A 230,686-nucleotide genomic window follows, 5' to 3' on the forward strand; every position below is an offset into this window, starting at 1 on the left:
TGCCAACCTTCGAACTGGGCCAGCAGCGATTGGCGGGTCGCCTGTGGCGAAGACCAGTCCAGCTGCTGCGCCGCCCAGTCAGTGGGGACGCGAAAGATTCCATAGCCGCGCAGATGCGCGTTAGCGTTGCGTTGCACGACCAGCAACCTGGCGTCGCCCGAAACGTCCAGTTTGCCCTGGCCGACGAGCGTGGCCAGGGCCGGGTGGCGGCGGTCGACTTCATCAATCCCGAACTCGATAAACGTCAGCCCGCTGTATTGCGGTTGATAGCGCGACAGCAGGGGGCGCACTTTCGACCAGGCACCGTCGGCGCCGACGACCAGGTCAAACGGACCGTGGACGGTGTCGCCCTGAAGCACGGTCCAGTACGCGTCCCCGGCCTGGCGGATCTCGCTGACGTTGACGTCCCATTTCACGCAATCAGCAGGCAATGAATCCAGGAGGATTTGCCGCAAGGCGGTGCGGTCGACTTCCGGACGGTCGCCGGCGGCCGGACTGGGGTCTTCAAACAGCAGTCGCGCGTGTTTATCCATCAGGCGCGAGCCTTGGTCTTCATAACGGGCAATGGTGTGGAAGGCATCTTCAAGGCCGGCTTTTTTGAGCGCCAGTTGGCCGGATTCAACGTGTAAATCCAGGGTCCCGCCCTGAGGGCGTTCCAGTGGCCCGCACTCGCGCTCGAACACGCTGGCGGTAAAGCCGTTGATCGTGAGAATCCGTGCCAGGGTCAGCCCGGCGGGGCCGCCTCCGACTATGGCGACGCGTAATGAGCTATTCATGAAAACTGTCCTCGCCGGTCAATCCAATAATTGTTCCACCGCTGAAAACGCTTGGTCCTGGCGTGCTTGCCAATCCCCACGGATGATCCGTAACGGCTGATGATGTTGCTCCAGCCAGTCAAGGCTGGCCTGGAAAAACGCCAGGCGGTCGGCAAACTCCGGCTGGCAGCGCTGGCCGTCGGCAGTCCATTCCACGTCCTCCGGCGACAGCAGCAGGTGCAGGTCGTAGTGGCGGGCGAGCAGTTCACTGTCGAGCCAGGCCGGGCAGTCGCCAAACAGGGTCTGGCTCCACAGCTTATTGGTCAGCAGGTTGGTATCCAGGATCAGCAACTTCGGCTGCCGGGCGCGGGCGGCATCCTCCCAGGCCAGTTGGCCACGGGCGATGTCGGGGATATCGGCCAGGGTGGTATCGCGCTGGTGGTGGTCGATGAAATGGCGCACGTATTCGCCCACCATCACACCGCCAAAATGCGCCTGCAACTGCGTGGCCAGCCAGCTTTTACCGCTGGATTCCGGGCCGGCCAATACCACGACTTTCATGCGTGCAGCGCCGGGTCGGCGCGCCATTCGCGCCAGCCTTGCACGGCGATCACGGTGAACAGGGCATAGAGTGCGGCGGTGAGGTACAGGCCTTTATAGAGGAACAGCCCGACAAAGATCATATCCAGGGCAACCCACAATGGCCAGCACTGCACGCGCTTTTGCGCCATCCACATCTGCGCCACCAGGCTGAAGCCAGTCAGGGCCGCGTCCAGCCAGGGTTGTGCGGCGTCGGTCCAGTGGGCCATGGCGGCGCCCAGCAACAGACTGCCCAGGGCGCCCACGGCCAGGCCTTGCAGGATCGGTTGCAGGCCCAGGCTGGTGACTTGCCGGCCTTGCTTGACCTCGCCGGCGCGGGTCCACTGCCACCAGCCGTAGAGTTGCAGGCCGGCGTAGACGACTTGCAGGAGCATGTCGGAGTAGAGCTTCACATCGAAGAAGATCCAGGTGTACAGCAGCACCATCACCAGGCCGATGGGCCAGCACCACGGGTTCTGTTTAACCGTCAACCAGACAGCGATCACCCCCAGGGCGGCGGCAAACAGTTCAAGCCCGGACATGGCGGTTCCTTGGGGGAGTCGAAGAGGGCGGTGATTGTAACCAGAGTGGTGGGCGCGGGGGTAGATCGTAGATCGTTCCCACGCTCTGCGTGGGAATGCAGTTCCGGACGCTCCGCGTCCCGGCTCTGCGCAACGGTGACGCAGAGCGTCACAGGATGCGTTCCCACGCGGAGCGTGGGAACGATCATCGGCGTCAGACCTTGAATTGGTGAAGAAGGCTGTCGAGCTGTTCACTCAGGCCCTTCAAGTGCGCACTCGCGACGCTGGACTGCTGCGCCGCCAGTGCCGTGCTGTGGGACAAACCGGCCGCCTGGGTCACGTTCTGGTTGATGTCTTCCACCACATGCGCCTGCTGCAACGTGGCGCTGGCAATCGAGGCGTTCAAACCATTGAGATTACGCAAAGCCTGGCCGATGGCGGTGAGGCTCGCGCCGGCCTGGCCTGCTTGTTCGATGGTCAGTTGCGACGCCTGGTGGCTGTCGCTGATGACCTTGACCGCCGCTTCCGAATGACCTTGCAGGCGCTCGATCATCGCCTGGATTTCAGCGGTGGATTTTTGCGTACGCTGGGCCAGCAGCCGCACTTCATCGGCCACTACCGCAAAGCCACGGCCTTGTTCCCCGGCGCGGGCCGCTTCGATGGCGGCGTTGAGGGCCAGCAGGTTGGTCTGGTCGGCGATGGAGCGGATCACTTCCAGTACCCCGCCAATCTGCGTGCTTTCAGTCGACAGCGTACGAATCACCTCCACCGCCTGGCTGATGGTGCTGGAGAGCTGGTCGATGCGTTGCAGGCTGCCGTCGATATTGAGCTGGCCCTGTTCGGCCTGTACCTGGGCATCGCGCATTTCGCTGGCGGCGTGCTCGGCGTTCTTGGCCACGTCCTGCACGCCATAGGTGACTTCGTTGATCGCCGTCGCCACCAGTTCCATTTGCTGCGATTGCTGCTGGCTGCGGTCATGGGCGTCGCTGGCGTTGCTGCCCAGTTCAGTGGATGACTGGCCCAACGCATTGGCGCAAGTCTGCAGCTGGCCGACCACCTGCCGCAACTTGGCGGTAAAGCTGTTGAAGTGCCGGGACAGTTGAGTGACCTCGTCTTGGCCGTGGGTGTCGAGGGTGCGGGTCAGGTCGCTTTCGCCACTGGCGATATTGGCCATCGCGTTCACCGCTTGCTGCAACGGGCGCACGATACTGCGGGCAATCAGCACCACCAGCAGGGCCATGATCACGGCAATCACCAGGCCGACCATTGAGGCTTTCAACACCTGGACCCGGAACTCCCCTTGCACGTCATCGACATACACGCCGGAGCCGATGATCCAACCCCAGGGTTCGAACAGCTGGATATAGGAGGTCTTGGCCACCGGCGCATCGGCCCCGGGCTTGGGCCAGCGGTAATTCACCATCCCGGCGCCCTTGGCCTTGGCCAGGATCACGAACTCGTTGAACACCGCAAAGCCGTCCGGGTCGCGGATGGCCGAAAGGTTCTGGCCGTCGAGCTTGGGGTTGGCCGCGTGCATGATCATCACGGGCGTGAGGTCATTGATCCAGAAGTAGTCGTCCTTGCCGTAGCGCAGGCCACGTACCGCGCTCAAGGCTTGCTTCTGCGCCGCTTCACGGGTCAGGACGCCGCTGGTTTCGAGGCTGTGATAATAAGTCAGAATCCCGCTGGCGGTTTGCACCACACGCTGGGTCTGCTCACTCTTGGCCTGGTACAGGTCGCCATGAATCTGCTTGAGCATAAGCAGGCCGAGGGTTAGCAGCATCAGCACGGCGACGATCAGGATCAGCCAGAGTCGCCGGCTGATAGACATATTGCGCAAACTGTTCATGGTCCTGTCACTCCGTGTTCTTATAATTTTGGGTGCTGCATCGACATTTCCGGCTTGTCTGATAGGCTTTCGGCCCAGAATCAAAAAACCTGAGTCCTGCCCTGATTTTTCACGGAATTTTCGCAGTTCGGCCTTGATTATTTGCACTGTGCTTGCAGCGCACTCTTCGTTAGTGAACGTCTAAAAAATATGAACGAGGCATGCCGCGGGCATGACCTTTGGGGGAATCGATGGATCTTTGGACCGCCGTACAGGCACTGATACTCGGGGTTGTGGAAGGGCTGACGGAGTTTTTGCCGATCTCCAGTACCGGGCACCAGATTATCGTGGCCGATTTGATCAACTTCGGTGGCGAGCGCTTTGAAGCGTTCAATATCATCATCCAGCTGGGCGCGATCCTGGCGGTGGTGTGGGAGTTTCGACGCAAGATCCTCGACGTGGTGATCGGCTTGCCGACCCAGCGCAATGCCCAGCGCTTCACCGTCAACCTGATGATCGCCGTGTTGCCGGCGGTGGTGTTGGGGGTGATTTTCGCCGACCTGATCAAACACTACCTGTTCAACCCGATCACCGTAGCGGCGGCATTGGTAGTGGGCGGCATCATCATGTTGTGGGCTGAGCGTCGCCAACATGAAGTGCACGCCGAAACCGTCGACGACATCACCTGGAAGGACGCCATCAAGGTCGGCTTCGCCCAGTGCCTGGCGATGATCCCGGGCACCTCGCGCTCCGGTGCCACCATTATTGGCGGCCTGTTGTTCGGCCTGTCGCGCAAGACCGCCACTGAGTTTTCGTTCTTCCTGGCGATGCCGACCATGGTCGGCGCGGCGGTGTATTCGGGCTACAAGTACCGCCACCTGTTCCAGCCCGATGACCTGCCGGTGTTCGCCATCGGGTTCGTCACCTCGTTCATCTTCGCGATGATCGCGGTCAAGGCGCTGCTCAAATTCATCGCCAGCCACAGCTACGCGGCGTTTGCCTGGTACCGGATCGCCTTCGGCCTGGTGATCCTGGCCTCCTGGCAGTTCGGCTGGATCGACTGGTCAGCCGTCAAGCCATGAACATCCAGCATCCGCGCTTGAAGGCGCTGGTGTTGATGCTGTTGTGCGCCGCGCCGCTGTTTGGTTCGGCGTTGCTGGGGTACCGCGGGGTTTCGTTGATCCCGCTGGTGGCCTATGGCGGGGTCAGTGTGGTGGCGTTCCTGCTGTACTGGAGCGACAAGCGCAAGGCCCGTGAAAACAGTTGGCGCACCCCGGAAAACGTCCTGCATGCGGTGGAGCTGGCAGGCGGTTGGCCGGGGGCGTTGATTGCCCAGCAGGTGTTCCGCCACAAGACGCGCAAGGTGTCTTATCAGGTGGTGTTCTGGTTGATCGTGTTGCTGCACCAGGTGTTCTGGATTGACCAGTTGTTCCTCGGTGGCACGCTACTCTCGATTTTCTAGCAACAAACCGACCTGCGTGCGCTTGGGCAGCTTGCTCACCACCAATTGGTGGGAACGCTGCAACAGGCCACGCAGTTCTTCAGCGCCCAGCGGGTAGGGCGTTTCCATGATGATCCATTGCGCCCGTGCCAGGTACGGCGCCGGATGGATGCCGGGGCGATCTACATGGCCCAGGAACAACTCCTTGTCGACCTTGAACGCCAGCGAGTCACCCCGCAGGTTCTGCAAGGCAAACATCTTGTTGCCGGCAATCGAAAACACCCGCACGCCGCCCCATTTGTAATCTTCCCGCGCACCGGGCAAGCCCAGGCAAAAAGTGGCGACTTGTTCTTCAGTCATTCTCATAGCAAACGGTCTCCGCAACCTTTGAAGGCGTTATCCAGGTGGTCGATCCAGGCCCGCACGGCCGGCAACACGCCGCGTCGATGTGGGTAGACCGCTTGCAACCAACCGCCCGGCAAGGACCATTCGGGCAGGAGCTGCACCAACTGGCCGCTGGCCAATTCTTCCTCGCAATACATCATGGGTAGCACGGTAAACCCCAGGCCGGCGAGGGCGCAGGCCTTGCGTACCAGGAAATCGTCGATGCCCAATCGGGCTTCCATGACCAGGTCGTGGCTGTTGCCCTCCGGGCTGAGCATGCGGAAGTGCACCATGCGGTCGGCTTCCAGGGCGCCCAGCACCGGCAATTGCTTGAGGTCTTCCAGGCTGTTGATCTGCCGCTCACGCACAAAGCCGGGGCTGGCGACAATCGCCGTCTGGGCCTGGCGCAGGCGCTTGGTGACGAGCAACGGGTCTTCATCCCCCAGCTCGCGCACGCGCAAGGCCACATCAATGCCTTCGGCCACCAGGTCGACGCGGCGGTTGACCAGGGTCATGTCCAACTGCACCAGCGGGTTGGCGGTGAGAAACTCCGCCACCACGGTCTGCAGGAATTGGTGAGCCAGGCCCACTGGGCTGCTGACCCGCAGCCGGCCACGGGGTTCGCTGGACATGCTGGCCACTGCCTCATCGGCCATTTCCGCTTCCAGCAGCATTGCCTGGCAGTGGCGCAGGTAGCGTTCACCCACGGCAGTCAGGGTCAGTTGGCGGGTGGTGCGTTGCAGCAAGCGGGCGCCGAGGCGTTCTTCCAGTTCGGCAATGCGCCGCGACAGCCGCGACTTGGGAATTCCAAGCAGCCGGCCGGCGGCGGCGAAACCGCCGGCTTCCACTACTTTGGCGAAATAGTAGAGGTCATTCAGATCTTGCATGGTCGGCCTATTGTCCTGTGTATGGGACGAACTATCCGCGTCCCGCGCAGGCAAATCCACCCTAAAATGTAGGAGCGCGCTTGCTCGCGAAGAAAACCGGTACGGCGCGTGTATTCAGGATGCCCGCGTTATCGTTGACGTTTTTCGCGAGCAAGCTCGCTCCTACAGGATGAAGCAGGTATTTGACGTGAACCTGCTCCTCGATGAGCGGGTAGAGTTGGCTGGCCAGTGAGGCACCGACGGGTTACCTTTTGGTTTTTCCGGTCAGTGCATTCCAATGAGCCTTGAACATCCGCGTACCCGTCGAATCATCGAGCTGATGGGACAGTTGGCGCCCGTTGAGGGTTACAACCTGACGCCGCTGGATGACGTGCGTTTCCTGCGTTCCAACCGACCGCTGACGCGAGTTCCGGTGCTTTACGACCCGGGCATCGTGATCGTGTGCCAGGGCCGCAAGCGCGGTTACCTGGGGGAAGACATCTACGTCTACGACGCCCAGCACTACCTGGTGGTGTCGGTGCCGGTGCCGTTCACCATGGAAACCGAGGCCAGCGAAGCAGAGCCGATGCTCGCGGTGTATTTGCGCCTGGATTTCAACCTGGCCGCCGAACTGATGCTGGAACTCGATGCGTTGGCTCCGCAGCCCGAAGCGAGGCCCAAGGGTATGTACTCTTCGCCAATGGACGACAAGCTCAGTGAATCGTTGCTGCGCTTTCTGGAAGTGATGAGCGTGCCGGTGGAGGCGCGGGTGCTCGGGCCGACCCTGATGCGGGAAATCTACTACCGCATCATCACCGGGGAGCAGGGCGGTTCGATGCGCGCGGCGCTGAATCGCCAGGGCCAGTTTGGCAAGGTGGCCCGGGCGATTCGCAAGATTCACGCTTGTTATGATCAGCGCCTGGACGTGGAGGAGCTGGCCAAGGAGGCAATGATGAGTGTGCCGAGTTTTCACGCACACTTTCGTACAGTGACTGACACTTCGCCCATGCAGTACCTGAAGTCGACGCGCTTGCACCAGGCGCGATTGTTGATGCTTAGGAGCGATATCAGTGCCGCCACTGCCTGTGCCAAGGTCGGGTACGAGAGCGCCTCGCAGTTCAGTCGTGAGTTCAAGCGGTTTTTCGGTCGCACACCCCATGAAGAAATCGACTGGATGAAGCGCACCTATGCGCTGCCGGCGCCGACCACTGCGTCGATCTATGTGTCATCGCATTAAAGGCACTGTCCTGTAAGTGGGACGAACAATCGCATTTTGCCCGACTAATCGCCGATTGGTTTCATCTGTAGGCTTATTTCCATTCAGTCGCCCTTGGCGATACTTACTTGGAGATGAACCATGAAACTGTTGCATATCGATTCCAGCATCCTCGGCGACAACTCGGTTTCCCGTCAGTTGAGCGCCGGTGTCGTCAAAGCCTGGCAGGCAGCAGAGCCGGGTGTCGAAGTGGTTTATCGTGACTTGGCCGCTGACGCCATCAGTCACTTCTCCGGTGTCACCCTGGGCGCCCTGGGCACTGCCGCCGAATTGCGCGATGCCGTGCAAAAGCACGAAGCTGACTTGAGCGCTTCCACCCTGGCCGAATTCCTGGCAGCAGACGCGGTAGTGCTGGCTGCGCCGATGTACAACTTCACCATCCCGACCCAACTGAAAGCCTGGATCGACCGCATTGCCGTCGCCGGCCAGACGTTCCGTTACACCGAAGCCGGCCCGGAAGGCCTGTGTGGCGGCAAGAAAGTCATCATCGTCTCCACCTCCGGCGGCTTGCATGTGGGCCAGCCGACGGGCGCAGCCCACGAAGACTACTTGACCGTGCTGTTGGGTTTTCTCGGGATCACCGACATCGAGTTCGTCCGTGCCCACGGCCTGGCTTACGGTGACGAGGCCCGTACCAAGGCACTCAGCGACGCCCATGTACTGATCAGCGACCAGTTGTTCGCCGCAGCGTAAGACTTGTGTAAATTTTACTGTTCCTCGATATCAATCTGATTCGAGGCGCCTAAACTCTGTATTCTGCTCGCCTGAAAAGCGAACGGAGTACGGAGTTTTTTCGTTTACCCGCTGTCACTACTTTGGCCCAGGTTATGCACGCATGGGTAAACCCTGCCCGTCCGAGCGCCTGAACCATGGATATTTCAACAGCTACGCGGGCTTACACAGCAAAGGTGGACATCCCCATGATGCGTCTTTGTGCAATCCTGGTTCTTTCTCTGCTCGGCGGCCTGATTTCAGTGCAAGCCGCGCCCGCGCCGCACCCTCATTGGAGTGTGGGCTTCCACCGCATGACCTTTCTCGACCCGCTCGACTTGCAGCCGATGAAAGCCGTCGCGTTCTATCCGTCTACGGGTCTTGAACACACCACCCATGTAGGCGCCTATAACATCGCCGCCACTGAAGACTCGAAAATCGCTATCGGCCGCTTTCCGATGTTGATGCTGTCTCACGGCAATACCGGTACACCCCTGGCGCTGCACGACCTGGCTACCTCTCTGGCGCGCAAGGGTTTTGTCGTGGTGGCGGTGCTGCACCCTGGTGACAACTACAAGGACCACAGCCGCCTGGGCACCTTGAGCAACCTGTATGGGCGCCCGATCCAGATTTCCGAAGCCATCACCGCCACCCTCGGCGACCCCATGCTGTCGCCGTTCGTCAACGTCGATCAGGTGGGGGTCATCGGTTATTCGGCCGGCGGCGAAACCGCGTTGATCCTCGCCGGCGCCAAGCCGGACCTGGACCGCCTGCGTCGCTACTGCCAACAACGCCCCGAAGATCGCGACGCCTGCACCACCAAGGGCGAACTGATCGTCGACCGTGACGATTTGCAGCCGCAGGCAGACCCACGCATCCATGCCTTGATGTTAATGGCGCCGCTGAGCTTGATGTTTGGCCGCCACACCCTCGCCGACGTGCACGTCCCCGTGCTGCTCTACAGCGGCGACGGCGACAAGCTGGTGGCCGTGGACAAGAACGCTGAGGCCCTGGCGCGCAAACTGCCGGAGCCGCCGGACTTCAAACTGTTGGCCGGGGCAGGGCACTTTGTGTTCATGGCGCCTTGCGATGAGAGCCAGTTGGCCGCGATGCCCGCCATGTGCACCGATGCCGACGGGGTTGACCGTGAAAGCATCCACCGCGACCTGATTTCCGAGGCCGGGCGGTTTTTCAATCACACCCTCGGGCAATCCACCCGCGCGGGTTTGCAGACGGCTGATCAGTAAGCGCGGCGCTTGAGCATCAACGTCAGGCCCAGGCCGGTGACCGAGAGCAGGGCGGCGCAAAAGAAGATCCACGAATAGCCCAGGTTCAACGCCACGGCGCCCATCACCGGGCCGGCAATCGCCAGCGCCAGGTCAAAAAACACCGCATACGCACTCAACCCGGCGCCCCGGCTGCTGTTGGGCACCTGCTTGATTGCCTCCACGCCCAGCGCCGGGTACACCAGCGACAAACCAAAGCCGGTCAGCCCGGCGCCGATCAAGGCCACGCCGGTGGACGGTGCCAGCCACAGCAGTGTGAGCCCGAGGGTTTCGATGGTCATGCAGGCAATCGCCGCGGTGAAGCCGCCGAAGCGGTTGATGGCCGTAATAAACACCAGGCGTGACAGGATAAAGCACACGCCAAATACCGTCAGGCACCAGGCGGCGCCGATCCAGCCACGGCTCAGGTAGTAGAGGGTGATAAAGGTGGTGAGGGTGCCGTAGCCGATCGATGCAAGACACAGGCTGGCGCCAAATGGCGCGATACGCCCGAAGACCGCCCAGAACGGCAGCCGCTCGCCGCGCACCACGGGCACCGAAGGTTTGTTGCGGATCAGCAGCAGGCCCAGGGCGGAAAGCACCGTGAGGGCGATGCCGAGGCTGGTATAGCCGTAGTCGGCAACCATCACCACGCCCAGCGGTGCACCGATTGCAATTGCGCCATAGGAGGCGATGCCGTTCCACGAGATCGAGCGTGCGGTGTGTTCGGCGCCGACTGCGCCCATGCACCAACTGATGGTGCCAACGCCGATCAGGCCCTGCGCCACCCCCAGCAACAGGCGGCTGACAATCAATATGCCGAGACTCAGCAGGGGCAGGCTGTGCAACAGGGTGGCGATAAACGTCAGCACGCCGCTCAGCAGGATTCCGCTCAAGCCCAGCACGATGGCGCGCTTAGTGCCCACGTTGTCCGACATGCGCCCGGCCATCGGGCGGCTGAGCAGCGTGGCCAGGTATTGCGAGCCGATGGTTATCCCGGCGATTACTGCGCTGAAGCCCAGTTCGCCGTGGACGTAGCCGGGGATCACCGCAATCGGCAGGCCGATGCAGATAAACGCGATAAAGGTGTAGAAGACGATGGAGACGATCTGCAGGGTGATCGACAAGGAGCTGGGCGCGGCGGGCTGTGTGGCAGGCATGGGAACTCGTTCGCGGGCGGGCGGTGAACGCATCATGGCAAGGGCATGGGGTAAAAGGAAGCAGGCTAACTATATTTGGTGTTTTCGAGCGGTCGTGCCTACCGGCTTTGGACCCATGAGTACTCCCTGGCCCGGGACAGCAAAAGCGGGCACGGTGAAATGTGGGAGCTGTCGAGCTTTAGCGAGGAAGCGAAGGCGGCGGCATGGTCGGTAAAGAGGTTGCCTGATAGACCGCTATCGCAGCCTCGCCAGGGCTCGACAGCTCCTACAGGGGATCGGGGGAAGTATGGGAGTTGTGTGTTCGGTCGCAAGTACTCGGGTTGCGCAAATCGAATGTGGGAGCTGTCGAGCTTTAGCGAGGCTGCGAAGGCGGCGGCATGGTCGGTAAAGAGGTTGCCTGATAGACCGCTATCGCAGCCTCGCCGGGGCTCGACAGCTCCCACAGGGGATCGGAGGAAGTCAGGAAGTTGTGTGTTTGATCGCAACCACTCGGGTTGCGCAAATCAAATGTGGGAGCTGTCGAGCTTTAGCGAGGCTGCGAAGGCGGCGGCATGGTCGGTAAAGAGGTTGCCTGATAGACCGCTATCGCGGCCTCGCTGGGGCTCGACGGCTCCCACAGGGGATCGGGGGAAGTCTGGGAGTTGTGTGTTCGGTCGCAACCACTTGGGTTGCGCAAATCAAATGTGGGAGCTGTCGAGCTTTAGCGAGGCTGCGAAGGCGGCGGTATGGTCGGTAAAGTGGTCGCCTGACACACCGCTATCGCAGCCTCGCTGGGGCTCGACAGCTCCTACAGGGTTCGGGGGAAGCCTGGGAGTTTTGTGTTTGAACGCAACCACTCGGATTGCTCAAATCGAATGTGGGAGCTGTCGAGCTTTAGCGAGGCTGCGAAGGCGGCGGCATGGTCGGTAAAGAGGTTGCCTGATAGACCGCTATCGCAGCCTCGCCGGGGCTCGACAGCTCCTACAGGGGATCGGGGGGAGTCTGGGAGTTTTGTGTTTATCGCAGCCACTCGGGTTGCGCAAATCGAATGTGGGAGCTGTCGAGCTTTAGCGAGGCTGCGAAGGCGGCGGCACAGTCGGTAAAGAGGTTGCCTGATACACCGCTATCGCGGCCTCGCTGGGGCTCGACGGCTCCCACAGGGATCGGGGGAAGTATGGGAGTTGTGTGTTTGATCGCAAGTACTCGGGTTGCTCAAATCGAATGTGGGAGCTGTCGAGCTTTAGCGAGGCTGCGAAGGCGGCGGCATGGTCGGTAAAGAGGTTGCCTGATAGACCGCTATCGCAGCCTCGCCAGGGCTCGACAGCTCCTACAGGGTTCGGGGGATGTCTGGGAGTTGTGTGTTTGATCCCCAACGCCAACCGCAAAAAAAAGCCCCATCACACTGGACGGGGCTTTTGCATTTCAAGCAAGCAGCAGTTCTTAGAAAACCACACCCTGACTACGCAGGTAATCGTCATAAGTACCGCTGAAGTCGATCACACCACTCGGGCTCAGCTCGATGATGCGAGTGGCCAGGGACGACACAAACTCACGGTCATGGCTGACGAAAATAAGCGTGCCCGGATAGTTCTCCAGCGCCAGGTTCAACGCCTCGATGGATTCCATGTCCAAGTGGTTGGTCGGTTCGTCCATGATCAGCACGTTCGGCTTTTGCAGGATCAGCTTGCCGAACAGCATGCGGCCTTGCTCACCACCGGAAATCACCTTCACCGACTTCAGGATCTCGTCGTTGGAGAACAGCATGCGGCCCAGGGTGCCGCGAACCACTTGTTCGCCTTCCTTGGTCCAGCGGCCCATCCAGTCGAACAGGTTGGACTCGTCTTCGAAGTCCGAAGCGTGGTCCTGGGCGTAGTAGCCCAGTTCAGCCGCGTCGGTCCATTTGACGGTGCCGGCATCCGGGGTCAGTTCGTTGACCAGGGTACGCAGCAGGGTGGTCTTGCCGATACCGTTCGGGCCGATGATTGCCACGCGCTCGCCGGCTTCAACCTGGAAGCTGAAGTCCTTGAACAGCGTCTTGCCGTCAAAGCCTTTGGCCATGCGATCAACGATGACCGCCTGGCGGTGCAGCTTCTTGGTCTGGTCAAAGCGGATGAACGGGCTGACGCGACTCGATGGCTTGACTTCGGCCAGCTGGATCTTGTCGATCGCCTTGGCTCGGGAAGTGGCCTGCTTGGCTTTCGAGGCGTTGGCCGAGAAGCGGCTGACGAAGGATTGCAGCTCGGAGATCTGCGCTTTCTTCTTGGCGTTGTCCGACAGCAACTGCTCGCGGGACTGGGTCGCCACGGTCATGTATTCGTCGTAGTTGCCCGGGAACAGACGCAGCTCGCCGTAGTCCAGGTCGGCCATGTGGGTGCAGACGCTGTTCAGGAAGTGACGGTCGTGAGAGATGATGATCATCAGGCTGTTACGCTGGGTCAGGATGTTTTCCAGCCAGCGGATGGTGTTGATGTCCAGGTGGTTGGTCGGCTCGTCGAGCAGCAACACTTCCGGATCGGAAAACAGCGCCTGGGCCAGCAGTACACGCAGCTTCCAGCCGGGTGACACTTCGCTCATCGGGCCATTGTGCTGCTCGATGCCGATACCCAGGCCCAGCAGCAATTCGCCGGCGCGGGACTCGGCCGTGTAGCCGTCCATCTCGGCGAAGTCGGTTTCCAGCTCGGCCACGGCCATGCCGTCGTCTTCGGTCATTTCCGGCAGCGAGTAGATGCGGTCGCGCTCGGCCTTGACCTTCCACAGCTCTTCGTGACCCATGATCACGGTGTCGAGTACGGTGAATTCTTCGTAGGCGAACTGGTCCTGGCGCAGTTTACCCAGGCGCACGTTCGGCTCCAGCATGACCTGGCCGCCGGACGGGTCGAGGTCACCACCGAGGATTTTCATGAAGGTCGACTTGCCGCAACCATTGGCACCGATCAGGCCATAACGGTTGCCTGCGCCGAACTTGACCGAAACGTTCTCAAATAGCGGCTTGGCGCCGAACTGCATGGTGATGTTAGCTGTGGAGATCAATTACTTTACCTATCAATAGCTTAGGGTGCGCTTATTTGAGCTGGGACCAATTTGGGACCAATCTGGAGCTTTTCCATTTCGCTCCAGTCCGAGCTTGAGTTGATCCAACGCGCATAAGTCGAGAGCAGCATCTGCACACTATGGCCGAGCTGCTGGGAGATGAAGGCGGGGTTCATGCCAGACATAATGCATATTGTCGCATAGGTGTGACGACAGTTGTATGGCGGCCGACGACGGATATTCAGAGCTTTCAGAGTCGGAATCCACTGCTTGTGCAGGTCAGATGTCTGTTTCACGTATTCCGAGTTCTTTGACGGCGGGAAAATGAAGGGCGTTTCCAGCACTTTTCCTTTGCCTTTTTTCCGACGCTCCGCGTACTCCCTGGCAAATTGCAGGGCGTGCATGGCCCGGTCATTCAACAAAACGAATCGGTCGCCGCCGGTTTTCGTGCGCTCCACCACTTCCCCCAAGGCGATTCCGCGACACACGTGGGCCGTCCTCTTCTCTTCGTCAACCGCATCCCAGCGCATCGCCAGAGCTTCGGATAGGCGCATTCCCGTAAAAAACACAAATTCAAAAAATGCCGCATAGATCGTGCTCGGCCAGTGACTGTGCTCGTACATTTTGGCGATGATCTGGTTCGCCTCGTCTAGGGTGAACGGGTCGATCTCCTTTTTACTGCGTTTGGGCAGTTCCAGGATCGCCGCTGGGTTCTTTGGGATCAACTCCTCAGACACAGCGGAGTTCAGTATTGTCGACAGCTTCGAGATCGCGTTGCGCTTCACCCCTGGCGACTTCCACTCCCTGGAAGCCATAACCCGGCGGAGCAGCGTGGTGGTGATCAGGTCGATCCGCACCAGGGCCAGCCCGGGCATCCAGTACCTGTTTAGCGCTCCCTTGTAGTTTCCCTTCGTGCCGGCCACTACCTCACGGCTATCCAGCCAGAGCTGAGCGTACTCGCCGAAGTTGATCTTCCCGCCGGCGACATTGCTGGAGCTGGGGAATAGCTCGGCGTACTTGTCGTCGTCGAGCAACCCCAGCTTGATCAGCCCCTTTACCTGATCAACAACCTGTGAGGCTGATTTGATTCCTTTCTGTGTCGCGGGATAGGGGAGCGTTTCACTGCGCCGACTGCCGTTCCACATAAATCGGATGCGGATCGATCCGTGGTGGAGGTCCATTCCTGCGGGCAGACCCACTGACTTTCGAGCCATTCGTAATATCTCCTGATGCTGTAGATGATCCTGCTGCCATGCTTATTCCAGACGCCAAGAGGTATCTGGTTCCTGGCGCGCTTCGAGCGTAGCGCCGCGATAGTGGTGCCGAGGATTTCGGCCATTTGCGCCTCGGGAACCTTGTCACCGGTGACGCCATCATTAAGTTGTTCTGCCGCTGACATACCTACCTCCCGCCGGCCGCCGTGGGCCGCGCTGTCTTGATGATGTGGACGATGAAACCGAAGGTGATCAGCAGCCAGGCGCAGGTGCCGGCGAACGTGTAGAGGATGTCGGCCGTTTCGCCGTCCTCAAGAAGACATGGGCCGATCCAAAAGAACCAGCAGCCGCTGCCGGCCAGGTACAGCAAAGCGCCCAGCAGGATCAGGGTGAGTTTGATTGCGAACATGAGGTGTCCTTGCCGCGCTGGGCGGCTGTCACAAATATTTGATAATCATTATCATTTGAGGGTATCTTTGCCGCGCTCACCCAGCAGGAGAGGCTCTTTACCGGTCTATGGATGGCGAGGCTAACCCTGCTGGTTGAGCACCTCGCCTGCCGCTCACCGGCAGGCATGTAGGGGAAGGGGGCTTGGGGTTAGGCTGCTGGGTGTTGTACGGTGTCGCGGAATACATCCATCTGCGCCGCGCCGTCGAGCCAGGCTGCTGCGATCCGACGCTCAGCCATTGCGGCATATTCCGGATTCAGTTCGCACAGGATCGATTTGCGGCCTTCCTCCATAGCGACGACTGACGTGGTGCCCGCGCCGCCGAACGGGTCAAGCACGATACCGCCGGGTGGTGCGCCGGCAAGGATGCACGGGCGGATCAAGTCGGGCGGGAAGGTCGCGAAGTGGGCCCCCTTGAAGCTGTGGGTCGGGACGGTCCAGACACTGCGCTTGTTTCGTTCGGTTGGCATGACTGCAAGAGCGGAGTTCATAGAATCGTTGTCCTTGATCCTTCCCCTTGCTCGCTCTTCGCCGTCGGTACCGTGACCCCAGCCCACGCCGTTTGACTTCCTGGCCACCGCCTTCATGTTGCCGTTGCTCTTGGCTCCGCCATTGGCACGGTCACTACCGATCTGTGCGAGAACGTCTTGCGAGAGCCGGTTGTGAGTGTTGGGTGAGCAAGGCTCAAGGATTGCCGACTGGTCGTAGAAGTATTTCGGCGACTTACTCAGCAGGAAAATGTATTCGTGGGCCTTGGTGCAACGGTCGCGGACGCTTTCGGGCATTGGATTCGGCTTGTGCCAGATGATGTCCTGACGCAGGTACCAGCCATCGTCCTGCAGGGCGAAAGCTAAGCGCCACGGCATACCCATCATGTCCTTTGGCTTGCAGCCGGGCACCGCGTAGTCGCTGCGGGGAACTTCTTCGTTGTCGCGCCGCCGGGAGGCAATTGTGCGGCGGGCTCTGGCGGCCGTTACGCTTTCGTCGCGTCCGACGCCGGTGATTGATTGTTTGTTTCCCCCGCATCTTGAACCGGCGTAGCTGTCGCCCATGTTGACCCAGGCAGTACCGTCATCGCGGAGTACTCGGCGCACCTCGCGGAACACTTCGACCAGGCGCGCGATGAACTCTGCCGGGGTCTCCTCCAGGCCGATCTGGCCGTCCGCGCCGTAATCCCGAAGACCGTAGTAGGGCGGGCTGGTGACGCACATCTGAACTGATTTATCTGGCAGCGTCCGCATCGACTCAATGCAGTCGCCGATCAAAACGCGATGCTGTTTCATGGCCTCGGCCCCTTGTAGATGAAGACGTAGGCGAACCAGAGGGTGGCGATCATGGCGTCACCTCAGTTGCTTCGACGGCTTCAAGGATTTCACCGACCTGTACGTTTCTGGAGCAGTGGTGGCAGATGCTGGGCACCTCGGCGATGTCGGCAGCCAGTTCTTTGGCTTCTTCTTCGTTTTCGGCTTCAACCTTGACCACGATTGATGCGTCGACGGTCAGGAGCACGCTGTAAGTTTTCATGGGCGAGTTCGTCCTTGCCGCTATAGCGGCTGATTTGAAGGGGGGATGGGGAGGGGCGGAACGAAAGAGTGAGGCGCTAATTCCAGCGAACGTCGAGTTCTGAAATTTGTTGCTGCAGCTGCTCTATGTGTTCAAACCAAGAATCGAAAGCATTTGATTCGTTCTGGACTAGAAACAGGTAATAACCTCCGGTTTCACCTGCGCGGTCATCCTGAATTTCTATCGTCCAACCGGCGTATTCGCCAGTCAAAACTGTTCCAGTACGAATGATCTGCATGTGTTGGTCGGAATCCAGTGAAGGTCTGAAATGGCAGCTGTACTTTTTACATCAGCTTGGAAAATGTTGGTACTGCGGCATTCTCCCTCGTTACCAGATCATGGGCATTCACAACCGTCATGCCGAGGCGTTCGGCGATCAGGACTTCCAGGCGCGCCCCCTTTGAGTGCTCCCAGCCGGGCAGGGTGGCCACGGTGTCGCAGTCCATCAGGGCGGCAATGTCGCGGCGCATGCAGTCGTTCCAGGTGCCGCCGTCGGGGTTGAGTTCGGCGGGGTTGGTGACGGTGTGGCCGCCGGCGCGCAGGTTGGTGGTCATGGCGTGGAAGGCGGCGAAGTTGAGGCAGGGCAGGCCGGTCATGGAACCGCTCAGGTAGATGCGTTTCATGCCGCGACCTGCTGCTTTTCCTGGCGCAATGCCTGCTGCACGGCTTCGACAATCCGCCGCAGGTAGGTGAACTTGTGGTTTTCTTCGACAGCCTTACCGTCAAGCGGGTAATGCCACTCATCCCCGAACAGCTCAGTCAGTAGCTCGCTCTGATGCCAGCACTCGTTCGGGCTCTCGATGCTGCGTAATGAGTCGATGTCGTGCCAAAGATCGCGCGCTTCATCTTTGCTCAACTCGCCAAGCTCCCAGTCATGTCGCCCGGTCTGTTGCCTGCGCCGCTGGACGATGCACTTCTTGGCCAGGGTGTGAAGCGCGTCTCCACTGAATACAGTTGGGCTGATCCCGCGATCCAGGCAGTTCAAGACGTAGTCCCAGCCGCAGTCGGCCACGAACTCGGCGACGGTGCGCGGGCCCATCCCACCCCAGTAGGCATTCCAGCTGTTGTCCCAGCAGTTGATGGTGATCTTGCCCTGGGCGGTCTGGTAGTTAGGGTTCGACTCAATCGGGCAGTCGCGCCGGCCGAAGTCCTCGAGGAACACGGTTATCGCATCGAGCCGCGGCGCGCCGGTGATCACCAGCTTCGTGACTGTCGAGCGCTCAACCTTCAGCGGTGCGGCGAGTTTGTTTTCTGTAGGCATGAGGAGTCCTTGCCGGGCCAAGCCCGGGCGGTGGAGTGGTGTCAATAGGGTGGGCGCGAGAGAAAGTTGCCACTTGTAGGAAGGCTAACGACAGGTTTCCGGTATACAACCCGTTCCGCCGTGACATCAGAATCAGTGGCACCTCAACTAAGCGGTGCTGAAAATGAAACGACTGACCGAATGGATCAACCTAATCGCCGCCATCCTTCGCCTGATCTCCGTGATCATCCGTACCGGCTGGCTTTGAGCTACGATGGCCCCTTCCTCTAAATGGGCTGGACCATGACCAAGCACGATATTTACGATGAGATCGAAGGCTTTCAGGTTTGGAACTACATGGAGTGCGACAAGGACGAGGAAGGCCGGGAGACCTGGCGTATCAACGTCGAGGTAAAGCGTGGTGGTGAGGTGGTGGTGCCGGTTTTTGCCGGTGACCGAACCTATGTTGACCGTGGCCTGGCGCAAGTGGCCGGGCGTGAGGTCGGGGGCAGGATGATTGCTGACAATGTCTAAAGCCTTAGGCCTCCTTAACTGATAGGGGCGCCGTTATATTCGCCATTTTGATTGACTTCTGGAGATGGGGCGTATGGTTGAGCCAGAGATGATGCGGGTTTACCACTTCTGTAACGAGAGGTTTGGTTTGGAAAACATTGAAAAATCCAGACTGAAAGTTGCCACGATAATGGATCTAAATGACCCATTCGAGATGATTTGCTATTCATCTCCAGATAAAGAGGTTCGACGAAAGCTGCATGATTTCAAGGAGGCTATAGCGAGCCAGTTTGGGATTTTATGTTTCAGTCAGTCTTTTCGAAGCCCAGTTCAATGGGCTCACTATGCTGATAAGCATAAGGGGCTCTGTCTGGTATTTGATGTTCCTAGGTACAATATGCACTTCGTTGAGTACAAGTATGGGCGGATTGGCTTCGACGTTGAGAAGTATGCAGGACTAGACAAAAGCCAGCGATTTGACCTGATGCAGCAGCAGCTCCGGATTAAGCACTCTCAGTGGAGGTATGAGAGGGAGGTGCGTCGAATTTTTCTGCTGAACGACACCGTTCCTGAAAATGATTTGTATTTTAAATCCTTTGATAGTATTGGAACTTTGAGTCAGGTGATTGTGGGTTGCAACTCCGGCATACGTCCAAGGGACTTAGAAAAAAGCCTAGGACCAGAACGGAGTGAAAAGGTAGATTGCTTTAAGGTTCGTACAGCATTTAAGTCATACAAAATAGTAAGGAATAAGGACGAAAGCCTCTGGCGTTGAACTACGCGCAGCCAGTTTTCGTGCAGATCAAACATCGTAAGCTGCTTTATTCGGGTCAAGCAATTGTCGGTAGTGTGAGGGTCTCTTCACCGCCACGCGCGATGCCGGCGTGCAGTTCCACCTTGCTGCCAGCAAGCATCCCGGCGATCTGGGCGTTCAGATCAAGCTCTACCGCCTTGCCTTTCCTGGACTTCCCGATTTCCTGGGCAGCGAGATATTCGCTGATCAGGGCCTTGTCCTGCGCCTGAATCGCGACGAGGTCTTGGCCGGTGGCTGGGCTCGCGAGCGGATCATCGTCGTCTTGAGGCACAAGAGCTTTTAGCTTCGACTGCACCTCCCAGACCCACGCCAGTGCAAAGTGATCGCCGGCAGTTTCTGCCGAATACTGGCTGCGATGAACTCCAGACCTGACGCCCGAGCAGTACTCCTTGCGCGCCTGAGTAAGCTTGGTGTGCAGTGCCTCATACGCGTACAGAGCGATGTTCTGGGCCGGAGAAACGCCGACAAATGTTGCACACTCAATGACTTGGCCTTTCGCGGAGCACCACGTCCGGCGCCGCAGAGTTGTGCAGCTGAATGCGTCCGCTACAGCGATGCTCAGCTGCTGATCCCACGCCGGTCGACGCTTGGCGCGGAACAGGGCCGACTCAACTTCACCGACGTCGCTCAACTTCACATCCATTTCGGTCAGGCGGTACTCGCGCATCAATGCCTGCGCCTGCCGAAGCGCCGTTGCGGCTTCGTTCTCGTTGGCGCTCTGTGCGAGTGCCAGGCAGTGCTTGATCTTGCGGATCGCGCGCTCGAGCTTCTTTTCGTCTATCTGTTGTTCGGACATAGCTGGGCCTCGCGGGTATAGTTTGCGAATAATTGAAAAGGAGGTCGTATGGAATGCTTGGTTTGTCAACAACCGGACTCAGAAACAGCTCGCGGCATTGATCATGCGCAGTTCGATTGTGCTGACTGTGGCGTCTTTCAGGTAACCGGTACTGTGATGCGGATGCTTGATCGTGGTCAGTGGCTTCGCACCACCGCAATGCAGCAATGGATCAGAGAGCAACACGCTCTTGGAGTAAAAGTCCCAGTCATTCACAGCGAGATTGCTGAGTACGAGGGGATCATCGGCCCGCTGGCGTGATTCGTTGATATGGGGTATTGCGGTTGACCAGCATGGGGTCGAATAAGGAGCACCGTTGTGACGGAAGCTGAAAAGATTGACGCGCTGCAAAAATCAATGGGGCAGCCAATCGGTTTTGACATTTCCGAAGCCGCAACAAGGATCAAAAGAAATCTTATTCTTGTTTCTTCAGTAGTTCTTGTTTTGATATTCGGAGGCGTTGAGGCTGCTCCGGGCGTGTCTATATTTGGAGTGTCATTGACTGGTGTTACTTCAACAAAGTTGATGGTAGGGCTGTCAATTGTATTGGTCTATACGCTTGCACATTACCTTTGGTATTGTTATGAACTTTACAGTGAGTGGGTTATTCGTCTAACAGGTGCAAAGTTGGGATTTGTAACCGGCGGAGGGTTCGGTGAAGAAGGCATGGATTATCCTTCTGATCCAAAACAATCGACGCTTTACAATTGGTGGCTTGGACAGCCACGAGCATTGTTTGATTGCAAAGAGGTTGCATCAAAAGTTGATGCGCAGGTGGCTCAAATAAATTTGAGAATTGATGACATCGTTAATAGTGAAAATCCTAGCGCCAATGGTGCGATGGCGCATCAAGCTATTTCGGACTTCTGCTCAAGTCGCAAAATCTAAGGATTATTTTGATTGAAATTGCATTCCCAATAGCTCTTGCTGCTTTCTCAGGGGCTTCATTGGCGAGGTTTCTCGTCAGTTAGCTTTTTAATGGGTAAGGCTCTGTCAGGCGCCGCCCTTCGTTGGCCGGTGGTGGCAATTTGGTTTGAGTTGGGGTATTACGGGTGACCGGCATGGAGCCGGATCAGGCGGCTTGAGAAATCGGCACCGCCTTCAGGTCGTCCTTCTCATCAGCATCCCCCAGATAGGGCTTCAGCTCTGCGCGGGTGTACTTTCCAGCCCTGACCGTGTCACTGGTGTACCCGCTGTAGTTTGGCCGGAAGTAGACTCCATCCTTAACGTTAAGGATCATGAACAGAGGCTCAGGCTCCGGGAAAAGCACCTTGCGCAGCACCTCGGCGCGCTGATAGTTCATCCCGGCCACCGCCCTGGCGATCAAGTCTTCCAGTCGCTGGCGGCGGGCTCGCTCGTTCTTCTTGGCTCTGATGGCTGTCGGCCGCTCAACAAACAGCTCGAAGCAAGCCTTGTTGTCGTAGCCGTACTTGCCATGAGCGACCCACCACATGTTGTTGATGTTCACGAACGCAGTGCCCTGGTACCAGCGGCCTTTGCGGTCGGTCGTCCAGACCTTTGCGCCATGCTCAATGGTTTTCTTGTCGCCTGACCCTGAGTTGTAAGCGGCGGCAGGAATAGTAGGCGGCCCAAAGCGGCGTGCACTCACGTAGTCAGCATTGATCCACTCGGTGTTGGTCATTCCGCCCAAGCCACACTTTCGCCCTGGCGCTTTGAACGTATAACCGGTGAAGACGTTGCAAAGATAGTCACGAATGCGGGTGCGTGTCCGCTGCATCTCCAGGCGTGCCAGGTACGGCATGTGCTTTTCTTTGTCGCTTTGGTACCGGCCGCCATGGTCTGCGCGATCCGGGGTGTTCACGGACTGGAAAAACTCCAGCTCGATGCTGCGCCCGCTGATCTTGAGGTCGGCTTGCAGGTCACCCTTCACGCAATGACGTGAATTGTTGTCGGTGAAGATGTGGGTCTGCTCGCCGACGGTCCATCCGATCCGATTGAGCGTTTGAATGATCCTCTTGAACACTTCGCGCTTGAACTTACGCTCCCAGATCACCTTGGCGTCCCACTCGCGGGGAATTCCTTCTTCCCACACAGCCAGGCGGGCCTCGCCAAAGCTGACGCAGCCTTCACGTTGAATTTGCATGGTGTTCTCCAATGCAGGCGCCGCCCTCCGTGACCGGTGGTGGCAATTTGGTTTGGGTTGGGGTATCACGGGTGACCGGCATGGAGCCGGATCAAGGAGAGAACTTATGAGTCATGGTTTTGAAGGTGATGAAGTAAACGAAGTCTTGGCGGCCGAGCTGGGAATTTCTGTCGACCAGGTCGAGCAGTACGTGACGCTGGAAACCAACGAGAGCGATGACGGGCTGCTGTATGGCTACATCGCACGATTCGATGCGGCAACGCCTCCGAATATCTTGGAAGCTGCCAAGGCCGGCAGTGATCTCGGTGTTGATCTCGGGCCTAACATCTTCGACGAAGAAGACTGAGCTACAGGGCCTTGACGATTTCGTCGTCAGGCTCGGGCGGCTCGTCGGCGAGCGACTTCATGCCGGCCGCCTCGATCAGTCTCGACACCTTTTCAGCAACTACAAAAGGTGTCGTGATTCACTCAAGTGCCTGCCTGGCGGCGTTGAGTCTCAAGGTCCGATTCGCGAGTTACATCGACAACTCTCTCAGCTTCCTTTCCGTCGCACGATCAAACTGTAGGAGAAGGGCTTCAGATTGCTCCTCAGTGATGGCGCCAGTGCAAGTCAGCCCGATCACAAAGCCATTCGCTTTGGCACCGCACTTCACCGCAACGATCATTGATCCAGCATTGGCTATTTCGCTCAGAATTTTTTCAGCGGGGCGCAATGCTGCGACTGGTAAGTCGAAACTGAAACTGTTCATCATCTACTCCACACACGCAAAGTTCTAAGGCTCTAGGCCTCCCGGGGCTTCTTGCCCTCTATAAATCACGACTGCTGCAGTAAAGCGGGGTTCAAAATAATGAAAGGATCCGGCTTATGAGCTCAGGCTGGCGAAAAATATTCGTCGCCTGGATCGTTGTGTAATTCTCGCAGACTTTCACTATGAAAGGCTCGCGCCACGTTTTCGCTAATCACGATTTCGTGGCGCGGATAGCTCAAGAAGGCCGCAAGCTCGTCGTCGGCCATTAAGTCCATCTTCATGATGGCGATCTGCAAAACCTCACTGATGATCGGCACCTGGCCGCGAAGCCGAATACGCTCCATGGCCTGCTCGATTCCAGGCCTGACCTTGTGCCGCAATTCCTTCTCGGCGACCGCCAGGCGCTTCTGCGCAGCCTTGGCCGATCGTTCCTGTACTGATTTGGCCATGGCCTACCTCTTCTATTCGGCTGGTCGGCAGTGCGAGCCAGGTTTGACGTTTGCGTTGCTGGGGGCGGGCTATGCGGCGCATTTAGTTCGCCCCGGTTTTGCTTTTGGGTAGTCGATGCCGTGGGCCGCGATGATCCGCTCAAAGGCTTTTGACCCCATGGCCAAACTCCCGAGGCACTGGCGCCGGGTCAGGCCCAGTTCCAGGAATGCCCGGATTCGCTCAGCGTATTTCGCATCGCTGGCTTCATCCGCTCGCCGGGGCACCAGGTTTCGCGCGCCGCCCCGGGTTGGGGCCTTGAACGTAATCCCGAACGCCTGGCCGATGCTGGAAACCGTGCGCCGGTCAATCCCCAGCTCTTCTGCTACATCTACCTTTGCGTGAGTGGGGGCAAGCTCGCGAATGCGCTCAACCAGCTTCAGGCGTTTCTGGGTGCGAATATCGAGCGGCGCCATTGGAAGGGGCGCCGACTCAACCCGCCGCCGAACAAACGGCTTCGGAGCCGGCGGCATCTGGTTGCTGTAGGTGATGGGTTTGGGCTTATACCCGATGGGCGCCGCTTCCTCGATCTGGCCGCCGTCGGCCAGGAACTCGGCGACCTGGGCCGCCAGTTCATCCGAGGCCGGGCGCAGTGCCTCGACCAAGCTGAGGTGGTTGCTGATCATGATGGCCTCACTTGATCCGTATCGAACTGTCGCCGCGCTCCAGATGAGCCCAGGTTGGTTCGGGTAGAAGTTCGTGTTCGGCGTCTTCACCGGCGGCCATCCGCTTGCGCACCGCCTCGTTGTGATCGCGGATTTCCTTGAGCTTGGAGGCGATGGCTTTTTTGTCTGGGGTGATGCTTGATTTCACAGAGGTCAACTCATCCGGCACGGCATCCTCGTTGTCAACGATCACCCGTTCGCTGCCCATGGCCAGGGTGATGGTGAACAGCGGCCGCTTGATCGACTTGATGTTGGCGGCTTCCATGTTGCGGCGCAGGTAGTCGCTGATCTGCGACACGCTGTTGGACTTGATCCGTTTGAGTTCGGCCAGGCGTTCGATCTCGTTGTCGATCGCTGTCACGTCGCTTTCGATGTTCCGGCGCAACATGACGATGTTGTCGGCCTTGTCGTTGAAGTCGCCTTGAACCTCGTCCATGGCGTGCTGCAGGGCCTCTTTCAAGCCTTCGTCGTCGGTGTCGGCCATGGCCTGGAGTTCGGCGAGCTTGCCGGTGAGTGCGTAGAGTTGAGTCATGCTGCGGCCTCCGTGCCTTTTTCAAGCACAGCTTTGCGCTCCTCGAATGCTCGAGTGATTCGCGCTATGAAAGTGGGTTCGTTACGGCGAGTTGCTTCGCGGATGTATTTCACGTTCAGAAGCTTGAGTTCGTGAGTCGTGACGGCCTTACCCATGGTTTCGACTGCCGAGGCAAGCCAGTCGACACGCTCTTGTTTTTGGCGAAGTATCTCGGCGTCCTTGTCCTCGGCCTTTTCGAGCTTGAACTCTTCTGTGATGGTGTCTACGTAGGTCGGATCGTCGAACATGCCCATGTAGATGTCGGCGGCGAACCCCAGGGGCTGCAGGCATTTACCAATGGCGTCCGTCAGCGATTTTTTCGCCGCGTCCCAGTCAGTAAGAATTTTTCCCTGCTGCAGATAGATAAATGGCGTATGGCCGTAGTGCTGAACCGTGCATTTTTGCCCGGCGTTGCCCAGGTACCAAAGTTCGATTTTTACGGTGTGCAGTTTCGCGCAGATCGTTGGTGCCTCCGGCCACTCTTTAGTGGGTGCCTGGAGCGGTGCGCCCTCGTCGAATCGATCCTCCAGGACGCTCCAGCCCCAGCCCTCACCGCATGGTCCGAAAATTTCTGTTGCCTTGCGCATGAGGTAGGTTGGTCTGATCGCTGTGCCCTTAAAGCCACCTGCGCCAGTGTATTTTTTAGTAGCGTCAGGGTCGGTTGTGTTGACCTGATCCCAAATTCTCGTGTTCTCGGACATTACTTATTCCTCCAGCCGTCAGCACGGTTGACCAGTTCCTTGAAGGAAGCCGCGGGCAGCCTGCTCATGTATTTTTTGTTGTCGCGGTACCATTCTTCCAAGGCAGATTTGGGCGTCTGGATGGCCACGACGTGGGCGACCTGCTGTTTGTATGAGGTCGAGTTGGCGACTTGCGAGTGGAATGTCCGGCTCACCACTACGGTGTTGGTCATTCCCTGCTTGACCAGGGTGTTCAGCTCTTCCTGGGATTGAACGGCAATGGCGCCCGGGTGCTTCTGCTGGAACAACCTGTAGCAGGCCTCTCTCACCAGTTCGGTGCTGCCGTACTCGACATACTCAACGTCGGGAATGCCTGCCTCGATCTTCTCTGCCACCTCATCCAGGCGCCCTGTATCGATCCAGGCGTTTTTGGATACCTGTTTTAAGTCCCAGCCGCTGACTGTTTGGCGGTCACGCTCAAGTTGCAGGTGCTCGGGGAGGATGTCGTAGCCGTAGGTCAGGTCCGTGTCGCACACGAAGAGAGTGCCGACGTAAAGCTTCCCTGGTCGGGATGGCAGGATGTGGCCGTATTTGGTGCCGATCACATCGCTCATTGGCGGCTGCATCCGCAAGCACATGCCGCGAATTTCCGCCTCGTCATCCTCGGTGAGGCCGGAGACGACGAATTCAACACCCTGATTCTGCCGGTGCGCCGGGGTCTCGTTGATGCACAACACTTCGGCGTCGAACTGGTCGCTGTGCCGGAATTCAGGCACCCACTGCTTGTTGCCGTTCCAAACCTTCACGTCGTAACCATTCCGGGTCAGCACGAGCAGGGCGATTTTGTAGCCCTCGCCGAAGCTGCCGATGGCATCAGTGCGGTCAGACTTGGACGTGCTGCCCAGCACCAAGGTGCTGGCCTCCAGCCTTGCAAAGCGGCTGGTGATGAACAGCTGGCCGTCAGCGAAGGCGTATTCGAAAGGTGACTCACTATCCAGGGCATTCTGCACCAGCTCCCGGATGGCCTCTTTCAGGCTCCAGTGGCGGACGTAATCGCGGGACAGGGGAAGCTCATAGGATTTGGAACGGATGCGATCTGCAATTGCTGCGAGCATGAGTATCTCCCGCGCCATCCTTGCGGTGGGCGCTGTGCGGAATGATTTATTGAGTGATCAGGCCACCGATGGCGGGGCCCAGGAATACAACTGCGATGAAGGTCAGGCCGACGATGGCTGAGGTCAGGCGGATGGCTTGGCGGGTCGTCATGGTATGCACCGCTCGCTACCGCCGCAGTAGCTGTAATCGGGGTGGAACTCACGCGCGTCGCAGTCGAACACGTAGTCATTCCCGCACGACCTGCACTCTGCTTTCCAAACTTTGCCGATCCGCTGCAACCCCTCAGGCTCCCGCCCCTGTGAGGCTTCGTTACGGTAGTTGCGCTCGATTCGATTGTTACGTTTGCTCTGCGCTGCGCGAATGCGCGCGGTGTCAGTCGCGTCGAACCTTCTAAGCTTCATGCCTTCACCTCATAAGCGACAGTCCACTCACCGCACATGCAGGCCCGGGCGCTCCAGGCGTGAACATTGGGGATGCCTGCGTCATGTGCCAGCGACAGGGCGCCCAGCCATTTGGCGTGGGTGAAGGCCAGGATCATGCGGTCGGCGGGTAGCTCTTCGATTTGCTCGTCGATCAGCGTTTTCACGATAGGCGTGGTCATGCAGCCTCCTTGCGGTGCCTGGTGATTTTCAGCAGGCGCTGGCAGTAGTGGTTGAATTCTTCGACGGTGATCACGTTGCCGGTGAGCATGTTCGTGATCATTCGTTGCACGACCACCTGGGCGCCCGGCTCGCTGGCAGGGTGCTCAAGGCATTCAAGTGCCTCATCGATCAGGATGTGCGGACTCATAGATCGGCATCCACGTCGTCTTCGCGCTCTTCACGTTCCGCTGCTACAGCGTCTTCGGCATACGGTCTCAGCAGCGCTACAGCGATCTTCTCAACCGCTTCAATGGGCCGTTGCTGGCCCAGCAAGTCCGCGGCGTGGGCCCGGGCATCGCTGTGGCTGCCGAGCATTGCCGACAGCAGCAGGCGGGCAAACGAATCACGCTGGTCCAGGCCGTCGATCTGGCGCTGGTTCAGGTGGCCCTGCAAGACCGTGCAGAACCTGTCGAACGTCACCACCTGGGCCTGGCCGTAGCGGCGTTTCCACTTGATGTCGACGCCGCACACCAGGCGCTCCGCCGAATGCTCAAGCCAGTCCGTCACCTCGCCGCTCTCGCTGACCTCTGGAGGCAACTGAGCGTCGTAACGCTCCTGGCAAATCTTCAATGCTGCGTTCATGGCTTGATCCTCGCGTTCTCCGCTCGGTAGCGGCGCATATACGCACCGGTCAGGCGCGACATCAGTACGGCGTTGCGTTCTTCTTCGTGATACCAGCAGGTCAGCCACTCGCCGCCAATTGAACCGCCGTAATCCATGTACTCGCAGTCGCAGCGGGTTTTGAGCAAGGCCCGGGCCTCGGCAGCACAAGCCGACCTGAGCGTGAGATAACGCCGACCGCCGCCCTTGTAGACGACAGCCTGCGAGGTGGTGACGGCCATGGCGACCTCCGGTGTTTGGGGTTAGGCGGAACGGGCGGCCAGCATTGCGTCGGCCTCGATGTAACGCATGCGAGCCCGGTATTCAGCCCAGAACGCAGAGTTTCCCAATGGATCAGCTGCAAAGTCGGGCATATCGCGACCAACAACCGCTACGGCGTAACGGACACCCACTTCGTCGTGATCAATGCAGGCATGAACAGCGAAGTAGTCGCGCAGGCTCATGCCAGACAAATCACGCTTCGTTTCGGCGAATGTCTTCGGCTCAAAAACCATGTGGTCGTAGTCAGCGATCGGGAAGGCAGGCCCTCCGTCTTGAATGCTCATGGCTCTCTCCATTCGTTGTTTCACCTGTATTCGTCAACACTCATGCCTCCCGCTGGTTGCCGATGGGCGCGGGGGAGGAGTGCTGAAGCAATAGAGGTGGGTAGGGGTAGGATCCGGATTTTTTGGCTGCCGCGGCGCTGGCCGTTTAGCGAGTCGCACTGAAGGCTGGTAGCATCGACACTCCTTATCGGAGCAAGGAATTGCTATGCGTCAGGTCGTTGAAAGGGCGTTGAAAGTGATCGCAGCAGAGAGCAGCGAGCCTGAATACACTGAGGCTTTCAGCGCTGTCCACGCAGTTGTGATTGAGTTTGGGGAGGAAAATCTGGCTGACCGGCTTTTTGCCGATATTCCCGATTCGATCTCTTTCATGCAGGTTGCCCGGCTCTTCGACTTTCTCGCCTGGCAGACGGATGACAACGGATCAGCGATGACTCGCACAGCTGAGCGCTGGCTCGTTGAAGGCACAGATCTACGCAAGATTCAGATCGCTCTCAACCTCGAGGTATACCCGTTTCCGGACGAGCTTGAGATGTACCGCGTGCTGTCTGATGTGGCTGAGTCCTTCCCTCAGATGGCTGATAGATGCCAGCAGCTAATCAGCTCTCGGAAAAGTCGGTAGCACCTGGTCTACATCCCAAAGCCCGCTCTTCGAACGGGCTTCAGTGATGCTTTCCGCCGTGACCCGCTACTGGCGTCGGTCATCGGCCTAAATCAAATGTTCTTCCAGCCGCGGGCCTTTCGGCTTGTTCTCCCGCTGGATAACTGTTCTTGGCGCTTTACGCTGCACGCCCGGGTCAGTTGCCAACCCTCTGAACCGTTTAGGCCGGTTCATCGCTGCCTTTGAATCTGGGCCGGTGGTGATCCGGCAAAGGATGTCGCTAAAGAGCGGGGCAGCTTTCGCTGCTGGCCGGCGGTGTTCGTTGCTGGCTTGAGTTGAAATATAAGGTAGCTTATTTTATCCGTCAATAAGCAAGCTTATATATTTTCTTGCGAGCGATAAAAAGCCCGCTCACTGGCGGGCTCATTTAGGAATCGCAGTACTCGCGCCAGCCGATCCTGACGGCGCCGTCATCCAAGTGCTCGATCCTTATCCCCGCAGTGTCGCCGATGTCTTGGATGACCTGGCGCCATGCTTCAGGGCTTTCGTCGTCGCGCCTGGAAACCTCAACCAACTGAATCCTCTGGACGCGAGGGGAGGCGATCAAGCCTTGCAGTCGGCGGCCAACAAGCTCGTAGGAATTTCTCGGTTTCGGTGTGGGGTAGGGTGCCTGGATCATGCGTCGCTCCTTGCGAATGCTGTATGCATACACAGTATTGATGCTGACATATCTTGGCAAGAGGGCGGCAAGGAGTTTCATGCATAAATGCATATTTTTAAGGGAGCATTTTTGACAGGCAAAAAAAAAACCGCTTATGGGCGGGCCTAAAGGGAATTCTTCAAAGGAGTAGGGGGAGTTTGGCCCCGGCCCTGTAAATGCCAGGTGAAAAGGATGTCGCAGAAGCAGAAAGCCTGCGCTGTGCTGGCTGCTGCTTTTGGTCCTTGTCGTTTGCAACACAAAGCTTACCAAGTCGCTACACGAAAAATATGACGTAACCCATTCTCCAGCTGTCATAAATCACGCGAATCAACTGGTCCTGAATAGAGAGCGTAGTTATGACTTTAAATCGATTGGTCAAGGTTGCAGCAGTTGTTGCTCTGCTGTCTTCTCTGTCCGGATGCTGGATTTTCATGCCGCCAGGAGGTGGCGATGGTGGTCACGGTGGCCACGGTCAAGGTGGCGGGCCTGGTGGGGGCCCTGGCGGTGGTCCTGGTAGCGGACCGCGATAACGGACCAGGATCTGAAGGCAGTCGAGAGGAGTAGAGGCGATCATGAAGATCGCCTTCTCCGCGCGGGCTCTAATCATGCTGAGCGGGCCAGGGTAGCCAGCATCTTGTAGCGGGTAGCGAATGGCCGAGACAAGAAACCCGGCAGCGGTCACGCTTCACACGATCAAATTTCAGGCAAAGAAAAGCCCGCTCCGTGGCGGGCTCTCTTTGACACCTGGGGCGCCGATCCTTCAGCGCACCCAGTGTGCAATCTCGCGGATTGCCAGCTCGATGGTGGCACGACGAAGGGCAGAAACAAGAAGCCCTGCGCTGGGCCGGGCTTTATAATTCATTGTGTATGAGTTATTTATCCCACCCAGTTTTAAAGTCGAGTGCACGCATCATACTGAAGACATCACAGCACTGCGCGCCTAGCGCCTTACACACGTCAGGAACCTTCCTATTCTGCCTCTGTGCTGAAGGCTTAGAGGTTTCAAGAGATACTACGCACCTATCTGCAGGATTGGATAATGCGTAAGAAATTAGGAATGGATCTCGCCCAATATAGGCAAGTTCATTCTCATTAAGGTCGGCGGCATATCCATTATAAGTGACGTGAGCAACAGCGCCAGGATTTACACCCTCTTGAAGCACTAAGTTGCTTTTAACCTCCGGCATTTTAAGCCAGCCAGTGAGGATGTCTTCTTTTCCTGCCAAAATCTCCTCATAGATTTCGATGGGCATTTTTATACGACCATTCTGACTCTGGTGCAAAAGCCAAGCCCACAACTCGGGTACCATCGTTTGCGGATAATAAACGCCGTGGGAGGTGATTAGTGTGTTTGCATCCAGCAGGTAAAGCTTCCTATCAAGCGTCATTATAATGTGCCAACCAAGTTATAGACATTGGCGGGCTTTACGCCCAATACTCTTCCGGCTTTTGTTGCCGTTAATGCACCTTCTCGCATCGTTCGCTGAACAAGGTTTACGATGGCCCCGCCGAGCTTATGTCGGCGAACAACGTAATAGCTTGGGCCGCTAGATCCGTCTCGACCTTCTTTTGCCGCTGCTTTTTGGGCTGCCCACATTTCTCGGAATTTCTGAGAAAGGGTAGTCCACGTTTCCTGCTTAATTACTCCAGCTGTAAGTAGCCTGTACGCTACCAAGGAACCACTGACATTTATGCTTCGTGCATAACCAGAGATCTTCTGAGTAAGAACCTCTATATTTTCTGCATACCAGTCCTGATTGTTTAAGTCAGCTGATGGAAGCAATAGCATACTTGCGATGTCGTTGCAGTAACGCTCAATTTTTTGTTCTGCACGGCTCCCACTTAAACCCGTGACTCCAATTAAAATGTGAGCGAACTCATGCAGCAGTGTAAAAGATCTAGCCGGCGGTGCGTCTAGATCATTGATTACAATGAATGGCGCAATTTTGTCAGAAAGCGCAAACCCTCTGAACGCCTCAACAGGTATATTTGTATGATGACTGCCAAGGTTTCCAATAAGGAGAACAAACGTCCCCATCTCCTCAACTAACTTTCTAAGATAAGCGAAAGCCTCCTCAGACTTGCCATATCGCCGAAACTGATTAATATCAAAATCGATTAGCTTACCAAGATAGTCGGAGACAGACGCAGGATCCAAGTCAACTTTTACGCTGCCAACATAGTCACGAGGAAAGGCCTCCTCAACATCTTGTAGGACGTTTTTGATCAAATCTTGCCGAACATAAATATCACGCACTAGAGCATCAAGGGGGCCTTTGCTCTCGACGCGAAGCTCTTCAGGGAGCGTGCGAAAATCCTCGCCTTTCTCGGCTTGAGCTGGCGGAGATGGCAGATAAAAAACAAGAAGCGGGCGACGATATACTCCTGCCATCTTTGCGATAAGCGTTCTGGAGGCTTCTTTTTCGCCCTCTTCGTAACGACGGAGCAATTCAGAACCAAGAACCTTGCTCCCGCCAATAGCTAGAGCTTTGGCGGCCTTTTCTCTGCTTAGGCCGGCAGTCTCTCGTGCCCATACGAGCACTTCTGGGTTAATTCCCGGCATACATCACCGCTTCAGCTCCGTCTTCATTTGCGCAATCATCCATTATCACAGTAGCGGGTTTTGCAGGATACTGAACTTCTCTACCGTCTATCGCAAGCGGATGTTTGAGGCCGTGGGCAAGGGGTCCGCCTCCCGCACGCTGTCTTTGCGGTATCACCTCATCCACGCGAACCATAGAAGTGGTTCAGCGCTATCAGCTCAACCACCGCCACGAAAACACAGAGTACAACGAATCCAGGGCTGAACACCCGCTTGCGGCCGGAAGAGCCTCCGCCCAGACCAGCGACGTCAGAATAGCCGGGGAGCATCATAAGGAGACCCAGGCAAGCAATGACTCCAACCTTGCTCCAGAAGCTCTGCTCTCGCCATGCAGTCATTGGCTCACCCTGGGCAGCAGCATCAGGAAAACCAGCCATACCCAGGGCACTTCATGGCTCTGAGGCGACGTAAAAGCGCTCGAGACTCTGCAAATTCATAATCCGAGGCGCCGAGCTTGGATCGCTGTGAGTACTGCAAAAGGTCCTCAATATGCTGGTAATCTGCGCTTTGCTTGAAGTTACGACACTGCTCAACCCGTTCAGCTTCCGTAACTGGCATCGGTACGGCGTCGATCTGTTTTTCGTACTCAGTTTTTTCTTTTGGCGTGCTGTAGCAGCCGGAGATAAAAAGCGGGACGACTATTAGAGTCGCTATCCGAAAGGCATTCATTACCACATTCCCTTGGGTATACGAGCGCTACTCAGCTCGCTGTAGTTCTATTTGGTTGCCGCGTAAGACGATGCGCCTACTCGGGCTTGCTCCGGATTATTTGCCCAGCCTTCACCTCATCCGCATAACCCGACAGCCTGTCTGCTTCCTCATAGAGCGTACCCACAAGCCCCATCAGGGCTATGGCGTCGGCGTCGCTGAGTCGGCTGGCCAACCTGCCCAGGTCGGCACAGGATTGCTCAAGGTTGAATGCGATCGCCTTAAGATCGCTGCGCAGTTGCTGGTTGGGTTTGGTGAGGGACATGGAGCCTCCTGAGCAGCATCAGTAAAACTTTTGCAGCGCCTGCACAACCACGCCTACGATCCGGCAGTGCTCGTCGACGGCCTCGATGGGGTAGCTCGGGTTCAGCGGCTTGAGGAACAGTCGACCGCCGTCGCTGACCAGCTTCTTGAATGTCGCTTCATTGCTGTCCGGCAGCTTTGCCACGACCAGCTTACCCGGTGCGACCTCGGCCTCGGTGTCCACAAGGATCAGCGTGCCTTCGGTGATGCTCTGGCCGGCGGGCGCCGTCATTGAGTCACCTTTCACCTTCAGCCAGAAAGCCGTGCCCTTGGAGTCGTACTCCGAGAACTCATAGCTGTCCGAGAATCCGGCCGGGTAGGGCTCAACGGCCTCCGCCCAGGCGCCGGCGGCTACCCAGCTGATTACTGGGTAGCGGAATGATTTGGTGGGTTGGGCGGCGATAGAGATATTTGACTCGGCAGCGCTCACACCTGTCATTGGCCCGGTATTTTCGGAGAGCCAAATAGCGTTCACGCCACACACATGGGCGATCTTTGGCAGGTGTGCGCTTTGAAGGTTCTTTCCGGTCTCCAGCTGGGAGATTACCGGTTGCTCAACACCCACTTTTAAGGCGAGCGCCTTCTGCGTCAGCTTGGCGTGGTTGCGTGCGGTTTTGATTCGTTCGGCGAGTGTGCTCATCAGCTGAAATTTATAAGTTCCCTTATCGGCTTGCAAATAAGTGTCCTTCTACTTAGGATATAAGCAGGCTTATCAGGAGGGCGCTCTTATGACCCCTATCGAAAGGCTCGTCGACTTCTTCGGCGGGCAAACCAAAACCGCTTTAGCGCTCGACGTTTCTCAAGCCGCAGTTTCGTACTGGGTTGCCGGGATTCACCCGATGCGCGCCGAAAAGGCTTTCAAGGCAGAAGAGTTGACCGGTGGAAAAATCACTGCGCGCGAGCTATGCATGCGCCAGAAGGTGGCTCAATCCGCGGCGTGACATCCCTGTCTGTCGATCCAGGAACAAAGTTTCGCCTACCCACTGGCAGGGCGCCACGGAAAAAAAGTTGAGGTTTTACGAATGGAAGATTTTCTGCGGGCCTGCCAGAGCGCTGTTCTGGACAACGAGGCAAAGGTACTGGCGGCAAAGATGGGTGTTGCGCATGTCGGCCTGCTTCAGCGCGCGAACCCGGACAACGAGGCTCATCACCTGACCGTGGAGCATCTGTTCGGGATCTTGCTGCACACCGGCGACATGCGCCCATTGCAGGCCCTGGCCAATGAGTTCGGCTTTGACTTGGTATCGAAGTCGGCGCCGGAGCCGCAAGCGCTCACCAAGTCGCTAATCAACGTAGGTAAGGAAGTTGCCGACCTGACAATCGCGGTGCACGAAGCGCTGGAAGACAACCACGTCAGCTCTTTCGAAAAGAGCCTGATCCGCCAAGAGATCAATCACGTTCGGCAGAGCCTGGACGTGATGGATGCGTCGGTGAAGGCAGCCTGAATTTCAGGCACAAAAAAGCCGACGGTCGAGGTCGGCTAATTCGATAACACTTTGTGAGTCCGATTATATGCAAACCCCGCCACATATCAATAGCTCTACCAATCTCGCGCCACGTTTTTCGCAATCTGAAAACGTGGCGCGCAATTCAGTAGTGATTCCGTTCGACTTCGACGGCGCCGCAATCCGGGTCATCACCGACAAGCTCGGCGATCCGTGGTTTGTTGCGCGCGACGTCGCTGACGCCCTCGGCTACTCCAAACCGGAGAACGCGGTGGCCCGTCACTGCAAGGCTGCGACCACTACCCCGAAACAGGGTGGTGGTTTCATGACCATCATTCCTGAGCGGGACCTGTACCGGCTGGTGATGAAGTCCAAGCTGCCGGCCGCCGAGAAGTTCGAAGAGTGGGTGGTCGGGCAGGTGCTGCCGAGTATCCGTAAGACCGGCACCTTTTCTGCCCATGGCCCGAACAACTCCAAGATCGTCGGCGAGCTTGCCATTTTGGAATGCTTCGACCGCCTGTTGAAGCCTGCCAACTCCAGCAAGATGCTGATGCTGGCCAAGATCGCCGCCAACAACGGCCTGGACGCCAAGTTCCTTCCAGGCTATGCGGTGGACGCCGCCCCTGATGCCGCTGGTGGCTCTTCGATGCCCACCAAGGCAATCACCGCCCTGATCAAAGATCACGCCTTCGCCAGCACGGCCCGCGCCTTCAACCTTGCATTGGAGGCCCACGGCTTCCTCAAGGTCCTCCAGCGCAAAAACTCGAAACAGCAAATGGTGGATTTCTGGTCCGTGACCGAGAAGGGCATGGCCTACGGCAAAAACCTCACCAGCCCTCAATGCCCCCGTGAGACGCAGCCTCACTGGTACGTGGATCGCTTCTTTGAATTGGCCGCTAAGGTCGGGAAGGCCTGACATGCAATACACCGTCACGATTAACCAGGTGAAGGCGCTGGAGTGGGGGCTGAATTCTCAGCAGGCCCTGCTGTTCGCTTTCGTCTACGGCTGCCCGAGTTGGACCAAGCCAATCAAGACCGATGACGGGATCTTCTTCGCGCTGAGCAAGGCCAAGATCATCGAGGAGCTGCCGCTGCTCACCGATAAGCCGGATACGGCTTACCGCATGCTGAAGGCCCTGGAAGAGTCCGGTTTGATTGAGCTTTCCAGCACTTCGAACATCACACTTTTTCGCCTCACAGAGAAGGCCGTCGAGTGGAACCAGAAGCTGGATGGATCGGAAAAATATCCGACCCCACCAAAAAACAAGGGTCGGAAAAATATCCGATCTACCTCGGATAAATCTCCGAGCAAGGTCGGAAAAAAATCCGAGCAAGGGTCGGAAAAATCTCCGACAAATCAGGATACCAATCATCAGGGTACCAATCAGGACACCAGTCAGGACTTGCAGGACGTCGCCGGCAAGCCGGCTCAGTCCCGCGGCTTGATGCTGGTGGTTGATCGTACCGATGCCCCACGGGTTGAGATCCCCGCCGACATGCCGGGCCCCAAAGACCAGACCTGCAAAACGTTCAAGGTCTGGGCGAACTACGCCATGGCTTACCGCAAACGCTATAGCGCTTGGCCGGTTTGGAATGCCAAGGTCGGTGGCCAGCTCGGCCAACTGGTCGACCGCCTCGGCGCGGATGTCGCCCACCACGTCGCTGCCCACTTCCTGAAAACCAGCGATGCCGCTGTGCTGCGCAAGTGCCACAGCCTCAACGAGCTGCTGGCCAACGCCGAGAGTTACCACACCCAGTGGGTGACCGGGCAGCGAGTCAATGGCACAACCGCCCGCCAGATGGAACGGACAGAAGCGAACCACTCCGCAGCGGAGCAGGCCGCCCAGATGGTTTTGGCCAAACGGCAAGCAGGTGACCGCAATGAATACCTTTGAAATGAATGACCAGCAGGTTGCCGGGCTGGCCGCCGCCATCTGCGCCACCGCCGAGGCCATGGGCCAGGAAATGAACCCAGGCACTGCCGCAATGATGGCCGAAGATCTTTGCGCCTACCCGGTGCCGGTCGTCAAAGCCGCGTTGAAGGCCTGCCGATTCGAAGTGAAGGGCAAGCTGGCGATGGCCGACATCCTGCAACGCGTCCAGTCCTCCGACGGGCGCCCGGGCAAGGACGAGGCCTGGGCCGTCGCCATGACCACCAACGATGAATTCGAAACCGTGGTGCTGACCGACGAGATCCAACTGGCACTGGCTGTCGCGAAACCCATCTTGGATGGCGGCGACAAAATCGGTGCGCGCATGGCGTTCATTGACGCCTACCAAAGGTTCGTGGGCCAGGCCCGCGAGGATGCGAAACCGGTCAACTGGCACGTGTCGGTGGGCTTCGACTCCAATCGCCGCATTCAGGCCGTCACCAAGGCTGTGGAGCTGAAGCGCATTCCCCAAGAGCACGGCCAGAAGTACTTAGCTGACCTGAGCATTGTTCCAGTTACCGAGGATGGCCGCGCCATTGCTGGTTTGCTCACCGGCACCGTCACCCAGCCAAAGCCGCTGATGCGCGCAAAGCTCGAGATCGTGAAGAACTCAATGCTGGAAATGCGAAAGGCCAGTGAAGAGCGGAAGCTCGAAATGCGGATTGACGCTGCCAATGAGTTGGCGGATCGCCGCGCGCTGCTGATTAAGCAGGCCCAGGATTTGGAAGCGAAGAAGGTGGCGCAATGACCAAGCCAGCCAAGCCCCGTCCAATGCCCGTGTACCTGGTGCTTCGCCGCCTTGTCGATCCGGCCACCGGCAGAGAGGTCGCGGCGTTCGTGCCGTCCTCCGATGCTGACCGGTCGATCCTTCGCGAGCGTGAATTCAAAATGAACGCGAAGATCCGCGCCGACCTCAAGCAGCCGCGCAACCCTCGGTTCAATGGATTGGTCCACGGCCTGGGCCGGGTGCTGAGCCAGAACATCGACCGTTTCTCTGGCAAGCAGTCACACGACGCTATCAAGGCACTGCAGCTGGAGTCGGGCGTGTACTGCGACGAGGAAGCTTTCGACATCCCCGGCCTGGGCCAGCTCACCCGCAAGACACCCCGCAGCCTTTCCTACGACTCGATGGGAGAGGAGACCTTCCAAGACTTCTGGCGCCAGTGCTGCGCGTACCTGATGCTGCACGATTGGCCGACGCTCACGGAAGAGCGCCTGACCGAAATGGCCGAGTTCGAAGCATTCAAGGAGGCCGCATGAGCCATAACTTCAAGCCGGGCGATCTGGTGATCATTATCAAAGCGCTCCCTGAGTGCGCCGAAAACATTGGCCGGTGTGTTGAAGTCGTCGAGGTTGATAGCCCGGCCATCGATGATTATCCGATTCGTGTCGGGGGCGAAAACCTTCTGGGCTTGAATCAATTTACCGGAGCTCCAGAGCTGACAGACCAGTGTTGGGGTTCCTCTAAATGTTTTATGCCCCTACGTGGCGACTTCACCCAAGACCAGCAGAAAGCCAAGGAGGCTGAGCCATGCTTGTAACAACCAAGGAACGGAAAAAGAAAACCTGCAAGAACCCGGCATGCGGCATCAGCTTCCCGCCGCAGCGCCTGGGTCAGGCCGTATGCAGCCCGAAGTGTGGCCTGGCCATCAAGGACATAAACCAGGCAAAGGCGCGCAAGTCGCTGGCCCAGGTTGAGCGCCGCGAGATCAAGATCCGCAAGGAGAAGCTGAAGAGCCGCGGCGAACACATGCGTGAGGCTCAGCAGGCGTTCAACGAGTACGTCCGCACCCGGGACCAGGCCGCCGGGCACCTCTGCATCTCCAGCGGCAAGCCGTTGGACTGGAGCGGCAACGCAGTCGATGCCGGCCACTACCGCAGCGTTGGATCCGCGCCGCACCTGCGCTTTGATGAGCGTAACTGCCACGCCCAGAGTAAGCAGGACAACCGGTTCCTTTCCGGCAACGCCGTGGACTACCGGATCGGTCTGATCGCGCGCATCGGCCAGGAGGCCGTCGACGCCCTGGAAGCTGACCAGAGCGTGCGCAAGTACTCCGTGGAGCAGATCAAGGGCATCAAGGCCTACTACAGGGCAAAGACCAGAGAACTGAAGAGGGCTGCAGCATGACCTATCGCAACGTTGTTTCAGCAGTAGTTCGGGCGCTCGCGGCCGAGACCATCAGTTCCGCCGGCGGCTGCGACTTTGAGCCGAAGGTGCAGTGCGCCAAACAGAAGGGGGAGATAGTCGGAAAGGAGGCGGCGTTTCTCCAGGACTGCTGGGTGTTCGGTCGGCTGCACAAGGCGCTCACCCCGGCACACTGGCGCGCGCTGGTGGCGAAATACTCGACGCACCAGGAACGAAAGCATGGCGCCATTTTGGAGCTCCTGAATTCGGTGAAGACCCCGGCGCCGAAGCGCTTCCGGGAATGCGCGGTGCTGACCTGGGCCATTCCGCAAGTTGCCGGTGCCGACGGCAAGCGTTCTGCCGCTGTGCTGCCGGCCGCCTGGTACGACATCACAAATTGGGATAACGACGGCAAGCCAGAGTCGACGCGGTACCGGTGGCGCTCAGGGATCCGAAAGACGCTGGATGACCAGGTGAACGAGGCGCTCACTGCCGCTCAGGAACTGCTTGATGCAGAGGGATTAATCGAAAGTTGTGTGGCGTAGTAAAAAGCCGTTGCAATGAGTGAGAAAGTGAGAGAGGATTTACCCATCCTATCGATCTTGCGCGTTAGGGGTTCACACTGCAAAGCCCGGCTTATATGTCGGGCTTTTTATTGCGCTCAGTTTGTGCAAGGTCGAAAATAGAGCTTCCGACTATAAACTGGGAGAGCGTCATGGTTTTGCGTGGCATGGCACAGATGCATGTCGACGACTTGGCGGAACGGTTCAAGAAGTTGGTTGTAGGGCAGGCTGGCAACGCGGATATTCAGTTAGCGTGGGTTGTTTTTTATCAGGGCAGAATGTTCGGAGCTTATTCAACGGCCGAGCTTGCACTGAAGAAAATAACGGACATTGAGCACTGCATCAGCATCGACGAGGCCCCAGTCCCTCAAACTTCAAGCGACTAAAGTTTTTATGAAGCCCCGCCTAGAGCGGGGTTTTTTATTGCCCACGGAAAGGGCGATTCAGCAAAAGGAATTTGCAGATGTTGAAAGAATTCAGATGCGGTAACTGCAACCGACTTCTCGCCCGTACGGGTGGGTTTACAGAGCTCCAGATCAAGTGTTCCCGATGCGGGACGTTGAATCATGTGAAGGCCGCGAGCCTCGAGCAATCGCCGATGAGCGCCATACGCCCAATACAGAGGCCTGAACTTAAATCAGCTAAGTAACGGAGTTTAAAATGGAAAACGCAAATTCGGCGTCTCAAACCTTGCAAGATCTTTGGACCCAAGTGCAACCGGTGGATAACACCGGCATGCTTAGGCGCGTGGTTTTTGGGGACGGCAAGTTTTATGCGGCTGGTGGCAACGGTCTTCCCACAACCACTCAGCTTGTCAGCGGAGGCGCGACTGGTACAACTTGGACCAGGTTTAAGGACGTCGTCACCTCTGATAGCGGAAAGGTCCTCAACGATCTGTACTGGAACGGTATTGGGACACAGCTTCAAGCCCTTTCTCAATCCGGCAATGTGGCCTACGGCAGCACAGCACGCCCTGAAAGGGCTTGGACAAACATTACGGCAACTGTTCGCGTGTCCGGAGACTTGCAAGGCATTGCTTATTATCAGCCAATTTCCGGCAGCGACGCGACCTGGATACTGGTTGGGTCTAACGGTAAAGTCTTTTCCCGTTATGGCGATTGGTCAGGCCAGGTGGAGCGCACTACGACCTTCACTTCTGACGAGACTGTGTACTGCGTCAACGTCATTGGCGTTTTTGTGTTGGTTGCGGGATCGAATGGGAAGCTGCTTAGCGCTGTGAAGATGGCGACGGGTAATCCGCAATCATTCTCGACCGTAACCAGCACCTTCGGCACTAGCACCATCCTTTCCATGAAGCTTTGCAACGGGAAAATGTTTATCGTTGGTGCGGATGGCAAGATGGCATATTCACCCGATGGGCTTAACTGGACTGCTGTTGCAGATACCAGTTTCGGTGGAACCATCATCCGCGACATTGCTTACGGTAATGGCAAGTATGTAGCTGTCGGCGACGGCGGCAAGACAGCCGTTTCCGAGGATGGGATCGGCTGGGTTCAGCAAGCCAACACTTTCGCAGGAACCGATATCCGGAGCGTCGCCTACGGCAACGGCAATTTTGTAGCTGTTGGTGCAGGCGGCAAGATTGCTTACTGGACTCCATGATCTTCTATCTGCTTGCGTAATAGAGCCCAGCCGTCGCGCTGGGCTTTTTATTGCCCACGGAAAAGGGCGATTCAGCAAAAGGAATTTGCAGATGTTGAAAGAATTCAGATGCGGTAACTGCAAAAGACTTCTCGCCCGAACGGGTGGGTTTACAGAGCTCCAGATCAAATGTTCCCGATGCGGGACGTTGAATCATGTGAAGGCCACGAGCCTCGAGCAATCGCCTTTGAGCGACATGAATGCGGAATCCTCCGCGACAAATCATTCGACTCAATAGGTGAAAAATGGATCTTCCAGGAATTACTATCACGGCCCCAGAGCCATTTTACCCAGGACTTGATCAATCGGGCGGTATCACAATTCAGAATCCTGCAATTGTATTTAACCAAATGCAGTTGATGCGTAACAATTATTACGCCAAAGGTATGTGGCGCGAGGTATTGGTTAAATTGTGTAAAGACGCTGAATATTACATGAACGCGAGCGGCGGGCGTTTTGAAGCGTGGATGGTCGGTGATGCCCTGAAGCGTGATTTAAAAATTTTGCCTTACGCCGATAACTACATGTGTGTCACGGGGTATACTGCTGAGGGCGCTCTTTGGAATGCTTATCAAAATCCACTTTTGGTGACGAAGCCTAATGCAGTACAGGAAGCCAAGCAGATGTCCGCGTCTGAATTAGGCCCTGTTTCTGCACTAGGGCATTTCATTAATGGCAACGGCGCTACTGTAGAGATGGATATCACCAAGCTGGGCTTAAAGCCTTCCGTAACACCGGTGCCACTTCTGGAACAGTATTTCGCCAATATGCCGGTGGGCACGTCAAAGGTACTCATTGATAAAGTGCCTTATGATACTTTTCAGGATTCATTTAACACTGGCACAGTTCTAGGGCATATCACTCTTAAGATTGAAGGCACCGCTACAAAGTCTGACACAGGCGCGATTACATTCACTGGTGAGGCACGCGCTTATAATGATAGGTACGATGCAAACCAAGGGTCCTTCAGGAATGCACTTCCAGAGGCGGCTACGACTATCTTGCGTAAAATTCAAGAAGTGACGAACGCCAAAGAGTATGAAATCTCTATCAAGGGCTCTCTACCCATCAATATCCAACGATAGGTGACGCTTAGGGGGCATGGTCAAAAGCCCTGCCTCCTCCTTAGCGCTACCAAGCTGTGTAAGCCCAGCGTAGCTGAATGTGATGAATATGGATTTTGTGTGGAGAAATGTGGTTTTCTCGAAGTTGAGTTTGACGGACCGGTCTTATAGAAACTAGTATTTGTACATGACTCGAAGGTTTCTAGATAAAAGGTTGGTGCCATATGATCTCTTGGAAGCAGTTTTTTTTAGTTTTATCTTTGTCAGTCTTGGCATTTGTTTTATTTGTGTGCTCAATTGCTGGTGCGGTAGAAAACCCAAATGACCTAAGTGATACGTTAGGCATTCCGGCGGCATTCATGTTCGCAGTCATGCTTATGTGCGTAGGTCTTTTTTCTTTGGTCGTATCATTGGTCTCTTTGATAGTATGTCGTGTGATTGGGGAGTTTCGTTTGAGGACGAGATTTTTTGTGTCTTTTATTGCCAATGTCCCTTTGTTGCTAACTTATGCTTTTGGATTTTTTTCTGTCGCGGTTTTTTCGTATGATTCTTTGGTTGGCGTTCTAAGTGGACTATTGTTTGCATCGGTTTTTTGTTGTGTTTGTGTGGGGTTGTTTCAAGTTGCTAAGCTCAGGACTGAGTTGGTGTGACGCTGGTCTTTAAATTAACTGTCCTGAAACTTTGGTGTCGCGAAGAAGTTTAGAAATTTTGCACGTCAAAATTTACGGCCTCGGCATTTGCCGGTGCCTTTTAGTTTTTGGCTCCACCACGCCCATTGCTCTGAGCTGGGAGTGCTGCTGGGGTTGACTTATTTCAAACATGCCCCACGGAGTCGAGCGCATGGAGTATCTACAGCGCCTGCTCGACAAGATCGACAGGTTCGAATTGCTGATTGCGGGCCTAGTTGGTGCCGTGATCGCCAGCTGGTGGCACAAGGACGACTTGAACGACTGGCGTGCCTGGATGATCTTCCTCATCACCGGCATGGCCTGCTCGATCTACCTGACGAGCATGGTCAGCACCTACCTGGGTGTGACGGAGCCGAAGATCGTCGCCGGCATCGGCTTCCTGCTGGGCGCATTCGGCGGCTCGCTCCTGGCGGCCATCAATCGAGCCATCAAATCCGCTGACCTCTGGGCGCTCATTCGCCAGCGGTTCGGGGGAGGCAATCCACCATGAATCTTGAACTGATCAACTCCATCGCCTGCGGCCTTATCGCGCTGTGGGCAGCCTGGTGCGTACTGAGTGGGAAGGTGAGGGACGGCATTCTCGGCAAGCTGATCTACTCGGCCATCGCCATCAGCGGTTTTGTCGTTATGGCTCGCAGCCAGAATATCTTCTTCGGGCCGACCAGTGCCGGCCTGACGCTGCATGTAGCTTTGGCTTTGGCCGGTGCCCGACACATTTTTATGGTCACGTATTGGCAACGGGTGAAGGTCTGGCTGTGCCGGACGTTGAACTGCGAACACTGCCTGCACTGTGACAAAGCGCCTGGTGGTGTCGAGCGGCGGGGCAAGTAGTTCGCGCCACGTTTTCTAATGCGCCAAATCGTGGCGCGGCAGTGGAGCAGGGCATGACCGCCGGCAACATACCTTCGTCGATCCTGAGCGAGCCAGTGGTGCAGAGGATCATCGAGGAGCGGCTTCAGCGGGTGATTGCGTGACGACTAAGCAGCCAGCTGGAAGACAAATATTGGCAGTATTGAGCCTTAATGCCGGTTGTCATATGATTCATTCAGGAGATGGCATTCCTCCTCATAACCGCCTTCTGGCTGATGATGCCTACGCAAACCCTATGGAGGGTGCGTAGGCCATCGCCTGTCTTTCCATAGGGATCCTCAGATCTCTTTGGAAGTCTCGAATGTACAAGTCTCTCTTCGCGGTAATCATTGGTGGCAGCTTCGGCTGTGTGCTTCGGTGGGCGCTTGCCTTGAAGTTTAATGGTGCGTTCCCCAGCATGCCGCTGGGTACGCTCCTCGTTAACCTGATTGGCGGACTCATCATAGGGTGCGCCATGGCCTTCTTTATCAAGATGCCAGATCTCGATCCTGCGTGGCGATTGCTCGTTACCACGGGTTTCTGTGGCGGGCTGACTACGTTTTCAACGTTCTCCGCTGAAATCGTATTCATGCTGCAAGAAGGTAGATTCGGCTGGGCTGCTGCTACGGTGCTCACGCATGTCCTGGGGTCGTTGTTGATGACCTTCATCGGCTTCGGGCTAGTGACGGCGCTGGATTAACCCCTATAGCCGCTAGGCCTGGAAGTTTGCAAGGAGCATTCGATGGAAAGGCCATACCCGCCCTCGTCACTACTTGAATTGGCCGAGATTTCCGACTTTGGTATCCGGTTGACCCCGGCGCCGGAGGTGTGGGAGTGGCTCCAAGCCGAGATACTCGCCGACACCGGCAGCATTCACAACGAAGACCATGCCCACCTACTGGATGCAGACATCCGGATCATGTGGGCGTCGTCGAGCTTCGAGAAGCAGGGCAGGACAGTTCTGCGCCAGGCCGAGCAGGTAGCGTTCCGCGCCGGTGGCTGGCAGAAAGCACGGATGGAGCAACAGATGCGTGATTGGTTCGGCGATGTGCCGGCCTTCATCATCACGCTTGCTGCTGACTACTGCTCCCAGTGCAGCGACATCGACTTCTGTGCCTTGGTGGAGCATGAGCTCTATCACATCGCCCAGGCGACCGATAAGTACGGTCAGCCAGCCTTCACCCAAGACGGCTTACCCAAGCTTGAGATGCGCGGACACGACGTGGAAGAGTTCGTCGGTGTCGTCCGCCGCTACGGTGCAAGCCCTGCCGTTCAAGCGTTGGTGGATGCTGCAAACAGTCCTGCTGAGGTGGGGAAATTGAACATTGCGAGGGCCTGCGGAACCTGTCTGCTCAAGTCGGCCTGATTTTAGACAGGTTAAGACGGATGATCGCCAATGGCAGCTCTTCGAAGTGAGGTGAAAGCCTTTATTGTTCAGGCTCTCGCGTGCTTTGACACACCTTCTCAGGTGGTTGAGGCCGTATTAAAAGAATTCAACGTTGTTGTCACTCGCCAGCAGTGCGAATCACACGACCCAACAAAGGCAGCCGGCAAAGCGCTGGGTGAGAAGTGGGCAACGATGTTCCGTGAGAGCCGCAAGCGGTTCCGCGAAGAAACTGAAGACATCCCGATCGCCAATCGAGCCTTCCGACTGCGCGCCCTGAGCCGCATGGCTGAGAAAGCCGAAGGCATGAAGAATATGGCGCTGACTGCCCAGCTACTGGAGCAGGCTGCCAAAGAGTGCGGCGACATCTACGTCAACCGGGCCCGGAAGGAAGAGGCGGGCGACGAGCCAGTGATCCCTACCCGCATTCAGGTCGACGTGGTGGATGCGAGGAAGCCGAATGCCGAGCCTTAATGTTCCGCAGGCTCAGTTCCTCACGCTGCCTCATAAATTCCGTGCGTTCGTTGCCGGGTTCGGCTCAGGCAAGACCTGGGTGGGATGCTCGGTACTGAGCAAGCACTTCATGGAGTGGCCCGGCGTTAACGCTGGCTATTTCGCACCGACTTACCCGCAGATCCGGGACATCTTCTATCCGACCATGGATGAGGTGGCCTACGACTGGGGGCTGAAGACCAAGATCAACCAAGCGAACCACGAAGTTCACATCTACAGCGGCCGGCAGTACCGCGGCACTGTGATTTGCAGGTCGATGGAGAAGCCGCAGACCATCGTCGGTTTCAAGATTGGCCATGCTCTGGTGGATGAGCTGGACGTGCTGACTGCCCTGAAGGCACAGCAGGCCTGGCGCAAGATCATCGCCCGGATGCGCTACAACTTGCCCGGGCTGAAGAACGGTGTGGACGTCACCACGACGCCGGAGGGCTTCAAGTTCGTTTTCCTGCAGTTCGTGAAGCAACTGCGCGACAAGCCATCACTCAAGGACATGTACGGCCTGGTGCAGGCCAGCACGTTCGACAACGAGCTGAACTTGCCGGACGACTACATCGCCTCCCTGATGGAGTCGTATCCGCCTCAGCTGATCATGGCGTACCTCAAAGGCCAGTTCGTCAACCTGACATCCGGCACGATCTACACGGCCTACGACCGCAAGCTCAACGGGTGCTTCGACACCGTGCAGCCCGGTGAGCCGCTGTTCATCGGGATGGACTTCAACGTCGGCAAGATGGCGGCGATTACCCACGTTAAGCGCGACCAGGGGTTGCCCAGGGCTGTAGATGAGCTGATCGACGGCTACGACACGCCCGACATGATCCGCCGCATCAAAGAGCGCTACTGGCAGCACGACGGCAACGACTTCAAGAAGACCTGCGAGATCAGGATCTACCCGGATGCCTCAGGCGATTCGCGCAAGTCCGTGAACGCCAGTATCACCGACCTGGCCATGCTCAAGCAGGCCGGGTTCTCGGTCATCGCTCCAGCGGCAAACCCGCCGGTGAAAGATCGAATCAACGCAATGAACGCCGTCTTCTGCAATGCGCAGGGCGAGCGCCGCTACTTGATCAATTCGCTCACCTGTCCGACCTATGCCGATGGCCTGGAACAACAGGTGTGGGGCGCGAACGGGGAGCCAGACAAAACCGCCGGCGTCGATCACGCGAATGACGCCGGCGGCTACTTCATCCACCGCGAGTACCCGATCATCAAACCGGTCACCGCTATCAAAATGGGATACGCCCGATGAGCAACGACGTCTCCTTCAAGCGGGCGGAATACACGGCAGTGCTGGACCGCTGGGCGACCGTTCGCGACGTTTGCGCGGGCCAGCACCGGGTTGTCGATCGGCTGCCCTACATCAACGCACACGACAAGTCGCCGGAGAACCAAGATCGGAATCGGGCTTACCGCGAGCGGGCGGTGTTCAAGAACGCCACCGGACACACACGAAACGGGCTGCTGGGTCTGGCCTTCCACAAAGATCCGACGCTCGCGGTACCGAAGAAGCTGGAATACCTGCAAGACAATGCGAACGGCTCAGGAGTGAGCATTTACCAGCATTCACAGGGCACGCTTGAGAAGGTGCTTGAAGCTGGTCGCCACGGCCTGTACGTCGATTATCACCAGGACGACGGCATCGGCGGTCACTCGGTGATTTTGTCCTACTGTGCTGAAGACATCATCAACTGGCGTACAGGCATGGTAAACGGGCATAGCGTGCTGACCCTGGTGGTGCTGCGCGAGTCGCCGGAGATCCCGGAAGGGTTCGGCTACAAGACGGCTGAACAGTACCGGGAGCTGGCGCTTGAGGATGACGGTTTCGTTTGTCGTGTTTGGCGCCGGTCCGGGCCGAAAGGTGGCGGGCCGCTCGCGGTCATCGAAGAGTTCAGGCCGGAAGGCGTCACCGGGCGTCTCAAGGAGATCCCGTTCACCTTCGTCGGCGCGCAGAACAACGACCCAAGCATCGACGAGTCGCCGCTGTACGACATCGCCATGATCAACCTGGGCCATTACCGGAACAGTGCCGACTACGAAGATAGCGTTTTCTGGTGTGGGCAGGCTCAGCCCTATATCTCTGGGCTCGATGAGCAATGGCGTGACCACATGGAGAAAAACGGCATTTACGTCGGTTCCCGGGCGCCAATGCTGCTTCCTGCCGGCGGTGCCTTCGCCTATGCGCAGCCACTACCGAACACCCTGGTCAAAGAGGCCATGGCCGACAAGAACCAGATGATGATCGAACTGGGTGCCCGAATGGTGGTTGCGTCACTTGCTACCAAGACCGCAACGGAGTCCCGCGGCGATCAATCGGCATCTACCTCTGTGCTGGCTGGCTGTGTGGCGAACGTCAGTGAGGCCTATACCCGGGCGATCATGTGGTGCTGCGCCTACATGGGCATCGCTGACAAGAAGATCGCCTACCAAGTGACTCAGGAGTTCGTCGAACTCACGGCTGATCCGCAGATGATCACAGCCTTGGTTGGCTTGTGGCAGCAAGGCGGCTTCGCGAAGGCAGACCTTCGGGCCTACCTGCGCAAACTGGGCCTGATTGCGCCAGAGCGTACAGACCTGCAGATCGACGGCGAGTTGGAAGAGCAGGGTGACGGACTGGGCCTAGACGACGAGGACAAACCAAATGGCGGTAAATCCGGCAGTACTTGATGCCACGATCCGGCACGCGGTCTTCCTCGAAAAGCTGAAGGCAGGGGAGGTCGGCAAGTTTGCTCCCTTCCTCAAGGAGATTGACCGATCTATACGGGATCGGCTGACCCAGTCGGACCTGACCGAGTACAACGTCAAGCGTCTGGAAGCGCTGCTGAAGGAGGTGGACAGCCTGTTGCTGGGCATATTCGACCGCTACAGCGCGCAACTGAACCTCGACCTAGTGGACATCGCCAATTACGAGGCCGAGTTTGAGGCGACCAGCCTTGCCAGGTCGGCGCCGGCTGGTGTGTCGATGGATGTGGTCGCGCCGAGCGCTGCTGCAATCCGTACCGCGGTACTGACCAACCCGCTCAGCGTGCGTGGCACTGGCGGCGGGAAGCTGCTGAAGGCCTTTATCAAGGGCTGGACCAGTGCAGAGCGTGAGCGCGTCACCGGCACGATCCGGCAAGGCTTCTTCGAAGGGCAGACGAACTTCCAGATCATTCGCAACATTCGCGGCACCAAGGCGGCAGGGTACAAAGACGGCACCCTGGCCACCACCAACCGCAATGCCAGCACGGTCGTGCATACCGCGATTCAACATGTGGCATCCCAGGCACGGATGGAGGTCGCGAAGGCCAACACGGACATCGTGCAAGAGATCCAGATGGTGGCCACCCTGGATAGCAAGACCAGCCAGTTGTGCCGCTCGATGGACAAGCGCAAGTTTCCGGTGGATTCCGGCCCAAGGCCGCCTTTCCACCCTAACTGCCGCACCACCTTCATTCTGTTGACCAAGCTCAGCGCGATGTTCGCCAAGGGCGCAACGCGTGCCTCGGTAGGTGCTGACGGCGGAAAGCAGGTCAGTGCTGACCTCGATTACTACCACTGGCTCCAGCAGCAGCCTGCTTCGTTTCAGGACGTCGCCATCGGTCCTGTCCGGGCCAAGCTGTTCAGGGAGGGCGGTTTGACCGTCGAGCGCTTCGCCGAACTGCAGCTTGATCGGAATTTTGCTCCATTGACGCTGGTGCAGATGAAGGGGCTGGAGCCTCTGGCGTTTGAGCGAGCAGGACTGCTTGACCCACTGTAGCCTTTGATGCCAGTTTATTAGCATCTATGGACGGGTCTATAAAATGTTAAGAAAACTTAATGATGCAGATAAAAAAAGTCTTTTGGATTTCTCCTATGATTTTCTTAGTGACTTAGACTCTATCTTTCCGAGGAATTCTGTTGTTTTTAAAAAATATAATAAAAAGCTGAAGGGCTTTAGAGATTTATTGACGGATTTTTTCAATAGGGGGTTGCTTGATAAAGATGACGCAACTTCGTTATTTGTGGCTCTAATCCAGATTCGGCGGAATGATATTTTAAGGTCGAATATTTCCAAGGGTAATATGGAGTACGCTCTGAAAGTGGTTGCCAGCATGGCGAGCCGATCGAGAATGGATCTGCATAAGCTTTGTACTATTATGGCGGCACATTATAGAATTAGAAGTGTTGCGTCTTCTGAAAGTGCTTTTCAAATTTTGCAAAGTTTATATGATTCAGGTGCGGTGTCGGTGTATACCGGATTTCTTCGGGAAATCAGTGACCATTTAGATGTTGTAAATATGGGTTACGATATTGACTTAAGTTAATCCGTACTAAAAAACAATCAACCCGCTTCGGCGGGTTTTTTTATGCCTGCAAAGCGGGCAAAACATACCCAAGGGGTGCATCAACGTGGCAGAAGAAAACGAAATCGACCTGGAAAACCCGGCAATCAAGGCCGCCATCGCGACTGCCGTTGAAGCATCCGTTTCCGGTTTGAAAACCAAGAACTCGGAACTGCTGGGCAAGCTGAAGGAAACCTCCAGCAAGCTAACCCAGTTCGAAACCCAGTTTGAAGGCATCGACATCGACGCCGTCAAAGGCCTGCTCAGTCGTGCCGGCCAGGATGAAGAAACCAAGCTGCTGACCGAGGGCAAGGTGGATGAGGTCTTCAACCGCCGCACCGAGCGCCTGCGTGGCGACTACGACAAGCAGTTGAAGACGATCAGCGAGCGCGCCGAGAAGGCTGAATCCTTCGCTGCCAAGTTCCAGGGCAAAGTCCTGGGCGATTCGGTACGCGGCGCAGCACTGAAGGCCGGCGCTCTGCCGGAAGCAACAGATGACATCATCCTGCGCGCCAAAGGCGTGTTTACCCTTAACGAAGATGGCGATGCAGTCGCCGTTGATGAATCCGGCCAGGTCATCCTCGGTAAAGACGGAAAGACCCCTCTGACTCCGCTCGAATGGGCGGAATCTCTGCGCGAAAGCGCACCTCATCTGTGGCCAAGGGCTTCAGGGACATTTGCCCCGGGCGGGGGTGGCGGCAAGGCTGCATTCAAGCGCTCCGAAATGACCTCCGAGCAGAAGCGCGATTTTCAGCGCAAGCACGGCCAAACCGCATATCTCGCATTGCCCAAGTAAGGGGATTGACCCATGGCTACAACCGTTAACAGCGACCTGATCATCTACAACGATGAGGCGCAAACCGCATACCTGGAACGTGTCCAGGACAACCTGGATGTATTCAACGCATCGTCCAACGGCGCAATGGTGCTGGACAACGAACTGATCGAAGGTGACTTCCGCAAGCGCGCTCTCTACAAGCTGAACGGCTCCCTGGAACACCGCGACGTTAACTCCGACGGCAAGGTAACCGCCAAGAAGATCAGCGCTGGTGAAGCTGTTGGAGTCAAAGCTCCCTGGAAGTACGGCCCGTACCAGACCACCGAAGAGGCATTCAAGCGCCGCGGTCGTCCGGTCGAGGAGTTCTCCCAGATCGTCGGCGCCGACGTCGCTGATGCAACCCTGGAAGGCTTCATCCAGTACGCAACTGCTGGCCTGCGTGCCGCCATCGGCTCCAACGCTGACATGGTGGTTTCGGCCAACATCGAAACCGATGGCAAGAAGACGCTGACTCGCGGTATGCGCAAGTTCGGCGACAAGTTCGGCCGTATTGCTCTGTGGGTCATGCACTCCAGCGCCTACTTCGACATCGTCGACGAAGCCATCACCAACAAGATCTACGAAGAAGCTGGCGTCGTGATCTACGGTGGCCTGCCGGGCACTCTGGGCAAGCCGGTACTGGTGACCGACACCGCGCCGGCGGATGTGATCTTCGGCCTGCTGCCAAACGCCGTAACCATCACCGAGTCGCAGGCGCCGGGCTTCCGTTCCTACGAAGTGAACGACGAAGAAAACCTGAGCATCGGCTACCGCGCGGAAGGCACCGTGAACATCGATGTGCTGGGTTATAGCTGGAAAGCTACCACTGGCGGTTCCAACCCAACCCTGGCTGCCGTCGGCTCCGCTGCCAACTGGGTCAAGCACGCAGGCAGCAACAAGGTCACCGCTGGCGTGATGATCACGCTCACCGCAACACCTCCGGTCACCGGTGGCTAAGGTTCAAACTCAACGCGCGGTCAGCGATGGCCGCCTTGGAGAAACAAATGGAACTGACTTACAGCAACCAGTTGAGCGGCTTTGACCCGGAGAAGCGTTACCGCAATCCGGAACACTTCGATAAGCCCGAAGCGGGTGTGACCAGCGTGCTGGTGATTGGCGATTGGCCGAGCGTGGTCAATGCGTACGAAGCAGCCGGCATCGATGTGTCGGTGAAGGAAGCCAAGCGGGCGCAGATTGTTGGTGCGGGCAACCAAGCCGAGCTGGAAAAGGTGATCGCGGCTTTGCGTGCTGAGCATGGATCGATCCAGATCCTTGTTGACGGCCTGGAAGCTGGCGAAATCCACCGTCCAGAGTCTGGCGAACTGGCGTTGCGCCTGTTTGACGTGCTGGGCAACATCCATGCTTCGGTAGGTGAGTTGACCACTGAACGTGACGGCCTGGCTTTGACTGTCGACGCACTTCGCGGAGAGGTTGAAGCGCTGAAGAAGTCTGCCCTCACGCCGCCGGCTGATGAGACCGGTGAAGTCGCGGCGCTGAAAGCAAAGCTCGACGAAGCCAAGATTCAGTATCGGGCCAACGCCTCCAAAGAATCCCTGGAAAAGCTCGTAGCTGAGCTGCCCAAGGAGTAATACTGCAGGCTGTCGGTCACCCGGCGGCCAATTTACAAACTATTCCAGCGAGTTGACGCATGACACTCATCATCGAGGACGGCACCGGCAAGCCTGACGCCGAAAGCTACGCAAGCGCTGAGGACCTGGCCATGTATGCCGTGAAATTCGGCACGGTCATCCCCGCCGGCGTTCCCGAGCAGGAAGCGCTGCTGCGCCGGGCCGCCCTGGCGATGGATGGCATGACCTGGAAAGGCCGCAAGATGAACAGCGAGCAGGCCTTGTCCTGGCCGCGCCGGGAAGTGCTGTTGGACCACGAGATCAAGCCGAACAACTACCTCCCGGCGCGGATCCAGTACGGCCAGATGGCCCTTGCCGCCGAGATCCATCAGGACGATATCGACCCAATCGACAAGCGCAAAGGTGCTGTAACGCTGGAGCGTGTCGAAGGGGCGGTAACTCGCGAGTACGCGACGATTTCCAACACCAGCGGCCGGCTGTTGCCTGCGGCGCCTGATCGGCCGAGTGCAACCCAGTTTGCCGACTACCTACAAAAACGCGGGCTGTTCGCAATCCGCGCATAACAGCGACGGAGACCACCATGGCCACCTTCTACGACGAAATGGCCGTGATGGCTCTGGTGATGATCACAGAGTTCGGCCAACCCGTGACCATTAGCAGGACGGTGCCGGGCGAGTACGACCCGGAAACGGGTGGGGAAGCACCAGGCGCCACTGTTGAGCAAACCGCCCAGGGCATCCTGCTCGACTTCACCGGAATCGAATTCCAGAACAACAGCCTTATCAGGCAGGGCGACAAGAAGCTGAAGATCGCCGCGCAGGGCTTGGCCTGGGTACCGGGCTTGCTGGACAAGGTGGTCACTCAGGGCCGCACTTGGGCCATCGTCCCGCCGCTGAAAGAGGTAAACCCCGCTGGCACGCCGATCCTCTACGAATTACAGGTGCGGTCATGAGTCGGGCGGGCGCCGGTCAGTCCGGCAGCTTCGCCCTGAGCCTTGCCGAGTTCGCCGCCCAGGCCGGGGAAGCAATCGACGCAAGCCTGCGCGAGATCATCATCGAGGTCGGTAGCAGCCTAATCCGTATGTCGCCCGTGGGTCACCCGGAGATCTGGGCCCAGAACGCTGTGGCAACCCAGTACAACAAGGCTGTCGATGACCAAAACAGCGCGCTGCGCAGCGATCCTGCCAACCTCACGAAGGCAGGCAGGCTAAGGCCAGGGCGCAAGGTGCACGACGGCATGGACATCGTCGCACCGGCGGGCTACGTCGGCGGCAGGTTTCGCGGTAACTGGATGTTCAGCATCGGTACACCGAACAACGCCACGACAGAAGAGGTTGACCCTACGGGCACCAAGTCAACGGCGCGTATCACTGCCGGAGCAATCGAATTCAAGGCGGGCGACACCTGCTTCATCACCAACAGTCTCGGCTACGCGATCCCGCTGGAGTTCGGCCATTCGACCCAGGCGCCCGGCGGCATGGTGCGGGTAACCGTGGCTCGCTTCCAGCAGATCGTGCTGGAGGCCATCAGGAACAACCAGGTATGAGTCACGCAATCATCGCTTCGATCTACGAGGCAAAGCTCATCGCCTGGAACGCTGCCAGGTCGGAGAAACTGAAGATCGTCTTCGAGAACACGGCCTACACGCCGGCGGCGGACGAGACCTACCTGCGAGCTTTCACGATCCCCGGCGACACCGCGAGCAATACGCTCGGCGGCGATCACCGGCTGTTCACCGGCGTGTTCCAGGTGAACATCATCGCGCCGGCGGGCACCGGCAAGACCATGACGACCCCAATAGCGGCCGAACTGACAGGCCTGTTCCCGTTGTACGCCCGGGACACGAAGGGCTCGGTCACCGTGGTGACCATGTCGCCGGTCGACCCGGGGCCCGGCATCACCGGCGATTCCACCTACACTGTCCCGGCCTCGTTCTTGTACCGAGCCGACACCTTTTGATCCAAAGCGTTAGAATTCCTTCATGAATTTGTGTGGGGATACCTGCGATGGACGAAATCAGGAAGCAACGACTTCAGTATCTAAGTGAGTGGGTAGAGCACCATTGCTACAGGAATCGTGAAGAGATTGCCTTGAGTGAACGGTGTCTATGCGTCGGATGCGGTCTTTGGCTTGTTCCCACTGAAATTATAAAGTGGTACGAGGATAAGCATGCCTGCTGTCCAGGCTGTGGCCTTACCGGTGTGGTTGTAGGTTCGAAATCCGGTATCCCTTTGGACGAGGTCCGAAGCAATATGAAAGTCGATTAGCAACAAACACATTTAGCCCGTTGGGCAAACATCGAAACCCGCCTCTGTGCGGGTTTTGTCATTTCTGAAAAGAGGAAACACCCATGGCCGGCATCCAAATGCCCAACGGCGCCACCTTCGAGATCGCAGCCACTTACGGCCCAGCGATCCCATTCACTGCCCTGACAAATGCAAATCCGGCTGTGGCGACTGCCGCAGCGCACGGCCTAGCCGAGGGCGATGTCATTGCAGTCAACTCCGGCTGGACTCGCCTCGACGGGCGTGGTGTCCGTGTTGGTGAGATTGCCAGCGGCACCTTCGCCTTGGAAAACGTGAAAACCACCAACGTTCAGCAATACCCGGCCGGTTCCGGCATTGGTTCTGTTCGGGAGGTGACCGGCTTCACCGAGATTTCGCAGATTACGGAGTTGAACTCTACCGGTGGTGATCAGCAGTTTCTGACCTTTGGCTTCATGGCAGACGATGATGATCGCCAGATTCCAACGACGAAGAATCCGATCACGCTGACTATCACTGTTGCAGACGATCCTTCGAAGCCATATGTGGACATTTGCGAGTCCGCAGACGACGACAAGCAGGCTCGCTTACTTCGCCTGAACCTGCCTGGCGGTAGCAGCATCATTTACAACGGCTATGTATCAATCACCACGACCCCCAGTATGTCTCGTAACAACCTGATGACACGCGTTATCAGCGTTGCGTTGACTGGTCGTCCATCTCGCTATGCGGCAGCGGTGTAAAGAATGGCCAAGTTCAAAATTGCTCAAAATCCGACATTCAAGGCTGTTGTGGATATCCCTCGCGTGGGCGGCGCAGTGATCCAGGTCCCGTTTGAGTTCAAGTACCGGAACCGGAAAGAGTTGGCAGCTCTGTTTGCTGGCTGGCAGGAGAAGGTTAAGGAAGATCAGGAGTTGTTCAAGGCAAAAGCGGACGACCTGACGCTGATCGACATTACCGATGCCGACATTGAGCGACAAGTAGAGCAGGTCGAAGCGCTGGTTGAGAACTGGGGGTTTGACGACAAGCTTTCTCAAGACTCCATTCGTGCACTGGTGCAGACATCGGCCGGTGCCGGGGAGGCAATTGTGGCTGCTTATCAAGCAGCTTACGCGCCGGTCCGCTCGGGAAACTGATCAAGGTCGCACGCCTGATGTATCAGCGGGGGCCGTCAGATGCAGATCTCGCGGCCTTCGGCTTGATGGCTTCCGACATTCCTGAAGAGGACTGCGATGTGCTGGCTGACAACTGGCCATCCTTCGTTCTCTTCAATGCCATGTACACCCAATGGCGCACCGGAATGGGTGGGGCGTGTGGCCTCGACTACACGGCGCTACAAGACGTTGCCGAGCTCATCGGCATGAAGAAGAAAAAACAACTCAGAGAGATCTTCCCCGACCTTCAAGTAATGGAGGCCGAGGCGTTGCTCGTTATGTCTGAGCAATCGAAATAATGGAGCACTCATGTCTACGATCGCTGAGCTTGGCATTGCGGTAAATTCAGGCGAAGCGGTCAAGGCCACCTCCGACCTGGAGAATCTCGCACAGGCCGGCGCCAAGGCTGAGAAAGCGGCTGATGGTGTGTCTGCCGGCTTCGACAAGGCAGCGACTGCAACGGCGGACTTGTCGGCGTCTGAGCGCAAGCTTTCCGAGACGCTCGACGAGGCCAAAGCCCGCCTTCTGGCAACCGCGAAGGCTTCCCTGGAGTCGAGCGAGTACTACCAGCGCCTGACCACCAGCGTGAACACCAATGCTTCCGCCATGGAGTCGTCGGGATCGTCGGTAAGCAGCCTGGCATCGCTTCAGCGGCGTTTGCAGGCTGAATCCGATGCGCTCGTCGGCTCGACTGATCGTCAGGCCGAGGCAACCAAGAAGGCTGCCGCGGCGACCGGCGTTCAGGCCGAGGGGCTGCAAGAACTGCTCGGCAAGCTCAACCCCACGATGGCGGCGCTCGACAAGCTCGATCAGCAGCAGGCGCAGCTGCAGAAGTACAAGGCCGCCGGCGTCATTGATGCCGACACCTTCCGCGAGTACTCGACACGTATCGATGCGTCCCGGCAGAAGCTGGGCGAATTCGATGAGGGGCTTCGGAAAACCGGTATCAGTTCGGGGCAGACGCAGGCGGCGCTTCGGCAATTGCCTGCGCAGTTCACGGACATCTTCACCAGCCTGGTTGGTGGGCAGAACCCGTTGATGGTGCTGATCCAGCAGGGCGGCCAGATCAAGGACTCTTTCGGCGGCATTGGCCCGACGATGGACGCCCTGAAGGACAAGTTCCGGTCGTTGTTTTCTGGTGGTGCTGGCGCTGCGGTGCTGGGGGAATCCCTCGCAGGTATCGCCTCAGGGGCGAAGGACACCGCCGAGAACGCGGGCGAGGCAAGCGAGAGCCTGTCAGACCTGGCTGAAAGTTCGAACACTGCGGCAGAAGCTGCCGAGAACGCACAGAAGGCAGTAGGTGCGATCAGCCCTGCGATCAGTGGTGTAACGCTTGGCGCGGCGGGCATGGTCCTCGCGCTGGTTTCTGTAGTTGCTGCTCTCGGCACTGTGATCTACGGCTACAAAAGCGGTAGCCAAGAGGCGGACGAGTACAACAAATCGCTGATTTTGACCGGAAATTACGCGGGCACTTCAGCGAGCCGCCTGGCCGAATTGGCGCAGCAGGTAAGCGCAACCAACGGCACAACTAGCGAGGCTGCAGCATCGCTTGCCAAACTGGCTGCCAGTGGAGTTATCGCTGGCGGCAGTTTTAAGGATATTGCGGATGCCGCCGCTGCGATGGAGGACGCCACCGGTAAGTCGGTCGACGCGACGATTGCCGAGTTTGTGAAAATCGCGAAGGACCCTGTTGCTGCCGCCAAAGAACTGAATGATCAGTACCACTTCCTGACCGCTTCGGTTTATTCGCAAATCGTTGCACTGAAGGAGCAGGGCGACACTATCGGTGCCGCCAAACTCCTCACAGACACCTACGCGGATACCGTTAAAAGCCGATCCACGGAGATCACCGACAACCTGGGCTTCATCGAGAAAGCCTGGAAGGGCATCACCGACGAAGCCAAGAAATCGCTGGATGCGATCAAGAACATTGGCAGGGACCAGGGTGATGCAGTTCGGGTCACAGAGCTCAATCAGAAAATTGCTTACCTGGAATCTACGGTGGGCACGGGCTTCGAGGATGGTGATGCGAAAGCGCGCCTCACCGCGCTCAAGGATGAGCTGAGCCTGCTACAGGACAAGAAAGCCGCCCAGGAGGACGAGGAAAAACGTAAAAGTGACGATGCCAGGACCCACAAGGAAGGGATTGAAGCCGAGCAACGTCTCAAGCAGCTCAGCGACTCAATGCTCAGCAATGCCGAGAAGCGAGACAAGCTGACCAAGGCGTATTTGCGTGATGTCGAGGTGCTGAAAAAAGCGAACCCTGATGACCCAAAGGTCCAGGCCGACTATGTCGCCAAAACCCTCCAGAACATCAAGGACAAGAACAAGGATCCGAAAACTGCTTCGGCCGGCGCTGTAGACCTCACGGCGTACAACCATGCGCAGAACGCGCTCAAGGGTATTCAGGACGAATACGCCAACACCCAGAAGCAGTTGGACGCCGCGCAGAAGGCCGGGCTGATCTCGCAAGCCGATTACGCGACACAGCGTGCAGTTTTGATCCGCGCCGAGAAGGATGAAGTCACCGCCGGCTACGAAGCTGAGATTGCGGCCCTTGAAGCTGCACAGGGCAAGAAGGCCACTACAGCCGCGCAAAGTATCCAGCTGGACCAGAAGATCGCTGACGCGCGCGCAGGGATGGTCAAGGCGCAGAAGGACGCTGATAGTCAGCTTGAAGTGCTGGCAACAAGCGAGACCGGGCGCCTGGCGAAGCAGGAACGGTCGATTACCACTTATGTGCAGGCCCTGGCTCAGCAGCAAAGAGCCCTGGAACTTGCCGGCCAACGTGCAGTGCTCGGCGTGGGCCAGGGTGACCGCCAGAACGCGCTCAACAGCGAACTGAACAGCCAGCAAGACCGGTTCGCTCAGCAGTCGCTGGAGTTGGCCAATCAGAAATCTGACCCGTCGCGCAACATGTCGGAGGAGGAGTTCAATCGTAAGTCGCAGGCGCTCGCAGACGCGAACAAAGCGGCGACCGACCAGATCCGGCAGAACTACGCAGATGTGGAGGCTGCCCAAGGCGACTGGACGAAGGGCGCTACTTCTGCCTGGGACAACTATCTGGATTCGGCGAAGAACATTGCCGGCCAGACCAAAAGTCTGTTCGGCAACGCCTTCAGCAGTATGGAGGACGCGATCGTCAACTTCGCAATGACCGGTAAGGCATCGTTCTCGGACTTTGCTAAGTCGATCCTTGCAGATATGGCGCGCATTGCTACCCGCCAGGCGAGTTCGGCATTGCTGAGCAGCTTGGTTGGCGCAACGGCCAGCTACTTCGGTGGCGGCGGTGGTTCTGGCGGCGCAAGTCAGGCCGGGTACACCGGTACCGACCTTTCAAGCTTCACCCCGGGCAGCATTCAGGCCAAGGGTGGCGCCTGGTCGGGCGGTGTGCAGATGTTCGCCGACGGCGGCGCCTTCACCAACTCAATCGTCAGCAAGCCCACGGCGTTCGGCATGGCCAACGGCAAAACCGGGGTCATGGGCGAGGCGGGCGACGAGGCAATCATGCCGCTAACCCGCACAGCCAACGGCAAGCTGGGTGTTTCTGCGGTTGGAGGCGGCGGTGGCGGTGTAAATCTCAGCCTCAGCATGCCGATCATCCTAACGGACCAGGAGGCCGGCCGCCCTGATGGAGCCGAGTTCGACGTCGAACTGTTCCAGCGCAACATGGAGTCGCGCACCCGGCAAATCGCAACAGAAGAGATCGCCAAGTCTTGGCGCCAGGGCGGCCAGAGTTTCCGCCAAGTGAAAGGATGATTTATGGCAATCGAGCGATTTACCTGGGCCACTGAAAAGGGCGTCGAGGGTGATATCAAGCAGCGCGTACGCACGAAGCAGTTTGCCGACGGCTACGCGCAGTCGACCGAGGACGGGATCAACAACAAATTCCAGTCTTGGCCGGTCACCTTTACCGGTATGAAGAGCCGCATCAAGGACATCATGGACTTCATCGACCGGCACAAGGGTGCAAAGGGCTTCCTCTGGGAGCCGCCCCTGGGCGACCTGGGCCTCTACAAGTGCAACGGCTACAAGCCAGTGCACCGCGGCGGGCAGGTCTACGCCATCACCGCGACCTTCGAACAAACCTTTCACCCCTGAGATAACCGCCCATGGCACTGATCACGGACATCCAGAAACTGGAGCCCGGCGCCGAAATTCGCCTGTTTGAAATTGACGGGACCGAATACGGCGCGGATTACCTGCGCTTTCACGGTCACGCCATCCCGCACACGCCCGAGGAGCTGCTGTCCTACGAGCATTCGGAGGAGGACCTGCCGGCCAAGTCGATTTGGTGGCAGGGCGCCGAGTACGCGGCATGGCCAGTGCAGATCGAGGGCATTGGCTCCAACAGCGACGGCACGGCCACCAGGCCTACGTTCGCCGCCGGCAACATCAACGGGCGCGTCACTGCGTTGTGCCTGGCTTTCGAGGACCTGCTGAAGTTCAAGCTGACCGTTCGTGAGACCCTGGCTCAGTACCTGGACGCCGCGAACTTCGCCGAAGGCAACCCAACTGCTGACCCGACACAGGAAGGGCTGGAGATCTGGTACATCGACCAGAAAACCAGCGAGGACGGCGAGGCAGTGGTATGGGAGCTGTCGTCCCCGGGCGAGATCGATAATCACGGTCTGCCCGGGCGCCAGATGACGACCTTCTGCCACTGGGCCATGACCAATGGTTACCGGGGGCCGGACTGCGGCTACACCGGCGCGGCCATGTTCGACGACGAGGACAACCCCACGGATGACCCGGCCAAGGATCAGTGCAAGGGTTGCCTGTCGTCCTGCAAGTTGCGCTTCGGCGAGAACAACGAACTTTCCTTCGGCGGATTCCCTGCCGTATCCCTCATTGCCCGGAGCTGACCATGCGCAAGCACATCATTGCGGCCATCCAGGCGCATGCGGCGGCGGAGTATCCGCGCGAGTGTTGCGGGCTGCTGCTGGCTGTGGGGCGGGCGCAGAAGTACTTCCCATGCCGGAACATCGCCACGGAGCCGAACGAAGAGTTCCGACTTGATCCTGAGGACTACGCTGCAGCGGAGGACCTGGGCGAAGTCATTGGCATTGTCCATTCACACCCGGACGCCACCAGCCGGCCGTCACCGCATGACCTGGCCATGTGCGAGGCCACCGCCTTGCCCTGGCACATTCTGTCGTGGCCGGAGGGCGACATACGCACGATCACGCCAACAGGCAGCACGCAGCTGCTCAAGCGGCCGTTCGTTCATGGGGCCTGGGACTGCTGGCAGGTATGCGCTGATTGGTACCAGCGCGAATGGGGGCTTGAGTTTGAAGCCTTCCAGCGCGTAGATGGGTGGTGGGAGAGCGCGGAAAACGCCAGTTTGTACGAGCAGCACTACGAGGCCGCCGGCTTTACTCGCGTGGACCGGCCACAGCGTGGCGATCTGATCGTCATGCACGTCGGGCGCACGGTTCACCCGAATCACGCCGGGATCTACCTGGGCACTGATCCAGTTCTACCTGGAGAAAAATCGGAGGTATTCGGCCCGGGCCCATTCCTGCTGCACCACCTTTACGGAAGGCCGTCCGAGATCATAGTTTTCGGCGGCCCCTGGCACGACCGAATGCGCCTGATCCTCAGGCACAAAGACGCAACACAACCAAAATGACGCGGCAGAGCCGCAAGGGTGAGCTATGCAAGCCAGCCAGCGCTACACACTGAATATTCGAGATCTATTTATCAGCTCAAGCGAGGGCCCTTGCGGCGCCGAGGTGGTTGTCGCCATTCTAGACGGCGATACCGAAATCGACCGATTGAGCTTCAAGGGCAAAGTTGGGCCGGGTGGTGATGGTTACGACAGAAGCTATACCGCGAAGCCGGGGCTGAAGGCGAAAAAAATCTCTGGCCCCGGGTCTATCACGATGAAATCAGCGATCTAGATCGGAGAAGATGAAATCATCCGTTCCGAGCCTGTGAGATCCGTACCCCGCGACGTAGCCATCACCCGCGGTCGTCGCTTGGGATTCAGCCTCATCTTTGCTCGAGAAAACGCCGTGAAGACTCCATGGAGAATTTCGGACAACACCCCAACCGAGTACGGACCCTGCGTTATCTGGATCTTTTGGTAGTTGATTACTCACATTGACCTCCAGGTCATAAACGCGCCGATATTGGCGCAACCCCAGTCCTTGGGCTTGCAGGTGAAGGACTGGGAAATCCTTGCATGAAGGCAGGAGGCTACTATCGGAAGGATTGTTGGCGTTACTGAGGATTCGTACAGCTGGTTTCGCATTCATGTAAAACAGTGCTACGACATTTCTGAACCATGAAGTATCAGCTAATGAGGTGCCTGTGTGTTTAAACACCCGGCAAACTGGAAGTCTGCCGGGACTGACGAGCTATTAAGGCATTAAGACCGAATCTACAACGTGGATTACGCCGTTGGACTGCATAACGTCTGCGATGCTGATACTCGCCTTACCGCCTTTGGCATCTACCACCCACAGCTTGCCGTCATGCAGCTTGATATTTAGCGATTCACCTTGAACTGATTTCAACACCACGGTGCCGCCGTTCTTTTTGGCATCTGCCATCAGTTGCGCCGATGTGTGAGTGCCAGGCACGACGTGGTAGGTCAGAATTTTAGTCAGATCGGCTTTGTGTTCAGGCTTGACCAGTGTATCGACGGTCCCGGCTGGCAGCTTGGCAAAGGCTTCGTTCGTTGGGGCGAATACAGTGAAAGGGCCTTTGCTGTTAAGCGTATCGACCAATCCGGCAGCTTTGACTGCAGCTACCAGCGTCGTGTGGTCCTTCGAATTGACCGCGTTCTCGACAATGGTTTTGCTTGGGTACATCGCTGCGCCTCCGACCATCACTGTATCGGCGGCAAAGCTGAGCGTGGCAGTGACGGAGAGAATCGCGAAGCAGGCTGCAGCAGCAAATTTTTTGTAAAAAGCGTGCATGATGTATCTCCTAGGCTCTTATGCCCTCCGAGTGAGGGTATTGAATCTACGAGCCAACGATCAAAGTGGATGCACCTTTTCAAAAAATAACTTTTTAAGCGCGGCGCCTGCCGGTTCAAACCTGTCGGCCGCTTTCACTGGCATTCCATCCACGCTGGATGCCTGGACAGGCCTGGTCAACGCATCCTTGTCTGCTGAGAAGCGTACCGATTGAGGTGGCGATGGATTCACGTGCAGTGATCCCAACCCTATTGGCCTTGCTCAACTCGGCAGCTTTCGTGCGTCAGTACGTGCGCATAAGAAGAGTTACCTGCGAGCCATTGCTTTCGGTTTTGTATTCTTTCCCTACTTGCAAATTGGCTTTGACGTGGCCGGATTTGTGAACGTTTTGTTTCTCGTTCTGGAAGTCATAAACGAGGTCTGCTTTAGCTTGGCCGTCAGGGGAGAGTTCTGTAACTACACAACTGATGTATTCGGATGATGCAGCCCCCTTTGCGCCTTTATTGGTTGAGGCTGCCGTCGAAACATGGCCCACGATGCTGGTGCAGTTAGCAGAATAGGAATCGACATTAACTTGGAGAGCAAACGACCTGGGATTTGGGGCGTTCAGATCAACGTCCGATTCGTAAATGATCTCTCCGTTGTAGGTCATTGTTTGATGGCTCATCGCTGGGATATGTGGGAACTGCTCAGCGGCCTGTTGCTGGGCCGTAGTGGAGGTAGCCACCAAGATAGTGAGTAGAGGAAGGGTGTTCCTGATACGAGAAAGCATGCTGAATTTCCTTTTTATGGAATATCTCTTTTCGGCGCCGTTCTCCGAAGCTTTATGCCAAGGCAGAAAATTGCCCATGATCCATCACCGGATTGAAAAATGAATCTGAAGATCGGCCTAATGTCGGTTTGAGCTAGAGATCAGAGATGCTAGATTTCCTCCCTAACCACAGAGGGAACGACATGCGAATTTTGATAGCGGCGGTAGCGATCGCGATGCTGGCGGGGTGCGTTTCACCCAGTGACCTGCGCACGAATACACCTACCGTCAGCGCAACCACGAAAAAAGAGCCGAAGAAGTATGCCTTGTGCGTATTCCCTCACTGGCAGGATGCAAGGTCTGAGGCGACGATGTCCGAAACCGAGAACGGTTACCGCCTTGTGATCGGCGCGATGCAGTTGACCGACGAGCTACTTGAGATCAACAAGTCCTCCAACGGAAGCTCTGTCGTCTTTTATCAGCGATCCGCCTGGGCGCCAGGAGTTGGCCGAACAGCAATCGAGGCCGCGGTCCGCAACTGCCTGTAAATCAAATCGAATCTTCAGCCCGCTTCGGCGGGCTTTTTGTTGCCTGGAGAAAAGAATGTCAGCTCTCGCGATCAACTATCAACCCATGACCACAATTTTGCTTTACGGGCAGCTAAGGCAGTTCGGTAGATCGTTCCGACTGTCCGTGCGGTCGCCGGCGGAAGCAATCAAAGCGCTTTGTGTGCAAATCCCAGGCTTCGAGCGGTTTCTGTCCAATGCGAAGTCAAGAGGGATTGAGTTTGCGGTGTTCCGCGGCGTGAAGCCTTTGTCCGAGGGCGAGTTAGCGTTCACGGGGGCGGGAGAGATTCGTATAGCCCCAGTAATAACTGGCAGCAAGCGTGCGGGCCTACTGCAAACAATCATCGGTGCAATATTGATCGCTGTCTCGTTCATTCCTGGCTTTCAAGTTTTGATGCCCATAGGCATCAGCCTCGTTGCTGGCGGCGTCATCCAGATGCTAAGCCCTCAGGCCGGCGGACTGAAGACCAGTGCTGCGCCCGAGAACACACCCGGCTATGCCTTCGGTAGCGCCAAGAACACCACCGCATCTGGCAACCCTGTTCCGCTATGTGCGGGCCGGCGCCGGTGGGGTGGTGCGATCATCAGCGCGGAGATCTACGCCGAAGACCAAATGTAACCACCACCCGCAGCATCGCAGCCGCCCATGAGGCGGTTTTTTATTGTCTGGAGAAAAGCATGGGCGCAGCACGCAAGGTCGACATCTACGGCGCCAAGGGCGGCTCGGATAAGCCAAAAACACCAATCGAGGCGCCGGATAGCCTGCGCTCTGTCGCCATGGCCAAGATGCTGATCGCCGTAGGCGAGGGGGAGTTCGAGGGGACTCCAACCGCCAAGGATATCTACCTCGACAACACTCCGCTACAAGACCCCCAGGGCAATATGAACTTCCCAAACGTAAAGTGGGAGTGGCGCACCGGGGCGGTCGACCAAACCTACATACAGGGCATCCCATCGGTCGCCAACGAAACCACGATCGGCACCGAATTGCGTAGCGGTACGCCCTGGGTTCGCGCGATCAGCAATATCCAGCTTTCGGCTATTCGTGTGCGCTTTGCCTGGCCCGCGATTCAGTCTGTGGACGCCGGCGGCAACATCAACGGTTACGCGATCGGCTACAAGGTTGAATTGGCTACAGACGGCGGCGCATACCAAGAGGTTTTGAACGAGGCCGTTTCCGGGAAGACCACGAGCATTTATGAGCGCAGCCGCAGAATCGATCTTCCGCGGGCGACAACTGGCTGGCTGTTGCGAATCACTCGACTGACGCCCAACCAGAACAACAACAAAATTTCAGACACGATGCAGATCGCGGGCTTCACCGAAGTCATCGATGCCAAGATCCGGTACCCGAATACCGCACTGCTCTATATCGAGTTTTCTGCCGAGCAATTCCGCAACATCCCGGCGGTGACAACTGAATGCGATGGCCGGAAGTGGCAGGTGCCGAGCAACTATGATCCTCGGGCCCGCAGCTATACCGGCATTTGGGACGGCACCTTCAAAGAGGCATGGACCGACAACCCGGTCTGGCACACCTACGGCATCACCACGAACGACCGTTTCGGCCTTGGTCGCCGCATTAAGCCGTGGATGGTCGATAAATGGGAGCTCTACAGGATCTCCCAGTACGCGGACCAGTTGGTGCCCGACGGTAAGGGAGGCATGGAGCCGCGCTTCATCTGCAATCTGAACCTGCAGAGCAAGGCCGATGCCTGGTCTTTGCTGCGTGACATCTCGGCGATCTACCGGGGCATGACCTACTGGGCCCAAGGCCAGGTGTTCACCCTGTCGGATATGCCACGGGCCACTGACTTTGACTTCGCCTACACCCGCGCGAACGTCATTGATGGGAAGTTCACCTACTCCAGTTCGTCGGAGCGAACCCGGTATAGCCGGGCCCTGGTCAGCTACGACAATCGACTGAACAACTACGACACCGATGTAACGGCGACAACTGATCCGAAGCTGCAACGTCGCTATGGAGACAACCCGCTTGAAATCTCAGCTATTGGCTGTGATCGCGAGTCCGAGGCCCAGCGCCGTGGCAAGTGGGCGGTGCTCACCAACTCCAAGGACCGAGCGGTAACGTTTCGTGTCGGCCTGGACGGTCGTATTCCGCTGCCTGGCTACGTCGTTCCGATCGCTGACGAACTGCTGGCCGGTCGGCCCGTGGGCGGGCGCATCTCGGCCGTAAATGGCAAAGTAATTACCCTGGACCGCGACACCCAGGCCAAGCCCGGTGATCGGCTGATCCTCAATCTGCCCGACGGCAAGTGCGAGGGGCGCACCGTGCAACTGGTCAGTGGTCGCCAGGTCACGGTCACCACGGCGTACTCCGTCGCGCCTGAGCAGGAACTGGTGTGGGCGCTCGACGCTGGCGACCTGGCCATCCCGCTGTACCGGGTGACCAGCGTGTCCCGGCCAGAACCTGGCGTGTTCGAAATCTCGGCCGTGCAGTACGACCCGAGCAAGTTCGCTCACATCGACACCGGCGCCCGGCTGGAAGAGCGGCCGATCAGCGTTATTCCGATCACCGTGGTTCCGGCGCCGGCCAGCGTCACGCTGACGTCGAGCTACGCCGTGAACCAAGGCATCGCCATCAGCACCATGAACATCTCGTGGCCCGCTGTGAGCGGTGCGATCGCCTATGACGTGGAGTGGCGCAAGGACAGCGGCAACTGGATCAAGGTGCAGCGCACTGGCTCGACCAGCGTCGACGTCACCGGCATCTACTCGGGCGTCTACATAGCCCGGGTACGCTCGGTGAGCGCCTTCGAAATCTCGTCGATCTGGAAAAGCTCGAACCTGACCAATCTAGAAGGGAAGGTCGGCCTGCCGCCGGCGGTGGCGTTCCTGACCACCACCAGCCTGGTCTACGGCATTGGCATCCAGTGGGGATTCCGGCCGGGCGCCGAAGATACCCAGCGCACGGAGCTCTGGTACAGCCAGTCGCCGGACTTGGGCACCGCGATCAAGCTGAGCGACTTCAGCTATCCGCAGGCAAAGCACGAGATGCAAAACATCCTGGCGGGTGCGAGCCTCTACTTCTGGGCGCGCCTGGTGGACCGCACGGGCAACGTCGGGCCGTTCTGGCCGATTCCCGGAGCAGTGAATGGTCGGGCCAGTTCGGACCAGACCGAGTACGACAAGTACTTCGCCGATAAGATCGGCAAGGGCGCGCTGTACCAGAGCCTGCGTGCGGAGATCGACCTGATCACGGGCGATGGCCCTGGCTCGGTCAACGATCGCCTGGAGAAGGCCAAGCAGGAGCTGGAAGACCTGATCTCTGAAGTGGTCGATGCATTGGAATATGTGCCAACCAAGACGTACGCCAAGGGCGACATGGTGCGAGTTGGCCAGCAGCTGTTCCAGGCGACCACGGCGGTGCCGGTCTACACATCGCCACCGAACGCCAACTACTGGTTCAACCTGGGCACCATCGCCGAAACCAACGCAGCCATGGCCTTGGAAATCAGCAAGAACAAGACCGCTATCGAAGAGGTCGACGGGAAGGTCAAAGCCACGGCCGAGAAGCTGGACGGAGTGTATGCGCTGGTCAAGTCCGACTCTGCGGGTTCGGAGGTAGGCAGCGCAGGGGATGACACATCATCTGCCGGCGCCTGGTCGCTGATGTCTGCGATTGCGGAGCGGGATTTTGCGCAATCTCAACGGACCGACATTGTAGAGGCCAAGGTAAGGGATAACGCGGCCAGCATCACTACCGTGCAGACCGCTATGGCCACTGACAAGGCTTCTACGGCAGAACAGATCAACACGCTTAAGGCGACAGCCGGATCAAATACGGCCGCCATCCAAGTCGTCAGCAAGGCTCAGGCCACTACCGACGGGAAGGTTTCGTCGATGGTCACCTTCAAGGCTGAGACGGATGCTGGGGGCAAGAAAGTTGCCTCCGGCTTTGCCTTTGGATCGGACGGCGAGCAGGCAGAGTTCTTGATCTTCGCTCAACGCTTCGCCGTGGTCGACGAGGTCAGCGGTGCTGTTGTGCCAATGTTTGTGGTTCAGAACAACCAGGTGTTCATCAATCAAGCAATCATCAGCAAAGCATTTATTCAGGAGATCATCCTGGGCATGACACTGCGTTCTGAGGCTGTGAACTCTAAAGGCCTGCCGCTACTGGAGATCAACGTCAAAGCAGGAACGTTCACGCTCCGCAGCTCGGGGACTGGCGGCTCGTCCCTCCTCAACAACGACGGACTGGCCGTATACGACGGGAGCGACGTTCGCCGCGGTATGTTCGGGAGGCTCTCGTAATGGATGAGTTCGGGCTGGCCACATGGAGTGCAACTGGGGTCAAGGAGCTTGACCCCAGTTCGTTCACCATGCGCGTTGCGTTTTCCTCTCTTGTGTACTTCGCCCCTGGTACTGCAGGCGGCACCTTTCAAACCTTCTCCGTTCCGGGATGCAATCCACAGAACAGCTTTGCTTTGGTAGTTCCCGTTGATGTGTATGACGGGACGATATTCGAACCCCAAATGCTCGACGGGAGCGTTCGAGTTTGGCGGGGGCACAGAACCGCTGTGCAGGGATTGAATGGATATGGGACTCAGCGCGTACTTGTAGTGAGGTTTAAATGAGTTACGGTTTCGAATTCATTAATGATCAAAGCGTGGTGGCCGTTGATAGTGAGTTTGCGCGCCTTTCTGTTATATCGAGTGGCCGATATACCTGGAATCAGCAAAGCAATTTAGTTGCGATCACCATGTTTTCGCGCACCATTACCACCGTTGAAGCCCCGCTGGTATTCATAAAGCCTGATCGGGTCAACATGGTTGCCGGATTATGCCAGTTCAGAATGATCGGCTCACCGGGAGCCTGGACCGGTTTTTCGGTACGTGGCTATAACTTCGATACCGCGCGTCCCAACGGCGAGTATTTCGCCGCTGCATGGCAGTCAGCGCCCGTTGCTCAGTATGGGGCAAGGCTTTTCGATGGATCTGAGAAGGTAATATTCGACACCGGCATGCCCTTCGCGAATTTCACTAGAGCCTATGAGGGTTGGACGTATGTCACTGCCGGCCGAGATGCTCAAGGGTTAACCATGGTGTATTTCTCACTGCCTTTCGATTTTAACTCCAATGAATTTATGCTGATCAACAACTTCTCAATGAAGATGAGCGGCGCTCAATACGGCCAGGTAGATCTTTACTGTTGGTGGGATTTTCCTGGTAATAAGTTGTGGGCTATTACCATCGGTGCGACTAACGTCAATACGATGTTTTTGCCTGCGGCCTTTGCTAAGAAACAAGTTTAACTTACTTCAATAAAGTCACTCGAAATCTAGAGTGATTCATGTGGGAAATATCATGGCTAGACAAGAAATAATACTGGGTACACCTCCGACTGGCGTGGGTGGCGATACGCCGCGCGTGGCCAGCTCAAAGATCAACGCGATGATGACCGAACTCTATGTGAGGAATGCGCAGCTAGGCACTGCGTCCAACGCGAACATCGGTACCGCCACAGGGAACGTCATGCCGGTAGGCGCATTTGGCCTTGGAGCGGTTTCGGCGCCTGTTTCGGCGTCTCCATCGACGGTCGGGTTTAGCGTCACCTCTGGCGCCAGCGCCGACCAGACTCCATCACCGGGGTCGGGTGGTTCGCGCTTGACCATGAACACTGGCGGCCTGCTGTTCAACGAATTGGTGATCGCCGCAAACAGCGCCACGAGCCCGACGATGGGTTACCGCCAGTTCAATGCGAACGGCGTACCCGGCCCCTGGAACATCGTCTACACCAACCAAAACACCACCCGTGCCCAAGACGGCACCCTCAAGGCGATCTGATCATGGCAAGAGCAGCAATCAATATCATGGGGGAGACGGGCGCTCTGTTTGATATCACCTCGCTGGGTGGTATGGACGTCGACAGCTACCGCTCTGGCGTGGGTGTGTACTGCGTCACTGGCACGCTGGGGATGGTGCCTTTTCCACCTGTCGACCAGGGCTGGGGATATTCACTGCACCCCTCGGAAAACACCGCAAAGGTAAATGTCTTCTTTGACGAGGGCCTGCTCACCGTAACGGTGACGATGGATGGCGAGCCCTACGATCTGAAAACGCTGATCACGCTCCACATCCTGGTGCCGGACCTACCGCCGGAAGAAGTGCAGCCACCTGCGCCAATCGTAATTGACCCCATGGAGCTCGCACAGGCTGAGATTAACCGGCTGCGCGCCGTTGCTGACTACGCTGTTGCGCCGCTTCAGGACGCCGTGGATGTCGACGAAGCTACGGAAGCGGAGGTCGCTTCGCTCAAGGTCTGGAAGAAATACCGCGTTGCGCTAAATCGAGTGCCAGAGCAGGCCGGCTATCCAGAGACCATTGACTGGCCGTCCGCTCCTGCCTGACGTCACCCCGAATACAGGCACCCGCCATTAGCGGGTTTTTTATTGCCCGGAGAAAGCCATGCCGATCACTGAGCAGCAGCTGCTGCAGATCCTCCCAAACGCCGGCCGCAATGCCGGCGTTTTTGTTCCTGTGCTGAATACGGCCATGGCCAAGTACGGAATCGTCACGCGCCTGCGCATGGCCGCCTTCATCGCCCAGATCGGGCATGAGTCTGGGCAGTTCCGCTGGTTGAAAGAGTTGTGGGGCCCCACGGCGCAGCAGGACCGCTACGAAGGGCGCGCCGACCTGGGCAACAAGGCCAATGGCGATGGCTTCAAATACCGTGGCCGTGGCCTGATCCAGATCACCGGCCGGGCCAACTATGCGGCGTGCGGCGATGCCCTGGGCCTGGACCTGATCAATCAGCCCGAGCTGCTTGAGCAGCCGCAGTACGCGGCAATGTCGGCGGCGTGGTTTTGGTCCTCCCGCGGGCTGAACACCCTGGCGGACCAGAATGATTTCCTGAAGATCACCCGCCGTATCAATGGCGGCATCAACGGGCTGGCCGACCGCCAAGCGCTGTACGACAAGGCGCTGAAGGTGCTGGCGTGACTCCGGTGCAGAAGTTGGCCGTGGTCCTGCTGGCCATGGCCGTGAGCTTCGGCGCCGCCTGGCAGGTGCAGTACTGGCGGTATGACGGGAAGCTGGCAAAGCAGGCGGGGCAGTTCCAGACGGACCTCGATGCGATCGGCAACGCCGCTAACGCCCTGGCGCGGCGAGAGCAGGACAAGCGCCTGGCCACGGAGCAGGCCGTGGCCTCCTCCGACCAACAACATACCAAGGAATTATCCGATGCCCAGCGCAACCAGGCTCTGCTGCGTGACCGCCTTGCTACTGCTGATGTGCGGCTGTCAGTCCTTCTCGACGCCACGGATTCAGCCAGTGGCTGCGACGTGCCTGCCACCCCCGGCGCCGTCGGCGTGGTTCATGCAGCCCGTCGAGCCCAACTTGACCCAGCGCATGCTCAAAGAATTATCGCCGTTACCGACGACGGGGATAACGCCGTGATCGCGCTACGGGCGTGCCAAGCGTATGTCAGAGAAGTGAGCCGGTAAGTGTGAGCGTCGCGGGCAGATGCTGGAGGTGAGTGGCTGGCGCTTTATAGCGTGTGTCCTAGACTGAGCTTCCAACTATGAGGGCCATTCACTATGTTAAATATCGATGTGAAAAATATTGTTTACTGGATGAAAATCGTATCCGGGGTTTTTCAAATTGGGGGGGTGGTGGTCGCCTCGCTAATCGATCTTAAAAGTAAGGCCGTTGACCTGGCATTGGAAAGTGTTCCGGGCAATCCTGCTCTAGAGGAATACAACTCCATCAAGGGTGATGGTGGTCGTATACCGTCAGAAGAGGAACTTCACTACAACGATTTAGCGAGTCGGGATAATCCAAAGAGGAACGCGGCTCTTTTCAAACTGTCGATCGTGATGGTCGGTTTCGGCATGGCGTTGCAATTATTAGCGGACATTATTGAGCCGGCCTGATCAACTCTTTCCCTTTATTTCGCGCGTTGCCCACTGCCGTGTTGACCTTGAACCACTCGAAGGTCTCGGCCGGCTCGCCCTGGTGCAGCACCATCTGCTCAGCGCGCTCTTTGGGTGTAGCCGGGTCCAACCATTCCCGGGCCAGGTCCGGCGTCAGTACCACGGGCCGCCGGTCGTGAATGTCCACCATTCCGCCGGCGCTGTCGGCGGTGATGATCACGAAGCCGTCATGCTCGCCCGGTCCTTCATCGCTGTCAGGCAGTTGGCCAATGGCTGCGCACAGCACGGGCGCGCCATCCCGCCGGCGGATCAGGTAGGGCTGCTTTTTCGGGCCGCCTTCATCGACCCATTCAAACCAGTTATCGATGGGCGTGATTGCCCTGTGCGGCCAGATCGCGCCGAAGAACGGTCCGTGGGCCACCTTCTCGACGCGAGCATTGATCGGCGCGGCGCGATCTTTGGCCCAGTGCGGGCGCCATCCCCATCGCACCATGTCGGCGTGCAGCAGATCACCCTGCAGGTGGAGCAGGGCGACCTGGGTTGTCGGGGCGACGTTGTAGCGCTCGAGCGGTGTTTCACCGGCGGAGTTCGCCAGGGCATTGGGCATGCTCAGCGCTGCAACGAAGTCGTGAATGCCGCTGTACTGGGAAAGTCTTCCGCACATGGTCAAGCCCTCAATCTGAAACCTGAGCTTAGACGATGGTTTTTGGACGAGTGATAAGGCCATCAAGCAGTTCTTTCAGTTGATCGGCGCGTTTCTTGTCAGCCCTTGACGAGGTCGTCAGGTCGTTGATCTGTTTGCGCATGGCGGCGGCTTCAGCGCCTGTCTCAGCGAGGTATCCACGGAACTGTGTTTTGACGGCCTCCGCCTCGGCCAGCATCTGCACCAGGCCGTGAATATCCTCCCTCGCTTTACGCAGCTGCAGATTCAGTTCCTGGATCTCATTCTCCAGTAGGCGGGCGTGCTGTTTGTGCATTTCGAGAGGCGTGGGGATGCCAAGCCACTCGCAGGTGTCTTCGTCAATGTTCATGGGGTGTGGTCCGATTGCTGTATGTGTATACAGTAATCGAGGTGCGGTAATGCGCTAGTCGTTCGCCGACGAACTGCACGTTCACCCGACGATCAGTCAGGCGCCATGAGGACAGCCAGGGTCAGCTTGATGAATTCTTCGTTCTCGTCGATGGTGTGCAGGGCGCCGCGCACATTTTCAGCCACATCGGCGGAGCCACGTTGCTCGACCCAATTCGATAGCTCCATGATGGAAGCCTCCAAGGCCAGCTGGTTTTCGTAGAGCTTGGAGAGCAGGGAGGGGAGCAGGTCTGAGTTGGGCATCGGCGTTCCTCTGGTGGAGTGAACAGCTTAGCATTTGGCACTTGGGAGCCCACTCAAGGTTATGAGTGTCCGCTCTCGACCCAAAGCTTACATTGCCTGTAGCTGAAGTTGACCGACCATGAATCCGTATTGCAGCATGGAATTGAAGTGTGGCAGAGCAGTGCGGCCACTCTGTAAGCGTTACCTTCGCACCAAACCGGAAGAAGCCTATGATTAGAAAAAACGGGGTCAGACCACGTTTAGTAATAGTGATCTGACCCTGATTTCCTTTTTCGTTTTCTCTTCGCTGCTCTCTCGTACTGTGCAGAGAATATTTTCATCGAATGGCTGCACGGATCCGGCAAAATTTCTGATAGGTGAGCGATGTTCAAAGAATATGAGTTGTTTCTGCATTCGAGCGATTCTGAAGACTACTGGTCGGATGAAGGTATTGATGTTGCAGGCGCTCAGGTCTCTGAATTCACCGTGTCGGACTGGCGCGAACTTGAATCCGCCATTAGCGTGAAGCCTGATGTGTGGCTGGGCCGATGTGCCGAATCGCTCACTGATTGCCCTGATGTACGCGCGTTGCAGGTACTGTTAAGGCTGCTTGAAGCGAAAGAGGAATCGGTGGTCATTCATGCGCTTGAGTCAATCGATGCGCTCTTTTTAGCCGGTTACATACGGGACGTTAGCCCTGTCATCACGGCCTTGAGCGAAGGGGTTGATGCTTCCACTCAGACCCTGGAATTGATGGTGGCTACCTTGATCAGGAAGCTCAAATAACCAACGATGGGTCGGCGCTGTGGCGAGAGAAAAGAAAAAGAGGTTAGACCACGATTAATAATTGTGGTCTAACCCTGTTTTTCCTTGTTCGTTTCGGCGCGTTGCAAAGCGACCGAAAGCGCCGGAATGAAATACAACGCAAAGCGATTCCGTCATCTGTTGCTTACCTCAGTTTTGCGAGAAGACCAAGAGCATCCATCGTCTGATGCCAGTTTTGGGTCGATTGCGGCCTCGTGCGGCAGGTATGCGTAATTGCATGGGCTTGACCACCCATTTGCATTCGACTTGACCAGTCGTTTGCATCGGATTTGACCAGCGCACTGGGTGGTCTTGACCGGCAAAAAACGGCCATAGGCAGACGCTCAGCGATGGGGGCTGAACGATGTCTCCGCCCCCATCAGGAGCTTGAGAAAGCTTTCAGCCTCTGAACGGTTCTGGAACATTAAAGTGAAGGTGCCCAGTGTAAGCAAGCAACAAAGGGGAGATTCGATTTCTTCGAAAACGATTTTCACAGACGTCCTCCAGTCAAATCTTAACTAAGTAGTTACAGGAAGTAGCGGTTTGACCTGCCTTCCATCCTGAAACACCCGATCCTTACCATCATGCTTGGCTTTATACATATTGCTGTCGGCGCATTTGAGCACTGCTGACATGTCCGATGTCGCTCGGAACTGCGCGACGCCCGCGCTGCAAGTGAATTGATGCGGAGGCAATACACTGCAACGGATGTTGGCCAGCAGGCGCAACGCGTATTCATTAGCAACAGCATCATCTTCGCCCAACAACAAGACACCGAATTCCTCACCACCAATCCGCCCGACACTGTGGCTGCCAGGGGTGGATTTCAGGCACGCGGCCATTGCACACAAAATCTTGTCACCTACATCGTGACCGTACTGATCGTTTTTTAATTTAAACCCGTCAATGTCCAACATTATAAAGTAGCCGCTGTGACCTTCTGCCAATGCATTTTGGAAGATCCCCATAAACGCCCGTCGGTTAAGTAAGGAGGTGAGAAAATCTGTCTCTGCCAATGTCCTGAATTCACTTTCGACCAACAACACTGACCGCATGTTTCTTAGATAGGTAAAGCTGAGAGTGAAACCGATGGACACGGAAGCAACGCAAAAAATGACCAGATAAACTTCCAGTTCCCGGTAAAACCCAACGTCCAAAGTGGGCCACATCAGTATCCAGACCAGCAGTGTAGACAGAAGATAGTCCTGAACCGTGACGAATAAGATAGCACTGCTTACCACGATGATCACAGCTAGGGGCAGCGTAAAGACGCGCAGCTGCACATTGGTGTCAATCACATGCGAAAAGCCGAGTGACAAAACCAATATATAGACGCCGCCGAGCATTCTCCATATGCGGAAATCAGCAACTACGCGATGAACGTACCAAATAACCAACAACGATGCTGTAACCAACAGGTTTGGCAGCTTTAACGTTGTCGCAGGCTCAACCAGCAACACACAAAGCCAGGAAACAATTCCCGCCATTTCAATCTTGGTTACCGCTGGTGACAGCAGCGTTCGCATTCTTGGTCTGATTTTGAAAATCGCCGGCATCCCTAAACTCCTTTTCCGAAACGACCTGAATGTGATGTCAACGCCTGGGCATACCTGATCAATGAATTAAGTGTGTTTCAGCATCCAAACGCCTGTTATCAATCAGAAAAACTGCACGCAAAAACTTCCATATTGCTTTCACCATAGGAGGAGGCGTTACCGAACGCAGATAGAGCGTTCAATGCAGATCGCTGGTGACTCTACCAATGGCTTTCACTACTTGCTTTGCGCCTGACTGTATAGCCGCCATCGCCATACCTGCCTGTTCGGACAACTCCAATAAAACGTCGGCTTGGTCTCTGCTGCACTGGACATGCAACGCGGCTTCGCCGGCCAATTCTCGATTTTGCCTGACCACGCCGTTAATCTCCTGCGTGGCCACACTGGTACGGCCGGCGAGCTTGCGCACTTCATCCGCCACGACAGCGAATCCCCGCCCATGCACTCCAGCGCGTGCAGCTTCGATAGCGGCGTTAAGCGCCAAGAGATTTGTCTGGGTGGCAATGGCGCCGATCGTGTCGACGATGGAACCGATCAACTGCGACTGCGATTCCAGCGCGGTCATGCTATCGGTCACCAAGGCCATCTGTTGGGCAATATTCTGTGTGCCGAGCACGGAGTCGGCGACCAGTTCCATACCTCGGTTAGCTTTCACATCGGCATCTAGCGACACGTCGTAAGCCATGGTCGCTGCTTGTTTGATTCCGTCGGCTTTTTCAACTTGCTCGGTCACTACGCTGGCGAATTTGGCAATTTTATAAACCCGGCCGGAAGCATCTCTGATGGGATTGTAAGTAGCCTCCAGCCAAACCACTTTTCCGCTTTTATCTACCCGGCGAAAGCGACCAGCGTTAAACACGCCCTTGTTCAGACGCTTCCAGAACTCGGTGTAATGCGCCGACGCCACGTCCTCCGCCAGGCAGAACAGGCGGTGATGCTTGCCCTGTATCTCCGCAAGACTGTAACCCATGGCCTGGACGAACGATTCGTTGGCGTAAACGACCTCACCCGCGAGACTGAACTGGATGATCGCCATCGAGCGGTTCAGTGCGCTGAACATTTCGATGGCCTCCTGTTCGTCCCGCTCCAGCGGTGGTGCAACCATGCCGTAGCCTTGAAACGTCCGGTTCGCTGCAGCGATCCAGGCTATATTAAGTGTCACAGCACGGCCGTCGGAGGCACGATAGCGTTGCCGTTCGATGGCGCACAGGTTGGGTGCAAAATCATTCTGCAGTTCCGCGTTGATGTTACTCATTGCCATATTTGAAAGCTGTTCCAGCGAGTATCCCAGCGTTTGCGCAAACCGCTGGTTGGCCGAGATAATCTGGCCATCTCCATTGACACGTACTGAAAGAAAAACCGCTTCGATGTCGGCGACTGTCCCGAGCGCCAGGCACAATTCCTCTTGGCAGGTAAAAAGAGCATTCTTCAACTGGCGATTAAACACGCTGAACTCCGGCATAAACAATTACAACAAAAAGGACAGTGATTAAATCGCTCCCCAAAAGGACGATCGAATAACAAGCGAACTCATCGCGCTAACGCCCACAAACACTGCAAATACCACCAGGCTCGTTTTCTACTTCGCTCTCATCAACTCCCAACTCCATGCTGACACGTGCAATTGCAAAGTAGATTGACATGGCCCGCCGTATCAATTCGAGAAAGGCCGGACTTAACTCCACTAAACGTTTGTCGCATTTGAAATAGCCCAGTAATTGGCCTTCTTTGATCATGCGCTGCATATGCGTTTTGGACACGCCCAGACGCGATGAAAGCTCAACGTAAGAGGATACGTTGTAGCCGGTCTCTAACGAGCCGGTGCGCAGGGCATCAGCATAGAGTGCGAGCATCGGCAGATGACCGCCGTCCCGGTTGAGAATCCATTTCGCTTCAGGCAACAGCTTGTCGAGCAGGAAGTCACCTTCAAGTATCTTGGCAAACCCTCGAAAATATACGCGCGATAGATCAGCATTCTGCCCCAAACCCGATAACCAGCTGTCGTATGGAGAGAGCATTTGCGAAGGCATCAAATACGATTTGATTAGTTGCACGGTACTGCTTAGCGCTTTTTCCGTAGGTCGGAAACTGCGTTGACGTCCATCCTGGCCATGTAGCCGAACATCCAGATATCCGGCGATGGACAAGAATGAGCAATAAGAGTCCAGGCTGTTTCGAGACATATAGCCACGTTCTTGGCAAAATGCCTTTACTTTGGATAAAGGAGCTTTCTCGTCTTTGTAGCTGAAGCTCAATAAAGACAGGGCCACCATGAACCGGTCATATTTCCACAAATTTTTATAAAATGAAGGCTTTTCTCGATAGCTTTCCATGACCAAATCGAAATGCAGTAGAACAGCTTCATCTATATTGCCCCTGGTCATTTCGGAACTGGTCTCTTTCAAATACTCAAGCAGATCAGTCTTGTTCATCGAAGTTACACAACCCTTAATCGGTAATATCAAACAGCTACCAGTCGCAATACGCAGAGTATATGCGTATTCGAACCGCTGGCAGGTTCACCCCAAAAATGTTTTATGACCTGACGCGCTTCGATCACCGCTTATCCGAGTGTGTCTGATCGATGCCCAGCTGCCTAAAGATGCGCGGCGTGCATAAATCCCTTCGACCAATAGCAGCCATCAACGCGTCACTATAATTCCCGCCCGCCCTTGCATCATGATGCTCGCCACGATCCCCTCGTGGCACCGAACTATAGTTGCAGGATCTAACCCATCTTGGAGTGGGCCAGCGTGAATTCATCGCCCAGGATCCCGACGGTTATCTCATCAGGTTGGTAGAGCGGTTGGGTGAGAAGCCGATTTGCTCAATCTGAATTTGAATCTGAGTCAAGCCGATAGTCAGATTTGGGGTTAAGCGGACGTAGTTCAACGTCCGTTAATGGCCGAAAGCAGCCATACGATTTGTCTCACGAGTCGTGGGCTATTGGTGGTTTGTCTTCGGTCGGCAGGACGCCAGGGATGGGGTTATGCAATTCCGGCATGAGCTGAAATTTCCCCGTTGGGACCACTTCTGGAACCAACGGGCGCATTTCGGTGCGTTACGGGTGATTACTCATGACGATTTGGCCCAGCAAACACTGATCATCAGCAATCACCGCAATGCATTTTATACTGCATGGTGATGTTAGCTGTGGAGATCAATTACTTTACCTATCAATAGCTTGGAGTGCGCTAATTTGAGCCGGGCCCATTTTGTGGCCCAGGCCAACGGGCATACGTCGGCAGCGACATCAAGGCGTGAGGCCCAGTCGCTGAGCAGAAAAATGGGTGCATGTTGGAATTTGGCGCGCATTGTCGCATATGTCAGGCGGGAGTTGTATGGCGGTGCAAGGATGGATTCGCCTGAGTCTCCGGCATCGCCACCCACAACAACCCCAATGCAACCGCAGCCACACCCGCCAGGGTCAGGAACGCGGCGTTGTAACCCGCCCACTGCACGACAAAACCCGCCAGGCTGCTGCTCAGGGCCGCGCCGAGGCCGAATGCCGTGGACAGCGCCCCCAGGCTGACATTGAAGCGGCCGGTGCCCTGGGTGAGGTCTTTGACTATTACCGGAAACAGCGCGCCAAATACCCCGGCACCGACCCCGTCAAGCATCTGCACCGCGACCAGCCAATAGGGATCACTGGACAGCGTATACAGCACGCCCCGCAGCGGCAGAATCATGAAGCCGGCGAGCAGCAGTGGCTTGCGCCCCCACACATCGGCCTTCACGCCCACCAGCCAGGCCACCGGCACCATCACCAACTGGGCCGCGACGATGCAGGCCGAGGTCAGCGGTGTGGCCATCTGCAGGTTGATCTGGGACAGCTTTTGGCTGACCAGCGGCAACATCGCCGCATTGGCCAGGTGAAACAGTGCGCAGCAGATGGCGAACAGCATCAGGGGTTTGTTTGCCAGAAGCACGGCCATCCCCGACGGCTGTTCGTGTTCGGTGCTGTGGGCAGGGTCGAAACCCCGTGCTACCTCGTGGTCGATTGCCTTGGCTGAAACGCAACTGACCGCGATGACACTGGCCGCTGCCATGACTGCCATCAAATAGAACACCGCCACCGGGCCGAACAGGTAGGCGAACCCGCCGGCGAGCAGGGCAGCCACCGCGTTACCGGCGTGATTAAAGGTTTCATTGCGGCCGGTGCGGCGGGTGAAGGCGCGCGGCCCGGTAATGCCAAGGGAAATCGCCGAGATGGCCGGCGCGAACACCGAGGCCGCCGCTGCACTGGCCGCCTGGGTCAGCGCCACCAGGCTGAAGGAGCTGACGAAGGGCAGGAGCAGGCAACTGGCGGTCACCAACAGGGCGGCGATCACAATCACCGCGCGCTTGCTGCGGGTTCGGTCAATCAACGCGCCGGCCGGCGTCTGGGTGAGCAACGCCGCAATGCCGGCGAGGGTCATGACCACCCCGATGCTGGCAGGGTCCCAGTGGTGCACGGCCAGCAGATAAATCGCCAGGTAAGGCCCCAGTCCGTCACGGACATCCGCCAGGAAGAAGTTCAGGCTGTCCAGGGACAGTGTGTTGCGCAGGTCAGAGCGAGTGGCCATGGCACGGTCTTCAGGCGAGAGGTGGGTAGCCATAGTGACCTATGCCATGAGGGGATAGTTTCTGGCGCACGGGTCGTCAAAGCAAAAACATGTACAAAGTGGCGCCCTTTGCATCAAAAAATGGCGCTGGCGCAGGTTTTTTCAGGGAATCTTATTGTTAACAGTTGAACATCCAATAAGCCTGGCTTATTTTCCGTCCGTTCGCCCTACAGTAAAGGCTCTTTACCGGTTCAAGGATGGCGAGGCTTTTGGTGTAGGGCGGACGTCTTTTGTCGCAATGACTAGAAGGTTTTGGAGCCGCAATGGACATGCTGTCAGCCCAAGAGGCTATTTCCAGCAACAAGGACGCCTGGAACGAATCCGCCAGGTTGCATAAAAACACCGCCAACTGGAACACCCTGCTTGAGGATGTCGCCAAGCCCGGCTTTTCACGCCTGGACCCAACGTTGACCGCATTACTGCGCAAGGTCGGTGTCGAGGGCAAGGACGTGGTGCAACTGGGCTGCAACAATGGCCGCGAGAGCCTGTCGCTGTTCGGGTTGGGCGCGCGCACGGTGGTGGGGATCGATCAGTCCGAGGCCTTTGTGCAGCAAGCTCGTGAGTTGGCCGACGCGTCCCCGTACAAGGCGGAATTCATCGAGGCCGACATTCACCATTTGCCCCGTGGATTGGCCGAACGCTTTGATCTCGCCTTGATCACCATCGGCGTGCTGAACTGGATGCCGGACATCGCGTTGTTCATGGGCCATGTCGCCAGTACCCTGAAGCCCGGCGGCAGCCTGGTGATTTACGAAACCCACCCGTTCCTGGAAGTATTCGACCCGACGGCGCCCAACCCGATGTTGCCGGTCAGCTCCTACTTTCAGCGCGAGCCTTTCGTGCAGCAGGAGGCCATCGTCTACGAAGGTGAGACTGAAGGCGTCGCGGCCGCCTCCTATTGGTTTGTACACACCCTGGGAGAAATCGTCAGCGGGGCCATCGCAGCCGGGTTGCAGATTACTCATCTGCAGGAGTTTGCGCACTCCAATCGCGAGGAGCTCTACGACCAGTATGAAAACCAGCCTGCGCAATTGCCCATGTGCTACACCCTCACCGCCATCAAATGCCCGGCCTGACTGGCTGCCGGACAGGCAAAAAAAAGCCCGCGAGGACGGCGGGCCAAGGTGTTCACTGGAGTAGGTAGCCTTCACCCTATAGGCCGATAAGTGAAGGCCATGTGAAAACCATGTCGCAAGAACGGATGTACAGCCTCTTCAGCTTCTGCGCACAAAGGTCCGCATGGTTTGCCCCGGGCCAGTACTGAAACGGGTAGGGCGGGGCATGCCTTCATCTGCTGCGATAAACATGAAGTGATCACCTTCCAGCTGGTAACTCGCGAGCAATTGCTTGCCAGCATCTTCACCCATCGAATCGACCCAGGTAATGCTTTTGGGTGCCGTGCTGGCATCGAGGGTAAAGCTGCCTGCCAGTAACACCTCACCGTCGACGGTCACTACCCGGAATTGATCTCCCGCAATCGTGGTGATCGCACCGGGAGCACTGTGCTCATCGGCAGGGTTGGACACGCCGCTGTCTTCGAGCGCCGTTTGTTCCCAGGCGCCTTGAAGCGCCTGAAAATCGTCCTCTGAAACAGATGTCATACAAATTCCTTTTTTGGTTGAAAAATGAACAGTCAATGGGGCAGATTTCCAAAGCCTGACGGATTACCTGAATCGATTTTGTGAGAAATGTCTTGTTTCACATGACTGCGTGCGAATTTTCCTAATAATGCCGGGTGTTTAGCGCTATTTTATGCGCTGTTTCGGACACGGTTCTTTACAAGTTCGTCTACGCTCAGCGCATCGGCAATGACATTCAGGTATCTGAACGAAAACAACCTCCAATTGTGTGGGACTTTTCTGGATTCTCAGTGGTCCGATGACCATCGGTAGATCGTGTGTGTCTTGTGCACAGGGCGTTGTCCCTGTTTTTCAAGTGGTTATTCAGTCTTTCACGAATATGTGCGGCCGTTGACGTCGACTTTTTAAGGTGCTCCAGTTTTGAATAAAACTCCTCGGTTCCAAGCTCATGCGGCGTCGGACGAAATTGATCTGATTGAACTGTGTCACGGTATCTGGCGGCAAAAAAAGTTAGTGCTGGGGTGTACGATTCTGGCGGGCGTCCTGGGGGTCGGCTACGCATTTCTGGCGCCGCGAGAGTATCAGGTCAGTAGCGTGCTGCGTCCTGCCGCCATCAATGAGCTCGATGCACTGAACCGTTCCGAAGTCTATAAGCTGCCCCCGGCGGATGCCTTGAACAAGGTGGGGGCGCAACTCGATTCCTACGAAGCTCGCCTGGGGTTCTTCAAGTCCCATGAAGAGCTGTTCAAGGCGTTCAAGAAATCCGGTCAAAGCCTTGAGCAGAGTTTTGAGGAGTTCAACCGAAACTCCATCAACCTGATCCTGCCTGACCCGAAAAAAGCCGATTCCCTGAGCAGCTATATCCGGCTTGAGTTGCAGTACCCCAGAGACATCGACGGGGTGGCAATTCTCAACGGCTTTGTGGACTACGCCATTGATATGGAGCGTGCCCAGGTCGGTGCAGACCTGAAGGTGATCGTCAATAACCGCCTGAACGAGCTCAAGGGCAAGATTGACGCGGCACGCTCCAACTACGATACCGATAAGGAATCGAAGATTGCCAAGCTGCTTGAGGCCGACAGGCTCAAGCGAGCCCAATTGGAAGACGAGTTGGGTGCCCTGCGTCTACAAATGAAGATGGAGCGAACGGATCGGTTGGCGGAGCTGGCAGAGGCCATTTCCATCGCCAAGTCGATGGGCATCAAGACGCCGACGACGCCTTCCTCTATGGCGGATGCATCGCGCAGCGGCTCGAATCAAGTCATGCGCACCGAGGTCAATAACCAGAAAATCCCGCTGTACTTCATGGGTACCGAAGCCCTTGAGGCAGAGCGCACGGCCTTGCAGGCGCGAACCAACGACGACTTTACCAACAGCCGCATTGCAGAAATTGGCAAAGAGTTGCAGATGTTGCAGGTCAACCGTGAAGTGGAAGTGCTGAAAAAGCGTGGGAATGAAGACATCTTCTTGCAGGATGTTGAACCATTGCGAGCTGAAGTCGCGCGGTTGAAGGGCCTCAATATTGACATGAGTAACCTGAAACTGGTCACCATTGACCGGCGTGCCCAAGAGCCGCTGAGCCCGATCAAGCCGAAAAAAGGCTTGGTGATCGCGCTGAGTCTGGTTGGAGGATTGGTGCTGGGTGTACTGATTGCACTGGGCCGCCATTTTGTCTTGTCGCGACGCGAGTCTGTGCCTTATTCGCCGTTGGATGACCATAGGCTTTCCCAGCGTCCACGCAAGGATGACGAACCGCAGGTTTAACCCCGACAGCCCTCGGGCTTGCCGCCTGGCAAGCCCGCTCCCGCCCCTCGCAGCACACTAAGTGGACACCTTTTCACAATTCTTGATTAACCTTTGGTTACAAAGTGTGGCTAAAATAGCTGCCAATGGCCATGACCGGATTGTCGCCCGGCCTGTCGTGCTGCCTATTTGTGAATTGTGATTTCAGGTGCTGCATCTTCAATCCTCGGCCGTCGTGGGCACGCAGGAGCAGCCTGTTCTCTTCTGACTTGTGACGAATACCTTGAAACTCATCATTGTTGCTCTCTACGTTGCCTCCATTGCCTACGTTCATCTGCGTGGCCGTGTGCGGCACAAGCTGGGCCGCCAGCTCAGTGATCACTCGACCTTCCTGGCTCCGGTGAACTGCTTTCTGTACCTCTTCTCCAAACTGCCCAGCCGACCGTACCTGTCTCCCAGCGACTTTCCCGACCTGAGTCCGCTTCAGGAACACTGGGAAGAAATTCGCCTGGAAGGCCAGAACCTGCTGCGGGCAGGCGAGATCAAGCGTTCCGACCAATACAACGACGTGGGTTTCAACTCGTTCTTCAAGTCGGGCTGGAAGCGTTTCTATTTGAAGTGGTATGGCGACAGCCATCCGTCCGCGATGAAGCTGTGCCCGCGAACCACTGAGCTGGTGCAAAGCATTGGCTCGATCAAGGCGGCGATGTTTGCCGAATTGCCACCGGGCTCCAAGCTGGTACGTCACCGTGACCCGTACGCCGGTTCCTACCGTTACCACCTGGGCCTGGACACGCCCAACTCCCCGGGCTGCTACATCAACGTAGACGGTGAAAATTACTATTGGCGCGACGGCGAACCGGTGATGTTTGACGAGACATTCATCCACTACGCCGAAAACACCACGGAGCAGAACCGGATCATTCTGTTCTGCGATATCGAACGCCCGATGAAGTACCGCTGGGCGGCGGCGTTCAACCGTTGGTTCAGCCGCAACGTAATGGCTGCGGCCGGCTCGCCCAACGATGCCGGAGACAAGACCGGTGGCTTGAACCGTGCCTTTACCCGCCTGTACAAGATTCGCCTGCGTGGCAAAGAGCTGAAAAAGCGCAATCGCACCCGTTACTACCTGGAGAAGTGGGCGATCTTCGCCGGTTTGGCGTTGATCTTCATCCTGATCTGAACCTGGCTGGAGCGCGCATCAGCCTGGCGGATGCGCGCCCAGCTTGTCCCACATCTTCTTGCTGATCTTCTGCCGATTGGCATAGCCCGCCCACGGGTCCTTCTTCAAACCCTGCAAACGCTCGTGCAAGTTGGCGACGGTCCATTGCTGGGCACCGTGCAAACCCTTCAACTCATCACGACTCACGGGTACCGAGACCGGCAGGCCAGGGCGTGCGCGCACCGAGTACGCCGCCACCGTACTGGCGCCGCGGGCGTTACGCAGGTAATCGATAAAGATTTTGCCGATGCGATTTTTCGGGCCTGAGGTCGCGGTAAAACGCTCCGGCAACTGCTGCGTCATAAACTGGGCAATCGCCTTCGCGAAGGCTTTTACCGTTTCCCAGTCGTCCCGGCGCGCCAGCGGCACCACCAAGTGCAGGCCTTTGCCACCGCTGGTCTTGACGAACGCTTCCAGCCCCAACTCATCCAGCACCGACAGGGTCAGTTGCGCCGCTTCGAGCATGCTTTTCCACGGCAGAGCAGGGTCCGGGTCAAGGTCGAGCACAAACAGGTCCGGGGTTTCGATCTTGTCTGCGGTGGCGCCCCAAGTGTGCAACTCGACGGTGCCCATTTGCACCGCGCCGATCAGTGCGGCCGGGCTGTCGATTTCCATCAGCCGCGCATGGCCCGGGTCCAGGGCCTGGTCCAGTTGCTGGATATTCGGGATCGCCAGGTGTTCGGAGTGCTTCTGGAAAAACTGTTCGCCTGCAATGCCTTCCGGTGCCCTGAGCAAAGACACAGGACGGTCACGCAAGAAGGGCAGGATCCATTCGCTGATGCCCTCGTAGAACTGCGCCAGTTGCAGTTTCTGTGTACCACTTTGGGTGTCGATGACTCGGTCGGGATGGGTGATCTTGACCCCGGCCACAGCACCGGCCTCCGTTGTTTTTTTGCGCGGTTTTTCCTTCAGCGGCTTTTCCTTCAGCGACTTGGCTGCTCGCGGCTGTTCATGAACAATCTGCTCCACCGGCTTGTCGGTACGCAGCCCGACAAAGGCCGCCTGGCGCACCACGCCTTCGCGGGTCCATTCGGCGAATTGCACTTCGCCCACTAATTGAGGTTCGACCCAATGCACGCCACGAGCCTGGGCGCTGGTCAGCGGTTTGGCCAGCGGCGACGCATCGCGCTCCAAGGCTTTCAATTGCTCACTGATCTTCTTTAAGGCGGCCTGATCAAAGCCCGTACCCACACGCCCGGCATACACCAGGCCGGTGTCGTCATTAACCGCCAGCAGCAGGGCACCAAAGCCGCTGCGCGAACCTTGCGGGCGAGTGAAACCGACGATCACGAACTCCTGGCGCAGCCGGCACTTGAGCTTGATCCAGTCCGGGCTGCGTTTGGAGACGTACAGGCTGCCCGCACGTTTACCGATCACACCTTCCAGCGCCAGGTCACAGGCGCTTTCGAAGATATCCCGCTGGTTGGCGGCAAACGACTCGGAAAAGCGCAGCAGCTTGCTCTTGCTGCGAGGCAGTACTTTCTTCAGCGCGGCGCGGCGTGCTTCAACAGCCGTTTCCCGTTGGTCACGACCATCAAGAAACGGCGCATCAAACAGGTAATAGACAATGTCCAGGCTGCGACCGATATCAAAGGCGTTCTGCAACGCCTGAAAGTCCGGCAACCCATCAGCGTTCAAGCTGACCACCTCGCCGTCGAGCCAACTGTCCTTGAGTTTAAGGGCCTCCAGGGCCTTGACCTGGCGCGGCAGCCGGTCGGTCCAGTCATGACCGTTGCGGGTGAACAGCCGTACTTCACCGTCACGAATACGCGTGAGGATGCGGTAGCCGTCGAATTTGATCTCGTACACCCAGTCGCCGTCCGGTGCACGGTCCACCAGTGTCGCCAATTGTGGGGTGAACTGATCGGGCAGGGCAGTTGAGGATTTGCGCGTGGTTTTCTTCGCAGCAGCTGGTTTTTTTGGGCGCCCCACCGTTGCATCGCTCAGCACGCTTTTCGGCTCGGCCTGGACCACGTCGTAATCAGCCAACGGGCGCGCCTGTTGATCGTTTTCCTTGATCAACAGCCACTGCTCCTTGTCGCCGCTGCCCTTAAGCCGCGTGCGCACCAGCGTCCAGTCGCCGGCGAGCTTTTCGCCGATCAGGGTGAATTTCAGCTTGCCGGCCGCGTAGGCTTTGCCCGGGTCGTCGTGGGGCTGCCACACGCCGCGATCCCAGACAATCACGTCACCCGCGCCGTACTGGCCGGCGGGAATGCTGCCCTCGAAACTCCCGTAGCCCAACGGGTGATCTTCCACATGCACTGCGAGCCGTTTCTGGCTCGGGTCCAGGCTGGGGCCCTTGGGCACCGCCCAGCTTTTGAGCACGCCATCGAGTTCCAGGCGAAAGTCGTAATGCAGGTTGCGCGCATCGTGCTTTTGAATCACGAAGGTCAAGGCCTGGGCCTGGCTCCTGCCCCGAGGCGCATTGCCTGCAGGTTCGGCGGTTATATCGAAGTCGCGCTTGGCGTTGTATTCACTCAGGGGCTTGGCCATGGCGATCTACCTCATGAAGCCTTGCGGGTTTTTTTCGCGGCAGGTTTCTTCGCCGGGCTCTTGCCTGCCAGACTGCGCTTGAGCAGTTCCGTCAGGTCGATCACATCGGCTGATTTGCGCTCATCCTCACCCTCGCTGGATTCCACGTCTTCGATCTTGCCGGCTTTGGCCTTTTTCGCCACCAACGCCATGATCTTTTCCTGGAAACTGTCGCGATATTCTTCGGGCTTCCAGTCGGCGCTCATGTCTTCCACCAACCGCTTGGCCATGTCGAGTTCGCCCTTGGCCAGGGCCGGTTTGGTCACGTCACTGCCCAGTTCCAGTTCGTCCAGGCCGCGCACTTCAGCGGGCCAGCGCAGCATTACCAACACCAGTGCCGACTCCAAAGGCATCAGCGCCGCCAGGTGCTGCTTGGTGTGCAGCACCACGTTGGCCAGGGCGACCTTGCGGGTTTTCTTCAGGGTTTCCCGCAGCAGCGCGTAAACCTTGCCGCCGCGCTTGTCGGGCGCCAGAAAGTAGGGCGTGTCGATGTTTTGCAACGGGATCTGGTCGCTGGCCACAAATGCGATGATTTCGATGGTCTGGGTGGACTTGGGGTGGGCCGAGCGGATTTCGTCTTCGCTGAGGATCACGTAGCGACCTTTCTCGTAGGCCACACCCTTGACGATATTCTCCTTGGTGACTTCCTTGCCCGTGGTCTTGTTGATGCGCTTGTAACCCACCGGGTCCATGCTGCGTTTGTCCAGCCAGTCGAAGTCGACGCCCTGGGAGGACGTGGCCGAGACCAGCGATACAGGGATGTGTACCAAGCCAAAACTGATTGCGCCTTTCCAGATAGCCCTTGGCATGTCGGTTTTCCTGAAGATGTAGGGGTCTTCAGGTGACACGGCGGTTTCGGCAAAAGTTTCCCTGGCCAGCCGGCTGGCACCGGGGTTTCAGACAGATCGTGTTACACCTGATGAGAAACTATTTAGTTACCAAAGCCGAACCCAAGGCGTAGCGTGTTATCGAAAGCACGTGTTACTTGCGCCCAGAGAGGCCTTTGTCATGAACACCCGTTTGCGTCACCTTGCGGTATTGGCGATGGGCCTGGCCTTGAGTTCGCTGGCACAGGCACAAAACCTGCCTGGCAGCAGCAACAACCCCTACAACGGCCCGATTCATCAGGCCAACCCCAACAGCATGCAGGGCACCCAGCCCAACGCGCCTGCTGCGCGGGGCACCTACATCCCACCGGCGCAGCGGCCACCGACCCTGCAAAACGGCGGTATCGGCAACAGCGTCCAGCGCCGTGACGGCCCACAGACCCCGCCGGCCATCCAGCCCAAAGCTCCCACCCGCGACGCCAATGGCAATCGCGGCGATTGAGTGTGTAAAAACGACAAGGAAACCCACCGTATGTTTCTACGCAAAACCCTCCTGGCGACCTTCTGCGCCGCTGCCTTGCTGCCTCTGACGCTGCCCGTTTCGGCGGCCGACACCCAACAGTTCCCCAGCGAGCAGGGGAGTATCACCGTCACCCCGATTGCCAAGGGCCTGGATCATCCCTGGGCCGTGGCCTTCCTGCCGGACAAACAAGGCTTCCTGGTCACCGAACGTCCCGGCAACCTGCGGTTTGTCAGCCCGGACGGCAAGCTGTCCGCGCCTCTGACGGGCGTGCCTGAAGTGTTTGCCAAAGGGCAGGGCGGTTTGCTGGACGTGGTCCTGTCACCGGACTTCAAGGAGGATCGCCTGGTGTACCTGTCCTACGCCGAAGGCGGTGGCAAGAACGGCACGGCCGGCACAGCTGTCGGGCGCGGGCGTTTGAGCGATGACCTGAGTGGCCTGCAGGACTTCAAGGTGATCCTGCGCCAGGAGCCCAAGCTGTCCACGGGCAACCACTTCGGCTCGCGGCTGGTGTTTGACCGCGATGGTTATCTGTTCGTGACCCTGGGGGAAAACAACGACCGCCCCACCGCCCAGGACCTCGACAAGCTGCAAGGCAAAGTCGTACGGATCTTCCCGGACGGTCGTATACCCGAAGACAACCCCTTCGTCGGCCAGGAAGGCGTGAGGCCGGAAATCTGGTCCTACGGCCAGCGTAACCCACAGGGTGCGGCACTGAACCCGTGGAGCGGCACCCTCTGGGAAAACGAGCACGGCCCGCGTGGCGGGGATGAGATCAATATCATTGAACGAGGGAAAAACTACGGCTGGCCACTGGCGACCCACGGCATCAACTATTCCCTGACGCCGATTCCCGAGGCCAAGGGCAAGACCGCCGAAGGCACAGTGCCGCCGCACCATGTCTGGGAGAAATCCCCCGGCGTGAGTGGCATGGCGTTCTACGACGCCGACCGGTTCAAGGCCTGGCAGCACAACGTGTTTATTGGTGCATTGGTGAGTCAGGAGTTGATTCGCTTGCAGTTCGACGGTGACAAGGTCATCCACGAAGAGCGCTTGCTCGGCGGGTTGAAAGCGCGGATCCGCGATGTGCGGCAGGGGCCGGATGGCTACCTGTATGTGCTGACGGATGAAGATAAGGGTGTGTTGTATCGAGTGGGTTTGAACCAGGACTGACAACCGTTCAACTGTAGGAGCGAGCTTGCTCGCGAAAAACCTGAGGACGACGCGGGGGGCCAGGCTCCCCGCGTTATCGTTAACGTCCATCGCGAGCAAGCTCGCTCCTACAGGTTGTTGTTTATAGCCCGAGCTCTGACAACCCCGGATGCTCATCCGGACGCCGCCCCAGCGGCCAGTGGAACTGGCGCTCGCTTTCCTTGATCGGCATGTCGTTGATGCAGGCAAACCGGTTCGCCATCAAGCCGTTCTCATCAAACTCCCAGTTCTCGTTGCCGTAGGAGCGGAACCAGTTGCCGGAGTCGTCATGCCATTCATAGGCATAGCGCACCGCAATGCGGTTGCCGGTAAACGCCCACAACTCCTTGATCAACCGATAATCCAGTTCCTTGGCCCATTTGCGGGTCAGGAAGGCTTTGGCTTCTTCGCGGTTGTGGGCGAACTCGGCGCGGTTGCGCCATTGAGTATCCAGGGTATAGGCCAGGGATACCCGTTGCGGGTCCCGGGAATTCCAGCCGTCTTCGGCCAGGCGAACTTTCTCAATCGCCGATTCACGGGTAAACGGCGGCAACGGCGGGCGTATTTCAGCAGTGGATGACATGGGGCGGCTCCTTCACAGGTTTAAAAGTCAGGTCAAAGTTGCAATAAAGTGCGCGCCATGGCTTGCGCATTATCGGCAGCGGTGGTGTCGCCCATCACCAGGGCAACGGTAATGGCGCCATCAATCAGGATCAGCAGGTGCGCGGCCTGGCGTTCCGGGTCGGGGGTGCCATGTGCTTGACACAGTTCAAGGGCGTACTCGAACAGTTTCTGTTTATGGGCCTTGGCCAGCAGGCGGACCGGGTCTTGCGGGTCGCCGGTCTCGCCGCTGGTGTTGATGAAGGCGCAGCCGCGAAAGTCCTCGGAGCCGAACCAGGTTTTCAACGCGCTGAACACACCCAGCAGGCGCTCGCCCGTGGTGGAGTGGTGTTCAACTTCGTTGCGCAGCCACTGCATCCAGCGCTCGTCGCGGCGTTGCAGGGCAGCAATCACCAGTTCGTCCTTGTTGGCGAAGTAGCGGTAGACGCTCTTTCTGGAGACGCCGGCGGTTTTCACCAGAAGATCCATGCCGGTGGCAGCGATGCCATTTCGGTAGATCAACTTTTCGGTAACGTCGAGGATAATGTCGCGAGTGATATCGTTCATGCAAACTACAGTAGAACGATCATTCTCCTTGGTCAATTAATTATTTTTAACCCTGGGCGGGAAGACCTGAGCCAGCCCATGGTGTAAGCTCTGGAGTCCTTCGGATTCGACCCATTGCGAGCCCTATGCCGTCGTTATTCAAACGCTCCCTGTTGCCCAAGCTGCGCGGTTTTCCCCTCACGCCCGACGCTATCGAGGTGCTGTCCGGCGCCGCCGAGTACCGCCGTTGCCTGCTGGAGAAAATTTCCCAGGCCACCCAGCGCATCTACATCGTGGCGTTGTACCTGCAGCAGGATGAGGCGGGGCAAGAGATCTACGACGCGTTGCACGCTGCCAAGGCCGCCCGGCCCGGGCTGGATATTGTGGTGGTGGTCGACTCGCTGCGGGCCCAGCGCGGTTTGATCGGTGCCGGCAAGCAACCGGGCAACAGCGCCTGGTACCAGGCCATGACCCAGTCCCACAGCACCGAAGTGCCGGTGTACGGCGTGCCGGTGCAAACCCGCGAACTGTTCGGCGTGCTGCACCTCAAGGGCTTCGTGATCGATGACAGCGTGCTGTATAGCGGCGCCAGCCTGAATAACGTGTACCTGCACAAGTTCGACAAGTACCGCTATGACCGTTATCACCTGATCCACAACAAGGCGCTGGCCGACTCGATGCAGCACCTGGTGGAGCACGGCCTGGTGGCCGCCAAGGCGGTGCATCGCCTGGACCTGCCCAACCCACCGACCACTCGCAGCCTGCGCAACGACATCGGCGACCTGCGCAGCCGCCTCAAACACGCGGTGTATGACACCTCGGCGGGGCAGTTGCCCAACGGCAACCTGACGGTCAGTCCGTTGTTGGGCGTGTGCAAGAACAACCCCCTGAGCCGGGTGATCTGCGAGCTGATTGCCAGCGCCCAGCATCAGTTGACCATCTGCACGCCGTACTTCAACCTGCCGCTGCCGGTGACCCGGGAAATCAACCGCGCCCTGGCGCGCGGGGTGAAGATCGACATCATCGTCGGTGACAAGACCGCCAACGACTTCTACATCCCGCCGAGCGAGCCGTTCAAGGTCATCGCCGCGCTACCGTATCTCTACGAAATCAGCCTGCGTCGCTTCGCCAAGCGCCACCAACGCATGATCGACAGCGGCCAGTTGAACCTGCACCTGTGGCGCGACGGCGACAATACCTATCACCTCAAGGGCATGTGGGTCGACCAGCGCTACACCTTGCTGACCGGCAACAACATCAACCCGCGAGCGTTTCGCCTCGACCTGGAAAACGCCTTGCTGATCGATGATCCGAAGGGGGAGTGGGTAGGGCCACGGCGCACCGAGCTTGCCGAGATTTTCCAGCACACCTCGCGTATTGAGCGCTATCAGCAGCTGGAAACCCTGGTGGAGTACCCGGCGGCCGTCGGCAAGTTTTTGCGCCGGGTCAGCCGGGTGCGGATCGAGCGGTTGTTGTATCGGATTTTATAGCATCGTTGCATGCGTTCCGATTTTCTGCGGGTTGCCGCTGGCCAAGCTGGTTTGGGTACTGCAGGCTGGCTCTCACCGCCTGCATTTGACCGCATCTATTGTTGGGCGCGGTCGTCGACATGCCTGACCAGTAAATTATCAAGGTCAAATTTGTCGGCCTGGTCCGTTTGAAGTTCAAATCGCAAAGTGATTCTGAGATTCAATTGGTTGCCGGATTCTGTCGCTGTGGGAAGGGGAATTGTGACGCCAATCCAGTTATTACTCGGTTGGAAAATACTGGAAGATTGCTCAATTTCCGCCAGCCTGACGATGAGGCGAGCGGGTGTTTTTGATCTGAATTGGAAGTTGAGTAAATATTCCTGCCCCGCAGTAAAGCGGAAACGCTTTTGTATGCGAATAGCACTGCCCGTTGCGAAGTCGGATGAAAGATAAAAGTCCAGCGGATCATTGGGCGATTGCTGCACAAACTTCGTGGTGCCCGGGACGGTCTCGGTCCAGTCGTTCCAGTTTCTATTTTCAAACGTAGTCAGATCGTACAGTTCATTGCTCATGATTTTTGCCTCAAGGCTGAGGGGGCTTATTCATCCAAGCCCGGTATTCGATGAGATTCCAATACATTCAGCCTGTCTACTGTCAGAAATCACAGGTAGGTTCCCTTGGGTTTTACTGCACCCTGTGAGTGTCAGACCGGTTGCCGTGCCGCCGGCCAGCACGCGATCAATAGCAGCAGCGCCGCCGCCACCAGGTAGGGCAGGCGGGGTTCGATCGCGTAGATCAAGGTCCCGGCCAACGGCCCGACCACCACGCCCAGGCCTTGGGCCGCACCCACCGAACCTGCCGTAGCGCCTTGTTCCGACGCATCCACGGCATTCGCCGCCAGCGCCGCGAAAGACGGGAAGATCCAGCCCATGCCGGCCGCGGACACAAAAAAGCACAGCCACAGGATCCAGGCCGTATCAGCGAACATGCTGCCGGCAAATCCCAGGGCTGACACCACCGCACCGATGCGAATCATCCGCAGCGGCGGCCACTCCAGTTTGCGCACTACCAGTTGCGAACAGATCAACGCCAGCCCGACCATGGTCAGGGCGATACCGGCGGTTTGTGCCGCATCGGCCGGGTTCATCTTCAAGCGATCCAACGCGAAAAAACCCACGGTTATCTGCGCGATCGACACACACAGCATCGCGACAAACGCCACCACCAACGGTCGACGCAGGCGTGGGTCCGAGAGGTTGACCGGCTTGGGCGGCTGCTTGAGGTGCAGCTCCTGGCGCGGCAATTTGGCCAGCAGCAACAAGAATCCCAACAGCGGTAACACCGCCATCGCATAAAACGGCAGGCTCAGGCTGTGACGCGCCAACAGCGCAGCAATCGCCGGGCCCAGCACCAGGCCGCAGGCGTTGGCGGCGCCCAGGGAAGCCATGGCCTTGGCGCGGTGCTCAGGCTCAATGTTGTCGGCCACCAGCGCATAGCCGCCCACCGGTATCGCAGCGTAGAACACGCCGATCAGGCCACGACCCAGAATCAGCCCGATAAACGCCAACATGGCCGATGGCAGCAGTTGCAGGGACGCATCGATAAACACGCACAGCGCCCAGTAGGCCAGGGTGAAACCACCGGTGCCCAGCAGCAGCACACGGCGCCGGCCCAGTCGGTCACTGGCCTGGCCCCATGGACGAGCCAGAAGCATCCAGATCACCCCGGACACGGTGACCGCCGCACCTGCCTGCCAGGTGGCCAGGCCAAGCACCCGAGCGATCGGGCCAATCAGCGAGACAAATGCCATCATCGCCATGGTGCAGGCCATGTTGGCCAACAGCAGCGGCCTCAGGTTGAATGGGCGGTCAGTGTGCAAAGTCGCGAGTGCAGCGTCTTGGGAGCTGTTCATCGGTTATCCAAGGGCAGGAGAAAAGGGCAGTCGTGCATCCACCATCACCAGCGGGCGGCCATGCACCTGTTCCAGGCGGCCACTCACACCATAGACGTTTTTCAGCAACGCCTGATTGATCACCACTTGCGGTGGCCCGGCAGCGGCCAACTGACCGTTGTGCAACACCACCACCTGATCACTGAAGCCCAGGGCGAGGTTGATGTCGTGCACCACCACCAGGGTGATCAGGTTGCGTTCGCGGGTGGCCTGGGTGATGGCTTCCACCACCTGGCACTGGTGATACAGGTCCAGGGCGCTGGTGGGTTCGTCCAGCAGCAACACCCGAGGCTGGCGCACCAGGGCTTGCGCCAGGCCCACCAGTTGGCGCTGGCCACCGGAAAGTGCATCGATCGGGCGGTCGGCGAGGGCGGTCAGGTCGAGGTCGGCGAGGATTTTTTCCACGCCCTTGAGCACCGTCGGGCTCGGCCGCCCAGGCGCAAAACCCGCGCCGCGATGGCCGGCCATGGCCGCACTCAGTACCGCTTCGAAGGCGCACAGGCGCGTACGCTCCGGCAGGCTCTGAGGCAGGTACACCACTTGTTGCGCGCGCTCGACTTGCGGCAGGCGATTGAGATCGACACCCTCCAGCCAGATCTGGCCGTGCGCCTTGTGCAGCCCGGCGATGCCACGCAACAAGGTCGACTTGCCGGCAGCGTTGGGGCCGATCAGCGCGGTGATGGTGCCGGGCAGCAACGCCGGCAGATGAATGTCCTGCAGCACGCTGCGACTGCCGTAGTGCATGCTCAATGCTTGTGTGCTTAATCCGGTCACAGAGCACCTCGGCGGTTACGCATCACAATCGCCATGAAAAACGGAATCCCCACCAGTGCGGTGACAATCCCCACCGGAATCAACACGCCGGGCATTAATGCCTTGCTGGCAATCGACGCCATCGACAGGATCAAGCCACCGCTGAGCACGCTCGCTGGCAGGAACAAGCGGTGATCTTCACCCACCAACAGCCGCGCGATATGCGGAGCAATCAGCCCGATAAAACCGATAGTGCCGACAAACGAAACCGCCAGCGCCGACAGCAGGCTGATGCGCAGCAACGACAGCACCCGCAGGCGGCCGACATCAATCCCGAAACTGCGAGCGCGTTCCTCGCCCAGGGTCAGGGCAGTCAACGCCCAGCTCTGACGCAGGGAAAACGGCAGGCACAGCAGCAACGCCGCAGCGAGGATCGCGAGCTTTTCCCAGGACGCCCGGGCCAGGCTGCCCAGGGTCCAGAACACCAGTTGCTGAAGGCTGTCCTGGCTCGCCACAAACTGCAGCAGTGCCACCAGCGCATTGAACGCAAACACCAGGGCAATCCCGAACAGCACCAGGCTCTCCACGCCAAACCCACGCCAGCGTGCCAACAGATACAGCAATGCCACCGATGCCAGTGCGAACAGAAAGGCGTTGGCCGAAATCAGGTACTGCGCCGGCACGCCAGGAATGCCCAGCCCGAGCACAATGGCCAGGGCTGCACCGAAGGCGGCGGCGGCGGAAACGCCGAGGGTGAACGGGCTGGCCAGCGGGTTATCCAGCACCGTCTGCATTTCGGCGCCGGCCAGGGCCAGTGCCGCGCCCACCAGTACCGCCATCAGCGCGTAGGGCAGGCGCACATTCCATACGATCACCGCCTCCACCCGCGGCATCGAAGCCGGGTCCCACAGCACTTGCAACAGGCGCGTCAGGCTCATGCCGGAAGGCCCGGTGGTGATGTCCACCGCCAGGGAAACCACCAATGCCAACGCCAGCGCCGACAACAGCAATACCCGTCGTCCATGGCGGTGGCGATAGCGCTCACCTGCGCCATCGGCGCTCGCACAGGCTTGCACCTGCGTCACGGCACAAGGCTCGTGGTGAAGACGCCGCTGGCCGGAATCGGCATAAAGCGCCGGTACAGTTCGGCTCGGGTCTGTTCCGGATCCAGGTCGGCGAACAACTCAGGATGCAGCCACTTGGCCAGGGCCTGCACCGCGATCAAGTGTTCCGGCGAGTCATAGAAAATATGCCAGAGGCCATGCACGTTGCCTTCACGTACCGCCCGCAGTTCATTCAGCGGCGCGCGCTGGGACACTTGCTTGAGGCTGTCGTTGGCCTGCTGCGGCGTGGCCGAATAGCCGAGGGTCACACCGCCCTGGCCGTGGCCGAACACGCCGGTGGCGACGTACACATCCGGGTCGCTGGACAGAATGTATTCGACGTTCAATGTGCCGATAGGGCCGGGAATGCGCCCGTCGGCGATGTTCCGGCCACCCGCGAGCTTGATCATTTCCCCGAAGTTGCCGGTGCCCGGCGAACCACAGCAATCCTGCAGGCCGGCGAGCATGTCGATGAAGATCTTCGGCCGTTTTACCGTCCCGGCCTTGGCCAGGGTATTGGTGACCTTGGCCAGCGAGGCCTGGTAAAACGCGATGTAGTCCTCGGCTTGTTGATTACGGTCCAGAGCCTTGCCCAACAGGCGCATGCTCGGCACCGTGTTGCTCAGCGGATGGTCGCTGAAGTCGACGAAAATCACCGCCACGCCGGCCGCTTCCAGCTGCTTGACCGCCTCGCTGTCGGGGCTCGGGCCATGGCCGCCGCTCAAGGCCATGATCGCCAGGTCCGGGTGTACTGCCAGGGCCTTTTCCACACTGAAGGTCTCGGCGGAGGTGCCGCCTACCAACGGTACGTTGTCGGCTTCGGGAAAGTGCTTGTGGAACGCGGCGTAACCCTGCACGTCCAGGCCGCGAAAATCCCCTTGCCAGCCGGCGATGCGGGTAAACGGGTTCTTGCCTTCAAGGAGCGACAGCGAGTAGATCATCCGGCCTTCACCCAGCAGGATATGCGACACCTTGTCCGGTACGTCGACCTTGCGCCCCGCCAGGTCGGTGACGGTGTGGGCGCAGGCCAGGCCGCTCATCAACAGGCCAAGACCGAGCAGCAGGCCGCGTTGCAACAACAGAAGGTGTTTCATGAAAGGTTTCCTTGAACAGTTGGGCGCACGTGGCGGACGCGTTTGCGCCACCACAACAACAGCCCGGTGAGATAGAGCAGCGGCAATGCCAGGCCGCAAAGAAAGGCCAGGGCCGCGCCGGGCAACCCGAGCAACAGGTGGCCGTGGGCGGCGGAGAACAGCGGTTTGATCGCGGCGGGGTTAGTGAAGAACCAGTCGGGCCGGGCCAGCCAGGCGCCGCTGCCGGCAATCACCGCCAACGGCAGGCACAGCCAGGCAGCTGCGACGTTGTGCCATTCCCGCAGGCGGCGCAGGCCCTGGCTGCCCGGGCGCAAGCTGGCGGCTTTCCACCAGCTGCGCCGCCCCGGCCACCACAGGTACAGGCCGCTGCCCACCGAGCCCAGCAGCACCAGGCCACAGGCAAACAGGGCGACGGCGCCAATGGGCGGCGGCAACAGCAGTGCCCGGTGCAGCGCCACCAGCTTCGCCAGCCACAGGTCATCGAACACAAAAAATGCCCGTGGCTCGGTACTGTAGGGATCGATCATCGCAATGCCGATGCCGGGCCGATCCTTCAGGGCACCGAAGACGATCGCGTTGTCCGATTCCAGGAAACCCTGGCGCGGTTTTGCGGCGCCAAAGACTTTCTGGAATTGCGGGTAGGCACCCAGTGCCGCGCTGATCCACTGCGCGTCATCCAGCAGTGCGCCGTGTTCAGCCGGAGCCAGGTCCAAGGCCTGGCTGCCGACCTCCCAGCGCAGGATCGGCCCCTTGAGTTCCAGCAGCGCACCGCTCAAGCCAATCAGCGCCAGCAGCAGGCCGACGCTCAGCGCCAGCCATCGATGCACACGAAGCCACCAGCCACGCATGGCAGTTACCAGCGATAGCGCAGGCTGGCGATGACACTGCGGTCATACCCGGCACTGCAGCTGGAGAGGGAGCAGCCTTCGTAATAGTGCTTGTCGGTCAGGTTGGTGGCATTCACCGCCAGGCGCAGGCCCTTGGCCGCCGGGATCAGCTTGTCGAAATCGTAGTGCACCGCCGCGTCGAGCAAGGTGTAGGAGGGCACGCTCACAGTGTTGGCAGCATCGGCCTCGGTGGAACCGATATAGCGTACGCCGACGCCAAATCCGAGCCCGGTGAGCGGGCCAAAGGGCAGGGTGTAATCGGCCCACAGCGAGGCCATTTTTTCCGGGGTATCAGTGGGGCGGTTGCCTTTTTCCAGCGGGTTGTTGCTCTTGCTGACTTCGGCGTCGTTGTAGGTCAGGGTTGCCAGCAGGTCCAGGCCCTTGGCGAGGCTGGCCTTGCCTTCCAGCTCCACGCCGCGCACGTTGACCTCACCGGTCTGCACGCTGTTCAGCGGGTTGCTCGGGTCGGTGGTCTTGACGTTCTGCTGGGTCAGGTCGAACAGCGACAGGGTGATGTAGCTGTCGATCCCGGGCGGCTGGTACTTGATGCCGACTTCCGACTGCTTGGCGGTGCTCGGTTTGAAGCTGGTGCCGTAGAAATCAGTGCCGAGCACCGGGTCGAACGAGGTGGCGTAGCTGATGTACGGCGACAGGCCGTTGTCGGCCAGGTAAACGAGGCCTGCACGGTAGGTGAACTTGTTGTCGTCCTGCTTCTGCCCAGTGTCGGTCAGGCGGTTGTCGGTGCGCGCACTCGAATGATCCTGGCGACCGCCGACGGTCAGTACCCAACGGTCGTTGAAGGTCATCTGCTGCTGGGCGTAGAGCCCGGTCTGGTCGGCGCGCTGCAAGGTGCTGGCGAACGGTGTGTTCGGCGCGAACACACCCCCGTGCACCGGGTTGTAGATGTCGATCGACGATGCGCGGCCGGCATTGAGGTAATAGTCTTCACGGGTGCGCCGGTAATCGACCCCCAGCAGCGACACCATCTGCACCTCGCCAAGGTTCCAGCGGGCCTGGGCATTGTTGTCCAGGGAGTACACGTCGCCGACGATGCGGAAGCGGTAGGCCGACCGGTTCAAGGTGCGCAGGTCCGGCGCCAGGGACATGCCGCTGGCGGTGTTGGTCAGCAGGTTGACGTGGCCATAACGTGCGCTGGAATTCAGGCTCCACACATCGTTGATCCGGTGCTCCAACAGGTAGCCCAGCGAGTATTGCGTGCGGCCGTTGTCCAGGCCGGGTTCGTCGAGAAAGACGTTGTGTTTGACCTTGCCATTCGGGTTCGGCTTGAGCGTGCCCACCGTCGGCAGGAACACTCGGGGCGCGCCGAATTCATCCTCCGAGTAATCGGCCAGTACGGTCAGGCTGGTGTCGTCGTTCGGCCGCCAGGTAAACGACGGCGCGATGAAGGTTTTGTCGTCCTTGATGTGATCGAACTGGGTGCCGCTGCTGCGCTCCAGGCCCACCAGCCGATAGAGGAATTGCCTCTGGTCATCCAGTGGCCCGCTGAAGTCGAACTGGCCCTGGGCGCGGTCGAAACTGCCGCCCTGGAGCTGCACTTCATGGAACGGCTGGTCCAGTGGCCGCTTGCTGATCTGGTTGACCACACCGCCCGGTGCGTTCTGGCCGAACAACACCGAGGCCGGGCCCTTGAGCACGTCGATGCGTTCCAGGCCATAGGCTTCGGCTTTTGGCCAGGCCTGGGTGGTGGTGCCACGTAAGCCGTCGCGCAACATGCCGGTGCTGGTCACGTCGAAGCCGCGAATCGAGAGGTTGTCGAAGCGCTGGCTGGCGGCGGTGGTGTTGGCCTGCACGCCGGCGGTGTAGCGCAACGCTTCGCTCACCGATTGCACTTGCTGCGCGTCCATCTGGTCGCGGGTCACTACGGAGATCGACTGGGGGATTTCATTGAGGGCGGTGTCGGTCTTGGTCCCGCTGAGGCTACGCTTGGCCACGTAGCCGGCCTGTTGTCCGGTGGGGCTGTCGGCTTGGGTCCCGGTGACCACGCTGCTGTCGAGCACCAGGGCGTGATCGGTGTCCGCCTCGGCGGCCTGCACAAGGTTCATCTGGGTCAGCGACAGGCCCAGGGCAACGCCATGGATCAGGGTTGCCAAGGGCTTGCGACTGGTTTTCAAGTGCGGGACTGCGGTATCGATTGGCAAACCTGGGGTGTCTCGGTACAGAACGCGGGTGCCCATGCTTCACTCCATGATGAGGTGTTCAATGCGAATGCAAACGTATCTCATCCAGGCGTTGTGACGCAGGGCTATTGCTTTGGGTCGAGCGATCATTTCTTTCGTTTGCGGGGCAGGGCGGAACTTTCACAACCCGTCAGCGCAACGCCTTGGGCGAAACCCCGAAACGCTTGCGAAACGCCGTGGAGAAATGCGCCGGGCTGTAACCCACGCGGTACGCGGCGCTGGACACATTGGTCTCACCGCTGGCGAGCAGGCGATAGGCTTCGGCCAGGCGCTGTTCCTGCAAGTACACATAGACACTGGTGCCGAATACCTGACGAAAGCCCGCGGTCAATTTGCGCGGGTTGAGGCCGACTGCGCGAGACAGCTCGGCCAATGACGGCGAAGCCTGCAACGAACCGAGCAACAGGTCGCGGGCGGCATGAATGCGTTCGATGTCCGCTGAGTTGCAATGGGCGTCCTGCACCGGGCGCGACTCGGTTTGCGCGAGAATTCCCTCCACCCCCAGTGCTGTCAGCTCCAGGGCCTTGCCGCCCAGATAGAAGGAGCGGGCAGGGCCCTGCAACGGGCAGGTGAAAATCTGTTGGGCAAGGGCGAGCAACGGTTTGCTCGCGGGCTGGCAGAACATCATCGGCCCGCCGCCGCGTTTATCCAGCAGGCGCTCAGGCTCAAGGCCGACGCTGCGGATCGACGGGAAATCCAATTGCACGGTGGTGTAGCGCACCGGCACACCACTGGCGAACAGGTGATCGCCACAATGTTCACCCTGGTTGGCCACGGCGCACAGGGTCGGCCCGCGAATCTCCACTTCCTGCTGGCCTTCGACCCGGCAATTGAGCTGGCCGCTGAGCACCAGGATGATCTTCAAACCTTGCCACAGCGGCTCTTGCATCCACATCTGGCTGTCCATCAACACAGTCCCGGCGGACAGGGTGATTTCCGGCACGACGGTGGCTGCACCCGTGTTCAAGGTGTTGGGAAAGTTGAGGGTGAAATCCCTTTGGGTCGGTAGCGGCGCAGCGTGTGGGCTGAGCATGGCGGACTCCCTGTGAACCGGAAAAGAGGGGCATACGCTAGCAGGAAATTTCTTACCTGTAATTAAGAATGATTATCCTTTAGCTGAAAGCCCGGACCACGCCTCATCGCTGCAGGCCGCAGAAACTCACGCTGTAGCGCAATCAAAAGAAAAAGCCGCGCAAACGAATGTCCTGCCGGTTGCCGTGCTGCGGCTTTTGCCTATTAATAATCACTCTCATTTCCGCAGCCCTTGGCGACTCATGGATGAACCGCTCAATGACCCATTCTCCCTAGCCCTTTTCACCCTTGCCCCGCAGGCCTTTTGTTCACGGCATCGGCCCCTTATTGCCGAAAAAAACTCTGGAGACCCCATGACTTTCATTGACGACTGCCCCGATTGGCCCGAAGCGTTTGCCCAACGCTACCGCGACGCAGGCTATTGGCGCGACGAGACCTTTGGCGACCTGCTGCGCAACGCCGCCCGCACCTTTGGCGAGCGTGAAGCGATCACCGATGGAACGCTGCGGGTGAGCTATCGCCAACTGGATCAACGGGTCGATCAACTGGCCGGCGGGTTCTCCCGGCTGGGGTTGGTGGCAGGGGACAACGTGGTGGTGCAACTGCCGAACTGCGTGGGTTTTGTCGAAGTGTGCTTCGCCCTGTATCGCCTCGGCGTACGGCCAATCTTTGCGTTACCGGCCCATCGTCACCTGGAAATCGGCCGCTTCTGCGAGTTTGCCCAGGCCAGGGCATACCTCTGCGCTGACGTCACGGCAGGTTTTGATTATCGGGGCATGGCCCGTGGCTTGAAGGCGGCCCATGGCGACCTTGCGTGGGTGATCGTGGCCGGTGAGGCTGAAGAATTCATCGCGCTCGAAGACCTTTATCTGGACGATCCGCAGCCAACCTTTTCTGCGCCGCCCGCGGATGCCGTCGCGTGTTTCCAGTTGTCCGGTGGCTCCACCGGCGTGCCGAAACTGATCCCGCGTCGCCACAATGAATACCTCTACAACGTGCGGACCAGCGCCGAACGTTGCGGCCTGACCGACGCCACGGTGTACCTCGCCGCGCTGCCCATGGCCCATAACTTTCCCATGTGCTGCCCGGGGTTCATGGGCACCTTGCTGATGGGCGGCCGTGTGGTGCTGAGCGGCTCGCCAAGCGCCGAAACCTGCTTCGCCCTGATCGAGCATGAACGCGTGACCCATACCGCGCTGGTGCCGCCACTGGTGCTGGTCTGGCTGGATGCCGCCCAGGCGCGCGGGCAGGGCCTGCCAGGCTTGCAACTGCTGCAAGTCGGCGGCGCCAAACTGAGCTTCGAGGCTGCCCGCCGCGTGGAACCCACCCTCGGCTGCCGCTTGCAGCAAGTGTTCGGCATGGCCGAGGGGCTGATTTGCTATACCGACCCCAACGACCCGCCGCAACGAGTCCTGCATACCCAGGGCAAACCCATGTCCCCGGCCGACGAAATCCGGGTGGTGGACGACAACGAACAGGACGTGCCGCAGGGCCAGGTTGGCCAGTTGCTGACCCGTGGTCCGTACACGATTCGCGGTTACTACCGCCACCCTGCGCACAACGCCCAGGCGTTTACCACTGACGGTTTCTACCGCACCGGCGACCGGGTAATGCTCACCGACGACGGCTACCTGATGGTCGAAGGTCGCGACAAGGACGTGATCAACCGCGGCGGCGAAAAAATTGCCGCCGAAGAAGTCGAAAACCTCCTGCTCAGCCATCCTGCCGTCGCCGATGTGGCCTTGGTGGCGATGCCGGACGCCTACCTCGGCGAACGCACCTGCGCCTTCGTGATTCCCCGTGGCACGGCACCGCGCCCGCCGGAACTGCTGCGCCATCTGCGTGAGCAAGGGTTGGCGGCCTTCAAGCTGCCGGACCGCTTCGAATTTATCCCCGGTTTCCCGCAAACCGGCGTGGGCAAGGTCAGCCGCAAGCACCTGCGGGAGGCTATCCAGCAGCTGTATTTCGGGGCAAAACAACCTGAGGGAAGCGCCGCCCGTGGCTGATCAAGACTCGCTGCGTGAACTGCTCGCGCCTGTACGTGGCCGGTTGATCGGCGCCATGCTGCTGCAAGCCCTGGCGACCCTGATCGGCCTGCTGCCGTTGATCGCGGTGGCGGAGCTGGCGCCGTTGTTGCTGGACGGAAAGCTCGATCTGCACGATGGGCTCTGGTGGTTGTTGGCCGGTGCCGGCGCTTTGCTGTTGCGCATGCTCGGGCTGGCTGCCGCCTTGCAGATGACCCACCTGGCCGACAGCGACCTGCAACGCCAGGTTCGCCAACGGCTGGCCGCGCATTTGGCGCGGGTTCCGCTGGCTTGGTTCAGCGCCCGTGGTGGGCAAAAAGTCGACCGTGTTTTGCTCGACGACGTAGGTGCGCTGCATCAACTGGTGGCGCACTTGCCAAACAACCTCGCCGCCGCATTGGTGGCGCCCCTGGCGTGCCTGTTGTACCTGCTGACGGTGAGTGTGCCGATGACCGTTGTGGTGCTGCTGCCTCCAGCGCTGGCGCTGTGGCGACTGCGAGCCTTGCGCTCCCAGGCTTATCGGGATGACCAGAAGGCACTGGGCGCCGCGCTGGGCAACCTGTCCCTGGCCACCCAGCAGTTTGTGCAGAGCATCGCCATGGTCAAGTCATTCGGCCGGGCCGATCGGGTGCAGTCAAAGTTCTTCGGTGCGGTGGAACGTTTCGCCAGTTTCTTTTCCTGCTGGGCCCAACGCTGGGCCGGGCTTGGGGCGAGTGTCGAGGTGCTGCTTTCGCCGTTGCTGGTGCTGGCCCTGGTGCTGTTGGGCGGTTCGTCGCTGGTGGCTGGCGGTTGGCTGATGCCGGTGCAACTGCTGCCGTTCCTGCTGCTGGGGCCAGCCCTGGCAGCGCCGGTCGCGGCCGTCGGGCATGGTGCGGATGCACTGGTGCAGGGCCGCATGGCCGCCAGCCGTATCGCCACCGTGCTCAACAGCGCGACGTTGCCGCAACCTCGCGAATCCCGCGAGCCCAAAGGCCGCCAGGTGAGCTTTGAAGGCGTGGACTTTCGCTACCCCGACGGCACGCAGGTGCTGCATGGCATTGACCTCGATCTACCGCCCGGCACGCTCACTGCCTTGGTGGGGGATTCAGGTGCCGGCAAGTCCACCCTGGCCACCTTGCTTGCGCGCTTTGCCGATGTGAGTGCCGGGGCGATCCGCATCGGCGGCGTCGACCTGCGGGACATGCACAGCGCCACCTTGTATCGCCAGGTCGCCTTTGTGTTCCAGGATGTGCGCCTGCTGCGCACCAGCGTGCTCAACAACCTGCGCCTGGCGCGCCCCGACGCCACGCAAATCGAGGTGGAAGCCGCCGCCCGGGCCGCGCAGATTCACCAGCGCATCCTCGCGCTGCCCCAGGGGTATCACACCGTCCTCGGAGCCGGCGTGCAACTGTCCGGCGGTGAAGTGCAACGCCTGGGCATTGCCCGGGCGATGCTCAGTGAAGCGCCGATCCTGATTCTCGATGAAGCCACCGCCGCCAGTGATCCTGAATCCGAAGCCGCGATCCAGCAGGCGCTGTCTCGCCTGGCCCGTGGCCGCACGGTGCTGGTAATCGCCCACCGCTTGAGCAGCATCCAGGACGCCGACCAGATCGTGGTGCTGCAAGGCGGGCGGATTGTCGAGCGCGGTACGCATCACGGCTTGCTGGACCAGCAGGGCACTTACGCCGGGCTGTGGGCCGCTGAGCAGTTTTCGGCGGCCGCACTGAAGAGGGCACGGGCATGATTCGCGCGCTGTTACGCAGCCTGCAACCCCGTGAAGCCGGCTTGTTGCGGCGTGCGCTGATGGCGATGGCGTTGAGTGCGTTGGCCCAGGGCGCAGCGTTGGCGTTGTTGCCGATGGCCTTTGCCCAGTGGTTCGGCAACACCACCCCTTGGGCCTGGGCCATCGGTTTCACCGGCATGGCCTTGTTGTGCCTCTGGCTGCGCCGGTATGCCCAGCTGGCGGGCTATCGCGCCGGTGCCGAAGCAGCCCAGGCGTTGAACCGACGCATTGGTGACAAGCTGGTGCAACTGCCGCTTGAATGGTTTGTGGAGCGGCGCAGCGCTGAACTGAATCGCCTGGTGACTCACACCGTGCTGCAAATCATGAGCACCCCGGCGCACCTTTTGCAGCCAATGGCCAATGCGCTGTTGACGCCTTTGGCACTCCTGCTGGCGCTGTTTTTCTACGACCGCTCCATGGCGTTGGCGGCACTGGCCGCGTTGCCGTTGCTGGTGCTGGTGTACCACTGGGGCGTGCGCTGGGGCGGGCAAGCTGAAGCACTGAGCGAAGCCGCAGCCAATGAAGCGGCGGCCCGGGTGATGGAGTTTCTGCGCCAGCAACCGTTGCTGCGCTCCAGCGGGCGCACCGAGCAAGGCTTCGACCTGCTCACCGAGGCCCTGGCCCAGCAGCAACAGGCACAGCGTCACGCCCACTGGCGCACTTTTCCCGCCGCGCTGGGTTTGGCGGTGGTGTTGCAGGCCGGCTACAGCGCCATCCTGTTATGCGGCCTGTATGCCGTGTTGGGTGGCACCCTCGATGCGGCGAAGTTCCTGGCGCTGGCGATTCTCGCCACCTGCCTGGTGGAGCCAATGGGCGCGCTGGTCAACCTCGGCACCACGCTGCGCCAGACCCGCCACGCCTTGAATCGCCTGCGCCACCTGCTGCAGATGCCGGGGTTGCCTGAGCCTCTCGAACCCCAACCTGCCCTGGGTTACGACGTGCAAGTGCGGGACGTAGGACTGGTCCGCCAGGGCCAGGCGATCTTGCAATGCATCGACTTCACGTTGCAGGAGCGTTCGCTGAACCTGGTGGTGGGGGCGTCCGGCTCCGGCAAGTCCAGCCTGTTGCGCCTGCTGGCGCGCTTCAGCGATGTAAGCAGTGGCGCGATTCACCTCGGCGGTGTCGACCTGCGGCAACTGTCGGCCCTGGCCCGAGATTCCCAGGTCGCCTTGATGTTCCAGGACAGCCCGCCGTTACCGGGCAGCCTGTTGGACAACCTGCTGCTGGGCCGCCCCGACGCCAGCGAAGAGCAATGGCAGCACGCCGCCCGCGCCACCGGCCTCGACCGCCTCGCCGAACGCCTGCCCCAGGGCTGGCACACCGTGCTGGGCGAGCAGGGCGTCAGCCTGTCCGGCGGTGAGCGCCAATGCCTGGCGTTGTCGCGGGTGTTGCTCAAGGACGCGTCGCTGATCCTGCTGGACGAGCCGACCGCCGCCCTCGATGCCATCAGCGAGGCGCGGGTCAATCGGACCCTGTTGCAACTGGCCCGCCGGCACACGGTGGTGCTGGTCACCCACAAACCGACCTTGGCGCCCCAGGCCGACCAGATTCTGCTACTCGACCACGGCCAGTTGGCCCAGGTCGGCCGCCATGACGCGTTGATGGCCACGCCCGGCCGTTACCGCGAGTTGTTCCACGAGCGCGAAGCGATCAATCGCTGGCGCTTGCGCCCAGACCCTACCGTTCCCCAAAGGACCGTCCCCCATGACCGATAACCCATCACTGGCATGCGTTCATCCTGCACCCGGCGGCCTCGCACACAGCCCCGAGGCGCTGTGCGCCGGTGTCGCGCAGTTGCTCGACTATGCCCCCCAGGACCTGGAGCCCGATGCCTCGCTGATCGAGCAGGGCCTGGACTCGGTGAGCATGATGCGCCTGCCGGCCTTGCTCGCCCGCGAAGGTGTGCAGGTGAGCTTTGCCGAACTGATTGAGCAGCCGACCCTTGAGGCCTGGTGGTTGCTGATCGACCGCCGTCGCGGGCAGGCGACGCACCTCAAGCCCGTCGCCGCCGACAACGATTTCGCCCTCACACCGTTGCAGCAGGCTTATTGGTTTGGTCGCGACCCGGCCATGCCGCTGGGGGGCGTTGGCTGTCACCTGTATCAGGAGCTGGACGGGTATCAGGTCGACGCTCAACGCCTGGAAAGCGCGGTGATGCGCCTGACTCACCGCCATCCCATGCTGCGCGCCTGTTTCCCGAACGCCACTTGCCAGCGCGTGCTGCCGACCAGCCCGTGGCCTGGGTTGACCGTGCATGAACGGCCGGATGAGTTGGCCTTGCGTGAGCGCCTGGCCCACCGCTGCCTGGATGTGCGCCAGGGCGAGGTGTTTGATGTGCAACTCAGCCGCTTGCCCGACGGCCGCAGCCGGGTGCACCTGAACATCGATTTGCTGGTGGCGGACGTCCTGAGTATCAGCGTACTGCTGCGGGATCTGGCGCTGATCTACAGCGGGCAAGAGGCGCAGCTGCCACGTCTGGAATGGGATTTTGCCCACTACCTCGGCGCCACCCGAACCAGCGATGCCGGCGCGCGGGACTACTGGCTGCAACGCCTGGATGACCTGCCCGACGGCCCGCAACTCCCCTTGGCACACGAGCCGCAATCCCTCGGCCCGCCGCGTTTTCGTCGCCTGGCGATGCGCCTCGGCCGCGCGCAGTTGCGAGCCCTGGAAGACCAGGCCCGCCAACACGGCCTGACCCTGGCCAGCGTGCTGTGCTGCGCCTATACCCAAGTGCTGGGCCGCTGGAGCGCCAGCCAGCATTTCCTGTTGAACGTGCCGCTGTTCAACCGCCAGGAGCTGCACCCCTGCGTCCCGCATCTGCTGGCGGATTTTTCCAACCTGGTGCTGCTGGAGATCGACCAGCGCCAGGCGGGTTCTTTCGCGCAGCAGGCGCAAGCCCTGCAACGCCAACTGCACCGCGACATCGCCCACAGCGCCTGGCCTGGTGTGGAAGTGCTGCGTGAGTTGTCCCGCACCCGGCAAGGGGGCGCCCCCGTAGTGTTTGCCTGCAACCTTGGCGAAGCGTTTGTCGACGCCACTTGCCGGCAGCACCTGGGCGAACCGGGCTGGGCCTTGTCGCAAACGCCCCAAGTGTGGCTTGACCACCAGAGCTATCCGCTGCCCGATGGCCTGTTGCTCAACTGGGACGGGGTAGATGCGCTGTTCCCCGAAGGCTTGCTGGACGAAATGTTCACCGCCTATGGCGACCTGCTGGCGTGGCTGTGTACCGGTGACTGGCGCCAACCCGCGCCGCTGCCGTTGCCCCAAGGCCAGCAAGAGGTCCGTGCAGCGGTCAACCACACGCCCTGGGCCTATGACAAAGGCTTGCTGCAAGATGGCTTTTTCCAACAGGCGCAGGTGCACCCGCAGCGGGTGGCATTGATCACCGAGGACGCTGAGTTGAGTTACGCCGAGCTGGCGGCCCAGGCCCTGCAAGTGGCAGGTGCCCTGTGCCAGTGGGGGATTGAACCGGGTGATGCGGTGGCGATCACCTTGCCCAAAGGCCAGGCGCAAATCGTTGCGGTGCTCGGCATATTGGCGGCGGGCGCGGTGTACGTGCCGGTGGGTATCGAACAGCCGGCAGCCCGTCGCGACATGATCTATCAACGCGCCGGAGCCAAGGTGGTGATCACCGATACGGCCCACCGTGATCGCGGTGTATGGCTGGCGGACTTGCAAGTGGTGGACCTGGCCCAGGCGCGTTCGGCCAGGGCCCTGAAACAACCGATCGAGGTGGCGCCGGACGCACTGGCCTATGTGATTTTTACCTCTGGCACTACCGGCGAACCCAAGGGCGTCGAGGTTTCCCACCAGGCGGCGCTGAACACCGTCGCCGCGATCAACCGGCGTTATCAGGTGGGCGCGGATGACCGTGTGCTCGGGGTTTCCGCCCTCGATTTCGACCTGTCGGTGTACGACCTGTTTGGCTTGCTGAGTGTCGGAGGCGCCGTGGTGCTGCCAGCGGATGCGCGGCGCAAGGAGCCGTCTGAATGGTTGCGGCTGATCCGCCAGCAGCGCGTGACCCTGTGGAACTCGGTACCGGCGTTGCTCGACATGCTGACCCTCAAGGCGCGTGAGCCGAATGCCCTGAGCGGATTACGCCTGGCGATGGTCTCGGGTGACTGGGTCGGGCTGGACCTGCCACGCCGCCTGCGATTGGCAGCCGGCGAAAGCGCCCGGTTCGCCGCTCTCGGCGGCGCCACTGAAGCGGCCATCTGGTCCAACGTCCAGGACGTCGACGAAGTGCCGGCTCACTGGCGCTCGATTCCCTACGGCAAACCCCTGGATAACCAAAGCTTTCGAGTCGTCGACAGCCAGGGCCGCGATTGCCCGGACTGGGTGGCGGGGGAGTTGTGGATCGGCGGCGCCGGGGTTGCCCAGGGCTATCGTGGCCTGACGCGTCTCAGCGCCCAACGCTTCGTCGAGCACGCCGGGCAACGCTGGTACCGCACCGGCGATCAGGGCCGTTATTGGCCCGACGGCAGCCTTGAATTTCTCGGGCGTATGGACCAGCAGGTCAAGGTCCGTGGCTTCCGCATCGAACTCAGTGAGATCGACGTGGCCCTGGAACGCCATCCGGCGGTCAGTCGTGCCGTCACCCTGGTGTTGCCCGGGGCCAACCCGCAGTTGGCAGCAACCCTGATGGGCGACGCGCTGCCGGATGCCGAAGCCATGCGCCAGTGGCTCTGCCAATGGTTGCCGGAACACATGTTGCCGGACCACTGGCTGAACCTCACCGAACTGCCCCTGAGCGCCAACGGCAAGGTCGACCGCGCCGCACTGCTGTGGCTGGTGCAGGAGCAACGCCAGGGCGCCAGACCCGAGCATGAAGACGCGCCTCAAGGCGAAGCCGAACAACTGTTGGCCGGGCTCTGGCGCGAATTGCTCGACATTCCCCTGGTGGGACGCAACCAGGGCTTCTTCGCCCTCGGCGGCAACAGTCTGTTGGCCGCTCGCCTGATCGAACGTATCGCCCGACAGTTCGACGTCGAACTGTCGCTGAAGGACTTTTTCAACGCGGCCACCGTCGCCCGCCAGGCCCAATGGCTTGTCGCCCGACGGGAACAGGACCACGTCAACCGGAACGCAATGGTGGAGGGTGCGCTATGACACTGCAGCAACTGCAACAGGACCTCGAAGCACTGGGTGTGGAACTCTGGGAAGAGCAGGGCCGCCTGCGCTACCGGGCGCCCGCCGGGGTGATGGATGAAGGCCGCCTGCAACAATTGCGCGAACACAAGGACGCGTTGTTGCAGCAATTGATGGAACCGGTGATGCCCACCGTCTCGGCCGACCTGGCCGCCCGCAGCGAACCATTTCCGCTGACCGACGTGCAGGCCGCTTACCTGATGGGCCGCACCCAGGCATTCAGCTACGGCGGGGTGGCGTGCCACGGTTACCTGGAATTTGAACTCAGGGAACTGGACCCGGCGCGCCTGGAGCAGGCATGGAACCATCTGATTGCGCGTCACGACATGCTGCGGGCGGTGGTGCAGGAAGACGGCTACCAACAAATCCTGCCCCAGGTGCCGCATTACCTGATCGCCCGGCATGACCTTCGCGAAGACGGCGGCCGTGCACTGGCCGCTCTGCGCGAACGCATGGAAATTCGCCAGGCCTCGCCCCAGCAGTGGCCGCTGATCGAGTTGTGCGTCAGCCAGGGCCGTGAACATGCGCGCCTGCATCTCTCAGTGGATCTGCTGGTGTGCGACTATCAGAGCGTGCGCATGCTGTTGGCCGAGTTGCAGCAGGTCTACCGTGGCGAAGCCTTGCCGTCGGCGGCGCCCATCAGTTTTCGCGACTACGTACTGGGCGAGCGCCGGTTGCGGGAACAGCCGCGTTACCAGCGTGACCGCCAGTACTGGTGGGCGCGGGTCGACAGCCTGCCCGGTGCTCCGGAATTGCCCATGCAGGGCGCTCCCAGCGGACCGCGTTTCGAGCGCCGCGCCCTGAACCTGGAGGCCCGGGATTTCAACGCCCTGCGCCTGAATGCAGCGGCGGCCGGCGTGGGTGTGTCGGCGGCGATTCTTTCCTGCTATGCCGAAACCCTGGGACGCTGGAGCCGCAAGGGGCATTTCTGCTTGAGCCTGACCTTGCTCAATCGCCTGTCGCTGCACCCGCAGGTCGATCGGCTGGTGGGGGATTTCAGCTCGGTGGAATTGCTGGAAGTCCAGACCCTGCAAGGCGGCAGCTTTGGTGAACGCAGCCAGCAGTTGCAGGAGCGACTGTGGCAAGACATGGACCACCGCCTGTGTTCCGGCATTGAAGTACTGCGCGAACTGGCGCGGCGCAAAGGCCGTGATGCGGCCTTGATGCCCTATGCCTTCACCAGCACCCTGGGCGCCGGTGGCGAAAGTGGCGGCGGGGCATTTATGCCCGGCGCAGAACTGGTGCACGGCATCAGCCAGACCCCGCAAGTGTTGATTGATTGCCAGGTCAGCGAGCGCGACAACGGCCTGTTCATCAATTGGGACATTCGCCAGGGCGTGTTCAACGAGGCCATGCTGGAAGCGATGTTCGACACCTTCGAACGTCTGCTCAAGCGCTTGGCGCGGGAGCCTTCGGCCTGGACCCTGGACGATTGCCTTGAACTGCCGGCACCCCAGCGACTGGTGCGGGAGTTGATCAACCAGACGGCGCAGCCGATTCCCCCAGGCTTACTGCATGAACCGTTCTTTCGCCAGGCCCGGGCGCAACCCCAACGTGTCGCCCTGATCCAGGGGGCGCGACAGCTCACTTACGCGCAACTTGCCGCCCGCGCCGAGGCGATTGCCGAGCAGTTACTGGATGGCGGTTGTCAGCCCGGCGAGCGGGTCGCGGTGTGCATGGAAAAAGGCATCGACCAGGTGGTCGGTGTGCTCGGGATCTTGCGGGCCGGCGCGGCGTACCTGCCGCTGGACACTAATCAGCCGATGGCGCGGCGCGCGTTGATTCTTGAGAACGCCGAGGTCAGCCGGGTGCTCAGCCAGTCGTGGTTGAGCGAGGACCTGGCCTGGCCCGCCCAGGTGACCCAGTGCATACTCGTTGATCAGGCCGCAGCCAGTGCCGGACGTGAACTGCCGGCGCCGCAGGTGACACCGCAACAACTTGCCTACGTGATCTACACCTCCGGCTCCACCGGGATTCCGAAGGGTGTGATGATCAGTCACCAGGCGGCCCTCAACACGGTGGTGGATATCAATCAGCGCTTCGCCATCGGCGCCGAAGACCGGGTACTCGCCTTGGCCAGCCTGGGCTTCGACCTCTCGGTGTACGACATCTTCGGCCTGCTGGCCGTAGGTGGCGCCCTGGTGTTGCCCGACGCCGGACGCCGCGCCGACCCGTCCCACTGGGCCGAATGCGCCCGCGAGCACGGTGTGACCCTGTGGAACTCGGTGCCCGCGCAGTTGCAGATGCTTGCCCATTACCTGCAAGCCGTGCCGGCCGCGGCACCTCAGAGCCTGCGCCTGGCCTTGCTGTCCGGCGACTGGATCCCGCTGAACCTGCCCGCCGAAATCGCTGCGTTGTTGCCTGAGCTGCAACTGATCAGCCTGGGCGGCGCCACAGAAGCGGCGATCTGGTCGATTGCCTATCCAATCACCGAGGTGGACGCACAATGGCGCAGCATTCCCTACGGCGCGCCGCTGGCCAATCAACGCTTCATGGTGCTCGACGAACAAGGCCGCGATCGCCCGCAAGGCGTTGCCGGTGAGCTGTTCATCGCCGGCACGGGGTTGGCGATGGGGTACCTGGGGGACGCGGAGAAAACCGCCGAGCGTTTTATCGAGCATGCCCACAGCGGCGAGCGGCTGTACCGCACCGGCGACCTGGGGCGCTACCTTGAAAGCGGGTTGATTGAGTTCCTTGGCCGTGAGGATTTCCAGGTCAAGGTTCGCGGGCATCGCATCGAGTTGGCGGAAGTCGAAAGTGCCTTGCTCAGTCATCCTCATGTCGAATCGGCCGTGGTGGTCGCTGCGGGCGAGGGCGCGTTCGAGCGGCGTTTGCAGGCCTGCGTGCGCGGGACTTTGCGTGATACTCCACTGCCTTGGCCGGCCCGGTTGGCACCCAACGCCTTGGCGGCGGCCAACGGCGTGAAAGGCCAACTGACGGAAGCGCTGATTACGCAGATGTCCGATTGCGTCGAGCGTGCCGCGTTGCTCTCCATGGGCCTGGCCCTGCAACGCCCGGGGCTGTTTGATCAACCGGGCGTCGAGCACGACCTGGCCCAGATCATGAGCCTGTGCGAAGTGGCGCCACGCAACGAACGGTTGATCCGCCGCTGGCTGCAAGCGCTGCATCGCGAACAACTGGTAGACCGCAACCCAGGCACCGGCGCCTATTCGTCACTGCGGGTCTCGGGTGCTGAATACCGTCAGCTGTGGCAGCGCATCGAGGCGCTGGAACCGAGTGTGGGCTGGGGCGGTGAAGTGCTGCGCTACCTGCGGGAAAGCCAGGAGCAATTGCCTGCCCTGATGAGCGACCGGCTCGACCCGTTGCACTTGCTGTTTCCCGAAGGCCGTACCGACACCGCCGAAGGCGCCTATCGCAAGAACCTGATCAGCCAGTACCTGAACCAGGCGGTGTGTGCGGCGGTGCAGGAAATCGCCGCACTGCAACCGGCGGGCCGGCGTCTGCAGTTGCTGGAAATCGGCGCAGGCGTGGGCGGCACCAGTGCCGACCTGATTCCAGCCCTGGACGGCTTGGCGGTGGACTACCAGTTCACCGACCTGTCGCAGTTTTTCCTCAACGAAGCGCGGGAGCATTTCGTCGAGTTTCCGTGGGTCAGCTACGGGCTGTTTGACCTGAACCTCGACCACTGGGCCCAAGGCATCGCCGCCAACTCCCTGGATGTGATTCTGTGTGCCAACGTGCTGCACAACTCGCGGCATGCCAGCCAGGTACTCGCCCGGCTGCGGGAAATGCTCGCCCCCGGCGGCTGGCTGATCTTTATCGAAGCCACCCGCGACACCTACCAGATCATGGCGTCCATGGAGTTCAAGGAGGGCCTGACCGCGTTCGAGGATTTCCGCGCCGAGCAGGACACCACGTTCATCCGCCGCGAGCAGTGGCAGCAACTGTTGCAGGAAGCCGGCGCGCAGACGCCGCTGTGCATGCCGGCAGCTGACGATGCGATGTCACAGATCGGCCAGCACCTGTTCATCACGCGCTTCAAGGCAGAGCGCCAGACCCTTGAGCCGGAGGCGTTGCGCGCGCATCTGGGCCAGCGCCTGCCGGATTACATGGTACCCACCGAGTGGCGGGTACTGGATGAAATGCCGCTGACGGCCAACGGCAAAGTCGACCGCCAGGCGTTGGCCAACCTCGGCATGGCCCAGGCCACGCAACAGGCCAACAGCGGGGCTGCACCGCTGGATGCGCTGGAGCGCAGTATCGCAGAGGTCTGGCAAACCCTGTTGCGGGTGCCCAATGTGGGCCGTGAACAGGGCTTCTTTGAGTTGGGCGGTGATTCATTGCTGGTGGCGCAGGTGGTTGGTCGCCTGCGGGAAAGCCTGCCCCAGGCCCGTAACGTGCCCTGGGGGGATTTGCTGCGCCAGTTGATCAACCAGCCCACCGTTGCGGCCCTGGCGGATTACCTGCGGGGGCAGGGCAGCGAGAGCCTGTCGCCGCTGGTGCGGATTCGTGAGGAGGCGCAAGGCCCGGCGCGGATCTTTGTCCATGATGGCAGCGGCACCCTGGCACCGTATCGCGCGCTGTTTGCTGCACTCGGGGAAGAAGCACCACTGGAGGGACTGGTGCTCAATGATGTACCGGGTTACCTGGCTCTGGCACCGGCTACGGCGATTCGTGAACTGGCCGAGCGTTATGCCGACACCTTGCACGCCGAAGGCCGGCGTCAGGTGAGCATCGTCGGTTATTGCCTCGGCGGGTTGCTGGCGACGGAGCTGGCGTCATGCCTCGCGGCGAGGGACATCGAGGTGCTGCAACTGACAGTGATCAGCAGCTACCGCGTGCCGTTCATGATCGAGGATGACCTGCTGGCGGAGTACGTGTTTGCCCGCGTGATGCAGGCCGACCCGCACACCCTGGGTTACCCGGTAGATGAACAGGCAATGGAGCGGGCGATTGCGAAGGTGCTGCGCCAAACCCCGGGCCGCGTGCCCCAAGGTGCATTGCTGGCGCTGCGAGATGAGCCCGACTGCGCCACGGCCCTGGCCTGCCTGCGGGCCCTGGCATCCAAGTCGGCAGATGAGCGCTTGCAGGCAATTGCAGACGCGATGCGCCACGCCGGCTCGCAACTGAGCGACCTGGACTGGCTGCGCGAGCAATTGCAGGTGCTGCGCCACAGCCTGGCCGCCGTCGCCTTGCATCAAGCCACGCCTTACGACGGTGACATGGTGTTTATCCGCCAGTGCGGTGAAGTCCAGGTACTGCCCGGCATGCACCGCGACATGAGCCAATACTGGCAAGCCCTGTGCCTTGGCGAATTGCAGGTGGTGGACGTGCCGGGCGACCACTTCAGCTGCATGCAGAGCCCCCAGGTTGAAGCCGTGGCCCGCGCGTTCGAACGGCTGGCGCAGGTGGCGGCGTGAGAGTCGCGATTGTAGGCGGCTATGGGCATGTCGGTCGGCAGGTTGCGCGGGTGCTGGTGGGTCATTGCCGCTTGCGCCTGGGCGGTCGCGACCCTGGGCAAGGGCAGCGTTTTAACGACGGCGAGTTGAACGGGCAGGCCGAGATCCGTGAAGTGGACCTGTGGGACGCCCAAAGCCTGGCGGCGTTTTGCAGCGGCTGCGACCTGCTGATCAATTGCGCGGGCCCCAGCTACCAGGTGCTCGACCGGGTGGCGCTGGCAGCATTGGCCAGCGGCGCCGATTACATCGATGTCGGCGGCGATGATCCGCTGCATCAGCTGCTGCCCGCTCAGTTGCCGCCGGGTCGTCGTGTGGTGTTATCCGCCGGCATGTTGCCCGGGCTGTCGGGGTTGTTTCCCAAGGTGCTTGCGGCGTCGTTCGAGCGCGTCGATGCCGTGCATTGCTATGCCGTCGGACTTGGGCGGTTGTCGACAACGGCGGCCGAGGACTTTCTATTGAGCCTCGGCAACGGTTATGGCCAGGCCTCGATGGGCTGGTGCGATGGCCGTGCAATCAAGTCCGCCGTACTCGTCGATGAACACTTCGAGCGGCCCTGGCTGGTGGGCGGTCCTGTAACGGCCTACCCGTATCTCACTACTGAGCAACAGCGCTTGTTTACTGACTTGCGGGTGCGCGAAGCCCAGGCCTACAACCTGTTCGACGGCGGCCACCTGCGGGCCGCACTCGGGCGCATTCAGGGTTCGCCACCGGCTCTGCGGCACACGGCAGAGAACATTGCCGCCCTGGTACAGGCCAGTGCGCTGGACCTCGCAGGGCGCACGCCTTACCAGTTGCTCGCAGTCGAAATGGCAGGCCTGCAACACGGCGAACCGCAGCAGGCCACCGCCTGGTTGCGTGCCGCCGACGGCTCGGCGTTGACCGGCACAGTGGCGGCAATCTGCGCCCTGCAACTGGCCAAACTGCCCGAAGGCACGCACTACGCTGCCCAGGTGATGGACGCCGATGACTGCTTGCGCCAGGTGCTGCGCTGGTTGCCGCAGACCCGGATCCACGTCACCACTGAACTGGAGGAGGGCGTGTTATGAAGAAAATCCCCAGCCCATGGCTGCGACGTTACCCGCAGCATCAAACGCCGCGCTGCCGATTGGTCTGCCTGCCCCACGCCGGCGGCAGCGCGGGATTTTTCAGCGGTTGGCAGGCACTGTTGCCGGCCGACATCGAACTGGTCAGCGTGCAATACCCCGGCCGCGAAGAGCGCCTGAGTGAAACCTGGCCCGGCAGCCTGGAATGGATGGCGGGTACGATTACCCGGGCGCTGTGGGACCTGTCCGACCGGCCGCTGGTGCTGTTCGGCCACAGCATGGGCGCCGCCCTGGCCTATGAGGTCACGCGGCGCCTGAACCGCCAGGGCAAGGACCTGCAACGGCTGATCGTCTCCGCCCATCCGGCCCCTCACCGGCAACGTCACAGCCAATTGCACCAGGGCCCGGATGCCGGTCTGCTGGCGGATGTGAGGCGCCTGTCGGGTGGTGCGCCATCATCCCTGGACGAACCCGAGATGCAGGCACTTTACCTGCCCGCGTTGCGCAACGATTACCGCCTGATCGAAAACTACTGCGGCGATATCAGCGAGCTGCTGGACGTGCCCGTGAGCGTATGCCTGGGCAGCACCGACCGCGAAGTCGATCGGGAGGAAGCCCATGCCTGGTCGGAAGTGACGCGCCAGGTCACCGACTTTCGAACTTTCAACGGCGGGCATTTTTACCTGCGCGACAGCCAGGCCGACCTGATCGAGCACCTGGAACTGTTGCTGGGCAGCCCTGCCGAACCGGCCTGGCAGTGCTGGCCGTCGACCCCATGACCGGAGAATCCTATGAAAACACCTGAGCAGTGCAGCGGGCTGGAAGACGTCCGCCTGGGTATCGACACGTTGGACGAACAGATCATCCGCGCCCTCGGCCAGCGGTTGGCCTATGTGAAAGCTGCGGCGCAGTTCAAACCTGACGAAGCCAGCATCGCTGCCCCCGAGCGGGTGGCCGCCATGCTGCCCCATCGCCGCCGCTGGGCCGAGCGCGAAGGGTTGGACCCGATGTTCGTGGTCCCGCTGTTTGCGCAGATCATCCAATGGAATATCGACCAGCAAGTGCGCCACTGGCGCCAGCAGCATCAAGGAGCGGAGCATGAGTGAACGTCTGCCGGGATTGCTTCAGGCGCTGACCGAGGGCGAACGCCTGGCGCGCGAGAAGGGCGGCGCAGTGCTGGTGGTCTTCAGCCTGGCCTCGGAGCGCCTGGACCCGCTGCGGTTATTTGCCGCCAACCGCCAGGTACTCGGGCAAAGCCTGTTCTGGTCCAGCGACCGGGGCGCACTGGCCATGGCCGGCTTTGGTTGTACCGAGGAAATCAGCCCCGGGGCCGATGACCGCTTCAACGCCAGTGCCCTGGCGTGGCAGGCGTTGCTCAGCCAGGCCCATCAGGTGGGGCCGCGCCAGCCGTTGCTGTGTGGCGGCTTTGCGTTTGACCCGAAGGGCCCACGCTCGCTCAAATGGCAGTCATTCGCCGCCACCTCCCTGGTGCTGCCGCGCATCCTGCTGCTGCGGGAAGCCGAGCAACACCATGTGATCTTCAGTCAGTGGCTGGAGCCCGGGGCGGACGTGGTGCGTTGCGACCAAAGCCTGGAAACCCAGTGGACGTTGCTTCTGTCCCGCTACGCCAGTGCGCCACGCCAGGAGATTCCCCTCGGCACACCGAGCGACGAAAACATCATCAGCGCGCAGCAATGGCAAGACACCGTGGCGACGGCCGTGCAGCGCATCAACGCCGGCGACCTGCGCAAGGTGGTGCTGGCCCGCGAAGTGCGGTTGACCACCTCACGGACGATCCCCTGTGGCCCGCTGCTGGAAAACCTCAAGGCGGCCTATCCCCAGGCGTACCTGTTTGCGTTCAGCCGGGGTGACAGCTGCTTTCTCGGCGCAACGCCGGAGCGGCTGGTGCGGGTGACTCGTGGCACGCTGAACACGGTGGCGTTGGCCGGTACTTGCCCGCGTGGTCGTCACGAGCAGCACGATGCCGAACTCGGCCAGGCCTTGATGGACAGCCCCAAGGACCGCCACGAACACGCCCTGGTGGTGCAAACGCTGCGCGAAGCATTGCAGCCCTATTGCGCGATGCTCGACATTGCCAGCCAGCCGCAGTTGCACCGGCTGGCCAACGTGCAGCACCTGTTGACGCCGGTGATGGGCCGCTTGCATCCCCAGGTGCAATTGCTGCAACTGGTGCAGGCCCTGCACCCGACGCCGGCGGTGGGTGGCTTGCCGCGACGTGAGGCGATGGCCTATATCCGAGAGCACGAGCAGCTCGACCGTGGCTGGTACGCAGCGCCAGTGGGCTGGATGAATGCGCAGGGTGATGGTGAATTTGCCGTGGCGTTGCGCTCGGCGTTGATCAGGGGCTGTGAGGCGCACCTGTTCGCCGGCTGCGGCATTGTCGCCGAGTCGGATCCCGGGAGTGAGTACGAGGAAACGTGCTTGAAGCTGCGGACGATCCGCGATGCCTTGCGGCCTTCGGACGGAGTGCAGGTGGCGTCAGCCTGAGGAAGGCTCTCGCCCGGCAGGCCGGGCGAGAGTATGCAGCGTCTGGATCAGTTCAAGCCAAGCTTGCCACGCAGTGTGGACAGGTCTTCCGCCAGGGTATTGACCGGGCCAACCAGGGCTTTACGGTCCGCTTCCTTGACCTTGTCGTAGGTCTCGAAACCACCATACTTGGTTTTGTACTTGGCCAGGATCTTGTCCACGGTGGCGAAGTTCTTGTCGACTTTGGCGACGAAGGCCTTGTCTTGCTTCTCGATATGCGGACGGAACAGGTCGACGATTTTCTTCGCGCCGTCGATGTTGCCCTACTAACAGGTAGTCAGCCTGGGTATTACTCGGTTCCCGTGCCGCCCGCCAGCACGTGATCAACGGCGCCACTGTGCGGTGGGATTCTGTAAATCTCCAGGTTGTCCACGCTGATTGGAGGGCCGTCAGTGGGTTCTGCCCATCGCAGAATGAACATCATTGAATGATCGGGCCGCTCCGTAGTATTGAAAGGCACGGTCATTTTCGCCCAGTAGGGTGCTGCATCAAGGGTGTCTGACATAAAGACCGGACCATTCCAGAATGCAAGTGACGCTGCGACCCTGTGCGCGCAGCGGAAATCAAAGCGAAACACATACTGTGTATGCGGTTCAAAAACGAAGCTTTTATCAATGAAGATGAACGCAGAATAGCCGGCACTCGATTCGAGGTAGTAGTTGCCGCCTCTGTGCACAATCTTCAAATCCTCGTCGGAGATGCGCTTTACCCAGCCATTCAGTTCGAAGTCGTCGAAAGTGGTCCGGTCGAAAGGCTGTTCAGTCATGATCGTTGCCCCTGCACTTGGTTGAGCCGTCACACTTCAGGCGGTTGGATGACTATCAAAGCCAATGGCGGCAGGGCTGTCTACTGTCAAAGTTGACAGGTATAGGCGAGTGTAACGAGGGCGCTGGAGCGGGGGAGTACTCGCGGGCACGAACGGCCCGCGAGTGAGGTGCATCAGTTCAAGCCAAGCTTGCCACGCAGTGTGGACAGGTCTTCCGCCAGGGTATTGACCGGGCCAACCAGGGCTTTACGGTCCGCTTCCTTGACCTTGTCGTAGGTCTCGAAACCGCCATCCTTGGTTTTGTACTTGGCCAGGATCTTGTCCACGGTGGCGAAGTTCTTGTCGACTTTGGCGACGAAGGCCTTGTCTTGCTTCTCGATCTGCGGACGGAACAGGTCGACGATTTTTTTCGCGCCGTCGATGTTGCCCTGGAAGTCATACAGGTCGGTGTGGCTGTAGCGATCTTCTTCACCGGAGATCTTGGTCGCGGCCACTTCTTCCAGCAGGGCGGCAGCGCCACCGACGACTTTTTCCGGTGGGAAGGTCAGGCCGTCCACGCGGGTTTTCAGGTCGAGTACGTCGCTGTTGAGCTTGTCCGCCAGGGCGTCCAGGCCTTTGGTGGTGTTCTCGGAGAACAGGCTGTACTCGATGCGGTGGAAACCGGTGAAGTCTTCGGCTTTCACGCCTTTCTCGTGGTCGTCGACACGGGAGTCGATGGAGGCGTCGAGGTCGCTGAACAGCTCGGCGATCGGCTCGATGGACTCATAGTGAACGCGGGTTGGCGCGTACAGCTTCTTGGCGGTGGCCAGGTCGCCTTTTTTCACGGCGTCGGTGAACGCCTGTGTCTGGGTGACCAGTTCGCCTATCTCTTCGGTGACGTAGATCTTGTAGTCCGACACCGGCCCTACCAGGTCCAGCGGCGCGGTGGCGGCGAAGGCGGCCAGCGGCGAAAGGCTCATTAACAACGACAATGCGAGAGACGACTTCTTCATGGGACGATTTCCGCTCTGGGGTTTGTTTTAGGTATTGGCAGTGGTTTGAGGATGTGTCGCATCAAGCAGCGTGCGCCCGATGAAATCCTGGGCCCCGGTGACGCCTGGCAAGGTGAAGAAATAACCGCCGCCGACCGGCTTCAGGTATTCCTCCAGGGGCTCGCCGTTGAGCCGGGTTTGTACGCTGATAAAGCCTTTCTCCAGGTCAGCCTGGTAGCAGATGAACAACAGCCCCATGTCCAGCTGACCGTTTTTGTTGACGCCGTTGGAGTAGTTGAACGGCCGGCGCAGGATCAGGTTGGCCTGGGTCTGTGCTGTACGTGGGTTGGCCAGGCGGATGTGGGCATCGAGCTTGGTCAACTTGCCTTCCGGGTCCTTGCTGTAGTCCGGGACCTGGGTTTCTTTCTGGCCATCCATGGGCGCGCCACTGGTCTTGATCCGGCCAATGATGCTTTCTTGCTCTTGCAGGGGCGTGCGGTCCCAGCGCTCGACAAAGTTGCGGATGATCCGCACCGCCTGGTAGCTGCCATTGACGGCCCAGGCCGGTTCGTCGCTGCCCGGCTGTACCCACACAATCTGGTCCATCGCCTTATTGTCGTTGGAGTTCGGGTTGGCCGAGCCGTCGCGAAAACCCAGGAAGTTACGCGCGCTCTGCGCCGGCTCGCCAGGGCGGGCAGGGGCCTGGGGCGGCACGCTGCCTTCCTGCTTCCAGCGCACCAGCAGCAGGTCCGGCAGGTTTTTCACGATGTCGCGCAGGGCGTGGATATTGGTGTCCGGAGTGTTGGAGCTGAACTGCAGGCTCAGGTCGCCGTGGCACTGCGCCGGTTCCAGCGCATCGTTGGGAAAACCGACCATGCGGATCAGGCGCTTGGGCTTGGCTGCGGCCAGGCCGAAGCGTTCGTCGAACAGCGACTCGCCCACCGACACGGTGATGGTCAGGTTGTCTGGCGTCACCACCGGACCGAGGATGCCGGAGTCGGTGGGGGGCAGTTTCGGGTCGACTTGCACCACGGTGCCGCCGGTCATCAGGAACGCGATGCGCTCGTTCAAGGTGCGGAACAGCCGCTCCAGGTCCTCGCGGTCGCTGGCCAATACGTCGAATGCCACGAGCATGCCGCAGGCCGGGCGCGGGGTGACGATGCCGGTCTGGTGCTTGCCGTGGTAGTCGTGGTGGTCCTGGGTCTTTTCACTGCTTGGGGCGGTGGTGACTTGCGCGGCAGCGTTGGCGGCCATTGCCGGGCAGCTCAGGCTGCTGCCGGCAATCGCGGCGCCGGTAGCGGCCATGCCCAGCAATACACGACGACGCTGGGATGAAAACTGTTCTGAATCACTCATGTCTACGGTCGTCTTCACTTCAGGCCGGAAAGGCCAAGGGCGGGGTCGATTCCATCGAGTGCAACGGCCAGAGCCTTGGCCTTGTCGGCGATCTGCTTGCGCTGATCGGCGGTAACGCTGTCGTACGAGGTGTAGCGGCCATCGACTTTCAAACCGTTGAGTTCGGCGTCGAGGGCGCTGATCGCGCTGTCGATGCCGGGCAGCAATTGCGCGGCAGATTTGGTCAGCAGCGGGCGCATCAGGTCCACCACTTTGCGGGCGGCATCCAGGTTGGCGGCGAAGCCGTTGAGATCGGTGTGGCTGTAGCGTTCCTCCTCACCGCTGGCGGCACGTACGTCGGCCAGGCTGTTGAGGTTGCGCACCACGATGCTCACCAGTTGCTCCGGCGGCAGCGACTGGGCCAGCAGCTGTTGCTTGAGGCTGGTGACGTCGGTGACCAGGCGCTGGGCAATCGGCGCCAGGCCGTCGAGATTGCGTTGCTGGAACAGGCCGTATTCGAGACGGTGGAAGCCGCTGAAGGCCGGGTCCTGCTCGCGCTTTTCAAAGTAGTCGGCGCGGGCGTTGATCGCGTTGTCCAGTTCGGCCAGGCGTTGGGAGGCCGGGGCCAGACGCTGGTAGGCCTCGCGGGCCGGTACGTAAAGTGCCTGGGCCTGGGCGAGGTCGCCGGCTTCGATGGCCTGGTCAAGTGCGGTAACGGCCTTGACCAGCGCGCCGCCCTGACTGCTCAGGTACACGCGGAACTCCGACAGCGGGCCGATAAACGCCACCATCGACGGCTTGGCCTTGGCTTGGGCGTCCGACTCGGCAGTCGGTGTCACCTTCAAGGTGCCACGCGGGTTGCTCAGCAGGCCGCAGGTGATCTGGTAGTCGCCGGGCAGCAGGTTGGCGTTGATCACCTGGCTCAGGCCCGGTGCGATGTTTTCGCGCTCTTCGACCACCAGCACGCCGTCGAGGATTTCCCATTCCACGGCACGGTCCGAGCGGTTGATGATGCGGAAGCTGGCGCGTCCCGCCGGTACCGTCAGCGCATTCGGCTCGCAGCTGTGGGCGTGGATCGTCACCGCGATTTCATTGTGGTTGGCCTGGCGCTTGGAGGCGGCCAGTTGCGAGGCGTAGTAGAACAGGCCACCGGCGGCGATCATCACGACCACCGAGCCGCCCACCGCCCAGCGCAAGGCGCGGGAGGGCGGAGCCGGTTGAGGGGTTTGGTTGGACAAGAGGCGGTCCTTACTGGCTGGAAACGGAAGAAGTTGTGCGGGTAGCCGGCTTGTTCGGCGGCGCGGGCAGGAAGAACATCACCAGGGCCACCACCAGGTAAATCAGGTAGGCGCCGAGGGTGCTGACGGTCGGGGCGTCCTGATAGCCGAACATGCCGGCCAGCACCGAGCCCAGCGGGCCATCCATCGGCAGCGTCGCGCTGAAATCGAACAACACGGTTTGCAGGTGGTTCCACACCCCGGCTTCGTGCAGGGCTTGTACCGAGTTGGCGAGGATGCCGGCGGCAACCACCAGGATGAACAGACCGGTCCAGCGGAAGAACGCACCGAGGTTCAGGCGCATGCTGCCGGTGTAGATCAGGAAGCCGACGATGATCGCCAGGATCAGGCCGAGCAGGGCGCCAATCGGCGCACCCGGGCCTTCGCTTTGCTGGAACACGGCCAGCAGGAAGAACACGGTTTCCAGGCCTTCACGGGCCACGGCGAAAAACACCATGGCGATCAGCGCGGTGACCTGGTGTTTGGAACCGGCGAGGGCATGATCGAGGGATTCATGCAGGGAATGCTTGATGGAGCGCGCGACCTTGCGCATCCAGAACACCATGGAGCTGAGAATGCCCACAGCCACCAGGCCGACGATGCCTTCGAACAGTTCCTGTTGTTTCTGCGGGAATTCGGCACTCACCAGTTCCAGGCCACCGCCGACCAGCAGCGCCAGGGCTGCAGCCAGAAATACGCCGATCCACACTGCGGGCATGTACTGGCCACGGCCAGTCTGCTTGAGGTAGCTGGCAATAATGCCAACGATCAAGGCGGCTTCTATGCCTTCGCGCAGCATGATTAGAAATGGAACAAGCATTCGGCACCGCATCGTCATTAGATAGGATGCTAAGTTGTAACATAATGATACTCATTGCTAAACAAGAAATGTTGACCTTTACTGAACCTTGACTGAACGGTGGTGGCAAACCGCAACCGCCACTAGAATGCGCGGCATCGTCCCAGCCACCGGATTGCGCCATTCCCCATGTCGGAAAAAGACACCATCTCCATTCAACTGGTCCGCGAAGCCCTGTTGCAGAGCTGCGCGCCGGGTGCGGCGACCGATGAAGTGTTGAGCAAAGTCGGGATCAGTCCCGCGCTGCTGGAACAGCCAAACGCACGTGTTCCGGCAACGGCTTATGCGCGTCTTTGGCGCCTGCTGGCGCGGCGCATGGATGATGAATTCTTTGGTATGGACCCGCGCAAGCTCAAATCCGGCAGCCTGGAATTCCTGTGTCGGGCCTCTATGGCTCAACCGATCCTGGCCACCGCGCTGGAAACCGGCCTGGGCTTCCTGTCGCTGATGCTCGAGCGCATGCCGGCGCAACTGGTGCACCAGCAGAGCCTGGCGGAAATCGTATTGTTGGAGCCGGAGCCCGAACCCAAACGGGCCTTCACCTATTTTGCCTACTGGATGATCGTCCACGGTGTTGCCTGTTGGCTGGCGGGGCGACGCATTCCGATCCTGGCCATTGAGCTTCGCTGCTCGCAGCCGGACTTCTGCGACGACTACCAAGTGATGTTCTCCGACAACCTGCGCTTCGACCGGCCGCGCACCCGGATGATTTTCTCCGCCGACTGCCTCGACCTGCCAATCAAACGCAGCCCGGAAGAACTCAAGCGCTTCCTGGCCCATGCGCCCGCCAACATCCTCGTCAAATACCGCGACCCCGACAGCCTCGCCACCCGCATCAAGACCGATCTTCGGCAAATGCCTGCCGACACCTGGCCCGAAACCGAAGGCCTGGCCGCGTCCCTGTGCATCTCGGCCTCGACCCTGCGCCGACGCCTGGCGGAAGAAGGGCAGACCTACCAGGGCCTCAAGGATAGCGTGCGCAAGGAGTTGGCGATTGTGTGGCTGGCCGATTCCGACATCAGCTTTACCGAGATCGCCACCCGCCTGGGGTTTGCCGACGCCAGCTCGTTCTACAAGGCGTTTCGCAAGTGGTCAGGCTCCAATCCCGGGCACTATCGCAGCCTGATACTGAACGAAGCGCTGAGCCAATAGGGCACTGACAAGGGCCCGCCAACGTTCGATTGCCTATCCACGGCTTTAATGACCTGGGTCACTTTCCTGTGGCTCGGTGCGTGTGATATTCGGCGCCACCGCTCCATCGTTCGTTTCCTGACGCAGCCTGATCGGCATTTTTCGCCATCAACGTCTACGCCATTTCCCTCATTCAAGAGCAGGATTTCATGGCACTTCACAGAACCGTAGAGACCCAGGACCAAGCCATCGAAGACGTCTATTCGAGTGGCTCCGCCCAGCACAAACTGCCCAAATATCGCCTCCCGGACCACTCGACCACACCGTCCGCCGCCTACAACCTGGTGCGCGACGAGTTGCTGCTGGACGGCAATTCCCGGCAAAACCTGGCGACCTTCTGCACCACCTGGGTCGAGCCCGAAGTGCAGCAGTTGATGGCCGACGCCCTCGACAAAAACATGATCGACAAGGACGAGTACCCGCAGACGGCCGAGATTGAAAACCGTTGCGTACACATCATTGCCGACCTGTGGCACGCGCCGAAGTCCTGGCAAACCGTGGGCTGTTCCACCACCGGATCCAGCGAAGCGGCGATGCTCGGCGGCCTGGCCCTGAAGTGGAGCTGGAAAAAGCGCCGGGAAGCAGCGGGGTTGCCCGCCGACAAACCGAATTTCGTATGCGGCCCGGTGCAGATCTGCTGGAAAAAATTCGCCCGCTATTTCGATGTGGAAATCCGCGAAGTGCCGTTGCGCGGCGACGCATTGGGCCTGCGCCCGGCCGATCTGCGGGAATATTGCGATGAGAACACCATTGGCGTGGTAGCGACCCTGGGCGTGACCTTCACCGGGATCTACGAACCGGTCGCCGCCCTGGCGGCCGAGCTGGACTCGATGCAACGCGATCTCGGCCTGGATATTCCGATCCATGTGGATGCGGCGAGCGGCGGGTTTATCGCCCCGTTCATCCAGCAAGAACTGCAATGGGACTTTGTGATAGAGCGCGTCAAATCCATCAATGCTTCCGGCCACAAGTACGGCCTGGCGCCGCTCGGCGTGGGCTGGGCGATCTGGCGCTCCACCGAAGACCTGCCGGAAGAGCTGATCTTCTACGTCGACTACCTGGGCGGCAACATGTCGACCTTTGCCCTGAACTTCAGCCGGCCCGGCGGTGAAATCATCGCCCAGTACTACAACTTCCTGCGGCTCGGTCGTGACGGCTACACCCGTATTCAACAAGCGTGCTCCGATACGGCGCAGTGGCTGGCATCGGAAATCACCCAGTTCGCACCACTGGAACTGGTGTACGACGGCAAGGACGGGCTGCCGGCGGTCTGCTACAAGCTCAAGGACGGCGTCGATCATGGCTTCAGCCTCTACGACCTGTCGGAGCGTGTGCGCATGCGCGGCTGGCAGATCGCGTCTTACCCGTTGCCATCTGATCGCCAGAACATCGTGGTACAGCGCATCCTGGTGCGGCATGGCGTGAGTCGTGACCTGGTGGCGTTGCTGCTGGAAGACCTGCGCAAAGCCATCGCCTACCTGCAGAAAAACCCGGTAGAGCATTCCGACGCGGGCCCCAGCTTCAGCCATGGCGCCATCGCCGACCCGGTCATCCCGGCCGACACCCCGAACCTCGACTGAGCGCACTGAAAAACCCACCGGGCCTTGAGCCCGGTGCCTTTAGCGTTGCATCGCCAGGTACGAATCATCGTGACTGCCTTCTTTACTTTCCTGCACGACAACCCTTATATCCTGCTGTTCCTGGTGGTTGGCCTGTCTGTCTGGGTCGGGCGCGGCACCATCAAGGGCTACGGCCTGGGCGCGGTGGCCGGGGCCATCGTGATCGGCTGCGCGATTGCAACCTGGGCGTCGTATTACGGCGTGCATTTCGAACTCGATAATTTCACCAAGAGCCTGTTTTATTACCTGTTCATGTACGGCGTCGGGTTGCGGGTCGGGCCTTCGTTCATCAACAGCCTCAAGGGCGATGGCCTGAAGTTCACCTTCCTGGCGATTCTGTCCTCGTTCCTGGGGCTGGGCATTGTGGTGCTCGGCGTGCGGCTACTGTCCCTGCCGGTAGGGGCGGCGGGCGGGATACTCGCCGGTTCGCAAACCATGTCGGCGGCCATTGGTTCCGCCGAACAGGCCATCACCTCGGGCGTGGTGCCACTGCCGCCGGGCACCACAGCGGCAGCGGCGACTGCGATGATCGCGCTGTCCTACGGCATCACCTATATCTGGGGCACAGTCGGGATCATATTGATCTGCAAATACCTCCCGCGCTGGTGGGGTGTGGATGCGCGCAAGGCCGCGAAAGAGTTTGAGGTGGAGCACGGTGTGCCGAACGTCGACGATGCCGGGCTCAGCGGGTACCGGCCGTTTGACCTGCGGGCTTATCGGCTGGTGAACCCGGAGCTGGTGGGGCAGAGCATCGCGCAGTTTCGCGAGCGCTTTGCGCTGTACCAGATCGAGAACGTCGAGCGTGGCGACGAGTTGCTGGGAGCCGATCCGACACTGGTGTTGCAGTTGGGCGATGTGATTGCCCTGGGTGGCAGCCTGGATGCACTGACCGACCACATGGGCCTGATCGGGCCGGAGGTGCCGGATGCCCGGGCCCTGAATATACCGCTGGATGAAGCGGTGATTCTGGTGACCCACAAGGATGCCGTGGGCAGAGCGCTCAAGGAATTCAGCCAGTCACCGATTGCCGGGCAAGTGCAGTTGGTGGGGATTGAACGGGGCGGCGCGCCGATTCCGGTCGGCCTGGAAACCCGCCTGCAACGCCTGGATGTGATGCACCTGGTCGGCCTGCGCAGTGCCATCGACAAGGCCACGGCGTTGTTGGGCAAGGCGGGGCGGGCGAGTACGGCGACCGATTTGCTCACGCTCTCGTTGGGCATGGTGCTGGGGTTGCTGATCGGCCTGATTCAAGTGCCGGCGTTCGGGGCGGCGGTGGGTTTGGGGAATGCGGGCGGGTTGCTGGTGTCGGGGATTATCGTCTCGTCGCTGGTGTCCCGGGTGCGGTTCTTTGGCAATACCCCGAATGCGGCGCGCAACATTCTCGAGGACATGGGGCTGATTTTCTTTGTCGCGATTGTGGGGGTGAATGCCGGGGCCAATCTGGTTTCGCAGATCAGCGCGATCATTGCATTGAAGATCTTTTTGCTTGGGTTCGTGGCTTGCACGATTCCACCGTTTATTGTTTGGGCTGTGGGATTTCATGTGTTCAAGATCAACCCGGCGATTCTCATGGGCGGTGTTGCGGGGGCGCGGAGTCACTCGGGGCCGGCGCGGGAGGCGGCCAAGGAGATCGACAGTACCGTGCCGTGGATCGGGTTTCCTGTGGCGTATGCGGTGTCGGGGATTTTGCTCACGGTGTTTGGGTACTTTGCCATGGTCCTGGCGCGGTAGCTGTATTGGGTACATATCCGTTGCTGCGGTAACGGCGGCTTATGGTTCCGCTCTTACAGCGGGTCACTTTTGGCAAACGCCCCAAAAGTAACCAAAAGGTCTTTGCCCCACCACTCGGTGCCTCGCCTAGGCTCGGCATGCCCGCACTCCGGCACGCTTCCGCGGGCCGCCGCGACGGGCCATCCATGGCCCGGCGCGGCTAAATCGGCTTCCCTGCCGATTTACCCGCTCCACCGTGCCTACTTGCGGCCATCGTGGTTAACGGGGCCCGCAGATCAAGATCAAAAGCAAGAGCACAGCGGCCTCCCGGCCGGCTTGAGTGTTAAAAGCAAAAGCAAAGACCAGAGCGAAAACAAATCTGCTTTTCTGTGGGAGCGGGCTTGCTCGCGAAAAACCTGAGAGCGCCGCGTTCATTCAGAATGCCCGCGTCATCGTTAACGACCTTCGCGAGCAAGCCCGCTCCCACATTTGACCGTGCCCGCTTTAGCTTTTGATTTTGCTCTCCAACACTCAAGCCGGCCGGTAGGCCGCTGTGCTCTGCTTTTGATCTGCTTTTGATCTTGATCTTAGGCGCCCCGTTAAACCACGCTGGCCGAACGCAGGCTTTGGAGCGTGGGTAACCTGGCAGGACGCCAGGTTAGCCGTCCTGGGCCAAGGATGGCCCATGACGGCGGCCCACGGTCCAAAGCCGGAGTGAGGGCACACCGAGCCTAAGCGAGGTGCCGAGTGGTGGGGCAAGAGCGTTTTGCTTACTTTTGCGCTGTTCAAAAGTGAGCCGCTGTAAGAGCGGAACCAATAGCAGCCCTGACCGAAATAACGGATATGTACACACCACAAACGAGCAAAAAAAAGCCCCGCGACCGAATGACGGCACGGGGCTAAAAATTGGCTGGATGCGACCAACCAAAGGAGCTCTTTAAATCACATCACTTGGCACTGGCAATGGTGGTACTCGGCTGCCACCCACCCCCCAACGCCTTGTAAATCGCGACAATCCCACGATACAGATCCACCTCGGCCTGAGCCTGCGAATCCTCGGCAGCCAAACGCTCACGCTGCGCGTCCAGCAACACCAGGAAATCCACCGTCCCTTCGCGGTAACGAATCTCCGCCAGATCCGCAGCAGCCCGGCTCGACTCACTCTGACGAATCAGCGAAACCAACCGCTGTTGGCGCTTACCGTAATCACTGAAGGCATTCTCCGATTCTTCCAGCGCCAGCAACACCTGCTGCTCATAGCTCGCCAGAGCACCATCCGCCTCAGCATCCGCACCACGCAACCGCGCCCGCACACTGCCCAGGTCAAACGCCGCCCAGGTAATGCTCGGACCCAGCGACCACGCATTCGCCGCCGCCGACCCAATCTGCGAACCCCGCCCAGCGGTAAACCCGAGGAACCCACTGAGGCTCACCCGCGGAAACAGATCAGCCTTGGCCACCCCAATCCGCGCCGTGGCCGCTGCCAACTTACGCTCGGCACTGAGAATGTCCGGACGACGCTGCAACAGTTGCCCCGGATCACCAATCGGCAACGCCTTGGCAATCGCCGGCAAATCTTTCGGGCTCAAATCCACGCTCAACTTGTCCGGACGCTCACCGAGCAGCGTAGCGATACGATTACGCTCGCGAACTTCCTCGGCCTGCAGTTGCGGCACACTGGCTTCTACAGCCGCCAGCCGCGCATCGGCCCGCACCACATCGAGCTGATCGCCCACACCGGCATCCCGCAGGCTGACCGTGATGCCGCGCGAATCCTCCTGGTTCTTCAGGTTAGCCACCGCGATTTTCTCGCGCAGTTGCGCGCCTCGCAGTTGACCGTAAGCGTCCACCAGCTCGGCAATCATCGTGACTTGCAGTTGATACAGGTCGGCCTCGGCAACCTGTTGGTCAGCATCGCTGGCCTCGAGGTTGCGGCGGATGCGCCCGAACAAGTCGACTTCCCAGGCCATGTCCAGGCCCAGGTCATAACGCTCACTGTTGACGCGTTTGGTGGTCTGGCCCGGAATCTGGCCTTTGCCCACGTCGCTGCTGGCGCGGCTGGTGATCACCGGCATCACGTCATTGGCAGCGTCGTCACGAATCGCTCGGGCCGCCCGCAGGCGGGCAAATGCCACCCGCAGGTCACGGTTACCGTTCAGGGACTGAGTCACCAACTGGTTAAGGGTCGGGTCCTCGAACTGTTGCCACCAGATGCCTTCGAACTTCGCGTGGTCGTACTGCTTGGCGTCGGCGGCGGCCGTTACGTTGGCCGCCTCCAGTGGCTGGGTTTTATAGTCCGGGCCCACGGCACAGGCGCTCAGCGCCAGTACCAGCAAGCTCGGCAAAAATACTTTCACGCTCATTGCTGTGTCTCCAGCTTCAAGGCCTTGGCCGCTTTGCGCGCTTCACCGCGTTCAACAAACCGGCGGATCAGTACATAGAACACTGGCGTCAGCAGCAGACCGAAGAAGGTCACGCCGATCATCCCGGAGAACACCGCCACACCCATGGCATGACGCATCTCGGCACCGGCACCGCTGGACAACACCAGAGGCACCACACCCATGATGAAGGCGAACGAGGTCATCAGGATCGGCCGCAGACGCAGACGGCAGGCTTCCAGTACCGCAGCGAGCGGGTCGAGGCCTTCCTGCTGTTTATCCTTGGCGAACTCGACGATCAGAATCGCGTTCTTACAGGCCAGGCCCACCAGTACGATCAGGCCGATCTGGGTAAAGATGTTGTTGTCGCCGCCAGAGATAATCACACCGGTGATGGCCGACAGCAGGGTCATCGGTACGATCAGGATCACCGCCAGTGGCAGGCTCCAGCTTTCGTATTGGGCGGCCAGTACCAGGAACGCCAGCAGTACGCAGAGCGGGAACACGAACAGCGCAGTGTTGCCCGAGAGGATTTGCTGATAGGTCAGGTCAGTCCACTCGTAGGTCATGCCGTTGGGCAGTTCGTCTTTCAACAGTTTCTCGATCGCCACCTGGGCCTGGCCAGAGCTGTAGCCCGGTGCAGCGTTGCCGTTGATCTCGGCGGTGATGAAGCCGTTGTAGTGCATCACGCGGTCCGGGCCCGAGGTGTCGCTGACCTTGATGAAGGTCGCCAGCGGGATCATCTCGCCTTTGTTGTTACGCACTTTCAGCTGGCCGATCTGGTCTTCATCCTGGCGGAACTGCTGCTCAGCCTGCACGTTGACCTGATAGGTGCGCCCGAAGCGGTTGAAGTCGTTGGCATACAACGAACCCAGGTAGATCTGCAGAGTGTCGAAAATGTCACTGATCGCCACGCCGTGGGTCTTGGCCTTTTCGCGGTCGATGGCCGCATCGACCTGGGGCACGTTGACCGTGTAGCTGGTGAACAGGCCGAACAACTCAGGCACGCCACGGCTCTTGGTAATGATGTTCTGCACTTCTTTGTACAGCTCGTCGTAACCCAGGTTGCCACGGTCTTCGACCTGCAGGCGGAACCCGCCAATCGTACCCAGGCCCTGTACCGGCGGCGGTGGGAAGATCGCCATGTAGGCTTCCTGGATGCTGCTGTACTTGCCATTCAGCGCACCGGCAATCGCACCGGCAGACAGGCTCGGGTCTTTACGCTCATCGAAAGGCTTCAAGGTCACGAACACGATGCCGTTGTTCGGGCTGTTGGTAAAACCGTTGATCGACAAGCCGGGGAAGGCGATCGCGCTTTCCACGCCGGGCTGTTTCATCGCAATGTCGGACATGCGTTTGATCACGTCTTCGGTGCGGTCCAGGCTCGCCGCGTCCGGCAATTGCGCAAAGGCCACCAGGTATTGCTTGTCCTGGGCCGGTACGAAACCGGTCGGCGTGTGGGCAAAGCCCAACCAGGTCAGGACCATCAGGCCGGCGTACAGGAACAGCGCGATACCACTGCCGCGAATCACCCGGCGCACCGTGCCGACGTAACCATGGCTGGCCTTCTCGAAGAAACGGTTGAACGGCTTGAACAACCAACCGCCCAGCAACTTGTCGAGGAACCTGGAGAAGCCGTCTTTCGGAGCGTTGTGGCCTTTAAGTAGTACCGCTGCCAGGGCGGGCGACAGGGTCAGCGAGTTGAACGCCGAAATCACCGTCGAGATCGCAATGGTCAAGGCGAACTGCTTATAGAACTGCCCGGTCAAGCCGCTGATAAAGGCCGCTGGAATGAACACCGCACACAGTACCAGCGCGGTCGCGATGATCGGGCCGGTCACTTCGCTCATGGCCTTTTCGGTGGCCTGGAACGGTTCCAGTCCAAGCTCGATGTTCCGCTCGACGTTCTCCACCACCACGATGGCGTCGTCCACCACGATACCAATCGCCAACACCAGTCCGAACAGCGACAGCGCATTGAGCGAGAAGCCAAACATGTGCATCACTGCAAAGGTACCGATCAACGAAACCGGCACTGCCACCAGCGGAATGATCGAGGCGCGCCAGGTCTGCAGGAACAGGATCACCACCAGCACCACCAGAATCAGTGCTTCGAACAAGGTGTGAACCACGGCCTCGATGGAACCGCGTACGAACACGGTCGGGTCATAGGCGATTCGGTAATCCATGCCTTCCGGGAAGCTCTTTTTCAGTTCCGCCATTTCGGCGCGCACTTCATTGGAGATGTCGATGGCGTTGGAGCCAGGGCGCTGGAAGATCGGGATCGCCACGGCCGGCTGGTTGTCGATCAACGAGCGCAGGGCGTACTGACTGGACCCCAGCTCAACCCGTGCGATGTCCTTCAGACGCGTGATTTCGCCGTTGTCACCGGCACGAATGACGATGTTTTCGAACTCTTCCTCAGTGACCAGACGGCCTTGGGTATTCACCGACAGCTGGAAACTGGTGTCAGTCGGCGCAGGCTGCGCCCCCAGTGCACCGGCCGCTACCTGGCGGTTCTGTTCGCGAATGGCCGTTACCACATCAGTGGCGGTCAGGTTGCGCGAGGCGGTCTTGTTCGGATCGAGCCACACCCGCAGGGAGTAGTCGCCCATGCCGAACAGCTGCACATCACCCACGCCGCCAAGGCGTGCCAGCTCATCCTTGATATTCAGGATCGCGTAGTTGGACAGGTACAGCATGTTGTAGCGCTGATCGGGGGAGGTGATGTGCACCACCATGGTCAGGTCGGGAGAGGCCTTGTCCACAGTAATACCGATGCGTGTCACTTCCTCAGGCAGTTTGGGCTGAGTCCGGGTGACCCGGTTCTGCACCTGTACCTGCGCGTTATCCAGGTCGGTGCCCAGAGCGAAGGTGATGGTCAGGGTCAGCTTGCCGTCGGCGGTCGACTGCGAGGACATGTACAGCATGTTCTCGACGCCGGTGATGGCTTGCTCCAGAGGCGCGGCTACGGTTTCACCGATGACCTTGGGGTTGGCGCCCGGGAAGTTGGCACGGACCACGACGGTCGGCGGTACCACTTCCGGGTATTCACTGATCGGCAGCTGGAACAGTGAAATCGCGCCGGCGATCAGGATCAACAGCGACAGCACCGCTGCGAAGATCGGCCGCGAAATGAAGAACTTGGAAAAATTCATCTTGAGTCGTATCCCTTAACCGCGTGGAGTCGCTGTACTTGCGAGCTTGGGCGCGGCTTTATCCGGCGCCACTTGCTCCAGGTTGCTGGCTTCAAGCGCTTGTCGTTGTTGTGCCAAGGCGGCGAGGGTTTCCTTGCTGGCCATCGGGACGGTTTCCGGAGCAACCGGCGATCCCGGGCGAACGCGTTGCAGGCCCTTGACGATGATCGTGTCGTCCTTGGTCAGGCCGCTGCGCACGATGCGCAAGCCTTCGATCTTCGGCCCCAGTTCCACGGCGCGATAGGCAGGCTTGTCACCGTCCATCACCAGTACGAACTTCTTGCCCAGGTCAGTGCCCACGGCTTCGTCGCTGATCAGCACGGCGGAGTAGGTGCCGCTGCCCACCAGCTTCAGGCGGGCATACAGGCCAGGGGTGTATTCGCCCTTGCTGTTATCGAACACGGCGCGACCGCGAATGGTGCCGGTGGCCGGGTTGACCTGGTTGTCGACGAAGTTCATCTGGCCCAGGTGCGGGTTGCCGGTTTCATTGGACAGGCCCAGGTACACCGGGGTGGTCGCGCCACGGCGACCCTGGCGCGCGAGTTCGGTGTACTTGAGGTACACGCGCTCATCGGCGTCGAAGTAGGCGTAGACCTTGTCGGTGGAGACCACGCTGGTCAGCGCGGTGACATCGGCGGTCACCAGGTTGCCGGCGGTGATCTCGGCACGGCTGACACGGCCGCTGATGGGCGAAGTCACGCGGGTGAAACTCAGGTTCAACTTGGCCAGGTCCAACTGCGCCTGGATCCCGGCGACGGCGGCGCGGGCTTCCTGAGCGGCGGTGGTGCGCGAGTCGGCCAGTTCGGCGGAGATCGCATTGCTCTGGCGCAGGCGTTCGCCGCGTTGGGCTTCGTTATCGCTGCGGGTAGCGGCGGCCTTGGTTTGTGCGAGTTGTGCTTCGAGGCGGCGCACCTCAGCCTGGAATGGGCGTGGGTCGATCTGGAACAGCAGGTCGCCTTTCTTGACCAGCGCGCCTTCAGTGAACGCTACCTGATCGATCTGGCCCGACACGCGCGGACGAATCTGCACGGTCTCCGGCGCTTCGAGACGGCCGGTGAATTCGTCCCACTCGTTGACCGGTTGTTCCAGCACCTTGGCCACGCTGACATGGCTGGGTGGCATGGCGGCCGCTTGTTCCGGCGCCTTGCCGCAGGCGCTCATCACCATCACGGCCAAAATGGCCAAGGGATAGCGCAAATGTTTGAGAGACTGTTCCATGAGGTGCATCCGCCAATGTATTTAAGATGGGCGGATCATGCTCGGCAGGGTGCTATCTCACGAATCGAATGAAACAAAGGTAACTATCATTCGGAATGATATAAGCGTAAAGCGAGCCCTCTAGCATGCAGGTTTCGTTAGGGAGCTATCAATGCGATTGATGACAAAGGACTGTTGCGCAAGATGCAAGGAACAGCACGCCCTATAAAGTGTCCGGCGTGCTGACTATTCAAATGTACACAGCGCCGGGTTGGTTGCCGTGCATTCGTTGCCTGCCCATGCGCTGCCGACCGGCTTGGCATTGACCGGGTTTTTCAGGGTCATGCTCACCGGTTCATGGTTCTGATCCAGGTAGTGGCATGCCACCGACGACTGACCCTGGCTGCTTTGGATCACCGCCTTTTCAAAGTGGACCTGGTGCAGGTCCTTCTGCTCTGTCATCGGGTTTTGCCCGGTCCATTGCCGACCGTCCGGGCCGGACGCGGAGTAGGCAACCACTTCGCCGGTCGGCGTCTTTTTGTACGTATCTTTAAGGGCATGGGTGGGCGGGCAAGCGGCAGTGCCAGCGTAGGCATTGCCCACCAACGCCATCAGGGTCACCACGAGGGCTGAGGTTTTCTTCAGCTGCCTATTCATCACACGTGCTCCTGGTCTGGAGAAACAGTGCTGTGAAGACTAGCCCAAACAGGTAACGCCAGTCGGTGCTAAATCCACACGTCGTTGATCGCCGTGCGCTCACCCCCTTCGGCGCCGGTGTTCAACACACCGCAGGGCTCGATCAACAGCAGCTTCACCTCACCCAATGCGTGCGGCTTGTGCTCGACGCCTTTGGGCACCACATACATTTCCCCTTGCCCGATGGTCACGGCGCCGTCGCGGAAGTCGATGCGCAGGGTGCCTTCCAGGACGATAAAGGTTTCATCGGTGTCGGCATGGTCGTGCCAGATAAAGTCACCTTCAATCTTTACCACCTTGAACTGGTAGTCGTTCATCTGCGCGACGACCTTGGGCGCCCATTGCTCGCTGAACAGGGCGTATTTCTGGGCGAAGTTGATCGAAGTGTAATTCGTCGACGCTTGGGTAGCAGGCATTGTAGGTTCCAGGGTTTCAGGACGTTGGAGCCTTAAGGTAGGCCCAACGGTCCGCCGGATATTGAATGATCGTGTAGCGCGAGACGGTCCTGGGGGCGTGCAACTGTTGGCTGTGCAACAGCAGTCGGACAGTTGTGGTTTGCTCGAGACAGCACGACATCGCCTATTGTTTTTATCCGATTGATTTTATTGAAAATAATTTATGGCATGGGCTCTGCAATGCACAGGTGAACCCTTTCACCCGTCGCTCAGCGGAGCCCTGTATGCCTTGCACTTTTTTCTCGCGTTCCCGTTTCATCTGGCTTGGCGCAGCGCTGTTGCTGGGCCACGCCGCCCTGTCCCAGGCCGCCGAGGGCGATGACGCGGTGCCGTCCCTGGCCGGCAAGCGCATTGCCGTGAGCATGACCGGCACCAGTCACTATTTCGATATCAAGGCCTTCCAGGCCCAGGTCGACGAGATCAAGCGCCTCGGCGGCACGCCCATCACCCTCGACGCCGGGCGCAATGACAAGAACCTGGTGACCCAACTGCAAACCGTGGTCACCCAGAAACCCGATGCGGTGATCCAGACCCTCGGCACCCTCAGCGTGATCGACCCGTGGCTCAAGCGCATCAGCAAGGCCGGCATCCCGCTGTTCACCATCGACGCGCCTTCGCAGTACAGCCTCAACAACACCACCTCGGATAACGTCGCCACCGGTAAGGCCCTGGCCGATCAACTGATCAAGGACGCTGGCGGCAAGGGCAAAATCCTGGTGTTCAATGGCTTCTACGGCGTGCCGGTGTGCGCGATTCGCTATGACCAGTTGAAGCTGGCACTCAAGGATCATCCGCAACTGGAAATCATCGAGCCGGAGCTGCGGGATGTGATCCCCAACACCGTGCAGGATGCGTATTCCCAAGTGTCCGCATTGCTCAACAAGTACCCGGCCGGCAGTGTCTCGGCGATCTGGGCGGCCTGGGACATTCCGCAACTGGGGGCGAGCAAGGCGTTGATCGATGCCAAGCGCACCGAGATCAAGACCTATGGCGTGGACGGCACGCCTGAAGTGCTGGAGCTGCTGGGCCAGGCCAATTCGCCGGTGGGCGCGGTAGTCGCCCAGCAACCGGCGCTGATCGGCAAGACCGCGGTGCAGAACGTGGCCCGCTACCTGGCCGGGCAGCGTGACCTGCCCAAGGAAACTCATGTCGCGACGTTGCTGACCACGGCTGCCAACCTGGCGCAGGTCCAGCAACTGCGGGGTGATTGATGGCCGCGTTGCACTTGCAGCACCTGCACAAACGTTTCGGCGCCACCCTGGCGCTGGATGATGCCAGCCTGAAAGTCGAGCGCGGCACCATTCACGGCCTGGTGGGTGAGAACGGTGCCGGCAAGTCGACCTTGATCAAGGTCCTGGCGGGCATCCACAAGGCGGACTCGGGGCAGGTGAGCATTGACGGCCAGGCGTACTCCGCACTGTCGCCACGCCAGGTGGACGCGTTGGGCGTGCAGTTCATCCATCAGGAGCGGCTGTTGCCGGCGAGTTTTACCGTGGGTGAAGCGCTGTTCTTCGGGCATGAATTACGCCGGGGTCCGTTTGTGGATCGGCGCCGGCAGCAGCGTGAGGCCGAGCGCTTGCTGGCGGAATATTTTGAGCTGCAACTGCCCGCCGACGCGTTGGTAGGCGAGCTGAACAGCGCCGAGCGCCAGGTGCTGCAAATCACCCGGGCATTGATTCGCCAGCCGAAGATCCTGGTGTTCGACGAGCCCAGCGTGGCGTTGGTCAAGCGTGAGGTCGACCAGTTGCTGCGGATCGTCAAACGCCTGCGGGACCAGGGTTTATCAATCCTCTACATCTCCCATTACCTGCAGGAAATCGACAGCCTGTGCGATGAGGTGACGGTGTTGCGCAATGGTCGTGATGTGGCGGTGGTAGAGCCTCGGCATACCTCCAGCGCGCAGATCGCGCGGCTGATGGTCAACCGTGAGGTGCAGGACATGTATCCCAAGGCTCAGGTCGAACTGGGTGAGCCGTTGCTGCAGGTGCGCTCGCTGAGCCTGGCCCGGCGCTACCGGGAAATCGACCTGGAGCTGCGCCGAGGTGAAATCGTCGGCCTGACCGGGCTGGTCGGGTCGGGCGCCAAAGACTTGCTCAAGACCCTGTTTGGTGTAGCGCGTGCCGACAGCGGCAGCATCCACCTGGAAGGCCGCTTGTTGCGCCTTCGTTCACCCGGCGACGCCATCGCCCAAGGGATTGCCCTGGTGCCGGAAGAGCGCCGCAGCCAAGGGATTTCACCGCTGCTCTCGGTGCTGGAAAACCTCACGCTGGCCGGGCTGGCGCGGTTCAGCCGTTGGGGTCTGCTGAACAGGCGCCAGGAACAGGCCGAAAGCCTGCGCCTGATTGACGAACTGGCAATCAAGGCGCCAGGTCCGCAGGCCGCGGTCAGCCAACTCAGCGGGGGCAACCAGCAAAAGGTTGCCTTGGGCAAATGGCTGAGTCGACGCTCGGCGGTGTATCTGTTGGATGAGCCGTGCGTGGGGGTGGATGTGGGCGCCAAAGTCGAGATTTATCGCCTGATCGGGCGCCTGGTGGAAGAGGGGGCTGCGGTGCTGGTGCTGTCTTCGGACCTGCCCGAGCTGCTGGGAATCTGCGACCGCATCCTGGTGTTGCATCGAGGCGAGATTGCCGGTGAGTTCCTGGCCGGTGAGGCGGACAGTGATCAACTGCTGGCGTGTGCCACGGGTGCTGTGCCGCCCACCGTATCCGTGCCGGTGCATCGGGAGGTGGCGCATGTCCCTGCTTGAAACCGCTGCGCCGGGCTTGTCCCAACGGTTGTGGGTGCTGGTGTTGCGGCGGGGTTCGGTGGGTGTGTTCCTGGCGATCCTGCTGGGGTTTGCCGTGGCCGCGCCAAACTTTCTGTCGGTGGGCAATATCGCCAATGTGTTCAGCCAGTCGGCCATCCTGGGGGTGCTTGCCTTCGGCCTGACTTGCGTGATTATCGGCGGCGGTTCCAATGTCGTCGCCGGCGGGCTGGACCTGTCCCTGGCGGCCAATCTGGGGTTGTGCGCTGCGGTGTTCAGCCGACTCAATAATGCCGGTCTCGACCTTTGGGCCAGCCTGCTGCTGACCTTGGGCTGCGGCCTGGCGGTCGGCCTGCTCAATGGCTTGGCTGTGGTGGTACTGCGTTTGCCGCCGTTGCTCGCGACCCTGGCAAGCATGAATGTTCTGGCCGGCCTGGAGCTGGTCCTGACCGAAAACACCGTGGTTTCCACCGACTCACCGTTGCTCGACCTGCTCAGCGGCGGGACCTGGCTGGCCGTGCCGGCACTCGCCTGGGTGTTGCTGGTGACGGCCTTCGTGCTGACGCTGTTGATCCAGCACACGGCGTATGGCCTGCGCCTGCATGCCGTTGGGGAATACCCGCACGCCGCTGAGGCAGCGGGCATTCGAGTGCCTGCGTATGTGCTTTCCAGCTACCTATTGTCGGGGTTGTGCGCTGCCGTGGCGGCTTTGTGTTCAGCGGCATTTTTCAGCGGCAGCACCACCGGCTCCGGCGACATGCTGCTATCGGTGGTGGCGATTGCCTTTCTCGGCGTGGTGTTTTCCCGGCGGCTGGTGGCAAGCATCCCCGGCACCTTGCTCGCGACCTTGCTGATCGGCTTTCTGATCAACGGGTTTCAACTGCTCAACCTGTCGAGCTTCTGGGTCAACGGTGTGCAGGGCGTGCTGATTTTGCTGGTGGTCGCGGCTTCCAGTGCATTGAACCGGGGAGAGCCTTCATGAGTCAGGTATCGACGCTGCAAGCGCGTGGTGGCGGGTGGCGTTCACTGTTACCCCTGACGTTGCCGCTGGTGTTCGTGGCCATTGTCGTGGTGTTCGCCTGGCAGGCCCCCGGGTTCCTAAGTGGCGGTAATCTCAAAAGCCTGGTGCTGAACAACTTCGTGCTGCTGGCGATTGTCGCCATCGGCATGACCTACGCGGTGGCGGCCGGTGGCATCGACCTGTCGGTGGGCACCGCGCTGGATTTCGCCAGTTTCAGCTTTGTGGTGTTACTGAACGCCGGTCACGGGTTGGGTGTGGCGATTGCTGGCGCGTTGGCCGCCGGGCTGCTGGTAGGACTGTTCAATGCCGGCTTGATCGCAGGTCTGCGGATCAGCCCGTTCCTGGCGACCCTCGGCACCCTGTTTATCGGCACCAGTGCCCAGCAGTTGCTCTCGGACGGCGGCCAGCCGATCTACATCGCCCAGGGCTTCAAGCCGGAACTGGCGAGCTTCAGCCCATTGGGCGTGCCGTTGCCGTTGTTGATCGTGCTGGTATTGGCAGTGGTCTACGGCCTGTTGCTGGCCCGTGGACGCCTGGGGCGCGAACTGCTGGCCCAGGGCACCCAGCCGCTGCTGGCGTATTACTCGGGGTTGTCGGTGCGGCGCATCGTTACCACCACGGTGCTGGCGGCGGCGCTGGCATGCGGGGTAGCGGGGATTCTGCTCAGTTCGACGGTGAGCGCTTATGTGCCGCTGTCGGGCAACGCGTTCCTGCTGAATGCGATTGGCGCGGTGTTTATCGGCACCACGTTGAATCGCCAGGGCCGGGCGAATATTCCGGGCACGCTGCTGGGTGTGCTGTTCATCAACGTCATCGCCAATGGCTTGCTGTTGATCGGCTGGAATTTCTATTGGCAGCAGGTGGCCACCGGCGTGCTGATTTTTGTGGTGCTGGCCTTCAGTTTTATCAGCCGCAGGATCGCCCAGAACACCTGAGGCACGGCGCCCCAGGTGTCAATCTGGCGCTTATTTTTCCCAGTCAGCCTTGGGAATCAACAGGCCATGGTTGCCGTTATAGGCGGCGCGCTCTGGCTGTTTCCAGCCTTCCAGCAGCGCCTCGTCGAGGCGGTAGATCTCAACGCCCAATGGGCGGCAGACCTTCAGCGGGTCTTCGGCGTCCGGGCCCCACATCGGCAGTGACAGGTCGCCACCGGGGCAGGTGGAGAGGGCGCACAGCAGGTCGATTTCCGCAAAGAACTCCAGGTAGTCGCCCTGTTTGGCCGGGCAGGCTTTCATGAAGTACATGTCGTCGTGATTCAGGCCGGTGCATTGGAAGATGTTCAGCACATCGTGCACGTCGAACTCGGTCAGGCCGTGGGGCAGTACCGCGCGCGTCAGGTTGGAGTGGCAGTGGTGGTGGAAATCTTCGCCGGTGAGCATCTTGTTCACGTAAGGGTCGCAGCGCGTGCCGAGCAAATCGTGCAGGCGCCCGCCGTGTTCGTCGATGCCATAGTCGGCCAGGCTGTCGTCGGTGATGGTGACCATCGGCCGCAAAAACGGCAGGTTCGACCACAGGCGGTCGTATGTAGTGACGTGAGCGCCTTGCAGCTGGCGGGTACGCGATGCCCACATGCGTTCGCGGGGGTCGTTGGCACTCCACACGTTGAAATCGCCCACCTGCGGGCCCACCGGCGTGGTCACGCGGAACACATGGCCGGCCGGTACTTTCCAGGCGCGGCCGGTGCGGATCGGCACTTCGAATTGTTCGATCAGGGTGCGGCCATCCCGGGACTCGCGCACGCGGTCATAGAAAGCTTTGTCGACCTGCAAGGCAGCGCCTTTGCTGACTTGGTAGGCCGCTGGGTAGTCCTTGTACATGGTGGGTCCTCGCTTCAGGGTTTTGGAATGCTGCTCAGGATGTCCAGCAGCAGCGATTCGGAGTCATTGAGGTAGCTGGCCAGGGCTTCCCCGGCGGCTTGTTTGTGGCCGTCAACCAGCAAGTCGTGAATTTGCCGATCGCGCTCCAGCCAGGGCTTCTGGAAGGTTTCCTCACTGGGCGCGTTGGAAAACACCAGGCGCATCTGCGCTGCAATATGGGTAAAGAATTCGTCCAGCAACGGGCTGCGCATCAGCCCGACGATGTGTTGGTGAAAGCGCAGGCTGTGGGTGCCGAAGGCTTGCCAGTTCTCGCGGTCCTGGGCCAGTTGCGCGGCCTCGATGGACTCGAGCATCAGGTCGGACTGGTATTCGCGCAGCGGCTTGCTGGCGGCGATGGCCTGCAGCTCCAGGGTGCGTCGCACCTTGAAGAGGTCACGCACTTCCTCCACCCCCAGGCGGCGCACGATCACGCCTTTGTTGCGCACGTAACTGGTCAGGCCTTCGCGGCCCAGGTGGTGCAAGGCTTCACGCACCGTGTTGCGCGAGGCGTTGTAGGCGTTGACCAGCTCGCTCTCCACCAGCGGCATGCCGGGCAGCAGGCGGCCGCCGATGATGTCTTCACGCAGCTCGATGGCAACCTGGTCGGCCAGCGACAGGCTGGGTTCCTTGGCTTGACTCACGTTGGAGCTCCTTGGGCTCACGCCAGTTGGACGTCTTTGAGGAACTTGGTCATGCGTTCGCTGCGTTGTTCGAGCATTTCACGCGGCGGGGCGTCCTGGATAATCTCGCCGCCTTCCATGAACACCACGCGATCGGAGAGCTTGAACGCGAAGCTCATTTCATGGGTCACGATGACCATGGTCATACCTTCGCGAGCCAGCTCTTCGATCACCGCGAGCACGTCGCCCACGAGCTCCGGGTCCAGGGCTGAGGTGGGTTCATCAAACAGCATCACCGACGGCCGCATCGCCAAGGCCCGCGCAATTGCCACACGCTGCTGCTGGCCGCCGGACAATTGATGCGGGTACTTGCCAGCGTGCTCCAGCATGCCCACCTTGCGCAGCAGGGCCAAGCTCAACAGGCGAAGTTCTTCGGCGCCACCATGGGCATGGTAGACGGGCGCCAGCATCACGTTCTCAAGGGCAGTTTTGTGGGGGAACAGGTTGAACCCCTGGAACACCATGCCTACATGGACGATACCGCGCATATGCACCTTGTGACCCAGCGCACCCTGGGGTTCCTGAGTGCCACGCAGGAACGGCTGGCCTTTGCAGGGTGATTTCGCCACGGTCCAGGCTTTCGAGGCCGTTCATGGTGCGTATCAGCGTGGTCTTGCCCGAGCCCGACGGGCCGATGATCGACACCACCTCGCCCCAGCGCACATTCAGTTCAACGCCCTTGAGCACTTCCAGTTCGCCATAGGCCTTGCGCACTGCGCGGGCCTGCAACGCAAACTCGCCGGGCTCGGCCTGGCCCGACGCACGACGCGTCGCCACCTGGTCGAGTTCAGCGGGCGCGATGGCCTTGGGTTTGCGGCGGGTCACGTCCAAGTGGTTTTCAAGCACCCGCAGCAGCCAGCTGAACACCGTCACGATGAACACGTAATAGAACGCCACGGCCAGCATGGTCTCCATCACCAGGAAGTTCTGGGTGTAGAGCTGTTGGCCCACCAGCAGGATTTCCGAGAGCGAAATCACCGACACCAGTGAGGTCAGCTTGACGATGGTGATGTATTCGTTGGCCAGTGTCGGCAGTGCCACCCGCAGCGCCTGGGGCACCACGATCAGGCGTTGCACGCCGCGATAACCCACGCCCAACGCCTTGCCGGCTTCGCGCTGCCCCTTGGCCACCGCCAGCAAGCCGCCCCGATGAATCTCGGCGATGTAGGCCGCCTCACTCAACACCAGGGCGATCAGGCCCGCGGAGTAGGGGTTGGACAGCACCACGCTGGTGGACGGAAACACCTGGGGCAGGTTGTAGACAAAGATCAACAGAACCAGTAACGGCAGGCTGCGGAAGAACCAGATGTAGACGCCGGCCGAGTCCCGCAGCCAGCGGCGTTCCGACTGCCGCGCAAGTGCCAGGAAAAACCCCAGCACAATGCCCAGCAGCCAGGTTTCCAGGCTCAGTTCGACCACAGTGCCGACGGCGCGCCAGAAATCGCCGTTCCACAACAGGCCCAGGGTGTAATGCCAATCGAATTGCATAAAGGTGCTCCGCGTTTCAGTTGCCCAGTGCCGCACTGATCTCGGCGGCGTTCGGCTCGGCCAGGTTGTAGCGCGCAAGCAGCTGGCCGTAGCTGCCGTCCTGCTTGATCTGGCTCAGGGCGTCGGTCAACGCCTGGAGCAGTGCCGGGTTTTCCTTGCGCACGGCCAGGCCGACCACCACCGGGTAGATCAATTCGTTGGAGCTGATCACGGTTTTGCCCTGGAGCTTTTCGACGGTGATCTTGGCGACCGCCGCGTCTTCCATCTGCACGTCCACTGCCTGGGCCAGCAAGGCCTGGGCCGCTTCCGGGGAGGTCGGAAACTCTCGGGACTCGATCGCCGGCTTGCCCGCAGGGAGGCAGTAGTCCGTCGAAACCCTGTTTAGCTTTGGCACCCACGACGCGCCCTTGATCGAGCCCACGCGCTTGCCGCACAGGTCTTCTGGGCGTTGGGGTTTGAAGTCGCCGGCGCTGAGCACCATCAGCGAGGAACCGGTCTTCAGGTAGCTGAGGAAGTCCACCTGTTTGGCACGCTCGGGGGTGACGTAGAGCGCCGAGGCCACTACGTCGAAACGTTGGGCGTTGACGCCAAGGATCAGGTTGGCGAAACGGGTGTCGAGAAAACGCGGTTTCAGCCCCAGTTGCTTGCCCATCAATTGCATGAACTCCGGGTCGAAACCGGCCGGGGTCTTTTGCTCAAGATAGGTGTAAGGCGGGTAGGTGAGGTCGGAGCCGATCGACAGCTCGCCTTGTTTGAGGGTGCCCTTGATCTCGGCAGCCGACAGTAGCGGCGTCACGCACGCCAGGGTGATCGCTAGCCCCAATGTGCGCAGGGTGTTCTTGCCCGTCAGACCTTTTTGCATGTTTGTCGCCTCGGTTGCTGGATTCAGGGGGTAGTCATGATTGTTCAACAATCCTGTATTAGTGGGTAAGCGTTTATCGTGCCAAGTAGACTGGTTAAGGATTTTTTGATGAGTTTTGATGGGAGGCGAGGGCTTTTTTTGTAGGCGCGCACACCAATTCGGGGCGATTCGTTACCACGCGCTACGTTGTGGGGCGGGAATATTGCGGGGCATCACGCACGTACTTATTGATAAAGTGCCGCTATGAAACCCTGAGTGAACAGCAATGACGTCGATCTCCCAACGCCGCTCAACCTTGATTGCCTTGCTGGTCGCCGTCACCTTTTTCATGGAAAACCTGGACGCCACGGTGATCGCTACGGCGTTGCCGGACATCGCCAAAACCTTCGGGGTGGGGGCGGTGGACGTGAATATCGGCATGAGCGCCTACATGCTCGCCGTTGCGGTGTTTATTCCCATCAGCGGCTGGCTGGCCGACCGCTTTGGGTCGCGGCGGGTATTCGGTTCGGCGATTGTGCTGTTCAGTGTGTCGTCGTTGCTGTGCGGGTGGAGTGACAGCCTGCAAACCTTCGTCGCCGCGCGCGTGTTGCAGGGCATCAGTGGGGCGATGATGGTGCCGGTGGGACGCCTGGCAGTGCTGCGCTCGACCGAGAAGAAAGACCTGGTGCGGGCGATTTCATTTATCACCTGGCCCGGCCTGGTGGCGCCGATACTCGGGCCGCCGGTGGGCGGGTTTATCGTTACCCATGCGTCCTGGCCGTGGATTTTCTACCTCAACCTGCCACTGGGCCTGCTGGCATTGATCGCCACGCTGGTGTTGATTCCCAAGCATGACGAGGTCACTGCCCGCACCTTCGACTTCAGCGGTTTCCTGCTGGTGGGCGTCGCCAGCGCGGCGCTGTTGTACGGTGTCGAACTGCTCGGGCAAAGCCGTGGCAGCTTGTTGCAGGGCCTGTTGCTCAGCGGCGCAGGCGTGATGCTCGGTACCTTTGCCTGGCGCCATATGCGCCGGCATGCCCAGCCGTTACTGGCGTTGGGTGTGGTGAGCGTGCGCACCTTCAGTGTGTGCCTGTGTGGCGGGTCGATTTTCCGGGTGGCCATCAGCACCTTGCCGTTCCTGCTGCCGTTGATGTTTCAACTGGCGTTCGGTCTCTCGGCCTTCGATGCGGGGTTGCTGGTGCTCGCGGTATTTGCCGGCAACCTGGCGATGAAGCCGTTCACCACCTGGGTGATGCAGCGTTGGGGGTTTCGCCCGGTGTTGATGATCAACGGCATCCTTGGCGTACTGGCGATTGCCGCCTGTGCATTGCTGGACGAGCGCATGAGCTGGGCACTGATCCTGTTCATTCTGTTCGTGGGCGGCCTGTCACGCTCCATGCAGTTCACCTTGTTCAACACCCTGGGGTTCGCCGATATACCCAAGGCGCAGATGAGTGATGCTTCAACCTTGTTCAGCATGTTTTTCCAGCTGAGCATGGCCATGGGCGTGGCGATTGGCGCGCTGTTGTTACGTTTTGCGATGAATTTTCACGGCAATACCGGGCAGGCCGCCACCGCCGATTTCCAGCTGACGTTTCTGTTGGTCGCGGTGATTGCCGGCGTGGCGCTGCTGGATAACCTGCGGCTGCCGCCCCAGGCCGGGGAGTCGGTGCTGCAACGCAAATGAACCCACGATACCTTGGGGGTATGAAGCAACACCTATTGAATATTGGACGGTTCAAGTCCCCCGCATCACTCTGCGGTGACGTACACACGCAGGGCCCATAACAATAAAAGGCGCAACCATGACCGTGCTATTGAGTGAGCGCAGCCAGATTTTCGATCGTGCAGATGCCTATGCCGTGTCCGACTACGTCAACCAGCACGTAGGCAGCCACTGCATCCGCCTGCCACCCAAGGGCCGCCCGCAGGCGAGCATCAGTCACCGGACCTTCTCCAGCCTCGACCTGTGCCGCATCAGCTACGGTGCGCCGGTGCGGGTGACGTCGGTGGCGCTGGAAACCATCTACCACCTGCAAATCCTGCTGCACGGCCACTGCCGCTCGAACTCCCGTGGCGAAGAGCAGGTGCTGGGCCCGGGGGAAGTGCTGCTGATCAACCCGGATGACCCGGTGGACCTGACCTATTCCGCCGACTGCGAAAAATTCATCGTCAAGGTCCCGGTGCGCCTGCTGGAAAACGCCTGCCTGGAGCAGCACTGGGCGTTGCCGCAGCCGGGCATCCGTTTCGCCGCACCGCGCCATGCACTCACTGAAATGGGCGGGTTCCTGCAACTGCTGGGGCTGATCTGTCATGAGGCCGAAAACGCCGCCGAACCGGAAGTGCAGGGCCTGTACGAGCGCATCGTGGCCAATAAGTTATTGGCGCTGCTGGCCAGTAACGTCCTGCGGGTGATCCCGCGGCCTGATCAAGGCGGTGGCTTTGAAGCGGTGCGCCAGTTTATCGAAGAGCACCTGACGGACGACATCAGCGTCGAACAACTGATGGCCATCGCCAGGGTCAGCGAGCGGTCGCTGTATACCCTGTTTGAACGCCAGGTCGGCCTGTCGCCCCGGGACTACATGCGCCAACGCAAGCTGGAGCGGGTGCACACCATGCTGCAACTGGCCACGGCGCGCAGCGTCACCGAGGTGGCGCTGGATCACGGGTTTGTGCACCTGGGGCGTTTCTCCGAGGCCTATCGCAAACGCTTCGGCGAGTTGCCTTCGCAGACGTGGAAGCGCCGGCTTGCGCCAGGCGGATAGCGAATTGCAGTCAGCGGATATTGAGGGGTAGGGCAAGCACATAAGGTGGGGGCGCCTGATACAAGAACAACCGAGGGCCTACCCCATGATCAGCACATTCGACCGACTCGCCCGACAATTGCGCGACTCCGTCCAGGAAGATCCCGCCACCGGGGTGTTCCGCTGCCGCCGCGACATCTTCACCGACCCCGACCTGTTTGCCCTGGAGATGAAGCACATTTTCGAAGGCGGTTGGGTCTACCTGGCACACGAAAGCCAGGTGCCAGAAATCAACGACTACTTCACCACCTGGATCGGCCGCCAACCCGTGGTCATCACCCGCGACAAGCAAGGCTCGCTACATGGCCTGGTCAACGCCTGCGCCCACCGTGGCGCCATGCTCTGCCGCCGTAAGCAAGGCAACAAAGGCTCGTTCACCTGCCCGTTCCACGGCTGGACCTTCAGCAACGCCGGCAAGCTGCTCAAAGTGAAGGATGCCAAGACCGGCGCCTACCCCGACAGCTTCGACTGTGACGGCTCCCACGACCTCAAGCGCCTTGGCCGTTTCGAAAATTATCGCGGCTTCCTGTTCGGCAGTCTCAGCGAGACGGTGCCGGAACTCAGCGACTACTTGGGGGAAACCCGGGTGATCATCGACCAGATGGTCGACCAGGCACCGCTGGGCCTGGAAGTGCTGCGGGGCAGTTCGTCGTATGTGTATGACGGCAACTGGAAGCTGCAGATCGAGAACGGCGCCGACGGTTATCACGTCAGCTCCGTGCACTGGAACTACTCGGCGACCATGGGCCGCCGCAACTACGAAGCCGAAGGCACGCGCACCGTCGACGCCAATGGCTGGTCGAAAAGCCTGGGTGGCGTCTACGCCTTCGAGCATGGGCATATCCTGCTGTGGACGCGCCTGCTCAACCCTGAAGTGCGCCCGGTGCATGCTCACCGTGAAGCGCTGGCCGAGCGTCTGGGCCAGGAGCGTGCGGACTTTATCGTCGATCAAACCCGCAACCTGTGCCTCTACCCGAATGTGTACCTGATGGACCAGTTCTCCACGCAGATCCGCGTGGTGCGCCCAATTGCCGTCGACAAGACCGAGGTCACGATCTACTGCATGGCGCCCAAGGGCGAAAGCGCCGAGGAACGCACCACGCGTATCCGCCAGTACGAAGACTTCTTCAACGTCAGCGGCATGGGTACGCCGGACGACCTCGAAGAGTTCCGCGCCTGCCAGACCGGCTACCAGGGCGCGACCACTTTGTGGAATGACCTCAGCCGCGGTGCGAAACAATGGGTGGAAGGCGCCGACGACAACGCCCGGGCCATGGGCATGAACCCGCAGCTCAGCGGCGTCAAAACCGAGGACGAAGGGCTGTTCGTGCGCCAGCACGCCCATTGGGCCCAGAGCCTGCAACAGGCGATCGAGCGCGAGCAGCAAGGCGTGATCGCCACGGACAAGGAGGTGCTGTCATGAGTGCTTCCCGCGACCGCCTGCTGGATTTTCTGTACCGCGAAGCGCGCCTGCTGGATGACCGTCAGTGGGACGAGTGGCTTGAATGCTATTCACCCAAGGTCGAGTACTGGATGCCGGCCTGGGACGACCACGACACCCTGACCGAAGACCCCCAGAGCGAAATCTCGCTGATCTATTACCCCAGCCGTGACGGCCTGGAAGACCGCGTGTTCCGGATCAAGACCGAGCGCTCCAGCGCCAGCACCCCGGAGCCGCGCACCGCGCACCTGATCACCAACCTCGAAGTGCTGGCCGATGACGGGCAACACGTGGAGCTGCGTTTCAACTGGCAAACCCTCAGCCATCGCTACAAGACCACGGATACGTACTTCGGTACCTCGTTCTATCGCGTCGACATCCGCGCCGATCAGCCGCTGATCACGCGCAAGAAGGTGGTGCTGAAAAACGACTACATCCATCAGGTCATCGATATCTACCACATCTGAGGACACACCCATGACGTACTCCATTGCCCTGAACTTCGAGGACGGGGTGACCCGTTTCATCGACTGCAAGGTGGGTGAAAAGGTCCTCGATGCGGCCTTTCGCCAACGTATCAACCTGCCCATGGACTGCTCGGACGGTGTGTGTGGCACCTGCAAATGCCGCTGTGAAACCGGCGTCTATGACTTGGGCGACGACTATATCGAAGACGCTCTGAGCGAAGATGAAGCCGGCGAGCGCCAGGTGTTGACCTGCCAGATGGTGCCGCAATCCGACTGCGTGATCGCCGTGCCGGTGCCGTCCGGTGCGTGCAAGACCGGCACTGCGCAGTTTGCCGCGACGGTGGCGAGCATTACCCGGCATGCCGACGCCGCCCTGGAGGTGAGTTTCGAGCTGGACCAGGCGCCGGTATTCCTGCCGGGCCAATACGTGAATATCGGCGTGCCGGACAGCGGGCAGACCCGCTCGTATTCCTTCAGCAGCAAGCCCGGCGACAAACGCGCCAGCTTCCTGATCAAGCATGTGCCTGGCGGGCTGATGAGCGGCTGGCTGGAGCGCGCCCGGCCGGGCGATGCCGTACCGATGACCGGGCCACTGGGCAGTTTCTACCTGTGTGAAGTGGCGCGGCCGTTGTTGTTGCTGGCGGGCGGCACCGGATTGGCGCCGTTCCTGTCGATGCTCGAAGTGCTGGCCGAACGCGGGGAAACCCGGCCGGTCCGGCTGATCTACGGCGTGACGCGGGATCAGGACCTGGTGATGGTCGAGGTGCTGGCAGCCTTCGCCAAACGCCTGCCCAATTTCAGTTTTGTCACCTGCGTGGCTGACCCTCAGACCGCGCACCCACAGCAGGGCTATGTCACGCAACACATGGCCGCCGACGTACTGAACGACGGTGACGTGGATGTGTACCTGTGCGGGCCGCCGCCGATGGTCGACGCGGTACGCCAGCACTTCAAGAACCAGGGCGTAACGCCCGCCAGCTTCCATTACGAGAAGTTCACGCCCAACGCCATCGTCACCGGCGACGCCGCCTGAGGAAAACCCCATGAACCCACGTTTCAACAACAAGGTTGCGCTGGTGACCGGCGCCGCCCAGGGCATCGGCCGGCGTGTCGCCGAGCGTTTGCTGGAAGAGGGCGCCTGGCTGGTGGCGGTCGACCGCTCGGAACTCGTGCATGAGTTGCAGTATGAGCGGGCGCTGGTCCTCACTGCCGACCTTGAACAGCACGCCGAATGCGCACGCGTGATGGCCGCTGCCAAGGCGCGTTTCGGGCGTATCGACGTACTGATCAATAACGTCGGCGGCACCATCTGGGCCAAGCCCTTCGAACACTACGCCGAGAGTGAAATCGAGGCGGAAGTACGCCGGTCGCTGTTCCCGACGCTGTGGTGCTGTCATTGCGTGTTGCCCTACATGCTGGAGCAGGGCAGTGGTGCCATCGTCAATGTCTCGTCCGTCGCCACCCGTGGGGTGAACCGCGTGCCGTACGGGGCGGCCAAGGGCGGCGTCAATGCCCTGACCGCATGCCTGGCCCTGGAGACTGCCGGCAGCGGGATCCGGGTCAACGCCACCGCGCCGGGCGGTACCGAAGCGCCGCCGCGCCGGATCCCGCGCAACAGCCAGCCCCAGAGCGACCAGGAGCGCGTCTGGTACCAACAGATTGTCGACCAGACCCTCGACAGCAGCCCGATGAAGCGCTACGGCAGCATCGACGAACAAGCCGGCGCGATCCTGTTTCTCGCCTCCGATGAGGCCTCTTACATCACGGGCGTGACCTTGCCGGTAGGAGGCGGCGACCTCGGCTGACCCATCGCTGTAACTGCAGACACTGACTCACAACAACAATAATGAGAGCACTGCCATGCGTACCCATGACGTTCATTCGATTATCGATAACGCCCGTTTCAGCCGCTTCCACTGGCTGGTAATGGGCTTGTGTGCCTTGCTGTTGATCTTCGACGGCTACGACCTGTTTATCTACGGCGTGGTGTTGCCGTCCATCATGAAGGAGTGGGGCCTGTCGCCCTTGCAGGCAGGGGCTCTGGGCAGTTACGCGCTGTTCGGCATGATGTTCGGCGCGCTGGCGTTTGGCAGCCTGGCGGACCGGATCGGCCGCAAGAAAGGCATCGCCATCTGCTTCACGTTGTTCAGCGTTGCCACCGTGATTAACGGCTTCGCCAGCAACCCGACCGAGTTCGGTATCTGCCGGTTTATCGCCGGGCTGGGCTGTGGCGGGTTAATGCCGAATGCGGTGGCGTTGATGAACGAGTACGCGCCGAAGAAGATCCGCAGCACCCTGGTTGCGCTGATGTTCAGTGGCTATTCACTTGGCGGCATGCTCTCGGCCGGCGTGGGGATTTACCTGCTGCCGCGCTATGGCTGGGAATCGATGTTCTTCGTCGCCACCGTGCCGCTGTTGCTGCTCCCGGTGATTGTGTATTGGCTGCCTGAATCCATCGGCTTTCTGATCCGCCAGGGCAGGCTGGACCAGGCACGTGCGCTACTCAAGCGCCTTTCGCCCGAAACCCCAATCGACGCTGAAGACAAGTTGCAGATCAGCGCCGGCAAAGGCAAGGGTGCCTCGGTACTGGAGCTGTTTCGCCATGGCCTGGCGGTACGCACCGCATCGATCTGGGTCGCGTTTTTCTGCTGCCTGCTGATGGTCTACGCCTTGAGTTCGTGGCTGCCCAAGCTGATGGCCGGTGCCGGTTACAGCCTGGGGTCGAGCCTGTCCTTCCTGCTGGCGCTGAACTTCGGCGGCATGGCCGGGGCGATTCTCGGCGGCTGGCTGGGAGACCGGCTGAACCTGGTGAAAGTCATGATCGGCTTCTTCGTCACTGCGGCGGTGTCCATCAGCCTGCTGGGTATCAACAGCCCGATGCCGGTCCTGTATTTGCTGATCTTCGTCGCGGGCGCCACCACCATCGGTACGCAAATCCTGCTGTATGCGGGTACCGCGCAGCTTTATGGCTTGTCGATTCGCTCCACCGGGCTGGGTTGGGCGTCGGGCATCGGCCGCAATGGCGCGATTGTCGGGCCGCTGCTCGGCGGCGCGCTGATGGGCATCGAGTTGCCGCTGCAACTGAACTTCCTGGCATTCGCCGTTCCCGGCGCCATCGCGGCATTGGCGATGACGGCATACGCCTTGAACGGGCGTCGCTCCAGCACCGATTTGATCACTGCGCAGGCGCTGTGATCGCTCAAACCGTCGATAACAATAACTAAGAGCAACGACATGAAGACACAACGTATCTGGCTGTCCCTGTTGGGCATGCCCTTTGCGGCGACTGCGGCTGAGGGCGGTTTTTTCGCAGACTCCACAGCCACCTTGCAGGCCCGCAATTACTATTTCAGCCGCGACTTTTCGGAGATCGTGGGCGCCAACAAGCAATCAAAGGCGCAGGAGTGGGGCCAGGGTTTTATCCTGACCTACAAATCCGGCTATACCCCGGGGCCGATCGGTTTCGGTTTGGATGCACTGGGCACCCTGGGCCTCAAGCTCGACAGCAGCCCGGACCGGACCAACACCGGCTTGCTGCCGGTCAAGGGCGATGGCAGTGCCCCGGACGACTACAGCCGTTTGGGCCTGACCTTCAAGGCCAGGTTTTCCAAGACCGAATTGAAGGTTGGCGAAGTGCAACCCAACCTGCCGGTATTGGCCTTCAGCGACATTCGCCTGTTGCCGCCCAGCTACCAGGGCGTGAGTGTCAGCTCCGGCGAAATCGCCGGCCTGACGCTACAGGCCGGGCATTTGACCACCACCAGCCTGCGCAACGAAGCCGGCGACGAGAAGATGATCGCCATGCTCGGCCATGTGCCGCAACGCGGCGCAGAAAGTGATGGGTTCAACTATGTCGGCGACGACTACGCCTTCAACACCAACCGTACCAGCGTCAGCTACTGGCATGGCCAACTCAAGGACATCTACCGCCAGGACTTTGTCGGCCTCAAACACAGCCAGCCGATGGGCAACTGGATACTCGGCGCCAACCTCGGCTACTACGATGCCCGGGAAGACGGCGACAAACTGCTCGGCAAGATCGACAACCAGGCGTTTTTCTCGCTGCTGTCGGCCAAGCATGGCGGCCATATCTTCTACGTCGGCTATCAAGCCATGTACGGCGACAGTGCTTTCCCAAGGGTGTTCGCCAACATCACACCGCTGGGCAACGAGGTGCCCACCTACGAGTTCGCCTACACCGACGAACGCTCCTGGCAAGCGCGGTACGACTACGACTTCGTGGCGCTGGGCATTCCGGGGTTGACCACCACCGTGCGCTACATCACTGGCAACAACGTGACCACCGGCGCCGGTTACGAAGGCAAGGACCGCGAGCGCGACCTGGATATCGGCTATGTGGTGCAAAGCGGCACGTTGAGCGGCCTGGGCATTCGGGTGCGTAACGTCATGGCCCGTTCAAACTACCGCAGCGATATCGACGAGAACCGGCTGATCCTCAGTTACACCTGGAAGCTGCTTTAAACCCCGCCCTGGCACGTACCCATGACCTGGTAGTTGACGGTGTGGCTGACGCCCTGGCTGTCGAGATAAACCATCGTCGCCGGTTCTACCTGGCAACTGCCGGGCACGGGTGTGAGTGAAACAATGCGCTGGATATCCGGCGCTTCACTGCTGCCGGCCGCCAGGGCGCCGGTGGTGCTGAAGAGCAGGATCAAACTGAGCCATTTGATAGTCATGATGAGTCCCTCTGTGAGTAGGGTTCATTTTAGTGATTGCCACAGCGGGATAAAGACAGGAACAGGTGAATGACTCGTACGTATCAGGTAGCAATCGAGGGGCAATACTGATGGATCTGCTCAATGGCATGCAGGTGTTCGCCCGGGTTGTCGACACAGGCAGCTTTGCTGCGGCGGCTGAGGCCTTGGACATGTCCGGCGCCCACGTATCACGGTTGATCTCAGAGCTGGAAAAACACCTTGAGACCCGCCTGTTGCAACGCACCACCCGACGCCTGAGCCTTACCGATTCGGGCGAGCGGTTCCTGCTGCGCTGTCGCGACATTCTTGAAGACGTGAGGGAAGCTACCGCGGAGGCCAGCGGCGCACACCTCAACCCGCGCGGGCGGTTGCGGCTGCATTGTATGAGTGGGCTTGGCGTGCTGATCACCCCGTTGATTGCCCGCTACAGCGAGCAATACCCGGACGTGTCCATCGAGTTGACCCTGTCCCAGCACAACCCTGACCCGCTGGAAGAGGGCCACGACGTGGTGATCTCCATCGCCCATTCACTGCCGGATTCAGCGCTGGTGAGCCAGACGGTGGGGCAGTTGTTCAGCGTCCTGTGTGCGGCGCCGAGGTATCTGGCCAGATACGGCGTGCCCGAGAGTCCGCAGCAATTGATGCAGCACCGACGCTTGCACCTTCAGGATTTCCAGGAGGATGCCTGGGTGTTCAAGGGTGAAGAGGGCGAGGTTGCGATTGCGCCGGGAGACACCTTCAGGACCAACGTGGCGGATGCGATGGTCAAGGCGACGCAGGAAGGCATGGGCATCAGTCTGTTGCCGTTTTTCAGTGCAAGCGCGGCACTGCGGGAAGGTTCGCTGGTACGGCTGTTGCCCGACTATCGGCTAAGGGAGCGCAGCATTTTCGCGGTGTATCCGTCGAGGCGTTTTTTGGATGCCAAGGTGCGCACGTGGGTCGCGTTTTTGCAGGTGCAATTGCCGGTGTTGCTGGAGGAGCAGGTGAACGTGATTGAGGCTCCCCGAGGCTAATAGGAATAGGCAAACCTCATAGAGTTACCGGCATAGGTCGACAGTGCTTACCATGACTACCATGGGGGCACATCCACCGAGAGCGATTTTTCATGAGTACTCAAACAACACTGTTCATCACCGGCATCAGCAGCGGCTTTGGCAAAGCGCTGGCAGCAGAGGCGTTGGCTGCCGGCCACCGAGTCATCGGGACTGTGCGCAATGAGACGGCCCTGCAAGCGTTCGAAGCGTTGTCGGCGGAGCGCGCCCATGGGGTAATACTGGATGTCACGGACTTTGAACAGATCGACAGCGTCGTCGCCGAGGTGGAGACCCGCTTCGGCCCGGTGGACGTCCTGGTGAACAATGCGGGTTACGGTCATGAGGGGATTTTCGAAGAGTCGCCGCTGGAGGACATGCGCCGTCAATTCGACGTCAACGTGTTCGGCGCCGTTGCCGTGACCAAGGCCTTCGTGCCGTACTTCCGCCAGCGCCGCCGTGGGCACATCATCAACATCACCTCCATGGGCGGCACGATCACCATGCCGGGTATTGCCTACTACTGTGGGAGCAAGTTTGCGCTGGAAGGCATCTCCGACACCCTGAGCAAAGAACTCAAGCCGTTCAACATCTTTGTCACGGCAGTGGCGCCGGGTTCGTTTCGCACCGATTGGGCCGGGCGGTCCATGCAGCGCACGCCACGCAGTATCGCCGACTACGATGCGAGCTTTGATCCGGTGCGCCAGGCGCGGGAAGAGAAAAGCGGCCACCAATTGGGTGATCCGAAAAAAGCCGCGCAGGCGATGTTGACGCTGATTGCCAGCGACCACCCACCGGCGCATTTGCTGCTGGGCAGTGATGCGCTGGGTTATGTGCGGGAAAAACTGCTGCAATCCCTGCGGGATATTGATCAGTGGGAGGCGCTGACGCGTTCTACGGATGGTTAAGGCATCCCACTTCGCAGTCTGCACTGACCTTAATGGCGAAAAGCGAAGACTTCCTTGAGCATCGGTACGGCCAACATCGCGTCAGGCCAGCCGGAGTAGAACGCTAAGTGGGTAAGACTTGTGGCATTTGGATTGTAAACGCGATCAGCACCACGAACCTATGAGGATGGCGGGATTGGTTGGAGGCTCCTGCGGCAGGCGTTACGTAGTTGATGCGGCAGCACCCGGCGTCCCGTTTGATTAGGGAGGCACGCTGCGTTGGCTGTCTCAATGCACCAATCAGCGGCGCTGACCATTTGTCCAAAACAATACAATTCTGTACTGACTTGTTGCCCTTATCGGTGCGCATTGGCATTATTTAGCCATCACTCGATACCGGCGCAGGGATGGCCGCGACACGCTGCCTATTTCTGTGCGCTTAATTTGGCGCCGGCCTAGTGCTCATCTATCTCTGCATACCCTCCATGTCTAACCTTTTGCGGTCCTATAAATGAGTTTCTTTCGAAAGCTCTTGGCTTTCATTGTCCAACTGTTTAGTCAGAAAGATGAGCCTGATAGCGATGTATTGCCGAAAATTGATCCTGAGAAAATCCAGAAAGAGCTGCGCGTCGTTGAGCTGGCGCGGCTTCGCGGAGCTGCCGGAGTTCCCTCCAGTACTGCGACCCAGCTTTCAGATGTCGAGCACAGTATTCGGGGCAAACTGGGCGGAATGCGTGAGCAGATACTCAAGTACGGTGAGCGATCCCTAAAAAGCGCCGACAACCGCTTGGACGCCATTGACGTGACCCGCGACATCAAACGCACTATCGCACTTGGCGAGGAGTTTGAGCGAAACGCCGATCAGGACATTTCCAAAATGGATGGCGAGCTGGCGGAGCTTCAGCAAGCGGCCGAAGACAAGGCCCATGCACTCGAAACTTTCCGTGAGCAAAACAAGTTGCAGCACAGGACTGCTGATGCTGCTGATGGGGATGTCAAATGGATGAACGGTGGCTTGCTGTTTGCGATGACAGTGGCGGAAGGCTTTGGAAACGCCTTTTTGTTTTCTGAGGGCATGGCCAGCGGGTATGTGGGTGGGTTTGTCACCGCAATAATGCTGTCTGCGTTCAACGTGTTCGTATGCTTCTTTCTGGGTAGGGCTAGTGCCTATAAAAACCATGTCATACCGTCAAGGATGTTCGCAGGCTATTTTGCGTTAGGTGCGGCAGTTCTCAGCATGGTTACTGTCGGCTTAGGAACTGCCTATTTCCGTTTTGTACTGCCTCAACTTGAAGATGAATCGCAGTCAGCTGTCGAGTTGATTCGTGCTTATTTACAAGATTCGATCCTTCCATTTCAGGACATCAGCTCATGCGGCTTATTTGCGCTGACGGTCATTTTTGGAGTGGCAGCAGTCTATAAGGGCTACACCTGGACTGACCGTTATCCAGGGTACGCGAAGGTTTACCTGGATTACGAAGACGCTCAACGCCGGTATATCTTTGCTATTGAAGCGCTGCGGCATGTGTTGGAGCAGCGCAAGCTTGAATCCCTTCTCCTGATCGATCAGAACGTTGATCGTGCAGCGGCAGCCATCCAGAATTTTAAGCGCAGCATGAGCCAGAAAACGGTCATCAAGAAGGTCGTGGATGAGCGGATGGTACTGGCCGACGAAACGCTCACTAACCTGGTCCGTAAGTATCGGATTGAAAACGAAATGGCTCGCCCTAGCAACAATCCGCCGCCGGCCTACTTCGACGAGCCGGTGACATTTGTTGAGGTCACAATGCCTGATTTCGGCACCGAGAAGGATGAGATCAAACTTGCTGAGCAAGAACGCTTAATGAACGAAATGGTTTCCAACCTAGAGACGATCAGGGCCCGAATTCAGTCGTCCTTTAATCAGAAATACGATCAAGTGCAGCCGCTGCAGCAACTCGTTTTAGGGAGAGCGTAATGGCAATTTATGCCAAGAAAAAAGGGCGTTCCGGTAAAACTTTCGGCTTGCTGGTTGGTGGTGTCGCAATAGCGGCGGCTGCCTTGATGTTCTATTTCAATGCGACGCGTGAAACCTTCGATAAGGAGACCCTTTGCCCGTCGACAGGTCCCAAAGGGCAATACGTGGTGCTCATTGATAACACCTCACCGTTCCCGTTTACCCAGAAAATCGCGTTAGGCCAACGGCTTAAAACGATGGTAACTGAGGAGCTCCCCGAAGGCTTTCTGCTCTCCGTATTTCTTCTCGGTGAAGATTTTAAGAGCAATGAAAAACCCCTATTTGAGCGCTGCAATCCTGGTCAGTGGAAGGATCGGAACAAGCAGACGAGTAATAAGAAATTTGTTGATCGGGACTTTAACCAAAAATTTGTAAAGCCGTTTGACGACATCGTGCACAAAATCTCGCTCGAAGAGCGCAGCAAGAACTCCCCCATTTTCCAGATGCTGCAGCTTGTTGGCATCAATGGATTTGAGCGCGCACATGTCTCGGGTGAACGCAGGCTGGTAATTTACTCCGACATGCTGGCGAACATGCCGGAGTTCAGCATGTATAAGGCCAACCTGCCGCTTTACGCGGATTTTCGTAAGACCGCTTATGGGCAAAATGCTGTGGCACCTGGCCTGCAAGGCAGCATTGTAGCCATCAACCTGCTGGCAGCTGATCAGAAAACCCTACAGAACACCAAGCTCTCGATGTTCTGGGAGCAATACTTTCAAGATAACGGCGTATCTGTGGAAGGTTTTTCCCGGGTCGAGGGGTTATAAGTGGACGTCAATAAATCGATCAAACGCGTCAGCACCTACTTTGCGTTCGCGGTGTTGCTGAAAATCAGTTTGTCCGTCGCCAGCCTGAAGCTAAATGACCCATTTTGGCTAGGGCTGGTCTTTCCGCTGGCGGTGATGATCGCGTATTGGGTCATCGGCTATGTCGTTCGAGAAAAATGGGACAAGCAACTCACCCTGGCCAAATTTGCCGATTCAGTTTACTACTTGGGCTTCCTGTTCACTGTCGCCAGCATCATTATCTGCCTGCTGGACATTGAGAGTATGGGTGACAACCTCAACGGTATGGCGACTCGGTTCGGTGCCGCTATGGTCAGTACCGCACTGGGTATGCTGGCGCGGATTATTCATACCGGGTTTCGTATCGATGCGAATGATGCGGTCAGAAGTGTCGAAGAGCGTGCGATTCACGCTGCCGAAAATCTGGCTATCTCCTTTGACAACACTTTTCAACAGCTTGAAGTCTTCCGGGACAAGGTAGACGTCGCTTCTCGCGAAGCGGTGCAGAGTGTGAAGGAACAGGTCAAGGCACTTTACGAACACAACATCACTGCCACCGACGCTTACTTTGCCAATGCTACGCAGCAGAGCAATGAAGCCTTTGCGCTGATACTTGAAAACACTCGACAGTCCAGCGACAACTTGTTGAGCACTATTAATGAGCTGACCGAAAAGAGCGCTCTTACGCTACGGCAGATGGAAGACAACGCCTTGGATTTCGGCACACTGGCGCGCGATCGCGTGGAGCAAATGATCTTTCCTGATGACCTGTTCACCCGCAAGCTGGGTGGTTCAATTGAAACATTGGCAGGCACAACGGACAGCGTGAATGAAGGCGTAGCCTCGTTGGCCGAAGACGTTAAAACCGCTACGCGCCAAGTCACTACCGCCATTCGTAGCTTGAATGCTAAGACTCAAACACTCGATGAAAACCTGTTATCCGTCGGTGCCATTGTGACGAGCCAGGAGCGCCTGGTGGATGCGATGAGACTACAGAGCAAAGAGATGATGGAAAGTGTTGAGCGCGTACAGAAAGAGTACCTGGACTCGTTGGACGACCAGCAAGAGGATTACCTCAACGAAATCAAGGCTCGTCAGCAATCGGTGGAACGCATTGCAGATAAACTGGATGCTTTGAATATCCGTATTGAAAGCGCCGATACTGTAGAGCGCCTGGGCAGGGACATCGCCGATGCTCTGAAAGGTGTGCACGAAGTCAGTCAGACCAATCGGGAGATTTTGGCGGAGAATCTTGAGCAGAGTTTAGCGCCGCTGGTTCGGGCTCTGGTTGAAAGTAATGAGAAACACCAGGGGGTTGCATCGCGGATGGAGGAGAGCAATCGTTCAGTCGAAGCCGCTCACAGCCAGTTGGATGCGCTGATTAACAAGATTGGTGGACTCACTGCGGCAGAGCGGGGCACATCCACTCACTGCGTTGAGTCAGAGAGCCTCGCGGAAGCGAGATCCGCCTGATGAGCGGAAAGAATGATCAAGTGTTTCAGCTCTCGCTTACCGAGATCTTTATCATCGTGTGCTTCATATTGCTGCTGCTGATGGGGTACCAGATTTTTAAGTTAACCCATAAAAATCAGGCGTTGAATGAAAAAATGTTGGCCTTCCAGGATCTGGATGTACGTGAGAATGCGATCAACAAGGCGGCCGAGGCACTGAAAGCGCGGATGACTGCGTTAGGTGTGCGTAAGCCCGAGGAGATAATCAGCAAGCTGGTGGACGCATCGAAAGCAACCGCAGAGCTGGATCGCTTGAAAGTACTCATGACCCAAAAAGATCAAGAGCTGACTGCGCTCGCAGCAATCGAAAAAGCCTTGATGGAGGTTGCTGGGCAGAAAAAAGGCGCCGACGCTAAGCAACTAATTTTAGAAACGATGATGTCGTTTGAGCAGCTAAAAAAGCTGGTCGTTGATCCTGCTGATGAAAGCGGTATACAGCCTACGGATGTGGTGAAACGCGTCGCGGCGCTCAAGGCTCAGGAAGACATGCTAGCGGCTGCATTCGGGGCAAACACCGAACAGACGAAGGAACAGCTCCAAGAGGCGATCAAGCACGCCGTTGCCCTCGCACAGGCGGACAAAAACGGTGTAAGTCCAATTGAATTACAGAAAGCCAATAAAGACTTAAGAGGTCAGGTTCAGTTCTTGCAGAACCGCTTGAATAAGGGCCGGGGTGGTGACCTTCCGCCGTGTTGGGTGAATGAAGTCACCGGTAAAGCGGAGATGTTCCTCACGGTAAAACTGAGTGAAAACAATCTCTCTTTCGAACCCGCATGGCCGCCCGCGCGTCAGGAGGATGCGATGGCGTTGCCAGGTATTAGGGAACTGATGGCCAATACCACGCGTACGTATGAAAGCTTTACCCAAGCGGCCAAGCCGGTGTCCGATTTGGGCACGCAAAAAGAGTGCAAGTACTACGTGCGATTGGTGAGCCAGATTCAAGATGCGGTTACCTCTGATCGGCGCCGACTTATGGTTGAAAATTTGTTTTACAAGGTTGAAGTCAGGCGATAGGAGCGTGTTGGCGAAGAAAGTAAGGAATTTACGTCCGCGCAGGTATCACGCAGGCGTTACCTGAGCAAACGGCAAATACGCTTGCTGAACTCCAGAATTGAGGTGAATGGTGCCCGCCTGGTTTAAGGCTGGGGGCACCTTTTCAAACCATTCTTAGGATGCCCTCAGATATGCCCCCGATGTATCGACACTCTGGAAGTGGGTAGATCTCCATAGCCTATGAAAAGCCAGGAATGATTAAATAGACAGCTAGCCAGATGACCTTTAGAGACTGTCCGGATCCCCGAAAAACATTTTGACTAGGCTCTAGGACAATATTTTCAGCTCGAAAAATCTAAAATATGCCCCCAGTTATGCCCCCAATTGCGCCGAGTGTACGAGCGATCGCGAATGGCGATTTCTGACATGGATCTGGGTGGCCGTGGCTGGTATTCAGTGCGCGTTCGCATAGTGGATGAGCAACCAGTATCTGGAAGATCCTTGGTCGTTCGTAAGAGAGCATTGGTAACGTGTCGATACCCTTAAGTACGGAAGCGCCTTTCCGTGCCGTTCTTGATCAATTAAACCGTTGGGCCAGGTCGCTGATCAGTCGTTTGGCCGCTGTTGCTGCGTTCAAATGAGCGACGATGTGGATATCTGCCGGGCGTTTGCTGAGACTCCAATGGCGTATTCGGGATCCGGCAGGTCAGCGGTGAGAATACTCAATCGCCCAGTCATCTTGCTAAGCTGGCTCAGTCGGGTTGACCATGTGCTGGAACCGAGCGATATCTTCGCGGATTTGCAATCAAGTTCGAACCCATCGTTATCAGTCGAAAGAGCCCCATGTACCTTCGTCTTCGTTGCTGACAATCAGCAATTAAGAGTAGAAGGATTAGACCGCGACATGGCTTTTTGCCAATAAAATGCCATCACGCTACAATCGCTAAGCTATCGCGCTCTATAACTGTATATAGATACAGTTATATCGCCTGGCTACATAAGGTACAGGGTTTTCGTGCCTGAATTGATTTTGCGCCTTTGGTAGGCGGATTGGCCAGGACGGCGTTTGATCTCCTCGCGAGTCTGCACACCGCTACGGTGAAGCAAAGAGTGGAGGATTTTGTGGCTAAGCTTGCCAACGATGCAACCAGATTGCTGGAGGCCATCGACTACCAGTTGATTGTGACGCTTGAGTACTGCCACCAATTGGTAGAAAGGCAGACCCTCTGGCTTGAGGTGTATGGTGATGTCACTGTTAGTGGTAGTGTCCAGGTCGAAGTCAAAAACTTCATTGATGACCTTACTGATGGACATATCAATTTCTGGAATACCCTGAAGAACTGGTTGTCACCGAAGTTCAAGCAAGAGAAGTATGCCGAGCTTATCTTGCTCACGACCCAGTCCTACGGCTCAACGGCAGAGCTGCGCCATTGGAACGACCTCAGTGGTGATGATCGCCTAGCGTTGCTTGCCAAAGTACTGGCTGATAGTGAGGCGCGTGTAGCTGAATCCGGAAAGAAGCCTTCCAAGGCCGTTCAGGCTCAGCAGTTCGTCATGGCAGATGAAAGAAGATCTGTTCTGAAGGACGTGATTGAAAAGGTCAAGATTCTCTCTGATGAACCTAGCCTCAAATCGCGTGCATTCGATGCTCGAAGCCGCTTCGGTAAAGGGATTGATCCCACACAGCGTGATGAGTATTTCCAGGCGCTGCTGGGCTACCTGATCGAGCCTTGCCTAGCCAAGGACGGTTGGAAGATTACCTACGAAGATTTCGATATTAAGCTTGCTAATTTGTTCTCGCGGTACGGAAGGAACTCGCGAAAGTTTCCTGTGGTTGATCCGGCGATCTTCGAAGGTGAAGATAAGTCAGGCTATACTGATCGGCTGTTTGTGAAAAAGCTCTGCGAAATTGAGTATGCTGACAAAGTATCCTCTGCAGTACTAGAACACATGGTTGCCGTGCACACAATCTCCAACGAATTTAAGCGGTTCACCGTCGAAAAAATTGACATCGATAATTACAAACATGATCAGCTTAAACGGCATAAAAGTTTAAGGTCGGTCGAGATGAGGCGCTGCTCCCGAAAGCCTGAAGGGGAGTGGTGTTTCGAATCGCAGAACTTCTTTGATACTCGTTGCGGCGAGCCCGTCGATGGGATACCTGCATTCGATGGCACCTCCGTGGAGTTTCGAAATGGGCTCTGGCATATGTTGGCGGACGACGAGGACGAACAGGGTAATGAGAAGTTGCATTGGAGGCTTTGGTGATGACCCTTACAACCATTGACTATATTCATACCCTGCAACGAAACCCGTTGATCATGGCGCCCATTCTCCATGGGTTCTACGGCGAGCTACAGGAGACGCAGAAGAATATTCTTTTCAGCTATCTTGTGCTGCCTTTTGTGCTGCATGAGGCGACTTCAGCGTACCTGCACCGAATCAGCGAGCGGAATACCTGGCGAACCATGGTGAGCGATAAAACGCGGATCGCGGGCGTTCATAAGCGGATACAGTCGCTGCGAGAGGTCACCAATGTCACATTGATGAGCCTGGTGAGCGCGGAGTATCTGACGATCAATGACGATATGATCGTCAGGGTCACCCAAAAAACGTATCCACCCCTGAAGGGATTGGGGCAGAAAGTGGCGTCTGCCCGCAACCTGGCAAAGCTCCTGCAAGATCGAGAAGCTCCTCGGGTATTCAAGTCGCTAGGGATTGTGCAGCTATGAAATGTTACGTCAAATCTGTCGGTGTTGTAGATCGTGATAATGAAGTGCATCAGGTCACGTTCAAGTCTGGCCTGAATATCATCACTGGCAAGTCTTCGATGGGCAAAAGTGCGATTATTGAAATATTTGATTTTTGCTTTGGTAATAGCGACGATACGATTCCGAAAGGTGTCATTACTGCCCGGTCGAAGATGTATTTCACCATTCTGCAGTTAGAGGCTGAACTTCTATGTTTGGCGCGAACTCGCGATGCCGATAAGATTTTCATTGCTGAGGTCAGTGGCTCGCTCGACGAGATTTTTCAGCGGATGAAGAATATTAATGCATTCTTTACGCCGAATATGTTTTTGTCGGTGCGCGACTTTAATAAAGAGCTAGGGCGCTACTTTGCTGTCACCATGACGGATATTGATGAGGACGACTCGCCGCGTGAGTATGGGAAGTCTAAGAGCGCAACACCTTCAGTACGTAGCTTCGTCTCGTACATGCTTCAACATCAGAATTTGGTGGCTAACAAGCATGCGCTCTTCTACCGCTTCGATGAAAAAGAGAAGCGTGACCAGGCGATTGAGCACCTGAAAATATTCATGAACTTTGTCGATCAGGACTACTTCTATCTGTCCCAAGAGCAAAATCAACTTCGGGCTGAGCAAAAGAAGATCGAGGCGCAGCTACCTAAGACAAAGGGTGAAAAAGAGCATTTCATTAAACGCATAGACGGCCTCCTAGCCGAGTACAAGGTGATCAGTGGTACGGATCTGACTCCGCTTACGGGCGCTCAAATCGCAGGCAGTCTTAAGCCGTCTTTCCGCAAGATCCACGACGCGAACGTTCGAATCGACAGTCAGGCAGACGCTTACTCGCTACGCAAAAAAACGCTCGAAGACGATCGGTCGAAACAGACGATAATTGTTCGTGAACTTCAGGACAAACTCTACGCGGTGCGGTCGTCGATCAGCCTCACAGAAGATTTCGCCAAGAATATCGCCGAGATTCCGGTGCCGGAGTACGCCGAGGTTAGCGACGCGTATTGCCCATTCTGTGATGCGCCCCATGAGCAAGTGGAGGTGGAGGCGAATAAGCTGACTGCCGCGATTGGCTGGATGAACCGTGAGCTCAAAACCACGTCTTACGCGCGGGAGAGTTTCAGAGATGAGGAAAACAAACTCATTAAATCGCTGGCCAAGGAAAAGGATATCCTTTCGGGTATCCAGACCAGCATCAATCAGTTGACCAAGCAGGTCGAAGACCTCAAGAAGAGCAAGACGGTTGATGAGATTGCGCTGCGTGTGAAGCACCGCATCGAGGGGGTTATCGAGGACTACGATAGCAAGCCTAAAACCGAGTACGAGGGCACTCTCCAGTTCATCAAAGACAGATTGGCCGTAATTAAGCCGCTTCTGGATGCCTACAACGTCAACGGAAAAATGGGCGATCTGAGCGATCTGATTAACAGTGAGATGGCCCGCATTGGTGCCGGGTTCGATTTTGAAGATGCCTACCAGCCTATCAACCTCAAGTTCGATTTGCACACCTTCGATTTGTGGCACGAGAGTGCCGACATGGGCAACGTATACCTACGTTCGATGGGGAGCGGGGCGAACTGGCTCTATTCCCACCTAACACTGTTCCTTTCGCTCCACTCGGTCTTCGCGCTCAAGCATGAAGAGGGCTGCAAGATTCCTCCCATCCTGTTCCTAGATCAACCCACCCAGGTCTATTTCCCGACCAAGATTGACCATGGCCAGACGTTTGACGCCAAGGCGTTAGCTGAGTTGACTGCAAGCACTGATCGCTTGGACGATGACTTGAGTGCGGTAACGAACATGTTTAACAAGCTGATCGAGTTTTGCGAACAGACTGAAGCGGCTACCGGGACGATGCCGCAAATCATCGTCACTGATCATGCTGACGATTTGAAGCTCAAGGGCAAGGCTAATTTCCAGTCGTTCGTACGTGCAACATGGCGTAAGAGAGGCTTCATTGCTGAACGTCGCCTCGATGCGTTGGTGTAACCGACTGAGCCCCTATGCTGACGGATTAGGTGCCCTTTAACCACTGTGAGCTCGTCCAGTACGGGGGCAGTCCATGAATTCAGTGGGTATTTCAATTCCCACTCGGTGCCGGGAAACGTGATACGACATGGTGGCTTTCGTTCGGCGGGTAAGCCCTCAAACTGCGCAGCCAGCGTCATCGGCTTCAATGGGCAAGCTACAGCGCCTTTCCGACCTCCACATACCAAGACCTAGAAATGCACATCCTTACCCTGAGGATCGCTTTGCGTCACTTACCCAGCGTAGGGGCTTGGGCATCAATCGAATCCCCTCCACGGCACTGTACGAAATCGGCGATCGAGTGTAAGCAGTACGCGACGCTTCAGGTCGATGCGCCTTTGACTTGCTCCTGATACTTCGCGAGCTTGAGTTTGAGGCGTTCCTGCTCGTGCCCTTCCTGACTCAGGGCTATTGATTTTATGAGCTCAGGCTCAGGGTTTTCCCCTGTAATCGCTGACATGAAGTCGAATTGGTGTTCATGGAAAACGGAGCGGAACTTCTCATTTTTAGGCTCAAGGTTTTCGAGCGCTTTCGACATCCAGGACAGGGCCTGTGTGGAGTTGCCCATCTGGTGCTCTGCCAGCGCCATGAGTCGTTGCACGAATGAGGCTGATGCCAAATCTTCTCTGGTCTCCAGCAGTTGCTTGGCTTCTACAGGTCTGTTCATCAGCAGTAAAAGCTCGGCATGCCGTTGCTGGTGGAAAGGCTTGGGGTTTAGGCTCTCAAAATACACAAGCGCTTCCGACTGCATTCTGGACGCGGATTCGCCTGCAGTGCGTGATGCCTCCAGAAGGATATCGCCCCAATCGAAGCGCTTGTCAGATTGAGGAATGTCATCGATCAGTGGGCGTGGAATCCTTTCCAGCAGTCGGCTTAGAAACAGGGGGGCTTCCCGAGACAGAAAGCGCGCGATCGACGAAAGCGTCTGTACAGCTTGAGACATCTCACGAAGCGCCGCCTCAACAAGCCATTTTTCGACAATGGGCTCATAGCGCAGGAGCAAGTCGCCACGTCCGAGCCAAACGGCATGCTCAACGGCAGCGAAGAACACCGAATGCGACACGGGTTCAGCAGACTCCGCGGCGCTCAGGATGCGCTCAACTATTTGTGAGGCCTCGTCCTTTTCTTCGGCAGAGCGGAGTCTGAGCAGTCTCATGATCTGAACTTCACTTTCGGCAAGCGGATGCTCGCCGGCCATGATGGATCGAAAGATATGGAGAGCTTCGTTCTTTCTGTCGAGTCGGTTCAGGGCTTTGCCTTTGTGGTGAAGAATCTCTGAGCGCTGCTTCGAAGTCAGTCCAGGAGCGCTTTCCAGGTCGTCAAACATCATCAGTCGAAGGGCCAGTTGATCTTTGGCGTGATCCTCCCCGCGGATCTTCTCGTGCAGATACAGCTTCTCGATGGTTTCCAAGAGGGCCATTGTTGTAATGACCGGGGTAGGGGAAGTGCGAGCCCTGACAAGAGCCGCCAGCTTGACCGGATCTCCCAGAAGCGCGGGCTCTACTTCTGCGGGTGACCAGACCAAAGCAAGAGCGTAGATGAGCGCTGGGTGACGTTCACCGTTTGTTACCAAATGCTGGATACGTTGATGAAGATTCGCTGCAGCAGACCAGAAGGAGAGGCCTGTTTTGGTAGCAGTATGCCCTAAATAATTGCAGACCTTTTCAGTGATGGGCGCGCGCTGTTGATCGCCCCACCATGGCTGAACACTCAGACTGTTAAAAACGACGTCGTGCAGCCGGACGACGTTGGGACGATCAGCTGCGACTAAACCGTGCTTCTGCACCAGCCGAATCACGCTGGGCGCTGTCAGCGTTTTGAGCAATTCAGCATCCACATTGGGTTGGTCCGCCCACTCAAAGACTGACAATGGCGATTGAACTACGGCCCGCAATCTGCCCAGCAGTATGTCGGCCAGCGTCTGTCCATTGGAGTCCAGGATCCCCGGGGCACGACAATCAAGTTCGATGTCGTCCCAGGTCGTGCCCTCGGCAACTGCCGCGTTGATGAGATTGATGGTTAACGCGTGTCCGCCGACTGCTTTCCAGATTTTCTGGAACACCCCGGGCGGGCAGTGTTCGACGTCTCTGTTCACCAAGGTCAATGCCTCACCTCGACTCATCAGTGGGAGCTGGTAGGCACCGTCCAAGCTCTTGCGCCTCGTGAGAACGATGTTCGAGCCTGGAGCGCAGAACGTTGTAAGGCTTTCGATCCTGAGTTCTTCATTGGCATCGTCAATAATCAGCAGGCAGCGCTGGTGCTTCAGAAGGCCCGCAACATTACGCAGTTCACCAATCCTGCTGATGGCTACAGCAGAGAGTTTTTCAACGGTCGGAACCTCTGCCCCAGAAAGCCAGATCACTGTCTGATATTGATCTCGGTTGCGATGTGCGAGTGCAGCAGCAGTGTCTGACTTGCCAGTTCCACCCATCCCCGAAATGACGATGCATTTTTGCAGGGACAAAAGCTCGTCCAGATGTCTATCTACTTCGGGTCTGGACAGCCGGCGGTCGTCAGGAATAGGCACTAAAGCTTGTGCTGCTTCCTCATCTGCAAACTTTGCTAGCGATGGCAAATATGCGCTCATCTTGAGGACGATGTCGTCACTCAGCAGCCCTTGGTCGACGATGCTGGTTGCTATCTCTTCCGCTCCTAGCATGTGAAGTGTCCGCCCCTTCATTTGGGAAGAAGCCATCACGTCATCAACAAATTTTTTAGCGATCTGAGGACGTTTCTTGCTGCCGGCGACGAGATAGATTTCCCGGGCACTGGAGGCTTTGCGTAGCACGTGCTCCAGATCTTTGCGTGCTTTGGCCATGGAGGAAGTGAAGTAACACTTCTCCGCAGAATATTCAGCCGCGATTAACCCGTCGGCTGACACGCCATCCACCACCCCTGCTACAGGAAAGCCAGCTGCGTTAACGCCCTGAGATCCAACCGGTATGTTGAGCACCAGCCTCAAAAACAAACCGCCAAAAATCTCGAACGGTTGACCGATCAAGCTGATTTCCCTGGCCAGCTGATTGATGTAGAGAGTGCGTTTTTGATATTCCATGGTCACCCGAGCTCAGAATGGGGCAAAAGAAAAAAGTAATACCTGCAGCCTCGCGGATCTACGGACTGTCCAGTCGACTGCTTGTGAGAAGGAGACCTGACAGGCTGATCGTGAAGTTATCACGCGTGCCCGGCTCTCTATGGCGCTAGTGCGGCTCACTAAGAGAGCTATTGTAGAGACGATTCTGGAGATTACTTGGTCGTGCGAAAGAGGATGTGGGTAATGAGCCGCTATCCTTAAGCGGAGTTATCGGGCCTTTCCGCGTCTATCCTGAAATTGACTCGTGAGATGCGCGTGCTCTGCATGATATTGCGAGGGCACTGTCGCACGGGCATACCGAGAGCGTAGCACTTCAATTGGCCGCCAAGTCGGCTGTCATCGAGGGCACTCAGGTTGAGATGTAGAGGGACGCCTTACCCTTGCTTATTTTTTACGTCCTTTCGCTCAGTTTACGACGCAAACTTTCATCTATGCTCTTCGCATCCCCCATGGAAGGATGCTTACCGCAATGAGCAAAGTCCCTAGCGTCTACGTTCCGTTGTATTTCATTCTCCTGTCCGGGTGTGCTGCGGTTCCGACGCAAGATGACTGGTTGAAGAAAAATGCGGCCTATGAGCTCAAAAGCGGCTATTTCGAGCCCGCCCATATTGATTACTTATTTCGTAACGAACGAGAAGGGGCAGGGAGGAGAGCACCTCCAAACCTGGGCTTGGCATTGGCAGGGGGAGGAACCAAAGCTTCCAGTTTTGCGATGGGGGTGCTTCAAGGGATGCACACCACGGGGCTTATGGAAAAGGTCGATATCCTGTCCACTGTCTCTGGAGGAGGTTACGCAGGCTACTGGTACTACTCGCGATTGGTTCTGGATACAGGGGACGAATTCAGAGCCCCTGGGAAATTCGATCCTGCGCGGTTGAACCCATTTTTCGCGGACTGCTTCCCTTCTCGATACGTCGAAATGTTTAAAGAACATCCTCTGAATCCTCGGCGATGCCCCCCTGAAAACTTCACCAACTATGAACAAAAGGTTCCTTCCACTGCGCCAGGCGCGAAGGATCTCAATGATCCCTATCGATACCAAAACTACATTCGTGCCTATCAGGATCTCTTCAGCACCGGGCGCAATATGTTCGGCGCTCGGTCATTCAATTACGACACCACTGACGAGGATGGCAGCATCAACAACGAGATCGTGGAAAACTCTGTCCTGTTGGTAGCCTCGGCAGTCATCAATCTCATTCCCAACATCGTCTTCGATTGGCAGTGGAATGTGTCGTCTACTCAGCGTGCGTATGCCAAAGGCATAGCACGTACATATGGGGCGAGTCCGCCGCTCTGTCAGGACGTTGGGTGTGTGAAGCCACTGCTCGCGAACGGCGAGATACGTCGTGAAGGTGATATCAAGAAGGCGCGTCAACTGACGTTCAAAGACATACGGCGCATGTACGAAGAGAAGGGCGCTCCGATGTGGATCATCAATACCACCGCAGGAGAGGATCGGTCTGTTCTCGATGTTGGTGGACAATCCGATTTGCGCTTTACATCCTTCGAGTTCACACCGTATGGATTCGGGTCAGGCTTATACGGTTACAAAGAAGGTGAACTTGAAGGTATTACGCCTACTGAAGCGGTTGTTTCATCGGCGGCCTTCTTCGATGACCAACAAAAGGGTGAGATGAGTATCCCCTGGAGGAACCTCGCAGCGGGCGGCATGAAGGTGTCGACCTTGAACTGGGGGAGTTCATACCGAAATCCGAACGTGCAGGACTTTGCCTATTTTGGTCATATGGCACTGCCGCTCCCGCTTTATTACGTTGACCGTCTGAAGGCTCCCAAGGACTCAACCTTCATACACCTTTCAGATGGCGGTCAGTCTGAAAACCTTGGCGCTTACGCATTGATCCGACGTGGAGTGCCCAACATTATTATCTCCGATCATGCAGAGGATCGCGGTGGCAACATGCATGATGTCTGCCGCCTGAAAACGCAGATACGTGGGCAAGGACTTTCGCTTCGGCTGCCAGGTCTTAAAGGCTTTGATGAGGTCTGTACCGAAAAGGGGGAGCCTACACACGCGTACGATATTTACAATTGGCGCCACCCTGTTCTGCTTGGGTGCATTGTCGAAAGTCCGGTTGATGGTGGCGCTTGCGTTGAGCCGAGCGCGGAGGAGACGGCGCGAGGAAAATACTTCGCCAGGCTGTTCGTTATAAAGCCAGCGATAGGTAGCGAGGCGGTCGTTCGCTCGTTGCGTCATATCTCAGAGGCTTGTTCCAAAGACATAGGCCGCTGCGCTACGGCGCTGAGTGATGCTTGTACCAAACCAATTTCAGATGTTGAGAGCCCGATGTGGACAAACGCCGAGCCTGCCTCCTGTGAAATGTATGGGTTCATACGAAAAAATGGGCCCGGTACTTCAGGCATGGCTAAAGACGACTGCCCGCACTTTCCGCAATACGGCACAGTCGCGATGACCGTGGATTCCTCACCCTGGATGTATGGAGCGATGCGGGATTTAGCGGCTTATTACACTGGGCGTGTTGGTGCGCTGTTCGATGCGCAGGGCAACGTTGATTTGAACTTGTTCAACACAGAACTGGCCTATCAGACCAACAGGCCGGTCGAGCATGTGCGAGCTAATAAAGGATCAATATTTTTTACGCCCAAGGCTGGCGTCAAGGGGCAGTGCAGTGGATTTCGGCGAGCGGTGTGAGCGTGTAATTGCCATCGCTGCGTATATTGGCCTCAGAAAGATAGACCGTGAAATTTCGTATGTTGAAGCTCTTTAGCACGGAACCAACCTGTTAGATTTGATTTCAATTTAAATGTCATCCCATACCAACTTCAACGGAACATCCTTGTTATTTTTGAATGGCGCTATGCCGACTATGTCGGTGACAATCCGAAAAGCTATCCGGCGTCCTGAAGGATTAAACGTCAATGAAACTTACCACCGGGTGGTTGAAGCCGCCTTCCGCGAGTACAGGGATCGATCACCTAGGCACGCAGGCGCCCTGTGGAATGATTTATGGCCAGTTGCTGCCAGGCATCACTAACGTTACCGATCGGGCACGTTACTACTCTTTCTATCCTTGGCTGGTTTGGTCATACGACCAGCGCTATTCGAAAGACAATCCTACACATTTTGTTGAGCATTTCCGGCGAGCGGACTGCCTGTTCACGCTGATTGCCGAGCGGCACTCGCAGGTTGGTGATCAAGATGATGAACGACATGGCATTGCGATGGTTGGCCGCAACAAGCTCATTACAGCATTGACTCGCCTGAGGGCTGGGGTGTCTCTACGTTTATCTCAGTATGCAACGACCGCAGACTCGGTGGACCGGTATTTTGTAAATAGATTGGGAGGGCTTTCTCAGTACTACGCAGGCACCTTGGCCAATCTGATGATTATGCAGTCGTCTACAACCTCATGGGCCAAGTACAGCACGGAATACGGCAGTCTACTGGCGCGAGACTTCGATACAAACGTTGCAGGAAAGCTTTTCTGGGAGAAGGTTGAAGGTGACGAGATCACGCTGGCGGATCTGGATGAACTCAGTGGTTTTTGCGCTTGCAACATCCCTTCAAGTCCCGCGGAGTGCCAGCACCTGACAGATATCTTTTTCGATGGAAAAGTTCGGTATGGGGAGGAGGGCGAGCAGCGCCGCCGGAGCTTGGCACTGATCCTGCAACTGGCGAATGCTCTTCCGGGTGACGAGGATCTCTATGAAGAGGTTTTTCGTGCTTGCGCCTACACCGGCGTATTGCCCGGAGGGCTGCCCTGGACTATCCCTCAGACGCTGCAGAATACCTGTGCGCATTGGGTCGTCTACGTGCGCAACGATCTTCTATCAGTGGCGTTTCAGACCATCCTCTCGATTTGTTTAACGGAGCTACAGCCACAGACGTCCGATGAGCGAGGGAAGTTCGGCTCGATTGAAGCCTTCTCTGACTGGTTTGTTGGCTCTGAAAAGATGGATGAAGTCTTGAATGAGCTCGAGTACGAGACCTTTGCAGACCTTGTAGAGCACGCGAGCGTGCTGGGGCCAGATTTAGCTGATTGGGGAGAAATGGGACATGAAATTCAACTCGGCAAGCAGTTAATTGCTGGTTGGCGTGGTGGCGCGGTAGTCCCGCTATTACTCGCCAGAAGCCTTGAGCTATTGGCTATGCTCGTTGCTCGCGATGATTTGACGAAGCAGCCCTATTCAGGCTTGGTGATTACTGCGGATTCGTTGCGGGATTACCCGATTAATTTGGTTAGCTTCCGTCATCGTGGCGCTGATTGGCAGGCGATGTCAGTACGGCAAGTGACGAGCGATTTGATGCTTTGGTGCATGAATACTCATCTACGTGTGGCGCTGCGCAAGCTCAGGCAGTCAGGTCGATCAACGTTCCAGCTTCACCCATCGGAGCTTGGGGTGGAGGTTGCCTGCGTTCACGTTCCAGTGCCCACTCAGACCACACCGAGATTCAGGCAGGCAGTACGCATCTTGCGAGACCTGGGGCTGTTGACTCGTGATGGAGGTAAGACACGACTCACCGATCCGGGTAGACGTCTGATGGAGGTGGCCAGTGTCTGAAGGCGTTTCGATTCTGGAGGTGATCAAGCGAGGAGGGTATGAAGCTTCCCTGATCACCACCTACAACGCGACACTGCCGTTTTACGAGGAGGTGTTGCTGCGGAAGCTAGTGAGTGCGGGATGTCGATACAATGTGGTGCTGATGGATCGCCAGCAATGTGCCGTTGCTTGGGCGAGTCAGGCCACCCGACCTCGTTCGGCTGGATATGCCTACACGCTTTTGCCTATCGGGGTAAGTGGCGCCTTCCACCCAAAAGTCTGCCTGCTGCTAGGGGCGAAGAAAGCCTCGATCTTGATTGGTAGTCATAACCTTACGCTGTCCGGACTGGGCATTAATCGCGAGATTACCAATTGGATTGAAGTGGGAGGCGTGAAGGATGGTGAGGGAGCCGCCATCCTCAGATCGCTCTGGCAAATGCTTCGAGAGTGGATCAGTTTGGAGCATGGCAAGGTGCCGGCGCCGATTATGGAATCGGCATTGGCGATCAGTCGCTTCGTCACACCTTTAATCCCTAAATCATTAGTCTACCAGTCGACTTTGCTAGGGCAGGGCGCTGGCTCTCGTTCACTCATAGACCAGGTTGCTGAGCATCTCACCGCACCGGTGAGGAGGATCGCAGTTTTGGGGGCATTCTTTGATTCCAAACTGCTTCTAATTCAGGAACTGAATCGTCGCTGGCCTGAAGCTGAGATTGTAGTCGGCATTGACCTCGAGACGGTGCAGCATCCGGGCGCTTGTGACGTCCAAGGCGTGCGGCATGTTGATGTGAGTAAGTTGTGGGGGCCTCAGATTCGCTATCTGCATGCGAAGGTTTTTTACTTTGAATGCGATCATTCTGCCGGCGACGTGTTTGTAAGTGGTAGTGCGAACCCCAGTCGTCCAGCTTGGATGGGTGGCGAAGGGGTTGGTAACGTTGAAGCCGTTCTGTTGCGGCGAGGTGACCTGGCTCGTGAGACCGCAGAGTTCACATTGACGAGCCGGCTGTTTGATTTGCCTGGACTGGATGAAGAGGCATTCGTCCAGATTCGTCAGCGAAATTTGCTGCAAGAGACAACCTGCCAAGAAGAAGGGCTGCCGATCCTTTCAGGTGTTTCCGGTCCTCAGGGGCAGATATGCATTGCTGCCCGCGGAACTGACCGCAATGTAACCGCTGCTGTATTGCTTGATACTAACGGCGAAGTATTGGATCGAGTCTATGTGGTCGACTGTAGCGACCAGGAGATCGCGTTCAGAACAACAGTCAAGTCTACGTACATTCGGTCCTGTCTTCTTGAGGAGGATGGTTGTCCTATTGCTCGTGCAATGATTCTGCATCCCTCGGTGATTGAGACGGCTGCACATTCTTCCAGGCGTGAGCAGATTCGTTCAGCGCTTAACGAATTAGGATCGAGTGATGCCAATATTGCTAAGCTCATTGCCACTGTTGATCGAGTCATTTTTGCTGAACAGACTGATCGCGAGATTGAGGAGGCTGTCCGTGAACATCGTGCAAGACTGGATAGCGCTGGCGGAGTATTACCGCCGGATTCCTTGGCAATCAGCATCAGTGACATGGACAACGGCAAGCCGAAACCGAAGCTCTTGAAGTCCGGTGATTTGGCCTTTTTGATCGATGTGTTGTTGCGACGTTTGAATGAAGGGCTAGAGGCGCAAGGCAATGGAGTCGATCACGCCGGACGAACCGAAGAAGAGCAGGTGGGGCAGGAGGATGAACTGTCTGAGAATGACGATGAGCTGCCTGCCGAGGAACCCGAGCTATCAGATACCGACATTGCGTACATAGTCTCGAAGAAGGCTCGATCGTTGTGCAGGAAAATGATCGCACAATTGGAGCTGGCGAGTAGGGATGAGTCACGCCAGCTTGTAGCTCCAATTCAGTTGATAGCAGTGTTGGCTCTGATCCGAGAACTGCGCCATTTAGACCAGTTGAACCGTTGGGCGGCCACTGGGCAATCGTTAGTCGAAGAGGATGACCGCCGCGAGCTTCTTGATGGAAGCCTGAAGTATCTACTGGGATCGGAAACAAGATTGCTTGAGGCGATCGACGAGGCTGCTGGTGATTCTGCTGAAGAGACGATCCAGTTGAGGGCGTTGCTGGTTTGGCTTGCGTGGGACCTGGGGGACGAGCTGACAGATCATTTCAATCCGATCTGGGATTACTACGAAAGGACTCCCAAGTTGCAAGCCAACGCTTTGTTTTTGGCGCTCATGCCGGCTATCGCCGCTGATGGGCAAGCGAGTACGGCACTGCATGACAGTATCGAACGAACCATCAAGAACACTCCGGTTGCTTCATTGCGGGCGGAAAAGTGGTTAACGCGGCATATGGCTTTTGGAACCACTTGGTCAGCAGGCGCACACGAGTGTGACGAGTTGAAGGTGGGTGGGTATTGTCGAGTAAAAGGTTTGTTCGATGGGCTACGGGTGGTTGTTGAGGTTTCGCAGGGGGCGGTGGGGTTTTGGGATTTTGGCCGGACTTGGAAATTTACGCGGGAACGCGTGGTTGCAATGGTGGCTAATCAATAATTGAAAGAAACGGCTGAATTTTTAGGGGCTGAGTCATTTGGCAACAAGTAATTCAGTGTCTGCTTTCGTCCCAGAGTGTGTAAAAACGCCCGGACAAACCACCCTTCTATGATTTCTGAGAAATTCATCGCAAGGGAAACCCATGAAACGGTTTATCCAGGCTGAACACCGAGGTCAAAGCACCTTCCTTCCCAAAATCCTCAACGACTACATCAGCGATACCAATCCGGTGCGCGTGGTTGCCTATCGATCAACTGCTTGACAAGCAGTCGTGGTCATTACCTTTAGCCGGTCGGATTGATTTTGATCGCATGGGATCCCTGCAATCTCTATCCATCTAGATTGTTTGTGCCAACGCTCACCGGGACTGAGCAGACCGAGGTGCGCTAGTTACCCAATCGCCGCTGCAATCGTAGACGAGCTGACGGTGAACGCCATTGCTCAAACTTAAAGACTGGCTTCATTGGGCATGGCCGACCCTCATCCCGTTGTCGCCTAGTCAGCAGGCTGAAGATGTGGAATGGACGCAGGGCATTGCTGCGTCTGTTCAGGCGGGGGATTGGTCGACAGATAGCGACGTGGTGCTGGACGAGTCATGCCGTCTTTTCGATGCAGAGATTGACCGCCGGAAGGGAGCTGACGCGAAAGCCGGTATCTACCTAGCCGCCATTACGGCGCTGATAGGGCTCCCAGGCGCGCCTCGCGTACTTAGCTGGAAGAAATATGAAGGATCATCCCGCTCTCAGCCACCTCTTCAGGTTTGAAGAAACGACCAGCCACCTTGAGGGCGGGGAAAACAACACAAGCGGCGTAGGGGGCACTGTATTGAGTGGATATTCCTTGGACGTCGAACACTATCTGGCCGGGTGGAAAGCCTAGGTTTTGAGCACGCGTCAGGTTGTGAAGTGCTCCCTCCCTCTCTCCATTTGCCTCTGCAACCTCAATCACTTTCTGGCGGAGAGTGTCCAGGTCGTCGTCAATCACTTCGGTGAAAAACTGCTGCCTGCGATGCCTTCCGAAGCCGAATCCTGCTGAGTTGGCAGAGCCAATACGGTTGAGCGCGATGCATGCAACGGTAACCAGTTCCATACCACTTCCTTGGTTTGCCTACGGTACTCATTTCATAGATGAAAAATGGTTGGAACGCCAGGAAGCTCAAGAGGTTAAGCGGAACCTTCCAATTTCTTGGCTAGCCCGCCGAACTGCTGTGCGGGCTCCACGTACCTCAACGCCGATTTCAGATCGCTCCAACCTATGAATGATTGATATTCAGTTAGTACTTGTTGGTCGTTTGGATTTTCAATCTTCGGGGGTAGAAGGGCCCTTACGGGCTTTTGAAAACCGGCGTGATCATGGGGCGACGGTTGTCCTGCAAGCGATGCCTGTGTCAGCCACTGCGACATCAACCCAGCAAGCGCTCAGACTGCTCCGACGGCAATGAGCACTCTGCGTATGGGTAATGATTCGATATCCTTAAGCGGAGTTGTCGGGCCTGTCTCTCAGCACCTATCCTGAAATTGACTCGCGAGATGCTCGTGCTCTGCGTAATGTTGCAAGGGCGCTGGTCGCTAGGGGCATCGATCCGCGTGTCCATCGGCAGCTGGAACATGATGCTAGGCGCCTGGCCACGGAAAACGCCTAAGAAGCGGTTGTTCAGTATTGAAAGTGGTACGTAAAGTTGAACATTGTGTTTCTTGTCGTGGGTCTCGATAGCCCGGTCGGAACCAGAACCTCCCGCTTCAATTGGCCGCCGAGTCGGCTGACAGCGAGGGTGCTCAGGTTGAGATGCAAAGGGGGCGCCTTACCTTCGCTGTTCATGGCCAGTTAAGCCTTTGGGCTAGGTCGGTGATCAGTCGTTGGGCAGGTGCAGTTGCACTTCCATGGCGTCATGAAGGAGTCGGACGACCTCGATCACGTCGTCGTTTGCCACACGATAGAACACGATATGGCGTGGTCTTTTGACCGTCCCATGAGGGGGGTTGGCCTGCTGGCGTGAATAGATGAGGTGATAGCTGCGAAGGCCAGGTGCAATCTCATCACGGTCGTGGCTGCCAATGCGATAAGGCGTGCCGGCAATAGCTTGCAGCGCCGCGAGGATCAGCGCCTGGTAACGCTGGCGTGCTTGATCGCCGAACTGCGTCTGGGAGAGCCTGAGGATGTCGACAATGTCGGCGCGCGCCGCGTTGGAAATCCGATACTGCGGCATGCTCAGTGTTTCTCACGCGCGGGGAGGGTGGCCTCCAGGCTCAAGTCCTCGAGGTAGTGATCCAGATCCCCTTCGTTCAACTGAGTGAAGCGCCCGTGCTCAAGGTCCATGATGCCGATCGAGGTCGCCTGACGCAGGGCCTCAATTTTGGCGGTGTCTTCGGCGACGCGCTGTTCTAATAGACGCAAACCTTCTCTCATCACTTCGCTGGCATTCTGATACCGGCCGGACTGCACTAGGTCCTGGATAACCTGTTCCTGGTGAGGGGAGAGCACAACGTTTCTCGTTGCCATAATGAGCTCCAGCTTTCGGTAAGAGGTTTCTTCCACTCATTGGCATATTATGCCATTTTGCTTGCGAGCACATGGTTTGAGGTTTGGATCTGACGAAATTCGTCGTACGGGGTCGTTCTTTGCTCCATGCGCACAACGTCAAAAAAAGGCTGGCGCAGGGGGGTAGTAGACATCTTGATTAGTGTGGACTTGGGCCTTCAGTTTGGCCAAGCCTTGCTTGATGGGACGGGCAGGCTCCCCGAACATTTGCAGTGCCGCGGTGGAGGGCGGACGTCCCAAGACACGCGCGATGTAAGTCTACGAACTGGCTTGGTGTGGGTGACAGCGACCAGAAGCAGACCTTAGAAAAAGTATAGAAAATCAGAGGCGATTCAGATAGCGCTCTAGGGCGGCAGAAAACTGCAGTGACTGATTTTCGCGAAGAGGAGTGGTGAGCCTTGAGCTGGGAGCCAATCATTGTTGATTGACCCCCTCGTGAAAAGGCACCTGATTAGGGCGCCTTGAGGGTGATTACGCTAACTGATGTTCGAACATTGTTGCTCAACTCGGCTCATGCGACGCTCAGAGGGTCTCGTACCATCTGCCGATCTACGTGAGTGGACACCAATGTTCAGAGGGCCGGCAACACCCTCCAATGCGCTTCGTCCCTCTCGTGTTGCTAAGAGGGCGACACCTTCGCCCCAGAACTGATCTTGGTTTACGTCCTGAGGGGCACCATCACGCCACCAGATAAGTCGTGCGACACAGACACCGTTCCTGTCGAGATAGTGCATCCAATTGCCCGGATCATGCCGCCATTCTAGGTGGTGCAGCCATTCAGGGCACAATACCAGCACATCATCAGGGTAAGTTGGGATTCCGCTGATGGAGAGGCGGCGGACAATGCTCTCTGATGGTTCGTCTAGAGCGCATACGCCGTCAATCCACAGTGCCGGGGGAAGGGCGCGTCCCGTGCTTGCCCAATGAGCTTCCTCGACATAGAACGGAGCGCGAGCACGTGTCATCTCAAGATTTTGTCTGATGAGACGCCAATAAAAATGAGTGATTTCTGCGATAACGGAGTCCCCGTCATCGTTTAGTGGCGAGAGATCCACCTCAATCTCATCCAGCCATTTTGCCTCTCCCGACTGCAAGCCAGCATCACGGTGTGCGGTTGGTCGGGGAATGAAAGCTGGCCGCCCCATCGGGCCCTTGAGCGGAGGAAGGTCGACTTGATAGTTCATTCCATACAACAACTGCGGAGTAGCCTGAGGTTCCAGCAACCCTGAAAGACGGAATTCCCCGGTGACATGACGGAGGGCCCTGAGGGCGGCAACAATATGAGGCTTAGAGTAGGTAATTCGCAGGTTTAGCCGTTCAAGCTCAGATAGCCTTCGCTCAGTCTCTCTTTGACCAAATTTCTCCAGCCCACCCCAAGATTCAATCAGGGATGCGCAGCGATATCGAATAGTTGTCTCTGGAATTCCTGATCGTGCTAGGCCCCTGACCTGGGTTGGGAAAAGCTCGGTCCAGCCCAATGGATCGTTCACGAGCATCGCACCAGATGATGGGTTCGTGAGACGAGATGCGGAGCTCACTTTTCCATTTGTAGCCATCTGCAAGTGGTAGTGGAACGGCAACTTTTGCGCCGAGATCGCCCAGTCGCACCCCCAACGATCAAGCAGAGAGCCAGCAAAAGAAGCTACGACATAGTCTTTAGCGTTTGCTAATGGTAGTACTCGTTCGACCCAATCGACGGCAATGGCTTCTTCGTCGCGGAAAAGCAGCTGAAGAGCTTCTGCTGGTTCATCCGAATCACCATTGAGAAGGTTGTGTACCAGGCGTGTGAACGATTCTCGGCCCAGATGTACCGTCGTCAGTTGCAGGGCGCCGGCACGTGCGAGTTGTGTTAATTCAATTGCAGAAAGCTCAAATGCCCAGAGAAAAAGTCTGGCAATCAGATCCGAGTCATCCTCAGGCGCGTCCTCTGGCAATTCGAATTCAGCGACTGCGTGTTCTCTGGTTGACGCAAGTTGCTCAGCCAAGATCTCCCACATGGCAACCCAGTCAGGTTCTGCGCAGATCGTTGAGAAGACATCCTTCGTATCAAACAAAATCGGGGAGGAGTTGCCTGGGGATGTCACAAGCTCATCGACCAAGTCCAGGTATGCGGCGTGATGTACCTCGGGGCCGTCCAGAGTTACGAGAGCCTTGAAGTACTTCAGCTTGGCGGCACCTTGCCAATAGCTCCAACCAGATCGCTCGTCCTCATCGACCTGCCTGCTATTAATCAGATCTCTTGCCAGCGTTTTATCATCTTCTGCAATCGCTCGATCAATCAAGGTATAGCGAGCACGGTAGTCGCGTTGGATGGTTGGCCAGCGATCGAAGAAAGCTGCCGCTTCCGCCAGCGTTGCGGTGTCCAGCAGGCGAGAGAATGCTGACACCGCGTCATAGCTCGGTTGCGTAGTGCTGTTGAGTTCGTTTTCGAGCAGACTTAGTGAGGCAATTTCATCGTACTCGCCAGGCGTGCCCCTATCCTCAGGGGTGGGTGTCTCCGATCGCCACCTGCGCAATGCATCGTCGACACGTTCATTGCTGAGACCCCTTTGCGACAGTCCTGTAGCCAGGCATTCAAGTAGCCTAGTGCGGGCACTGGTTGTACTGTGGATCTCAATGCCATCACGCAGTACATCAATGACTGTGTTGAGCTCTTCAAGAGAAACGGCGGTCACGGATTTGAGGACGAGCTGGCCTGTTTGCCCTTCGCTATAAAAAGGCTCTGAGTAGAATGGAAGTGCCAGGAAGCGCCACGTGACAGAGCAGGCTGAAGCTAGTTCTGGGCGTCGACGTACCACGCCAATCATTAGCGCATTGATGGCACAATCCCAACTCAGTAATCCTTTGGAAGTGAGTAGTCTTACTGCTTTGTATCCGAGCGCCGAACTGTGAATTGCGGCTTCGACTACCACTCGCGGCGCCAAGCGGTAAGCTGCACCGTCGCCCTCCGTGAGGGCCATGCCTGAAAGTTGCTTCAGCACCAATAGAATGCGTTCGCCACTGCCGGTCGGGTCTAGGCTGTTTGAGCTCTCAAGCAGATCTCCCCACAGTGAGTACTGCGGATCCTTCTTCGCTGGCAGCGCATATCCAAGTGTGTTGGAGTGCAGCTGTACCAGCAGCTCGCGAGCGCGCTTGGGGTTGCCAATTTCGGCGAATACCTTCGCTATGCTTGCAATCAGATCGATGTGTTCCTGCGGGGTGTTGCCATGCACCCTGCCGAGTAGTTCCTCAAGCCTGCCAAAGGCCGCTGTTGCATTCCCGTCGCTGCGATACGCTTCTTCAATGACGGCTATGCGGGAGGGAATGTTTAGCTTGTTGTTAGCCATTCGATCAGTGCATGACGCATCAAATAGGCCAACTACGGCAGTGAATTCTTGTTCGCCACTCATTGATGCAATTCGGATCATCATCCTGCTAAGCACAGGATCAAGGTCGCGTAGCTGGTGTGCTAAGTAGAACTCGCTTCCTTCCCTCGGGCCGGCGTTAACAAGAAAGCTGAGCATTCCTTTGGCAGCCTTACTGACCTCCCCCGGCGCGGTCTCTAGGCCAGACTGCACGCGCCCCAGCAAGGTGCCAATTGTGTTGGCATGGTGCTGGAGGGGGCGGAGTAAGCGGTTCTTCGACGCTACTGTTGCAGGAATTGGCTGCCTTAGTGCTGCGGCCAAGGTGGCGTGTTGAATCGCTGCGTGGATGATGTGTTGGGCGTTCTCGAGACCTATGGCATCGTCCATCATGGCGACGGATGGTGGCTTCAAGTCTTGGAATATATTGCTGGCGAGTTCTCTGTTGCCAACCTGAAGGCATAGTGATGCGAGTTGCCTGCGTGTACCGTTAGCAATGGTGGCGAAGGCAGGGTGCTCATGAGCACTCTGTATTAGCGCACGGGCATTGTCGAGTTGTTCTCGATCGTATGCGCGTTCAGCGGCTTCGATGAGTAAATATGGCAGGTCCTCCTCATCAATACCCAGTTCCTTCGCGACCTGCAGAGGGTCACTGTCGGGGTTGGCCAGTATGGCCGCACGAGCAATGCTGCATCGAAGTGAAGAGACCTCGTCAGCATCCAATCCGTCTCCGTTGTCCTTAGCAACTAGACGTGCCAAGCAAGTTTCTATCTGCTCAGGATCTCGAAAGTGGAAGACACGCTGTGACCAATGGGGTAGTTCTGAATGGTGAGGAATCGGCTGTGAGTCCTGGGAGAATGGGTCAACACCGTCGAAGATTGCTCTCGCCCCATCGAAGTCATCATTGGCCAGAAGTGCATCAATTGCCTTGTAATGGTCGCCGATACGACCCTCGGCCATCGTTCGAACCCCGTCAATGTCGCCCAATGCGAGCAGTGCATCCATGATCGCGGGAGCATCTTCTATCGCCGAGGCGCGTCGCCCTATTTCGTCTCGGGCAAGGAGCAGACGAAACACAGCGGATACATCGGGTTCGTGCTTGGCACAGATCAAGGCCAAGCGGATGTCTGCATGGATGTCAGTTGCCGGGCGTGCGTCGGCGAGTTGATCTCTAAAGCGAGATGGCTGTGCCAGTGCGAGCACTTGTCGATGTCGCTCCGCACGTGCCAAGTATCTTAGTTCAAGCCAGCGTTGGGGATTGTTCGGTTCGGCTGCGTGAGTGAGCTCAGCCAATCGGCGATAGATAGCAGGCCTATAGTCTAGGTTGGGCTTTCCAAAACGGAGCGATGGTCGTTCCAGAACGAATAGGCGGAAGCTGTTATGGAATACGCTCCAGCCATGTGTCGTCTGGCTTAACAAGTGGCTAGTGGCCCTCAGTGCGGTCTCTACCGCATGTTCAGATGTGGCCATGGCCAATAGTTCTGGCGGGATAGGGCCCTCTGCGTGCGCTATGAAGTCGATGACCTTTCGGGCATCGGGATCGTCTACGATCTCCCTCCATGCAGACTGGTAGACCCGCTCGATATTACCTTCAAACGTGAACGCCCCATTTAACAACGCTTCCTGTGTGGCTGGTTCCGCTTGGCGTAGGGCCTCTATTAAGTACCGCGCAACCAGCGGATGTCCTTGGCAGAGCGCATAGACGCTTGAGCGGGGAATTGATTCATCCAGACCAAGTTCTAGTGCGAGCTGCGTGATTGAATCTTCTGATAAAGGAGCGATCGCAGTGGCGCGATCAACTTGTCCAGCTTGTAGTCGAACCTGAGGTTTGAGCCCTTTTAGTTCAAGTCGCTGAGTGCCGAGGAGGATGAGCACTCCTTGTGGCAAGGCTTCAGGCAGCGGTAGCTCTGCCAGCAGGGAGCGGGAAGGCTGCTCTTCTCTAGGGATATGATCAAGCCCGTCAACGATGATCAACGTACGAATGCCATGATCACTGAAGCGAGTGCCAGCTTGATGAAGCAAGTACTCGAATTCTTGCTGCTTCTCCTGGAGATTGCTGTTGCGCACTCGGCGACCTTGCAAGCCAATTTGTCTCAGTTGGGTGCTGAGATCGTCGAGGAAGTCCTCTGCCTCCGCTCGACCGATACCTTGGCCTTCTCCTGGCATATAGGCGAGATATCGCACCAGCTGCAAGGTTGGACCGGCACTCAAGGTGGATTGGAGTAGCGTTGACTTCCCTGTGCCCGGCGGACCGATTAGCGCCAGATAGCCATGGGAGTGCTGATGAATGCTAGTGAGGATTTGTTGTTCGGTCACACGATTACGTTGTACATGTTCCCCGATCGGGAATTGGTGTGCACGGTGTACCTTGAACCGGTCTGACCAGCCGAGCTCTGCGAGCAGTTCAGCGCGGCTCCACCGATCTTTGTTGCGCTTATCAGCCACCAGGGAAGGGAGCTTTTCGGCAATTTGCTCGACTAGCGGATGTACTTCAGGTCGCAGGCGATGGGTCAAGATGAAGTCAGAGGCCGATCCAGTGAGGAAGTGTACTGAGTGCATGAAGGCTTCGAAGTTTGCATCGGAGAGGCCAGAAGCTGCAGATAGCCTGTCAATAAAAGGTTGCCAGCGCGTATCTCTCCATTCCGCTAGGGTGCGGTGATGATATAGCTCAAACTCCTGTAAAAAGGCGGCACTGTGGTCATCTTTGTCGGCGAGCAGGTGATCGTTGTTAGCTTGTGATGGGATATCGTTGGTTACGAAACGAATTTCCGTACGGGCTTCTGCGTGTGAGTCATGTAGGTTCGCCCAAGCCTTCACTAGTTTGAGCAACATTCCTTCTGCGCCAAGCAGCAACGCCTCTATCTGGAAGGCCTTGGCGAAGGTGGAGGTTTTGAACTGGTGGCCCACGACCTTTCCCGGTAGACCGAGTACTAGGTCATCCGCAATGCCTGCGCTGCGATCAGCTAAGCCGATCCAAATCAATTGGTCCTTATCTAGTGCATCGTAGATCGCAGCTGCGCCAGATCGGTACTGTTGAACGAAACCACGCTGTGCATTACGTTCGCCCTCACCGGGGGGCATGGTTGATGTTGAATCCGTCATGTTGCCTCGCGACTGTCCGTATCGAATTGGGGTTGGCACACCTTATCTAGCCCGCTGCGGAACTCTGCTTTTCAGGGTACACCTGAGATGATGTTCACTGATAGCATGTGGCCACTGAATGATCAGCGCTGATTTTCACATTCAATTTGGTGAATGCAATGTCCGATGCTACAGGGAAGTACTTAGACGTTTATCAAAGCTGGCAGCAACACCTCTTTAACTTCAACCTGGCAGTCCGGGAAACCAATACGCCAGGCTTGCGTAAGCCTCAGCTTGCCGCCCTATACGCTTCACTGGGCCACCTGGTTATGTCTCCGGCCATGACCGCAACGATCGTGATGCCAACGGGTACCGGCAAGACCGATACCATGCTTGGTCTGCTTATCGCAGGGCGGTTGGCAAGGACATTGGTGCTCGTCCCGTCAGATGCCTTGCGTTCCCAGCTTGTCGAAAAATGCCTCGGGCTGAAAAAACTTCGGGAGATCGGCGCTGTTTCTGTCACAGCACTTAACCCTGTGGTGAGGGCGATCGGCTCAGGAATGTCTGCTGAAGATGTACAACAGCTTGCCGAGGCGAATGTAATTGTCGCTACCCCGCAAGCATTGCAGCGATTCGACACAGAGTCCCTCCAAGCCTTGGCTGAGCTCTGCAGCCACCTGATCATCGATGAAACCCATCATGTGGCCGCCATGACATGGGGGCGGGTGAAAACCGCGTTTAAAGAGAAGCCATGCCTGCAGTTCACTGCTACGCCTTTCAGGGAGGACAATCAGCCCCTTGAAGGCAAGATTATCTACAACTACCCGTTGAAGGATGCGCAGATCGATGGCTACTTCAAGTCGATCGAATTTCACCCAGTGCGCGAATACAACCTCGAGTTGGCTGACCAAGTGGTTGCTGATAAAGCGGTAGAGTTGTTGCGCGGCGATCGAGAGCAAGGCTTTAACCACCTACTGATGGTACGTGCACGATCGCAAAAACGTGCTGAAGCCCTGTTTGAGCTCTACAAAAAACATGAAGACCTCTCACCCATTCTCATCCACAGCAAGGTGCCGAATCGGGTCAAGCTGCTGGTTGAAATTGTAGAGAAGAAATACAAGATCATCGTCTGCGTGGACATGCTGGGCGAAGGCTTCGACCTGCCAGAGCTGAAAATCGCGGCTATTCACGACCAGCATCGCAGTCCGGCAGTCACGCTACAGTTTATCGGTCGGCTAACCCGGGTTGATGACACGCTAGGCGACGCCAAATTCGTCTCGAACATTGCCAACCAGAAAGTCGATTACCAGATGGCAGTGCTTTACAAGGAAAGTGCCGACTGGAGCGCCGTGATTCGAGACGTGAGTCAAGACAAGATCGCCCGCGAAATCGAAAAAGAGACGTTCACTGAACAGTTTCCGGATGATGCAGACTCAGAGGACATCTTCGGGTTGAACCCCAACCCCAAGATCAGTGCGATCGCCTACCATGTGGAGCGCGACCAGTGGCGGCCAGAGAAAGCGAATCACTTCTCGCAGAAGAAGGAACCGCTGCAGTTCCTTTCCATCAACGACGATTCAGACACCATCATCATGGTGACGCGCCGAGAAACACCTGTCGGATGGGCTCAGACCTCGGCGATTGTGGACACGAACTGGATTCTGTACCTGGCTTACTACCACGCGCCCGACAAGACGCTCTTCATTCACTCATCCGGTGATGAGTCGCAAACCACGCGGTTTTTGCATTTGATTGCAAAAGATGCCAGGCGAATCAACGGCGAGCCCACATTCCGAACTCTGCACGACATCAAGCTCATGAAGCTGCAGAACGTAGGGCTGTCCAGGACACGCAAGGATCTGAGATTCACGATGCACGTCGGGCGCGACATCAATACCGTCATCAGTGAAATCGAGAACGGCACGGCGAAGAAGTCCAACATCTTCGCGACGGGCTACGAAGATGGACAGCGCACCACCGTTGGCTGCTCTCACAAGGGAAAAATCTGGGAGATGAACTCTTCCAGCATCATTTACTGGATTGAGTGGTGCAAACGTACCTCGCATAAACTCAACGATGCCACGATCAACCCTTCTGAAGTGCTCAAGGATGTGATTCGCTCGGAGAAGATCGAAGGGGCCTGGCCAACGGGTCTTTTCTATGCCGATTGGCCTGAGTCCATTGCGATCGAAAACGAGCAGAAAATTTCGCTAGCGCTCAACGGTGAGATTTTCAACCTGCTTGATGTCGAGCTTGGAAAGCCTCGGCGGAGCGATGACCTGGCACTAGAAGTGCCCGTCATCGCCTTTGCAGTAGATGGCACGGAGCGTCAGCTGCCTGACATCACGATACGGTTACTGAACGACAGCTACAAATTCTCCTGTCCTGGGGTCAAGATCATTTTCGCTGAAGAGAGCTCGTTCGAGCAGTACCTGGATGCGAACCCTTTGGTACTACTAGCCGTGGACGGTTCGATGGTCGAGGGCAATTACCGGTTCTACACACCCAATAGCTTGGACTTGAAGCTTCCTATAGGGCTGATTGAGGCTTGGGACTGGGGGACCACCCAGATCCACAGCGAGTCCATGAGGGCAGCTCGTAACCTGGACACCGTCCAAGGGTTCACTTACGGCCGAATCAAGGACGACTATGCATTCATTTTTAACGATGATGGCGCAGGTGAGATTGCGGATTTGGTGGCGATCAAAGAGAGCAAGGACGCAATCTTTGTCGACCTTTACCACTGCAAGTATTGCCCCCAAAAAGATGGCGAGGCTCGACCTGGCGCTCGTGTGAACGATGTCTACGAGGTCTGCGGCCAGGCATCACGATCAGTGAAGTGGCTTCACACCGAGGAAAAATTCTTCAATCGATTGATGGGGCGGTACCAGCAATCGCTGCCGAAAGGGTTTGACAGAATTCTCAAGGGTGACCCAATAGATTTGGAGCTGCTTCGCAACAAGTGCCACGACCACGAGATGATTTTCAGATTTGTGATCGTACAGCCTGCCATTTCAGCAGCGAAAATCTCCGCTGATCAGCTTGCTGTCCTCGGCACCAGTTACTCCTACATTAAGAACGTGTCTGGTTCAGATGTCCGTGTCGTAACCAGTGCATAACAGAAAGGGGGGTACCATATTGCCTCCGGCTTCTTGGCCAGGTGAATCTGGAGATAGGGCGCGAAGTTATTCATTGATCAAAGAATTTTGAGGCCTCGGAAGTGGGGCAGGAGCAAGGATGGCCCAGTCAAAGAGAATCAAAGTAATGCTGTCCAGTCGTTGTAACGATCGCTTTCCCGCGGACAGCGATCAAACGCTCAGCAATATCCGAGAGCAACTCAAACGTGAGATAGAGGGCACGAAGCTATTTGGCAAACAGGTATTTGAAGTTTGGATTAACGAAGATGCACCTCCTGCGGACGGAATACAGGACAGTTGGGACACCTGTTTGCAAGCCGTGAGGGATTGCGATGTGCTACTAGTGCTGTCCAACGGCAATGCCGGCTGGGCCAATGGTGACGGCGACATTGGTATTTGCCATGCGGAGTACATGGAGGGGCTCGCCACCACTCGGGGGAAGGTGCGCTTCATCGCTATGCCAAATCTCCCAGTAGACGATGGCCGGGAAGCTGAGGCAGCACGTAACCAGCGCTTCCAGGCGTTTATTGCACAGCAGACGCCTTTTAGGGGGGACTGGTCTCTACTGTGGATCAACTACGTACACGAGTTCAGGAAGCGCTTCTTGATACGTTGGTTGTTCTGACCCAGCGTGGTGTAGCCGCCGCTGCTTCGAGCCGTTTCGATATGGGCCAGGCGCTGGATTGGACACGGATGGACTTCCGTCAGCGCAAACGAGCGATGGAAACCGTGTTACTGCAGGCGCTCAGTGGTGGCAAAGACCCTGTTAGCGAAGCGTTCGCCATCGTTCCAATTGCTGGAGTGAATGTCGTTGTGTTTGTCCATGCAATCCCGGCTGCGTTCACGGTTGCTGCTGCGCGTGAGCTGGTGGGTAAGCCTTTTCTACGTGACCATGAGCATGCTGATCTGTTGAAAGGTGCAGAAGGGCCATTGCATTTAATCGCCTGTCACCGTGGCGCGACAGAGACTCAGGCCACTGCGTTGCTAGGCTTTCCTGATGCTACGGTTGTCAGCGGTTCCTTCGGTATTTTTGTCGCTGATGATGTACAGAAAGTACAGTTTGCCTTCCTGGCCAACTGTCGCGACGCGTCGCAAACGCGCCACGCGCTTCAGCGTTTTAGGGAATGGTTGGATCAAACAGGTGAAGCGCAGATTCTGGCCAAGAGAGCCGCTTCACGTGCCAAGATTGTCAAAGTTATTGCCGCCGAACTGGAAGGGAGATAACAGGGATGTCAAAAGCACTTTTTACTGTGGGGCCCGTGTTGTCCTTCCGAGGCATCAGCAAAACCGGGCAGTGGCAGGTGGCCGCGTTAGTCGGAGTTGTAGCTGGCGCCGCATTTCCTGTTCTTTCTGTCGACGGCCAAGCTTGTCCGACGCCGAAGGTTTTGCTGGAGCGTCCGAAAGAAACCATCCTTCGTTACGACCTGAGCTGTGATCAGCAGGCGCAGGAGCGAACGGTTCAGTTTGGTGTAGGGCAGGGAGGGCCGCAATGGCAGTTCTCCATTCCCGGTCGAGACTATGCCCCAAGAATGGCCTACGTCTCTTGCAATGGCTTTTCGGACCCTAGTGGGATGCGCAAGTTGGTGCGCCCTGAAAACGCCGTCTGGGCTGACCTGATCAGCAATCATGACAGTGACTTGCGTGCTGCAGGTTACGTGCTGGACAAGGAACAGCTTTGGCATGAAGGACGAATTCATGACAAGGGCTTGAAGCGGTTCCAATTGCTGCTGATGGGGGGCGACCAAATTTACTTTGACTCGATTTGGGAGGATGTGAAGTCCCTCAAGAAATGGGTCGGACTGTCGCGCAAGGAGCAATTGGCGTTCAAGGTAAGCGTGGCGCTGGAGAAAGAGATCGAGTCCTACTATTTCGGGCTCTATGCCAATCGTTGGCTGCCAGATACGCGGCGTGACTGGGGGCACCCCAAACCGAACCTTGATGCCGCTGATGCGATGGCGAGAATCCCTACGGTGATGATGTGGGACGACCACGACATCTTCGACGGTTGGGGGTCCTACAGCCCGGCTATGCAGCACTGTGAGTTATTCCAGGTGTTGATGCGTCATGCGCGTAGGGCGTTCTGGGTGTTTCAGTTGCAGCATGCCCTTGATGATTTGCCGCCGTTGCAATTGCTCCAGCGTGCAAACGTTTCCCAGCAGGATCCACAGTATGAGCCGATGCTATGGAGTGCCCGATTAAAGGGAGATCGATTGGCCTTGCCGCTCTTGGATGGTCAGCCGGGCTTTAGTTTCGGCTATCACTTGGGGCCGGTATCGTTGTTTGTTGCTGATCTGCGCACTGAGCGTTCACGTACCCAGGTACTGGGGGCCGATACCTGGACTGCTATGCAGGCTTGGCTCAACACGCTCCGTGACGGTAAGCCTGCTCATCCTGGAAGCAAATGTCAGCACTTGATCTTCATGTCCTCGGTTCCGGTCGCGCACCCCAAATTGTCGCTGGCTGAAGGGTTGCTCGATACGTTTGGGCAGGATCATGTGCTCGACAGTAATGCTGATGACCTTAAGGATCATTGGTCGCACGGGGATCACGAGGGGGAGCGTAAGCGACTCCTGGAGTCGCTGACTCGTATTGCTGAGCAGAGAATGCTGCGTGTATCCATTGCTTCTGGGGACGTGCATGTCGCGGCGTGGGGCAGTTGCTATCGTCGGGATATTCCACCGACGTCGAACTGGGCGCAGATTCAGCAATTTACTTCGTCAGGTGTGGTGCATCCGTCGTTGATTGGAGTGGCCGAACGCCTTTTTCTTCAGTTGCTGAACCATACAGCCAGCAAGGTCCAATCCATTGATGTGCAGCACTGTGTCGAGATGATGTTGTTCCCCGGTTTTAATCGGTATGTGATGCCGGCCCGGAACTGGTTGGCGTTTGAATTGGATATGGGAGGCGAGACCGGTTGCAAGCTGTGGGCGACCTGGCGTTGTGAAACTGAGGTAGGTTTTTCCAATCATCTGCAGGCGGTGCATCCGGCTCAGAAATAGTGGTCCTCAGGTGGGAGTTTTCAAGGGGCATGATGTGAAAGGCAGCGTAGAAGTTGTATGTGATGGCTGTGCGGGGTATCTTTCTTCCGCAGCGTATTTGTGATCAATGCAATATGGCCAAGTGTTCGGTCTGTGAACATGTGCGACCTTGAGTAGCCATTGAGGCCTTAGCGAATGATATTGCAGAGATTTTTTACAATTTCTACGGGACTGATCCGGTCAACTGAACTTGCGGTGGCGTTCCTCATCACGGCCCGGGTGCGGCTGGCACAGCCTCAATAATCAGATGGCTCAATGCCCGAAACAGCTTCACGTTGGCGTTGCTTTCAAAACCTTGCGAAGGCCCGGGCGGCTACTTTTTACAGTTTGCGTAGCTGTAAAGTCACACCTCCATGGAGCAACAGTGTCCAGCCATTTCGCAGCATCAGATCGCGACCTAACCGTGGATCTCATCGTCTCCATTTACGCCGTGGTCCGCGTTGGCGGGCATGGTTTGCATCAGTTCGTTCTGCAGGGTCGTGAGGTCGCGTCCGCATAGGATATTAGCTTCCAGCAAATCCAGGAATGCACCGACGGAGTTGACCGTTTATAACCTTGCCCTGCCGAGAGCCATTTTTGGAAAAAAATTAAACCTCATCGCCAATAAGTACTTCGGCACAGACTGTAGATAGTTATGAAAAAAAGGAAATTGATCATAAAAATATACGAATACATAAACTATACTATAAGTGTTACAGCCCATCAGTGAATGCGGAGGTCTTCTTTATCGCGCATCAGGATTTCAGCTCTGCGATTACTTGCTTCAAAGTCTTCCTGGTGCATTGGCAGTGGCTTAGATAATCCATATCCAATGCTTGATACTGAGCCGCTCGCCACGCCTCGCTGTACGAGATAGTCTCTCACCGCTGCAGCGCGTAACTGAGAGATACGTTGGGCCACATCTGCGATCGACTCTCCGTTAGCATTTGCCTCCACAGCATCAATTTCTTCTAACGAAGAGTGCCCCTCAATCAAGATATCGTTCCCAGGGTTTTCCTTGTACCACTTGATAGCATCCTCGAGTCCGACGAATGCTGATGCGTTCGTTGCAACTTTCCCGTATTGATAATAGATGATCCATTTCGGTGACTTCGGCTTGATAACGCCTAGGTCTTCTCGCTTACACCCGCCTAGCTGTACCTGAATGTACTTCATCAACTGAAAACTGCTTGGTTCACATTGTGTAACCACTCTGTAGGCTACCGCTGTGAATAAAATCACAATGACTAAAGCCGATGCCCACACAACGGGGCTATGGCTTATAGATCTGGATTTTTTCGGCATCGACGCTCCCCGGTATTATCGCACTCATGTTGGCGTAGGTTAGCAGGTTCCATAAAGGGGGGAGGTCCCATCCTTTTCAAGCTATCCAGAGCATGCCCTCAAATATGCCCCCAGTGTAGCAATCCACTGGAAGTGAATGGAGCTCCATGGGTGGTTGAAAGCCAGAAATGATCAGCCGAACAGCCTGCCAGACGAAACCTAAAGACTCTCAGGATCGCCGTCCAACTTCTTAAGTGGAGCGGCAATTTTCGACGGACGCCAATGGTTGCAATTAGTCTGAAAAGCAGAACTCCGTCTGCGGCATGTCCGGTGCCGAAAGCTTGATGGCAGGACGACTAGAGCGGTTTTTCATAGAGCCCCCTTCAATGGGAATGTTCAGCTCTATCAGCACACCTGCGTTGGCCAACTGACGTAGCTCGTCTTCCACCCGACCTACAAGTGATCTGATCGATTGCCCCGACTCCGTTCCGATTGTCAGGGTAATCAAGGTCAATGGGCTTAAACCCAGTGGAGCACTGAGCGCGGTGATCATCTCTAAGGTGGGGCTGCTTTGTCCCCGCTCAAGCTTCGAGACGTAAGTCCGGCTGCTCACCTCTGCCAGGTTTTTTTGTGAAAGTCCTCTCGCCGCACGCATCACTTTGAGTACTGCAGCGAAGGCTGTTTTGAGAGACATATTTCTTTCCATAGGAATATATTTTTTAACCTCCTGGCAGGTCGTTATTGGTGACAAACAATGTTTCAGGCCGGAGGCTATCACACGACAGCCTACGGTGAAGGCGAGCTAAAAACTGGTTAGACATTTTTTGTCTAAAACCGAAGCGATGCGGGATGTCGAGTGTCAGTTCCTGTGAGGTGAATTGCCCGCGTTTCAGACAGCACTGGAGCGCTGTCTCTTGTTCTTGCGTCGATTTCTTCCTGCGTGCAGGAAAGCATTCGCAATGTTTGAGCCACTGCGCCTGCGTCACCAGATCCTTCGATTAGCGTTTCTGCTCAACCAGCCAGTTTAAATATGGGGCGCACCATCCCGGCCCCGTGGTGAGCATGCGCGGACGTTTTTTGGCGCGCAAAATGGCAATTGGGGTAACTTCGCCGACTACGAGTCGGGCTTTGGGTTTGAGCCGCAGGTCTGAGATACCAAAGATACTCATGTTTTTTTGATGCTGTAGGCGGGCAGATTACCGCTTATCTTGGTGCTTACCTCTTGTCCTCGCTGCGTCTTTTGGTCGTGAGTTGGCTGCAAACCCTCATGTCACAGGATCAGTTTTCTAGCCGAACCTGCGTCGCGTCGACCCGTCGCGTTCTGCATCAACCTCAAGACGGCGACCGTTGGGGCAGGTGTAGCTACATACTTTAGCAGCGGGGATAGGATCGGTAGGCTAAGCGGTCTGTCGGGAAGGATTGAGGTTCTCCAAACCTAGTATGCTCAAGTTGATTTCTACGAAGTGACAGTTTGCGGTTGATATAGTCATATCGCCACGCGCTAAGCTTTCAACGAAAGGTGGCTGTATAGGTCAAGTCTGGAGGTTAAATAGCTGTATTTATATGTTTTTTATGAGTCTACAACTTTCTTTTCAATGTTGACGCTGAATGAAATGTAGAGCTTTCCGAAAATATTCCGGATTTTTGGATAGGGGGCGGAGACGCGTCTTTGTCAATGTTTTTAAAGTTCTATCCGCCGTGGCCGATATCCTCTCTGGCGGTGCACATGGTGTAGAAACCGCCGAGTAAATTAATTTAGGTGGTTTCGGGGGGGCAGCATGCTGAGTGATAGTTTAGCTAATTTAACAGTCAGGACGAAGCTCGTACTTGGCTTCGCTTTGGTGATTGCACTTACCATGCTGATCGCTCTGACGGGTTGGACAGGTATTAGTTCTATAAGTAAGCGAAGTGAGCGTGGGGCCGACATTGCAACTCTTAATGTCATGACACGAGATATGCGTATAGCGCGGTTGGTGTACAGTCAAAATTCAAGCGAAGAAAATGCCGTCAGCTGGTTAAATATTTATCAAAAGGTTGATGCTCATATTCTGTATCTCAGCAGTGTACTGATCTCTGAGCGTAATGTTCAGTATATGAAAACGGTTACTGCTGCAGTCAAAGAATATAAGAAATATTACGATGATTTGATAAAAGCCACTAGAGAGCGTGAGGCGAGTAGGAACGTATTCATAGCTAATGGCAAGGAGGCCGAAGATAAACTGCAAAAATTAAATGCGTTGGTCAATTCGCCAGAAGGGAATTCTGAACAGCGAGCCGCATTAACAAAGGCTCTCCTGCTTTCACAGAAAATGCGGTTTGACGTACGTGGCTATACTTACTCGCTGAAGTCTGAAGCACGACCTATGGCCGTTGCCTCAATCACTGAAACGGGTGCGTTTATTAAAAATTTAGAGGGAGTTGGGATTAAAGCTGACTCGGTGCGAGATATTTTAGATTCGATAACTAAGTATGGCACCGGAATTAGTCAATTCTCCTCGGCTCAAGAAGCAATTGACCAAGCGCAGGCGGGCATTTCAAGAAATATTGAGATTTTGATAAGTTCCGCCAATGGGTTAGCAACATACCAAGACGATTTGCGTGCTGAAGACGTAAGTTATGCCAGTAAGATGTTGATTCTCTGGATTACAGTGGCTCTTATCGTCAGTGTGTTGGCCGCATGGGTGATAACTCGTTTGATCGTGGTCCCGCTTCAGGAAACGCTGCAATTGGCTGATCGGGTAGCCAGTGGTGATTTGACTTACAACAAGTCGACTTCTCGAAAAGACGAACTCGGTATGCTACAAACCAGTATGCATCGGATGACCTTAAACCTGCGCGAATTGATCGGTGGCTTGCGTGATGGTGTGACTCAAATAGCGAGTGCGGCAGAACAGTTGTCGGCAGTGACTGAGCAAACCAGTGCTGGAGTGAATACACAGCGAAGTGAGACAGATCAGGTAGCAACCGCTATGAATGAAATGGCCGCCACTGTTCACGAGGTTGCCAAGAATGCAGAGCAAGCCTCGAATGCGGCCGTTGGCGCTACTAAAGAGGCTCGCGAAGGGGATGCAGTAGTTTCCAAGGCAGTGCTTCAAATCGAAAAGCTTGCTACTGAAGTTGGCCGGTCCATGACTGCAATGGATGAGCTGAAACAGGAAAGCAATAAGATCGGTGGGATGCTTGAAGTGATTAAGGCTGTTGCCGAGCAAACCAACTTGCTGGCACTCAACGCAGCTATCGAGGCCGCACGTGCGGGCGAGGCCGGACGCGGTTTTGCCGTCGTTGCTGATGAAGTCAGAAGTCTCGCTCAGCGGACCCAAACCTCAACTGAGGAAATAGCGACACTCATCGGTAGTTTACACAATCGCACCGCGCAGGTAGCGACCACTCTCGAAAGCAGTCGTCTACTGACTGAAGATAGTGTCGAGTTAACCCGCGACGCCGGAATATCGATAGGAAATATTACTCGGTCAATTTCAACGATCGAGTCGATGAATCAGCAAATTGCAGCTGCCGCTGAAGAACAAAGCGCGGTTGCTGAAGAAATCAATCGTAGCGTTTTAAATGTACGAGACATTTCCGAGCAAACCGCATCTGCTAGCGAGGAAACAGCTTCTTCAAGCGTCGAGTTGGCAAGACTGGGAGTGCATCTTCAGGGGTTGATGAGTAAGTTCACTGTATAGGTCGGAATTTTTCAAATGGCTTTGACTGGATTTTCAGTGTGTATCATAAATTTACGCTACGCACTGAAAATCCAGCACTGCCTGCGATGCTTTTTTCTGAGTAATCTAAATCACCAAATTGGAAATATACTGAGAAATCTCATACGCATTGATTTTAAAATGCTGTTGATGGTCGCCGTAGTGGAGCTATGTCGATGGTTAAGATTCTATTGTATTTCAAAAAATCGAATACCTCATTTAAGATGTCTTTGCTTGTGTGCAGGTTTGTCAGATGCTTAATGCCTCTTATATGTCATGGATATCGCTTGCCCATTGTATTGTTATAACTATTTCTTTGAGTGTTTTAGCAGGGAGCTAACTGGTCTGAATTTGAAAGGTGTATACCTTGTCAGGAGTAAAGTCGAGCTTTGTGATCATGGTGTGGCATTGCATTGATTTGACTGATGTAACTTCTATGTAGCGAAATTTTTTTCCGGGCTGCCCGAGTTGCTTCCTGCTCTTCCGAACTTGTACTGAGTGTATCGGCCTCATGAACAATTTCAACCATCTTGCCTTCAAGCTCATTACCCACAAGACGAGTTACCTTTAGCCTGGGCGTAAAGGTCTTTGAGACTTTCTTTTTTCGTTTTTGTTAAGGGGGCGGCGATGACGTCCCGCCTGATTCCTTCCGCGCCAACGACACTCATGGCTATACTTTTTTGCATTGCCGAACAATGCTTGACGCATCTCTTCTTCTGTCCAAGTTTCGTTCATTTCGCTTCTCAGCCGTCTCTTTGCAGCCTTGTAATAATTCTATTTTACCACGTGTCTTAGCGCAGTAGCTTCTGGCGCATGAATGTATAATGTTGAGATCTCCGCATCCTACTATTGTTTTTGATCATGTTACGAATCTTGCATATTTTTGTTCTGACGATTGTCAGCACTCTAATAGCCTTATTTTAATCTTTGGCTCCTATTCACGGCAATGCGACAGGCGACCGGACGAGACATTTGCAAAGGTGTTTGTTCTGTCAGATCTTCCGTAACACATGGCCGTTTGTTAACGGAGGGCTGTGTCGTGCAACTGCTGATCAACCGCGTCAACGACATCAGGTTATCTCACTGGCTCTAGAGCACACGCGTCGTGATGACGACCGGCTATGCTCGGCACTCATCGTCTTGCGCCAGGAATGTACGCCTCAAGTTCGGCTGTAATCCGCCGATAAAATATAGGCCACCGTGGACGCTCCCAAAACTAAAAAACCACGTGTAGACATCCATTCTGCCCACAACTCTTAAAACCTATGCGGAAGGTCTCATGAACATCAAACAGAAGCTGACGTGGGCGTTCGCGTCGATCGCCTGTATCCCAGTGCTGGTGGTAGCGGGGCTTGTGGTGTTTAACGCGCGCGATGCCGCAGAGGCTAGCTTTGTCGACAGCAGCGGCCGAGAGATCCGCCAGATCGACAACGGCATGACGCAGTTCTTCGACGGCATCAGTCAGAACGTGGAATACCTAGCCCGTGATCCACGAATAGCTGGCGTCAAGGACCTCAAGAACTATACCAGCGCTGATGCCGTGCAGATTCCGCTGACCGAAAGCAATGTTCGTATGTTGGAGATTTTCGACGGCTTTGCCAAAACCCATCCAACCACCGCGTACCTATCGGTTGGCTTGAGTGACGGCGGCTACGCCACTTGGCCGGATACCCCCGATATGGCCAACTATGATCCACGCCAGCGTCCCTGGTACAAAGCTGCCATCGAAGCGCCGGGCACCACGATTCGCACTCCAGCCTACTACTGGGCCAAGGATGACGTGTCGCTTATCGGCACCGTTCGCACGGTTGCCAACGCCAGTGGCGCGGTCGTGGGAGTGTTGGGCCTGGACGTATCGCTCAAACAGCTGACCGAGTTGGTTAGAAATATCAAACTCGGTGAAAGCGGTTATTTAATGCTGGTCGAGGACAATGGCAATGTGCTGGTAGACCCAAGCGACGCAAAGCACAACTTCAAATCCCTTTCAGATCTGGGCCCCAACTACGCAGGATTGGCCAAGGGCGGCGATGGCGTAACGCAGATAGAGATCGACGGCAAGGTCTACATGGCTAATGTCATTACTTCTAAAGGGCTGGGCTGGCGCTTTATTGGCCTGATCGAGCGGAACGAAGTAATGGCGCAGGCCACCCACCTGACGTGGCTGATCGCCGCGATTACTACTACGCTCGCGGTCATTTTCGCGATTGTCGGCGCCATCTTTGCCGGCGTGATTGTGCGTCCGATCAGCGGCGTGGCTGATGGCTTGCAGGAAATCGCAGAAGGCGAGGGCGACCTGACGCGTCAGCTCAAAGTGCGTGGGAATGATGAAACCGCGACTCTGGCCGGCTGGTTCAACCAGTTCCTGGGCATGATCGCGCAACTGATGCAGCGCATCGGCGGGGCGTCGTCAGATCTGCAACGTACCGCTGCCGACACCAGCGCAGTGGCGCGTAACATGAACGAGGCCGCCGGGCGTCAGCGCGAGGCGGTCGAAATGGTCAGCACCGCATTCAACGAGATGGTCGCCACGGCGAACGAAGTAGCGCGCTCTTGCAGTCAGGCTGCGTCCAGCGCCGATGCGGGCTACCGCGACGTGCACGACGGCCAGCAACACATCAGCGAGGCAAACGGCAGCGTGATGAGACTGAGCAAGGAGTTGCAGCAGTCCACCGAGACAATTCAATTGCTTGAGCAGGAAAGCAAAAACATCAACGGTATTGTGGACACCATCCGTTCTATCGCCGAGCAGACCAATTTGCTCGCACTCAATGCCGCGATCGAAGCGGCTCGTGCCGGCGATCAGGGTCGCGGCTTTGCGGTTGTGGCCGACGAGGTTCGCGCGTTGGCGCGGCGTACTGCCGATTCCACCGGAGAAATAGGTAGCCTGCTGGGCAATCTGTCCAGGCGCACTCAAGAGGTGACAGTGCAAATGCGTGGCAGCCTTGAGGTTTCGCACAGCAGCGTCGAATGCATCCAGCAGGCGCGTGTCAGCTTTGAGAAAATCCGCACATCCGTGGATTTCATCCGCGACCAGAACACGCAGATCGCTACAGCGGCTGAAGAGCAGCATCAGGTGGCAGAAGGGATCAACCGTCACATCTCGCAGATCCACACTGATGCGCAATTGGTCGAAGAATTCGCTCATACAGCGCAGACGGGCTCGGGGCGGTTGACCGATATTTCGGGTCAGCTCAATGGGTTGGTAGGGCGCTTCAAGTTCTAACGCCCAACTAAGACTAGGGCCAGGGATGGCCCAGTTGCCACCGCAGTGTTTTGAATCCGATTTATCTTTGTTAATCCCTATCCCTAAGATAGCCATTGATGATCCACTGTCCCTGATGCAAGCCTCGAAAACACGACCTGAGCCTGTGGCCCACAAGAGCATTTTGCTCTGCACGTTCAGTTGCCGCTTTTCTAACAGACGGTTAATGTCCACCTCAATCTCCCCCTAAGGTGGTCACTTCCAAAAAGGCGATGACCAGCCAAATGCGCAACGACTCAGGCGATTCCCATCCCCACGCTGCTACCCCTTCTGCGCGCGGCGTAGCGAGGTCCCAATGTCGTTACCTAAAGACGCCTGTCGACCCAAAGCTTCCATTAAATTGAGGTAGCGAAGCGCGTTTTGAGGCCCGCGTTTACTGGCGGTAGCGCATTAATCAACACGGCGGCATCGTCGCCCTGGTTAAGGTAGCTCAAGAAGTCACCAGTCTCGAACGTATCCCTGAATCCGGCGAGTGTCCTATGAAAGAGTCTAGAATTCCCTCGACTGTGCAAACTTTTGTGTTCCCAAGGTGCGTTGCTGATAAGCCTGCGAGCAGGTTTTCCCTTTTCCAAGAGCCGTCCGCGTTCGGCTCTGTCTCGAAAACCTACGGCGTACCAGACGGCGACAAGTTCGCGCCTACTGCCCAGACCTGCGCCGCCGGCAACGCTGCCGCTCACAACATGCCAAGGCCCCACCGGCCATCGATCTCATCCAGGATGCTCATCACCTTGTCCGCGGCTGCGAGCTGCGAGTGCGTAAACAGATCGTCGTGAACTCACTAGGTTGACGCAGCTCCGTCAGCAACACCTCAGCCTTGCGATATCACAACCTTGGGCGGATTAGCTGTCCAAATGCCCGAGTTGGCTCGCTGGTGATAAAGCGCACGTCATTCGTGGGGGAGGGCAGTTCCACCGACACGCCGTTAGCGTGACGCGCCTCGTCCGGGTTAAACATGCGATGCGACGACTGTCACATTGGCAAAAGGCTTATATCAATTTGTAGACTTTCACCGGTCATCAAGAGTTATGGGGTTCATTGTTGCTTATCCCCCTTCCGCCTGCTGGCCAGGCTCGATTTTTTAGGAAAGCTTGCGTCCGATTCGGAACAAAGCGTCTTCCAGCCACTGGTTGAAAACGCCCTGCGACGCTGGAATCAGCAATTTTCTTACCTCAATGTTTTTCTCATGGCGGTGCGGCATGGACATCGACGATGCGGGGGGTGTTGGCGGCTCTGCGTAGACTTGGTGAGAAATTCCGTAGATCCCCAACTGGAACCAGCCTCCCTTACCTCTGCTAATCAAACTAAAAGCTTCTTTCGCAAAGCGTTCTAGCCGGCTGGGCGAGATGTAATAGGAGGCAAAATAATCGCCGCCCTTTCCTGGGGCTGCTATAGGAATAGAGAGCCAGCTCATCCCATTATCGTGATGCCGCCAAGAGGCCTCCTCTGCATCTAGGCCGGTAATGTCTCCCTCGTTAAACGACTTGTAACCACCCTTGATAGACACCAAGCCCGCCTGAGAAAGCTTGAGGAAGAATTCATCATGCTGGGTGTGCATGTAGCGCAACGTACCCGAGAGAATGGGCTGCGGCAGAAACGCGAGCTCTAGGCGATCTTCACGAGGCTGGCTATTCCAATTTCGGCTGTTGCTACGATTCTGCAGGTGCTGAACGAACTCTTGTTCGGAAATGGCGCTGCGACTGGCTGCAAGTTGGCTTAGTCCCTGGATGATTTTGTCTGAGAGATCGCGATCACCTGTGAAGGTGGAACGGAAAAGGCCGTCGACGTAATCGGAAACTTCCCAGTGAAAGCGCTTTTGATCATCCTCAACCGGAACCTCTTCCAGAAAAGCCAAGATGGGTTTATTGGCAGCTTTGGCGCGATGAAACTCCTGCTGAGTGACGGACTCACCTGTGTGGGTTTTGAAGCCGAAGTCCGCGCCAAGAATCAGCACCACTACGTCGGCCTGGTCAACCTCAGTCATACATGCGACTTCAGAAGAATAGGGCCTTGCACCAAAATCCTCACACATCACTGGGGTGTGTCCCAACAGAGAAACTGCTTTTTTGGCGGCCGCACGATAGTGCTCGAAATTACGTACTACAGAGCTGATAAACACGTTCATAGCAGTCCCCATCACTAATAGGCCACATCCGTTTCTCCTCATCATACCGGCCGCTTTAATCTATGTAACAGCTGCCGAAAAAAACTAGCCGCTGAATAGCCCGCCTACTTCGCAGATACTGACTGCTTTTGGCCGGTAAACTGTCTGCTGTAGGCAAGCAAACGCCAACCACGCCGCAAGCGAGGATAACGGTCGCTTTGGTTCTCGTGGTGCGCGATTGCTGGCCCCGCACGAGTGATGTCACAATGACGCACTACGCTTTGCACGCTCAACGATAAACGCGACTCACGGACTATCACCATGCCCAGCCTCTGTTGCTGTTCTAACACGCCAGGCCCGCCGAAGAGATTTCTCCTGGTTCGGCTGCGTCGACTGCTGTGTTTTGTGCTGCTCTGGAGTCAGGCTGCGTGGGCGGATCCTAGCCCTCAACAGAATGGTGCCGAACAGGTGATTGATGTACAGCTACGCTGGAAGCATCAGTTCCAGTTCGCGGGCTACTATGCCGCCATCGCAAAGGGCTATTACCGCGAAGAAGGACTGGAAGTACGCTTGCACGAAGGTGGCCCCAATGTCACACCGGTCGAAGAAGTACTCGCTGGGCGTGCCCAATACGGCGAAGCCAATAGTGAATTGCTCTACGCACGCCTGCATGGAAAGCCCTTGGTAGCGCTGGCGGTGATTTTTCAGCATTCACCTTCCGTGCTTGTGGCTCGCACAGACCAAGGTGTTCGCACTGTGCACGACCTGATCAGCAAGCCGTTGATGCTCATGGATGCACAGACCGATGCCGATTTTCTGGCGATGTTCCTACGCGAGGGTATACCCCTCGAAAAACTGCAACTGCTACCCAGCAGCTTTCAAATTGGGGATCTAGCCAGCGGTAAAGTGACTGCGTTCAACTCGTACCTGACCAACGAGCCTTTCTACCTGCAACAGCGGGGCGTGGAATACAACATCATCTCGCCCGTCACCTACGGGATCGACTTCTACAGCGACATCCTGTTCACCAGCCAGGCCGAGATTGACGAACATCCACAGCGGGTCGAGGCATTCCGCCGCGCTACCCTGCGCGGCTGGCGCTACGCGATGGATAACCCTGAGGAAATCATAGACCTGCTGCTCAATCAGTATTCGGTGGAGAAAAGTCGCGCGCACTTGCAATTCGAAGCTCAGGCCATGCGTCCGCTGGTTGTATCTGACCTGATCGAGATCGGTCATATGAACCCAGGGCGCTGGCAACGTATGGCTGAAACCTTCCTCGAACTGGGTATGGTCGACAATATCGCCGGTCTGGAAAACTTCATTTACGATCCCAATCCGCCACAGCTCGTCGAGCGGTTGCGCAAGACCATTGTGCTGATCAGCATCGGCTGTGTGCTTGTTCTTATGTTCGCTCTAGTTCTGTTGAATACCCAGCGCCATCTGCGCAACGAGATCAAGTTGCGCAAACTCGCAGAAGAGGAAGTACGCAAGCTGGCCTTCTATGACAGCCTGACTGGCTTACCCAATCGCAATAGTTTTATTCCGTTTTCCAGTCAGAAGCTGTTGGCCGCAAAGAGCCGTGGAGACCATCTGGCCCTGTGCTATATCGACTTGAATCACTTCAAGCAGATCAATGATCGTTTTGGTCACCAGGCAGGCGATGCCATCCTGATCCACGTAGCGACGGCCATCAAATCCAATATTCGCGAGTTCGAAATAGCCGCGCGCATGGGAGGTGACGAATTCGTAGTCCTGCTCGACGGCGCGCATCACAGAGGCGATATCCAGCGCATCACCCATGAAATCTGCAAGGCCGTCGACCTGCCCATTCCATGGAAAAACTGCCAGATCAAGGTCAGTGCTAGCTTAGGGGTGGCGTGGTATCCCGAAGATGGCGAAGGTCTGGATGATTTGATTTTCAAGGCCGACACCGCCATGTTCCAACGCAAAGCCAGTATCGCTGCGAAGGCTTGATCCTTGCGAGGTGCTCCTGCGAAAAGACTTGGTAGTTAAAAACCAGTGCGCCACTGCGGGTTGTGCGCGCGCGTTTCTTCGCATGACGCTTCTAGTCGCGCCGTAACTGACCCGAAGTGTAGAAGCTGAATGATCTATCGCCGCGTACGGTAATCCTCCGTCCGCTTCTGGCCGTTTTTTGCCTGTTGCGATAGGCAGAAAACGATCGATTGTGTTGAAAAAGTCGGTTTTCCAAAAAACACTCGAATATTGATGGATGAAAACACCTGTTGCCCGCTGCAACGTGAAATCCTAGTACTGAACCTTCTGCCAAAAATTAAGATTTCAATCTCACGCGCGCACTTTTCTGACGTGGAATTCGAAGCCGACTGTTTTCAACAGAATCGGTCCAAAGAGGGCGGTCTACAAGATGACCTACGCTCGCCCTTTTTCTCACGATTGGGCTGATGGACCAACACCCTGAGATTCAAAGTTTAGTGCAATATCAATGACAAAGTGCCTCGTAGAATTTAGAGATACAAAGAGCCGTATGAGCCTCGACATCATTATTTTGAAACCTACAGACCTGAGCATAAACGACTTGGCTGCCGTAGAGAGTGTGGAGGATATTGGGTCTCGAGCCTCTGTCAGCTCTACTGTGGATCTAGTATTCCCAGGATGTGCTCAAGGTGCATTTTCCACGGGTGATTGTTACTGCGTTGAGTCAGCTCTGAGCGGAGACCCAGTGACTTCCATACACCTGACTCTCAGATATGGCAGTGCTTGGTCTGAATCAGCCAACGGTGAGTTCTTAGCGTTGCTTTCCAGGCTATGCCAACGCCTCCAGTCGCAAGCCTACGCGGTGTCTGACAACTCACGGCTCGCCTCTTTTCTATAAGGGTGGTCGCTCATGCGACTCCTTTCATGATTTAACGTCCGCTATTGGCCCAGAGTGTGTAAAAACGCGCTGATGCATTTTCGGTGTGTAGAGCCGACGGCTGTTTAGCCGGGCAATTGCCCGCAACAAGTCCCGCGGCTCATCACTTGGGCCTGTGAGGCTCGAGCGTCGCTTGCCACGACATGATCGCAACCTACAGCCGCGAGCCATGCAAGGATGGAAAATTGGTCGGGCTGAAAACACCACTCTGACTGAAAGATATTTGGGCCATGATTCCTCCCTATTAGTATTCGTTCACGTAGAGCAGGGTTGGACGCATGGCTGTACCCCGGGTCTTGGTCGCATGGGTGAGCGATAAGATCCGGGCGACCCCGGGGTTGACTTTGCGGTGAGGTAAAAACAATGCAGCCCAACGTCTTGACTCAACCGTGAGTCGGCGTAAGTGTCAAGAGCGCGCCTCCTTGGCGAGCTGAAGCATAGGCCGCGTCCAGGACTTGCATGATTGCCTCGGCGTCGCGTAATGATGCAATGGGCTTGGCTCCGTTACGGCATTCTGAGAGCACTTGCTTGACGAACAGTGGGTAATAGACATCTGTATCCAGCTGCAGTCGGCGGCTTCGCGTGCCGGCGGCAAGGTTATGTCGATCCCTGATTTCGATCCGGTCAGGGCCGGATTTGGCATACACGCGATCGGATGAAATAGTGAAGGAGAACTCTCGCTGCTCATCAAAGGTACTGGGGAAACTGTATCCCGTTTCCACCACACCGATCACGCCATCTTCAGTCTGCAGGGTCAACAACGAGTAGTCTTCGACGGCACCCCGATGCGTCAGTGAATTCATGACGGCTGAGACCCGAGAGACTTCCTTGCCCGTCAGTAGCCTGAAGAGATCTATGAAATGCGTAGCCACATTGATCGTGGATCCGCCTCCCGAAAAAACGGGATCTATGGCCCAGGCTGAGCCTGCCGTTTCATAACGAGCGGGCGGACCTACGATGAAGCGGAAAGACATATAGTTGAAGTCCGCAGCCAGGCGTCCTTCAGTGTCTTGCAGTGCACTCAGCAGTTCACTCATGCGAAAGATCAACGGTACAGCGCAATAAAGATCGGCTTGCTCGGCCAGTTCACGTAACCGCGTAACCTGCGCCATATTGATGCCGCAGGGCTTTTCCAGGGCAAAGGGGATGTTGCGTGCGATCACGGCCTCTGCCAGTGACGGCATTTGTGAATGCCTGCCGAACACGAAAGCGAAATCGACTTCCTCGTGCTCAAGCAGCTCATAGGACGAGCGATACAACGGACATTTGAATCGTTCGGCAATGGCCTCGCCCTTCACGTCCTCTGAATCCGATACGGCCACCACTTGCACCCCATGGGTCTCAAGGGCATCCAGATATAGCGGGACATGCCAATGGCTGACTTCCAGTAACGCAACTTTCATATGTATTCACTCCTGACGCGGTGCTGTCACGTTATCGGGATGGTAGTCGAACCCGAGGAAGCGCAGTGCAAGCAGCGCCTGGCCTTTGTGCATCGGGCTTCCATTCTGGGTAAGACAGCCTCTTTTACGCGCCGCATCGCAAAGCGGTGTCGGGGCCGGGGAGTTGATGATGTCCACAACGAGAGTGCCAGGCTCTAGCCGCTCGGGATCCACAGGCATGGGGTCATTTTTGTTCATGCCAAGCGGTGTGGCATTGATCACGATTTCGTGGCCATGTGGGTCGGGTGGACCGTAGCGCGTGCTGCAACCTGTGTCGTCAGCAACAGCTTTTGCCAGGTCCCCGGCGCGGTTTTCGTCGACATCGGAGATGGTGAGTGATCGGGCTCCCGCCGACGCGACGGCAAATGCTATCGCTCTGCCCGCACCACCGGCACCGACCAGAAGAACGTTTTTGTTTGCTGGATCGTGGCCTTCCCACTGCATGCCAAGGACACAGCCGAGGCCATCGAATACTGCGCCGATCCAGCGCCCGTCGGGTTCGCAACGAATGACATTGATTGCGCCGACCTGACGCGCGGTGGGGTGAAGAGCGTCCACCACTTCAAGCATGGTCTGCTTGTGCGGCATAGTGACTAGGAGACCGGCAATGTTGCTCACGGCTCTTATGCCTTTCACAAAGTCGGCCAGATGCCCCTGGCCGACCTCCAGTGGAATGCAGACGGCGTTAGCCTGCGCTTCGGCAAACAATCTGTTCAGCAGGACTGGGGACTTGGCGCTCTTCAGGGGGGCGCCAATTAATCCGTATATGCGAGTGCTGTCGGTAATACCTGGATGCATGTCAACCTACTGTTATTAGTAGTGGCGAGCAATTATCAGTAGGGAGAATATCGGAACCCATTACTGACAACGTGCGCATAGTTACTGCCGTAAGACTGTGAGCGCGGAGCAGAGAAATTGAACAGCGCGCTGGGAGTAATTAGACAGGGGGTCAGGAGCGTGTCGCTGGCACTGGCTGGACTACGCTGGCTTGCGATTTGTCGTTGGATTGCTCCTGCACCCGTTCGTACTCCTCTTTCGACATTGGGACCGCATTAGGGTCACCCAGGTCATGCAGTCGAATCCGGAATGTCTCGCGCGTAGTAAAGGCCGCGATCGCGGAGATGACGCAGATGCCAAAAGTCAACGCACCGATTTTGAGAGGGATATTTTCACTCCCGGGAGGTGCAATCGATACGAACAGAGCTGGCAGGAAACCTGTACACGCTACTCCTATATTTTGGCCAATTGCCATGCCCGTAACCCGGACCCGAGTACGGAACAGCTCAGGGAACAGACTCGGGAATACACCATTGAAACCTTGGTAAGCCACACCCCACATGAGTACCGATAGAAATAAAGAAAGCCATATTTGGTGAATACTGATCGCGTAGAGATACGCAAATGACAGAAGTCCACCGCAAAGAACCCCCACAATGATCGGAGGGCGGCGACCAATCCGGTCAGAGAGCTTACCTACGAAGGGGATAAGGATGACGGCACACAAATTACCGAGTACCGGTACCCACATGAACACGCCGGCAGGAAAGCCTATGCCATAGGCCGGCTGGACTGCATAGGTCGCTCCGAATACGGAGGCGACAATTGCAAGCACTCCAGAAAGCGCCATGCAAATCACGCGTAATACATCTCTCCAGTTCTGCGTGACCACTTCGACCACTGGCAATTTGCGGGTCTCGCTTTGGATCGCCGCCTCGATGAATACCGGAGCTTCATGAACTTCACGCCGAATGATCCATCCGGCGACGAGCACCAGTGCGCTGAGCAGAAATGGAATTCGCCACCCCCAAGCAGCAAATTGATCAGCGGGCATGAACTGGGCAAGAGGCAGGAAAACGGCAGCGGCGAGGAGCTGACCGGCCTGCACGCCCTGGAGTGTAAAACTTGCAAAGTAACCTCGACGTCCATCCGGAGCATGCTCCAGGATCATAGAGCTTGCGCAGGACATCTCCCCAGCGACCGCAAATCCTTGAATCAGACGCAAAAGTATCAGCAGTGCAGGTGCCCATATTCCAATCTGTTGGTAGGTAGGAAGGAGGCCGATGCAGATGGTGGAGAATCCCATCAAGAACATGCAGTAGACCAGTACGGTCTTGCGGCCATGTCGATCGCCCAAGTGCCCCAGGACCACAGCACCTATAGGTCGGGCCACATACCCTACGCCAAAGCTGGCCAGCGAAATAATGATGCCAACTGTGGGGTTATCGGACGGAAAGAACAATTGCGGGAAAAGTAAGGCCGCCGCAGTGGCGTAAATGAAAAAGTCGTAATACTCCAGAGCAGACCCGATCCAGCCGCTGGCAGCGGCTTTCCTCGACTGCCGTTTGGAATGAGACTCAACCGGTGCGCTTTGACTCATGACGTGTCTCCGTCTATTGGATTTTTATTGTTGTAACGATGTTCCATTAGTAATGTTGTTACTTTTTGGAAACTATTGTCAAGGAGTAGTTGCTGGGCCAACCAGTGATAAATTTGTCCATGATTTATGCAACGAATCCCGCAACGCCTGCCTCGAAGGCGAGCCAAACCATTGTTTATCACCCGGGCACAGCAACATGACAGGAGGGCGGAACTCGTCCACCTGTCGGCTGCGTCTTAGTCTTTTTTACTGCTCTGTTAACAAGCCTGCACTTTTACAAGCTGTCTCGAGAAAGATGGCCGTCTACCAGTCGGAAAATGCCCAACGGATTGCCGTTCTTGAGAGCATCGGGCAGCAATGCATCGGGGTAGTTCTGAAAGCAGACAGGTCTCAGGAAGCGATCAATAGCCAACGTACCGACCGAGGTGCCGCGACTGTCGGACGTCGCAGGATAAGGACCGCCGTGCACCATGGAATCGCAGACCTCGACACCCGTTGGGTAGCCATTGATGAGGATGCGGCCAACCTTCACCTCCAACAAAGCAGTCAGCTCTGCGAATTGCGTCATGTCTTCTGGCTCACCGATCAAGGTTGCGGTCAATTGTCCGTGAAGGGCATGGATGGCAGCGTTGAGCTGTGCCTGGTCATTGACCTCGATGAAGATAGAGGTGGGGCCGAAGATTTCTTCTTGGAGAACCTTGTCTCCGTTAAGCAGCAACTCTACATCGGCCTTGAACAACTGCGGCTGGGCTTGGTACCCCTGTTGGTTGCTACCAGCCAGGTGCACGATGCCTGGGTATGCTTGCAGGTTCTGCAACCCGGAAGCGTAGCTACGCAGGGTGCCCGTGTTGAGCATTGTCTGTGCCGGTTGGTCGCTTATCAGCGCCGCCACTCTATTCTGAAAGGCACTGAATGCATCCGAGCGGATGCCAACCACCAGTCCGGGGTTGGTGCAGAACTGCCCACAACCTTGAACCACAGAGGCAGCAAGATCGTGAGCGATACTGTCGGCCCGACGCGAGAGGGCATGGGGCAGGATCACCACCGGGTTGATGCTCGACATCTCGGCGAAGACTGGAATGGGCTCCGGTCGAGCGGCGGCCATATCGCACAATGCTCGACCACCTTTGAGCGAGCCGGTAAAACCAACGCCCTTGATCAACGGATGTTTGACCAACGCTTCGCCTACGCCACTTCCGTAAATCATGTTGAAGACACCGGCAGGCATGCCGCTACGTTCGGCTGCGCGGATAATCGCGTTGGCGACCTGTTCCGCAGTCGCCATGTGTCCGCTGTGGGCTTTGAATATCACCGGACAACCCGCCGCGAGCGCGGAGGCGGTATCGCCGCCGGCCGTGGAGAAAGCCAACGGGAAATTGCTGGCACCAAACACAGCAACCGGACCGATGGCGGTGCGGTATTGGCGAAGGTCAGGACGTGGCAACGGTTTGCGCAGAGATAATGCCTGGTCGATGCGAGCTCCATAGAAGTCGCCTCGTCGCAGTACGTTTGCAAACAGACGCATTTGACCACTGGTACGGGCGCGTTCACCTTGGATACGAGCTATAGGCAATGCTGTTTCGCGGCAAACCAGAGCAATAAACTCGTCGTCCAAAGCCTCCATTTCTTCAGCAATGGAATCGAGAAAATCAGCCCGTTTACTTGCGCTCAGGGTGCGGTATCTGGAAAAAGCATTGAAGGCTGCATGAGCCGCGCTCTCGATTTCTTCCTCAGTCGCCTGGTGGAAGGCGTGGGGCAAGGGCTCCCCCGTGGTGGCATCCACGCTCTTGACGATAATGGTGCCGGCAGCGCTGCGCTGGCCGCCGATAAAATTCTGGCCGGTGATGAGGGACATCGTTGTCTCCAGGTTGAATGTGCAAGCGTTAGCTGGGCGAGGCGTTCCCAGAACTGGGAATCAGGTGACGGCGCCGATCTGCCAAGGTACGAACTCATTTTGTCCGTATCCATGTTGCTCACTCATGCTGCGTTCGCCCGAGGCAATACGCAGCATGGCTGCAAAGATCGATGCACCACACTCTTCGATGGTCAAACGGTCTTCCGCTATTTCGCCGCAGTTGATGTCCATGTCTTCTCGCTGACGAGCCCACAATGCGCTGTTGGTCGCCAGCTTGATTGATGGGGCAGGGGCGCAGCCATATGCCGAGCCGCGACCTGTGGTAAAGGCAATCAGGTTGGCGCCGCCGGCGACCTGACCGGTTGCGGAAACGGGGTCATAGCCGGGGGTATCCATAAACACTAGGCCAGTGGCGGTGACAGATTGGGCGTACTCGTAGACATCCATCAGGTTGCTGGAGCCAGCCTTGGCCACCGCGCCCAGTGACTTTTCCAGGATGGTTGTCAAGCCGCCTGCCTTGTTGCCAGATGAGGGATTGTTGTTTAGCTCGGCCCCCATACGCTCGCAGTAACTTTCCCACCAATGAATTCGAGCGATGAGTTTTTCGCCGACTTCACGAGTGACTGCCCGGCGCGTTAGCAAGTGTTCGGCACCGTATATTTCCGGCGTTTCTGAAAGAATCGCGGTACCGCCGCAGGCCACCAGGCGATCCACCGCATTGCCCAATGCAGGGTTGGCGGTAATACCGGAGTAGCCATCCGAACCACCGCATTGAAGCCCAACGGTCAGATGGCGTGCGCTAACCGGTTCACGCTCAATCTGGTTGGCTTCGCCAAGCAATTGCTTCAACTGATCAATACCATTGGCGATGGCTTTGGAAGTACCGCCACTGTCCTGAATATTGAACGTGCGCAGCGTATTACTACGGGTCAGGCCTTGAGTGGTAAGTAACGAATCGATTTGATTCGTCTCGCAGCCCAGCCCTATGACCAAAACCGCGGCGAAGTTAGCGTGGGTCGCATACCCCGCTAATGTCCGGCGCAACATGCTCAGTCCGTCCCCCGCAGGATCAACGGCGCAGCCGGCAGAATGGGTGAGCGCAACAACACCGTCGACGTTTGGATACGCTTGCAGTGCAGCGGGATTGATGTCCCGACGAAAATGGTCTGCGATGGCCCGGGCGACTGTGGCAGAGCAATTCACTGAGGTAAGAATGCCGATGTAGTTGCGCGTCGCGACGCGTCCATCCGGGCGTACGATACCCATGAACGATGGGGCTTCACTCGGCTTGATGTGGGGCTTGGCATCGACGCTGAACGCATAATTCCGAGCGAAGTCCCCCATGGCCAGGTTATGCACATGGATATGCTCGCCTGCTTCTATGTCGACAACGGCAAACCCAATGATTTGCCCATAGCGTCTCACCGGTTGACCGGCTTCGATACGCCGGGAGGCCACTTTATGGCCCGGCACAATCGCTTGAAGGACTGTCACGCCCTCCTGCTCAAGGATTTCGCCCGCGACCAGCGGTCGGCGTGCGATCAGCACATCGTCCAGCGGGTTCAAACGCAGCACAGCTGCTACGCCGGTTTTCATGATCAGTTCCATCGCATCCTCACGGGCTGCCGGGTGGTGCGCGGTCGCTCATAGCGCCGCACTTTTGTGCGGGCACTATAGGTTTCACAGAATGGGTTGCCTAATGAGAGCTTTCGATTGCTCGATAACTTTGCCTCATTGATTCTTAACGAGATCGTTGCCGAGCTTCTTCTGTGTAGCCGTTCGCCGTAGCCTGGCGAACTCCAGTAAGGTCGCAACAAACCTGCGCGCTGGCTCCGACAGGTACTCATCCCTGCGAGTGATAACCCCGTAATCCTGAGATTCAACTTTGAAGGGCGTATTGAGGATTTGAAGCTGCCCGTTTTGCAGCTGAGACTGGACCATGGACTCCGGAAGCATGGCGAGCATTGGCCCAGACTGCAGCAACTGCAGGAAGGTTTGCATCGAAATGGTTTCCACCGTGTTGGTCGGAGGGACAATCCGAAACGTTTTGAAAGCATGCTCCATGCGTTGTCGGATCGGCGTATTAAAGGGGTACATCACCCATGGCCATTCGCTGATCGCTTCGGCGGGGACCACCTCAAGTTGGCACAGGGGATGTGCGCTGTTCACGACGAGACAGAAGGGCTCAGGCCCCAACGAGGTAAATTCGAAAGGCTGACAATCCTCATCCGTGAAGCGCGCGATGATTAAGTCGAGTTTTTTTTGTTCGAGCATTTCCAGCAGATGGTTACTGGTCTGTTCGATTACTTCGATAGAAAGAAGAGGGCGCTCACGTTTTATGCTGGCGATAGCCTCAGGCAGGACCACTGATGTAGCAGCGAAGATTGTGCCGAGTTTTAGGTGCCCATGCCCGCCTTTACGTAGTTTGTTGACCTGATCGACGAATGACTCCGTGTCCTCTAAGGTAATGCGTGCGAAACGGGCCACGAACTCTCCCAGTTCAGTGAGAACAAGGTTTCGCGTTTGACGCTCAAACAATGGAAACCCTAGAAGGTCTTCCAGGTCGCGCAGCAACTTACTGATGGCCGGCTGCGTGACATTCATCTGTTCTGCGGTGGTGTGCATATTGCGGGTCTTGGCCAGACTACTGACCAGTACCAGATGTTTGATCTTCAGCCATCGAGTGACACTGCCAAAAGTAATTTGATCGTTTTTCATATGGAAGGCCTTGTCTGTCGATAACGAAACAGCATCGATGAGTGAGATTCTTTCATTGGGATTCATGAGGTCAGTTCATTACTTTTAGATCTCTGATGGCTGACTGATCTGGAAGCTTTATGTCGAATATGAAACTGACGCGCGCAAACACACTGCCCGTGGATGGCACGGCCGGAACGCTGATCGGCCGAGCCTGGGTTCCGGGTGCGATTGCAGGCCCATCGCCGGTAGTGCTGCGTAAGGACGGTGTGTATGACCTCTCTGAAGTCTTTTCGACAATAAGCGAACTGCTGGAACACACCTCGCCGCTGTTGGCTGTTCGACAGGCGCCTGGCAGGTACATCGGAACGGTCGAGGCGTTGCTCGGAAACACTGGCAGCCACACCGATCCCGACAAGGCATCGCTGTTGCCCCCAGCGGATTTGCAGGTCATCAAGGCGGCGGGAGTAACGTTTGCCTCCAGCATGATCGAGCGGGTAATCGAGGAGCAGGCCCGAGGTGATGCTGCCAAGGCCGAAAGTGTTCGCCGTCTGGTCCAAGACGCCATAGGTGATAATTTGCGGGCGATCAAACCGGGCTCGCCAGAAGCGATGCGCCTTAAAGCTGTACTGATCCAGCAAGGCCTGTGGTCGCAATACTTGGAGGTCGGTATAGGCCCGGATGCGGAGATTTTCACGAAGGCCCCGGTTCTGGCTGCCGTGGGTAGCGGCAGCGAAATCGGCATTCATCACAAGTCTGAGTGGAACAACCCTGAGCCGGAAATCGTGCTGGCGGTGAACAGTCGAGGCCATGTGCATGGCGTCACGTTGGGTAATGACGTCAATTTGCGCGATTTTGAAGGTCGCAGCGCACTGCTGTTGAGCAAGGCCAAAGACAACAACGCGTCCTGTGCGATCGGCCCATTTATTCGTCTGTTCGATGAAGCGTTTACGATCAATGACGTGCGTAATTGCGTCGTGGATTTGCACGTTCAGGGCAACGACGGCTTCGTTCTTGAAGGCAGCAGCTCCATGGCGCTGATCAGCCGTGATCCTTTGGATCTCGTGGCCCAGACAGTCGGCGGCGATCACCAGTACCCTGATGGTTTCATGCTCTTTCTCGGGACGTTGTTTGCGCCTACCCAAGATCGTGAGCAGCCGGGGAGCGGCTTTACGCATAAACAAGGCGATGAGGTCAGTATAGGGAGTCCGCTGCTGGGCACGCTGCGTAACACCGTCACCTATAGTCATGAAGCTGCGCCTTGGACGTTCGGCCTTCGAGCAATGATGCGCAATCTTGCTGCCCGCGGACTTCTGTAGGTAGGGCAGGGTGGTGGGATGCATTGGGCGTTCTTCCACAAGGACTAAGCATACGGACGCACATTTGAGGGCAGGATCAAGGGGGGCACCAAGCGTTTCCTTGACAGAGCTTTCCTGTGCGCCAATGTCTTTCTCTATAAAGTCATTTAGTTAAAGGCGCGTTTCCCCTGGTTAGGCGTCGCCTTCATGTTATTGGAATACTGTTCCATTAGTGGTAATGTTGCTCACAATTGTTTTATTGTCAAAGACAAACCGAAAAGAATATGGGGGGCGTCGAGCGGCGGTCACCCTTTTCTGGAACCTATCGAACCACTGGATTGTGAACCCTGAAGGTCTTTGGCCTGGAAGCTTGCCGCTGGTGAATAAGGCTGCCAGCTATCGCAAATGTTTGAGCTGAAAAAGTGATATTCCAAACCAGCCGAGCAGAAGCACATAGTAGAGGTATCTACCCCGAAGTGAGGCCTCTTTTAGATTCTTCACTGGTCAAAAAACATCTGGACGCGATAGGTTAGCAAGGGGCAAAACACGCTTGCAGGAAAGGGGTCGTAAGCATGGATAGGAAAAGTTACTAATGTCGATGCCTTCAGGCGCAGACGGACTGGGCAACCATTGATGCTCCCGTTCAATTCCCATTTCCAATTTTCTGATTGTGGGTGTCACCCAGCAATGTATTAACGCCAGGTGATAAAAGCCCAATAGTCTTTGCTACGTGGAAGCGGAGGTAATAATCAGTCATGCAGTACGAAAGGTAAGTAATCTAAACAACCGCTATGACTTCCAGGGCCAAACGTTTGAAATCGATGTTGTTTAGATATGTGAGCTTGGTATTTTGCGCATGCATAGCCCTACCATCGGTTGCAGATACTCTAGGCACCCCCGTGTTGCGCCTAGACAAAGTAGTCATGGTGATGCGCCATGGCATCCGCCCGCCGACCGAAACTGCGGAGTTGCAACGTTGGTCGGCCAAGACTTGGCCCTCGTTCGGCACCCCCGACGGCCAATTAACCACCCATGGCCGAGCGGCCACAGTGTTGCTGGGGCGTTGGCAACGGCACACATTGGATTCACTCGGTTTGTTCCAGGCTGGGCATTGTCCACAGGCAGGGGAGGCATATGTATGGTCCAGTCCCGTCGCGCGTACTCAGGCCACCGGTTCGGCGCTGGTACAGGGGATGTTCCCCGGCTGCGGCATAGCGGTACACCATGTAGGGAAAGACGAAGACCGGCTGTTCCACAGTTCTAAAAATGGCTTGGCGCCACTGGATCCAGCGCTAACCCTGGCGGCTCTGCAGGCCGCTATGGGCGGCAGCATTGCTGCCGCTCGCCAGCGCTTTGCCGTACCCGTACAGGCTATGGATCAATTGGTGGGGGTGCCAACGTCCTGCGAGAAGAGTTCCTGCGCCCTGAGCGAGCAACCTTGGTCGCTGAAAGAGGACGCTGGCAAGATCAAGCTCAGCAGCCCGCTGGATGTGGGCGCGGCTATGAGCGAGACTTTCCGTATGCAGTACGCTGAAGGCTTGCCACTTGACCAGGTGGCCTTTGGCGAAGGTCGTACCGCTGCAGACGTATCGCGTTTGATGGGGTTGCGTGCGTACAAATACGCGCTGAGCAATCACGTACCTTACATCGCCCAGAGGGGAGCTTCTCAATTGCTCGGACAAATCCTTTTGGCCCTGCAACCGGCATCTGTGGGCGGCCCACCTGGTAGCAAATGGTTGGTATACGTGGGTCACGATAGTAATATTGCGCAGTTACGCACCTTGCTGGAGTTTGACTGGAAAATTGCCGAGTACCCCGAGAATGACGCGGCACCGGGTGGCGCTATTGTGTTTGAACGCTGGATAAACAACCGCACAGGTGCACAGTTTGTCAGCGTTGCCTATGTGGCGCAGAGCCTGGACCAATTGCGCAATTTGTCCAACGCACCGCCGTATAAGGTTCAGTACTTAGGGTATGCCGGTAGGAAAATGATGCCATTGAAGGCGTTTGTTGCTGAGATGGGCGCACGCATCGATTGGTCCGCGACCGAGCTACAGCGTTACGACAGCTCATTTTGATGTAAAAACTTCAGTGATATCCGGAAACTGCTCCTGGTGCTGTTTGGTGGTGAGTTGCCTTTCTCTCGGCGCTGGCGTCCCATGATAATTCGGCGCTATTAAGCTTATCCACTAGCGTCAGATTCACTTCGCTGCCCTCCGTGGTTCTGTCCATAAAATACAGGCTTGCGTCCAAAGACCTACAGTGCCGACAGGCGCAAACTGGACTCAATTTCCAGCCGTAAACAGGTCTAAGAATGATCGAATATGTGATTGATGCTCCCCGAGCGCCGTTTCTCAATGTGGACGGCGACAGTCGTCAGTTTCCGATCCGCCGGGTGTTTTGCGTAGGCCGTAACTATAGCGACCATGCCCGTGAGATGGGACACGATCCCGATCGTGAACCGCCATTTTTCTTTACTAAACCGGCGGATGCAGTAGTAAGCAACCCCGATGTCATTGCTTATCCGCCGCTGACTGAAGATCTCCATCATGAAGTCGAACTGGTGGTAGCGATTGGCAAAGACGGTGTAAATATCAGTCCTGAACAAGCGCTTGAGCATGTCTGGGGATATGGCGTAGGCATTGATCTGACGCGACGTGATATTCAGGCTCAGGCGAAGAAAATGGGCCGCCCGTGGGACTGGTCCAAGGGCTTTGACGAGTCAGCACCTTGTTCGGCTCTGCAGCCCGTTTGCCGTGTCGGTCATCCTGGCAACGGTACAGTTTGGCTCAAGGTTAACGGTGAGGAGCGACAGCGCGGCGATCTCGCCGACCAGATCTGGTCGGTGGCTGATGTGATCAGTTACGCTTCCCGTGCGGTAGCTCTGAAGGCGGGAGATCTTATTCTTACTGGTACACCGGCGGGCGTGGGGGCGCTGCAGGTAGGTGACAAAGTTGAGGCAGGTATAGACGGTGTGGGTGAACTGACTTTCAGTATCGGAAAAACTGCCCTTGGCATTGAGGCCTGAGGCTGATTAAAGTGTGGCATGCCGCTTAGGGTCACAGTCATGTCACCTCCAATCCCGATACAAACCTACGATATGCAGCAACGTAGCGATCGTCCTGATTTCTACATTCGCGATAAATCCGGCCGTGCAGCATTGACTAGCCCTCATAAGCACGATTATTTTCAGATCCAGATCAATCTGGGCGGAGATACCGTGCAGCACATCGGTGGTTCTGTGCGGCTTTTCCCCAAGCGAGCCCTGGCCTTCATACTGCCGCATCGTCTTCACATGATTCCCCATCCAGAAAACGGGGAGTTCATGCTCTTAAACTTCGCTCAGCACTTCCTATTGCCGCAATTGCAATGCGATCCTCTCGATCTGGAAGATGTGCCGATCGCCCAGGCGCCCGAGCTGACGCCCTTTCGTTTTCAGGAGCATCTGGATTTTATCCTCGATGAAGGCGCGTTCGAACAACTGACCCAGTGGCTTTCAGATATGCGTGCGCTGGATGCGCAGCGAGGATTTGGCGCGCGCGAACGTCTCAAGGGTTATCTCTTGAACATCATCGGTTTAGTGTGCCAATCACATGCTTTAGCGTTACAAGCGCTGGCCGCTGATGATGCTGCCGGCAAGGGTCGAGCTGACGCGCTAGGTAGGGTGCGTAACTACATTCGCCAGCATGAGCATCGCCCGACTTTGACGTTGAAGGAGGCAGCAGCCGAAGCGTTCTTATCACCTAACTACCTGACGCATCTGTTAAAGAAAGAAACCGGGAAAACTTTTTCGCAGTTGGTCTTAGATCGCAGAATGCAACTTGCGCGTAGCTTGCTACTGGCGCAGCACAGTACGATTGGCCAAGTGGCACTGGCTTGCGGATTTGTCGACGAGGCTTACTTTTCTCGACGTTTTCGCAAGATGCACGGGATGGCACCCGGGCAGTATCGACGCACCGTAATCGCTGCCGGCATGAGTGTTTAGGTTCAAACTGTCCGAACAATTCTCCGAGACGCGTCGCTGATTTGCTGGTAGTCGGCAAGCGTACTGGGCCACATCAGTTTTTTGATCGCCTCGGCTGTGCTCTGTTGGGGGAGCGTAATTGCGGTTGTTGTTCAAAATCAGACGTTTCGTGGCCGTTGTGCTGGTGAGTATGACTACAGTCCTGCCATGAAGCTCAACGGATGGAAGCCAAAACGCATGATTTCCAAAGAACAAAGGGGGGATAAGCGCCAGCATTTCAACACAACTCGCCAACTAACGACGCTGTCGCTCTAGAAATCGCTGCTGCGGCGCTGATCGCCTTCGTTGTACACCATCTGAGCGTTAGTGCTCCAGTCAAGGTGCGTGTTGTGGATTGCCCGACTTTCGCCCAGTGGCTGCAGTTAGGGACCTCCCACTCGCGAGTTCTGCGCGTCAGGCAGTCCTCTTTGACGATACTGCATTCGGCCTATATCACAGGATTCGAAATCCTTGTGGTAATTGCTTGCGAAATTGCCCCCCGCTCACTGGTGCCGACTTTACAGTTAAGCTCTCACCCAACGTAGACAGGTTGGGCGAGAGCTCGTAAAAACATTAAATTTTGAAATGCCCGACGAGTTTGTTGAAGGAGATAGCCAGTCTCGAAAGCTCATTACTTGAAGCACTCGTTTGATTGGCGCCAGCTGCGGTCTGAGCAGATAGATCCTGTACGTTAACCAGGTTACGGTCGATCTCCCTGGCCACTTGTGCCTGCTCTTCAGCAGCGCTGGCAATCACCATGTTGCGTTCGCTGATCTGATGCACGCCTTCGCTGATTCGCTTGAGGGCTAATCCTGCCTCGGTGGCTAATGCTTGAGTGTTGAGTACGAGGCTCTGGCTTTTACTCATGGCCAGCACTGCATCATCAGCACCGTCACGAACTCGACTGATCATTAGCTCAATCTCCTTGGTGGAAGACTGAGTACGATGGGCAAGCGCTCGGACCTCATCGGCGACTACGGCAAAGCCTCGGCCTTGTTCTCCAGCTCGCGCTGCTTCGATTGCAGCATTCAGCGCGAGGAGGTTCGTTTGATCTGCTATTCCGCGAATCACTTCCAGCACCCTGGTGATGTCATGAATCTGGAGAGCCAAGGCCTCAACGCTCCTTGTGGAGTCAGTAATGGCAACGGTCACCGTGTCAATGGCCGTCACGGCCTGCTGCACTTGTTGTTGCCCCCTGGAGGCTTCATCGGCGGTTTTGCTGGATATCTCGGAAGTGCTTACTGCATTTCGAGCAACTTCTTCAACGGCAGCAGTCATCTCGGTCACCGCTGTAGCGGCTTGCTGTATTTCTCCGCTCTGAGTCGCCAACCCTCGTGTACTGTCCTCTGTCACTGCGGTCAGTTCCTCCGCCGCGGACGCCAGTTGATCTGCAGCGCTAGCAATTTGCTGAACAGTACTTTTGAGGTTGAATTGCATGTCACTCAGAGACTGCAAAAGTTGTCCAGTTTCATCCGTGCCACTGACCTCTACGCTATGAGTCAGATCACCTTTTGCAACCCGGCTCGCAGCCTCCACCGACTTATACATTGGACCAGTAATCATTTTAGTCGTCACAAAGCCAAGGACAACCGCGCACATGACAGCGATCAAACATCCGATGCTCAATATCCAAGTAAGTTGGGAATAGGCTTTTTGCGCGATCAGTGTTGCCTCATTAGCTTGTCGTGTATTCGAATCAAGTATTACCTTGAGGTCATCTTTGATGTCCTGGTAAGCCGGCATAATGCTAGACGTTGCGATCTCTCGAGCCCGCTGAACATCTCTTTTATTAAGGGCGTTAAAACCAAGGTCTACTGCAGCGATGTAAGCTGGCCAATCACGCTCAAATCTATCCCCAGCAGCTTTCTCATCCGCCTCAAGTGGCGTTTCCCTATAAGCTCTAAATGCTGCCAGGGCCTGTTCTTGAGTGCTGCGATAGGAGTCTTGATTTGCTTTGATATCCTCAAAGCTTGCATTTGCAGCGGTAAGGACGATAGCCTTGAAATAATCGCGGTTAGTGGCAATTGCGTTAGCATTTGCAATTTGCCCTTGATTAATGGAGGTTAAATTGTTTACGACTATATCCTCTATCTGATCGCTCAGCCTATTAAGGCCGCTGAACCCCAGCATGGCCACTACTATAGTGATCAGGGCGCATAAGCCGAATGCTATCATTAGTTTGGATTGCAGTCTAAACGATGTAACTGATAATATGGACATGTTGTATCAAGCCTGTGAGTTGGATAATTCGTCTGTCAATCTGGGTGTCCCAAAATATAACGGACGAAGCACGAAACGGTCTTCACGCTTCGGCCAGCTCGGCAAAAGTTAAATGAAGAATGATAACCCAGGTAGGGTTTTACCTCCTGTTCGGACAGACTGGTTTCTTAGATTTTTTCGCAATTAATCGATAGGAGGGTAAGGTCCAAGTTATCAAGCAGATATAAATTGTAAATAAGCTCGGATCTGGCCCGGTCAAACTCTGCGTAATTTTCGCGGGTGGCTTGAATGCTAGTGTAGCTGGTAGCTAAGGCCGAATTACCGCTTTGGATGAGGCAGTTGGTCGACTCGATCAATAACTTTTGCAAACGATGCATCTCTGAACGCAGAGTATTTATGTCGCGTCGTAGCCTGTTTTCCATCAAGCCTAGTCTGACCACGTTGTCGGCATCAGTGGTCATCGGGAAGTTTGTGAAAGCGCTGGTCAAATCGTGGTAGGTGTATTTTAGATTTTCGGCAGCGGCGGCTGTTTTTTTTGCACATGCGGACATGTCATGAGAAAAACTAATAAATGCTTGGACGCTATCGATGTTCAGTGTTGGTACATTCATCAATTGAACTCATTTTTGTCAAAATTCAACCATTCTTAATGGCATTCCGAAAAAGGATCATGAGTATTTCCTGTATGCATCGGCTAACAGATTGCAAATGCTTATTTTTAAATTTATACATTAGGCGCGTTTATCTGAAGGTGCAGGTAAATTATTTTTCATGAAGATAACTTGGACCTTCTCAAGAAGGAAGCTCAGTTTTCCCGGAATAGAAAATAGTTGCGCGTTTTTTTTAGAAATTACGTTTTTTTTGAAGACTTTGAAGGAGGCTTACAAATTTAGCGAAATGTCTGGTCTGAGCCGCTGATATGCTTCATGAAGCAGGTGGTCTTCGCCGAGCGCGTTCAGGATTGTGGTTGAGGGCAAGCAGCGTGATGCCTATCGCTGGATAGGTGACTTCGCTGGACGCTCACACTGCGGCTACTTAGCCAGAAGTCTAGAGCCGTTGTATACCACCTCGAGTTGCCGGCCCTGTAGGGTCAGTGAGGTCGCCGCATAACACCGGGCCAAGCTTTCACTTCATAGACGGCGGTAGGTGCCGGGTGTCGCCTCCAAAGCTCGAGCTGTGGTGAGCCATCCCAAACAAAACCATGGCCTCTTTGAGTAGAAATATACCGCTTTGAGGCGAGTCTCTGGTTTGCGTAGCTGAGGGGCATAGTAGGCTTGTGCTTATTTGCGATGCAGGGCAATAACGTATTCGCAAGTTACCGGCGTAGCGTTTTCGAACGTGCAAGCTTCTTCAGGTAGGCCCAGCTGAAGGCAGTCGCCCTGTTCCAATATGTAGAGGGTAGCGCCTTTGGTAAACGTTAATGTGCCTTGCGTGATCCATACCTGCTGATGAAGAAATACGTAGGCGGTGGCAGGGTAGCTGACACGAACTCCCGGCGGCAGTTTTACGCTGATCAGCTCCAGCGGCCACCCCTCCCGCGGAGATATTTGCTGGCGTGTGTAACCCGTTTCCGGGTCCACCCAGCGCGGTTGCTCCGCGGCTCTTGAGAGAAGTCCCGAGCGCCCCTCGGCGCGATGCAGAAGGGTGGAGAGGGGCAAGCCGAAGGCTCCCGACAGCCGACCTAGAATCGTCGAGGTAGGGCTGACCTGGGCATTTTCAATTTTGCTAATCATTGCCTTTGATACACCGGAAAGCTGGGCTAGCTCGCTGATGGACCATTCACGCGCGGTGCGCTCGGCTTTGAGGGTCAACGCGATATCAATGGGTTGATTGTTCACTATAAGAAAATTCCAGATGGAGAAGATTTGACTCTAAGCTTAGCGTTCGATGCGCATTTGATTGGTGCGAAAAATAAATAATGCACTTATTTTGTGCGTAAAACTCCTTATTCAATAATAACTCATTGATATAAATCGTAAAATTGCATCGATCTTTTTTTGTTTCAAAATAAATCTATTGCTCTTGGCGTCTTTGATTAGAAGTATCAATTTGTGTGTGCGAGTCGTTTGTTTACTATGTGAAACATGTGGGGTGGCATTCTGTCACTGTCTTCCAAGCTACCTTATCGTATTTGGGGGTGTCTATGCCGGCTCAGCAAATGGAACAAGGCTATCTGACGGGTGAGCAAATCATCCATTCGATTAAGGAAATGATCACGGCTTCGGGGATCAATACCAACGCATTCTATAAAACGTTTCGCCAGGCCCCGCTGCCTAAGGCAACGTTGAAAAAAGTGTTTCAGCAGTACTTTTATTACATCCGTACTTTCCCTCAGATCCTGGCAGGTACTTCGCACCGCACCGACAGCGAAGTGATTCGAATGAAGTTGGCGCGCACGGTAGTGTCTGAGCTTGGTGATGGAGTGGGCGAAGCACACTTCATTATGTTTGAGCGTGTACTTGCCGGCGTCGGCATCACGTTGGATGACTGGAAGAAGGTTGAATACATTCCCGAGGCCAGCGAGCTGGTCGATGGCCTGCGTCGAATTTTCCTCGAGGGTTCGACAGAGCATGCCATTGGTGCTCATTACGTTATCGAAGAGTTCGGCTTTCCGATGATCGCCAACCTCTACGAAGGCTTCCGCCTCTACAGCGGGTGGAAACACGAAGACTTCACCTACTTCTATCTGCACATGCTGGTCGAAACCGATCATGTGCAATGGATCAGTGATGCGGTCATGGAGGCCGCCCGGGACACTGACAACGGCAACGATATCCTGGAGGGCGCTGCCGATGTGCTGAACTTGTTGACCCGATTCTGGCAAGGACTCAACCGAGTAGCCACTCACGCTTGAACGATCAAGACAAGGGGGGCGGGAAGCCATGGATGATTGGACATTGATTGGTCGAGTGGCGCCCTTCAGGGATGTCAGTGCATATGCAGCATCCTCAGGGGCCTTGAACCTGTCGCAAGGACTTCCCGAACCCCTGTTTGACAATGCCATGAATGCGGCGTTGGCCCGCCAGGTACGGGCGGGCTGGCAGTACGCCGACCCTCGCGGCGAAATGATCTTGCGCGAAAGCATTGCGGGCCACAATGCCGGCTATGCGCCCGACACCGAGGTTCTGGTGACCAGCGGCTGTACCGAGGCCTTGTACTTGGCCCTCTACGCAGCGTCCACGCAATACGGCAGCAAGGTCGCGTTTTTTGAACCCTTCTATCCCTATTACCCAGGAATGGCGACATTGTTGGGGTTGGAGTTTGTTGCAGTGCCGTTATCGGTGGGGCATTCAATCGGTCCCGACTGGGCAATGCTCGAACAGCAATTGCGTGCCGGTGTTCGCATATTGCTGCTTAATACGCCCCACAACCCGACAGGGTGGTGCATGTCCGCTGATGATTGGCAGCACATGGTGGCGTTGGCAAAAAACCATGACTTCATGGTGATTGTCGACGAAGCCTATCGTCACTATCAATACGACACTGACGCACCGACGTGGTACCCCCACCAGCAGATTCCCATGATGGTGGCCGGTAGCGCTTCAAAGTTGTTGTCCATGACGGGAGTCCGGATCGGCTGGTTATGCGCGCAGGCAACCTTCATGGAGCGAGCCTATGCCCACCACCTCTACCTGAGCTATTGCCAACCTACTCCCATACAGGCAGCCGTTGCTGTTTTGCTTGATGAGTTGACCGTCGGGCGACTCGATAGCTTGCGTGAGCATTACAAGCACAAACGTGATCGCCTGGCTGGTGCACTGCTGGCTGCTGGGTTGGATATCCGGTTACCGGCAGGCGGCCATTACATCATGGCCGACTATTCACGGCGGGCGCCTTCATTGTCTCCGGTTGAATTCAGTCAACACCTGGCCGTTCGTTGCGGGGTCATGCCATTGCCCGCGACGCCTTTCTACCTGGGGCAGTGCCCTACCTATGTCAGGTTTTCTTTCTCGGTAGCCAAATCGATTGTTGATCAAGCCTGTGCCCGTCTGGAGGATTTTTGAAATGGAGCAGCATGTATTCGACGTCATTGTCGTAGGCGGCGGTCCAGCAGGGCTTGGCGAGTGTATCAGGCTGATCGATCTTGGCCTGAAAGTCGCTGTCATCAGCGATGTATTCGGGGGGTGCATGGGCATGATGGGAGACCATCAATTGCAGTCATATTGCAATGAACTGGAGATCGAAGGTGCGCCATATCCCTTGCATCGGTTCATGCGCAAGTTGTGCATCAGCCCCACCGGTGAGGAATACGCAGCTTATATCCGGAGCAACTTCAAAGCCTTGCCATTGACCCGGATCCAGCAACGAGCGGTCACCGTCAGCAAGGCCCAGGAGCTGTTCGAGGTGAGTCTGGCCCCGGGCTCCCAGCATCATTCCTTGCGCGCGCGGCAGATTATCCTGGCAACGGGAATTCGCCCGAAGGCGCCGCCCTTTGAAATGCCCAATGCCCGTTGGTTGAATTGCTTTGAAGTCTACCAAATGGTTGCGCGAGGCCAGGCCCAGCGTTTCCTGCAGCAGGATGTGGTCATCTTCGGCAGCGGTAACAGTGCGTTTCAGATCGCACTGTTGTTGGCCCCGTTCGCCCGCAATGTGTCGATCCTGATCAAGTCCTATCTGGGACTGTACCCCCAAGAGACCGATGATCGCTTTGCCCTCAGGTCCCTGAGCCAGCGCACGTTGGAAATGATTGCTAAGACTTCCTCCAGTTCCTTCCAAGGGCCACTCAACAGCGCAAACTGTACGGGCCGGGCCAATATCTGGCTGCATGCCTACAACAGCATTCGCCCGGACGGCGACAAGGTCGTCCTGGACCTTCCTGCATCACTCAACGGCAATTCGCTGCTCCAGGCGTCCTGTCGCAAAGCTCAAGAGGTGGGCCGGCTGGTCGCTGCCCAGGCATCCGAGGGGTATGAGTTGCACTTGGATGTATCGGCGAAGGACCAATGCCTGGTTTCGGCCATCGGCGTCACCGCACAACTCCCCGCCACCGACTGGCCGCAACTGCTCAACCAGCAAACCGGCTTTACCTGTCATCAGGATGGGAAAAGCCCTGTCGCCGGTCTGTATTTCGCGGGTGCAGCTTCAGGCTATGCGTCGATCAACACGATGGTGCCCGCCGCCGCAGAAATGAGTGCCGAGACATCGTTGCAAGAAGGACTGCGGTCATGGGCGTGAGGATGTTCCAGCCGCTGCGTCTGGACCTTGGCGACGTGCTAGGGCTGTCGGCAGCAGAGCTCAAGCAGGCCATCGCGCAGGCCAAGGTGCTGGTCATCGCCAACCAGGACGTCAGCGTTGCCCCCTATGTGCAGTTGATGCGCAGGCTGGGCTCGCCTGTGCATCACGTGTTGGCCAAGTACTGCCTTGAGGACTATCGGGAAGTGCTGACCGTGACCAATCTTCATCGGGACGGCGAAGCCTTGGGAGTGCATGAAGGAGGAGGGTATTGGCACACCGACATGTCGTACAAATCGGCGAACACAGTGTTCACGTCACTGCTGTCGGTACGTGTTCCGGACCAGCACGGGGAGACCCAATTCATAGATTGTGTCGCAGGCCTGCATCAGGTTCGCCAGTGGCTGGAAAGTCCAGGTTGCCCGCCGCACCTGAAGGGTCTCGACCTGGAAAACCTGCGGATTCACCACCGTTTCGGCAATCGCGACACGCTGCGCAATGTCGACGCCGCAGTGCAACAGCTCAATCCCCAGGAGGCTGGCGCACTGGAAAACACCGTGGTCCACCCCCTGGTGTACAAACACCCGCTCGCCCGCACGGCGTCGCTGTATGCGCCGGCCGCCACGGCCATGCAAATAGACGGGGTAACGCCTGTACTGTCCCATCGCATTCTCGACAGTCTGGTCGACTTTCTTGTCCAGCACGCGCCGCGCTATCGGCATGCCTACCGCCCAGGCGACATCGTGATCTGGGACAACCTCTCAACGCTGCATAAAGGTCCGCCAATACCCAAAAGTGAAGGGGGCGCCGATGCGCGTCTTCTCTATCGCATGAACGTCGACTTCCAGTGAGGCACTACCATGATCCAGACCATCGTTTTCCTGACGCCCCATTACCTCAACTTTGCCTCCGAGAAGGCGTTGCAGACGCTGGGTCGAGATTGCCGGACAGTGCTGATTGCCTATCATGCCGACGTCCTGCCGCCTGCGCTTGAGCGTAATGTCTCGCAGATTGTGCGTGTGGATGCCGACCTGCAGCGCAACATCCGTCCGCTGCTGGATCATGACCAATGTCGCAGCATCGTCAGCGATGAGCTGCGAGCCGTGCAGGGCAATACTTCGTCATTGCGTATTTTCTGCCAGGAAGAGTGCCACGTTGAGCTGGCGGCTCAGTTGCGCGAGGAGTTCGGATTAGAGGGCGATACGCAGGCGATCGTGGCGAACTTTCGCGACAAAGTACTGATGAAGCACGCAGTCAGCCAGAAGGGGATACGCATTCCCGAGTTTGTGCCACTGGATCACGTACGGCTATCGGCTGAGCCGCAGGCTTACTACGCCGAGCTGACGGCGCGATTGGGCTTGCCCCTGGTCCTGAAGCCGGTGAACGCAGCGGGCAGTTTCGAGGTGTCGATCATTCGCAACGAGGCCGAATTCATCAAGGCCCGCGAACAAGTATTGGCCTCGCCGTATCATTTTGATTATGAGGTGGACGAGTTCATCGACGGCGACATGTTCCAGTGCGACTCGTTTGTGGTTGACGGTCAAATCCGTTACTGCGGTGTGCTGGAACTGGGCTGCACCAACTTCGACTTCGTCCAGGGCAAGCCCTTGAGCGTGATTCCCGTGGCCGACCCCACGCTCAAGGCAACCCTGGAAGCCTTCAACCGGGACGTGATTGCGGCCCTGAACTTTCGCAACGGTTCGACGCACCACGAGGTCTTCGTGGACCGCAAGCGCGGTTATCCGGTGTTCCTGGAAATTGCCGCACGCGTACCTGGCGGCATCGGGGTGCCATACCATGAGAAAAACAGCGACATCAACCTGATCGACGCCAATCTCTACCTCGTAGCTGGCGCTGCGGCGCTCGATGACATCAAGCCCAACGAGAAGAACAATGTGGTGTCCGCCTTGTTGCCCTTGCGCAAAGGCCGGATCAGCCAGCTCAACGAGCCCCCCATTTCCAGTACCTACAACATCGACTGGCGGGTCGCCCCCGGAATGGTGGTGGACTCCCGGTCCCTGGCCGATACCGCGGGCATCCTGACTTTGTATAACGCTGATCCAAAGGTACTTCGCGCTGACTTCGAAGCCTTGCAGCACTACGTACCGACCCAGGTGGAAGTGCTGGAGCCGGGCACCGCTTGATCAATCCAGTAGGCGGCAGGCAGCAGGTTTTTCTCAAGGAGCAGGCATGAAGACAGGAATACTCGGTGCCGTCAGCATGGCGGTCTACTGCATCTCGACGGCGCTCTCGGCCGTCTGGGTCATGGTGGCGTTCACCCGTATCAGTGGGGCGGCGTTGACATTCATTACCTTCCTGATGGCCTGGGCGGTATTTTTCGTGGTGCATACCTTGCGAGGTCATGACCCGTTTCGCCTGCTGCGGGAGGAGTGGCGAGGCGTGCTGCTGCTCAATGTGCTGACGTTGTTCAGTTGGTGGTTGATGTTCATGGCATTGCAGCGCATCGAGGCGTCGGTGGAGTCGGCGATCTATCAGGGCTGGATGCCGCTGGTGGTGGTGGTCTGTGAAATGCTGGTGGCGCGCTCCTCGGTCAGTCGTTCCCGCTGGCTGGGCGCGCTGCTGATCCTGTTGTCGCTGATGGCGTTGGTCCTTATGCGTCTCGCGCTTGGGGTCACGGCCCAGGTAAGCCTGGTCAACTTGCATGAGGGCATAGCCCTGGCGACTGTCGCCGGGATCACTGGCGGGATCTATGTGTTCTGCTCGGCTCGACTGAACCGCGACAGCAAGTACAGCGCCATGGATATCCTGTGCGTCAGATTCTTCCTGCTATTGATCGTCACAGGGTGGGTCGGCCGGGAAAATTTGCACCAGTTGCTCACGCTGGATACTGCCATGCTCGGCCAGTTGATCAAGCTGGCATTTGTCAGTGTGCTGATTCCGGTGTTCACCCTGCAATTTGCCATTCAGCACTTGGGAGGCGGGCGGGTGTCAATTCTCACGCCTTGCGTGCCGGTCATTGCCTTGGCCGCCGAGTTCGTGCTCTCCACCTGGCATAGCCCTTGGGTTCCCGTCCTGGTGACGGCGGTGTGCGTGGCGGTGTTGTTGTCCAACGTCTGGTTTTCGCGAGACAGGCGCGCTGTTCATTCTGGGCCCATGCCTGTTGCTCTTCAAAAATAGACTTCTGTTTGCTGGAGATCCCATGACTCTTTCCTTGGCCTTTGCGCAGGGGGCGGCAGACGCTTGCTCGAATGACGGCCGCAGCGTGCTGGCACGCACGTTGGAAATCGCACGAACCTTGATTGGTTTCCCCTCGGTCAGCGACCGCTCCAATCTGGACCTCATCGAATGGGTGAGCGGGTACCTGCATGGTGTCGGGGTGCATGCCCATATCTTATAGTGGTTTCAGCCGCCTAAAAAATTAAGGGTTTTTTAGCTATTTGCTTAAAGGTTTGCATCGTTTCATTGCGTTTGCCTTAATCTTTAATTTGTTAGTAGGTATTCAACATCTAATATATAAGCTCAATTATGGAGCGAGCTTATGTTGATCTTTATGAAGTCGGTGGTTGTTGGGTTGTGCATAGCAGCCCCAGTCGGCCCAATAGGCCTTTTATGTATACAGCGAAGCCTTATGCGTGGTTGGAGGGCAGGTTTTGCGACCGGGCTAGGGGCAGCAACTGCAGACGCACTGTATGGCTTTGTAGGCGCGTTAGGGATCACTGCTATTATCACAACACTGATTACGTTCAAACCTTGGCTGTGCATTCTCGGTGGGCTCTTTCTGGCGTATATCGGCTACCAGACTATAAAATCAAAGGAGCATACCACCGCCTTGTCAGGCGAACGGGCCAGCGTGATGAAAGCCTATTCGACAACGTTGCTTTTGACATTGTCGAACCCGATAACCATTTTTTCATTCATTGCAATATTCGCGTCAATGAGCGATGGTCTGGCCGTCGGCGAAGGCCGGCAT

At 57.6% G+C, this 230,686-nt stretch carries 210 protein-coding genes, 8 pseudogenes and 1 riboswitch (2 of these 219 running past the window's edge); of the genes and pseudogenes, 126 read left to right on the forward strand and 92 right to left on the reverse strand.

The features are described from left to right. The 4 genes from NVB75_RS01260 to NVB75_RS01275 all read right to left on the reverse strand — a co-directional run. A protein-coding gene (locus NVB75_RS01260) for an NAD(P)/FAD-dependent oxidoreductase (RefSeq protein WP_258345511.1) crosses the window boundary here: on the reverse strand, positions 1-776 show its 5' portion. The gene continues 367 nt to the left of window position 1, outside the view; 776 of the gene's 1,143 nt are visible here — the first part of the coding sequence; the start codon lies at positions 774-776; the stop codon falls past the left edge of the window. An 18-nt stretch (positions 777-794) separates the two neighbouring features. Next, positions 795-1,316, reverse strand: a complete 522-nt coding sequence (locus NVB75_RS01265; RefSeq protein ID WP_258348482.1) for an AAA family ATPase — start codon at positions 1,314-1,316, stop codon at positions 795-797. Then, positions 1,313-1,876, reverse strand: a complete 564-nt coding sequence (gene pnuC, locus NVB75_RS01270; RefSeq protein ID WP_258345512.1) for a nicotinamide riboside transporter PnuC — start codon at positions 1,874-1,876, stop codon at positions 1,313-1,315. The genes NVB75_RS01265 and pnuC overlap by 4 nt, the downstream gene beginning before the upstream one ends. A 193-nt stretch (positions 1,877-2,069) precedes the next feature. Continuing rightward, positions 2,070-3,704, reverse strand: coding sequence for a methyl-accepting chemotaxis protein (locus NVB75_RS01275; RefSeq protein ID WP_258345514.1), 1,635 nt, complete (start codon positions 3,702-3,704; stop codon positions 2,070-2,072). 230 nt (positions 3,705-3,934) lie between these two features. On the opposite strand from NVB75_RS01275, the gene NVB75_RS01280 reads away from it, so the two are divergent. After that, positions 3,935-4,765 carry an undecaprenyl-diphosphate phosphatase gene (locus NVB75_RS01280; protein ID WP_258345516.1) on the forward strand — a complete coding sequence of 277 codons (831 nt, stop codon included), beginning with the start codon at positions 3,935-3,937 and terminating at the stop codon, positions 4,763-4,765. After that, positions 4,762-5,145, forward strand: a complete 384-nt coding sequence (locus NVB75_RS01285; protein WP_258345517.1) for a DUF1294 domain-containing protein — start codon at positions 4,762-4,764, stop codon at positions 5,143-5,145. The genes NVB75_RS01280 and NVB75_RS01285 overlap by 4 nt, the downstream gene beginning before the upstream one ends. Here the strand turns inward: NVB75_RS01285 and NVB75_RS01290 are convergent. Continuing rightward, on the reverse strand, positions 5,128-5,490 hold the full coding sequence (locus NVB75_RS01290; protein ID WP_177068075.1) for an MmcQ/YjbR family DNA-binding protein: 363 nt from the start codon (positions 5,488-5,490) through the stop codon (positions 5,128-5,130). The genes NVB75_RS01285 and NVB75_RS01290 overlap by 18 nt on opposite strands. Further along, the gene (locus NVB75_RS01295; RefSeq protein WP_258345522.1) at positions 5,487-6,395 is read right to left on the reverse strand and encodes a LysR substrate-binding domain-containing protein; all 909 of its coding nucleotides are present in this window, start codon (positions 6,393-6,395) and stop codon (positions 5,487-5,489) included. The genes NVB75_RS01290 and NVB75_RS01295 overlap by 4 nt, the downstream gene beginning before the upstream one ends. Positions 6,396-6,672: 277 nt before the next feature. Here NVB75_RS01295 and NVB75_RS01300 point away from each other — a divergent pair, with 277 nt between their 5' ends. From NVB75_RS01300 to NVB75_RS01310, 3 genes are all read left to right on the forward strand, one after another. Then, positions 6,673-7,611: an AraC family transcriptional regulator gene (locus NVB75_RS01300; RefSeq protein WP_258345523.1), complete on the forward strand. Its 939-nt coding sequence runs from the start codon at positions 6,673-6,675 to the stop codon at positions 7,609-7,611. A gap of 120 nt (positions 7,612-7,731) precedes the next feature. Beyond that, entirely contained in the window at positions 7,732-8,343 is a 612-nt protein-coding gene (locus NVB75_RS01305; RefSeq protein ID WP_076013585.1) for an FMN-dependent NADH-azoreductase, read from the forward strand. A 227-nt stretch (positions 8,344-8,570) separates the two neighbouring features. Continuing rightward, positions 8,571-9,608 carry a dienelactone hydrolase gene (locus NVB75_RS01310; protein ID WP_258345524.1) on the forward strand — a complete coding sequence of 346 codons (1,038 nt, stop codon included), beginning with the start codon at positions 8,571-8,573 and terminating at the stop codon, positions 9,606-9,608. Here NVB75_RS01310 and NVB75_RS01315 read toward each other — a convergent pair. The 9 genes from NVB75_RS01315 to NVB75_RS01355 form a co-directional block, all read right to left on the reverse strand. Next, a complete protein-coding gene (locus NVB75_RS01315; RefSeq protein WP_258345525.1) occupies positions 9,602-10,786 on the reverse strand; it encodes an MFS transporter in 1,185 nt (394 codons plus the stop codon). The genes NVB75_RS01310 and NVB75_RS01315 overlap by 7 nt on opposite strands. Before the next feature lie 1,419 nt (positions 10,787-12,205). Next, positions 12,206-13,795 (reverse strand): ABC-F family ATPase, encoded by a 1,590-nt coding sequence (locus NVB75_RS01320; protein ID WP_008436174.1) that lies wholly within the window; start codon positions 13,793-13,795, stop codon positions 12,206-12,208. A 20-nt stretch (positions 13,796-13,815) separates the two neighbouring features. Then, complete coding sequence (locus NVB75_RS01325; RefSeq protein WP_258345526.1) at positions 13,816-15,009, reverse strand: site-specific integrase; 1,194 nt, start codon at positions 15,007-15,009, stop codon at positions 13,816-13,818. 187 nt (positions 15,010-15,196) lie between these two features. Continuing rightward, on the reverse strand, positions 15,197-15,418 hold the full coding sequence (locus NVB75_RS01330) for a hypothetical protein (protein WP_258345528.1): 222 nt from the start codon (positions 15,416-15,418) through the stop codon (positions 15,197-15,199). A 188-nt stretch (positions 15,419-15,606) separates the two neighbouring features. After that, positions 15,607-16,740, reverse strand: coding sequence for a site-specific DNA-methyltransferase (locus tag NVB75_RS01335; RefSeq protein ID WP_258345529.1), 1,134 nt, complete (start codon positions 16,738-16,740; stop codon positions 15,607-15,609). Positions 16,741-16,789: 49 nt separating this feature from the next. Beyond that, complete coding sequence (locus NVB75_RS01340; RefSeq protein ID WP_169355404.1) at positions 16,790-16,981, reverse strand: hypothetical protein; 192 nt, start codon at positions 16,979-16,981, stop codon at positions 16,790-16,792. Between the two features lie 76 nt (positions 16,982-17,057). Then, positions 17,058-17,258 (reverse strand): hypothetical protein, encoded by a 201-nt coding sequence (locus tag NVB75_RS01345; RefSeq protein ID WP_258345530.1) that lies wholly within the window; start codon positions 17,256-17,258, stop codon positions 17,058-17,060. 46 nt (positions 17,259-17,304) lie between these two features. After that, positions 17,305-17,643 (reverse strand): DUF4406 domain-containing protein, encoded by a 339-nt coding sequence (locus NVB75_RS01350; RefSeq protein ID WP_258345531.1) that lies wholly within the window; start codon positions 17,641-17,643, stop codon positions 17,305-17,307. Next, a complete protein-coding gene (locus tag NVB75_RS01355; protein ID WP_258345533.1) occupies positions 17,640-18,281 on the reverse strand; it encodes a hypothetical protein in 642 nt (213 codons plus the stop codon). Before NVB75_RS01355 ends, NVB75_RS01350 begins: the two co-directional genes overlap by 4 nt. A gap of 282 nt (positions 18,282-18,563) precedes the next feature. Here NVB75_RS01355 and NVB75_RS01360 point away from each other — a divergent pair, with 282 nt between their 5' ends. Both NVB75_RS01360 and NVB75_RS01365 read left to right on the forward strand, forming a co-directional pair. Further along, the gene (locus tag NVB75_RS01360) at positions 18,564-18,794 is read left to right on the forward strand and encodes a hypothetical protein (RefSeq protein ID WP_258345534.1); all 231 of its coding nucleotides are present in this window, start codon (positions 18,564-18,566) and stop codon (positions 18,792-18,794) included. Between the two features lie 73 nt (positions 18,795-18,867). Beyond that, positions 18,868-19,548, forward strand: a complete 681-nt coding sequence (locus tag NVB75_RS01365; protein ID WP_258345537.1) for a DUF2971 domain-containing protein — start codon at positions 18,868-18,870, stop codon at positions 19,546-19,548. A gap of 55 nt (positions 19,549-19,603) precedes the next feature. On the opposite strand, the gene NVB75_RS01370 is transcribed toward NVB75_RS01365, so the two are convergent. Beyond that, positions 19,604-20,383 carry a DUF2786 domain-containing protein gene (locus NVB75_RS01370; RefSeq protein ID WP_258345539.1) on the reverse strand — a complete coding sequence of 260 codons (780 nt, stop codon included), beginning with the start codon at positions 20,381-20,383 and terminating at the stop codon, positions 19,604-19,606. A gap of 48 nt (positions 20,384-20,431) precedes the next feature. Here NVB75_RS01370 and NVB75_RS01375 point away from each other — a divergent pair, with 48 nt between their 5' ends. After that, positions 20,432-20,683 carry a hypothetical protein gene (locus tag NVB75_RS01375; RefSeq protein ID WP_258345541.1) on the forward strand — a complete coding sequence of 84 codons (252 nt, stop codon included), beginning with the start codon at positions 20,432-20,434 and terminating at the stop codon, positions 20,681-20,683. Between the two features lie 57 nt (positions 20,684-20,740). Beyond that, a complete protein-coding gene (locus tag NVB75_RS01380) occupies positions 20,741-21,310 on the forward strand; it encodes a hypothetical protein (RefSeq protein WP_258345542.1) in 570 nt (189 codons plus the stop codon). A gap of 184 nt (positions 21,311-21,494) precedes the next feature. Here NVB75_RS01380 and NVB75_RS01385 read toward each other — a convergent pair whose 3' ends face one another. Further along, the gene (locus tag NVB75_RS01385; RefSeq protein WP_258345543.1) at positions 21,495-22,526 is read right to left on the reverse strand and encodes a hypothetical protein; all 1,032 of its coding nucleotides are present in this window, start codon (positions 22,524-22,526) and stop codon (positions 21,495-21,497) included. 106 nt (positions 22,527-22,632) lie between these two features. Between NVB75_RS01385 and NVB75_RS01390 the strand changes: the two genes are divergently transcribed. Beyond that, on the forward strand, positions 22,633-22,872 hold the full coding sequence (locus NVB75_RS01390; protein ID WP_258345544.1) for a hypothetical protein: 240 nt from the start codon (positions 22,633-22,635) through the stop codon (positions 22,870-22,872). Positions 22,873-23,041: 169 nt separating this feature from the next. On the opposite strand, the gene NVB75_RS01395 is transcribed toward NVB75_RS01390, so the two are convergent. The 11 genes from NVB75_RS01395 to NVB75_RS01445 form a co-directional block, all read right to left on the reverse strand. Next, the gene (locus tag NVB75_RS01395) at positions 23,042-23,275 is read right to left on the reverse strand and encodes a hypothetical protein (protein ID WP_177040453.1); all 234 of its coding nucleotides are present in this window, start codon (positions 23,273-23,275) and stop codon (positions 23,042-23,044) included. Positions 23,276-23,397: 122 nt separating this feature from the next. Continuing rightward, positions 23,398-23,724 (reverse strand): hypothetical protein, encoded by a 327-nt coding sequence (locus tag NVB75_RS01400; RefSeq protein WP_258345545.1) that lies wholly within the window; start codon positions 23,722-23,724, stop codon positions 23,398-23,400. 69 nt (positions 23,725-23,793) lie between these two features. Beyond that, positions 23,794-24,387 carry a hypothetical protein gene (locus NVB75_RS01405; protein ID WP_258345546.1) on the reverse strand — a complete coding sequence of 198 codons (594 nt, stop codon included), beginning with the start codon at positions 24,385-24,387 and terminating at the stop codon, positions 23,794-23,796. Positions 24,388-24,394: 7 nt separating this feature from the next. Continuing rightward, positions 24,395-24,958, reverse strand: a complete 564-nt coding sequence (locus NVB75_RS01410; protein WP_094953495.1) for a siphovirus Gp157 family protein — start codon at positions 24,956-24,958, stop codon at positions 24,395-24,397. Beyond that, entirely contained in the window at positions 24,955-25,698 is a 744-nt protein-coding gene (locus NVB75_RS01415; RefSeq protein ID WP_258345547.1) for a hypothetical protein, read from the reverse strand. Before NVB75_RS01415 ends, NVB75_RS01410 begins: the two co-directional genes overlap by 4 nt. Next, the gene (locus tag NVB75_RS01420) at positions 25,698-26,792 is read right to left on the reverse strand and encodes a hypothetical protein (RefSeq protein WP_258345548.1); all 1,095 of its coding nucleotides are present in this window, start codon (positions 26,790-26,792) and stop codon (positions 25,698-25,700) included. Before NVB75_RS01420 ends, NVB75_RS01415 begins: the two co-directional genes overlap by 1 nt. 398 nt (positions 26,793-27,190) lie before the next feature. Then, on the reverse strand, positions 27,191-27,394 hold the full coding sequence (locus NVB75_RS01425; protein WP_258345550.1) for a hypothetical protein: 204 nt from the start codon (positions 27,392-27,394) through the stop codon (positions 27,191-27,193). Further along, positions 27,391-27,582 (reverse strand): hypothetical protein, encoded by a 192-nt coding sequence (locus tag NVB75_RS01430; protein WP_167665134.1) that lies wholly within the window; start codon positions 27,580-27,582, stop codon positions 27,391-27,393. Before NVB75_RS01430 ends, NVB75_RS01425 begins: the two co-directional genes overlap by 4 nt. Beyond that, positions 27,579-28,016, reverse strand: coding sequence for a hypothetical protein (locus NVB75_RS01435; RefSeq protein WP_258345552.1), 438 nt, complete (start codon positions 28,014-28,016; stop codon positions 27,579-27,581). Before NVB75_RS01435 ends, NVB75_RS01430 begins: the two co-directional genes overlap by 4 nt. Further along, complete coding sequence (locus NVB75_RS01440; protein ID WP_258345553.1) at positions 28,013-28,276, reverse strand: hypothetical protein; 264 nt, start codon at positions 28,274-28,276, stop codon at positions 28,013-28,015. Before NVB75_RS01440 ends, NVB75_RS01435 begins: the two co-directional genes overlap by 4 nt. A 21-nt stretch (positions 28,277-28,297) precedes the next feature. After that, the gene (locus NVB75_RS01445) at positions 28,298-28,600 is read right to left on the reverse strand and encodes a hypothetical protein (RefSeq protein ID WP_258345554.1); all 303 of its coding nucleotides are present in this window, start codon (positions 28,598-28,600) and stop codon (positions 28,298-28,300) included. Between the two features lie 205 nt (positions 28,601-28,805). On the opposite strand from NVB75_RS01445, the gene NVB75_RS01450 reads away from it, so the two are divergent. Next, complete coding sequence (locus tag NVB75_RS01450; RefSeq protein ID WP_258345555.1) at positions 28,806-29,219, forward strand: hypothetical protein; 414 nt, start codon at positions 28,806-28,808, stop codon at positions 29,217-29,219. 406 nt (positions 29,220-29,625) lie between these two features. Here the strand turns inward: NVB75_RS01450 and NVB75_RS01455 are convergent, their stop codons facing one another. The 7 genes from NVB75_RS01455 to NVB75_RS01485 all read right to left on the reverse strand — a co-directional run bounded on the left by NVB75_RS01455 (position 29,626) and on the right by NVB75_RS01485 (position 34,151). Then, entirely contained in the window at positions 29,626-29,877 is a 252-nt protein-coding gene (locus NVB75_RS01455; RefSeq protein WP_201139789.1) for a DUF1654 domain-containing protein, read from the reverse strand. 893 nt (positions 29,878-30,770) lie between these two features. Continuing rightward, positions 30,771-31,286, reverse strand: a complete 516-nt coding sequence (locus tag NVB75_RS01460; protein ID WP_275713133.1) for a DUF4411 family protein — start codon at positions 31,284-31,286, stop codon at positions 30,771-30,773. Then, positions 31,286-32,461, reverse strand: coding sequence for an XRE family transcriptional regulator (locus NVB75_RS01465; RefSeq protein ID WP_258345556.1), 1,176 nt, complete (start codon positions 32,459-32,461; stop codon positions 31,286-31,288). The genes NVB75_RS01460 and NVB75_RS01465 overlap by 1 nt, the downstream gene beginning before the upstream one ends. A gap of 158 nt (positions 32,462-32,619) precedes the next feature. Next, on the reverse strand, positions 32,620-32,838 hold the full coding sequence (locus tag NVB75_RS01470; protein ID WP_258348485.1) for a hypothetical protein: 219 nt from the start codon (positions 32,836-32,838) through the stop codon (positions 32,620-32,622). A 22-nt stretch (positions 32,839-32,860) separates the two neighbouring features. Next, positions 32,861-33,169: a hypothetical protein gene (locus NVB75_RS01475; RefSeq protein ID WP_258345558.1), complete on the reverse strand. Its 309-nt coding sequence runs from the start codon at positions 33,167-33,169 to the stop codon at positions 32,861-32,863. 76 nt (positions 33,170-33,245) lie between these two features. Beyond that, on the reverse strand, positions 33,246-33,473 hold the full coding sequence (locus tag NVB75_RS01480) for a hypothetical protein (protein ID WP_258345559.1): 228 nt from the start codon (positions 33,471-33,473) through the stop codon (positions 33,246-33,248). 18 nt (positions 33,474-33,491) lie between these two features. Beyond that, positions 33,492-34,151: a LexA family transcriptional regulator gene (locus NVB75_RS01485; RefSeq protein ID WP_178964913.1), complete on the reverse strand. Its 660-nt coding sequence runs from the start codon at positions 34,149-34,151 to the stop codon at positions 33,492-33,494. An 88-nt stretch (positions 34,152-34,239) separates the two neighbouring features. Between NVB75_RS01485 and NVB75_RS01490 the strand changes: the two genes are divergently transcribed. From NVB75_RS01490 to NVB75_RS01680, 39 genes are all read left to right on the forward strand, one after another. After that, positions 34,240-34,452, forward strand: coding sequence for a Cro/CI family transcriptional regulator (locus NVB75_RS01490; RefSeq protein WP_178964894.1), 213 nt, complete (start codon positions 34,240-34,242; stop codon positions 34,450-34,452). Positions 34,453-34,533: 81 nt separating this feature from the next. Continuing rightward, positions 34,534-34,956, forward strand: coding sequence for a phage regulatory CII family protein (locus NVB75_RS01495; protein WP_258345561.1), 423 nt, complete (start codon positions 34,534-34,536; stop codon positions 34,954-34,956). Between the two features lie 67 nt (positions 34,957-35,023). Beyond that, positions 35,024-35,872: a BRO family protein gene (locus tag NVB75_RS01500; protein ID WP_258345565.1), complete on the forward strand. Its 849-nt coding sequence runs from the start codon at positions 35,024-35,026 to the stop codon at positions 35,870-35,872. Between the two features lies 1 nt (position 35,873). Further along, a complete protein-coding gene (locus NVB75_RS01505) occupies positions 35,874-36,851 on the forward strand; it encodes a phage replication protein (protein WP_258345566.1) in 978 nt (325 codons plus the stop codon). After that, positions 36,838-37,635 (forward strand): hypothetical protein, encoded by a 798-nt coding sequence (locus NVB75_RS01510; protein WP_258345567.1) that lies wholly within the window; start codon positions 36,838-36,840, stop codon positions 37,633-37,635. Before NVB75_RS01505 ends, NVB75_RS01510 begins: the two co-directional genes overlap by 14 nt. Next, the gene (locus NVB75_RS01515; RefSeq protein WP_258345568.1) at positions 37,632-38,147 is read left to right on the forward strand and encodes a hypothetical protein; all 516 of its coding nucleotides are present in this window, start codon (positions 37,632-37,634) and stop codon (positions 38,145-38,147) included. Before NVB75_RS01510 ends, NVB75_RS01515 begins: the two co-directional genes overlap by 4 nt. Next, entirely contained in the window at positions 38,144-38,428 is a 285-nt protein-coding gene (locus NVB75_RS01520; protein ID WP_258345569.1) for a hypothetical protein, read from the forward strand. Before NVB75_RS01515 ends, NVB75_RS01520 begins: the two co-directional genes overlap by 4 nt. Beyond that, entirely contained in the window at positions 38,419-39,015 is a 597-nt protein-coding gene (locus tag NVB75_RS01525) for a recombination protein NinG (RefSeq protein WP_258345570.1), read from the forward strand. The genes NVB75_RS01520 and NVB75_RS01525 overlap by 10 nt, the downstream gene beginning before the upstream one ends. Next, complete coding sequence (locus NVB75_RS01530) at positions 39,012-39,557, forward strand: hypothetical protein (RefSeq protein ID WP_258345571.1); 546 nt, start codon at positions 39,012-39,014, stop codon at positions 39,555-39,557. The genes NVB75_RS01525 and NVB75_RS01530 overlap by 4 nt, the downstream gene beginning before the upstream one ends. Positions 39,558-39,727: 170 nt before the next feature. Continuing rightward, positions 39,728-39,961, forward strand: coding sequence for a hypothetical protein (locus NVB75_RS01535; RefSeq protein WP_063030594.1), 234 nt, complete (start codon positions 39,728-39,730; stop codon positions 39,959-39,961). Between the two features lie 77 nt (positions 39,962-40,038). Further along, positions 40,039-40,224 carry a Com family DNA-binding transcriptional regulator gene (locus NVB75_RS01540; RefSeq protein ID WP_053256750.1) on the forward strand — a complete coding sequence of 62 codons (186 nt, stop codon included), beginning with the start codon at positions 40,039-40,041 and terminating at the stop codon, positions 40,222-40,224. Between the two features lie 11 nt (positions 40,225-40,235). Continuing rightward, positions 40,236-41,198 (forward strand): hypothetical protein, encoded by a 963-nt coding sequence (locus tag NVB75_RS01545; protein ID WP_258345573.1) that lies wholly within the window; start codon positions 40,236-40,238, stop codon positions 41,196-41,198. Between the two features lie 91 nt (positions 41,199-41,289). After that, positions 41,290-41,475: a Com family DNA-binding transcriptional regulator gene (locus NVB75_RS01550; protein ID WP_087693996.1), complete on the forward strand. Its 186-nt coding sequence runs from the start codon at positions 41,290-41,292 to the stop codon at positions 41,473-41,475. A 7-nt stretch (positions 41,476-41,482) separates the two neighbouring features. Next, positions 41,483-42,322, forward strand: a complete 840-nt coding sequence (locus tag NVB75_RS01555) for a lipid II-degrading bacteriocin (RefSeq protein ID WP_258345574.1) — start codon at positions 41,483-41,485, stop codon at positions 42,320-42,322. A gap of 203 nt (positions 42,323-42,525) precedes the next feature. Continuing rightward, on the forward strand, positions 42,526-42,951 hold the full coding sequence (locus tag NVB75_RS01560) for a hypothetical protein (protein WP_258345576.1): 426 nt from the start codon (positions 42,526-42,528) through the stop codon (positions 42,949-42,951). A 190-nt stretch (positions 42,952-43,141) separates the two neighbouring features. Next, positions 43,142-43,480 (forward strand): hypothetical protein, encoded by a 339-nt coding sequence (locus tag NVB75_RS01565; RefSeq protein WP_003218335.1) that lies wholly within the window; start codon positions 43,142-43,144, stop codon positions 43,478-43,480. Beyond that, the gene (locus NVB75_RS01570) at positions 43,477-43,821 is read left to right on the forward strand and encodes a hypothetical protein (protein WP_177071700.1); all 345 of its coding nucleotides are present in this window, start codon (positions 43,477-43,479) and stop codon (positions 43,819-43,821) included. Before NVB75_RS01565 ends, NVB75_RS01570 begins: the two co-directional genes overlap by 4 nt. A gap of 208 nt (positions 43,822-44,029) precedes the next feature. Next, a riboswitch (Fluoride riboswitch) is annotated at positions 44,030-44,092 on the forward strand. A 69-nt stretch (positions 44,093-44,161) separates the two neighbouring features. Next, positions 44,162-44,539 (forward strand): fluoride efflux transporter CrcB, encoded by a 378-nt coding sequence (gene crcB / locus NVB75_RS01575; protein ID WP_063030586.1) that lies wholly within the window; start codon positions 44,162-44,164, stop codon positions 44,537-44,539. 42 nt (positions 44,540-44,581) lie between these two features. Further along, the gene (locus NVB75_RS01580) at positions 44,582-45,205 is read left to right on the forward strand and encodes a putative metallopeptidase (protein WP_258345578.1); all 624 of its coding nucleotides are present in this window, start codon (positions 44,582-44,584) and stop codon (positions 45,203-45,205) included. 30 nt (positions 45,206-45,235) lie between these two features. Further along, positions 45,236-45,697, forward strand: a complete 462-nt coding sequence (locus NVB75_RS01585) for a DUF2280 domain-containing protein (RefSeq protein ID WP_242201978.1) — start codon at positions 45,236-45,238, stop codon at positions 45,695-45,697. Then, positions 45,684-46,985 carry a terminase large subunit gene (locus tag NVB75_RS01590; protein WP_258345579.1) on the forward strand — a complete coding sequence of 434 codons (1,302 nt, stop codon included), beginning with the start codon at positions 45,684-45,686 and terminating at the stop codon, positions 46,983-46,985. The genes NVB75_RS01585 and NVB75_RS01590 overlap by 14 nt, the downstream gene beginning before the upstream one ends. Then, positions 46,982-48,400, forward strand: coding sequence for a DUF4055 domain-containing protein (locus tag NVB75_RS01595; RefSeq protein ID WP_258345580.1), 1,419 nt, complete (start codon positions 46,982-46,984; stop codon positions 48,398-48,400). The genes NVB75_RS01590 and NVB75_RS01595 overlap by 4 nt, the downstream gene beginning before the upstream one ends. After that, the gene (locus NVB75_RS01600) at positions 48,375-49,472 is read left to right on the forward strand and encodes a phage head morphogenesis protein (protein WP_258345581.1); all 1,098 of its coding nucleotides are present in this window, start codon (positions 48,375-48,377) and stop codon (positions 49,470-49,472) included. The genes NVB75_RS01595 and NVB75_RS01600 overlap by 26 nt, the downstream gene beginning before the upstream one ends. 43 nt (positions 49,473-49,515) lie before the next feature. Next, positions 49,516-50,019 carry a hypothetical protein gene (locus tag NVB75_RS01605; protein WP_258345582.1) on the forward strand — a complete coding sequence of 168 codons (504 nt, stop codon included), beginning with the start codon at positions 49,516-49,518 and terminating at the stop codon, positions 50,017-50,019. 85 nt (positions 50,020-50,104) lie between these two features. Then, the gene (locus tag NVB75_RS01610) at positions 50,105-50,833 is read left to right on the forward strand and encodes a hypothetical protein (protein ID WP_258345583.1); all 729 of its coding nucleotides are present in this window, start codon (positions 50,105-50,107) and stop codon (positions 50,831-50,833) included. A gap of 12 nt (positions 50,834-50,845) precedes the next feature. Beyond that, entirely contained in the window at positions 50,846-51,811 is a 966-nt protein-coding gene (locus NVB75_RS01615; protein ID WP_042572010.1) for a major capsid protein, read from the forward strand. A gap of 47 nt (positions 51,812-51,858) precedes the next feature. After that, positions 51,859-52,443, forward strand: a complete 585-nt coding sequence (locus NVB75_RS01620; protein WP_258345584.1) for a hypothetical protein — start codon at positions 51,859-51,861, stop codon at positions 52,441-52,443. Positions 52,444-52,502: 59 nt separating this feature from the next. Continuing rightward, on the forward strand, positions 52,503-53,006 hold the full coding sequence (locus NVB75_RS01625) for a DnaT-like ssDNA-binding protein (protein WP_258345585.1): 504 nt from the start codon (positions 52,503-52,505) through the stop codon (positions 53,004-53,006). Between the two features lie 17 nt (positions 53,007-53,023). Further along, positions 53,024-53,395 carry a hypothetical protein gene (locus NVB75_RS01630; RefSeq protein ID WP_258345588.1) on the forward strand — a complete coding sequence of 124 codons (372 nt, stop codon included), beginning with the start codon at positions 53,024-53,026 and terminating at the stop codon, positions 53,393-53,395. Further along, positions 53,392-53,988 (forward strand): hypothetical protein, encoded by a 597-nt coding sequence (locus NVB75_RS01635; RefSeq protein WP_258345591.1) that lies wholly within the window; start codon positions 53,392-53,394, stop codon positions 53,986-53,988. Before NVB75_RS01630 ends, NVB75_RS01635 begins: the two co-directional genes overlap by 4 nt. Continuing rightward, positions 53,985-54,401, forward strand: a complete 417-nt coding sequence (locus NVB75_RS01640; protein ID WP_258345592.1) for a DUF4128 domain-containing protein — start codon at positions 53,985-53,987, stop codon at positions 54,399-54,401. The genes NVB75_RS01635 and NVB75_RS01640 overlap by 4 nt, the downstream gene beginning before the upstream one ends. A gap of 391 nt (positions 54,402-54,792) precedes the next feature. Then, positions 54,793-55,449, forward strand: a complete 657-nt coding sequence (locus NVB75_RS01645) for a phage tail protein (protein WP_258345593.1) — start codon at positions 54,793-54,795, stop codon at positions 55,447-55,449. Positions 55,450-55,452: 3 nt separating this feature from the next. Further along, positions 55,453-55,842 (forward strand): phage tail assembly chaperone, encoded by a 390-nt coding sequence (locus NVB75_RS01650; protein ID WP_258345594.1) that lies wholly within the window; start codon positions 55,453-55,455, stop codon positions 55,840-55,842. 17 nt (positions 55,843-55,859) lie between these two features. Then, complete coding sequence (locus tag NVB75_RS01655) at positions 55,860-56,159, forward strand: DUF1799 domain-containing protein (RefSeq protein WP_258345595.1); 300 nt, start codon at positions 55,860-55,862, stop codon at positions 56,157-56,159. A 10-nt stretch (positions 56,160-56,169) separates the two neighbouring features. Then, positions 56,170-59,619, forward strand: coding sequence for a phage tail tape measure protein (locus NVB75_RS01660; protein WP_258345598.1), 3,450 nt, complete (start codon positions 56,170-56,172; stop codon positions 59,617-59,619). Between the two features lie 3 nt (positions 59,620-59,622). Continuing rightward, positions 59,623-59,961, forward strand: a complete 339-nt coding sequence (locus NVB75_RS01665; protein WP_258345600.1) for a phage tail protein — start codon at positions 59,623-59,625, stop codon at positions 59,959-59,961. 11 nt (positions 59,962-59,972) lie between these two features. Further along, the gene (locus tag NVB75_RS01670; RefSeq protein WP_258345601.1) at positions 59,973-60,725 is read left to right on the forward strand and encodes a phage minor tail protein L; all 753 of its coding nucleotides are present in this window, start codon (positions 59,973-59,975) and stop codon (positions 60,723-60,725) included. Positions 60,726-60,727: 2 nt separating this feature from the next. Next, entirely contained in the window at positions 60,728-61,492 is a 765-nt protein-coding gene (locus tag NVB75_RS01675) for a C40 family peptidase (RefSeq protein ID WP_258345602.1), read from the forward strand. Positions 61,493-61,517: 25 nt separating this feature from the next. Then, entirely contained in the window at positions 61,518-61,763 is a 246-nt protein-coding gene (locus NVB75_RS01680) for a hypothetical protein (protein ID WP_258345603.1), read from the forward strand. Positions 61,764-62,225: 462 nt separating this feature from the next. Here the strand turns inward: NVB75_RS01680 and NVB75_RS01685 are convergent, their stop codons facing one another. Then, positions 62,226-62,786, reverse strand: coding sequence for a fasciclin domain-containing protein (locus NVB75_RS01685; protein WP_258345606.1), 561 nt, complete (start codon positions 62,784-62,786; stop codon positions 62,226-62,228). 283 nt (positions 62,787-63,069) lie between these two features. Then, entirely contained in the window at positions 63,070-63,636 is a 567-nt protein-coding gene (locus tag NVB75_RS01690; protein WP_258345607.1) for a hypothetical protein, read from the reverse strand. 104 nt (positions 63,637-63,740) lie between these two features. On the opposite strand from NVB75_RS01690, the gene NVB75_RS01695 reads away from it, so the two are divergent. The 9 genes from NVB75_RS01695 (at position 63,741) to NVB75_RS01735 (ending at position 71,997) form a co-directional block, all read left to right on the forward strand. Beyond that, on the forward strand, positions 63,741-64,085 hold the full coding sequence (locus tag NVB75_RS01695; protein WP_258345608.1) for a hypothetical protein: 345 nt from the start codon (positions 63,741-63,743) through the stop codon (positions 64,083-64,085). Between the two features lie 55 nt (positions 64,086-64,140). Next, a complete protein-coding gene (locus NVB75_RS01700; RefSeq protein WP_258345609.1) occupies positions 64,141-64,722 on the forward strand; it encodes a tail assembly protein in 582 nt (193 codons plus the stop codon). Positions 64,723-64,781: 59 nt separating this feature from the next. Then, positions 64,782-68,378, forward strand: coding sequence for a phage tail protein (locus NVB75_RS01705; RefSeq protein WP_258345610.1), 3,597 nt, complete (start codon positions 64,782-64,784; stop codon positions 68,376-68,378). 319 nt (positions 68,379-68,697) lie between these two features. Then, the gene (locus NVB75_RS01710; RefSeq protein WP_258345611.1) at positions 68,698-69,378 is read left to right on the forward strand and encodes a hypothetical protein; all 681 of its coding nucleotides are present in this window, start codon (positions 68,698-68,700) and stop codon (positions 69,376-69,378) included. Between the two features lie 52 nt (positions 69,379-69,430). Continuing rightward, entirely contained in the window at positions 69,431-69,910 is a 480-nt protein-coding gene (locus tag NVB75_RS01715; protein ID WP_258345612.1) for a hypothetical protein, read from the forward strand. 2 nt (positions 69,911-69,912) lie between these two features. Beyond that, complete coding sequence (locus NVB75_RS01720; protein ID WP_258345613.1) at positions 69,913-70,473, forward strand: tail fiber assembly protein; 561 nt, start codon at positions 69,913-69,915, stop codon at positions 70,471-70,473. 58 nt (positions 70,474-70,531) lie between these two features. After that, positions 70,532-71,065 carry a glycoside hydrolase family 19 protein gene (locus NVB75_RS01725; RefSeq protein ID WP_258345614.1) on the forward strand — a complete coding sequence of 178 codons (534 nt, stop codon included), beginning with the start codon at positions 70,532-70,534 and terminating at the stop codon, positions 71,063-71,065. Next, on the forward strand, positions 71,062-71,568 hold the full coding sequence (locus NVB75_RS01730; RefSeq protein ID WP_258345615.1) for a lysis protein: 507 nt from the start codon (positions 71,062-71,064) through the stop codon (positions 71,566-71,568). Before NVB75_RS01725 ends, NVB75_RS01730 begins: the two co-directional genes overlap by 4 nt. Before the next feature lie 93 nt (positions 71,569-71,661). Next, a complete protein-coding gene (locus tag NVB75_RS01735) occupies positions 71,662-71,997 on the forward strand; it encodes a hypothetical protein (protein WP_258345616.1) in 336 nt (111 codons plus the stop codon). On the opposite strand, the gene NVB75_RS01740 is transcribed toward NVB75_RS01735, so the two are convergent. The 3 genes from NVB75_RS01740 to NVB75_RS01750 form a co-directional block, all read right to left on the reverse strand. Continuing rightward, positions 71,981-72,661, reverse strand: a complete 681-nt coding sequence (locus NVB75_RS01740; protein ID WP_258345618.1) for an SOS response-associated peptidase — start codon at positions 72,659-72,661, stop codon at positions 71,981-71,983. The two genes, NVB75_RS01735 and NVB75_RS01740, sit on opposite strands and share 17 nt — an antisense overlap. A gap of 28 nt (positions 72,662-72,689) precedes the next feature. Further along, the gene (locus NVB75_RS01745; RefSeq protein ID WP_258345619.1) at positions 72,690-73,028 is read right to left on the reverse strand and encodes a hypothetical protein; all 339 of its coding nucleotides are present in this window, start codon (positions 73,026-73,028) and stop codon (positions 72,690-72,692) included. A 92-nt stretch (positions 73,029-73,120) separates the two neighbouring features. Continuing rightward, the gene (locus tag NVB75_RS01750) at positions 73,121-73,330 is read right to left on the reverse strand and encodes a hypothetical protein (RefSeq protein WP_177044645.1); all 210 of its coding nucleotides are present in this window, start codon (positions 73,328-73,330) and stop codon (positions 73,121-73,123) included. Positions 73,331-73,693: 363 nt separating this feature from the next. Between NVB75_RS01750 and NVB75_RS01755 the strand changes: the two genes are divergently transcribed. Next, positions 73,694-74,095, forward strand: a complete 402-nt coding sequence (locus NVB75_RS01755; RefSeq protein WP_258345621.1) for a HEAT repeat domain-containing protein — start codon at positions 73,694-73,696, stop codon at positions 74,093-74,095. A gap of 536 nt (positions 74,096-74,631) precedes the next feature. Here NVB75_RS01755 and NVB75_RS01760 read toward each other — a convergent pair. The 4 genes and pseudogenes from NVB75_RS01760 to NVB75_RS01770 form a co-directional block, all read right to left on the reverse strand. Further along, positions 74,632-75,669 carry a GGDEF domain-containing protein gene (locus NVB75_RS01760; RefSeq protein ID WP_032888665.1) on the reverse strand — a complete coding sequence of 346 codons (1,038 nt, stop codon included), beginning with the start codon at positions 75,667-75,669 and terminating at the stop codon, positions 74,632-74,634. Positions 75,670-75,847: 178 nt separating this feature from the next. Further along, positions 75,848-76,354, reverse strand: coding sequence for a methyl-accepting chemotaxis protein (locus NVB75_RS33190; RefSeq protein WP_370467935.1), 507 nt, complete (start codon positions 76,352-76,354; stop codon positions 75,848-75,850). A gap of 45 nt (positions 76,355-76,399) precedes the next feature. Continuing rightward, positions 76,400-77,131: pseudogene (locus NVB75_RS33195) on the reverse strand (PAS domain-containing protein); the annotation flags it as partial. 76 nt (positions 77,132-77,207) lie between these two features. Next, the gene (locus NVB75_RS01770; RefSeq protein WP_258345623.1) at positions 77,208-78,101 is read right to left on the reverse strand and encodes a hypothetical protein; all 894 of its coding nucleotides are present in this window, start codon (positions 78,099-78,101) and stop codon (positions 77,208-77,210) included. Between the two features lie 311 nt (positions 78,102-78,412). Here NVB75_RS01770 and NVB75_RS01775 point away from each other — a divergent pair. Beyond that, positions 78,413-78,505, forward strand: a pseudogene (locus tag NVB75_RS01775) (VOC family protein); the annotation flags it as partial. A 490-nt stretch (positions 78,506-78,995) separates the two neighbouring features. Here the strand turns inward: NVB75_RS01775 and NVB75_RS01780 are convergent. After that, positions 78,996-80,234: an MFS transporter gene (locus tag NVB75_RS01780; RefSeq protein ID WP_258345624.1), complete on the reverse strand. Its 1,239-nt coding sequence runs from the start codon at positions 80,232-80,234 to the stop codon at positions 78,996-78,998. Between the two features lie 302 nt (positions 80,235-80,536). Between NVB75_RS01780 and NVB75_RS01785 the strand changes: the two genes are divergently transcribed. Then, the gene (locus NVB75_RS01785) at positions 80,537-81,349 is read left to right on the forward strand and encodes a bifunctional 2-polyprenyl-6-hydroxyphenol methylase/3-demethylubiquinol 3-O-methyltransferase UbiG (RefSeq protein WP_258345625.1); all 813 of its coding nucleotides are present in this window, start codon (positions 80,537-80,539) and stop codon (positions 81,347-81,349) included. A 138-nt stretch (positions 81,350-81,487) separates the two neighbouring features. On the opposite strand, the gene NVB75_RS01790 is transcribed toward NVB75_RS01785, so the two are convergent. After that, on the reverse strand, positions 81,488-81,874 hold the full coding sequence (locus tag NVB75_RS01790; protein WP_258345627.1) for a TIGR03067 domain-containing protein: 387 nt from the start codon (positions 81,872-81,874) through the stop codon (positions 81,488-81,490). 399 nt (positions 81,875-82,273) lie between these two features. On the opposite strand from NVB75_RS01790, the gene NVB75_RS01795 reads away from it, so the two are divergent. Together NVB75_RS01795 and lpxO are read left to right on the forward strand one after the other, a co-directional pair. Continuing rightward, positions 82,274-83,617, forward strand: coding sequence for a Wzz/FepE/Etk N-terminal domain-containing protein (locus NVB75_RS01795; protein WP_258345630.1), 1,344 nt, complete (start codon positions 82,274-82,276; stop codon positions 83,615-83,617). Positions 83,618-83,879: 262 nt separating this feature from the next. Further along, positions 83,880-84,779, forward strand: coding sequence for a lipid A hydroxylase LpxO (gene lpxO / locus NVB75_RS01800; protein WP_076013577.1), 900 nt, complete (start codon positions 83,880-83,882; stop codon positions 84,777-84,779). 18 nt (positions 84,780-84,797) lie between these two features. Here lpxO and ligD read toward each other — a convergent pair whose 3' ends face one another. Further along, positions 84,798-87,311 (reverse strand): DNA ligase D, encoded by a 2,514-nt coding sequence (gene ligD, locus NVB75_RS01805; RefSeq protein ID WP_258345638.1) that lies wholly within the window; start codon positions 87,309-87,311, stop codon positions 84,798-84,800. Between the two features lie 11 nt (positions 87,312-87,322). Further along, positions 87,323-88,159, reverse strand: coding sequence for a Ku protein (locus tag NVB75_RS01810; RefSeq protein ID WP_258345639.1), 837 nt, complete (start codon positions 88,157-88,159; stop codon positions 87,323-87,325). 199 nt (positions 88,160-88,358) lie between these two features. Here NVB75_RS01810 and NVB75_RS01815 point away from each other — a divergent pair, with 199 nt between their 5' ends. Continuing rightward, the gene (locus NVB75_RS01815; RefSeq protein ID WP_093209691.1) at positions 88,359-88,679 is read left to right on the forward strand and encodes a hypothetical protein; all 321 of its coding nucleotides are present in this window, start codon (positions 88,359-88,361) and stop codon (positions 88,677-88,679) included. Positions 88,680-88,709: 30 nt separating this feature from the next. Then, on the forward strand, positions 88,710-89,870 hold the full coding sequence (locus NVB75_RS01820; RefSeq protein ID WP_258345642.1) for a PQQ-dependent sugar dehydrogenase: 1,161 nt from the start codon (positions 88,710-88,712) through the stop codon (positions 89,868-89,870). A 121-nt stretch (positions 89,871-89,991) separates the two neighbouring features. On the opposite strand, the gene NVB75_RS01825 is transcribed toward NVB75_RS01820, so the two are convergent. Further along, complete coding sequence (locus NVB75_RS01825) at positions 89,992-90,471, reverse strand: nuclear transport factor 2 family protein (protein WP_258345645.1); 480 nt, start codon at positions 90,469-90,471, stop codon at positions 89,992-89,994. Between the two features lie 32 nt (positions 90,472-90,503). Beyond that, complete coding sequence (locus tag NVB75_RS01830; protein ID WP_258345646.1) at positions 90,504-91,055, reverse strand: TetR/AcrR family transcriptional regulator; 552 nt, start codon at positions 91,053-91,055, stop codon at positions 90,504-90,506. Between the two features lie 125 nt (positions 91,056-91,180). Here NVB75_RS01830 and pssA point away from each other — a divergent pair, with 125 nt between their 5' ends. Beyond that, positions 91,181-92,524, forward strand: coding sequence for a CDP-diacylglycerol--serine O-phosphatidyltransferase (gene pssA / locus NVB75_RS01835; RefSeq protein WP_102604991.1), 1,344 nt, complete (start codon positions 91,181-91,183; stop codon positions 92,522-92,524). A gap of 95 nt (positions 92,525-92,619) precedes the next feature. Here the strand turns inward: pssA and NVB75_RS01840 are convergent, their stop codons facing one another. From NVB75_RS01840 to NVB75_RS01875, 8 genes are all read right to left on the reverse strand, one after another. Beyond that, positions 92,620-93,075, reverse strand: a complete 456-nt coding sequence (locus tag NVB75_RS01840) for a hypothetical protein (RefSeq protein WP_258345647.1) — start codon at positions 93,073-93,075, stop codon at positions 92,620-92,622. A 131-nt stretch (positions 93,076-93,206) separates the two neighbouring features. Further along, on the reverse strand, positions 93,207-94,415 hold the full coding sequence (locus NVB75_RS01845) for an MFS transporter (RefSeq protein ID WP_178903725.1): 1,209 nt from the start codon (positions 94,413-94,415) through the stop codon (positions 93,207-93,209). Positions 94,416-94,418: 3 nt separating this feature from the next. Further along, the gene (locus tag NVB75_RS01850) at positions 94,419-95,198 is read right to left on the reverse strand and encodes an ABC transporter ATP-binding protein (protein WP_003218440.1); all 780 of its coding nucleotides are present in this window, start codon (positions 95,196-95,198) and stop codon (positions 94,419-94,421) included. Positions 95,199-95,224: 26 nt separating this feature from the next. Then, on the reverse strand, positions 95,225-96,292 hold the full coding sequence (locus NVB75_RS01855) for a FecCD family ABC transporter permease (RefSeq protein WP_375378906.1): 1,068 nt from the start codon (positions 96,290-96,292) through the stop codon (positions 95,225-95,227). Then, positions 96,289-97,404 (reverse strand): ABC transporter substrate-binding protein, encoded by a 1,116-nt coding sequence (locus NVB75_RS01860; protein ID WP_258345649.1) that lies wholly within the window; start codon positions 97,402-97,404, stop codon positions 96,289-96,291. The genes NVB75_RS01855 and NVB75_RS01860 overlap by 4 nt, the downstream gene beginning before the upstream one ends. Beyond that, the gene (locus NVB75_RS01865) at positions 97,401-98,252 is read right to left on the reverse strand and encodes a PepSY domain-containing protein (RefSeq protein WP_258345650.1); all 852 of its coding nucleotides are present in this window, start codon (positions 98,250-98,252) and stop codon (positions 97,401-97,403) included. Before NVB75_RS01865 ends, NVB75_RS01860 begins: the two co-directional genes overlap by 4 nt. Positions 98,253-98,257: 5 nt before the next feature. Beyond that, a complete protein-coding gene (locus NVB75_RS01870; protein ID WP_258345651.1) occupies positions 98,258-100,486 on the reverse strand; it encodes a TonB-dependent siderophore receptor in 2,229 nt (742 codons plus the stop codon). A 133-nt stretch (positions 100,487-100,619) separates the two neighbouring features. After that, a complete protein-coding gene (locus NVB75_RS01875) occupies positions 100,620-101,522 on the reverse strand; it encodes an AraC family transcriptional regulator (RefSeq protein WP_003218429.1) in 903 nt (300 codons plus the stop codon). Positions 101,523-101,874: 352 nt separating this feature from the next. Between NVB75_RS01875 and NVB75_RS01880 the strand changes: the two genes are divergently transcribed. From NVB75_RS01880 to NVB75_RS01920, 9 genes are read left to right on the forward strand one after another with little or no spacing between them, the layout of a single operon-like run. Next, entirely contained in the window at positions 101,875-103,527 is a 1,653-nt protein-coding gene (locus NVB75_RS01880; protein WP_258345652.1) for a (2,3-dihydroxybenzoyl)adenylate synthase, read from the forward strand. Beyond that, positions 103,520-105,268 carry an ABC transporter ATP-binding protein gene (locus tag NVB75_RS01885; protein ID WP_258345654.1) on the forward strand — a complete coding sequence of 583 codons (1,749 nt, stop codon included), beginning with the start codon at positions 103,520-103,522 and terminating at the stop codon, positions 105,266-105,268. The genes NVB75_RS01880 and NVB75_RS01885 overlap by 8 nt, the downstream gene beginning before the upstream one ends. Beyond that, on the forward strand, positions 105,265-107,022 hold the full coding sequence (locus tag NVB75_RS01890; protein ID WP_258345656.1) for an ABC transporter ATP-binding protein: 1,758 nt from the start codon (positions 105,265-105,267) through the stop codon (positions 107,020-107,022). Before NVB75_RS01885 ends, NVB75_RS01890 begins: the two co-directional genes overlap by 4 nt. Beyond that, the gene (locus tag NVB75_RS01895) at positions 107,012-110,419 is read left to right on the forward strand and encodes an amino acid adenylation domain-containing protein (RefSeq protein WP_258345658.1); all 3,408 of its coding nucleotides are present in this window, start codon (positions 107,012-107,014) and stop codon (positions 110,417-110,419) included. Before NVB75_RS01890 ends, NVB75_RS01895 begins: the two co-directional genes overlap by 11 nt. Further along, a complete protein-coding gene (locus NVB75_RS01900) occupies positions 110,416-115,839 on the forward strand; it encodes a non-ribosomal peptide synthetase (protein WP_258345660.1) in 5,424 nt (1,807 codons plus the stop codon). The genes NVB75_RS01895 and NVB75_RS01900 overlap by 4 nt, the downstream gene beginning before the upstream one ends. Then, a complete protein-coding gene (locus NVB75_RS01905; RefSeq protein WP_258345662.1) occupies positions 115,836-116,924 on the forward strand; it encodes a saccharopine dehydrogenase NADP-binding domain-containing protein in 1,089 nt (362 codons plus the stop codon). The genes NVB75_RS01900 and NVB75_RS01905 overlap by 4 nt, the downstream gene beginning before the upstream one ends. Next, on the forward strand, positions 116,921-117,700 hold the full coding sequence (locus NVB75_RS01910) for a thioesterase II family protein (RefSeq protein WP_177070113.1): 780 nt from the start codon (positions 116,921-116,923) through the stop codon (positions 117,698-117,700). Before NVB75_RS01905 ends, NVB75_RS01910 begins: the two co-directional genes overlap by 4 nt. Positions 117,701-117,712: 12 nt before the next feature. Further along, a complete protein-coding gene (locus NVB75_RS01915) occupies positions 117,713-118,027 on the forward strand; it encodes an isochorismate lyase (protein ID WP_003218417.1) in 315 nt (104 codons plus the stop codon). Beyond that, positions 118,020-119,429: an isochorismate synthase gene (locus tag NVB75_RS01920; protein ID WP_258345664.1), complete on the forward strand. Its 1,410-nt coding sequence runs from the start codon at positions 118,020-118,022 to the stop codon at positions 119,427-119,429. The genes NVB75_RS01915 and NVB75_RS01920 overlap by 8 nt, the downstream gene beginning before the upstream one ends. Positions 119,430-119,476: 47 nt before the next feature. Here NVB75_RS01920 and NVB75_RS01925 read toward each other — a convergent pair. From NVB75_RS01925 to efeU, 6 genes and pseudogenes are all read right to left on the reverse strand, one after another. Continuing rightward, positions 119,477-119,731 (reverse strand): annotated as a pseudogene (locus NVB75_RS01925) (imelysin family protein); the annotation flags it as partial. A gap of 26 nt (positions 119,732-119,757) precedes the next feature. Beyond that, positions 119,758-120,234, reverse strand: a complete 477-nt coding sequence (locus NVB75_RS01930) for a hypothetical protein (protein WP_258345665.1) — start codon at positions 120,232-120,234, stop codon at positions 119,758-119,760. Positions 120,235-120,407: 173 nt separating this feature from the next. Then, positions 120,408-121,226: an iron uptake system protein EfeO gene (gene efeO / locus NVB75_RS01935; RefSeq protein WP_003218415.1), complete on the reverse strand. Its 819-nt coding sequence runs from the start codon at positions 121,224-121,226 to the stop codon at positions 120,408-120,410. A 27-nt stretch (positions 121,227-121,253) separates the two neighbouring features. Beyond that, positions 121,254-122,561, reverse strand: a complete 1,308-nt coding sequence (gene efeB, locus NVB75_RS01940) for an iron uptake transporter deferrochelatase/peroxidase subunit (RefSeq protein WP_167664239.1) — start codon at positions 122,559-122,561, stop codon at positions 121,254-121,256. A 14-nt stretch (positions 122,562-122,575) separates the two neighbouring features. After that, positions 122,576-123,778, reverse strand: a complete 1,203-nt coding sequence (gene efeO / locus NVB75_RS01945; RefSeq protein ID WP_258345668.1) for an iron uptake system protein EfeO — start codon at positions 123,776-123,778, stop codon at positions 122,576-122,578. A 10-nt stretch (positions 123,779-123,788) separates the two neighbouring features. Beyond that, positions 123,789-124,637 carry an iron uptake transporter permease EfeU gene (gene efeU, locus NVB75_RS01950; protein ID WP_258345669.1) on the reverse strand — a complete coding sequence of 283 codons (849 nt, stop codon included), beginning with the start codon at positions 124,635-124,637 and terminating at the stop codon, positions 123,789-123,791. A 168-nt stretch (positions 124,638-124,805) separates the two neighbouring features. Here efeU and NVB75_RS01955 point away from each other — a divergent pair, with 168 nt between their 5' ends. The 3 genes from NVB75_RS01955 (at position 124,806) to NVB75_RS01965 (ending at position 129,217) form a co-directional block, all read left to right on the forward strand. Then, the gene (locus NVB75_RS01955; protein WP_258345670.1) at positions 124,806-125,828 is read left to right on the forward strand and encodes an AraC family transcriptional regulator; all 1,023 of its coding nucleotides are present in this window, start codon (positions 124,806-124,808) and stop codon (positions 125,826-125,828) included. A 188-nt stretch (positions 125,829-126,016) separates the two neighbouring features. Further along, positions 126,017-127,447: a glutamate decarboxylase gene (locus tag NVB75_RS01960; RefSeq protein ID WP_258345673.1), complete on the forward strand. Its 1,431-nt coding sequence runs from the start codon at positions 126,017-126,019 to the stop codon at positions 127,445-127,447. Between the two features lie 69 nt (positions 127,448-127,516). Next, a complete protein-coding gene (locus NVB75_RS01965; RefSeq protein WP_258345674.1) occupies positions 127,517-129,217 on the forward strand; it encodes an aspartate:alanine exchanger family transporter in 1,701 nt (566 codons plus the stop codon). Between the two features lie 926 nt (positions 129,218-130,143). Here the strand turns inward: NVB75_RS01965 and NVB75_RS01970 are convergent. From NVB75_RS01970 to NVB75_RS01990, 5 genes are all read right to left on the reverse strand, one after another. Continuing rightward, the gene (locus NVB75_RS01970) at positions 130,144-131,559 is read right to left on the reverse strand and encodes an efflux transporter outer membrane subunit (protein WP_076013564.1); all 1,416 of its coding nucleotides are present in this window, start codon (positions 131,557-131,559) and stop codon (positions 130,144-130,146) included. After that, entirely contained in the window at positions 131,556-134,735 is a 3,180-nt protein-coding gene (locus NVB75_RS01975; protein WP_258345675.1) for an efflux RND transporter permease subunit, read from the reverse strand. Before NVB75_RS01975 ends, NVB75_RS01970 begins: the two co-directional genes overlap by 4 nt. Before the next feature lie 15 nt (positions 134,736-134,750). After that, complete coding sequence (gene mexE / locus NVB75_RS01980; RefSeq protein ID WP_258345677.1) at positions 134,751-135,992, reverse strand: multidrug efflux RND transporter periplasmic adaptor subunit MexE; 1,242 nt, start codon at positions 135,990-135,992, stop codon at positions 134,751-134,753. Positions 135,993-136,217: 225 nt separating this feature from the next. Beyond that, positions 136,218-136,628, reverse strand: a complete 411-nt coding sequence (locus NVB75_RS01985; RefSeq protein ID WP_258345678.1) for a DUF3757 domain-containing protein — start codon at positions 136,626-136,628, stop codon at positions 136,218-136,220. Positions 136,629-136,696: 68 nt separating this feature from the next. Further along, the gene (locus tag NVB75_RS01990) at positions 136,697-137,083 is read right to left on the reverse strand and encodes a cupin domain-containing protein (protein WP_258345679.1); all 387 of its coding nucleotides are present in this window, start codon (positions 137,081-137,083) and stop codon (positions 136,697-136,699) included. A gap of 263 nt (positions 137,084-137,346) precedes the next feature. On the opposite strand from NVB75_RS01990, the gene NVB75_RS01995 reads away from it, so the two are divergent. From NVB75_RS01995 to NVB75_RS02010, 4 genes are read left to right on the forward strand one after another with little or no spacing between them, the layout of a single operon-like run. Next, entirely contained in the window at positions 137,347-138,333 is a 987-nt protein-coding gene (locus NVB75_RS01995) for a sugar ABC transporter substrate-binding protein (RefSeq protein ID WP_017479686.1), read from the forward strand. Beyond that, the gene (locus NVB75_RS02000) at positions 138,333-139,868 is read left to right on the forward strand and encodes a sugar ABC transporter ATP-binding protein (RefSeq protein WP_258345680.1); all 1,536 of its coding nucleotides are present in this window, start codon (positions 138,333-138,335) and stop codon (positions 139,866-139,868) included. The genes NVB75_RS01995 and NVB75_RS02000 overlap by 1 nt, the downstream gene beginning before the upstream one ends. Further along, positions 139,855-140,847, forward strand: a complete 993-nt coding sequence (locus NVB75_RS02005; RefSeq protein WP_258345682.1) for an ABC transporter permease — start codon at positions 139,855-139,857, stop codon at positions 140,845-140,847. Before NVB75_RS02000 ends, NVB75_RS02005 begins: the two co-directional genes overlap by 14 nt. After that, positions 140,844-141,821: an ABC transporter permease gene (locus tag NVB75_RS02010; protein ID WP_258345683.1), complete on the forward strand. Its 978-nt coding sequence runs from the start codon at positions 140,844-140,846 to the stop codon at positions 141,819-141,821. Before NVB75_RS02005 ends, NVB75_RS02010 begins: the two co-directional genes overlap by 4 nt. Before the next feature lie 30 nt (positions 141,822-141,851). On the opposite strand, the gene NVB75_RS02015 is transcribed toward NVB75_RS02010, so the two are convergent. From NVB75_RS02015 to NVB75_RS02030, 4 genes and pseudogenes are all read right to left on the reverse strand, one after another. Next, the gene (locus NVB75_RS02015; RefSeq protein WP_258345685.1) at positions 141,852-142,703 is read right to left on the reverse strand and encodes a DUF1989 domain-containing protein; all 852 of its coding nucleotides are present in this window, start codon (positions 142,701-142,703) and stop codon (positions 141,852-141,854) included. 14 nt (positions 142,704-142,717) lie between these two features. Beyond that, entirely contained in the window at positions 142,718-143,383 is a 666-nt protein-coding gene (locus NVB75_RS02020) for a GntR family transcriptional regulator (RefSeq protein ID WP_258345686.1), read from the reverse strand. Positions 143,384-143,400: 17 nt separating this feature from the next. Continuing rightward, positions 143,401-144,910, reverse strand: a pseudogene (locus NVB75_RS02025) (amino acid ABC transporter permease/ATP-binding protein). A gap of 16 nt (positions 144,911-144,926) precedes the next feature. Then, entirely contained in the window at positions 144,927-145,772 is an 846-nt protein-coding gene (locus tag NVB75_RS02030; RefSeq protein WP_258345687.1) for an ABC transporter substrate-binding protein, read from the reverse strand. Positions 145,773-146,037: 265 nt separating this feature from the next. Here NVB75_RS02030 and NVB75_RS02035 point away from each other — a divergent pair, with 265 nt between their 5' ends. The 8 genes from NVB75_RS02035 to NVB75_RS02070 all read left to right on the forward strand — a co-directional run bounded on the left by NVB75_RS02035 (position 146,038) and on the right by NVB75_RS02070 (position 154,945). After that, a complete protein-coding gene (locus NVB75_RS02035; protein ID WP_258345689.1) occupies positions 146,038-147,438 on the forward strand; it encodes a DHA2 family efflux MFS transporter permease subunit in 1,401 nt (466 codons plus the stop codon). 118 nt (positions 147,439-147,556) lie between these two features. Beyond that, the gene (locus tag NVB75_RS02040) at positions 147,557-148,516 is read left to right on the forward strand and encodes an AraC family transcriptional regulator (RefSeq protein ID WP_258345691.1); all 960 of its coding nucleotides are present in this window, start codon (positions 147,557-147,559) and stop codon (positions 148,514-148,516) included. 85 nt (positions 148,517-148,601) lie between these two features. Then, on the forward strand, positions 148,602-149,978 hold the full coding sequence (locus NVB75_RS02045; RefSeq protein ID WP_258345692.1) for a Rieske 2Fe-2S domain-containing protein: 1,377 nt from the start codon (positions 148,602-148,604) through the stop codon (positions 149,976-149,978). After that, on the forward strand, positions 149,975-150,463 hold the full coding sequence (gene benB / locus NVB75_RS02050) for a benzoate 1,2-dioxygenase small subunit (protein WP_258345693.1): 489 nt from the start codon (positions 149,975-149,977) through the stop codon (positions 150,461-150,463). Before NVB75_RS02045 ends, benB begins: the two co-directional genes overlap by 4 nt. Before the next feature lie 10 nt (positions 150,464-150,473). Beyond that, positions 150,474-151,496 carry a benzoate 1,2-dioxygenase electron transfer component BenC gene (gene benC, locus NVB75_RS02055; protein WP_258345694.1) on the forward strand — a complete coding sequence of 341 codons (1,023 nt, stop codon included), beginning with the start codon at positions 150,474-150,476 and terminating at the stop codon, positions 151,494-151,496. Between the two features lie 10 nt (positions 151,497-151,506). Beyond that, positions 151,507-152,268, forward strand: a complete 762-nt coding sequence (locus NVB75_RS02060; protein ID WP_258345697.1) for a 1,6-dihydroxycyclohexa-2,4-diene-1-carboxylate dehydrogenase — start codon at positions 151,507-151,509, stop codon at positions 152,266-152,268. A gap of 55 nt (positions 152,269-152,323) precedes the next feature. Continuing rightward, positions 152,324-153,658 carry an MFS transporter gene (locus NVB75_RS02065; RefSeq protein ID WP_258345698.1) on the forward strand — a complete coding sequence of 445 codons (1,335 nt, stop codon included), beginning with the start codon at positions 152,324-152,326 and terminating at the stop codon, positions 153,656-153,658. 39 nt (positions 153,659-153,697) lie between these two features. Beyond that, the gene (locus tag NVB75_RS02070; RefSeq protein WP_258345700.1) at positions 153,698-154,945 is read left to right on the forward strand and encodes an OprD family porin; all 1,248 of its coding nucleotides are present in this window, start codon (positions 153,698-153,700) and stop codon (positions 154,943-154,945) included. Here NVB75_RS02070 and NVB75_RS02075 read toward each other — a convergent pair. Next, on the reverse strand, positions 154,942-155,160 hold the full coding sequence (locus tag NVB75_RS02075) for a DUF2790 domain-containing protein (RefSeq protein ID WP_258345701.1): 219 nt from the start codon (positions 155,158-155,160) through the stop codon (positions 154,942-154,944). The genes NVB75_RS02070 and NVB75_RS02075 overlap by 4 nt on opposite strands. Before the next feature lie 110 nt (positions 155,161-155,270). Here NVB75_RS02075 and NVB75_RS02080 point away from each other — a divergent pair, with 110 nt between their 5' ends. From NVB75_RS02080 to NVB75_RS02120, 9 genes are all read left to right on the forward strand, one after another. After that, the gene (locus tag NVB75_RS02080) at positions 155,271-156,194 is read left to right on the forward strand and encodes a LysR family transcriptional regulator (protein WP_258345702.1); all 924 of its coding nucleotides are present in this window, start codon (positions 155,271-155,273) and stop codon (positions 156,192-156,194) included. Positions 156,195-156,286: 92 nt separating this feature from the next. Continuing rightward, positions 156,287-157,120 (forward strand): oxidoreductase, encoded by an 834-nt coding sequence (locus tag NVB75_RS02085; RefSeq protein WP_258345703.1) that lies wholly within the window; start codon positions 156,287-156,289, stop codon positions 157,118-157,120. Between the two features lie 490 nt (positions 157,121-157,610). After that, positions 157,611-159,056, forward strand: coding sequence for a hypothetical protein (locus NVB75_RS02090; protein WP_258345704.1), 1,446 nt, complete (start codon positions 157,611-157,613; stop codon positions 159,054-159,056). Further along, entirely contained in the window at positions 159,056-159,862 is an 807-nt protein-coding gene (locus tag NVB75_RS02095) for a hypothetical protein (protein ID WP_258345705.1), read from the forward strand. The genes NVB75_RS02090 and NVB75_RS02095 overlap by 1 nt, the downstream gene beginning before the upstream one ends. Then, complete coding sequence (locus tag NVB75_RS02100; RefSeq protein ID WP_258345706.1) at positions 159,863-161,353, forward strand: hypothetical protein; 1,491 nt, start codon at positions 159,863-159,865, stop codon at positions 161,351-161,353. After that, positions 161,353-162,405, forward strand: a complete 1,053-nt coding sequence (locus NVB75_RS02105; protein WP_258345707.1) for a hypothetical protein — start codon at positions 161,353-161,355, stop codon at positions 162,403-162,405. The genes NVB75_RS02100 and NVB75_RS02105 overlap by 1 nt, the downstream gene beginning before the upstream one ends. A gap of 1,101 nt (positions 162,406-163,506) precedes the next feature. Then, positions 163,507-164,652, forward strand: coding sequence for a hypothetical protein (locus tag NVB75_RS02110; protein WP_258345708.1), 1,146 nt, complete (start codon positions 163,507-163,509; stop codon positions 164,650-164,652). Next, positions 164,652-165,116, forward strand: a complete 465-nt coding sequence (locus NVB75_RS02115) for a three component ABC system middle component (protein ID WP_258345710.1) — start codon at positions 164,652-164,654, stop codon at positions 165,114-165,116. The genes NVB75_RS02110 and NVB75_RS02115 overlap by 1 nt, the downstream gene beginning before the upstream one ends. Continuing rightward, complete coding sequence (locus NVB75_RS02120) at positions 165,113-167,131, forward strand: DUF3732 domain-containing protein (RefSeq protein ID WP_258345711.1); 2,019 nt, start codon at positions 165,113-165,115, stop codon at positions 167,129-167,131. Before NVB75_RS02115 ends, NVB75_RS02120 begins: the two co-directional genes overlap by 4 nt. Positions 167,132-167,492: 361 nt before the next feature. On the opposite strand, the gene NVB75_RS02125 is transcribed toward NVB75_RS02120, so the two are convergent. Next, positions 167,493-170,225, reverse strand: a complete 2,733-nt coding sequence (locus tag NVB75_RS02125; RefSeq protein WP_258345713.1) for a hypothetical protein — start codon at positions 170,223-170,225, stop codon at positions 167,493-167,495. Between the two features lie 508 nt (positions 170,226-170,733). Between NVB75_RS02125 and NVB75_RS02130 the strand changes: the two genes are divergently transcribed. The 4 genes and pseudogenes from NVB75_RS02130 to NVB75_RS02145 all read left to right on the forward strand — a co-directional run. After that, entirely contained in the window at positions 170,734-172,938 is a 2,205-nt protein-coding gene (locus NVB75_RS02130; RefSeq protein WP_223496642.1) for a patatin-like phospholipase family protein, read from the forward strand. Between the two features lie 227 nt (positions 172,939-173,165). After that, positions 173,166-174,809, forward strand: coding sequence for a hypothetical protein (locus NVB75_RS02135; RefSeq protein ID WP_258345715.1), 1,644 nt, complete (start codon positions 173,166-173,168; stop codon positions 174,807-174,809). Beyond that, complete coding sequence (locus NVB75_RS02140; RefSeq protein ID WP_223496638.1) at positions 174,802-177,336, forward strand: hypothetical protein; 2,535 nt, start codon at positions 174,802-174,804, stop codon at positions 177,334-177,336. Before NVB75_RS02135 ends, NVB75_RS02140 begins: the two co-directional genes overlap by 8 nt. 142 nt (positions 177,337-177,478) lie before the next feature. Then, positions 177,479-177,577, forward strand: a pseudogene (locus NVB75_RS02145) (hypothetical protein); the annotation flags it as partial. Between the two features lie 467 nt (positions 177,578-178,044). Here NVB75_RS02145 and NVB75_RS02150 read toward each other — a convergent pair. Continuing rightward, complete coding sequence (locus NVB75_RS02150; protein WP_223496637.1) at positions 178,045-178,425, reverse strand: hypothetical protein; 381 nt, start codon at positions 178,423-178,425, stop codon at positions 178,045-178,047. 394 nt (positions 178,426-178,819) lie between these two features. On the opposite strand from NVB75_RS02150, the gene NVB75_RS33200 reads away from it, so the two are divergent. Further along, complete coding sequence (locus NVB75_RS33200; RefSeq protein ID WP_375378907.1) at positions 178,820-178,978, forward strand: integrase arm-type DNA-binding domain-containing protein; 159 nt, start codon at positions 178,820-178,822, stop codon at positions 178,976-178,978. Positions 178,979-179,185: 207 nt separating this feature from the next. Here NVB75_RS33200 and NVB75_RS02155 read toward each other — a convergent pair whose 3' ends face one another. The 3 genes from NVB75_RS02155 to NVB75_RS02165 all read right to left on the reverse strand — a co-directional run bounded on the left by NVB75_RS02155 (position 179,186) and on the right by NVB75_RS02165 (position 186,317). After that, a complete protein-coding gene (locus NVB75_RS02155; RefSeq protein ID WP_223496635.1) occupies positions 179,186-179,542 on the reverse strand; it encodes a type II toxin-antitoxin system RelE/ParE family toxin in 357 nt (118 codons plus the stop codon). Positions 179,543-179,544: 2 nt separating this feature from the next. Then, on the reverse strand, positions 179,545-179,835 hold the full coding sequence (locus tag NVB75_RS02160) for a type II toxin-antitoxin system ParD family antitoxin (protein ID WP_258345718.1): 291 nt from the start codon (positions 179,833-179,835) through the stop codon (positions 179,545-179,547). Positions 179,836-180,350: 515 nt separating this feature from the next. Further along, positions 180,351-186,317: an ATP-binding protein gene (locus NVB75_RS02165; protein WP_258345719.1), complete on the reverse strand. Its 5,967-nt coding sequence runs from the start codon at positions 186,315-186,317 to the stop codon at positions 180,351-180,353. Positions 186,318-186,475: 158 nt separating this feature from the next. Between NVB75_RS02165 and NVB75_RS02170 the strand changes: the two genes are divergently transcribed. The 4 genes from NVB75_RS02170 (at position 186,476) to NVB75_RS02185 (ending at position 192,432) form a co-directional block, all read left to right on the forward strand. Next, positions 186,476-189,415: a DEAD/DEAH box helicase gene (locus tag NVB75_RS02170; protein ID WP_258345720.1), complete on the forward strand. Its 2,940-nt coding sequence runs from the start codon at positions 186,476-186,478 to the stop codon at positions 189,413-189,415. Positions 189,416-189,533: 118 nt separating this feature from the next. After that, positions 189,534-190,058, forward strand: a complete 525-nt coding sequence (locus NVB75_RS02175; RefSeq protein WP_258345721.1) for a DUF4062 domain-containing protein — start codon at positions 189,534-189,536, stop codon at positions 190,056-190,058. Next, positions 190,001-190,657 (forward strand): hypothetical protein, encoded by a 657-nt coding sequence (locus NVB75_RS02180; RefSeq protein WP_258345722.1) that lies wholly within the window; start codon positions 190,001-190,003, stop codon positions 190,655-190,657. The genes NVB75_RS02175 and NVB75_RS02180 overlap by 58 nt, the downstream gene beginning before the upstream one ends. Before the next feature lie 5 nt (positions 190,658-190,662). After that, on the forward strand, positions 190,663-192,432 hold the full coding sequence (locus NVB75_RS02185; RefSeq protein ID WP_258345724.1) for an alkaline phosphatase family protein: 1,770 nt from the start codon (positions 190,663-190,665) through the stop codon (positions 192,430-192,432). Between the two features lie 253 nt (positions 192,433-192,685). Here the strand turns inward: NVB75_RS02185 and NVB75_RS33205 are convergent. The 3 genes and pseudogenes from NVB75_RS33205 to NVB75_RS02195 all read right to left on the reverse strand — a co-directional run. After that, positions 192,686-192,857, reverse strand: a pseudogene (locus tag NVB75_RS33205) (toxin YhaV); the annotation flags it as partial. A gap of 316 nt (positions 192,858-193,173) precedes the next feature. Beyond that, positions 193,174-193,755: an OmpA family protein gene (locus tag NVB75_RS02190; RefSeq protein ID WP_258345725.1), complete on the reverse strand. Its 582-nt coding sequence runs from the start codon at positions 193,753-193,755 to the stop codon at positions 193,174-193,176. Positions 193,756-194,026: 271 nt separating this feature from the next. After that, entirely contained in the window at positions 194,027-194,428 is a 402-nt protein-coding gene (locus tag NVB75_RS02195) for a helix-turn-helix domain-containing protein (protein WP_258345727.1), read from the reverse strand. A 1,162-nt stretch (positions 194,429-195,590) separates the two neighbouring features. Between NVB75_RS02195 and NVB75_RS33210 the strand changes: the two are divergent. The 4 genes and pseudogenes from NVB75_RS33210 to NVB75_RS33225 form a co-directional block, all read left to right on the forward strand. Then, positions 195,591-196,562: pseudogene (locus NVB75_RS33210) on the forward strand (methyl-accepting chemotaxis protein); the annotation flags it as partial. Between the two features lie 141 nt (positions 196,563-196,703). Next, complete coding sequence (locus tag NVB75_RS33215; protein WP_375378925.1) at positions 196,704-197,417, forward strand: methyl-accepting chemotaxis protein; 714 nt, start codon at positions 196,704-196,706, stop codon at positions 197,415-197,417. Between the two features lie 1,297 nt (positions 197,418-198,714). Further along, a pseudogene (locus NVB75_RS33220) lies at positions 198,715-199,797 on the forward strand (cache domain-containing protein); the annotation flags it as partial. 132 nt (positions 199,798-199,929) lie between these two features. After that, positions 199,930-200,658, forward strand: a complete 729-nt coding sequence (locus tag NVB75_RS33225; protein WP_375378926.1) for a methyl-accepting chemotaxis protein — start codon at positions 199,930-199,932, stop codon at positions 200,656-200,658. Between the two features lie 1,117 nt (positions 200,659-201,775). On the opposite strand, the gene NVB75_RS02215 is transcribed toward NVB75_RS33225, so the two are convergent. Continuing rightward, a complete protein-coding gene (locus tag NVB75_RS02215) occupies positions 201,776-202,819 on the reverse strand; it encodes a DUF4062 domain-containing protein (RefSeq protein ID WP_258345732.1) in 1,044 nt (347 codons plus the stop codon). A gap of 300 nt (positions 202,820-203,119) precedes the next feature. Here NVB75_RS02215 and NVB75_RS02220 point away from each other — a divergent pair, with 300 nt between their 5' ends. Next, positions 203,120-204,775, forward strand: a complete 1,656-nt coding sequence (locus NVB75_RS02220) for a GGDEF domain-containing protein (RefSeq protein WP_258345734.1) — start codon at positions 203,120-203,122, stop codon at positions 204,773-204,775. Positions 204,776-206,074: 1,299 nt separating this feature from the next. Here the strand turns inward: NVB75_RS02220 and NVB75_RS02225 are convergent. The 6 genes from NVB75_RS02225 to NVB75_RS02250 form a co-directional block, all read right to left on the reverse strand. Further along, positions 206,075-207,094 carry a Gfo/Idh/MocA family protein gene (locus NVB75_RS02225; protein WP_258345736.1) on the reverse strand — a complete coding sequence of 340 codons (1,020 nt, stop codon included), beginning with the start codon at positions 207,092-207,094 and terminating at the stop codon, positions 206,075-206,077. Positions 207,095-207,100: 6 nt separating this feature from the next. After that, entirely contained in the window at positions 207,101-207,931 is an 831-nt protein-coding gene (locus NVB75_RS02230; RefSeq protein ID WP_258345737.1) for a shikimate dehydrogenase, read from the reverse strand. 151 nt (positions 207,932-208,082) lie between these two features. Continuing rightward, positions 208,083-209,510 (reverse strand): MFS transporter, encoded by a 1,428-nt coding sequence (locus NVB75_RS02235; protein ID WP_258345739.1) that lies wholly within the window; start codon positions 209,508-209,510, stop codon positions 208,083-208,085. Positions 209,511-209,784: 274 nt separating this feature from the next. After that, positions 209,785-211,365 (reverse strand): aldehyde dehydrogenase (NADP(+)), encoded by a 1,581-nt coding sequence (locus tag NVB75_RS02240; protein ID WP_258345741.1) that lies wholly within the window; start codon positions 211,363-211,365, stop codon positions 209,785-209,787. A 60-nt stretch (positions 211,366-211,425) separates the two neighbouring features. Next, the gene (locus NVB75_RS02245) at positions 211,426-212,973 is read right to left on the reverse strand and encodes a UxaA family hydrolase (protein WP_258345743.1); all 1,548 of its coding nucleotides are present in this window, start codon (positions 212,971-212,973) and stop codon (positions 211,426-211,428) included. Between the two features lie 123 nt (positions 212,974-213,096). Beyond that, on the reverse strand, positions 213,097-214,083 hold the full coding sequence (locus NVB75_RS02250) for a LysR family transcriptional regulator (RefSeq protein WP_258348487.1): 987 nt from the start codon (positions 214,081-214,083) through the stop codon (positions 213,097-213,099). 119 nt (positions 214,084-214,202) lie between these two features. On the opposite strand from NVB75_RS02250, the gene NVB75_RS02255 reads away from it, so the two are divergent. The 4 genes from NVB75_RS02255 to NVB75_RS02270 all read left to right on the forward strand — a co-directional run bounded on the left by NVB75_RS02255 (position 214,203) and on the right by NVB75_RS02270 (position 219,345). Next, positions 214,203-215,381, forward strand: a complete 1,179-nt coding sequence (locus tag NVB75_RS02255; RefSeq protein WP_258345744.1) for a fumarylacetoacetate hydrolase family protein — start codon at positions 214,203-214,205, stop codon at positions 215,379-215,381. An 800-nt stretch (positions 215,382-216,181) separates the two neighbouring features. Next, positions 216,182-217,438 carry a histidine-type phosphatase gene (locus NVB75_RS02260; RefSeq protein WP_258348489.1) on the forward strand — a complete coding sequence of 419 codons (1,257 nt, stop codon included), beginning with the start codon at positions 216,182-216,184 and terminating at the stop codon, positions 217,436-217,438. A 236-nt stretch (positions 217,439-217,674) separates the two neighbouring features. Then, the gene (locus NVB75_RS02265; RefSeq protein WP_258345746.1) at positions 217,675-218,388 is read left to right on the forward strand and encodes a fumarylacetoacetate hydrolase family protein; all 714 of its coding nucleotides are present in this window, start codon (positions 217,675-217,677) and stop codon (positions 218,386-218,388) included. A 39-nt stretch (positions 218,389-218,427) separates the two neighbouring features. After that, positions 218,428-219,345: a helix-turn-helix transcriptional regulator gene (locus NVB75_RS02270; protein ID WP_258345748.1), complete on the forward strand. Its 918-nt coding sequence runs from the start codon at positions 218,428-218,430 to the stop codon at positions 219,343-219,345. A 591-nt stretch (positions 219,346-219,936) separates the two neighbouring features. Here NVB75_RS02270 and NVB75_RS02275 read toward each other — a convergent pair. The 3 genes from NVB75_RS02275 to NVB75_RS02290 all read right to left on the reverse strand — a co-directional run bounded on the left by NVB75_RS02275 (position 219,937) and on the right by NVB75_RS02290 (position 223,421). Beyond that, positions 219,937-221,583, reverse strand: a complete 1,647-nt coding sequence (locus tag NVB75_RS02275; protein ID WP_258345750.1) for a methyl-accepting chemotaxis protein — start codon at positions 221,581-221,583, stop codon at positions 219,937-219,939. A 167-nt stretch (positions 221,584-221,750) separates the two neighbouring features. Then, complete coding sequence (locus NVB75_RS02280) at positions 221,751-222,194, reverse strand: hypothetical protein (protein WP_258345751.1); 444 nt, start codon at positions 222,192-222,194, stop codon at positions 221,751-221,753. 669 nt (positions 222,195-222,863) lie between these two features. Beyond that, positions 222,864-223,421 (reverse strand): XRE family transcriptional regulator, encoded by a 558-nt coding sequence (locus tag NVB75_RS02290; protein ID WP_005733013.1) that lies wholly within the window; start codon positions 223,419-223,421, stop codon positions 222,864-222,866. Positions 223,422-223,726: 305 nt separating this feature from the next. On the opposite strand from NVB75_RS02290, the gene NVB75_RS02295 reads away from it, so the two are divergent. The 8 genes from NVB75_RS02295 to NVB75_RS02330 all read left to right on the forward strand — a co-directional run. Beyond that, a complete protein-coding gene (locus NVB75_RS02295; RefSeq protein ID WP_044310846.1) occupies positions 223,727-224,437 on the forward strand; it encodes an iron-containing redox enzyme family protein in 711 nt (236 codons plus the stop codon). Positions 224,438-224,465: 28 nt separating this feature from the next. Further along, positions 224,466-225,587 carry a pyridoxal phosphate-dependent aminotransferase gene (locus tag NVB75_RS02300; RefSeq protein WP_258345753.1) on the forward strand — a complete coding sequence of 374 codons (1,122 nt, stop codon included), beginning with the start codon at positions 224,466-224,468 and terminating at the stop codon, positions 225,585-225,587. 1 nt (position 225,588) lies between these two features. Further along, positions 225,589-226,758, forward strand: a complete 1,170-nt coding sequence (locus tag NVB75_RS02305; protein ID WP_258345754.1) for an NAD(P)/FAD-dependent oxidoreductase — start codon at positions 225,589-225,591, stop codon at positions 226,756-226,758. Continuing rightward, positions 226,749-227,606: a TauD/TfdA family dioxygenase gene (locus NVB75_RS02310; RefSeq protein ID WP_258345755.1), complete on the forward strand. Its 858-nt coding sequence runs from the start codon at positions 226,749-226,751 to the stop codon at positions 227,604-227,606. Before NVB75_RS02305 ends, NVB75_RS02310 begins: the two co-directional genes overlap by 10 nt. Before the next feature lie 9 nt (positions 227,607-227,615). Next, positions 227,616-228,899 carry an acetyl-CoA carboxylase biotin carboxylase subunit family protein gene (locus tag NVB75_RS02315; protein ID WP_258345760.1) on the forward strand — a complete coding sequence of 428 codons (1,284 nt, stop codon included), beginning with the start codon at positions 227,616-227,618 and terminating at the stop codon, positions 228,897-228,899. A 46-nt stretch (positions 228,900-228,945) separates the two neighbouring features. After that, entirely contained in the window at positions 228,946-229,893 is a 948-nt protein-coding gene (locus NVB75_RS02320; protein WP_258345761.1) for an EamA family transporter, read from the forward strand. Positions 229,894-229,915: 22 nt separating this feature from the next. Then, complete coding sequence (locus tag NVB75_RS02325; protein ID WP_258345762.1) at positions 229,916-230,113, forward strand: hypothetical protein; 198 nt, start codon at positions 229,916-229,918, stop codon at positions 230,111-230,113. Positions 230,114-230,254: 141 nt separating this feature from the next. Continuing rightward, a protein-coding gene (locus NVB75_RS02330) for a LysE/ArgO family amino acid transporter (protein ID WP_258345763.1) crosses the window boundary here: on the forward strand, positions 230,255-230,686 show its 5' portion. Its footprint extends 198 nt past the window's final position; 432 of the gene's 630 nt are visible here — the first part of the coding sequence; its start codon is at positions 230,255-230,257; its stop codon lies off the right edge, out of view.

Source organism: Pseudomonas sp. CBS (assembly GCF_024734645.1).
Taxonomy (GTDB): Bacteria; Pseudomonadota; Gammaproteobacteria; order Pseudomonadales; family Pseudomonadaceae; genus Aquipseudomonas.

Bases quoted from the DNA above. Each gene is read 5' to 3' on its own strand.
- NVB75_RS02305 (WP_258345754.1), top strand. From the start codon at position 225,589: ATGGAGCAGCATGTATTCGACGTCATTGTCGTAGGCGGCGGTCCAGCA.
- NVB75_RS01975 (WP_258345675.1), bottom strand. From the start codon at position 134,735: ATGAATTTTTCCAAGTTCTTCATTTCGCGGCCGATCTTCGCAGCGGTG.
- NVB75_RS01605 (WP_258345582.1), top strand. From the start codon at position 49,516: ATGTTAAGAAAACTTAATGATGCAGATAAAAAAAGTCTTTTGGATTTC.
- NVB75_RS01370 (WP_258345539.1), bottom strand. From the start codon at position 20,383: ATGTCCGAACAACAGATAGACGAAAAGAAGCTCGAGCGCGCGATCCGC.
- NVB75_RS01540 (WP_053256750.1), top strand. From the start codon at position 40,039: ATGTTGAAAGAATTCAGATGCGGTAACTGCAACCGACTTCTCGCCCGT.
- NVB75_RS01770 (WP_258345623.1), bottom strand. From the start codon at position 78,101: ATGAACAAGACTGATCTGCTTGAGTATTTGAAAGAGACCAGTTCCGAA.
- NVB75_RS02115 (WP_258345710.1), top strand. From the start codon at position 164,652: ATGACCCTTACAACCATTGACTATATTCATACCCTGCAACGAAACCCG.
- NVB75_RS02225 (WP_258345736.1), bottom strand. From the start codon at position 207,094: ATGAAAGTTGCGTTACTGGAAGTCAGCCATTGGCATGTCCCGCTATAT.
- NVB75_RS01545 (WP_258345573.1), top strand. From the start codon at position 40,236: ATGGAAAACGCAAATTCGGCGTCTCAAACCTTGCAAGATCTTTGGACC.
- NVB75_RS01480 (WP_258345559.1), bottom strand. From the start codon at position 33,473: ATGTCCCTCACCAAACCCAACCAGCAACTGCGCAGCGATCTTAAGGCG.
- NVB75_RS01340 (WP_169355404.1), bottom strand. From the start codon at position 16,981: ATGAAAACTTACAGCGTGCTCCTGACCGTCGACGCATCAATCGTGGTC.
- NVB75_RS01825 (WP_258345645.1), bottom strand. From the start codon at position 90,471: ATGTCATCCACTGCTGAAATACGCCCGCCGTTGCCGCCGTTTACCCGT.
- NVB75_RS01510 (WP_258345567.1), top strand. From the start codon at position 36,838: ATGAATACCTTTGAAATGAATGACCAGCAGGTTGCCGGGCTGGCCGCC.
- NVB75_RS01790 (WP_258345627.1), bottom strand. From the start codon at position 81,874: ATGACATCTGTTTCAGAGGACGATTTTCAGGCGCTTCAAGGCGCCTGG.
- NVB75_RS02295 (WP_044310846.1), top strand. From the start codon at position 223,727: ATGCCGGCTCAGCAAATGGAACAAGGCTATCTGACGGGTGAGCAAATC.
- NVB75_RS01455 (WP_201139789.1), bottom strand. From the start codon at position 29,877: ATGATCCAGGCACCCTACCCCACACCGAAACCGAGAAATTCCTACGAG.
- NVB75_RS01960 (WP_258345673.1), top strand. From the start codon at position 126,017: ATGGCACTTCACAGAACCGTAGAGACCCAGGACCAAGCCATCGAAGAC.
- NVB75_RS01535 (WP_063030594.1), top strand. From the start codon at position 39,728: ATGGTTTTGCGTGGCATGGCACAGATGCATGTCGACGACTTGGCGGAA.
- NVB75_RS01560 (WP_258345576.1), top strand. From the start codon at position 42,526: ATGATCTCTTGGAAGCAGTTTTTTTTAGTTTTATCTTTGTCAGTCTTG.
- NVB75_RS02015 (WP_258345685.1), bottom strand. From the start codon at position 142,703: ATGTACAAGGACTACCCAGCGGCCTACCAAGTCAGCAAAGGCGCTGCC.
- NVB75_RS01890 (WP_258345656.1), top strand. From the start codon at position 105,265: ATGATTCGCGCGCTGTTACGCAGCCTGCAACCCCGTGAAGCCGGCTTG.
- NVB75_RS01710 (WP_258345611.1), top strand. From the start codon at position 68,698: ATGAGTTACGGTTTCGAATTCATTAATGATCAAAGCGTGGTGGCCGTT.
- NVB75_RS02300 (WP_258345753.1), top strand. From the start codon at position 224,466: ATGGATGATTGGACATTGATTGGTCGAGTGGCGCCCTTCAGGGATGTC.
- NVB75_RS02005 (WP_258345682.1), top strand. From the start codon at position 139,855: ATGTCCCTGCTTGAAACCGCTGCGCCGGGCTTGTCCCAACGGTTGTGG.
- NVB75_RS01985 (WP_258345678.1), bottom strand. From the start codon at position 136,628: ATGAATAGGCAGCTGAAGAAAACCTCAGCCCTCGTGGTGACCCTGATG.
- NVB75_RS01395 (WP_177040453.1), bottom strand. From the start codon at position 23,275: ATGAACAGTTTCAGTTTCGACTTACCAGTCGCAGCATTGCGCCCCGCT.
- NVB75_RS01635 (WP_258345591.1), top strand. From the start codon at position 53,392: ATGAGTCGGGCGGGCGCCGGTCAGTCCGGCAGCTTCGCCCTGAGCCTT.
- NVB75_RS01840 (WP_258345647.1), bottom strand. From the start codon at position 93,075: ATGAGCAATGAACTGTACGATCTGACTACGTTTGAAAATAGAAACTGG.
- NVB75_RS01285 (WP_258345517.1), top strand. From the start codon at position 4,762: ATGAACATCCAGCATCCGCGCTTGAAGGCGCTGGTGTTGATGCTGTTG.
- NVB75_RS02150 (WP_223496637.1), bottom strand. From the start codon at position 178,425: ATGGAACTGGTTACCGTTGCATGCATCGCGCTCAACCGTATTGGCTCT.
- NVB75_RS02075 (WP_258345701.1), bottom strand. From the start codon at position 155,160: ATGACTATCAAATGGCTCAGTTTGATCCTGCTCTTCAGCACCACCGGC.
- NVB75_RS01900 (WP_258345660.1), top strand. From the start codon at position 110,416: ATGACACTGCAGCAACTGCAACAGGACCTCGAAGCACTGGGTGTGGAA.
- NVB75_RS01920 (WP_258345664.1), top strand. From the start codon at position 118,020: ATGAGTGAACGTCTGCCGGGATTGCTTCAGGCGCTGACCGAGGGCGAA.
- NVB75_RS01910 (WP_177070113.1), top strand. From the start codon at position 116,921: ATGAAGAAAATCCCCAGCCCATGGCTGCGACGTTACCCGCAGCATCAA.
- NVB75_RS01310 (WP_258345524.1), top strand. From the start codon at position 8,571: ATGATGCGTCTTTGTGCAATCCTGGTTCTTTCTCTGCTCGGCGGCCTG.
- NVB75_RS01295 (WP_258345522.1), bottom strand. From the start codon at position 6,395: ATGCAAGATCTGAATGACCTCTACTATTTCGCCAAAGTAGTGGAAGCC.
- NVB75_RS01875 (WP_003218429.1), bottom strand. From the start codon at position 101,522: ATGCTCAGCCCACACGCTGCGCCGCTACCGACCCAAAGGGATTTCACC.
- NVB75_RS01810 (WP_258345639.1), bottom strand. From the start codon at position 88,159: ATGCCAAGGGCTATCTGGAAAGGCGCAATCAGTTTTGGCTTGGTACAC.
- NVB75_RS02190 (WP_258345725.1), bottom strand. From the start codon at position 193,755: ATGCCGAAAAAATCCAGATCTATAAGCCATAGCCCCGTTGTGTGGGCA.
- NVB75_RS01930 (WP_258345665.1), bottom strand. From the start codon at position 120,234: ATGACTGAACAGCCTTTCGACCGGACCACTTTCGACGACTTCGAACTG.
- NVB75_RS01870 (WP_258345651.1), bottom strand. From the start codon at position 100,486: ATGGGCACCCGCGTTCTGTACCGAGACACCCCAGGTTTGCCAATCGAT.
- crcB (WP_063030586.1), top strand. From the start codon at position 44,162: ATGTACAAGTCTCTCTTCGCGGTAATCATTGGTGGCAGCTTCGGCTGT.
- NVB75_RS01625 (WP_258345585.1), top strand. From the start codon at position 52,503: ATGACACTCATCATCGAGGACGGCACCGGCAAGCCTGACGCCGAAAGC.
- NVB75_RS02070 (WP_258345700.1), top strand. From the start codon at position 153,698: ATGAAGACACAACGTATCTGGCTGTCCCTGTTGGGCATGCCCTTTGCG.
- NVB75_RS01615 (WP_042572010.1), top strand. From the start codon at position 50,846: ATGGCTACAACCGTTAACAGCGACCTGATCATCTACAACGATGAGGCG.
- NVB75_RS01915 (WP_003218417.1), top strand. From the start codon at position 117,713: ATGAAAACACCTGAGCAGTGCAGCGGGCTGGAAGACGTCCGCCTGGGT.
- NVB75_RS01700 (WP_258345609.1), top strand. From the start codon at position 64,141: ATGTCAGCTCTCGCGATCAACTATCAACCCATGACCACAATTTTGCTT.
- NVB75_RS01690 (WP_258345607.1), bottom strand. From the start codon at position 63,636: ATGGGCAATTTTCTGCCTTGGCATAAAGCTTCGGAGAACGGCGCCGAA.
- efeB (WP_167664239.1), bottom strand. From the start codon at position 122,561: ATGAGTGATTCAGAACAGTTTTCATCCCAGCGTCGTCGTGTATTGCTG.
- NVB75_RS01325 (WP_258345526.1), bottom strand. From the start codon at position 15,009: ATGGCTCGAAAGTCAGTGGGTCTGCCCGCAGGAATGGACCTCCACCAC.
- NVB75_RS01315 (WP_258345525.1), bottom strand. From the start codon at position 10,786: ATGCCTGCCACACAGCCCGCCGCGCCCAGCTCCTTGTCGATCACCCTG.
- NVB75_RS01655 (WP_258345595.1), top strand. From the start codon at position 55,860: ATGTATCAGCGGGGGCCGTCAGATGCAGATCTCGCGGCCTTCGGCTTG.
- NVB75_RS01495 (WP_258345561.1), top strand. From the start codon at position 34,534: ATGGAAGATTTTCTGCGGGCCTGCCAGAGCGCTGTTCTGGACAACGAG.
- NVB75_RS01275 (WP_258345514.1), bottom strand. From the start codon at position 3,704: ATGAACAGTTTGCGCAATATGTCTATCAGCCGGCGACTCTGGCTGATC.
- NVB75_RS01565 (WP_003218335.1), top strand. From the start codon at position 43,142: ATGGAGTATCTACAGCGCCTGCTCGACAAGATCGACAGGTTCGAATTG.
- NVB75_RS02165 (WP_258345719.1), bottom strand. From the start codon at position 186,317: ATGACGGATTCAACATCAACCATGCCCCCCGGTGAGGGCGAACGTAAT.
- NVB75_RS01650 (WP_258345594.1), top strand. From the start codon at position 55,453: ATGGCCAAGTTCAAAATTGCTCAAAATCCGACATTCAAGGCTGTTGTG.
- NVB75_RS02235 (WP_258345739.1), bottom strand. From the start codon at position 209,510: ATGAGTCAAAGCGCACCGGTTGAGTCTCATTCCAAACGGCAGTCGAGG.
- NVB75_RS01665 (WP_258345600.1), top strand. From the start codon at position 59,623: ATGGCAATCGAGCGATTTACCTGGGCCACTGAAAAGGGCGTCGAGGGT.
- NVB75_RS01365 (WP_258345537.1), top strand. From the start codon at position 18,868: ATGGTTGAGCCAGAGATGATGCGGGTTTACCACTTCTGTAACGAGAGG.
- NVB75_RS02105 (WP_258345707.1), top strand. From the start codon at position 161,353: ATGAGCGGAAAGAATGATCAAGTGTTTCAGCTCTCGCTTACCGAGATC.
- NVB75_RS01435 (WP_258345552.1), bottom strand. From the start codon at position 28,016: ATGAACGCAGCATTGAAGATTTGCCAGGAGCGTTACGACGCTCAGTTG.
- NVB75_RS02035 (WP_258345689.1), top strand. From the start codon at position 146,038: ATGACGTCGATCTCCCAACGCCGCTCAACCTTGATTGCCTTGCTGGTC.
- NVB75_RS01735 (WP_258345616.1), top strand. From the start codon at position 71,662: ATGTTAAATATCGATGTGAAAAATATTGTTTACTGGATGAAAATCGTA.
- mexE (WP_258345677.1), bottom strand. From the start codon at position 135,992: ATGGAACAGTCTCTCAAACATTTGCGCTATCCCTTGGCCATTTTGGCC.
- NVB75_RS02060 (WP_258345697.1), top strand. From the start codon at position 151,507: ATGAACCCACGTTTCAACAACAAGGTTGCGCTGGTGACCGGCGCCGCC.
- NVB75_RS01490 (WP_178964894.1), top strand. From the start codon at position 34,240: ATGACCCCTATCGAAAGGCTCGTCGACTTCTTCGGCGGGCAAACCAAA.
- NVB75_RS02120 (WP_258345711.1), top strand. From the start codon at position 165,113: ATGAAATGTTACGTCAAATCTGTCGGTGTTGTAGATCGTGATAATGAA.
- NVB75_RS01600 (WP_258345581.1), top strand. From the start codon at position 48,375: ATGGCGGTAAATCCGGCAGTACTTGATGCCACGATCCGGCACGCGGTC.
- NVB75_RS01715 (WP_258345612.1), top strand. From the start codon at position 69,431: ATGGCTAGACAAGAAATAATACTGGGTACACCTCCGACTGGCGTGGGT.
- NVB75_RS01595 (WP_258345580.1), top strand. From the start codon at position 46,982: ATGAGCAACGACGTCTCCTTCAAGCGGGCGGAATACACGGCAGTGCTG.
- NVB75_RS01750 (WP_177044645.1), bottom strand. From the start codon at position 73,330: ATGCCCAACTCAGACCTGCTCCCCTCCCTGCTCTCCAAGCTCTACGAA.
- NVB75_RS02315 (WP_258345760.1), top strand. From the start codon at position 227,616: ATGATCCAGACCATCGTTTTCCTGACGCCCCATTACCTCAACTTTGCC.
- NVB75_RS01740 (WP_258345618.1), bottom strand. From the start codon at position 72,661: ATGTGCGGAAGACTTTCCCAGTACAGCGGCATTCACGACTTCGTTGCA.
- pnuC (WP_258345512.1), bottom strand. From the start codon at position 1,876: ATGTCCGGGCTTGAACTGTTTGCCGCCGCCCTGGGGGTGATCGCTGTC.
- NVB75_RS02135 (WP_258345715.1), top strand. From the start codon at position 173,166: ATGAAACTTACCACCGGGTGGTTGAAGCCGCCTTCCGCGAGTACAGGG.
- NVB75_RS01445 (WP_258345554.1), bottom strand. From the start codon at position 28,600: ATGAGCATTCAAGACGGAGGGCCTGCCTTCCCGATCGCTGACTACGAC.
- NVB75_RS01845 (WP_178903725.1), bottom strand. From the start codon at position 94,415: ATGAACAGCTCCCAAGACGCTGCACTCGCGACTTTGCACACTGACCGC.
- NVB75_RS01300 (WP_258345523.1), top strand. From the start codon at position 6,673: ATGAGCCTTGAACATCCGCGTACCCGTCGAATCATCGAGCTGATGGGA.
- NVB75_RS01415 (WP_258345547.1), bottom strand. From the start codon at position 25,698: ATGTCCGAGAACACGAGAATTTGGGATCAGGTCAACACAACCGACCCT.
- NVB75_RS02170 (WP_258345720.1), top strand. From the start codon at position 186,476: ATGTCCGATGCTACAGGGAAGTACTTAGACGTTTATCAAAGCTGGCAG.
- NVB75_RS01865 (WP_258345650.1), bottom strand. From the start codon at position 98,252: ATGCGTGGCTGGTGGCTTCGTGTGCATCGATGGCTGGCGCTGAGCGTC.
- NVB75_RS02125 (WP_258345713.1), bottom strand. From the start codon at position 170,225: ATGGAATATCAAAAACGCACTCTCTACATCAATCAGCTGGCCAGGGAA.
- NVB75_RS01745 (WP_258345619.1), bottom strand. From the start codon at position 73,028: ATGAACATTGACGAAGACACCTGCGAGTGGCTTGGCATCCCCACGCCT.
- NVB75_RS02280 (WP_258345751.1), bottom strand. From the start codon at position 222,194: ATGAATGTACCAACACTGAACATCGATAGCGTCCAAGCATTTATTAGT.
- NVB75_RS01520 (WP_258345569.1), top strand. From the start codon at position 38,144: ATGAGCCATAACTTCAAGCCGGGCGATCTGGTGATCATTATCAAAGCG.
- NVB75_RS02320 (WP_258345761.1), top strand. From the start codon at position 228,946: ATGAAGACAGGAATACTCGGTGCCGTCAGCATGGCGGTCTACTGCATC.
- NVB75_RS01695 (WP_258345608.1), top strand. From the start codon at position 63,741: ATGCGAATTTTGATAGCGGCGGTAGCGATCGCGATGCTGGCGGGGTGC.
- NVB75_RS02325 (WP_258345762.1), top strand. From the start codon at position 229,916: ATGACTCTTTCCTTGGCCTTTGCGCAGGGGGCGGCAGACGCTTGCTCG.
- NVB75_RS02275 (WP_258345750.1), bottom strand. From the start codon at position 221,583: ATGTCCATATTATCAGTTACATCGTTTAGACTGCAATCCAAACTAATG.
- NVB75_RS01515 (WP_258345568.1), top strand. From the start codon at position 37,632: ATGACCAAGCCAGCCAAGCCCCGTCCAATGCCCGTGTACCTGGTGCTT.
- ligD (WP_258345638.1), bottom strand. From the start codon at position 87,311: ATGGCCAAGCCCCTGAGTGAATACAACGCCAAGCGCGACTTCGATATA.
- NVB75_RS01430 (WP_167665134.1), bottom strand. From the start codon at position 27,582: ATGAGTCCGCACATCCTGATCGATGAGGCACTTGAATGCCTTGAGCAC.
- NVB75_RS02045 (WP_258345692.1), top strand. From the start codon at position 148,602: ATGATCAGCACATTCGACCGACTCGCCCGACAATTGCGCGACTCCGTC.
- NVB75_RS01475 (WP_258345558.1), bottom strand. From the start codon at position 33,169: ATGAATGCCTTTCGGATAGCGACTCTAATAGTCGTCCCGCTTTTTATC.
- NVB75_RS01955 (WP_258345670.1), top strand. From the start codon at position 124,806: ATGTCGGAAAAAGACACCATCTCCATTCAACTGGTCCGCGAAGCCCTG.
- NVB75_RS01375 (WP_258345541.1), top strand. From the start codon at position 20,432: ATGGAATGCTTGGTTTGTCAACAACCGGACTCAGAAACAGCTCGCGGC.
- NVB75_RS01860 (WP_258345649.1), bottom strand. From the start codon at position 97,404: ATGAAACACCTTCTGTTGTTGCAACGCGGCCTGCTGCTCGGTCTTGGC.
- NVB75_RS02095 (WP_258345705.1), top strand. From the start codon at position 159,056: ATGGCAATTTATGCCAAGAAAAAAGGGCGTTCCGGTAAAACTTTCGGC.
- NVB75_RS01995 (WP_017479686.1), top strand. From the start codon at position 137,347: ATGCCTTGCACTTTTTTCTCGCGTTCCCGTTTCATCTGGCTTGGCGCA.
- NVB75_RS01780 (WP_258345624.1), bottom strand. From the start codon at position 80,234: ATGGCCACTCGCTCTGACCTGCGCAACACACTGTCCCTGGACAGCCTG.
- NVB75_RS01420 (WP_258345548.1), bottom strand. From the start codon at position 26,792: ATGCTCGCAGCAATTGCAGATCGCATCCGTTCCAAATCCTATGAGCTT.
- NVB75_RS01525 (WP_258345570.1), top strand. From the start codon at position 38,419: ATGCTTGTAACAACCAAGGAACGGAAAAAGAAAACCTGCAAGAACCCG.
- NVB75_RS01400 (WP_258345545.1), bottom strand. From the start codon at position 23,724: ATGGCCAAATCAGTACAGGAACGATCGGCCAAGGCTGCGCAGAAGCGC.
- NVB75_RS01410 (WP_094953495.1), bottom strand. From the start codon at position 24,958: ATGACTCAACTCTACGCACTCACCGGCAAGCTCGCCGAACTCCAGGCC.
- NVB75_RS02215 (WP_258345732.1), bottom strand. From the start codon at position 202,819: ATGAACGTGTTTATCAGCTCTGTAGTACGTAATTTCGAGCACTATCGT.
- NVB75_RS02000 (WP_258345680.1), top strand. From the start codon at position 138,333: ATGGCCGCGTTGCACTTGCAGCACCTGCACAAACGTTTCGGCGCCACC.
- NVB75_RS01895 (WP_258345658.1), top strand. From the start codon at position 107,012: ATGACCGATAACCCATCACTGGCATGCGTTCATCCTGCACCCGGCGGC.
- NVB75_RS01570 (WP_177071700.1), top strand. From the start codon at position 43,477: ATGAATCTTGAACTGATCAACTCCATCGCCTGCGGCCTTATCGCGCTG.
- NVB75_RS01880 (WP_258345652.1), top strand. From the start codon at position 101,875: ATGACTTTCATTGACGACTGCCCCGATTGGCCCGAAGCGTTTGCCCAA.
- pssA (WP_102604991.1), top strand. From the start codon at position 91,181: ATGCCGTCGTTATTCAAACGCTCCCTGTTGCCCAAGCTGCGCGGTTTT.
- NVB75_RS02130 (WP_223496642.1), top strand. From the start codon at position 170,734: ATGAGCAAAGTCCCTAGCGTCTACGTTCCGTTGTATTTCATTCTCCTG.
- NVB75_RS01620 (WP_258345584.1), top strand. From the start codon at position 51,859: ATGGAACTGACTTACAGCAACCAGTTGAGCGGCTTTGACCCGGAGAAG.
- NVB75_RS01820 (WP_258345642.1), top strand. From the start codon at position 88,710: ATGTTTCTACGCAAAACCCTCCTGGCGACCTTCTGCGCCGCTGCCTTG.
- NVB75_RS01485 (WP_178964913.1), bottom strand. From the start codon at position 34,151: ATGAGCACACTCGCCGAACGAATCAAAACCGCACGCAACCACGCCAAG.
- NVB75_RS01390 (WP_258345544.1), top strand. From the start codon at position 22,633: ATGAGTCATGGTTTTGAAGGTGATGAAGTAAACGAAGTCTTGGCGGCC.
- NVB75_RS01345 (WP_258345530.1), bottom strand. From the start codon at position 17,258: ATGCAGATCATTCGTACTGGAACAGTTTTGACTGGCGAATACGCCGGT.
- NVB75_RS01450 (WP_258345555.1), top strand. From the start codon at position 28,806: ATGCGTCAGGTCGTTGAAAGGGCGTTGAAAGTGATCGCAGCAGAGAGC.
- NVB75_RS01580 (WP_258345578.1), top strand. From the start codon at position 44,582: ATGGAAAGGCCATACCCGCCCTCGTCACTACTTGAATTGGCCGAGATT.
- NVB75_RS01360 (WP_258345534.1), top strand. From the start codon at position 18,564: ATGACCAAGCACGATATTTACGATGAGATCGAAGGCTTTCAGGTTTGG.
- NVB75_RS02185 (WP_258345724.1), top strand. From the start codon at position 190,663: ATGTCAAAAGCACTTTTTACTGTGGGGCCCGTGTTGTCCTTCCGAGGC.
- NVB75_RS01850 (WP_003218440.1), bottom strand. From the start codon at position 95,198: ATGCACTACGGCAGTCGCAGCGTGCTGCAGGACATTCATCTGCCGGCG.
- NVB75_RS01350 (WP_258345531.1), bottom strand. From the start codon at position 17,643: ATGAAACGCATCTACCTGAGCGGTTCCATGACCGGCCTGCCCTGCCTC.
- NVB75_RS33225 (WP_375378926.1), top strand. From the start codon at position 199,930: ATGGTCAGCACCGCATTCAACGAGATGGTCGCCACGGCGAACGAAGTA.
- NVB75_RS02160 (WP_258345718.1), bottom strand. From the start codon at position 179,835: ATGGCAACGAGAAACGTTGTGCTCTCCCCTCACCAGGAACAGGTTATC.
- NVB75_RS01265 (WP_258348482.1), bottom strand. From the start codon at position 1,316: ATGAAAGTCGTGGTATTGGCCGGCCCGGAATCCAGCGGTAAAAGCTGG.
- NVB75_RS01470 (WP_258348485.1), bottom strand. From the start codon at position 32,838: ATGACTGCATGGCGAGAGCAGAGCTTCTGGAGCAAGGTTGGAGTCATT.
- NVB75_RS02240 (WP_258345741.1), bottom strand. From the start codon at position 211,365: ATGTCCCTCATCACCGGCCAGAATTTTATCGGCGGCCAGCGCAGCGCT.
- NVB75_RS01670 (WP_258345601.1), top strand. From the start codon at position 59,973: ATGGCACTGATCACGGACATCCAGAAACTGGAGCCCGGCGCCGAAATT.
- NVB75_RS02245 (WP_258345743.1), bottom strand. From the start codon at position 212,973: ATGGAACTGATCATGAAAACCGGCGTAGCAGCTGTGCTGCGTTTGAAC.
- NVB75_RS01385 (WP_258345543.1), bottom strand. From the start codon at position 22,526: ATGCAAATTCAACGTGAAGGCTGCGTCAGCTTTGGCGAGGCCCGCCTG.
- NVB75_RS02220 (WP_258345734.1), top strand. From the start codon at position 203,120: ATGCCCAGCCTCTGTTGCTGTTCTAACACGCCAGGCCCGCCGAAGAGA.
- NVB75_RS02030 (WP_258345687.1), bottom strand. From the start codon at position 145,772: ATGCAAAAAGGTCTGACGGGCAAGAACACCCTGCGCACATTGGGGCTA.
- NVB75_RS02010 (WP_258345683.1), top strand. From the start codon at position 140,844: ATGAGTCAGGTATCGACGCTGCAAGCGCGTGGTGGCGGGTGGCGTTCA.
- benC (WP_258345694.1), top strand. From the start codon at position 150,474: ATGACGTACTCCATTGCCCTGAACTTCGAGGACGGGGTGACCCGTTTC.
- NVB75_RS01290 (WP_177068075.1), bottom strand. From the start codon at position 5,490: ATGAGAATGACTGAAGAACAAGTCGCCACTTTTTGCCTGGGCTTGCCC.
- NVB75_RS02040 (WP_258345691.1), top strand. From the start codon at position 147,557: ATGACCGTGCTATTGAGTGAGCGCAGCCAGATTTTCGATCGTGCAGAT.
- NVB75_RS02065 (WP_258345698.1), top strand. From the start codon at position 152,324: ATGCGTACCCATGACGTTCATTCGATTATCGATAACGCCCGTTTCAGC.
- NVB75_RS01685 (WP_258345606.1), bottom strand. From the start codon at position 62,786: ATGCACGCTTTTTACAAAAAATTTGCTGCTGCAGCCTGCTTCGCGATT.
- efeU (WP_258345669.1), bottom strand. From the start codon at position 124,637: ATGCTTGTTCCATTTCTAATCATGCTGCGCGAAGGCATAGAAGCCGCC.
- NVB75_RS01630 (WP_258345588.1), top strand. From the start codon at position 53,024: ATGGCCACCTTCTACGACGAAATGGCCGTGATGGCTCTGGTGATGATC.
- NVB75_RS02250 (WP_258348487.1), bottom strand. From the start codon at position 214,083: ATGAAAAACGATCAAATTACTTTTGGCAGTGTCACTCGATGGCTGAAG.
- NVB75_RS01830 (WP_258345646.1), bottom strand. From the start codon at position 91,055: ATGAACGATATCACTCGCGACATTATCCTCGACGTTACCGAAAAGTTG.
- NVB75_RS01405 (WP_258345546.1), bottom strand. From the start codon at position 24,387: ATGATCAGCAACCACCTCAGCTTGGTCGAGGCACTGCGCCCGGCCTCG.
- NVB75_RS02080 (WP_258345702.1), top strand. From the start codon at position 155,271: ATGGATCTGCTCAATGGCATGCAGGTGTTCGCCCGGGTTGTCGACACA.
- benB (WP_258345693.1), top strand. From the start codon at position 149,975: ATGAGTGCTTCCCGCGACCGCCTGCTGGATTTTCTGTACCGCGAAGCG.
- NVB75_RS02255 (WP_258345744.1), top strand. From the start codon at position 214,203: ATGTCGAATATGAAACTGACGCGCGCAAACACACTGCCCGTGGATGGC.
- NVB75_RS01645 (WP_258345593.1), top strand. From the start codon at position 54,793: ATGGCCGGCATCCAAATGCCCAACGGCGCCACCTTCGAGATCGCAGCC.
- NVB75_RS01675 (WP_258345602.1), top strand. From the start codon at position 60,728: ATGCGCAAGCACATCATTGCGGCCATCCAGGCGCATGCGGCGGCGGAG.
- NVB75_RS01970 (WP_076013564.1), bottom strand. From the start codon at position 131,559: ATGAGCGTGAAAGTATTTTTGCCGAGCTTGCTGGTACTGGCGCTGAGC.
- NVB75_RS01640 (WP_258345592.1), top strand. From the start codon at position 53,985: ATGAGTCACGCAATCATCGCTTCGATCTACGAGGCAAAGCTCATCGCC.
- NVB75_RS01815 (WP_093209691.1), top strand. From the start codon at position 88,359: ATGAACACCCGTTTGCGTCACCTTGCGGTATTGGCGATGGGCCTGGCC.
- NVB75_RS01335 (WP_258345529.1), bottom strand. From the start codon at position 16,740: ATGAAACAGCATCGCGTTTTGATCGGCGACTGCATTGAGTCGATGCGG.
- NVB75_RS01755 (WP_258345621.1), top strand. From the start codon at position 73,694: ATGTTCAAAGAATATGAGTTGTTTCTGCATTCGAGCGATTCTGAAGAC.
- NVB75_RS01720 (WP_258345613.1), top strand. From the start codon at position 69,913: ATGGCAAGAGCAGCAATCAATATCATGGGGGAGACGGGCGCTCTGTTT.
- NVB75_RS01305 (WP_076013585.1), top strand. From the start codon at position 7,732: ATGAAACTGTTGCATATCGATTCCAGCATCCTCGGCGACAACTCGGTT.
- NVB75_RS01425 (WP_258345550.1), bottom strand. From the start codon at position 27,394: ATGACCACGCCTATCGTGAAAACGCTGATCGACGAGCAAATCGAAGAG.
- NVB75_RS01760 (WP_032888665.1), bottom strand. From the start codon at position 75,669: ATGCCGGCGATTTTCAAAATCAGACCAAGAATGCGAACGCTGCTGTCA.
- NVB75_RS01725 (WP_258345614.1), top strand. From the start codon at position 70,532: ATGCCGATCACTGAGCAGCAGCTGCTGCAGATCCTCCCAAACGCCGGC.
- NVB75_RS01460 (WP_275713133.1), bottom strand. From the start codon at position 31,286: ATGACGCTTGATAGGAAGCTTTACCTGCTGGATGCAAACACACTAATC.
- NVB75_RS02090 (WP_258345704.1), top strand. From the start codon at position 157,611: ATGAGTTTCTTTCGAAAGCTCTTGGCTTTCATTGTCCAACTGTTTAGT.
- NVB75_RS01440 (WP_258345553.1), bottom strand. From the start codon at position 28,276: ATGGCCGTCACCACCTCGCAGGCTGTCGTCTACAAGGGCGGCGGTCGG.
- NVB75_RS33190 (WP_370467935.1), bottom strand. From the start codon at position 76,354: ATGGCTTACGACGTGTCGCTAGATGCCGATGTGAAAGCTAACCGAGGT.
- NVB75_RS01330 (WP_258345528.1), bottom strand. From the start codon at position 15,418: ATGTTCGCAATCAAACTCACCCTGATCCTGCTGGGCGCTTTGCTGTAC.
- NVB75_RS02155 (WP_223496635.1), bottom strand. From the start codon at position 179,542: ATGCCGCAGTATCGGATTTCCAACGCGGCGCGCGCCGACATTGTCGAC.
- NVB75_RS01660 (WP_258345598.1), top strand. From the start codon at position 56,170: ATGTCTACGATCGCTGAGCTTGGCATTGCGGTAAATTCAGGCGAAGCG.
- NVB75_RS01550 (WP_087693996.1), top strand. From the start codon at position 41,290: ATGTTGAAAGAATTCAGATGCGGTAACTGCAAAAGACTTCTCGCCCGA.
- NVB75_RS02085 (WP_258345703.1), top strand. From the start codon at position 156,287: ATGAGTACTCAAACAACACTGTTCATCACCGGCATCAGCAGCGGCTTT.
- NVB75_RS01680 (WP_258345603.1), top strand. From the start codon at position 61,518: ATGCAAGCCAGCCAGCGCTACACACTGAATATTCGAGATCTATTTATC.
- NVB75_RS02175 (WP_258345721.1), top strand. From the start codon at position 189,534: ATGGCCCAGTCAAAGAGAATCAAAGTAATGCTGTCCAGTCGTTGTAAC.
- NVB75_RS01705 (WP_258345610.1), top strand. From the start codon at position 64,782: ATGGGCGCAGCACGCAAGGTCGACATCTACGGCGCCAAGGGCGGCTCG.
- NVB75_RS02195 (WP_258345727.1), bottom strand. From the start codon at position 194,428: ATGTCTCTCAAAACAGCCTTCGCTGCAGTACTCAAAGTGATGCGTGCG.
- NVB75_RS33215 (WP_375378925.1), top strand. From the start codon at position 196,704: ATGAATGAAATGGCCGCCACTGTTCACGAGGTTGCCAAGAATGCAGAG.
- NVB75_RS01590 (WP_258345579.1), top strand. From the start codon at position 45,684: ATGCCGAGCCTTAATGTTCCGCAGGCTCAGTTCCTCACGCTGCCTCAT.
- NVB75_RS01555 (WP_258345574.1), top strand. From the start codon at position 41,483: ATGGATCTTCCAGGAATTACTATCACGGCCCCAGAGCCATTTTACCCA.
- NVB75_RS02270 (WP_258345748.1), top strand. From the start codon at position 218,428: ATGTCACCTCCAATCCCGATACAAACCTACGATATGCAGCAACGTAGC.
- NVB75_RS01530 (WP_258345571.1), top strand. From the start codon at position 39,012: ATGACCTATCGCAACGTTGTTTCAGCAGTAGTTCGGGCGCTCGCGGCC.
- NVB75_RS01585 (WP_242201978.1), top strand. From the start codon at position 45,236: ATGGCAGCTCTTCGAAGTGAGGTGAAAGCCTTTATTGTTCAGGCTCTC.
- NVB75_RS01505 (WP_258345566.1), top strand. From the start codon at position 35,874: ATGCAATACACCGTCACGATTAACCAGGTGAAGGCGCTGGAGTGGGGG.
- NVB75_RS02265 (WP_258345746.1), top strand. From the start codon at position 217,675: ATGATCGAATATGTGATTGATGCTCCCCGAGCGCCGTTTCTCAATGTG.
- efeO (WP_003218415.1), bottom strand. From the start codon at position 121,226: ATGAAGAAGTCGTCTCTCGCATTGTCGTTGTTAATGAGCCTTTCGCCG.
- NVB75_RS01355 (WP_258345533.1), bottom strand. From the start codon at position 18,281: ATGCCTACAGAAAACAAACTCGCCGCACCGCTGAAGGTTGAGCGCTCG.
- NVB75_RS02260 (WP_258348489.1), top strand. From the start codon at position 216,182: ATGTTGTTTAGATATGTGAGCTTGGTATTTTGCGCATGCATAGCCCTA.
- NVB75_RS01500 (WP_258345565.1), top strand. From the start codon at position 35,024: ATGCAAACCCCGCCACATATCAATAGCTCTACCAATCTCGCGCCACGT.
- NVB75_RS01280 (WP_258345516.1), top strand. From the start codon at position 3,935: ATGGATCTTTGGACCGCCGTACAGGCACTGATACTCGGGGTTGTGGAA.
- NVB75_RS01465 (WP_258345556.1), bottom strand. From the start codon at position 32,461: ATGCCGGGAATTAACCCAGAAGTGCTCGTATGGGCACGAGAGACTGCC.
- NVB75_RS01990 (WP_258345679.1), bottom strand. From the start codon at position 137,083: ATGCCTGCTACCCAAGCGTCGACGAATTACACTTCGATCAACTTCGCC.
- NVB75_RS02310 (WP_258345755.1), top strand. From the start codon at position 226,749: ATGGGCGTGAGGATGTTCCAGCCGCTGCGTCTGGACCTTGGCGACGTG.
- NVB75_RS02230 (WP_258345737.1), bottom strand. From the start codon at position 207,931: ATGCATCCAGGTATTACCGACAGCACTCGCATATACGGATTAATTGGC.
- NVB75_RS01785 (WP_258345625.1), top strand. From the start codon at position 80,537: ATGGACATGCTGTCAGCCCAAGAGGCTATTTCCAGCAACAAGGACGCC.